General features: G+C 64.9%; 210 protein-coding genes, 7 tRNA genes and 2 pseudogenes (1 of these 219 cut by a window edge). 73 read left to right on the top strand and 146 right to left on the bottom strand.

The features are described 5' to 3' along the window. From CAFEL_RS06190 to aspS, 8 genes are all read right to left on the bottom strand, one after another. On the bottom strand, positions 1-324 hold the 5' portion of the coding sequence (locus CAFEL_RS06190; protein ID WP_290171963.1) for a prepilin peptidase. Its footprint begins 102 nt before the window's first position; only the first 324 of its 426 coding nucleotides appear in the window; its start codon is at positions 322-324; the stop codon falls past the left edge of the window. 10 nt (positions 325-334) lie between these two features. Next, positions 335-1153 (bottom strand): shikimate dehydrogenase, encoded by an 819-nt coding sequence (locus tag CAFEL_RS06195; RefSeq protein WP_194559347.1) that lies wholly within the window; start codon positions 1151-1153, stop codon positions 335-337. 3 nt (positions 1154-1156) lie between these two features. Then, on the bottom strand, positions 1157-2305 hold the full coding sequence (locus CAFEL_RS06200) for an endolytic transglycosylase MltG (protein ID WP_290171964.1): 1149 nt from the start codon (positions 2303-2305) through the stop codon (positions 1157-1159). Between the two features lie 2 nt (positions 2306-2307). After that, entirely contained in the window at positions 2308-2796 is a 489-nt protein-coding gene (gene ruvX / locus CAFEL_RS06205) for a Holliday junction resolvase RuvX (RefSeq protein WP_194559348.1), read from the bottom strand. A 143-nt stretch (positions 2797-2939) separates the two neighbouring features. Further along, the gene (gene alaS, locus CAFEL_RS06210; RefSeq protein ID WP_194559349.1) at positions 2940-5606 is read right to left on the bottom strand and encodes an alanine--tRNA ligase; all 2667 of its coding nucleotides are present in this window, start codon (positions 5604-5606) and stop codon (positions 2940-2942) included. Between the two features lie 73 nt (positions 5607-5679). Further along, a complete protein-coding gene (locus CAFEL_RS06215; protein ID WP_228496221.1) occupies positions 5680-6987 on the bottom strand; it encodes a replication-associated recombination protein A in 1308 nt (435 codons plus the stop codon). 66 nt (positions 6988-7053) lie between these two features. After that, positions 7054-8316 (bottom strand): protein kinase family protein, encoded by a 1263-nt coding sequence (locus CAFEL_RS06220; protein ID WP_194559350.1) that lies wholly within the window; start codon positions 8314-8316, stop codon positions 7054-7056. 7 nt (positions 8317-8323) lie between these two features. Beyond that, a complete protein-coding gene (gene aspS / locus CAFEL_RS06225; RefSeq protein WP_194559351.1) occupies positions 8324-10147 on the bottom strand; it encodes an aspartate--tRNA ligase in 1824 nt (607 codons plus the stop codon). Positions 10148-10328: 181 nt separating this feature from the next. On the opposite strand from aspS, the gene ypfJ reads away from it, so the two are divergent. From ypfJ to CAFEL_RS06240, 3 genes are read left to right on the top strand one after another with little or no spacing between them, the layout of a single operon-like run. Further along, positions 10329-11252 (top strand): KPN_02809 family neutral zinc metallopeptidase, encoded by a 924-nt coding sequence (ypfJ, locus tag CAFEL_RS06230; RefSeq protein ID WP_194559352.1) that lies wholly within the window; start codon positions 10329-10331, stop codon positions 11250-11252. Positions 11253-11305: 53 nt separating this feature from the next. Further along, the gene (locus tag CAFEL_RS06235; RefSeq protein WP_194559353.1) at positions 11306-12028 is read left to right on the top strand and encodes a CBS domain-containing protein; all 723 of its coding nucleotides are present in this window, start codon (positions 11306-11308) and stop codon (positions 12026-12028) included. A 55-nt stretch (positions 12029-12083) separates the two neighbouring features. Beyond that, positions 12084-13478, top strand: a complete 1395-nt coding sequence (locus CAFEL_RS06240; RefSeq protein ID WP_194559354.1) for an L-serine ammonia-lyase — start codon at positions 12084-12086, stop codon at positions 13476-13478. Here CAFEL_RS06240 and hisS read toward each other — a convergent pair. Together hisS and CAFEL_RS06250 are read right to left on the bottom strand one after the other, a co-directional pair. Next, on the bottom strand, positions 13475-14773 hold the full coding sequence (gene hisS, locus CAFEL_RS06245) for a histidine--tRNA ligase (protein ID WP_194559355.1): 1299 nt from the start codon (positions 14771-14773) through the stop codon (positions 13475-13477). The genes CAFEL_RS06240 and hisS overlap by 4 nt on opposite strands. 48 nt (positions 14774-14821) lie before the next feature. Then, positions 14822-15457 carry an MBL fold metallo-hydrolase gene (locus CAFEL_RS06250; protein ID WP_194559356.1) on the bottom strand — a complete coding sequence of 212 codons (636 nt, stop codon included), beginning with the start codon at positions 15455-15457 and terminating at the stop codon, positions 14822-14824. Positions 15458-15563: 106 nt separating this feature from the next. Here CAFEL_RS06250 and CAFEL_RS06255 point away from each other — a divergent pair, with 106 nt between their 5' ends. Both CAFEL_RS06255 and CAFEL_RS06260 read left to right on the top strand, forming a co-directional pair. After that, positions 15564-16523 carry a peptidylprolyl isomerase gene (locus CAFEL_RS06255; RefSeq protein ID WP_194559357.1) on the top strand — a complete coding sequence of 320 codons (960 nt, stop codon included), beginning with the start codon at positions 15564-15566 and terminating at the stop codon, positions 16521-16523. Between the two features lie 142 nt (positions 16524-16665). Then, complete coding sequence (locus tag CAFEL_RS06260) at positions 16666-16953, top strand: hypothetical protein (RefSeq protein ID WP_194559358.1); 288 nt, start codon at positions 16666-16668, stop codon at positions 16951-16953. Positions 16954-17185: 232 nt separating this feature from the next. Here the strand turns inward: CAFEL_RS06260 and CAFEL_RS06265 are convergent, their stop codons facing one another. The 20 genes from CAFEL_RS06265 to CAFEL_RS06360 form a co-directional block, all read right to left on the bottom strand. Further along, positions 17186-19441 (bottom strand): 5'-nucleotidase C-terminal domain-containing protein, encoded by a 2256-nt coding sequence (locus CAFEL_RS06265; protein ID WP_194559359.1) that lies wholly within the window; start codon positions 19439-19441, stop codon positions 17186-17188. 185 nt (positions 19442-19626) lie between these two features. Next, the gene (locus CAFEL_RS06270) at positions 19627-21903 is read right to left on the bottom strand and encodes a RelA/SpoT family protein (protein ID WP_194559360.1); all 2277 of its coding nucleotides are present in this window, start codon (positions 21901-21903) and stop codon (positions 19627-19629) included. Positions 21904-21950: 47 nt separating this feature from the next. Continuing rightward, positions 21951-22526 carry an adenine phosphoribosyltransferase gene (locus CAFEL_RS06275; RefSeq protein ID WP_194559361.1) on the bottom strand — a complete coding sequence of 192 codons (576 nt, stop codon included), beginning with the start codon at positions 22524-22526 and terminating at the stop codon, positions 21951-21953. A 17-nt stretch (positions 22527-22543) separates the two neighbouring features. Beyond that, the gene (locus CAFEL_RS06280; protein ID WP_194559362.1) at positions 22544-24166 is read right to left on the bottom strand and encodes an ABC transporter substrate-binding protein; all 1623 of its coding nucleotides are present in this window, start codon (positions 24164-24166) and stop codon (positions 22544-22546) included. A 13-nt stretch (positions 24167-24179) separates the two neighbouring features. Continuing rightward, positions 24180-25391: a protein translocase subunit SecF gene (gene secF / locus CAFEL_RS06285; RefSeq protein ID WP_194559363.1), complete on the bottom strand. Its 1212-nt coding sequence runs from the start codon at positions 25389-25391 to the stop codon at positions 24180-24182. A 2-nt stretch (positions 25392-25393) separates the two neighbouring features. Then, on the bottom strand, positions 25394-27298 hold the full coding sequence (gene secD, locus CAFEL_RS06290) for a protein translocase subunit SecD (RefSeq protein ID WP_194559364.1): 1905 nt from the start codon (positions 27296-27298) through the stop codon (positions 25394-25396). Positions 27299-27454: 156 nt separating this feature from the next. Continuing rightward, positions 27455-28531 carry a Holliday junction branch migration DNA helicase RuvB gene (gene ruvB, locus CAFEL_RS06295; RefSeq protein ID WP_194559365.1) on the bottom strand — a complete coding sequence of 359 codons (1077 nt, stop codon included), beginning with the start codon at positions 28529-28531 and terminating at the stop codon, positions 27455-27457. Positions 28532-28543: 12 nt separating this feature from the next. Then, on the bottom strand, positions 28544-29158 hold the full coding sequence (ruvA, locus tag CAFEL_RS06300) for a Holliday junction branch migration protein RuvA (RefSeq protein WP_194559366.1): 615 nt from the start codon (positions 29156-29158) through the stop codon (positions 28544-28546). Further along, positions 29155-29688, bottom strand: coding sequence for a crossover junction endodeoxyribonuclease RuvC (gene ruvC, locus CAFEL_RS06305; protein WP_194559367.1), 534 nt, complete (start codon positions 29686-29688; stop codon positions 29155-29157). The genes ruvA and ruvC overlap by 4 nt, the downstream gene beginning before the upstream one ends. A 114-nt stretch (positions 29689-29802) precedes the next feature. Then, positions 29803-30555 (bottom strand): YebC/PmpR family DNA-binding transcriptional regulator, encoded by a 753-nt coding sequence (locus tag CAFEL_RS06310; protein ID WP_194559368.1) that lies wholly within the window; start codon positions 30553-30555, stop codon positions 29803-29805. A gap of 66 nt (positions 30556-30621) precedes the next feature. Continuing rightward, a complete protein-coding gene (locus tag CAFEL_RS06315) occupies positions 30622-31077 on the bottom strand; it encodes a hypothetical protein (RefSeq protein WP_194559824.1) in 456 nt (151 codons plus the stop codon). Further along, entirely contained in the window at positions 31074-32162 is a 1089-nt protein-coding gene (locus tag CAFEL_RS06320; RefSeq protein ID WP_194559369.1) for a glycosyltransferase family 4 protein, read from the bottom strand. Before CAFEL_RS06320 ends, CAFEL_RS06315 begins: the two co-directional genes overlap by 4 nt. Before the next feature lie 5 nt (positions 32163-32167). Continuing rightward, positions 32168-33112, bottom strand: coding sequence for a phosphatidylinositol mannoside acyltransferase (locus CAFEL_RS06325; protein ID WP_194559370.1), 945 nt, complete (start codon positions 33110-33112; stop codon positions 32168-32170). Beyond that, complete coding sequence (pgsA, locus tag CAFEL_RS06330) at positions 33113-33748, bottom strand: phosphatidylinositol phosphate synthase (protein WP_194559371.1); 636 nt, start codon at positions 33746-33748, stop codon at positions 33113-33115. It abuts the gene before it with no gap. Beyond that, on the bottom strand, positions 33741-34361 hold the full coding sequence (locus CAFEL_RS06335; RefSeq protein WP_228496169.1) for an ATP adenylyltransferase: 621 nt from the start codon (positions 34359-34361) through the stop codon (positions 33741-33743). Before CAFEL_RS06335 ends, pgsA (CAFEL_RS06330) begins: the two co-directional genes overlap by 8 nt. Beyond that, entirely contained in the window at positions 34345-36399 is a 2055-nt protein-coding gene (gene thrS / locus CAFEL_RS06340) for a threonine--tRNA ligase (protein ID WP_194559372.1), read from the bottom strand. The genes CAFEL_RS06335 and thrS overlap by 17 nt, the downstream gene beginning before the upstream one ends. A gap of 109 nt (positions 36400-36508) precedes the next feature. Next, positions 36509-37738: a Dyp-type peroxidase gene (locus CAFEL_RS06345; protein WP_194559373.1), complete on the bottom strand. Its 1230-nt coding sequence runs from the start codon at positions 37736-37738 to the stop codon at positions 36509-36511. Between the two features lie 12 nt (positions 37739-37750). Beyond that, positions 37751-38347, bottom strand: a complete 597-nt coding sequence (locus CAFEL_RS06350; protein WP_194559374.1) for a copper chaperone PCu(A)C — start codon at positions 38345-38347, stop codon at positions 37751-37753. A gap of 10 nt (positions 38348-38357) precedes the next feature. Beyond that, on the bottom strand, positions 38358-38831 hold the full coding sequence (locus CAFEL_RS06355) for a copper resistance CopC family protein (protein ID WP_290171966.1): 474 nt from the start codon (positions 38829-38831) through the stop codon (positions 38358-38360). 357 nt (positions 38832-39188) lie between these two features. Then, positions 39189-39260 (bottom strand) — tRNA-Val (locus CAFEL_RS06360). Positions 39261-39496: 236 nt separating this feature from the next. On the opposite strand from CAFEL_RS06360, the gene CAFEL_RS06365 reads away from it, so the two are divergent. The 6 genes from CAFEL_RS06365 to CAFEL_RS06390 all read left to right on the top strand — a co-directional run bounded on the left by CAFEL_RS06365 (position 39497) and on the right by CAFEL_RS06390 (position 40088). Continuing rightward, positions 39497-39572 (top strand) — tRNA-Gly (locus CAFEL_RS06365). 19 nt (positions 39573-39591) lie between these two features. Next, positions 39592-39663 (top strand) — tRNA-Val (locus CAFEL_RS06370). Between the two features lie 35 nt (positions 39664-39698). Next, a tRNA-Gly gene (locus CAFEL_RS06375) sits at positions 39699-39774 on the top strand. A 42-nt stretch (positions 39775-39816) separates the two neighbouring features. After that, positions 39817-39890, top strand: a tRNA-Cys gene (locus CAFEL_RS06380). Positions 39891-39905: 15 nt separating this feature from the next. Then, positions 39906-39977 (top strand) — tRNA-Val (locus CAFEL_RS06385). A 35-nt stretch (positions 39978-40012) separates the two neighbouring features. Beyond that, a tRNA-Gly gene (locus CAFEL_RS06390) sits at positions 40013-40088 on the top strand. A 40-nt stretch (positions 40089-40128) separates the two neighbouring features. Here CAFEL_RS06390 and CAFEL_RS06395 read toward each other — a convergent pair. Further along, positions 40129-41103, bottom strand: coding sequence for an asparagine synthase C-terminal domain-containing protein (locus tag CAFEL_RS06395; protein WP_194559376.1), 975 nt, complete (start codon positions 41101-41103; stop codon positions 40129-40131). A gap of 2 nt (positions 41104-41105) precedes the next feature. Then, entirely contained in the window at positions 41106-42566 is a 1461-nt protein-coding gene (locus tag CAFEL_RS06400; RefSeq protein ID WP_194559377.1) for a hypothetical protein, read from the bottom strand. 33 nt (positions 42567-42599) lie between these two features. Here CAFEL_RS06400 and CAFEL_RS06405 point away from each other — a divergent pair, with 33 nt between their 5' ends. The 3 genes from CAFEL_RS06405 to msrB are packed head-to-tail and all read left to right on the top strand — an operon-like array spanning position 42600 to position 45014. Beyond that, positions 42600-43343, top strand: coding sequence for a pyrimidine reductase family protein (locus CAFEL_RS06405; RefSeq protein WP_194559378.1), 744 nt, complete (start codon positions 42600-42602; stop codon positions 43341-43343). A 28-nt stretch (positions 43344-43371) separates the two neighbouring features. Beyond that, a complete protein-coding gene (locus CAFEL_RS06410) occupies positions 43372-44616 on the top strand; it encodes a glycosyltransferase family 87 protein (protein ID WP_290171967.1) in 1245 nt (414 codons plus the stop codon). Then, positions 44613-45014 carry a peptide-methionine (R)-S-oxide reductase MsrB gene (gene msrB, locus CAFEL_RS06415; RefSeq protein ID WP_194559379.1) on the top strand — a complete coding sequence of 134 codons (402 nt, stop codon included), beginning with the start codon at positions 44613-44615 and terminating at the stop codon, positions 45012-45014. Before CAFEL_RS06410 ends, msrB begins: the two co-directional genes overlap by 4 nt. A gap of 53 nt (positions 45015-45067) precedes the next feature. Here the strand turns inward: msrB and hemQ are convergent, their stop codons facing one another. Beyond that, positions 45068-45769, bottom strand: a complete 702-nt coding sequence (gene hemQ, locus CAFEL_RS06420; RefSeq protein ID WP_194559380.1) for a hydrogen peroxide-dependent heme synthase — start codon at positions 45767-45769, stop codon at positions 45068-45070. A gap of 152 nt (positions 45770-45921) precedes the next feature. On the opposite strand from hemQ, the gene CAFEL_RS06425 reads away from it, so the two are divergent. Together CAFEL_RS06425 and CAFEL_RS06430 are read left to right on the top strand one after the other, a co-directional pair. Then, positions 45922-46536 (top strand): DUF3000 domain-containing protein, encoded by a 615-nt coding sequence (locus CAFEL_RS06425; RefSeq protein WP_228496229.1) that lies wholly within the window; start codon positions 45922-45924, stop codon positions 46534-46536. Positions 46537-46548: 12 nt separating this feature from the next. Next, positions 46549-47754 carry an HRDC domain-containing protein gene (locus CAFEL_RS06430; protein ID WP_194559381.1) on the top strand — a complete coding sequence of 402 codons (1206 nt, stop codon included), beginning with the start codon at positions 46549-46551 and terminating at the stop codon, positions 47752-47754. Here the strand turns inward: CAFEL_RS06430 and dxs are convergent. The 4 genes from dxs to dut form a co-directional block, all read right to left on the bottom strand. Next, positions 47751-49688 (bottom strand): 1-deoxy-D-xylulose-5-phosphate synthase, encoded by a 1938-nt coding sequence (gene dxs / locus CAFEL_RS06435; protein WP_194559382.1) that lies wholly within the window; start codon positions 49686-49688, stop codon positions 47751-47753. The two genes, CAFEL_RS06430 and dxs, sit on opposite strands and share 4 nt — an antisense overlap. Before the next feature lie 89 nt (positions 49689-49777). Next, a complete protein-coding gene (locus tag CAFEL_RS06440; RefSeq protein WP_194559383.1) occupies positions 49778-51055 on the bottom strand; it encodes a class I SAM-dependent RNA methyltransferase in 1278 nt (425 codons plus the stop codon). Next, positions 51056-52048, bottom strand: a complete 993-nt coding sequence (locus CAFEL_RS06445) for a DUF3710 domain-containing protein (RefSeq protein ID WP_194559384.1) — start codon at positions 52046-52048, stop codon at positions 51056-51058. 85 nt (positions 52049-52133) lie between these two features. Continuing rightward, a complete protein-coding gene (gene dut / locus CAFEL_RS06450) occupies positions 52134-52583 on the bottom strand; it encodes a dUTP diphosphatase (RefSeq protein WP_194559828.1) in 450 nt (149 codons plus the stop codon). A 171-nt stretch (positions 52584-52754) separates the two neighbouring features. On the opposite strand from dut, the gene CAFEL_RS06455 reads away from it, so the two are divergent. Next, positions 52755-53297 carry a DUF3093 domain-containing protein gene (locus CAFEL_RS06455; RefSeq protein WP_290171968.1) on the top strand — a complete coding sequence of 181 codons (543 nt, stop codon included), beginning with the start codon at positions 52755-52757 and terminating at the stop codon, positions 53295-53297. Positions 53298-53377: 80 nt separating this feature from the next. Here the strand turns inward: CAFEL_RS06455 and CAFEL_RS06460 are convergent, their stop codons facing one another. Next, entirely contained in the window at positions 53378-53671 is a 294-nt protein-coding gene (locus CAFEL_RS06460) for a DUF4193 domain-containing protein (protein WP_063936811.1), read from the bottom strand. A 166-nt stretch (positions 53672-53837) separates the two neighbouring features. Between CAFEL_RS06460 and ppgK the strand changes: the two genes are divergently transcribed. Both ppgK and CAFEL_RS06470 read left to right on the top strand, forming a co-directional pair. Continuing rightward, entirely contained in the window at positions 53838-54596 is a 759-nt protein-coding gene (ppgK, locus tag CAFEL_RS06465; RefSeq protein ID WP_194559386.1) for a polyphosphate--glucose phosphotransferase, read from the top strand. Positions 54597-54763: 167 nt separating this feature from the next. Next, positions 54764-56281 (top strand): RNA polymerase sigma factor, encoded by a 1518-nt coding sequence (locus CAFEL_RS06470; RefSeq protein ID WP_194559387.1) that lies wholly within the window; start codon positions 54764-54766, stop codon positions 56279-56281. A gap of 85 nt (positions 56282-56366) precedes the next feature. Here CAFEL_RS06470 and CAFEL_RS06475 read toward each other — a convergent pair whose 3' ends face one another. From CAFEL_RS06475 to CAFEL_RS06485, 3 genes are read right to left on the bottom strand one after another with little or no spacing between them, the layout of a single operon-like run. Next, the gene (locus CAFEL_RS06475; RefSeq protein ID WP_194559388.1) at positions 56367-57008 is read right to left on the bottom strand and encodes a DUF4190 domain-containing protein; all 642 of its coding nucleotides are present in this window, start codon (positions 57006-57008) and stop codon (positions 56367-56369) included. Between the two features lie 48 nt (positions 57009-57056). Continuing rightward, entirely contained in the window at positions 57057-58820 is a 1764-nt protein-coding gene (locus CAFEL_RS06480) for a DEAD/DEAH box helicase (RefSeq protein WP_194559389.1), read from the bottom strand. Continuing rightward, entirely contained in the window at positions 58817-59071 is a 255-nt protein-coding gene (locus tag CAFEL_RS06485) for a DUF3039 domain-containing protein (RefSeq protein ID WP_034999293.1), read from the bottom strand. The genes CAFEL_RS06480 and CAFEL_RS06485 overlap by 4 nt, the downstream gene beginning before the upstream one ends. Before the next feature lie 51 nt (positions 59072-59122). On the opposite strand from CAFEL_RS06485, the gene CAFEL_RS06490 reads away from it, so the two are divergent. The 6 genes from CAFEL_RS06490 to galE all read left to right on the top strand — a co-directional run bounded on the left by CAFEL_RS06490 (position 59123) and on the right by galE (position 64540). Continuing rightward, entirely contained in the window at positions 59123-59548 is a 426-nt protein-coding gene (locus tag CAFEL_RS06490) for a DUF3099 domain-containing protein (RefSeq protein WP_194559390.1), read from the top strand. A 27-nt stretch (positions 59549-59575) separates the two neighbouring features. Continuing rightward, positions 59576-61135 carry a DUF7782 domain-containing protein gene (locus tag CAFEL_RS06495; RefSeq protein WP_290171969.1) on the top strand — a complete coding sequence of 520 codons (1560 nt, stop codon included), beginning with the start codon at positions 59576-59578 and terminating at the stop codon, positions 61133-61135. 16 nt (positions 61136-61151) lie between these two features. After that, the gene (dtd, locus tag CAFEL_RS06500) at positions 61152-61586 is read left to right on the top strand and encodes a D-aminoacyl-tRNA deacylase (protein ID WP_194559391.1); all 435 of its coding nucleotides are present in this window, start codon (positions 61152-61154) and stop codon (positions 61584-61586) included. Between the two features lie 111 nt (positions 61587-61697). Further along, positions 61698-62699 (top strand): sigma-70 family RNA polymerase sigma factor, encoded by a 1002-nt coding sequence (locus tag CAFEL_RS06505; protein ID WP_194559392.1) that lies wholly within the window; start codon positions 61698-61700, stop codon positions 62697-62699. 136 nt (positions 62700-62835) lie between these two features. Further along, the gene (locus tag CAFEL_RS06510; RefSeq protein WP_194559393.1) at positions 62836-63513 is read left to right on the top strand and encodes a metal-dependent transcriptional regulator; all 678 of its coding nucleotides are present in this window, start codon (positions 62836-62838) and stop codon (positions 63511-63513) included. Positions 63514-63550: 37 nt separating this feature from the next. Next, a complete protein-coding gene (gene galE, locus CAFEL_RS06515; RefSeq protein ID WP_194559394.1) occupies positions 63551-64540 on the top strand; it encodes a UDP-glucose 4-epimerase GalE in 990 nt (329 codons plus the stop codon). Between the two features lie 33 nt (positions 64541-64573). Here the strand turns inward: galE and CAFEL_RS06520 are convergent, their stop codons facing one another. Beyond that, complete coding sequence (locus CAFEL_RS06520) at positions 64574-65725, bottom strand: DUF4192 domain-containing protein (RefSeq protein ID WP_290171970.1); 1152 nt, start codon at positions 65723-65725, stop codon at positions 64574-64576. A gap of 200 nt (positions 65726-65925) precedes the next feature. Here CAFEL_RS06520 and CAFEL_RS06525 point away from each other — a divergent pair, with 200 nt between their 5' ends. Further along, complete coding sequence (locus CAFEL_RS06525; RefSeq protein ID WP_194559396.1) at positions 65926-67011, top strand: PAC2 family protein; 1086 nt, start codon at positions 65926-65928, stop codon at positions 67009-67011. Positions 67012-67044: 33 nt separating this feature from the next. Beyond that, complete coding sequence (locus CAFEL_RS06530; protein ID WP_194559830.1) at positions 67045-69585, top strand: DEAD/DEAH box helicase; 2541 nt, start codon at positions 67045-67047, stop codon at positions 69583-69585. Positions 69586-69750: 165 nt separating this feature from the next. On the opposite strand, the gene CAFEL_RS06535 is transcribed toward CAFEL_RS06530, so the two are convergent. Together CAFEL_RS06535 and CAFEL_RS06540 are read right to left on the bottom strand one after the other, a co-directional pair. Further along, positions 69751-69882, bottom strand: coding sequence for a hypothetical protein (locus tag CAFEL_RS06535; protein WP_267238657.1), 132 nt, complete (start codon positions 69880-69882; stop codon positions 69751-69753). Beyond that, positions 69879-70532: a hypothetical protein gene (locus CAFEL_RS06540; RefSeq protein ID WP_063936822.1), complete on the bottom strand. Its 654-nt coding sequence runs from the start codon at positions 70530-70532 to the stop codon at positions 69879-69881. The genes CAFEL_RS06535 and CAFEL_RS06540 overlap by 4 nt, the downstream gene beginning before the upstream one ends. A 275-nt stretch (positions 70533-70807) precedes the next feature. Here CAFEL_RS06540 and CAFEL_RS06545 point away from each other — a divergent pair, with 275 nt between their 5' ends. Next, positions 70808-71302 carry a hypothetical protein gene (locus CAFEL_RS06545; protein WP_063936823.1) on the top strand — a complete coding sequence of 165 codons (495 nt, stop codon included), beginning with the start codon at positions 70808-70810 and terminating at the stop codon, positions 71300-71302. A 935-nt stretch (positions 71303-72237) separates the two neighbouring features. Here CAFEL_RS06545 and CAFEL_RS06550 read toward each other — a convergent pair. Beyond that, positions 72238-72759, bottom strand: a complete 522-nt coding sequence (locus tag CAFEL_RS06550) for a hypothetical protein (RefSeq protein ID WP_194559397.1) — start codon at positions 72757-72759, stop codon at positions 72238-72240. Positions 72760-72930: 171 nt separating this feature from the next. Between CAFEL_RS06550 and CAFEL_RS06555 the strand changes: the two genes are divergently transcribed. Then, a complete protein-coding gene (locus CAFEL_RS06555) occupies positions 72931-74178 on the top strand; it encodes an NAD(P)/FAD-dependent oxidoreductase (protein WP_194559398.1) in 1248 nt (415 codons plus the stop codon). Positions 74179-74324: 146 nt separating this feature from the next. Next, on the top strand, positions 74325-77756 hold the full coding sequence (locus tag CAFEL_RS06560) for a bifunctional proline dehydrogenase/L-glutamate gamma-semialdehyde dehydrogenase (RefSeq protein ID WP_194559399.1): 3432 nt from the start codon (positions 74325-74327) through the stop codon (positions 77754-77756). A gap of 91 nt (positions 77757-77847) precedes the next feature. Here CAFEL_RS06560 and ahpD read toward each other — a convergent pair whose 3' ends face one another. Further along, positions 77848-78372, bottom strand: a complete 525-nt coding sequence (ahpD, locus tag CAFEL_RS06565; RefSeq protein ID WP_194559400.1) for an alkylhydroperoxidase, AhpD family — start codon at positions 78370-78372, stop codon at positions 77848-77850. Between the two features lie 38 nt (positions 78373-78410). Further along, a complete protein-coding gene (locus CAFEL_RS06570) occupies positions 78411-79007 on the bottom strand; it encodes a peroxiredoxin (RefSeq protein ID WP_194559401.1) in 597 nt (198 codons plus the stop codon). A 117-nt stretch (positions 79008-79124) separates the two neighbouring features. Here CAFEL_RS06570 and CAFEL_RS06575 point away from each other — a divergent pair, with 117 nt between their 5' ends. After that, a complete protein-coding gene (locus tag CAFEL_RS06575; RefSeq protein WP_194559402.1) occupies positions 79125-80081 on the top strand; it encodes a hydrogen peroxide-inducible genes activator in 957 nt (318 codons plus the stop codon). A 15-nt stretch (positions 80082-80096) separates the two neighbouring features. Beyond that, on the top strand, positions 80097-84062 hold the full coding sequence (hrpA, locus tag CAFEL_RS06580; RefSeq protein WP_194559403.1) for an ATP-dependent RNA helicase HrpA: 3966 nt from the start codon (positions 80097-80099) through the stop codon (positions 84060-84062). A gap of 15 nt (positions 84063-84077) precedes the next feature. Here hrpA and nrdR read toward each other — a convergent pair whose 3' ends face one another. Beyond that, on the bottom strand, positions 84078-84536 hold the full coding sequence (gene nrdR, locus CAFEL_RS06585; RefSeq protein WP_194559404.1) for a transcriptional regulator NrdR: 459 nt from the start codon (positions 84534-84536) through the stop codon (positions 84078-84080). A 649-nt stretch (positions 84537-85185) separates the two neighbouring features. On the opposite strand from nrdR, the gene lexA reads away from it, so the two are divergent. From lexA to CAFEL_RS06600, 3 genes are all read left to right on the top strand, one after another. Then, positions 85186-85866 (top strand): transcriptional repressor LexA, encoded by a 681-nt coding sequence (gene lexA, locus CAFEL_RS06590; protein WP_194559405.1) that lies wholly within the window; start codon positions 85186-85188, stop codon positions 85864-85866. Between the two features lie 50 nt (positions 85867-85916). Beyond that, positions 85917-86705, top strand: coding sequence for a DeoR/GlpR family DNA-binding transcription regulator (locus CAFEL_RS06595; RefSeq protein ID WP_194559406.1), 789 nt, complete (start codon positions 85917-85919; stop codon positions 86703-86705). A gap of 84 nt (positions 86706-86789) precedes the next feature. Further along, complete coding sequence (locus CAFEL_RS06600; protein ID WP_194559407.1) at positions 86790-87059, top strand: HPr family phosphocarrier protein; 270 nt, start codon at positions 86790-86792, stop codon at positions 87057-87059. Between the two features lie 76 nt (positions 87060-87135). Here CAFEL_RS06600 and CAFEL_RS06605 read toward each other — a convergent pair whose 3' ends face one another. After that, entirely contained in the window at positions 87136-88446 is a 1311-nt protein-coding gene (locus CAFEL_RS06605) for a uracil-xanthine permease family protein (protein WP_194559408.1), read from the bottom strand. A 100-nt stretch (positions 88447-88546) separates the two neighbouring features. Here CAFEL_RS06605 and nagB point away from each other — a divergent pair, with 100 nt between their 5' ends. Continuing rightward, positions 88547-89272 carry a glucosamine-6-phosphate deaminase gene (gene nagB, locus CAFEL_RS06610; protein ID WP_194559409.1) on the top strand — a complete coding sequence of 242 codons (726 nt, stop codon included), beginning with the start codon at positions 88547-88549 and terminating at the stop codon, positions 89270-89272. Here nagB and hflX read toward each other — a convergent pair. After that, entirely contained in the window at positions 89269-90804 is a 1536-nt protein-coding gene (gene hflX / locus CAFEL_RS06615) for a GTPase HflX (RefSeq protein ID WP_194559410.1), read from the bottom strand. The genes nagB and hflX overlap by 4 nt on opposite strands. Before the next feature lie 70 nt (positions 90805-90874). On the opposite strand from hflX, the gene CAFEL_RS06620 reads away from it, so the two are divergent. Both CAFEL_RS06620 and CAFEL_RS06625 read left to right on the top strand, forming a co-directional pair. Then, a complete protein-coding gene (locus CAFEL_RS06620) occupies positions 90875-91627 on the top strand; it encodes a hypothetical protein (RefSeq protein WP_194559411.1) in 753 nt (250 codons plus the stop codon). A 19-nt stretch (positions 91628-91646) separates the two neighbouring features. Then, positions 91647-92162 (top strand): hypothetical protein, encoded by a 516-nt coding sequence (locus CAFEL_RS06625; RefSeq protein WP_194559412.1) that lies wholly within the window; start codon positions 91647-91649, stop codon positions 92160-92162. Between the two features lie 9 nt (positions 92163-92171). Here CAFEL_RS06625 and dapF read toward each other — a convergent pair whose 3' ends face one another. Genes dapF through CAFEL_RS06640 form a run of 3 tightly spaced genes read right to left on the bottom strand, consistent with a single transcriptional unit; the run spans position 92172 to position 94440 of the window. Further along, positions 92172-92981 carry a diaminopimelate epimerase gene (dapF, locus tag CAFEL_RS06630; protein WP_194559413.1) on the bottom strand — a complete coding sequence of 270 codons (810 nt, stop codon included), beginning with the start codon at positions 92979-92981 and terminating at the stop codon, positions 92172-92174. Continuing rightward, the gene (gene miaA / locus CAFEL_RS06635; RefSeq protein ID WP_194559414.1) at positions 92978-93877 is read right to left on the bottom strand and encodes a tRNA (adenosine(37)-N6)-dimethylallyltransferase MiaA; all 900 of its coding nucleotides are present in this window, start codon (positions 93875-93877) and stop codon (positions 92978-92980) included. Before miaA ends, dapF begins: the two co-directional genes overlap by 4 nt. Further along, on the bottom strand, positions 93874-94440 hold the full coding sequence (locus CAFEL_RS06640) for a hypothetical protein (RefSeq protein ID WP_194559415.1): 567 nt from the start codon (positions 94438-94440) through the stop codon (positions 93874-93876). Before CAFEL_RS06640 ends, miaA begins: the two co-directional genes overlap by 4 nt. Positions 94441-94576: 136 nt before the next feature. On the opposite strand from CAFEL_RS06640, the gene CAFEL_RS06645 reads away from it, so the two are divergent. Both CAFEL_RS06645 and CAFEL_RS06650 read left to right on the top strand, forming a co-directional pair. After that, on the top strand, positions 94577-95929 hold the full coding sequence (locus CAFEL_RS06645) for a DUF349 domain-containing protein (protein WP_228496172.1): 1353 nt from the start codon (positions 94577-94579) through the stop codon (positions 95927-95929). A gap of 13 nt (positions 95930-95942) precedes the next feature. Then, on the top strand, positions 95943-97031 hold the full coding sequence (locus CAFEL_RS06650) for a GNAT family N-acetyltransferase (protein ID WP_290171971.1): 1089 nt from the start codon (positions 95943-95945) through the stop codon (positions 97029-97031). 68 nt (positions 97032-97099) lie between these two features. On the opposite strand, the gene CAFEL_RS06655 is transcribed toward CAFEL_RS06650, so the two are convergent. The 7 genes from CAFEL_RS06655 to CAFEL_RS06685 form a co-directional block, all read right to left on the bottom strand. After that, the gene (locus CAFEL_RS06655; protein WP_194559418.1) at positions 97100-97714 is read right to left on the bottom strand and encodes an Rv2732c family membrane protein; all 615 of its coding nucleotides are present in this window, start codon (positions 97712-97714) and stop codon (positions 97100-97102) included. Positions 97715-97731: 17 nt separating this feature from the next. Further along, on the bottom strand, positions 97732-99258 hold the full coding sequence (gene miaB / locus CAFEL_RS06660) for a tRNA (N6-isopentenyl adenosine(37)-C2)-methylthiotransferase MiaB (protein WP_194559419.1): 1527 nt from the start codon (positions 99256-99258) through the stop codon (positions 97732-97734). A 24-nt stretch (positions 99259-99282) separates the two neighbouring features. Then, positions 99283-100431 carry an aminotransferase class I/II-fold pyridoxal phosphate-dependent enzyme gene (locus CAFEL_RS06665; RefSeq protein ID WP_194559420.1) on the bottom strand — a complete coding sequence of 383 codons (1149 nt, stop codon included), beginning with the start codon at positions 100429-100431 and terminating at the stop codon, positions 99283-99285. Then, the gene (locus tag CAFEL_RS06670; RefSeq protein WP_194559421.1) at positions 100428-101144 is read right to left on the bottom strand and encodes a 6-carboxyhexanoate--CoA ligase; all 717 of its coding nucleotides are present in this window, start codon (positions 101142-101144) and stop codon (positions 100428-100430) included. The genes CAFEL_RS06665 and CAFEL_RS06670 overlap by 4 nt, the downstream gene beginning before the upstream one ends. A 47-nt stretch (positions 101145-101191) precedes the next feature. Beyond that, a complete protein-coding gene (gene recX, locus CAFEL_RS06675; protein ID WP_194559422.1) occupies positions 101192-101773 on the bottom strand; it encodes a recombination regulator RecX in 582 nt (193 codons plus the stop codon). Further along, positions 101774-102901: a recombinase RecA gene (recA, locus tag CAFEL_RS06680; RefSeq protein ID WP_194559423.1), complete on the bottom strand. Its 1128-nt coding sequence runs from the start codon at positions 102899-102901 to the stop codon at positions 101774-101776. It lies immediately after the preceding gene. Between the two features lie 234 nt (positions 102902-103135). Next, positions 103136-103351: a DUF3046 domain-containing protein gene (locus CAFEL_RS06685; RefSeq protein ID WP_063936922.1), complete on the bottom strand. Its 216-nt coding sequence runs from the start codon at positions 103349-103351 to the stop codon at positions 103136-103138. 43 nt (positions 103352-103394) lie between these two features. Here CAFEL_RS06685 and CAFEL_RS06690 point away from each other — a divergent pair, with 43 nt between their 5' ends. The 3 genes from CAFEL_RS06690 to CAFEL_RS06700 are packed head-to-tail and all read left to right on the top strand — an operon-like array spanning position 103395 to position 105258. Beyond that, positions 103395-103961, top strand: a complete 567-nt coding sequence (locus tag CAFEL_RS06690) for a biotin transporter BioY (RefSeq protein WP_194559424.1) — start codon at positions 103395-103397, stop codon at positions 103959-103961. 5 nt (positions 103962-103966) lie between these two features. Continuing rightward, positions 103967-104656 carry an energy-coupling factor ABC transporter ATP-binding protein gene (locus CAFEL_RS06695; RefSeq protein WP_194559425.1) on the top strand — a complete coding sequence of 230 codons (690 nt, stop codon included), beginning with the start codon at positions 103967-103969 and terminating at the stop codon, positions 104654-104656. Beyond that, positions 104653-105258: an energy-coupling factor transporter transmembrane component T family protein gene (locus tag CAFEL_RS06700; protein ID WP_194559426.1), complete on the top strand. Its 606-nt coding sequence runs from the start codon at positions 104653-104655 to the stop codon at positions 105256-105258. The genes CAFEL_RS06695 and CAFEL_RS06700 overlap by 4 nt, the downstream gene beginning before the upstream one ends. 76 nt (positions 105259-105334) lie before the next feature. Here the strand turns inward: CAFEL_RS06700 and CAFEL_RS06705 are convergent, their stop codons facing one another. The 5 genes from CAFEL_RS06705 to pgsA (CAFEL_RS06725) all read right to left on the bottom strand — a co-directional run bounded on the left by CAFEL_RS06705 (position 105335) and on the right by pgsA (CAFEL_RS06725) (position 112178). Further along, positions 105335-109585 carry a lamin tail domain-containing protein gene (locus CAFEL_RS06705; RefSeq protein ID WP_290171972.1) on the bottom strand — a complete coding sequence of 1417 codons (4251 nt, stop codon included), beginning with the start codon at positions 109583-109585 and terminating at the stop codon, positions 105335-105337. Between the two features lie 211 nt (positions 109586-109796). Continuing rightward, entirely contained in the window at positions 109797-110645 is an 849-nt protein-coding gene (locus tag CAFEL_RS06710; protein ID WP_194559428.1) for a PspA/IM30 family protein, read from the bottom strand. A 71-nt stretch (positions 110646-110716) separates the two neighbouring features. Then, positions 110717-111079, bottom strand: a complete 363-nt coding sequence (locus tag CAFEL_RS06715; RefSeq protein WP_194559429.1) for a helix-turn-helix domain-containing protein — start codon at positions 111077-111079, stop codon at positions 110717-110719. A 23-nt stretch (positions 111080-111102) separates the two neighbouring features. Continuing rightward, entirely contained in the window at positions 111103-111642 is a 540-nt protein-coding gene (locus CAFEL_RS06720; RefSeq protein WP_194559430.1) for a CinA family protein, read from the bottom strand. Continuing rightward, positions 111639-112178, bottom strand: a complete 540-nt coding sequence (pgsA, locus tag CAFEL_RS06725) for a CDP-diacylglycerol--glycerol-3-phosphate 3-phosphatidyltransferase (RefSeq protein ID WP_194559831.1) — start codon at positions 112176-112178, stop codon at positions 111639-111641. Before pgsA (CAFEL_RS06725) ends, CAFEL_RS06720 begins: the two co-directional genes overlap by 4 nt. Positions 112179-112227: 49 nt before the next feature. Here pgsA (CAFEL_RS06725) and CAFEL_RS06730 point away from each other — a divergent pair, with 49 nt between their 5' ends. Beyond that, positions 112228-112512 (top strand): YciI family protein, encoded by a 285-nt coding sequence (locus tag CAFEL_RS06730; RefSeq protein WP_194559431.1) that lies wholly within the window; start codon positions 112228-112230, stop codon positions 112510-112512. Between the two features lie 10 nt (positions 112513-112522). On the opposite strand, the gene CAFEL_RS06735 is transcribed toward CAFEL_RS06730, so the two are convergent. From CAFEL_RS06735 to dapB, 9 genes are all read right to left on the bottom strand, one after another. After that, the gene (locus CAFEL_RS06735) at positions 112523-113698 is read right to left on the bottom strand and encodes a TerC family protein (protein WP_194559432.1); all 1176 of its coding nucleotides are present in this window, start codon (positions 113696-113698) and stop codon (positions 112523-112525) included. 432 nt (positions 113699-114130) lie between these two features. Then, a complete protein-coding gene (locus CAFEL_RS06740; RefSeq protein WP_194559433.1) occupies positions 114131-117310 on the bottom strand; it encodes a DNA translocase FtsK in 3180 nt (1059 codons plus the stop codon). Between the two features lie 67 nt (positions 117311-117377). Further along, positions 117378-118004 carry a TIGR03085 family metal-binding protein gene (locus tag CAFEL_RS06745; RefSeq protein ID WP_194559434.1) on the bottom strand — a complete coding sequence of 209 codons (627 nt, stop codon included), beginning with the start codon at positions 118002-118004 and terminating at the stop codon, positions 117378-117380. A 10-nt stretch (positions 118005-118014) separates the two neighbouring features. Then, positions 118015-118464 (bottom strand): hypothetical protein, encoded by a 450-nt coding sequence (locus CAFEL_RS06750; protein ID WP_194559435.1) that lies wholly within the window; start codon positions 118462-118464, stop codon positions 118015-118017. A 76-nt stretch (positions 118465-118540) separates the two neighbouring features. Continuing rightward, entirely contained in the window at positions 118541-118993 is a 453-nt protein-coding gene (locus CAFEL_RS06755; RefSeq protein ID WP_194559436.1) for a hypothetical protein, read from the bottom strand. 86 nt (positions 118994-119079) lie between these two features. Beyond that, a complete protein-coding gene (locus CAFEL_RS06760; RefSeq protein WP_290171973.1) occupies positions 119080-121203 on the bottom strand; it encodes a ribonuclease J in 2124 nt (707 codons plus the stop codon). Between the two features lie 2 nt (positions 121204-121205). Further along, positions 121206-122114 carry a 4-hydroxy-tetrahydrodipicolinate synthase gene (gene dapA / locus CAFEL_RS06765; RefSeq protein ID WP_194559437.1) on the bottom strand — a complete coding sequence of 303 codons (909 nt, stop codon included), beginning with the start codon at positions 122112-122114 and terminating at the stop codon, positions 121206-121208. A gap of 36 nt (positions 122115-122150) precedes the next feature. Further along, positions 122151-122783, bottom strand: coding sequence for an FAD-dependent thymidylate synthase (locus CAFEL_RS06770; protein WP_194559438.1), 633 nt, complete (start codon positions 122781-122783; stop codon positions 122151-122153). Continuing rightward, on the bottom strand, positions 122784-123527 hold the full coding sequence (dapB, locus tag CAFEL_RS06775) for a 4-hydroxy-tetrahydrodipicolinate reductase (protein WP_194559439.1): 744 nt from the start codon (positions 123525-123527) through the stop codon (positions 122784-122786). It abuts the gene before it with no gap. Between the two features lie 55 nt (positions 123528-123582). Between dapB and CAFEL_RS06780 the strand changes: the two genes are divergently transcribed. The 4 genes from CAFEL_RS06780 to CAFEL_RS06795 all read left to right on the top strand — a co-directional run bounded on the left by CAFEL_RS06780 (position 123583) and on the right by CAFEL_RS06795 (position 126372). Beyond that, positions 123583-124293: an AMIN-like domain-containing (lipo)protein gene (locus CAFEL_RS06780; protein ID WP_194559440.1), complete on the top strand. Its 711-nt coding sequence runs from the start codon at positions 123583-123585 to the stop codon at positions 124291-124293. Positions 124294-124302: 9 nt separating this feature from the next. Next, positions 124303-124545: a hypothetical protein gene (locus CAFEL_RS06785; protein ID WP_194559441.1), complete on the top strand. Its 243-nt coding sequence runs from the start codon at positions 124303-124305 to the stop codon at positions 124543-124545. Between the two features lie 123 nt (positions 124546-124668). Beyond that, positions 124669-125445, top strand: a complete 777-nt coding sequence (locus CAFEL_RS06790) for an NAD(P)-binding protein (protein ID WP_194559442.1) — start codon at positions 124669-124671, stop codon at positions 125443-125445. 33 nt (positions 125446-125478) lie between these two features. Further along, complete coding sequence (locus CAFEL_RS06795) at positions 125479-126372, top strand: oxygenase MpaB family protein (protein WP_194559443.1); 894 nt, start codon at positions 125479-125481, stop codon at positions 126370-126372. 64 nt (positions 126373-126436) lie between these two features. Here CAFEL_RS06795 and CAFEL_RS06800 read toward each other — a convergent pair whose 3' ends face one another. Both CAFEL_RS06800 and CAFEL_RS06805 read right to left on the bottom strand, forming a co-directional pair. Further along, positions 126437-127786: a DUF6114 domain-containing protein gene (locus CAFEL_RS06800; protein WP_290171974.1), complete on the bottom strand. Its 1350-nt coding sequence runs from the start codon at positions 127784-127786 to the stop codon at positions 126437-126439. A 4-nt stretch (positions 127787-127790) separates the two neighbouring features. Next, positions 127791-128372, bottom strand: a complete 582-nt coding sequence (locus tag CAFEL_RS06805) for a DUF6230 family protein (protein WP_194559445.1) — start codon at positions 128370-128372, stop codon at positions 127791-127793. 235 nt (positions 128373-128607) lie between these two features. On the opposite strand from CAFEL_RS06805, the gene CAFEL_RS06810 reads away from it, so the two are divergent. Both CAFEL_RS06810 and CAFEL_RS06815 read left to right on the top strand, forming a co-directional pair. Next, positions 128608-129669 (top strand): oxygenase MpaB family protein, encoded by a 1062-nt coding sequence (locus CAFEL_RS06810; protein ID WP_194559446.1) that lies wholly within the window; start codon positions 128608-128610, stop codon positions 129667-129669. A 98-nt stretch (positions 129670-129767) separates the two neighbouring features. Then, positions 129768-131351 (top strand): succinic semialdehyde dehydrogenase, encoded by a 1584-nt coding sequence (locus CAFEL_RS06815; protein WP_194559447.1) that lies wholly within the window; start codon positions 129768-129770, stop codon positions 131349-131351. A 73-nt stretch (positions 131352-131424) separates the two neighbouring features. Here the strand turns inward: CAFEL_RS06815 and CAFEL_RS06820 are convergent, their stop codons facing one another. The 4 genes from CAFEL_RS06820 to CAFEL_RS06835 all read right to left on the bottom strand — a co-directional run bounded on the left by CAFEL_RS06820 (position 131425) and on the right by CAFEL_RS06835 (position 136165). Continuing rightward, a complete protein-coding gene (locus CAFEL_RS06820) occupies positions 131425-133713 on the bottom strand; it encodes a polyribonucleotide nucleotidyltransferase (protein ID WP_194559448.1) in 2289 nt (762 codons plus the stop codon). A 151-nt stretch (positions 133714-133864) separates the two neighbouring features. Continuing rightward, on the bottom strand, positions 133865-134134 hold the full coding sequence (gene rpsO / locus CAFEL_RS06825; RefSeq protein ID WP_034998704.1) for a 30S ribosomal protein S15: 270 nt from the start codon (positions 134132-134134) through the stop codon (positions 133865-133867). Between the two features lie 103 nt (positions 134135-134237). Further along, positions 134238-135200 carry a nucleoside hydrolase gene (locus CAFEL_RS06830; RefSeq protein ID WP_194559449.1) on the bottom strand — a complete coding sequence of 321 codons (963 nt, stop codon included), beginning with the start codon at positions 135198-135200 and terminating at the stop codon, positions 134238-134240. Then, the gene (locus CAFEL_RS06835; RefSeq protein ID WP_194559450.1) at positions 135197-136165 is read right to left on the bottom strand and encodes a bifunctional riboflavin kinase/FAD synthetase; all 969 of its coding nucleotides are present in this window, start codon (positions 136163-136165) and stop codon (positions 135197-135199) included. The genes CAFEL_RS06830 and CAFEL_RS06835 overlap by 4 nt, the downstream gene beginning before the upstream one ends. A gap of 31 nt (positions 136166-136196) precedes the next feature. Between CAFEL_RS06835 and truB the strand changes: the two genes are divergently transcribed. Next, a complete protein-coding gene (gene truB / locus CAFEL_RS06840) occupies positions 136197-137090 on the top strand; it encodes a tRNA pseudouridine(55) synthase TruB (RefSeq protein WP_194559451.1) in 894 nt (297 codons plus the stop codon). 166 nt (positions 137091-137256) lie between these two features. On the opposite strand, the gene CAFEL_RS06845 is transcribed toward truB, so the two are convergent. The 6 genes from CAFEL_RS06845 to infB all read right to left on the bottom strand — a co-directional run bounded on the left by CAFEL_RS06845 (position 137257) and on the right by infB (position 143424). Beyond that, positions 137257-137919: a 4'-phosphopantetheinyl transferase family protein gene (locus CAFEL_RS06845; RefSeq protein ID WP_194559452.1), complete on the bottom strand. Its 663-nt coding sequence runs from the start codon at positions 137917-137919 to the stop codon at positions 137257-137259. Then, positions 137919-138719 carry a metallophosphoesterase family protein gene (locus CAFEL_RS06850; RefSeq protein WP_194559453.1) on the bottom strand — a complete coding sequence of 267 codons (801 nt, stop codon included), beginning with the start codon at positions 138717-138719 and terminating at the stop codon, positions 137919-137921. Before CAFEL_RS06850 ends, CAFEL_RS06845 begins: the two co-directional genes overlap by 1 nt. Further along, the gene (locus CAFEL_RS06855) at positions 138716-140053 is read right to left on the bottom strand and encodes an MATE family efflux transporter (RefSeq protein ID WP_228496173.1); all 1338 of its coding nucleotides are present in this window, start codon (positions 140051-140053) and stop codon (positions 138716-138718) included. Before CAFEL_RS06855 ends, CAFEL_RS06850 begins: the two co-directional genes overlap by 4 nt. Next, positions 140046-141038 (bottom strand): DHH family phosphoesterase, encoded by a 993-nt coding sequence (locus CAFEL_RS06860; protein ID WP_194559454.1) that lies wholly within the window; start codon positions 141036-141038, stop codon positions 140046-140048. The genes CAFEL_RS06855 and CAFEL_RS06860 overlap by 8 nt, the downstream gene beginning before the upstream one ends. Beyond that, complete coding sequence (rbfA, locus tag CAFEL_RS06865) at positions 141031-141471, bottom strand: 30S ribosome-binding factor RbfA (RefSeq protein WP_194559455.1); 441 nt, start codon at positions 141469-141471, stop codon at positions 141031-141033. Before rbfA ends, CAFEL_RS06860 begins: the two co-directional genes overlap by 8 nt. A 117-nt stretch (positions 141472-141588) precedes the next feature. Then, a complete protein-coding gene (gene infB / locus CAFEL_RS11240) occupies positions 141589-143424 on the bottom strand; it encodes a translation initiation factor IF-2 (protein WP_353959481.1) in 1836 nt (611 codons plus the stop codon). Here infB and CAFEL_RS11245 point away from each other — a divergent pair. Then, a pseudogene (locus CAFEL_RS11245) lies at positions 143419-144015 on the top strand (hypothetical protein); the annotation flags it as partial. The gene infB and the pseudogene CAFEL_RS11245 sit on opposite strands and share 6 nt — an antisense overlap. Positions 144016-144354: 339 nt before the next feature. Here CAFEL_RS11245 and CAFEL_RS11250 read toward each other — a convergent pair. The 4 genes and pseudogenes from CAFEL_RS11250 to rimP form a co-directional block, all read right to left on the bottom strand. Beyond that, positions 144355-144447: pseudogene (locus CAFEL_RS11250) on the bottom strand (translation initiation factor IF-2 N-terminal domain-containing protein); the annotation flags it as partial. 105 nt (positions 144448-144552) lie between these two features. Continuing rightward, positions 144553-144885, bottom strand: a complete 333-nt coding sequence (locus CAFEL_RS06875; protein WP_063936871.1) for a YlxR family protein — start codon at positions 144883-144885, stop codon at positions 144553-144555. A 142-nt stretch (positions 144886-145027) separates the two neighbouring features. Further along, entirely contained in the window at positions 145028-146047 is a 1020-nt protein-coding gene (gene nusA / locus CAFEL_RS06880; protein ID WP_194559457.1) for a transcription termination factor NusA, read from the bottom strand. Beyond that, a complete protein-coding gene (rimP, locus tag CAFEL_RS06885) occupies positions 146044-146595 on the bottom strand; it encodes a ribosome maturation factor RimP (RefSeq protein ID WP_194559458.1) in 552 nt (183 codons plus the stop codon). Before rimP ends, nusA begins: the two co-directional genes overlap by 4 nt. Positions 146596-146626: 31 nt before the next feature. Here rimP and CAFEL_RS06890 point away from each other — a divergent pair, with 31 nt between their 5' ends. After that, positions 146627-147442: a hypothetical protein gene (locus tag CAFEL_RS06890; RefSeq protein WP_290171975.1), complete on the top strand. Its 816-nt coding sequence runs from the start codon at positions 146627-146629 to the stop codon at positions 147440-147442. 21 nt (positions 147443-147463) lie between these two features. On the opposite strand, the gene CAFEL_RS06895 is transcribed toward CAFEL_RS06890, so the two are convergent. Next, on the bottom strand, positions 147464-149251 hold the full coding sequence (locus CAFEL_RS06895) for a proline--tRNA ligase (RefSeq protein ID WP_194559459.1): 1788 nt from the start codon (positions 149249-149251) through the stop codon (positions 147464-147466). Positions 149252-149282: 31 nt separating this feature from the next. Between CAFEL_RS06895 and CAFEL_RS06900 the strand changes: the two genes are divergently transcribed. From CAFEL_RS06900 to CAFEL_RS06915, 4 genes are all read left to right on the top strand, one after another. Further along, entirely contained in the window at positions 149283-149969 is a 687-nt protein-coding gene (locus tag CAFEL_RS06900) for a YaaA family protein (RefSeq protein WP_194559460.1), read from the top strand. A gap of 2 nt (positions 149970-149971) precedes the next feature. Next, positions 149972-150697 carry a DUF1648 domain-containing protein gene (locus CAFEL_RS06905; protein WP_194559461.1) on the top strand — a complete coding sequence of 242 codons (726 nt, stop codon included), beginning with the start codon at positions 149972-149974 and terminating at the stop codon, positions 150695-150697. Between the two features lie 93 nt (positions 150698-150790). Continuing rightward, the gene (locus CAFEL_RS06910; protein WP_194559462.1) at positions 150791-151912 is read left to right on the top strand and encodes an ATP-binding protein; all 1122 of its coding nucleotides are present in this window, start codon (positions 150791-150793) and stop codon (positions 151910-151912) included. Between the two features lie 33 nt (positions 151913-151945). Further along, positions 151946-152683: an NAD-dependent deacylase gene (locus CAFEL_RS06915; RefSeq protein WP_194559463.1), complete on the top strand. Its 738-nt coding sequence runs from the start codon at positions 151946-151948 to the stop codon at positions 152681-152683. On the opposite strand, the gene CAFEL_RS06920 is transcribed toward CAFEL_RS06915, so the two are convergent. The 4 genes from CAFEL_RS06920 to cobA all read right to left on the bottom strand — a co-directional run bounded on the left by CAFEL_RS06920 (position 152680) and on the right by cobA (position 155008). Continuing rightward, positions 152680-152934 carry a Txe/YoeB family addiction module toxin gene (locus CAFEL_RS06920; protein ID WP_194559464.1) on the bottom strand — a complete coding sequence of 85 codons (255 nt, stop codon included), beginning with the start codon at positions 152932-152934 and terminating at the stop codon, positions 152680-152682. The two genes, CAFEL_RS06915 and CAFEL_RS06920, sit on opposite strands and share 4 nt — an antisense overlap. Next, positions 152934-153185 carry a type II toxin-antitoxin system Phd/YefM family antitoxin gene (locus tag CAFEL_RS06925; RefSeq protein ID WP_194559465.1) on the bottom strand — a complete coding sequence of 84 codons (252 nt, stop codon included), beginning with the start codon at positions 153183-153185 and terminating at the stop codon, positions 152934-152936. Before CAFEL_RS06925 ends, CAFEL_RS06920 begins: the two co-directional genes overlap by 1 nt. Positions 153186-153225: 40 nt before the next feature. Beyond that, positions 153226-154167, bottom strand: a complete 942-nt coding sequence (locus CAFEL_RS06930; protein WP_194559466.1) for a class I SAM-dependent methyltransferase — start codon at positions 154165-154167, stop codon at positions 153226-153228. 100 nt (positions 154168-154267) lie between these two features. After that, positions 154268-155008, bottom strand: coding sequence for a uroporphyrinogen-III C-methyltransferase (gene cobA, locus CAFEL_RS06935; protein ID WP_194559467.1), 741 nt, complete (start codon positions 155006-155008; stop codon positions 154268-154270). 24 nt (positions 155009-155032) lie between these two features. On the opposite strand from cobA, the gene CAFEL_RS06940 reads away from it, so the two are divergent. Continuing rightward, positions 155033-156238 (top strand): protein adenylyltransferase SelO family protein, encoded by a 1206-nt coding sequence (locus CAFEL_RS06940; protein ID WP_194559468.1) that lies wholly within the window; start codon positions 155033-155035, stop codon positions 156236-156238. 6 nt (positions 156239-156244) lie between these two features. Here the strand turns inward: CAFEL_RS06940 and mqo are convergent, their stop codons facing one another. Continuing rightward, positions 156245-157756, bottom strand: a complete 1512-nt coding sequence (gene mqo / locus CAFEL_RS06945) for a malate dehydrogenase (quinone) (RefSeq protein ID WP_194559469.1) — start codon at positions 157754-157756, stop codon at positions 156245-156247. A gap of 131 nt (positions 157757-157887) precedes the next feature. On the opposite strand from mqo, the gene CAFEL_RS06950 reads away from it, so the two are divergent. The 4 genes from CAFEL_RS06950 to CAFEL_RS06965 all read left to right on the top strand — a co-directional run bounded on the left by CAFEL_RS06950 (position 157888) and on the right by CAFEL_RS06965 (position 161575). After that, positions 157888-158895, top strand: coding sequence for an alpha/beta hydrolase (locus CAFEL_RS06950; RefSeq protein ID WP_194559470.1), 1008 nt, complete (start codon positions 157888-157890; stop codon positions 158893-158895). A 41-nt stretch (positions 158896-158936) separates the two neighbouring features. Then, on the top strand, positions 158937-160364 hold the full coding sequence (gene mtr, locus CAFEL_RS06955; RefSeq protein WP_194559471.1) for a mycothione reductase: 1428 nt from the start codon (positions 158937-158939) through the stop codon (positions 160362-160364). 320 nt (positions 160365-160684) lie between these two features. Continuing rightward, a complete protein-coding gene (locus CAFEL_RS06960) occupies positions 160685-161071 on the top strand; it encodes a hypothetical protein (RefSeq protein ID WP_194559472.1) in 387 nt (128 codons plus the stop codon). A 51-nt stretch (positions 161072-161122) separates the two neighbouring features. Beyond that, complete coding sequence (locus CAFEL_RS06965; RefSeq protein ID WP_194559473.1) at positions 161123-161575, top strand: hypothetical protein; 453 nt, start codon at positions 161123-161125, stop codon at positions 161573-161575. Between the two features lie 129 nt (positions 161576-161704). Here CAFEL_RS06965 and map read toward each other — a convergent pair whose 3' ends face one another. Genes map through dxr form a run of 5 tightly spaced genes read right to left on the bottom strand, consistent with a single transcriptional unit; the run spans position 161705 to position 168037 of the window. Continuing rightward, positions 161705-162604 carry a type I methionyl aminopeptidase gene (gene map, locus CAFEL_RS06970; RefSeq protein ID WP_194559474.1) on the bottom strand — a complete coding sequence of 300 codons (900 nt, stop codon included), beginning with the start codon at positions 162602-162604 and terminating at the stop codon, positions 161705-161707. A 54-nt stretch (positions 162605-162658) separates the two neighbouring features. Continuing rightward, positions 162659-164473 (bottom strand): penicillin-binding transpeptidase domain-containing protein, encoded by a 1815-nt coding sequence (locus tag CAFEL_RS06975; RefSeq protein WP_194559475.1) that lies wholly within the window; start codon positions 164471-164473, stop codon positions 162659-162661. A 1-nt stretch (position 164474) separates the two neighbouring features. Continuing rightward, positions 164475-165638 carry a flavodoxin-dependent (E)-4-hydroxy-3-methylbut-2-enyl-diphosphate synthase gene (ispG, locus tag CAFEL_RS06980; RefSeq protein WP_194559476.1) on the bottom strand — a complete coding sequence of 388 codons (1164 nt, stop codon included), beginning with the start codon at positions 165636-165638 and terminating at the stop codon, positions 164475-164477. A 20-nt stretch (positions 165639-165658) separates the two neighbouring features. After that, entirely contained in the window at positions 165659-166858 is a 1200-nt protein-coding gene (locus tag CAFEL_RS06985; RefSeq protein WP_194559477.1) for a M50 family metallopeptidase, read from the bottom strand. Positions 166859-166873: 15 nt separating this feature from the next. Continuing rightward, positions 166874-168037 carry a 1-deoxy-D-xylulose-5-phosphate reductoisomerase gene (gene dxr / locus CAFEL_RS06990; protein WP_194559478.1) on the bottom strand — a complete coding sequence of 388 codons (1164 nt, stop codon included), beginning with the start codon at positions 168035-168037 and terminating at the stop codon, positions 166874-166876. A 180-nt stretch (positions 168038-168217) separates the two neighbouring features. Here dxr and CAFEL_RS06995 point away from each other — a divergent pair, with 180 nt between their 5' ends. Then, a complete protein-coding gene (locus CAFEL_RS06995) occupies positions 168218-168757 on the top strand; it encodes a DUF2631 domain-containing protein (RefSeq protein ID WP_194559835.1) in 540 nt (179 codons plus the stop codon). 336 nt (positions 168758-169093) lie between these two features. Here CAFEL_RS06995 and rlmN read toward each other — a convergent pair whose 3' ends face one another. From rlmN to frr, 3 genes are all read right to left on the bottom strand, one after another. Further along, the gene (gene rlmN, locus CAFEL_RS07000) at positions 169094-170197 is read right to left on the bottom strand and encodes a dual-specificity RNA methyltransferase RlmN (RefSeq protein ID WP_194559479.1); all 1104 of its coding nucleotides are present in this window, start codon (positions 170195-170197) and stop codon (positions 169094-169096) included. Positions 170198-170262: 65 nt separating this feature from the next. Next, complete coding sequence (locus CAFEL_RS07005; protein ID WP_290171976.1) at positions 170263-171213, bottom strand: phosphatidate cytidylyltransferase; 951 nt, start codon at positions 171211-171213, stop codon at positions 170263-170265. 6 nt (positions 171214-171219) lie between these two features. After that, positions 171220-171777 (bottom strand): ribosome recycling factor, encoded by a 558-nt coding sequence (gene frr, locus CAFEL_RS07010; RefSeq protein ID WP_181888652.1) that lies wholly within the window; start codon positions 171775-171777, stop codon positions 171220-171222. A gap of 77 nt (positions 171778-171854) precedes the next feature. Here frr and CAFEL_RS07015 point away from each other — a divergent pair, with 77 nt between their 5' ends. After that, complete coding sequence (locus CAFEL_RS07015; RefSeq protein ID WP_194559480.1) at positions 171855-172937, top strand: amidase family protein; 1083 nt, start codon at positions 171855-171857, stop codon at positions 172935-172937. Here CAFEL_RS07015 and pyrH read toward each other — a convergent pair. The 3 genes from pyrH to rpsB form a co-directional block, all read right to left on the bottom strand. Continuing rightward, on the bottom strand, positions 172934-173617 hold the full coding sequence (gene pyrH / locus CAFEL_RS07020; protein WP_063936932.1) for a UMP kinase: 684 nt from the start codon (positions 173615-173617) through the stop codon (positions 172934-172936). The two genes, CAFEL_RS07015 and pyrH, sit on opposite strands and share 4 nt — an antisense overlap. A 243-nt stretch (positions 173618-173860) precedes the next feature. Then, on the bottom strand, positions 173861-174679 hold the full coding sequence (gene tsf, locus CAFEL_RS07025) for a translation elongation factor Ts (protein ID WP_194559481.1): 819 nt from the start codon (positions 174677-174679) through the stop codon (positions 173861-173863). Positions 174680-174875: 196 nt separating this feature from the next. Then, positions 174876-175823, bottom strand: coding sequence for a 30S ribosomal protein S2 (gene rpsB / locus CAFEL_RS07030; RefSeq protein WP_228496174.1), 948 nt, complete (start codon positions 175821-175823; stop codon positions 174876-174878). A gap of 300 nt (positions 175824-176123) precedes the next feature. Between rpsB and CAFEL_RS07035 the strand changes: the two genes are divergently transcribed. Then, positions 176124-176663 (top strand): M23 family metallopeptidase, encoded by a 540-nt coding sequence (locus CAFEL_RS07035; RefSeq protein WP_194559482.1) that lies wholly within the window; start codon positions 176124-176126, stop codon positions 176661-176663. Here CAFEL_RS07035 and CAFEL_RS07040 read toward each other — a convergent pair. From CAFEL_RS07040 to rpsP, 13 genes are all read right to left on the bottom strand, one after another. Next, positions 176626-177519, bottom strand: coding sequence for a tyrosine recombinase XerC (locus tag CAFEL_RS07040; protein WP_194559483.1), 894 nt, complete (start codon positions 177517-177519; stop codon positions 176626-176628). The genes CAFEL_RS07035 and CAFEL_RS07040 overlap by 38 nt on opposite strands. Positions 177520-177543: 24 nt before the next feature. Continuing rightward, on the bottom strand, positions 177544-178719 hold the full coding sequence (locus CAFEL_RS07045; protein ID WP_194559484.1) for a DNA-processing protein DprA: 1176 nt from the start codon (positions 178717-178719) through the stop codon (positions 177544-177546). Further along, entirely contained in the window at positions 178720-180246 is a 1527-nt protein-coding gene (locus CAFEL_RS07050; RefSeq protein WP_194559485.1) for a YifB family Mg chelatase-like AAA ATPase, read from the bottom strand. Then, positions 180233-180613, bottom strand: coding sequence for a YraN family protein (locus CAFEL_RS07055; protein WP_290171977.1), 381 nt, complete (start codon positions 180611-180613; stop codon positions 180233-180235). Before CAFEL_RS07055 ends, CAFEL_RS07050 begins: the two co-directional genes overlap by 14 nt. A gap of 482 nt (positions 180614-181095) precedes the next feature. Then, entirely contained in the window at positions 181096-181401 is a 306-nt protein-coding gene (locus tag CAFEL_RS07060) for a DUF2469 domain-containing protein (protein ID WP_034998651.1), read from the bottom strand. Beyond that, complete coding sequence (locus CAFEL_RS07065; protein WP_194559487.1) at positions 181398-182054, bottom strand: ribonuclease HII; 657 nt, start codon at positions 182052-182054, stop codon at positions 181398-181400. The genes CAFEL_RS07060 and CAFEL_RS07065 overlap by 4 nt, the downstream gene beginning before the upstream one ends. A gap of 4 nt (positions 182055-182058) precedes the next feature. After that, positions 182059-182793, bottom strand: a complete 735-nt coding sequence (lepB, locus tag CAFEL_RS07070) for a signal peptidase I (protein WP_290172391.1) — start codon at positions 182791-182793, stop codon at positions 182059-182061. A 186-nt stretch (positions 182794-182979) separates the two neighbouring features. Next, the gene (gene rplS / locus CAFEL_RS07075) at positions 182980-183327 is read right to left on the bottom strand and encodes a 50S ribosomal protein L19 (protein WP_194559489.1); all 348 of its coding nucleotides are present in this window, start codon (positions 183325-183327) and stop codon (positions 182980-182982) included. Between the two features lie 114 nt (positions 183328-183441). Further along, positions 183442-185730: a Tex family protein gene (locus tag CAFEL_RS07080; RefSeq protein WP_194559490.1), complete on the bottom strand. Its 2289-nt coding sequence runs from the start codon at positions 185728-185730 to the stop codon at positions 183442-183444. A gap of 36 nt (positions 185731-185766) precedes the next feature. Next, positions 185767-187152, bottom strand: coding sequence for an anaerobic C4-dicarboxylate transporter (locus CAFEL_RS07085; protein ID WP_194559491.1), 1386 nt, complete (start codon positions 187150-187152; stop codon positions 185767-185769). 95 nt (positions 187153-187247) lie between these two features. Next, positions 187248-188303: a tRNA (guanosine(37)-N1)-methyltransferase TrmD gene (trmD, locus tag CAFEL_RS07090; protein ID WP_394354789.1), complete on the bottom strand. Its 1056-nt coding sequence runs from the start codon at positions 188301-188303 to the stop codon at positions 187248-187250. Position 188304: 1 nt separating this feature from the next. Beyond that, on the bottom strand, positions 188305-188805 hold the full coding sequence (gene rimM / locus CAFEL_RS07095) for a ribosome maturation factor RimM (RefSeq protein ID WP_194559493.1): 501 nt from the start codon (positions 188803-188805) through the stop codon (positions 188305-188307). Between the two features lie 280 nt (positions 188806-189085). Beyond that, positions 189086-189604, bottom strand: coding sequence for a 30S ribosomal protein S16 (gene rpsP, locus CAFEL_RS07100; RefSeq protein ID WP_194559494.1), 519 nt, complete (start codon positions 189602-189604; stop codon positions 189086-189088). Between the two features lie 372 nt (positions 189605-189976). On the opposite strand from rpsP, the gene CAFEL_RS07105 reads away from it, so the two are divergent. After that, positions 189977-192130, top strand: coding sequence for an acyltransferase family protein (locus tag CAFEL_RS07105; protein WP_228496175.1), 2154 nt, complete (start codon positions 189977-189979; stop codon positions 192128-192130). Between the two features lie 211 nt (positions 192131-192341). Here CAFEL_RS07105 and ffh read toward each other — a convergent pair whose 3' ends face one another. The 13 genes from ffh to gdhA form a co-directional block, all read right to left on the bottom strand. After that, a complete protein-coding gene (ffh, locus tag CAFEL_RS07110; RefSeq protein WP_194559495.1) occupies positions 192342-193961 on the bottom strand; it encodes a signal recognition particle protein in 1620 nt (539 codons plus the stop codon). Between the two features lie 122 nt (positions 193962-194083). Beyond that, entirely contained in the window at positions 194084-195691 is a 1608-nt protein-coding gene (ftsY, locus tag CAFEL_RS07115; protein WP_194559496.1) for a signal recognition particle-docking protein FtsY, read from the bottom strand. A gap of 56 nt (positions 195692-195747) precedes the next feature. Then, positions 195748-196089 carry a hypothetical protein gene (locus CAFEL_RS07120; protein WP_194559497.1) on the bottom strand — a complete coding sequence of 114 codons (342 nt, stop codon included), beginning with the start codon at positions 196087-196089 and terminating at the stop codon, positions 195748-195750. A 30-nt stretch (positions 196090-196119) separates the two neighbouring features. After that, positions 196120-199578 carry a chromosome segregation protein SMC gene (smc, locus tag CAFEL_RS07125; protein ID WP_194559498.1) on the bottom strand — a complete coding sequence of 1153 codons (3459 nt, stop codon included), beginning with the start codon at positions 199576-199578 and terminating at the stop codon, positions 196120-196122. 24 nt (positions 199579-199602) lie between these two features. After that, complete coding sequence (locus CAFEL_RS07130) at positions 199603-200088, bottom strand: CAP domain-containing protein (RefSeq protein ID WP_194559499.1); 486 nt, start codon at positions 200086-200088, stop codon at positions 199603-199605. Next, positions 200085-200369 carry an acylphosphatase gene (locus CAFEL_RS07135; RefSeq protein ID WP_194559500.1) on the bottom strand — a complete coding sequence of 95 codons (285 nt, stop codon included), beginning with the start codon at positions 200367-200369 and terminating at the stop codon, positions 200085-200087. The genes CAFEL_RS07130 and CAFEL_RS07135 overlap by 4 nt, the downstream gene beginning before the upstream one ends. A 27-nt stretch (positions 200370-200396) precedes the next feature. Next, positions 200397-201899, bottom strand: coding sequence for an alanine/glycine:cation symporter family protein (locus CAFEL_RS07140; RefSeq protein WP_194559501.1), 1503 nt, complete (start codon positions 201897-201899; stop codon positions 200397-200399). A gap of 53 nt (positions 201900-201952) precedes the next feature. Beyond that, positions 201953-202459 carry a flavin reductase family protein gene (locus CAFEL_RS07145; protein ID WP_194559502.1) on the bottom strand — a complete coding sequence of 169 codons (507 nt, stop codon included), beginning with the start codon at positions 202457-202459 and terminating at the stop codon, positions 201953-201955. 22 nt (positions 202460-202481) lie between these two features. Further along, positions 202482-203303 (bottom strand): bifunctional DNA-formamidopyrimidine glycosylase/DNA-(apurinic or apyrimidinic site) lyase, encoded by an 822-nt coding sequence (gene mutM, locus CAFEL_RS07150; RefSeq protein ID WP_194559503.1) that lies wholly within the window; start codon positions 203301-203303, stop codon positions 202482-202484. Next, a complete protein-coding gene (rnc, locus tag CAFEL_RS07155; protein ID WP_194559504.1) occupies positions 203296-204063 on the bottom strand; it encodes a ribonuclease III in 768 nt (255 codons plus the stop codon). Before rnc ends, mutM begins: the two co-directional genes overlap by 8 nt. Then, entirely contained in the window at positions 204060-204596 is a 537-nt protein-coding gene (locus CAFEL_RS07160; RefSeq protein ID WP_194559505.1) for a YceD family protein, read from the bottom strand. Before CAFEL_RS07160 ends, rnc begins: the two co-directional genes overlap by 4 nt. Before the next feature lie 19 nt (positions 204597-204615). Beyond that, on the bottom strand, positions 204616-205338 hold the full coding sequence (locus tag CAFEL_RS07165) for a DivIVA domain-containing protein (RefSeq protein WP_194559506.1): 723 nt from the start codon (positions 205336-205338) through the stop codon (positions 204616-204618). 26 nt (positions 205339-205364) lie between these two features. Continuing rightward, complete coding sequence (gdhA, locus tag CAFEL_RS07170) at positions 205365-206711, bottom strand: NADP-specific glutamate dehydrogenase (RefSeq protein WP_194559507.1); 1347 nt, start codon at positions 206709-206711, stop codon at positions 205365-205367. Positions 206712-206811: 100 nt separating this feature from the next. On the opposite strand from gdhA, the gene CAFEL_RS07175 reads away from it, so the two are divergent. Then, positions 206812-207936 (top strand): glycerate kinase family protein, encoded by a 1125-nt coding sequence (locus CAFEL_RS07175; RefSeq protein WP_194559508.1) that lies wholly within the window; start codon positions 206812-206814, stop codon positions 207934-207936. Here CAFEL_RS07175 and CAFEL_RS07180 read toward each other — a convergent pair. Continuing rightward, entirely contained in the window at positions 207906-208295 is a 390-nt protein-coding gene (locus CAFEL_RS07180) for a hypothetical protein (RefSeq protein WP_194559509.1), read from the bottom strand. The two genes, CAFEL_RS07175 and CAFEL_RS07180, sit on opposite strands and share 31 nt — an antisense overlap. A 31-nt stretch (positions 208296-208326) precedes the next feature. Between CAFEL_RS07180 and CAFEL_RS07185 the strand changes: the two genes are divergently transcribed. From CAFEL_RS07185 to CAFEL_RS07195, 3 genes are read left to right on the top strand one after another with little or no spacing between them, the layout of a single operon-like run. Further along, complete coding sequence (locus CAFEL_RS07185; protein ID WP_228496176.1) at positions 208327-209667, top strand: DUF4921 family protein; 1341 nt, start codon at positions 208327-208329, stop codon at positions 209665-209667. Positions 209668-209670: 3 nt separating this feature from the next. Further along, the gene (locus CAFEL_RS07190; protein ID WP_194559510.1) at positions 209671-210924 is read left to right on the top strand and encodes an amidohydrolase; all 1254 of its coding nucleotides are present in this window, start codon (positions 209671-209673) and stop codon (positions 210922-210924) included. Positions 210925-210983: 59 nt separating this feature from the next. Next, positions 210984-213368 carry a glycogen/starch/alpha-glucan phosphorylase gene (locus tag CAFEL_RS07195; protein ID WP_194559511.1) on the top strand — a complete coding sequence of 795 codons (2385 nt, stop codon included), beginning with the start codon at positions 210984-210986 and terminating at the stop codon, positions 213366-213368. Here the strand turns inward: CAFEL_RS07195 and CAFEL_RS07200 are convergent, their stop codons facing one another. Then, the gene (locus CAFEL_RS07200; RefSeq protein WP_194559512.1) at positions 213369-213827 is read right to left on the bottom strand and encodes a GNAT family N-acetyltransferase; all 459 of its coding nucleotides are present in this window, start codon (positions 213825-213827) and stop codon (positions 213369-213371) included. A gap of 29 nt (positions 213828-213856) precedes the next feature. Between CAFEL_RS07200 and CAFEL_RS07205 the strand changes: the two genes are divergently transcribed. After that, positions 213857-215698 carry a chorismate-binding protein gene (locus CAFEL_RS07205; RefSeq protein ID WP_194559513.1) on the top strand — a complete coding sequence of 614 codons (1842 nt, stop codon included), beginning with the start codon at positions 213857-213859 and terminating at the stop codon, positions 215696-215698. After that, complete coding sequence (locus CAFEL_RS07210; protein WP_194559514.1) at positions 215691-216431, top strand: aminotransferase class IV; 741 nt, start codon at positions 215691-215693, stop codon at positions 216429-216431. The genes CAFEL_RS07205 and CAFEL_RS07210 overlap by 8 nt, the downstream gene beginning before the upstream one ends. Positions 216432-216592: 161 nt before the next feature. Here CAFEL_RS07210 and CAFEL_RS07215 read toward each other — a convergent pair whose 3' ends face one another. From CAFEL_RS07215 to CAFEL_RS07255, 9 genes are read right to left on the bottom strand one after another with little or no spacing between them, the layout of a single operon-like run. Then, positions 216593-219013: an excinuclease ABC subunit UvrA gene (locus CAFEL_RS07215; protein ID WP_194559515.1), complete on the bottom strand. Its 2421-nt coding sequence runs from the start codon at positions 219011-219013 to the stop codon at positions 216593-216595. An 18-nt stretch (positions 219014-219031) separates the two neighbouring features. Continuing rightward, positions 219032-220456 (bottom strand): pyruvate kinase, encoded by a 1425-nt coding sequence (pyk, locus tag CAFEL_RS07220; protein WP_034998608.1) that lies wholly within the window; start codon positions 220454-220456, stop codon positions 219032-219034. Beyond that, positions 220449-221420: a prolipoprotein diacylglyceryl transferase gene (gene lgt, locus CAFEL_RS07225; RefSeq protein ID WP_194559839.1), complete on the bottom strand. Its 972-nt coding sequence runs from the start codon at positions 221418-221420 to the stop codon at positions 220449-220451. The genes pyk and lgt overlap by 8 nt, the downstream gene beginning before the upstream one ends. Before the next feature lie 26 nt (positions 221421-221446). Continuing rightward, complete coding sequence (locus tag CAFEL_RS07230) at positions 221447-222265, bottom strand: indole-3-glycerol phosphate synthase TrpC (protein WP_194559516.1); 819 nt, start codon at positions 222263-222265, stop codon at positions 221447-221449. 45 nt (positions 222266-222310) lie between these two features. Beyond that, positions 222311-223012, bottom strand: coding sequence for a TIGR02234 family membrane protein (locus CAFEL_RS07235; protein WP_194559517.1), 702 nt, complete (start codon positions 223010-223012; stop codon positions 222311-222313). A 3-nt stretch (positions 223013-223015) separates the two neighbouring features. Further along, the gene (locus CAFEL_RS07240; RefSeq protein WP_194559518.1) at positions 223016-223828 is read right to left on the bottom strand and encodes an inositol monophosphatase family protein; all 813 of its coding nucleotides are present in this window, start codon (positions 223826-223828) and stop codon (positions 223016-223018) included. Between the two features lie 4 nt (positions 223829-223832). After that, the gene (locus tag CAFEL_RS07245; RefSeq protein ID WP_194559519.1) at positions 223833-224462 is read right to left on the bottom strand and encodes a type 1 glutamine amidotransferase family protein; all 630 of its coding nucleotides are present in this window, start codon (positions 224460-224462) and stop codon (positions 223833-223835) included. A gap of 27 nt (positions 224463-224489) precedes the next feature. Continuing rightward, complete coding sequence (locus CAFEL_RS07250) at positions 224490-225788, bottom strand: MFS transporter (protein WP_194559520.1); 1299 nt, start codon at positions 225786-225788, stop codon at positions 224490-224492. Between the two features lies 1 nt (position 225789). After that, a complete protein-coding gene (locus CAFEL_RS07255; protein WP_051106355.1) occupies positions 225790-225969 on the bottom strand; it encodes a hypothetical protein in 180 nt (59 codons plus the stop codon). 101 nt (positions 225970-226070) lie between these two features. Here CAFEL_RS07255 and CAFEL_RS07260 point away from each other — a divergent pair, with 101 nt between their 5' ends. Next, positions 226071-227117, top strand: a complete 1047-nt coding sequence (locus CAFEL_RS07260) for a YbjN domain-containing protein (RefSeq protein ID WP_194559521.1) — start codon at positions 226071-226073, stop codon at positions 227115-227117. Here CAFEL_RS07260 and CAFEL_RS07265 read toward each other — a convergent pair whose 3' ends face one another. Both CAFEL_RS07265 and CAFEL_RS07270 read right to left on the bottom strand, forming a co-directional pair. Continuing rightward, a complete protein-coding gene (locus CAFEL_RS07265) occupies positions 227118-227573 on the bottom strand; it encodes a hypothetical protein (RefSeq protein ID WP_194559522.1) in 456 nt (151 codons plus the stop codon). Between the two features lie 53 nt (positions 227574-227626). After that, positions 227627-228361 carry a nuclear transport factor 2 family protein gene (locus CAFEL_RS07270; RefSeq protein ID WP_194559523.1) on the bottom strand — a complete coding sequence of 245 codons (735 nt, stop codon included), beginning with the start codon at positions 228359-228361 and terminating at the stop codon, positions 227627-227629. Between the last annotated feature and the right edge of the window lie 134 nt (positions 228362-228495).

Genomic DNA, 228495 nt, shown 5'->3' on the forward strand with positions numbered 1-228495 from the left:
ACCTACGGTGAACAGGCCCGATAGCCCAAATCCGGCAACGACTCCAAGGGGCCCGCCGGCCGCCGCGCACGCCACGCCGAGCGGGACTGCGAGCTTGATGTCTCCCCCACCGATGCCTCGGCCCACCAGCAGATACCACCCCGGCCACAGCAGCCCCCACGCCAGGGACGGTTGCCACAGGCAGGCGGCCAAAGCTGCGACCGCGGGCGGCCCCGTCAGGGCATCCGGCAACCTGCGCTCGCGGATATCGAAGACGCACAGCAGCACCGACCATGCAAGAAAAACTGCCCCTGCCGCATAGGCGGCGAATCCCCCAGTCCCCACGCCAGTGAGGTTAGTGGTTCTGCTCCCAGTGGCGCAACAGCGCCTGGCGCATCTCCTCCCGCGGAGCATCAACCCCGGTGAACTGCTCGAACTGGGCGTAAGACTGCCCCGCCAGCATGGACAACCCGCCCACCACTGGGTAGCCGTTCGAGGCGGCGCTCACGGCCAACGACGTGGGCCACGGGTTGTAAATCACGTCGAACACCGGCGCGTGCCCAAGCGCCTTGGCATGCTGCTCCAGTGCATCCGCGGGCACGGTGGAGGCGACAACGTCCGCTTCCAAAGCAACCGCTTCAAGGTCGGCGTCGAAGGTGCAGAACGACACGTCCATGCCCTGCGCCAGTTCCACGTATTCCGCTGCGCGGTCCGAGCGGTTGACCACGGTCACCTGCTCGCATCCGATCTCGCGCAGCGCCCATATCACGGCGCGAGCTGTGCCGCCCGCACCGACCAGAATTGCGCGCTTTACCGGGGTCTCTCCCAGCAGCTCCTGCAGCGCCACCATGGCGCCTTCGCAATCGGTGTTGTCGGCGCGCCAGCCGCCGTCGATACGCGTGAGCGTGTTCGCGGAACCAATCTGAAGCGCACGCTCGGTGACCTCGTCAGCGAAGTCCAGCGCCGCGAACTTGCACGGCATGGTCACCGAAAAGCCGCGGAACGTCTCGTCTGCCTCCCCCACAATGCCTGGCAGATCGTCCGCTTCGCAGAGGATGCGGGAGTACTCCCAGCCGTCCAAGCCCAACGCCTGAAACCCGGCGCTGTGCAGCACCGGGGAGAGCGAGTGCTCGATCGGCGAGCCGAGGACCGCGGCGCGGTGCGTGGTCTCCATGGGTTAGCGCTGCGAATCCAGCACGCCAGAATCCACCGCACGCTGGGTGTCGTCAAGGTGCTGCTCGAACGTGTCGTTAAAGATGGTCGTGCCGTCCTTGTCCACGGTGACGAAGAATAGCCAGTTGCCTTCGGCCGGGTTTTCCATTGCTTCGATGGCCTCGATGGACGGAGAAGCGATCGGGGTCTGCGGCAGGCCGTCCATGGCGTAGGTGTTCCACGGGGTGACGCGGCCTCGGTCCTCGTCGGTGGTGGCAACCTCAACGGAAGGCAGGCCGTAGTTGACCGTCGAGTCGAATTCCAAGCGCATCGGCTCGTCTAGACGATTCAGGATCACTCGGGCGACCTTGTCGAACTCGCCGGCCGGAGCCTCGCGCTCGACCAGGGACGCTGCCGTGAGCAGCTCGTACGGGGTCAAGCCGACCGCCTTGGCACGGCCGACAATGTCGGTGGACTCGTACTGCTTAGCGGAGCGCGTGATCAGGTCAGTGAGGATCTCCTCGGCGCTCGCTTGCGGGTCGATGATGTACTCGCCCGGGGCGATCAGGCCTTCGAGCCGCTTCGCGTCGCCAGCCCGGCCGGCAACGGTCTCACGCGCCCACTCCGGAACGCCAAGGGCCTCTGGGTCCGCTTCCGCAGCAACCTTGTTCAGCTCTTCCAGCTTCACGCAGTCCGGCGCCGGTTCCTCACCGCAGGCGGACTGCTGAATCATGGTCAAAATTCCCAAGCGCTTCTGTCCGCCGAGGATATTGATGTCCATCAAGGTCGCTCCGCCGTAGACCTGCAACGGAGTAATGCGCTGCTGCGGATCCAAAAGCGCGTTCACCGCGGAGTCGGCGCTCATCTCTCCCTGCAGGCGGTAGAAGCCCGGCTGGATATTGTCGGCGTTCGCGTTGTTCGCCGCGGCAGTTTGGAACGCGTTGTCGGAGGCGACGATGCCGCGCTCCTCCAACTCCGGACCAAGCGCGGAAAGGTTCGCGCCTTCCTTGATCTGCACTACCTGCTCTTCGCCATTGCCTGCACCTTCGAAGTCGGACACGTTGTTGCCGCGGGCGATAGCAATCCAGGCGATCAGGCCGATGATCAGCAGGAGCGAAGTAACCAGCACCGCGGTGCTTCGTGTGCGCCGCATGGCGGCCTGTCGTGGGGTCACGGTTAATTCTCCTTGAGGTAGTTTTTACGGCCGTCCAGCCATGATTGCAGAATCTCTACCGCCGCCGCTTGGTCGATCACGGCGCGCGCGTCCTTTTCCCGCACACCGGAGGCACGCAGCGCCTGGGTGGCGGCGACCGTGGTCAACCGCTCGTCCGCCATCTTCACAGGCACGTCGCTGCGGCGTTTGATGCGGAAGGCAATTTCTTTTGCGTGCTTGACGCTCTTGGAGCCGTCGCCGTTGAGGTTCGACGGCAGCCCGACGACGACTTCCACGGCCTCAAACTCGTCGATAAGCTCAAGCAAGCGCTCGATGTCCTCGCCGTCGCGGTCTTTGAATCCAGTGACCCGGCGGACCGTTTCCACCGGGGTGGCAAGCGTCGCGTCCTGGTCTGAAGAGGCGACGCCGATCCGGACGGTGCCAACATCGATGCCGATGCGGCGCCCCTGCCCCGGGTCGTCGAACCCCGGGGTGTCTGGCTGCACCTTCATCCGTGTTTCCTTTCCGCCCTCGACGGCTACGTGGGTAACAGACCGGTTAACGGCGGGGCTGTCAACTGGCCTTGGTTAAACCTAACGGCTTCCTGTGGAACCGGCGGGGTGCTGCCTCGGCGTGTCACGCATTACAGCGCCGATTACTCCGCGAGCGACTCACGCACTGCGCGCAGCGCATCCTCGATTCCGGCCGGGTTCGCACCGGTGCCCTGCGCCAGGTCCGGCTTACCGCCGCCCTTACCGTCGACGTACTGCCCGATCAGCTTCACCAAGTCGCCGGCCTTCACACCGGACTGCACAGCCTGCTGCGTTGCGGCAGCGGCCAGGGAGACCTTGCCGCCCACCTGGGACAGCAGCACGATCACAGCGTCTTCTGCCTGGAGCTTGCCGCGCAGGTCGTTGGCGATCGTGCGCAGGTCGCCAGTGGTAATGCCTTCGGGCAGGTGCTTTGCGACGACACGGTGCTCGCCCACCGTCTGCGCCTCATCCGCCAGGTTGGCGGTGGATGCCAGAAGCTGCTGGCGGTGCAGGTTCGCAATTTCCTTCTCTGCCGCGCGCAGACGCTCGCTGAGCTGGGCGATGCGGTCCGGCAGCTCCTCGGTCGGGGCCTTCAACTCCGCAGCCAGGCCGGACGCGAGTGCGGCCTCCTTGGACAGGTACTTAAAGGAATCCATGCCGGAGTAGGCCTCAATGCGGCGTGCGCCGGAGCCGACGGAGGACTCACCGAGGACGGCCACCGGGCCGATCTGGGAGGCGTGCTCGACGTGGGTGCCGCCGCACAGCTCGACAGAGAACGGCCCGCCGATCTCCACCACGCGCACGGTGTCGCCGTAGCTCTCGCCGAACAGCGCCATCGCGCCCATCTCTTTCGCATGGTCGAGAGAGGTTTCAATGGTGTTGACAGCGAAGTCCGCGTCCACCGCCTGGTTGGTGATGGTGGCGATTTCCTGCAGCTGCGCGTCCGTGAGCTGGTCGGTGTAGTTGAAGTCGAAGCGCAGGTAACCCGGCTTGTTCAAGGAACCAGCCTGGACTGCGGTGGGGCCGAGCACCTGGCGGATCGCCGCGTGGATCAAGTGGGTCGCGGAGTGCGCTTGGCGCGCGCCGTGGCGCCAAGCGCCGTCGACCTCAGCAGTGACGGTGGAGCCCAAATCGAGCCCGCCGTTTTGCACCGTGGCCTTGTGCAGCCACAGTTTCTTGCCCACGCGCTGGACGTCGTTGACGTTGAGGATGGTCTCGCCCATGAGCAGGCGGCCACGGTCGGCCATCTGTCCGCCGGACTCGGCGTACATCGGGGTGACATCGAGGATGACCTCGACCTCGTCGCCCTGGGAGACCTCGCCGACCTTTTCTCCGCCGCGCACAAGACCGATCACCTTCGCGTCGTGGGTGAGCTGGTCGTAGCCGACGAACTCGGTCGGGTTCGCATCCACCCACTCGCGGTAGAGCGATTCGTCCACGTTGCGGTGCTTCTTCGCCTTGTTGTCTGCCTTGGCGCGTTCGCGCTGCTCCTGCATCGCGGCGTTGAAGGCGTCCATGTCCACGTCCAGGCCGGCCTCGCGCGCCATCTCCACGGTCAGGTCGATCGGAAAACCGTAGGTGTCGTGCAGCTCGAAGGCCTGCGCGCCCGGCAGGACCTTGGCGCCGGATGCGGACACGGCGGACGCGGCCTCGTCGAAACGCGAGGTGCCCGCCTCCAGGGTCTTGGAAAACGCCTTCTCCTCAGCGACGGCAACGCGCAGGATGCGCTCGCGGTTGTCCGCGATCTCCGGGAAAGACGGGGTCATGGTGTCCATGATGGTGTTCATCAGCGTCTCCATCACCGGGCCGGTGGCGCCCAGCAGGCGCGCGGAGCGGATGATGCGGCGCAACAGGCGGCGCAGGATGTAGCCGCGGCCCTCGTTGGAGGGGGTCACGCCGTCGAGGATGATCATCATGCCGGTGCGCGCGTGGTCGGCGACGACGCGGAAGCGGACATCGTTGTCCTTGTTGCCGGCGTCGTACTTCGCTCCTGTCAGCTCGACAGCGGCGTCGATGACGGGGCGCAGGAGGTCGGTCTCGTAGACGTTGTCCACGCCCTGGAGCAGGCAAGCCACACGCTCGATGCCCATGCCCGTATCGATGTTCTTTTGCGGCAGCTCGCCGACGATCTCGAAGTTGCCCTTCTTGTCGCCCTCGCCGCGGATGGATTCCATGAACACGAGGTTCCAGATCTCCATGTAGCGGTTGTCGTCGGCGATCGGGCCGCCCTCGACGCCGTATTCCGGGCCACGGTCGTAGTAGATCTCAGAGCAGGGGCCGCAGGGACCGGGGATGCCCATGGACCAGAAGTTGTCCTCCATGCCCATGCGCTGGATGCGCTCTTCCGGGATGCCGATCTTGTCGCGCCAGATCGATGCCGCCTCGTCGTCGTCCAGGTAAACGGTCACCCACAGGCGCTCCGGATCCAGGCCCAGCCCGCCGTCTTCGACAGCGCCAGTGAGCAGGGTCCAGGCGAGCGTGATCGCGCCTTCCTTGAAGTACTGGCCGAAGGAGAAGTTGCCGGCCATCTGGAAGAACGTGTTGTGGCGGGTGGTGATGCCCACTTCCTCGATGTCCAGGGTGCGCACGCACTTCTGGATGGAGGTGGCGGTGCCGTTTTTGAAATCCGGAGTTTGGTCGCCCAGGAAATACGGCTTGAACGGCACCATGCCGGCGTTGACGAACAGCAGTGTCGGGTCGTCCAGAATCAGCGGGGCGCTCGGCACCGGGGTGTGGCCAGCCTCGACGAAGTGGTTGGTGAACCGCTCTCGGATCTCATGGGTTTGCACGCGTGATTGTCCTTTCAGCAGCGCCGGTTTTTATCCGCGCTTACTCTACCCCGCGCCCGGGCGCAGCCCGGTGTCACCGTCCGCGGACGAGGGCACGCAACCTCCCAATGAAGTCTTTGATGCGCCGCTCTGCACCATGGTCGGTGGGTTCGTAGTAGACAGCATCTTCGAGACCGTCGGGCATGTACTGCTGCTTGACGACGCCCAAAGGATCATCATGCGGATAGACATATCCCACCGCATTGCCCATGGCCTTCGCGCCTTCGTAGTGCCCGTCGCGCAAGTGCGCCGGCACCGGCGGGGCATGGCCTGCGCGCACGTCCGACAACGCCCGGTCGATGGACTGGATCACAGACGGCGACTTCGGCGCCGTGGCCAAGTGGATTGTCGCCTGCGCAAGGGCGAGCCTTCCCTCGGGCATGCCGATGAACTGCACCGCGTTCGCCGCCGCATTGGCGGTCTGTAGCGCGGTCGGATCCGCCATGCCGATGTCTTCGGAAGCGTGGATGACCAGGCGGCGGGCGATGAAACGCGGGTCCTCTCCCGCCTCAATCATCCGCGCCAGATAGTGCAGTGCGGCATCCACGTCGGAGCCACGGATAGATTTGATGAACGCACTGACGATGTCGTAGTGCTGGTCACCGTCGCGGTCGTAGCGCACCACCGCGCGGTTCACGTTTTCTTTAACGGTGTCGACGGTGATGGTCTCCCCCGGCTGCACCGCCTCGGCCGCAGCCTCCAGATAGGTCAGCGCCCGGCGGGCGTCGCCGCCGGCGAGGAGGACCAGCTGGTCCCGTGCGGCGCCGTCAAGCTCGAATTCGCCGCCGAATCCGCGCTCGTCTGCCATCGCCTGGTCCAGCACCCCGCGCAGGTCGTCCTCGTTCAAAGACTCCAGCTTCAGCAGCAGCGAGCGCGACAGCAGCGGCGCAACCACGCTGAAACTCGGATTCTCCGTCGTGGCCGCGACCAGTAGCACGGTGCGGTTTTCCACCGCGGCCAGCAACGCGTCCTGCTGGGTCTTGGAAAAGCGGTGCACCTCGTCGATGAAAAGCACGGTATTCTCGCCGCGAATCAGGTCTCGACGTGCTTCGTCAATCACGGCGCGCACTTCCTTCACGCCCGAGGACAGCGCCGACAGGGCGACGAAGTTCTGCCCCATCGCAGACGCGATCAGCGATGCGATGGTGGTCTTGCCGGTGCCCGGCGGGCCGTAGAGGATCACCGAGGCGGCCCCAGAGCCGTCGATAAGCCTGCGCAGCGGCTTGCCTTCGCTGAGCAGGTGACGCTGGCCTGCGATCTCGTCGAGGGTCCGCGGGCGCATGCGCGCGGCCAAAGGGGCGGATGCCCCCGCCTCGAAAAAGGCGGTGCCGCGGTTTCCCAGCTCACCGCGGCCATCTCGCCCTGCGGCCGCGGAGAAAAGTCCCTCTTGCTCCAACCAGACCTCTCCTTATCGCAAGCGCTCAGCCAGCGTCTGGGCGAAGTGGTTTATCGTTTGATAAGCGGGGTCTTTGCCGGTGCCCGCGAATGCTGCAAGGGACTCGAACGTCTCACGCAAATCCCTGCGCACCAGCGCCTCGTCTGCGGTGAACGGCCCCTCCGAGTACGGACGCAGAACGTCACCAGCATGGTCTGCAGGATGCTCTTCCGTTTCTCCGCCCGCCTCAAGCGGCCCGAGGTCAGACACGTCGAGACCGGCAGCGTCGAAGTCCTCTTTGAGCTTGGCGTCGTGCTCCAACAAATCGGCCGGACTGACCGGATCCAGCATCGCCACACTGCTCATTGCCCAACCGATAAGGCCTGCAGTGATCCGCGCTTGGAGTGTATCCGGGTGCTCCACGCTGGGCCAGATGCCTCGCACTTCGCTCACCCAGGCGTCAACGAACGCCTCGGTCGCTTCCGCGTTAAACGGCTGCGCCGCAAGATAGACCGGGAAGCGTGCAACCACAAACGCCACATCGAAGGTCACATCCCTGAAGCCCGCCCACTCGTAATCCAGGAAGTGAAAGGAGTTGTCGGTCTGGATGACGTTGTCCGGGGTCAAGTCGAACGGCGTGAACGCGCGCATCCCGCCCCGCAGCAGACGGGTGCGCACATTTGTGGCCGCGAACCGGACCTCCCCCGGAATCTCGATGCCGGCGTTTTCCAAAAACTCCACGCCGATGCGGATGCGGTGCGACAGTAGGCGATCACGCAGCAGCTGCAAGTTCGCCGCGTTCTTCCGCGAACGCGTCATGCGCTGGAACAGCACGTTGAACGCGTCCTCGTCGTCCGCGGTGCCGGCATGCATCTTGCCCAGCGCCCGGCCGAGCCGGCGCAGCAGGTCCACGTGGGTTTCCGGGTCCGCGTCCTGCAGCAAGTCCGCCAGTGTGCGGCCGTCACCCAGATCCGAGATGATCAGGATGCGCTGTGCGGTGTCGTAGCCCAGCAGCACCGGGCCCGGGCGCACTTCCTCGCTTAACGACGTCGCGAACTGGTACGCCACCGTCTCGCGCAAAAATGCCGCGTCCGCCAGCTCGTCACCGGTAGCCGGCGAATGCTTCACCACCACCGAGCGGTGCTGAAAAAACGGGTTGTTGACCACGCGCGCGCGGAACACGTCCGCCAGCCCTGAGCCGTCGAGCCTTTCGACGTCCACAAGCTGCTGCTCTCCGCCATAGCGCCTGGTCAGTATGTCGGCGGCTGCGCGGATGATCTCCTGCGTATCGCCCATCGCTGGCCTACTTTTCGGCGCCTGCCGCCTCGGCCTCGCTGCCCTTGCCCTCGACATCCTTCTTCGGCTTAAAGTCCACGCCGGTCTCCTTGCGCTGCTCCGCCGGAATCGGCGCCGGGGCGTCGGTCAACGGATCCACGCCGCCGCCAGACTTCGGGAAGGCGATGACATCGCGGATGGATTCGAAGCCGCCGAGCAGGGACACGATACGGTCCCACCCGAAGGCGATGCCGCCGTGCGGCGGGGCGCCGTACTGGAACGCATCCAACAGGAAGCCGAACTTCTCGTCCGCTTCCTCGTCAGTAATGCCCATAACTTCGAACACGCGCTTTTGCACATCGTGCTCGTGGATACGGATGGAGCCGCCGCCGATCTCGTTGCCGTTGCACACGATGTCGTAGGCGTAGGCGAGCGCCTCGCCCGGATTCTTCTCGAAGTTGTCCAGGAACTCCGGCTTCGGGGAGGTAAAGGCGTGGTGCACGGCGGTCCACTTGGAGTGGCCGAGCGCGACGTCGCCGGAAGCGGTGGCGTCAGCGGCCGGCTCAAACAGCGGCGCGTCAACGACCCAGGTAAACGCCCAGTCGCCGTCCTTGACCAAGTCCAGCTTGCGAGCAATCTCGCCGCGGGCTGCACCCAGCAGCGCACGGGACGCCTTCGTCTCGCCGGCAGCGAAGAAGATGCAGTCGCCCGGCTTCGCGCCGACGTGCTCGGCGATGCCGGCCTTCTCCTCGTCGGTAATGTTCTTGGCCACCGGGCCGGTCAGCTCGCCGTCCTCCTGGACCAGGATGTAGGCCAGACCCTTGGCGCCACGCTGCTTCGCCCACTCCTGCCACGCGTCGAGTTGGCGGCGCGGCTGCGAGGCGCCGCCGTCCATGACCACGGCGCCGACGTACTCGGCCTTGAACACGCGGAAGGTGGTGTCCTTGAAAAACTCGGTGCACTCCACCAGCGGGATGTCGAAGCGCAGGTCAGGCTTGTCAGAGCCGTACTTTTCCATCGCCTCCTTGTAGGTCATGCGCGGGATCGGCGTCTGGATGTCGTAGCCGATCAGCTTCCACAGCTCCACCAGGATTTCTTCGGCGAGCTCGATGATGTCGTCCTGGTCCACGAAGCTGGCCTCAACGTCCAACTGGGTGAACTCCGGCTGACGGTCCGCACGGAAATCCTCGTCGCGGTAGCAGCGTGCCAGCTGGTAGTAACGCTCCATGCCGGCCACCATGAGCAGCTGCTTGAACAGCTGCGGCGACTGCGGCAGCGCGTACCAGGAGCCCGGCTTCAGGCGTGCCGGCACGAGGAAGTCACGCGCGCCCTCCGGAGTGGAGCGCGTCAGCGTCGGGGTTTCAATCTCGGTGAAGTCGTGGTTGTCCAGCACACGGCGCGCTGCCTGGTTCGCCTTCGCGCGCAGACGCATCGCCTTCGCCTGGCGCTCGCGGCGCAGATCCAAGTAGCGGTAGCGCAGACGCGCCTCCTCGCCGACCTCGCTGGAGGATGCGTCCTCGATCTGGAACGGCAGCGCCGCCGCCTTATTCAGCACCTTCAGGTCGGTGACATTGACCTCGATCTCGCCCGAGGCGAGGTTCGGGTTCGAGGAGCCTTCCGGGCGCGGCTCGACCGTGCCGGTGACCTGGATGACGTACTCGCTGCGCAGGTCGTGCGCGGCCTCTGCAACCGCGGACTCACGGAAGACCACCTGGGCCAGCCCGGAGCGGTCTCGCAGGTCGATAAAGATCACGCCGCCATGGTCGCGACGGCGGGCCACCCAGCCGGTGAGAGTGACAGTTTGGCCTTCGAGTTCTTTATTCAGGTTCCCCGCAAGGTGAGTGCGCAGCACGGTTTCCACGTCCTTCCACGTGATGGCGAATCTAACCTGGCAAAGTCTACCCGGCGCTGTCACGACGTGCGTCCGGCCCCCTGAAGCTTGCCAGACACCTGGGCACCTTGGGTGGAGCTGCACCGCGACTAAACCGACCCAGATCCAACACGTGCCCTAGATATTTGGCACAATTCTGACCATGACTTTCAGAGGCGATTACGCACAGGGCCAAGGCGGCAACGTCAACACCAGCTCCGGCGGCGGCGGAGGCGGAGGCGTGGGCGGCGGCGCGATGATGCTGCTGCCGCTCCTGCTGCGCGGAGGCGGCGGTGGAACCATCATTTTGGTCCTGCTGGCCCTGCTGTATTTCAGCGGTGCGTTCAACGGCATCCTCGGCGGCGGAGGCAACGACTCCCAGTCGCAGTCCCAGGGCGAGTACTCGCTGGAGCACTGCCAGGAGCAAGGTTCCTCCAACGAGTACGACGATTGCCGCGCGGCGGCGACCATGGGATCGCTGAACGCCGTTTGGGCCGACCTGCTGCCCGCCCAGTCCGAAACCCAGTTCACCAAGCCGGAAATGACCATCTTTAAAGGCAGCGTGAATTCCGGCTGTGGCTACGCAAGCGCTGATACCGGTCCGTTCTACTGCCCGCAGGATTCCACCGCGTATCTGGACGTCAGCTTCTTCGATCAACTGTCCCAGCTCGGCGGTTCCAACGGCCCGCTGGCTCAGGAGTACGCCACCGCACACGAGTACGGCCACCACATCCAGAACCTTGAGGGCACCCTCGGCTTGAGCGACTACAAGAACCCGGGCGAGGATTCCGCGGCCGTGGCAATCGAGCTGCAGGCCGACTGCTACGCGGGACTGTGGGCGCACCACGCGTCCAAGGGTGAGAACGCAGCACTTGAGCAGATCACCGACGAGCAGCTGCAGCAGGCCCTGCAGTCGGCACAGTCCATCGGTGACGACAACATTCAGAAGCGTTCCGGCGGCGAGGTCGATCCCGATGCGTGGACCCACGGCTCTTCGGAACAGCGCATGCAGGCGTTCAAGTCTGGCTACGAAACCGGCCAGATGTCGGCCTGCGACACGCTCAACCGCGGCGTGTACAAGAGCTAAACCGCCTCTTTTTCGCCCCGCTTTCGAAACGGCACGGCGCTACAGTGGCCAGCATGAACAATGCTGAACCTAACCGCGCCGTGCCGTTTCTTGCTGCGTTCAACTCCATCGAGAAATTCTTGCGCACCGAGCTCGATGCCAAACGGTCTGATTCTTTTTCGTGGATGGCCCGTCTTGCGGCGAAGAAGGGCATTGTCACGCTGGAGCAATCCGAGACGCTGCAGGAGTTCGCCGATCTGCGCAACGCGATTAGCCACGGCGAGTACGACAACTTGCGCCCGATTGCCGAGCCGCTGCCGGAAACCGTCGCTGAAATCGAGCGGATCCGGGATTCCCTGCTCGCCCCGACGCTGGCTCTAGAAGTGGTTGAGCACCAGCGGGTGATCACCTTCTCCCCTGAAACCGACATCCACGAGCCGTTGGAGATCATCGCCTCCGAGGGCCTCGCTCAATTCCCGGTCTATGAAGGCGGCGAGTGCGTCGGGCTCCTCACCACCAACGCGATTGCGCGGTGGCTGGCGGCAGAGCTGCGTGAGGACGACACTATCGCGGCAGGCACCGTGGCAGACGTGATTGAACACAGCGGCAAGTTGGACGAGCCGATTTTCCTGCCGCGAAACGTCACCGCGGCGGCTGCCGTAGAGGCGCTGAGCACACCGCTCGAGTCCGGCGCGGTTCCCCGCCTCGCCATCATCACCGAACACGGAAAGCCGACGCAGAAGCCTATCTCGGTGCTGGGTGCGACCGACATTCCGGCCCTTGCGCAGGAAACGTAATATCCCTGGTTTCGCTGTGGCGCTGCACACCTTTTCGTGCTGTAGTATCCGCGACATGTCTGCAAACTTTGTGAGCGTTGTCGACCTGTTCAGCATTGGCATCGGCCCGTCTTCCTCCCACACCGTCGGCCCGATGCGCGCCGCCCAAACTTTCATAAACAAACTCGACACCTTCCCGGCCAAGGTGCTGGTGGAGCTGCGCGGATCTCTCGCGGCCACCGGCGTTGGCCACGGCACCGACCGCGCAGCGTTGCTGGGCCTAGTCGGCTACACTCCCACCACCACGTCGGCTGATGCCGAGCCGAAACCGGGAGAGCCGATTCCCGCCACGGGCAGCATTTCCGGCCCCACCGGCACCGTCGAATACGTGCTGCGGTTCGACCCCGCTCCCGTGGCGGCGCACCCGAACTGCCTGATCTTCGACGCGTGGGACGCAGACGGCAATGTGCTTGCCGAGCGCGAGGATTACTACTCCGTCGGCGGCGGCTTCATCCAGGACCGCTGGGAGATGGAGGCGCACCGCGACGAAACCGGCGTGGCCTCCGCCCGTGAGATTCCGTCGGTGCCCCATCCCTTCCACACCGCAGCGGAGCTCATGCAGCTTTGCGACGAGACCGGCTTGACCATCGCCGAGATCATGCGCGCCAACGAAGAGTCCATTCACGGCCGCGAAAAACTCGACACCCACCTGGACGCAGTGTGGAACGTGATGCAGGAATGCGTCGCACACGGTTTGAAGACTGAGGGCACCCTGCCCGGCGGGCTGAGCGTCAGGCGGCGCGCGAACCGTCTCCACCGCCTGCTCACCGCCGAGTACGAAGCGTCCACTGCCCGCGGGCTGGACGCGATGGAGTGGGTCAACCTCTACGCGCTGGCCGTCAACGAGGAAAACGCAGCGCACGGCCAGGTGGTCACCGCGCCGACCAACGGCGCCGCCGGCATCATCCCCGCGGTGATGCACTACTGCCGCGACTTCACAGACGACTTCACCGTCGAGCGCGCCCGCGACTTCCTGCTCACTGCGGGCGCAGTCGGCTCCATTATCAAAACCAACGCATCCATTTCAGGTGCTGAGGTGGGCTGCCAGGGCGAGGTCGGCTCTGCCTCGTCCATGGCGGCCGCCGGCATGTGCGCCGCGCTGGGTGGCACACCTGCCCAGGTGGAAAACGCCGCGGAGATCGCCCTCGAGCACAACCTGGGCCTGACCTGCGACCCCGTCGGCGGGCTTGTGCAGGTGCCCTGCATCGAGCGCAACGCCATCGGCGGTGTGAAGGCCATCAACGCAGCCCGTCTGGCCAAGCTGGGCGACGGCACCAACATCGTCACCCTCGACGACGTGGTGGAGACCATGGCCGCCACCGGCCGCGACATGATGACGCAGTACAAGGAGACGTCCATGGGCGGGCTTGCAGTGCAACTGGGCCTGCCGGTGAACATCACCGAGTGCTAAATTTCGGCTCCCGCGCTCGTGATCGCCTGGGTCACGGCCTCGGCTGACAACGCCACGGACTCCTGCGAGTGCTGCGCGAGGTTCTTCACCGCCACCTCGCCGGCCTCCAGCTCGCGCTCCCCGAGCACGAGCGCGTACCTCGCGCCGGCGCGGTCGGCGCCCTTCATCGAGCCCTTGAGTCCGCGCTGCCCGTAGGACATGTCGGCGGAAACGCCGGCGGCGCGGAGCTCGTCGATAAGCTTGCTCATCTTCACCCGAGCCTCGTCGCCGATGGCGATGCCAAACACGTCCACCCGGTGCGAAGCCTCGTCGAGCTCGACGCCCTCCGCCTCAAGGGCGAGGACGGCGCGGTCGACGCCGAGGCCGTAGCCGATGCCGGACAGGTCCGGGCCGCCGATCTGGGCCATCAAGCCGTCGTAGCGGCCGCCGCCGCCGATGCCGGACTGCGCGCCCAAGCCGTCGTGGACGAACTCGAAAGTGGTCTTGGTGTAGTAGTCCAGCCCGCGCACCATGCGGGGGTTGATCACGTACGGCACACCGAAGCTGTCCAAAGCCGCGGTGACTGCGTCGAAGTGGGCGCGGCAATCGTCGCAGAGGTGATCCAGCATCAGCGGCGCATCCGCGGTCATCTCGCGGACTTCCTCGCGCTTGTCGTCCAGCACGCGCAGCGGGTTGATCTCCGCGCGCTTGCGGGTTTCCTCATCCAACGGCAGATCGAAGAGGAACTGCTGCAGCTTCTCGCGGTACGCCGGCCGGCAGTTCCTATCGCCCAGGCTGGTCAGCTCAAGGCGGAACCCGCTCAGCCCGATAGCACGGTAGCTGCGGTCAGCCAACGCGATGACCTCAGCGTCTAGCAGCGGGTCGTCCATGCCGATGGCCTCCACGCCCACCTGCTGCAGCTGGCGGTAACGGCCGGCCTGGGGGCGCTCGTAGCGGAAGAACGGGCCGTAGTAGTTCAGCTTCACCGGAAGGTATCCGCGGTCCATGTTGTGCTCGATAAACGCGCGCATCACGCCGGCAGTGCCCTCCGGGCGCAGCGTGACGGAGCGGCCGCCGCGGTCCTCGAAGGTGTACATCTCCTTGCTCACCACGTCGGTGGACTCGCCCACACCGCGGGCGAAGAGCGTCGTGTCCTCGAACACCGGCAGCTCAATGTGTTGGTAGCCGGCGATGCGCGCCTGACGGGCAAACTCGTCGCGCACATGGATAAACGCCGCCGATTGCGGCGGCGCGTAATCCGGCACACCCTTCGGGGCGGAAAGCTTCTGAAACTGGTCGTTCTTGTTCTCGCTCACACCGGGCAAGTCTAGTCCAGCCCTCCCCCGCCCGGAGCGAGTACCCGTTTAGCGGTCCGCGTTGGCCTGGCGCAGGTACGGATTGGTTGCGCGCTCCTGCGCCACCGTCGTCGCTGGGCCGTGGCCGGGAAGCACCTGCAGCTCGTCGGCCAGGTCCCACACCGGACCGCGGAGGGACTGACGCATCTGCTCCGGGTCCGAATCAGGCAGGTCCGTACGGCCGATAGACCCGCGGAACAGCACATCGCCAGAGAAGACCACGTCGTCGGCGACAAGCATCACACAGCCCGGCGAGTGCCCCGGTGCGTGCACGACGCGCAACTCCACGCCCGCGACCTGCAGGGTCTGACCATCCTCGAGCGGCGTGGGGTTGTCGATTGGGGGCATGGCGGAGGCGTCGTAAAGCTGGCGTGCTTGCTCGCTGACCCCCTCGCCTCGCAGCAACATGAACGCGTCCGCGGGATGGATGAATGTCTCCACCCCGAACGCGGCGGCATCGCGGATGTGGTCAATGTGGCCGTGCGTGAGCACCACCGCCTCGACGGTCAGCCCCTGCTCCTGCGCCAGCTGGCTCACCGCCTCGTGCGCGCCCAGCCCCGGGTCGATCACAAACGCCCGATCCCCATGAGCGACGACATAGCTGTTGGTTTGAAAAGGTCCTGCGGCGAAACCGGCGATTCTCATGCTGGCCACTATATCGGTGCTGATAGGCTTTCTAGCCGTTCAAGGGCGGATGCTTAACGACGTCCAGCTCCGCCCATCCCAACAAATTGGCGAGGTGTAAACCCCAGTGGCATCGAACGAACAGCGCGGCAAAGAAGCCCTGTCCCACCTGAAAAGCGAGCTGGATTCGCGCGACCGCAAAGAAAAGTCCCGCCCGTGGTCGGTGGCGGCAATCTCCGCGGCAGTGATCGCGCTGATCGGCGGCGGCATCTACTTGGCGGCCAACAACGACAGCGGCGAGGACCTCGCGGCCAGCGAAACCACCGCTGCTTCCGAGTCCGCAACCGAGGAGCAGGAGCCGTTCGACGCGTCGGAGTTCGAACCGATCGCCACGAAGCGCGAGCAGGCACTGCCGTCGACTGTGAACTGCACCTACAACGAGGCTGCGGAGCAGGGCGGCGACGGCGTTGGCACCCCGAAGACTGAGGGCGTGTCCACCGAGGGCACCCTCACCGTCGAGCTGGACACCAACCAGGGCCCGATCGGCATGGAGCTGGATCGTGCAGCCTCCCCCTGCACCGTCAACGCCGTCGAGTACCTCGCTGAGGAGGGCTTCTACGACGACACCGTCTGCCACCGCCTGACCACCGGCGACGGCCTGAAGGTGCTGCAGTGCGGCGACCGTGCCGGCACCGGCGCCGGCGGACCGGGCTTCCAGTTCGCTAACGAGCTGCCCACCGACAAGGCGCTTGAGGGCATCGACCTGTCTGAGGCGGGCATCCCGGAGGGCGCCTCGGAGGAAGAGATGATGCAGGCCAAGACGATGCTGCTGCAGCAAAACAACGAGCCGCAGCGCTACGACCGCGGCACCATCGCCATGGCGAACGCCGGCGTGGACACCAACGGCTCCCAGTTCTTCCTCAACTACGGCGACTCCGTACTGCCGCCGCTGTACACCTACTTCGGCCAGATCGACGACGAGGGTCTTGCCACCCTGGACAAGATCGCCGAGGCTGGCGTTGAAGGTGGCCAGCAGGACGGCGCCCCGGCTGACGAGGTCCGCGTCAAAAAGGCGTCCGTGAAGTAACACGGTGGAGTAACGCTTCCGCGCGCTCAAGCGACGTAGCTCTGGGAATCGCATCAAATTCTGCTGTCCGGTGTAGCGCACCACCAGCGCACCCATTAGCATTCCGAGAAGAACACACATTTTTACGAGTGAGGAAAATTCGATGAAGCTTCGCACCAGCCTTGCAGCGGCAGCAACCGCCACCGCGGTCATGGTTTCCGGCGCCGCAGTCGCCGACGCCACTCCCACGGTCAACGACACCGCGGAGAGCAAGTCCAAGGACTCCGGCGACAAGAAGACCATCAAGGACAGCCTGTCCTCCTCGGATGAAGAGGGTTCCTCCATCGAGGACATGACCCCAGAGGAGCTGAAGAGCTGGATCGCCGTGGTCACCGCGATCATCGGCATGCTCACCCAGGTGCTGTCCATCGCGTCTAAGTTCGCGCGCTAGTCCTCGCGCCGCTGACCCCGGAGCGGCGCGCGTGGTCTCCCGCGCTGCGGCGTGTAGACAAAAACCGGCTCCCTACAACCGGCTACCAACGGAATTTTCCAAAGGTAGCCGGTTCTAGGGAGCCGGTTCTCTTCGTCCCCCTCCCCGATAAAGCAGCGCCGCCGTTTCCCAGCCGTGGGGAATCGGCGGCGCTGTCGCGTGCAACCTGTATCAGATCAGGCTCATGCTCGTCTTACTTGTTGTTGATCAGCGCGATCGGGCCGAGCACGGAGTCGATCGGGTATGCCAGTGCCAGCGGCAGGACGAGCGCCAAAACAGCAGCGACGACACCGAGAATGACGCCAATCGGAGCGTCGGATGAGGAAGAAGCGGAGCTTTGCTCCTCGGTCGGCTTCTGCTCTTCGGTCGGCTTCTGCTCTTCGGTCGGCTTCTGCTCTTCGGTCGGCTTCTGCTCCTCGGTCGGCTTCTGCTCTTCGGTCGGCTTCTGCTCTTCGGTCGGCTGCTCTTCCGGCGTCGGTGCCGGCGCCTCAGCCTCAGCCACAGTCACCGGCAGGGACACCTTTGTGCCCGCGTCGGTGGTGATCTCGAGGGTCTGCTCGCCGGACACGCCCGCCGGGATCTCCAGCTCAATCTTTGCGCGGCCCTGCTCGCCGAAGCCCTTGTCGGCGTCGGTAACCGCGTTGTCGACGTCGGCGGTAGCCGTTGCCTCGCCCACCTTCGCGGTGACGGTCTCAGCCTGCGCCTCGCCCTCGGAGGAGTAGCTCAGGGAGGTCAGCTCGATGGTGTTCTTCTGGCCAGCCTTCAGACCGCCCTCCGGGAGCACCACGCCGACGTCCTTTTGGCCCTCACGGACCTGGGCGTCGCCGGTCTGCAGGTAGTCCACAAATGCCTGCAGATCGTTGTAGCCCACATCGTTGCGGTCGCGGACTTCGTCAGCGTTGATCAGGGCGTCGCCACCGTCGAGCAGGAAGGTCGACGCTGCAACGGTGTAGTCCTTCTCCGGATCCACGGACTCGCCGTTGATCTGGATGTCCAGGATGCGGTTGCCGCGCTCAGCGTTCGGGTTGTAGGTGTAGGACACGTTGTCGGACAGGCCCATGTCCAGGCGCGGACGGCCGGACTTCTCGGTGGCCTCCGGGGTCTGCCACTGGTTCTCCAGGGCTTCCTTGATAGCGGCGCCGGACAGGGTTGCAACGGCGATGTTATTGCCGAACGGCTGGACATTGGCAGCCTGCTCGTAGGTCACGTCGCCCTTGGCGAGGTCAGCGCGGACGCCACCGGCGTTCATGACGCCGAAGTCGATCTCAGTATCGAGGAAAGCGGACAGCGCAGCGACGGCGGACTGTGCCAGCATGTTGTTCGCGGTGGACTCGGTGCCGCGGTTCGAGCCCGGCTTGTCCTCCGGGTTGGAGCCACGCTTGAAGTCGGCGGCGATGTTGGCGACGACCTTCTGGCCGAGGTCCTTGGCAATCTTGTCGGCCTCCTCGACGATCTTCTCAACCTCCGGGTCCGGGGTAATGCCGAGCTCCTCGAGGTGGGTGGCGTCGATCTGGCGACCGTCGACGTCGACGATCTCCTTCGTCGCGGTGTCGTACGTGATGGCGATGTCGGTGACAACCTTGCCGTACTCGTGGGACTGCGCGTAGGGCACCTTGCCGTCGCGGTCGAGCTCCAGGCGCTTGATGTGGTCGTCGCCGCCGAAGATGAAGTCGACGTACTCAGGGTTGAGCTTCGGCGCGCTGGTGTCGGCCGGGTCGTGGATTAGCGCGATGACCAGGTCGGCCTTGCCGGACTCCTTGATCTTCTTCGCCTCGACGTTAACCTGCTCGGCGGAATCCGTGAACTTCACACCCGCAACGTTGGCCGGGCTGGACTTTTCCGGGGTGAGGTTGGAGGTCGTGCCCACCAGGGCAACCTTCACGCCCTCCTTCTCCACGATGGTGTACGGCTTCACCGGCTGCTCGCCATCAACGAAGATGTTCGCGCCGAGCTGCTTGTCATTGGTACCCGGAACGATGCGGTCGATCAGGTCCTGGTAGCCCTTATCGAACTCGTGGTTGCCCACAGCGGATCCGTCGGTGCCGATGGCGTTGATGAAGTCCATCGTGTACTTGTCGTCGGAGATGAAGGAAACGAACGCCGAGCCACCCTGGTTGTCACCGGAGGTGGTGACAATGGTGTTCGGGTTCTGCTCGCGCAGGTAGTTCATGATGCCCGCGACATTGGCGGCACCCATCTCGTCGCCGACCTTCGGGGTGATTTCCTTGACTTCCTTGCCATTCTCGTCGAGGACCGGGTTGCCTGCGGCGTCCTTCACCGTGGTCGTGGACGGGTTGTACTTCAGGCGACCGTGGAAGTCGGTGATGTTGGCGACGTTGATGGTGACCTGGTCAGCCTCAGCGGCTGCGGCGAACGGTGCTCCGGTGAGCACCACAGCGGTCGTGGTGGTTGCGGCGATCAGGGCGCCAGCGCGACGGAAATCAAACACGGGAGACTCCTCAAATATGCGGGGTAGTGTCCCTCCCTTGTATCCCGAATTCTGCGTCACCGCAGCGCAACTCCGCGGTGCGCAAACTCTTTTGCTGCGGAAATAACCTTCTGTGCACCAACATTTCATCTGCAGGAAACCTGGGCGCCGGCTAAGAGGAGGGCGTGGGCAACCTTTGGTCGTCGTTAAGCAGTCACGCGATAGACGTCAAAGACTCCCTCGATGTTGCGGATCTGGTTCATGATGGACCCCAGCTGCTTGATATCGGAGACCTCGATGGTCAAACGGATCGTGGCGATGCGGTCGTCGCCCGCCTGGGACGACATTGCCAAAATTGGCAACTTCGCCTCCGAGAGCACCCCGGTGGTCTCGGTGAGCAGGCCGTTGCGGTCCAGCGCCTCCAGCTGGATCGTGGCTCGCGACGCGCTCTTGTGCGAGCGCTGGTTCGCCCACTCGACATTGACCAGGCGCTCCGGCTCGTCCTTGAGCTTGTTGGCGTTCGTGCAATCCGTGCGGTGCACCGACACTCCCCCGCCGCGGGTGACAAAACCGAAGATGGCGTCGCCGGGCACCGGCTGGCAGCACTTGGCCAGCTTCGCCATCACATCCGGGCTGCCCTCCACCAGGATCGCGGGGCCGTCGCCACTGGCCTGCGGGCGCACCAGCGCCGACATCGGGGTGCGCGCGGTGAGCGCATCAACAGCGTCGTCGTCGCCGCCGAACATGTCCATCAGCAGGTGCGCGACGTGCTGACTGGAGACGTTGCCCGCGCCGATCGCCGTGTACAGCGCATCCACGTCCTGGTAGTGCAGCCGCGTTGCTACCTGGCGCATGGACTCGTTGGTGAACAGGCGGTGCATGGGCAGCCCGCCGCGCTGCACCTCCGCAGCGAGCGCGTCGCGGCCAGCCTCGAGCTGCTCCTCGCGGCGCTCCTTGGCAAACCACTGGCGGATCTTCGCCTTCGCGCGCGGGGAGACCACAAAATCCTGCCAGTCGCGCGACGGCCCCGCGTTCTGGTCCTTGGAGGTGAAAATCTCCACCCTGTCGCCGGATTTGAGCTCGGTTTCCAACGTCACCAGCTTGCCGTTGACCTTGGCCCCGATGCAGCGGTGGCCGACCTCGGTGTGCACCGCGTACGCGAAGTCCACCGGGGTGGAACCAGCTGGCAGGTCCACCACATCGCCCTTCGGCGTGAAGGCGAAGATTTGCTGGCTCGCTAGGTCGTAGCGCAGGGAATCGAGGAACTCGTTCGGGTCAGCTGCTTCCTTCTGCCAGTCCAGCAGCTGGCGCATCCACGCCATCTGGTCTACTTCGGACTGGTCGCCCTTGTGCGAGCCCTTCGTCTCCTTGTAGCGCCAGTGCGCCGCCACGCCGAACTCGGCGTTGTAGTGCATCTCATGGGTGCGCACCTGCACCTCGAGCGGGCGGCCCGTCTGCGTCATCATCGTGGTGTGCAGCGACTGGTACACACCGAAACGCGGGTTGGAAATGTAGTCTTTGAACCGGCCCGGCATCACGGAGTACAGGGAGTGCACGACGCCGATCGCCGCGTAGCAGTCGTTGACGGTCTCTACCAGCACGCGGATGCCCACCAGGTCGAAGATCTCGTTGAAGTCGTGGCCGCGCACGGCCATCTTCTGGTAAATCGACCAGTAGTGCTTTGGTCGTCCCATCACCTCGGCGGTGATGCCGTTGGATGCAAGCTCTCGTTGCAGCACGTCGGTGATCTCCCGCAGCGCCCTGTCACGGGACGGCGCGTGGTCCGCGACCATTCGCACGATCTCCTCGTACTTCTTCGGCTGCAGAATGGCGAAAGCCAGGTCTTCCAGCTCCCACTTCACACTCGCCATGCCCAGGCGGTGCGCCAGCGGGGCGATGACGTCGAGCGTCTCCTGCGCCTTCTTCGCCTGCTTCTCCGGCGGCAGAAAGCGCATGGTCCGCATGTTGTGCAGGCGGTCGGCCACCTTGATCACCAGCACGCGCGGGTCTTCCGCCATCGCCACGATCATCTTGCGGATGGTCTCCGCCTCGGCCGCCGCGCCGAGCGCGACCTTGTCCAACTTGGTTACGCCGTTGACCAGTTTGGCCACCTCGGGTCCGAAGTCGCGGGTGAGGTCGTCGAGGGAGTAGTCGGTATCCTCCACCGTGTCGTGCAGCAGCGCCGCCACCAGTGTGGTGGTGTCCATGCCAATTTCGGCACAGATGGCCGCCACCGCGAGCGGGTGGGTGATGTACGGGTCTCCCGATTTGCGGAAAACCCCCTCGTGCAGGCGCTCCGCAGTGGAATACGCGTGGTCGAGCAGTTCCGCGTCTGCCTTGGGGTGGAATTTGCGGTGCAACGACAGCAGCGGGTCAAGCACCGGGTTCGTCTTTGAGCGGCTGTTGCCCGTCAGCGACCGCGCCAGACGGGCAGACATGCTGCGCACGGAGGGGCCTGTCCTCTTCACCGGCTTGTCAGTCATTCCTAGCCTCCGATTCCAGAACTTCTCCCGCGACTAAAAACGTAATCCTACGCGTTCTCGGGGTGCTCCTCGCCGAGAACCACCAGCGGGGCGTTGCCAAGCTTGCTGCGCCCGCCGAGGTCCGGCACCTCAAGGACGACCACATAGCCTGCGACGGTGCCGCCGGCGCGCTCGATCAAGTCCCGAGCGGCGACGAGGGTGCCGCCGGTGGCCAGCACGTCGTCTACAAGCACGATGCTCTTGCCTGTGATGTCCACGCCGTCCGCCGGAATCTCGAGCGCGGCCGAGCTGTACTCCGTGGTGTACTCCTGAGTGATCACCGGCGGCGGCAGTTTGCCCTTCTTCCGGATGGCCAGAATGCCGGTGCCGAGCTCATATGCCACAGCCGAGCCAAGCAGGAACCCACGCGCATCCAGGCCGCCGATGAGGTCGGCGCCGAGCTTGCGGCTGGCCGTAGCCATTTCTGCAATCACGATGTTCAACGCTGCCGGATCCGCGAGCACCGGGGTGAGATCTTCGAACAGTACGCCCTCTTCCGGGAAGTCCTGCACCTGACGGATCTTGTCCTTCAGGGCGTCGCGGGCGGTGGCGTAACGGTTGCCGTCGATAGGTGTGGGGGCCATTGGTGTGGATTCTCCTGTTACTTTTCGGCCGGGGTTGTTTCTGTGTTCAGCTGCCACCGGTCCATGTTCCAGCCGATGCCGGCAAGACCTGTGTACGGCACCACGTTACGCACTGCGCCATCCACGGCGAAGGTGCGGGGTTGCGCGGCGAGCGGAATGGACGGCAACTGCTTCCACAGGTGCGCTTCCTGCGCGCGAAGCACACCGAGTTCTTGGGCGCGATTATTGGCGGACGGGAACTCCCGCATGGGGTCAGTGGCGTGCAAAATCACGTCGGCCGCGCCGTCGGTCCAGGTCTCATTGCCCCACTCGTCGTACTCCGCCCTCGGCAGATCCGCGAGCGTTTTTCCGCCCTCGGTCACGTCCGTGACGGTAATTCCCGCGGGCTCGCACGTGCGGCGGATGGATTCCACCATCGCGGCGAAACGCGCGTCCGGGTACGGGTAGCCGATACGGATTTCGGTGCCGGAAAGCGCGGATGCGCCCTCAATGTCCACGTCCAGGTGCGGCGCCGCTACGTCCTTGACGCGCCCGGACAGCGGGTCGGCGTGGGGCAGCACGTGCAACGGCGCGACCGGCACGTCAAGACCAGCAACGTCGCTCGATGCCTTAGCGACGGCACGCGGGTCCACGCACTTTGCAAACGCCTGGCGGTTCTCGTGGATCGCCCACATACCGACGAGTGGGAACGTCAGCGACTCTGTAAGTTCACCGATCTGGCTGTCAACACTGAGGCGGTTGCCTTCGGCGTTCACGTCGTGCCAAGCCGGTGAGGTCTCCCGCAAGTCACCGATGCGCAGCGCTTCATCCTCCGCCAACTCGCTGGAATCAGCGGATCCGGGCCAGATCACCATTTCCGGGGTCTGCGGAGCATCACCGTAGTAGTGCTCGTTGGCTACTAGCGTCACTTCACCCTGCTCCCCCACCTCCGCGATCTTGAACGGACCGAAGGAAACCTGCAGTGCAGGATCGAACTCGGCAAGGCTGAAGCCGTGGCGCCACACGTCGCCGATGGGCTTCAGACGGGAAAAGTCGTTGGACTGCAAGTCACTGTCGAGTTCTTCGACGCTTTTGCCTAACTTGGCCGCCACTGCGTGAGCGGGTAGCACAGTGCCGGCGTCGAACAGCCCGCGCCAGCGAGCTCCACGCTTCTCTTTGAAGGTGAGCGTGAATTCCTTGGCCCCTGGGGTGCAGGACAGCTCCTCTGTGTCGTCGAACAGAGGCATGTGCGAGCCGAACATGCCCGGATAGTGCCCCGCGGTAAACGTGAGCAGGAAGTCGGAACAGGTCACCGGTGTGCCGTCGGAAAACACTGCGGCGTCGGACAGTGTGTAAATCACCTTGGGCTGATCGCTCGGCAGGACCTGGGTGGTAACCAAGTCCGTGTTCGGGATCATCTGTCCGCTCGGCCCCGGCACGTACACCCCCGGATACAGGCGCACGGAAAGCTGCTCCGCTAGGTCGGCGGCACCTTCCAATGTGCCGGAGTTTGTGGTGCGCAACTCTCCGAGCGCCTGGTAGCCAAACAGCTTCTTCGACTCTGCATGCTCACTGCTGCTTGTGCCGCACGCGGTAAGAGCGAAGATGCTCACAGCCGCCGCAACCACCGCTGCGACCGCACGTGTGAAACGTCCTGACATGGTTCGCCGCCGTCTACCTGCCTGGACGCCAGGTCGAGGAACCGATAGCTCCATCAGCGTTGTCGAGAGAGGTCTCGGCACGGCGCACCGGGGCGGCAACTTGGCGCTTTTCGGGGGCCACCTTTTCGGCGGTCTCCACTTCGAGCTCGCCGGCGCCACGGGTGCGGAAGCGCTCCACGGCTGCGTTGTGGTCCTTGTACTTCTTCTTGCGGTTGACCAGGCTCACCAGCAGCGGGGTTGCCAGGAACAGCGAGGAGAAGATGCCCTCGATCACGCCGATGAGCTGGATCAGAGCGAGGTCCTTCAGGGTGCCCACGCCGAGCATCCACACCGCCACAACCATCAGCGCCACAATCGGCAGCGCAGAAATGACGGAAGTGGAGATAGAACGCATCACCGTCTGGTTCACTGCCAGGTTCGCCTCTTCGGCGTAGGTGGAGCGGCGCGAATCTAACACACCAGAGGTGTTTTCGCGCACCTTGTCAAAGACAATCACCGTGTCATAGAGGGAGAAGGTCAAAACGGTGAGCAGACCGATGATCATCGCCGGGGTGATTTCAAGCCCGAACAATGCGTAGATGCCGGCGATGAGCACAGCGTCCACGATGAGCGCGGCCATCGCGGCGGCCGCCATCTCACGCTGCAGGCGCACCGCGACGTACACGGCGGCAGCGACGAGGAAGACGGCCATCGCAAGCAGCATGCGCTTGGTGATAGTTGAGCCCCAGGACTCGGAGACCGTGGAGTCGCCGATCGCGTCGGCGCTGGGTTCGCCGTTGTAGTCTTCAATCTGGTACTCGTCGAAAATCGCCTGGCGTGCTGCGTCGATCTGCTCCTGTGTGAGGTGGCCGGAGTTGATCTCAAGCGTGCGGGTGTCGCCGGAGCCGACGATCTGGGTCAGCTCCGGGGTCACGCCGGTGGCGTCGACGAAGGTCTCCTCCACCTCTTCCGCCACGAGCTCGCCGGCCGGCATCGTCATCTTGGTGCCGCCCTCGAAGTCGATGCCCATGTTGAAGCCGCGAAAGAGCATGGCCAGCAGGGAGATCACCACAAGCGCGAGCGTGATGCCATACCACAACTTGCGGCGGCCGACAAAGTCGATGGCGCCGGTGCCGTCGTACAGCGTCTCCGCCGAGCGCTTGGCTTTCACGGGAGCGGCGACGGTGTTGCCTGCGTCCGTTGCCTCGGCGGAGGTGTGTGTCGAAGTTGCCTTGGTGCTCGACATGTCTAGTTCTCCTCAATCGTTGCGGCCGGTTGGAGCGTGTGCTTATCGACGTCATCCTGCGCCCGACGTGCCTCAGCGGTCTTGAACGCCTTTCCCATGCCATTGACGGACGGCTTGGACCAGAATCCGCTGCGAGACGCGATGATCAGTAGCGGCGCGGTAACCAGGAAGGTGACAACCAGGTCGAACACGGTGGTCAGGCCCATGGTGAAGGCGAAGCCCTTCACGTCTCCAACGGCAAGGAAGTAGATGATCACCGCTCCGATCAGGGTGACCATGTTGCCTGTGATGACAGTGTCCTTCGCCCGCTGCCAGCCGGATGCGGTGGCGGAGCGGAACGTCTTGCCCTTGCGTACCTCGTCCTTAATGCGCTCGTAAATGACGATGAAGGAGTCGGCAGTTGCGCCGATACCGATGACCAGACCGGCGATGCCGGAAAGGTCCAGGGAGTAGCCGATCCAGCGGCCCAGCAGCACCAAGGTGCCGTAGACGAGTGCGCCAGCGGCGACGAGCGACGCCAGAGAGATCAGACCGTAGAGGCGGTAGTAAGCGAAGACGAACAACGCCACAAGGATCAGGCCTACCAGGCCGGAGTACAGGCCCGCCTTCAGCGAAGCCTGGCCCAGTGACGGCGGAACGGACAGTGCGGTGCCGCCCGGCTCGCCGTTCTCACCAGCGAAGGACAGCGGCAGTGCGCCGTAGCGCAGGTTGTTGGCAAGACCCTCGGCCTCCTCCTGGGTGAAGTTGCCGGTGATCGACGTTGCGGAACCAACCGGGGTCGGACCCTGGATCACCGGTGCGGAAATCACCTGAGAGTCCAGCGTGATCGCGATCTGCTTTTGCAGCATTTCACTGGTCAGGCGCGCCCAGGTCTCGGAGCCGTTGGGCTCGCTCGCCTGGCTAAAGGCGAAGCTGATCTCCATCTGGCTGGACTGCGGGTTGAAGCCGCCGGTGATCGCACGGTTGGTGTCGATCTGCTCGCCGGTCAGGCGCGGGCCATCAGCGTCGGTGACGCCGTCGAGCAGGGGAACCTCGTCGAGAAGCAGCGCCTGGCCCGACGTCGGGTCACAAGAAACCAGGGGCAGATCCGCCTTGTCGGAGCCGGCCAACGGGTCGGTGATCTGGCCCATGCAACGCGCCGACATCAAAGTCAGTGCCGCGAACTGCTCGGTCGGGTCGGTGGACTGACGGGTGCGCCGCAGCATGTCCGTCGTTTCCTGGCGGCGTTCAGCTGACTCAACCGGGCCGTTCGGCTCCGGCAGCGGCTCAGCGCTCACCTGCGGAACGTCCTTCGGCGCCTCCGGGGCTTCCTCTTCCTTTGGAGCAACGTCCTTGCCTTCACCGCTTTCATCCTGCGGGTTCTCGGCGGCCTTTTCAGCTTCCTTCTCCGCAGCCTGCTTGCGCGCGGCGATCTGAGTGAGCACCGCCTGGCCCTCCTCCGGGGTGAAGATGCCGTACTTGACCCACTCGTTGGTCATGTCCAAGGTGACCTGGTCAATTTTGGTGCTATCCGCCGCCGGCGGGTCAAGCACCGGACGGAAGAAGAGCTGCGAGGTCTGGCCGATGTTGCGAATCTCGGTCGTGTCGTCGCCGGCAGCCTCAATGACGATGGTGTTTCCGTCCACAACAACGGACGCACCGGAGACACCCATGCCGTTGACACGGTTTTCGAGGATGTTGCGCGCATCCTCCAGCTGTTCGCTTGTCGGTTCATCGCCCTGGGGAACGAGGGTGACACGGGTGCCGCCCTGCAGGTCGATGCCGAGCTTCGGCTCAGCCGTTTTAGTTCCGGTGAAAAATACTAGGGCGTAGACGCCGATGACAATGAGGGTGAATAGCGCGAGCAGCCGAGCCGGCCAGCGCTTCTTTCCCTTCACCTCGCGGGACCGCCGAGTGTTGTTGGACACTGAGCTGACTCCTCTGCTTTCCGAGCTCCAATTTTCCCCTCCACCGAGCCCTACAACACCCGGGAAGAGGCATAGGTGAAGGGCGTGCCGGTGGAGACACAACGGAACATGCTACGGCATAGCGCCGCAAAACCAGCAGTCCGGTCCGCGCCAGCCTTAATAAAGCGACATTTGCCCCGGTGCATCTGGCGGCGCCTGCAGCCCCAGGTGCTCCCACGCCGCGGCAGTCGCCACTCGCCCGCGCCCAGTTCGAGACATCAACCCCGCGCGCACGAGGTAGGGCTCGCACACCTCCTCGATGGTGCCGGGTTCCTCGCCAACGGCGATGGCAAGCGTGCCCACGCCTACCGGCCCTCCGCCGTGGCCGCGGATCAACGCGTCAAGAACCGCGCGGTCTAGCCGGTCCAGGCCCAACTCATCCACGTCGAACACGCTTAACGCCGAGCGCGCCGCATCGAGGTTGACGTGGCCGTCGCCGTGCACGTCCGCCCAGTCTCGCACTCGGCGCAGCAGGCGGTTTGCAATACGTGGCGTGCCGCGCGAACGCGAGGCGATTTCCACCGCCGCATCTTGGTCTATGCGCATAGCGAGGATGTCCGCGGCGCGGCTGACCACTTGGGTCAAGTCCTCCACGTCATAGAACTCCATCTGGGCGGTGAACCCGAAACGGTCGCGCAGTGGGCCCGTGAGCATGCCCGCGCGGGTTGTCGCCCCGACGAGGGTAAAAGGCGGGATCTCCAACGGAATCGAAGTCGCACCAGGGCCTTTGCCCACAATCACGTCGATGCGGAAATCCTCCATTGCCATGTAGAGCATTTCCTCTGCAGGACGGGCGATGCGGTGGATTTCGTCAATGAACAGCACGTCGCCTTCCATCAGGTTGGACAGCATCGCCGCTAGATCGCCTGCGCGCTCAAGAGCCGGACCAGACGTCATCCGCAGCGAGGTACCCAACTCCTGCGCCACGATCATCGCCATGGTGGTCTTGCCCAACCCCGGCGGTCCGGACAGCAGGATGTGGTCCGGGGTCACCCCGCGGCTGCGCGCACCTGCAAGCACCAGGTTGAGCTGCTCCCGTACCTTGGGCTGGCCGATGAACTCATTGATCGATTTCGGGCGTAGCGAACGCTCGATGTCATGCTCGTCTGCCTGCGCGTGCGCGTCTACTGGCGACGGAGCCTTCGCCGCGAACCCTTCCGGCAGCTCAAACTCTGTCTTTTCCACATCCGACACGGCGATACCTCCCTACTTTTTGCCCAGTTGGCCCAGCGCCTGACGGAGCAGTGCGGAAGCGTCTTCCTCCGGCTGCTCCTCCACCAACGCGTCGACCACCGGCCGCGCCGAACGCTCCGGGAAACCCAGACCCACCAATGCCTCGACCACCTGCTCAGAAATGAGCGACGAACCCGTGTTCGCCCTGGTTGCCCCTGTAGCGGCCGGTGCATCGCCCGCCGGGATAAACGCCTCCACCTTGTCCTTGAGCTCGAGAGCGATGCGTTCCGCCATTTTCTTGCCCACACCCGGAATGGACTGGATCGTCTTCGCATCTCCGGCTGCGATGTGGGAGGACAGCTCGCCCGGGTCGAACACGGACAACGAGGCGAGCGCCAACTTCGGCCCCAGTCCGGAGACGTTCTGCAGCTTGTGGAACATCTCGCGGGCATCCGCGTCGCCGAAGCCGTACAGGGTCACACCATCGTCTTTGACCACCATCGACGTCATCACCCGGGCGCGCTCGCCGCGGGTCAAGCGACCCAGCGTCTGTGGGGTGGCAAGGAAGCGGTAGCCCACGCCCGAGCATTCGATGACTGCATGGTCGAGCCCGATGGTGAGCACTTCGCCGTTGAGAGAATCAATCATTGGTTCGCCGCTTTCATGGTCAACTGGTTGGTCCGTGCGATCAAGGGGGCGCGCCAGCAGTGGCACACCGCGATAGCCAGCGCGTCGGCCGCGTCCGCGGGCTTCGGTGCTTCAGACAGGCCGAGAATCCGCGTGATCATCACCGTCATCTGCTTCTTGTCCGCCCGCCCGTTGCCGGAGATGGCTTTTTTCACCTCTGACGGGGTGTACATGTGCACCGGGATGCCCCGTTCCGCCGCGGCCAGCACCATCACGCCCACCGCGTGCGCGGTGTGCATGACGGTTGATACATTGCCGCGCTCAAAAATGCGCTCCATGGCGATGACGTCCGGCTCGTAATCGTCGATCCACTCACCTACCGCCCGCGACAGGCGCAGAAGACGTTCCGCCAATTCCGCAGTGGACGGGGTGCGCACCACGCCAACCGCCACGGGGATGATCTGGCGGCCCCGGCCAGCTTGCACCACGGAAAGACCGCAGCGCGTCAAGCCCGGGTCAATGCCCATGACCCGCAGACCTTCCAGCGACATCGCATCCTCCCTTCCACACATCTGACACATATGTTCTACCACAGGACACACGACAAACGCCCGCGCCACCACCGGCGGCGCGGGCGTTTCGCATAGCGAAAGACCAGTGAAGGCCTAGTCCTCCAGCTGGGCCACGACCTCGTCAGAGAGTTTCATGTTGGTATAGACGTTCTGCACGTCGTCCGAATCCTCCAGTGCGTCGATGATGCGCATCATCTTCTTCGCACCCTCGACGTCGAGGTCAACCTCCACGTCCGCGCGGAACTCCTGGCCCGCTTCCTCAATCTCGATACCCTCGCCGACCAGCGCTTCGCGCACTGCCGGCAGATCGGTCGGCTTGCAGGTGATCTCAAACTCCTCGCCGAGGTCGTTGACTTCCTCGGCTCCGGCGTCGAGCACAGCCATGAGCACGTCGTCCTCGCTGAGCTCACCCTTCTGAATGGTCACGACACCGGTGCGCTCGAACATGTAGCCGACGGAGCCGGACTCGCCGAGGTTGCCACCGTTTTTGGTCATCGCGGTACGCACCTCGGTAGCGGCGCGGTTGCGGTTGTCCGTGAGGCACTCGATGAGCACTGCGACGCCGTTGACACCGTAACCTTCGTACATCACGGTTTCCCAGTTCGCGCCGCCGGCTTCCTCACCGGAGCCGCGCTTGCGTGCGCGCTCGATGTTGTCGCCAGGCACCGAAGCCTTCTTGGCCTTGCGGATCATGTCGTCCAGGGTGGGGTTCGCGGCCGGATCGCCGCCGCCGGTTCGTGCCGCGACCTCGATGTCCTTGATCATCTTCGCCCACAACTTCGACCGCTTCGCGTCGTTTGCGGCCTTCTTGTGCTTCGTGGTTGCCCACTTTGAGTGGCCCGCCATAACGCACCCCTTTTCCTCGGTTGACGTGTAACAGACGGCATTATACGCACCGTCTTACTGAAGCTATTACTGGTCGTCCCGCACGAACTGTGGCAATGCTGCTGTACCGCCGAGGCGCAAAAAGCTCACCGACGGCCGAAGGCGCAACGCCCGCGTATCCGCCACCGCATCGTTGTAAAAACGCGTGGCCAGCTCGACTCGGACGTCTGCCTCGCTCAGCGGGACCGGCACCCCCTCACCGGCGCCATGCTCGGCCACCAACACCGAAAGTTGTTCCTCCTGCGCAAAACGAGTGCGCACATCGTCCGGCGCTAGCCTGATCTGCTCAGTGCGCTGCGCCGCCGCGCCGAGTTCGGGGTAGAGCACTGCGATAACGGCGCAACGCCGGTCCAGCGCCGCCTGCAGAGCGTCGCGAGAACGGTCGAGCCGGATATGCAGGCGGTTGAGCCGTTGCGCCGTGTTGTAGGCCCACGCCGCCAGCACAGTCGCCACCACCGCCACAGCGATCCACACCATCGTCATAGCCACCCCTCCACCCCGACTTTCTCCCCGATGGACACAGCCTCGTACACCGCCAGGACCCGACGCGCGACAACGGACCAGTCGAAGTCTTCTGCCCGCTCCACACCTTTAGCGGAGAGGTTCGCGCGGAGCGGGACGTCGTCGATGAGCAACTGCAACTGCTGGGCGAGCGCCGACGCATCGCCGGGCGGAAACAGCAACCCCGCATCCTCGCCGCAGACCGCGGCGAACGCCGGGATGTCGCTGGCGAGTACAGCGCAGCCGGCAGCCATCGCCTCCACGAGGATGATCCCGAACGATTCGCCGCCGAGATTCGGCGCGACAAAGATATCCGCACGGCCGAGGATCTGCGCCTTCTCCTCCTCAGAAACCAGCCCAGTAAATTCGACACCCGTAATCTCGCGGGGCGTCCCAGCTCCGATGACGGTGATGCGGGGCTTGCGCGGGAGCCGATCCACGGCCCGCAGGAACACGTCGAGGCCCTTGCGGGGTTCGTCCAAGCGGCCCAAGAACACCACTTCTGGAATTGCCTGGTTTCCTGGAGTGCGCCGCGCCGCTTGAAACCTGGCGGTGTCCACACCGTTCGGGATGATCACGGGGTCAGTGCCCACCTGCTGCGACTGCCAGCGCCACGCCTCCTCGCTCACCGCGATACCGGCGCGGATCTTCTCTAGGCTGCCGCGAAGTGCCGGCAGCGCGAGCTTGAGCGCATACGAGGACTCCGCTGAGGCGTGGTAGGTGGCCACGATCGGGCCGGTAGCCATGCGCAGCGCCGCCATGGAGTAGCTCGGCGAGTTCGGCTCATGCACGTGCAAAATGTCAAAGTTGCCGCGCTCGATGAACTGCCGGGTGGTGCGGCGCACTTGCGGGCCGAACGACAGCCGCGCGACCGAGCCGTTGTAGCGCACCGGCACCGCGGCGCCGCCGCGGGTGACCCACTCCGGAAGCTCGACAGCCTCGGAAGCCGGGCCGAGCACCTCGGTTTGGTGGCCCATCTCGCGCAATTGGGCAGCAAGGTCAAGCACGTGGGCTTGAACTCCGCCCGGCACGTTGAAGGAGTACGGGCACACCAGACCGATCCGCACGCCGACTACCTCCCCTGCTCGCGCTGTTGCCTCAGCCGCCGTTCCATTTCCCGGCGGCGGCTCGGCTTCGGCGCGTCTTCAGGCCACAGCGGCTGCAGCATGTGCCAGTCCGCCGGGTGGGCGGCAATGTTTTGGGCGAACTGGTCGGCCACGCGCTGCGCAGTGTCCTCGAGCGTGGTCACCTCCACCGGGGCGGAGATGCTAAAGTCCCAGCCGGGGTCGCGCCGCGTGCCCGTGAACCAGGAGTGCGCAACCAAAAGCGTCGCGCCGGTGTCCCGCGCTAGCTTGGCCGGGCCGACGGGAAAGGTCGTTTCCTCGCCGAAGAACTCAACTGGCACCCCGTGTCGTGAGAAGTCCCGCTCCCCCAGCAGGCACACGATCCCGCCGTCAGCGAGCACCTCTTTCAACCGCTCGAACGGCGGCTGCTCACCGCCGGTCAGCGGCACGACCTCGAAGCCGAGGGACTCGCGGAACTGCACGAACGCGTCGAACAGCGCCTCTGGTTCAAGCCGCTCCGCAACGGTGGTGAACCCGCCGTAATTTCTGGCAAGCCATGTTCCCGCCATGTCCCAGTTGCCGGTGTGCGGCAGCGTGAGCACAACCCCGTGGCCCTGCGCCACGGCAGCATCCAAGTGTTCCCGCCCGACCACACCAGCCGAAAGCTTCGCGTTCAACTCCGGATCGCCCGCCATCCGCGGCAGCCGGAATGCTTCCAGCCAATAGCGCGCGTAGGAGCGCATGGCGTCGCGCACCAGCTGCCGGGTGACGTTCTCCGGCCCCACCACGCGCGCGAGGTTGCGCCGCAGCATCTCCATGCCAGCGCCCTCGCCGGAAGCACGGTCCGCGGCCCACTCGGCTGCCCGCGCGGTCGACGGTGCAGGCAGCGCGCCGACGATCTTCCAGCCTGCGATGTAGCCCGCGGCGACGAGCCGCTCGCGCGCGAAGCCCATTTACGCTCCCGCGGGCGGCGCAATCTTCGCGTCCGCCCTCTCGTCGCGTCCGGCGATCATCAGGCGCTGCACGACGGTGATCACGGAGCCGACCAGCAGGATCCATAGCGAGACCACCACAGCGTTGGGCACGCCAAAACCCTCCAGGGCTAGACCGCCGAGACCCAAGATCAACCGTTCAGGACGCTCAACCAGCCCACCGACGATGTTCAGCCCGCCGGCCTCGCCACGAGCCTTGATGTAGCTGATGGTCGGGGAAAGCACGGTGACAGCCAGGCACACCGCCACGTTCACTGCAGCGGCGTCGGCGACGTAGATCAGCCACATGGCGATCGAGCCGAACAGCGCGCCGTCGGTAAGTCTGTCGCAGCTCGCATCCAGCGTCGCGCCAAACGCAGTGCCTCCGCCGCGCAGCCTGGCCATCGTGCCGTCGACCATGTCGAAGGCGGCGAAGAACAGGCTTAACACCGCCGCCCACACCAGGTGTCCGGTGGGAATGAGCACCATAGCCGCAAGCATGGTCAGCGCTGTTCCCGCAATCGTTGTCGCGTTCGGAGTCAGACCGATGCGCAACAGGCCTTTGGCCACCGGCTCGACCGCTACTGCGGCGGGTTTGCGTCCGTGCACGCTAAGCATCGCGTTCTCCTGATTCCGTCTCGTGGACCTCGCGCCAGCCGTCCGCTAGCAGCGCCCGTGTCTCCTGCAGCAGTTGCGGCAGCACCTTGGTGCCGCCGATGACGGCCATGAAATTCGCGTCGCCCGCCCAGCGCGGCACAACGTGCAGGTGCAGGTGGTCGCTCACCGACCCACCCGAGGCCTTGCCCAGGTTCAGCCCGACGTTGATCGCCTCCGGCTTGGACACGCGCTTGAGCGTTTTCACCGCGTGCTTGGCAAACGCCATCAGCTCGGCTGTCTCCGCGTCGGTAAGTTCTTCCAGATCAGCGACCTTGCGGTACGGCACCACCATCAGGTGGCCGGCGTTGTACGGGTACAGGTTGCACACCGCGAACACCGTCTCCCCGCGCGCGACAATCAGGCCGTCTTCGTCGCTCATCTGCGGGATTTCGAGGAAGGGATCGCCGTTGCTTCTCGACGATCCTTCGGTCTCCCCCGTATCCTGCCCCGCCGTGCCCCCGGCCGGCATCTTGGTGATGTAGCTGGAGCGGTACGGCGCCCACAGGCGGGTGAGACGGTCTGGGTCGCCTACGCCGGTGTCGACGTAAGTCTCGCCGTTAGTTGCCCGCTGCAACGGTTTCCTCGCTCGGCTGATCGTTGCGCTTGGCGGTGATCCAGTCGGCGATCAGCTCCACTGCGCGCTCGACTGGCACCCCGTTGATCTGGCTGCCGTCGAGGAAGCGGAAGCTCACCGCGTTCGCGTCCACGTCGCGCTCGCCGGCGAGCAGCATGAACGGCACCTTGCCGGTGGTGTGGGTCCGGATCTTCTTCTGCATGCGGTCGTCCGAGTGGTCCACCTCTGCACGGATGCCGCGCTCGCGCAGCTTTGCGACGACACCGTCGAGGTGGTCGGCGAACGCGTCGGCCACCGGGATGCCCACCACCTGGTGCGGGGCCAGCCAGGCCGGGAACGCGCCGGCGTAGTGCTCGAGCAGCACGCCGAAGAAGCGCTCGATGGAGCCGAAGAGTGCGCGGTGGATCATCACCGGACGCTTCTTCGAGCCGTCCGAGGAGGTGTAGGTCAGGTCGAAGCGCTCCGGCAGGTTGAAGTCCAGCTGCACCGTGGACATCTGCCAGGTGCGGCCGATGGCGTCGCGGGCCTGCACGGAGATCTTCGGGCCGTAGAACGCGGCGCCCGCCGGGTCCGGCACGAGCTCCAGGCCGGACTTTTTGGCCACGGACTCCAGGATGTTGGTGGAGCGCTCCCAGATTTCGTCGTCGCCGATGTACTTGTCCGGGTCCTTGGTGGAAAGCTCCAGGTAGAAGTCGTCCAGGCCGTAGTCCTGCAGCAGGGAGATGATGAACTCCAGCACGCTGGTCAGCTCGTCTTCAAGCTGCTCCTCGGTGCAGTAGATGTGGGCGTCGTCCTGCGTGAATCCGCGGGCGCGGGTCAGGCCGTGGACCACGCCGGACTTCTCGTAGCGGTAGACGGTGCCGAACTCGAACAGGCGCAGCGGCAGCTCCCGGTAGGAACGCCCGCGCGAGTCGAAGATCAGGTTGTGCATCGGGCAGTTCATCGGCTTGGCGTAGTAGTCCACCGGCTGCTTGGTCACGTTGCCGTCGTCGTCGACCTCGCCGTCGAGCTTCATCGGCGGGAACATGCCGTCGGCGTACCAGTCCAGGTGTCCCGACTGCTGGAACAGGTCGCCCTTGGTCACATGCGGGGTGTTGACAAAGGAGTAGCCGGCGGCGACATGGCGCTCGCGCGAGTGCTGCTCCATGGTCATGCGCACGATACCGCCGTCCGGGTGGAACACCGGCAGGCCGGAGCCGACCTCGTCCGGGAAGGAGAACAGGTCCAGCTCGTTGCCCAGGCGGCGGTGGTCGCGCTTTTCCGCCTCCTCAAGCATGGTCATGTACTCTTCGAGTTTTTCCTTGGACTCCCAAGCGGTGCCGTAGACGCGCTGCAGGCCGGCGTTGTTCTGATCGCCGCGCCAGTAGGCGGCGGACGAGCGGGTCAGCGCGAACGCCGGGATGTACTTCGTGGTGGGCACGTGCGGGCCGCGGCACAGGTCATGCCACTCAACCTCGTTCGTGCGCGGGTTGACGTTGTCATAGTGCGTCAGCTCGCCGGCACCGATTTCGGTGGCCTCATCGGAGTCCGGATCGACGTTGCCTTTGTCGTTGATCAGCTCGAGCTTGTACGGCTCGTCCTTGAGGTCTTCTGCAGCCTCTTCGGCGGAGGCGTAGACGCCGCGGACAAACTTCTGGCCCTGCTTGATGATCTTCTTCATGCGCTTTTCCAGCGCCTTCAGATCCTCGGGCGTAAACGGCTCCGCAACGTCGAAGTCGTAGTAGAAGCCGCCCTCGATGGCCGGGCCGATACCCAGCTTGGTGCCGGGGAATTCGGCCTGCACGGCCTGAGCGAGCACGTGGGCGCAGGAGTGGCGGATCACGGAGCGACCGAGCTCAGTGTTTGCCGGCACCGGAGTGAACGTCGCGGTGGCCTCGGGCACGTGCGAGAGGTCTTTCAGCTCGCCCGCTTCATCCTGGACGCACACGACGGCGTCCTCCCCCTTGTTTGGCAGGTTCAGCTCCCGCATGGCCACGCCGACGGCGGTGCCGGCGGGAACCTCGAACGGTGCGAACTCGACTGCTGCTTCGGTAGACATATCTGTCGTGCGCTCCTTTGCGCGTCACTGGGCTGCGTCATACCTGGACGCCGCCCTTCTTCTACGTTCTCTCCCGACGGCGCAGGTGGCGCGCCGGACGCCAGGGATTCTACCCCCGGGCACCAGAAAGTACTGTTTCGCCCCAGTACGCGTCGCCGGTTCCCTCCCCGCCGGGCTCACGTGTGCCCGGCGGGATCCAGTAGACCGCGGAGCCGATGTGGGTGGTCCACTCGTTGAGCCGGTCCACCTCCAAAAGCCGCTGCAGCACTGGGGTGAACTGCACATCCGGGTCCTTCTGGTAGGCCAAAAAGACCAAACCCGCGTTGGACAATTCGCCGGGTGCCGGTGGCAGCGAATAGTTGTACGGCCTGCGCAGAAACTTCTGCTCAGGGTGGTCCACGGGCGGCATGGCGCGGGCCATGTGGGAGTTTTTGTCGATCACGGGCAGCCCGTATTCGTCGAGCGCCTCCATGTCCGGTGCATCGAACTCGTCCTCGCCGGTCAGCGGAGCGCCGTCGGCAAGCTTTCTGCCCACCACAACCTCGCGGGAGGTGCGGTCCAGCCGCTCCCACTCGTCGAGATCCATCGCGATTCGGCGCACCACCAGCGACGACGAACCGTCATCGGCGAAGACCTGCTCGGCATACTCATTGTCCGAGCGCGGGTTGACCGTGCCGTCCACCTGGCCGAAGAGGTTGCGGGGCGTCTGGCCTTTGGGGATGGAGCCGAACGCGTTCATGAATCCCTGCTGCAGCCAGGCGGTTTCAACGTAGTCCATGCTGGCGCGTGTCATGTGGCGCAGCGCCCAGGCGCTCATCACCGGGTCGTCGGAGCAGATCTGCAGTACAAGGTCGGTCTGGCCCCACTCCGGCTGCAACTTTTCGCGCGGCATCGCGGGGATGTCGTGCAGCCACGCCGGCTTTTGGTCCGGCGCCGCGATATCGAAGATGCGCTCACCGAACCCGCAGGTGATGGTGAGGTTGGCGGGCCACTGCACCATCTCCGGCTCCAGGCTGGACAGTGGGTTGCGGCCGGCGGTCAGCTCGCGGGCGTCTTCGGTCCATAGACGCATCAGCCTGACCACGCCGCTTCCGTCCACCCCGTCCTTCAACCTGAACCCAGCCAGGTTGAGCGACGCTTGCGTAGGCGTCTGGATGCCTGCCTGGTGCTCGCCGTCGAAAGCGACGGCCGCCTCCGTCAACGGTTCGGTGTTCGGATCGGAGTTGCTCGGATCATCACTTGGATCATCATCGCAGGCCGAGAGCAGCATGCCTGTCGACGCCACACCGGCGACCCCAGCCGTCCCCGCCAAAAACCCCCGCCGGCTCACACCCGGCATGATTTTTCCTCCTTAGTGCTTGTGCTCGGCGTGCTCGGCGATATCGCCGTAGCTTTCGTCGCCGGGAAGCATGGTGCGCACGGCAACATCCGGCACGGTCACGGTCGCGCCGCCTTCGAGCAGCAAGGTGAGGTCGATGGCGTCGCCAGCCTCGATGGCCGGCGCGTAGCCCATCACCATGAAGTGGTCGCCGCCCGGAGCCAACTCGTGGGTGCCGCCCGCGGGGATGTCGAAGCCACCGTCTTTCTGGCGCATCATCCCGTCGACGACCTCGTGGATTTGATAGTCCGCCTCGCCGAGAGAGGTGGTGAAGCCCACGACCGAGAGGTCCTTGTCGGTGTTGTTGTGCAGCGTGCCGAAGATGGAGGTCATGTCGCTGCCGTCAGCCGTATCCTTTGCTGTCTTCGCGCGAACGGTGCCCTGCTCGAGGGTGACCGCATCGTTGTCCAGCTCACTGGCTGCCACATCGGTTGCCGGGTTTACGGTTGCCGCCTCCGAGGTCGCCTCGTTGAGCGAAGACTGCTGCTCCGCTGCGCTGTTGGTCTCATCGGAGCAACCTGCGAGCACCAAAGCTGCTGCTGCAAGGCCAGTGACGATTCGTTTGTTCATCGGTGTTCTCCTACTTGTCCGTCTCAGTGTCGGTTTCAGAGATTCGGCGGCTCTTGGCCAAGGCACCGAAGCCTGCACCTGCTACAACCAGCACACCCGCCAGTGCGAGCAGCACTTTCATGGTGGTGCTCATGCCTTCGGCCGCGTCAACAACTGGGTCCTGGCTCGCGTCCGAGGTGGTCTCACCGGATGGGTTGAAGCTGAACGAGGTCATTCCCTTCGTCGAGTGCCCGTCGGACGAGACGATCTGGTAGCCCACCTTGTAGTCGCCCGGCTGTGCGTCAAGGTCCGCCGGAACGTCGAGGGTGACAAACCGGCCGTCAATCTCGGGCTCGCCGGAGTAGACAACCTCGGATTGCCCGTTGATGTCCCGGGAGAGCGCCACGGTGTTGAAGCCGTCCTGGATTTCCCCGGAAAACTCCAGGGTCACAGCGTCGGGAAACTCACTGACCACTCCCTTATCTTCGGGGTCCGAGCCAATCACGGAGTCGTGAGCGTAAGCGGGCGCTGCCGCGCACAGCGTAGCAGTCGCCGCCAGGGCCGCGATTGCGCCACCTCGTGTAAATGATGCCGGGATGAGCATGCTGCCTCCTCAAGTAAAACCAATGCGCCGACTGGCGCTAAGAGCACTAGTCGCATCCAAATCCACGTTAGTTCCCGGCGCACCCGCCCCAAAACTGCGAACCGGGCAACGCAGCCTAAACGCCGATATCGGCGTTTACCCCCGGACCCGAGACGCGACCTGGGCTTTTCCAAGGGGCGACCCCACAAATGCCGATATCGGCGTTTAGCGTGCAAACGCAAAAAGCCCCAGGCTGCTATCAACCTGGGGCGTATTTTGTGGTCCTAGCTGGGATCGAACCAGCGACCTTTCCGGTGTGAACGGAACGCTCTTCCACTGAGCCATAGGACCGAACGAGAAGAGAGATTACACACCAAAGCCGAAAGTTCCGAATCGGCTGGTCATCACGGATAACAGCGGGTGCCGATACGTGGGCCGTCGAAAGGCGAATGCGCCTTGGATCAAATTGCACCCGCGTAATTCACACATCACCCCCTGAAAGGGGCCGTGACATGGCGATTTGTAACGGCGGGCAGTATGCGGATAAGGTTTGTTCTCGCATTCAACGCGGACAGCGTGGAACGCATGCGGATGTAGCGCAGTTGGTAGCGCATCACCTTGCCAAGGTGAGGGTCGCGAGTTCGAGTCTCGTCATCCGCTCCAGTTCCCCAGAGGAACTTGGGCGCGATTAGCTCAGCGGTAGAGCACTACCTCGACACGGTAGGGGTCACTGGTTCGATCCCAGTATCGCGCACAGAGGGTTTATCCCCTCGTCAACTGAATAGCAATGCGGATGTAGCGCAGTTGGTAGCGCATCACCTTGCCAAGGTGAGGGTCGCGAGTTCGAGTCTCGTCATCCGCTCCAAGTACTTCGGGTTGAGGCCGAATACTTCGGAGGTAACTCCACGGTGGATTGGTCGAGTGGTTAGGCAACGGTCTGCAAAACCGTGTACACGGGTTCGATTCCCGTATCCACCTCCAAGCTGCAATAGCCTTGCGCGATTAGCTCAGCGGTAGAGCACTACCTCGACACGGTAGGGGTCACTGGTTCGATCCCAGTATCGCGCACAGAGGGTTCATCCCCTCGTCAACTGAATAGCAATGCGGATGTAGCGCAGTTGGTAGCGCATCACCTTGCCAAGGTGAGGGTCGCGAGTTCGAGTCTCGTCATCCGCTCCACGCAACAAAAGGGGCCCACCTTCCCGGTGGGCCCCTTTTGCTATTCCTGCTCCCCTGCCTCCAGGCGTTGCAGGTACAGCCGGGCGACGGTGAATTCCAGCGGCTCTTCCAACGGCGACGAGTACGTGCGCTCCCCGAAGTCGCGCGCAAGCTGGCGGCGGGCAGCGTCCACAATGGAGCCAACGAGCCCGGAGGACACCTGCATCGGGTTCTTTGGCGCGAACGCCGCCTCCGCCGGCACTCCCCGGTCCACCGCGAGCTTGCGGAAAATGTACTTGTCGTGTCCACTGTCGTCGGGCTGCACCAGCGAAGGGTGGATGCGCTGCGCGAGCTCAACAGCCGCGTGGGTCTGCCAGATCTGGACGTGCCGCTCGGGATCGTCCATGAGCCGCTCGTAGAAGTCCGGCACAAACCGCTCGCGCTTGAAGTTCTGGGAGACGTTTGCCCGCAGCGTCGCATCCCACGCCTCAACGAGACTCTCCCCCGCCGCGGGAACCACCGTGTGCCCGCCCATGAACAGCGCGTCAGCCCCGGCTCCGGAGAGAAGTACGCCTTCGGCGCCGTGCTCGTGCGAAGCGCCGTCGATAGCCGCCAGCACACAACCCGCCGAGATCTCCCACGGCTCCGGGAACTCGAGGGCCCGCACGACCCGCGCGAGAAGCCGCTCGAAGTCTTCGTCGGTGGGGCGAACAATCACGTGCTCGAGACCGCATTGCTTTGCGACGGCTGCCGCCCTGTCCACCTCCGGATCCTCCGCTTGCTGGCTGTAGGTCACGGCCAACGCGCCCGGCGCGACCTCGGCCACGTAGGTGGCCAGCAGGATGGAATCGATGCCGCCGGAGAGTTGGAGCACGGGCCGCCCCGCACTGCGGGCGACGGCGGCGGTGACGCGTGCACGAAGGTAGTGGTCGATCGCGGCCGCCGCTTCGCCGGCGTCGGCGATGTCGTAGGGCCCTTTGGTCAGCTCCTGTTCGTCTGCGACGTATTCGAGCGCTGCCCCAGTGATGTCGTGCATAGCTACGTTGTCCTTTCGCGGTAGCCGTCGTGAAGCTGCGCACCGGTGCGTCGTTGCTCGCCGGAGACGCTGTCCAAAAATGGTGCCAGCTGATAGTTGGTGTTCCTCATCTGCTCGATGTCGCGCTCAAGCCCGCTGATCCGCTCTTGGAGCTCGGCTGTCTTTCGCGGGCGTCGCAGCGAGAACTTCTGGGGTTTCGTGCGGACCTCCTTGGGGCCCTCGCGGCCTTCGCGCACCCGGAATACGGTGTTGCGCACCAAAAGGAAGAAGCCGACCATGATGAGTGCCATCAGACCGATGAGCCCGACGCGCTCGAGGGTGGAGATGCCGTCGATGCCCAGCACGCTGATGTTGGTGATCAACAACCCCATCAGAGCAGCAAACAGCGACAGCACCTCTACAGATTTCCACACGAGCTGGTTCGACTCTGACTCGAGCTGGCGGGACAACGCCTGCACCTTCTCGTCCACAGAAGCTACCTGCCTCTCGACGGCACTGCGGATGGCCGTTTGCACCTGCCACTCGGTGGAGACCAGCAGCCGGTAGTTCTTGTACTCCTCGTGGCGGGCAAGCTGTTGCGGGTCCAGTACCCGGATTGCCATGTCCAGCGATTCCACGGCGCGCCGGTAGCAGTAGTTCTGGTCTTCCAGCAGCGTTGGGTCGGCGCTAAGGGTCTGCTCCAATTCGGGTGCGTGGGTCGCGGACGGCCCAGTTTCGAAATCCCACTGCGTTGCTGCGGCGATTCTGCGGTAGGCCTCCCCCATCCGGTAGTACGCGTTGCCGTCCTTGGGATCCGACTTGACCAGAGACTCCGCCAGAATCAGCATCTCTACCCCGTAGAAGCGGAACGGAAACAGCCACAGGCCGTGCAGCAAGAGGTGGCGCAGCTTTACGGGCACACGGTCCAGGTGCCGCGAGAGGTTTGTCGGACTTTCTGGATCTAGGCCGATGGAGGAAAACAGCTCTGACGGCACGATCCGTTTTCCGGCGCTGAGTTGCGCGAACGTGAGGTAGATGCCGTTGAGGTCGTAGGGGCCGACTTGCAGTGGGGCGTCGTCGGCGCGGCTGAGCACTTCAAAAATGCCGTCGTAGTTGAAGTCGAACCGGTACAGCTGCAGCTCAATCAGCGCGGTTGCCAGGTACAGCAGGCGTGGTTGCTCCACGCTGCCGTGGCGGCGCACGCGCTGCGGCTCATGCGCGCCGAGCCCTCGTTCCCTGGCCTGCCAACAGACATCGGTGACCATGTTTAGGAAGGGCTCGAACCAGACCATCTCGGTTGCTGTTTCCGCGGTCGGCGCGAATGCCGCCCGCGCGGATTCGGCGAGGTTGTCCTTCCACTGGTGCTTGTCCGAGCGGTCGAACAGGAGCGTGTAAAACTCGGCAGTTTCCGAGTCCGCAATCCAGCCCTTTCTGGCAGCGCCAGCTGCCGCGGCGAGGTCAAAACGGTTTCCGGTAGGTTGCACAACATCCCCTTCAACAGACTGGAAGCAAGTGTAATGAACGAGCGGCCTCAAGCCCTTGATCCGGAACTACTCATCGGACAGGTGAAGCCTCCCGGACAGCGGGAGACTCGTCTCATGGGTATTGCGGCGCTGACTGGCGCTGCCGCGAGTAACGGCACCTCTTCCGGTTTGGGCAACGACACCGATTTCGCGCTGCTCAACGCTTTGCGCATCTGGTCGGATGCAGTGCTCGTCGGTGCGGAGACCGCACGCAAGGAGAACTACTTCGGGGTGCGCACTACCCAACAGCAGCGCGAGACGCGGCGCGCACGCGAGCAAGCTGAAGTGCCACCGATTGTCGTCATGACCAGGAGCCTGAATTTCAACACTGCAACGCAGCTGTTCACGGACACGCGCACACCGCCGTTGTTCACGGTGCCCGAGAGCCTGTTGGGCGACGAGGACGTCTCTGCACGCGCGCGAAACATCGAGCAGGCGGGCGGTGTAATCGTGCCAGTGGAAGGCCAACACGTGTCGGCAGTCGTGGCTGCACTTCACGCGCGCGGGTTGGCCCGCATCGTGTGCGAAGGCGGGCCCAGCTTGAATGCCCAGCTCATCGGCACCGGAGAGGTTGATGTGTTCCACTACACCGTCAGCCCGCGTGCGGTGCAGCCGTCTGAACTACGCCTGTTCGCTGAAGCGGACGCACCCTCAGACCGCGCCTTCGTGCTCGAGGCTGCGCACGCCACAAACGACTCCATGCTCTTCCTGCGCTACCGGAGCGCGCGCGAAAGCTAGCCGCACCCCGCCAGGTACGGTTAGGCGCGTGATTGCTACACCACCGCCACGAAACGCCGCCGAGGAACCCGAGGCGGGTTCGACCGCAGTGCAGCCCCAGACTTCCGACGAGCGCGCGGGCCTCACACCGGCGATTACCGTTGCCACCTGGCCTATCGCGGTGCTTCTGGTTCTGCACCGGCTGTTCATCCTCGCGCGCGCAGGTTCTGTGACGGACGATTTCACTACCGTGTGGTCCGCAGCGCGCCGTTTCGTGGAACGCGTTCCCGTGTACAACGAGGTCTACACCCACGTCGATCCGCATTACCTTTACAACCCGGGCGCAACGCTGCTGCTCGCGCCGCTGGGGCTTATCGCCGACATCGACCTGGCGCGCCCGCTGTTCATCGCTGTCAACGCCGCGTGCATCATCGCCGCGTTGGCCTGGCTGACCAAGCTTGCGGGCCGTCCACTTTCCGGGCCGACGTTTCCGGTGGCCATCGCACTGGCATTTGCCACTGAGGCCGTGACCAACACACTGGTGTTTTCCAACATCAACGGCATACTGCTGCTCGCATTGGTGGCCTGTATCGCGCTGCACCTTGCCCGCCGCGATGTCGCTGCGGGCATCGTGCTGGGGTTCGCCATCTTGGTCAAGCCGATGTTCGCCCCGCTCGTAGTTCTGCCGCTGTTGCAGCTGCGTTGGCGCCCCGCGCTCGGCGCTATCGGCATTCCGGTGGTGATGAACCTTATCGCCTGGCCGCTGACTCCCGGCGCCCGCGACTACCTCGATGTCGTTGTGCCGTATTTGGGGGTCACACGCGACTACGCCAACTCTTCCCTGTCCGGGTTCGCCGTGTATTTCGGCATGCCTAGCTGGGCGTACGGTGCACTGTTCGTTCTGCTGGCAGCCGCGGTCGCCGGGGCCGTCCTCGGGCTTTTACGAGTGCGCCACAGCCAGGAGCTGCTGTATCTCTCCGTGGGCTCCGGAGTGCTGCTCGCCGGGGTGTGCCTGCTGTCCTCCTTGGGCCAGGCGTACTACTCCATGATGCTGTTTCCCGCCCTGTTTACGGTGTTCCACCCGGATAGTCCCCTGCGCAGCTGGCCCGCTTGGCTCGGCGCTGCGCTGTGCCTGTCCCCCTTGAACTGGTCCAGCGCGTTGCACCCGCTGACCGGTAGCTGGCTCAACACGTTTTTGCCCACTGCCGGGTGGGCCGTGTTTATTGTCGCGTGCGCTGCGTGGGTATTGTTTAGGCAAACCTTGCTCGCTCCGGCAGAAAGGATTGGGCGATGACGGATTACAAGGACTTCACCGACGCGCAGTGGCGCCAGAAACTCAGCCCGGAGGAGTTCCACGTCCTGCGGGAAGCAGGCACAGAACCCCCGGGCGTCGGCGAGTACACCAACACCACCTCCGAGGGCGTGTACCGCTGCCGCGCGTGCGGCGCCGAGCTGTTCCGCTCCACCGAGAAGTTCGACGCCCACTGCGGTTGGCCCTCGTTCTTCTCCCCGCTGGCGGGCGACGCCATCATCGAGCGCGAGGACACCTCTCTCGGCATGGTGCGCACCGAGGTTTTGTGCGCAAACTGCCACTCCCACCTAGGCCATGTCTTCGCCGGCGAGGGTTTCAACACCCCCACCGATCTGCGCTACTGCATTAATTCCATTTCGTTGACGTTCGACGAAGCGTAGAAAAGGCGCCGCAAAGCAATTGCTTTCCAACGCCACCTTCGGTGCCCAGCCGCTTAGGGCAGCACCGAAATGATCTCGCCGATGTCGCCGACCCGGCGGCCCGTCTGGAACGGGATCTCCTCGCGCACGTGCAGGCGGGCCTCGGTGTAGCGCATGGTCTTCATCAACGCCTCGATGCGCTCCAGCGTCGGTGCCTCAAAGGCGAGCATCCACTCGTAGTCGCCGAGCGTGAAGGCCTCGACGGTGTTGGCTCGCACATCCGCAAAATCGCGGGCCGCCATGCCGTGCTCCGCGAGGATGCGGCGGCGCTCCTGCGGGTCCATCACGTACCAGTCGTAGGAGCGCACGAACGGGTAGACCGTAATCCAGTCCCCCGGCTCCTCACCCATGATGAAGCTAGGCAGGTGAGACTTGTTGAACTCGGCGGGGCGGTGCAGCCCGTTGCCGATCCAGCTCAATTCCACCTTCTGCCCGAGCTCCGTCTCGCGGCGGAAATCCGCGAGGGCCTTTTGCAGATGCTCGAACTCTTCGGCGTGCCACCAGATCATGAAGTCAGCATCAGCGCGGATACCGGTGTTGTCGTAAATGCCGCGGACCGTGACCACGCCTTCCTGCTCGAGGTTGGAGAAGAAGGCGCGTGCTTCGTCGATAAGCTGGCTGCGCTCGGTGCCAAGCACCCCGGGGAGCGCACGGAACACAGCGAACTGCAGAAAGCGCTGCGTGGCGTTGAGTTTGTCAAAGTCGAGCTTGGCCATGGATTTTGCCCCTTCCCTGCCGCACGGCAGATCAAACGAAAGTCGTAGGACATTCTACGCCCTAGGTTCCGACACTCACGGCGCGCCTCCCCCAACCGCGCCGGTTGCTGGATACGTTTGAGCCTGTGATGAAACCGGACACCACCTCCCCCATGTCCGCCGGAAGCGCGGGCGGCAACAGGGACGACCACGGCAACAGTGATTCCTGGCCCGCAGAATTCAGCGCGGCCGTTGAATCCATGCACGCGGCGCGCCTGCGCCCCGAAATCACCCTGGGCACCATCCGCCCGCCGCAGCGCCCCGCACCGTTCAGCCACGCCGTCGGCTTGGAGGTCGCGCACGCGGACGAAGAAAACGTCCCGGTCGACTCTGAAGGCGATGCCTTCGGCCGCCTGATCTTGCTGCACTCGCCCGCCGCGGAAGAAGCGTGGGAGGGCACCATGCGCCTGGTCGCCTACATCCAGGCCGACATGGACGACGCTGTAGCCTCGGACCCGCTGCTTCCGGACGTAGCCTGGCAGTGGCTTAACGAATCGCTGGCTGAGACAGGCGCGCGCCACACCAACCTCGGCGGCACCGTCACATCGACTGCCTCTGTGCGCTTCGGCGAGATCGGCGGGCCGCCACGCGCTTACCAGCTGGAGATGCGCGCGTCCTGGACCGCAGAGGGCACCGACCTTCAACACCACGTCGAAGCGTTTTCCAAGGTGCTCGCGCACGTGGCCGGTTTGCCTCCGGAGGGTGTGGCACAGCTCGGCGCGCGCTAATATCGTTTTTTGATGAGTGCCCGGCTGGACTACCGCCTTGTAGATACGCCCGCCGCCTTTCGTGAGGCAGCCGGCGCACTCGCGCACGGTCGCGGACCGTTCGCCGTGGACACTGAACGCGCCTCCTCCTTCCGCTACGGCAACCGCGCCTTTCTCGTGCAGGTAGCGCGCCGTGGCGCGGGAACGTTTCTGATAGCGCCCGAGGGCCACCGCGACGAGGTACGCGAGATCTTCGCACCCGTGCTGGGTGGACAAGAATGGATCATCCACGCCGCGGGAGAAGACCTGCGCAGCCTGGCACTGCTCGGCTTGCACCCCGGCATCCTTTTCGACACCGAGCTGGCATCACGGATCGTCGGCTACGACCGCCCCAACCTCGCCGCCATGGTCGAGCGTTTCGTCGGTGTGGAGCTGGAAAAAGGCCACGGCCACGAGGATTGGTCGCGCACACCGCTGCCAAAGTCGTGGCAAGACTACGCCGCACTCGACGTGGAATACCTCCACGAGCTGGCAGAAGCGCTCACGGAAGTCCTCGACGCTCACGGCAAACTGCGTTGGGCGTTCGAGGAGTTCGCGCACCTGATCGCCGTATATTCGAAGACTCCCTACCCGGAGAAGACGTGGCGGGATATGAAAGGGCTCGCGTCAGTACGTGACCAATCCGGGCTCCAAGTCGCCCGCGAACTCTGGCACGCGCGTGAAGAGATCAGCGAACAGCGCGACATCGCCCCGGGGCGGCTACTTCCCAACCGGGCTTTATTGGCTATCGCGCTCGCCGAACCGGACTCCCCTCGCGGACTGACTCGTGCGATCGGGAGTAAAGGCATGCCCTCGCGGGACGTGCGACGCTGGCTCGGCGTGGTCGAACGCGCACTTTCGGCGGACCCAGCCACGTGGCCGCGACGCCGAGATCCGCGTGAAAACAGCACACCATCGAAATCCGGCTGGGAACGCCACTACCCCGAATCGTGGCAGATGCTGCAGCTGTGCCGCGAAGACATCGCCGCCAGCGCAGAGGACTTAGACATTCGTCCCGACATTTTGCTCACGCCCGCGATTTTGCGCGAGACGGTGTGGAACGCGCCCGACAAGTCGCCGGCGTGGGACACCCACCAGGCGGCAACGGCCCTGGAGAAAGCGGGCGCGCGACCGTGGCAGATCCAAATCACTGCGCCGATCTTGGCCGCAGCGCACGCGGAGATGCTCGAGCTGGTCTAGCGCTTCGCTTCAGCTTCCGGGTCCGCCAGGCTGGCCGCCCACTGACGAACCTGATCCGCAGCAGAGGCTGGATCAAGGCCGTACTCCTGCAGGATCTCGCCGCGAGATGCGTGCAGCGGGAAAATATCCGGGAAAGCCAGCTGCCGCACCGGGGTATCCACCTCCGCGGCCGCGAGCGCCTCGGCTACAGCGGATCCCACGCCACCGCGGACCACGCCGTCTTCGTACACCACCACCAGGTCGGTTTCCGCGGCCAACTCCAGCACGTCAGATGAGACGGGGATGACCCAGCGCGGGTCTACCACGGTTGCCCGGATGCCGTCGTCACGCACCGCTTCTGCTACCTCGAGGCCGTACCTCGCAAACGCACCGACGGCGACGATCAGCACGTCGATGTCGTCCTCGGTGCCCTCGCCCTCCGGGCGTGCCAGCACGTCGGTACCGCCGGCAAGACGCTCGAGAGTGTCAATATCAGCGCCAACCGCGCCCTTGGGGAAGCGGACTGCCGTCGGCCCGTCGTCGACAGCAATAGCCTCGGCGAACTCCTCACGCAGACGAGCCGCATCCCGCGGCGCCGCAATGCGGATGCCCGGCACGATAGAGGCGATCGCCATATCCCACACGCCGTTGTGGCTGGCGCCGTCCGAACCGGTCACGCCGGCGCGGTCGAGCACCAACGTGACAGGCTGATCAATCAGTCCGACATCCATGAGCAGCTGGTCGAACGCCCGGTTCAAAAACGTCGAGTACACCGCGACAACCGGGTGCAGGCCGCCGAGCGCCATGCCCGAGGCGGAAGCGACAGCGTGCTGCTCCGCAATGCCGACATCGAAGAAGCGGTCCGGGAACTGCTCCGCAAAAGGCTGCAAGCCGGTCGGCCCCGCCATCGCTGCGGTGATGGCCACGATATCGTCGCGCTCGTGGCCGGCGCGCAACAACTCCTCGGTGAACACAGACGTCCAGCCCGGCTCAGACGCTGCGAGCGACTGCCCTGTCACCGGGTCGATCACACCTGTGGAGTGCATCTGATCCGCCACATTGTTCACGGCCGGGGCGAACCCGTGGCCCTTTTCAGTGACCACGTGCAAGATCAGCGGCCCCTCATAGCGCTTGGCGTATTTGAAAGCGTTGAGCAGGCTTTTAATGTCGTGGCCTTCAACTGGGCCGACGTACTTCATTCCCAGCTCAGGGAACATCTCGGTGGGCAGCACCTGGTACTTCACGCCTTCTTTGAGCGCGTGCAGTGCGTCGAACGTGCGCTCGCCTACCCAGCCCATGGACTTCAACGTCTTCTTGCCGGACTCCATCACTTCGTCGTACGCCGGCTGCATTCGAAGCGCCGCGAGCTGGTCGCGAAGTTTTGTCAGGTTGTTGGCGAACCCGCCGATAGTCGGCGAGTAGGACCGGCCGTTGTCGTTGACCACGATGACAACGTTGCGGTTGGCCGCCGCGATGTTGTTCAGCGCCTCCCAGCACATGCCGCCGGTCAACGCACCGTCTCCTACAACCGCGACGACGTTGTCGCCATCGCTGCCCTTCAGCGCCTTTGCCTTGGCAAGGCCGTCCGCGTACGACAACGACGCACTCGCGTGCGAGGACTCGGTCCAATCGTGCTCCGACTCCGCGCGCGCCGTGTATCCGGAAAGCCCGCCCTTTTTACGCAGCGTGTCAAACTGCCCGCCGCGGCCGGTGAGGATCTTGTGCACGTACGACTGGTGGGAGGTGTCCCAAATAATCGGGTCGTTCGGTGAATCGAAGATGTAGTGCAGTGCAATGGTCATCTCCACCACACCCAGGTTGGGGCCGAGGTGCCCGCCGGTGGCGGAGACCTTCTGGATCAGCATCTCGCGGATCTCATCCGCCAGATCTTCAAGCTGCACAGGAGAAAGCTTGCGGACATCCGCTGGCGTCGCTATGTGCTCGAGCAGTGCCACAGTCCTGTCGTACTCCTTCGCCATATCGGGCGCGCCCGGGAGTGGGCGCAGCTGCCGTTTCGTTCACGCTAGTTTACACGCTGGCTTTCTCACGAAGATTCGTCCCGCGACACCGGCTCAAGCATCGCCATCACTTCGAAGTGGTGGGTGTTCGGGAACGCGTCGATAAGCTTCATCTGTTTCACCGCGTAGCCGCGCTCGCCAAAGCCCGCTAGATCGCGCGCGAACGTCGCCGGGTCGCATCCGACGTGGATGATGCGCTCTGGTGCCGCCTGAGCGATCGCACGGACCACGTCCGCCCCCGCGCCTGCCCGCGGCGGGTCCAGCACAACTAAGCCGGGACGCTCCAGCTCCCCCACGACTGCCGCGGTATCGCCGTGGTGCACGCGCACCTCGCACGCGTCGGCGACTTGCTGGTGCCGGGAGGTGGCGGCGCTGGAGTAGTCCACTGTTTCAATCCGGCCGCCGCCGAGCGCCGCGCTCATCGCCGGGACAAACGCGCCGACACCGCCGTAGAGGTCCCAACCCACGCGGTTGGCGTACGCGCCTGCGCCCCACTGGTAGATGACATCGGAATACGCCTCCGGGGCACGCTGGTGCGCCTGCCAGAACGCAGTCGGCGGAAAAACGAAGTCGAACCCGCGCACGTGTTCCAACAGCTCACCTGGCCCTTCAAGAACGCGCTCGACGCGCTCCGCGCGGCGCCCACGTTGCGCAGCCCGAGTCTCCACCACGTGGCGGGTGCCCTTCGCGTCAACCGCGACGACGAGCTCAGCTCCGGGAGTGAACGTTTCAGCTCCCTTGCCCACAATGCCGTCGAGCAAGCCCGGCTTCGGCTGCGTGCACTGCACCCCAGCGACAACCTCTGCGGAACGCGCACGCCGCATGCCAGCACTGCCGTTACGATCCACGCCCAACCTGACGCGGGTGCGCCACCCGGTCACTGGTTCGAGCTGAATCGCCTCCACCTCCTGGAGGTCGTACCCGTCCAACACCCCCGTGCGGGAGGACAGCGCCCCCAGTTGCCCCAGAAGCACCTCGCGCTTGAACTCCAGCTGCGCGTCAGCGGCGATATGGGAAAAATCGCAGCACCCCGCACCCGCTGCAGCCGCGGGGCAAGTGGGATCGACTCGGTGCGGCGACGGATCAAGCACGGCGGTAGTCTCCGCGCGGGCCCACCGCTTCTTCACCTTTGTCAGCGTCGCCTCCACCGTGTCTCCGGGGATTGCGCCACGGACGAACACCACACGCCCGTCGGGTGCGTCGGCGATGCCTTCGCCGCCGTGCGCCATGGCACGGACGTGCAAACGCACCGGTGCCCCCGCCGCTACAGCGGGCACACCGGTGCTGTCAGTCAGCTCCGCCATTTACTCGGCAGCAGACGGGGTGTCGCCGCCTGCCTTCGAGCTGCCGCCGGCGGCGCGACGCTCGCGCAGTTCCTGCAGCTGCTTTTGGTTCTCCGCGTTCTGGGCGATGATTTGCTTCAGCGCGTCGCCCAGGGCGTTCGGGTTGCCCTCCGCCGGCGCCTGCGCCGAAGCCTGGCCCTGACGCGCCTTGGCCTCGGCTGCGGCCTGCACCTGCTGCGCCAGCTGCGCGGGCAGCACCACCTGGAGGGAGTTGCCGGCCAGGATCGGATCCTCGCCGCGGTAAACAAAGGAGCGCGCGACGGTCTCGCGACCAATCTCCGCGAGCTGGTCTTCAGAGCCGGTCGGCGCTGCCAGGGTGACGCGGTACAGCCAGCGCGGGCCCTCCACACCGATGATGCGAATGACACCATTGGTGCCGGTGCCAACGATCTCCTGCCCCCACGGACCCTGCTGGATTTCCACCGGCATGCCTTCGGAGCGCATGCCCGCGATGATCTCCTCCGAGGATTCATCCCAGAGGCCGCCGGTCCGCGGCGCGGCGAATGCGACCGGGGTGATACGTCCGTAGCGGGTGACCACGTGGACCATCTTCGGGCCCTGCTCACCCATCTCCACCTGCACCTGGGACTCCTTCGGCAGCGGCACACGGATGGACCCAAGATTGAGGGTGACGTCGGAAAAGTCCGAGAAGTCGAAGTCCTCAATGTCGACGTTGTCGCCGTCGAACGGACCGGTGGAACCGCCAACCGGGTCGTAGTCCGTCAGCGCCTCCACACCCGCTGCGGCGGAGGCGACAGGTGCGGCAGCCGGAGCAGTTTCCTGCTTCTCGACGGGCGAAGCCTCCTCAGCGGCCTCAGTCTGCGGCGCCACCTCGGCATCAGCCGCAGGGGCCTCAGCGCCGGGCTGCTCCTGCTTCGGCTCCAGCGGCGAGGACTCTACGGGTTTTTCCTGCTGCTGCTTCTTCTTTTTCTTGCCAAACGGCCAAAATGCCATCGGTGGTCACTCCCTAAAATTGGTGGTCGCAGATGAGTGTAATTCTTGTGTTTGCGGTTATTGACTGTAGTCCGTGCTAGCGGCGCTAGTGGGTACCGGTCGAGCCGTACCCGCCGTCGCCGCGCTGCGTCTCGTCCAGAGCGTCAACTTCGGTGAAATCCACCAACTCCACGCGCTGAATCACCAGCTGCGCAATCCGCATGCCGCGGGTGATTTCGATCGGCTCGGAGCGGTCGGTGTTGAGCAGGCAGACCTTCAACTCCCCACGGTAGCCCGCGTCAATCGTGCCGGGCGTGTTCACGATGCTCAGCCCGTGCTTGGCTGCCATGCCGGATCGCGGATGGATCAAACCGACCGTACCCACGGGCAACGCGATCGCCACGCCTGTGGCCACGAGTGCCCGCTCCCCCGGCTGCAGCACCAGATCTTCCGCGGAATACAGGTCCGCGCCGGCATCTTCCGGGTGCGCCCGCATCGGCATTGGCAGTTCTGGGTCAAGGCGCTTGACTGGAATCGGCGGGAGCGGATCGCCCACGTATGCGCCGTTAAGGTTGTGTGTGCTGTGCTCGCTGTTTTGCTTCTCCACCCGCCCCACACTACGTCAGGGCCAATGCGCCAGCGCCACTCCGCCAGTACGCGGCACCGGTCTCCCCCGCGACTGCCCTGCAAGTATGCCCCTGCACTGGGCACGCCTATTGTGGAGTGCGTGAGTGAGACCGCTTCGACCCCTTCAAACCCCGGCCCCGAAAAGGCAGCGACGGCTACCACGGCACCTCAGGCGAAGGTGCTGTACACGGAGCGTCAGTGGGTGCCTTGGTATTGGTGGGCTGCCCTCGCCGGGCTCGCGTTGCTGCTCGCCGGACAGTTCGGACTCAACCGCAACGTCTGGTGGTTCGCGGTACCGCTGGTGCTGTTCTCGGCGCTGTTCGCGTGGTTTTTGCTCTGGCTCTCGCGCACCACGGTCTCCGTGGAACAGGACCCGGACGGCACGCGCTGGCTGCTCGTCGAGGACGCGAACCTGCCCAACACCGTAGTCTCGCGCTCCATGGTGGTCCCGGGTTCCGCCCGCCAAAACGCGCTCGGGCGCCAGCTGGACCCGGCGGCGTACCTGGTCTCTCGCCCGTGGGTCAGCGAACACGTCCTCATCGTCTTGGACGACCCGGAGGATCCCACCCCGTACTGGCTGATCTCCGCGAAGCACCCCGAAGAGGTCCTGGCGGCGTTCGCCCCCGGCACTGTCGCCGGATAACCGGGCAGCGGGACAAAAGACTCAAGGGCGGCGCCACCTGGCTAGGTGGGGCCGCCCTTTAGCCGTCGATAGGCAACTGCTTACTCGCAGTCGAGGCAGATCTTCGAACCGTCGTCCTCGGTGTAGGCGAGGCGCTTGTTCTTCTGCACGAGGAAGCAGGACGCGCAGGTGAATTCGTCGTCCTGGCGCGGCTTGACCTCAACGTTGAGCTCCTCGCCGGAGAGGTCCTGGGTCGGAGGCTCCACAGGCTCAACAATCTCGCCGTCGTCGTCCATGCTGCTGCCAGCTACTTCAGCAGCCTTGAGCCCTTCCAAGGAGTCGGTCTCAATTTCGTCGTCCATGCGGCGGCGCGGCGCATCGTAATCGGTGGCCATGGTGGTGTGTCCTCCAGCTCAGCGTGGTCGCCCCGGGAGGGGCCTGAATGTCGTTATTTGAGCGGAATACTAGGTCAAACACATAGTCCTGTCATCTTCCCTGCTCAGACACCAGAAACTTCGCTCACAAGGCGGGTGTCGCGTCGCGTTTGTACACTTCCATTGCATGACGCAAAAGGCTCTGGGTTTCGGTGTCGATATCGGCGGTTCCGGTGTGAAGGGCGCCGTGGTGGATCTACACACCGGCGATTTTGTGGGCGAGCGGGTGAAAATTGCCACGCCGCAACCCGCAACACCGGACGCGGTCGCCGATGTCGTCGGGCAGATCGTCCGTGCGTGCGAGTGGGAAGGCCCAGTAGGCATCACGCTCCCATCGGTGGTGACCCATCAGGTCGCGCGCACCGCCGCCAACATTGATAAATCGTGGGTGGGCACCAACGTGCACGACCTGTTCACCCAGGCGCTCGGACGCGAGACCATCTCTGTGCTTAACGACGCGGATGCGGCGGGCATAGCCGAGGTGGCCTTCGGCAGCGACGCCGCCGGCAGCGGCGCAGTCATCTTCCTCACTTTCGGCACCGGCATCGGATCTGCGTTTCTGGTCGACGGCACATTGTTCCCCAACACCGAACTCGGGCACATGCTTATCGACGGCACCGAGGCAGAGCACTTCGCCTCCTCCGCTGCAAAGGACCGGGAAGAGCTGAGCTACAAAAAGTGGGCCAAGCGCGTGGATAAAGTCCTCCACGAATACGACCGGCTGTTTAACCCTGCGGCGTTTATTGTCGGCGGCGGCATTTCCCGGCACGCGGACAAATGGGTTCCGCTGCTGACAGTAGATACCCCGGTGGCGCCGGCGGCGTTGCGCAACAGGGCCGGCATCGTGGGAGCGGCGATGGCCGCCCAGGACCATGTCGCACCGTAGGTCCGCGGAGGCTGTAATGTACGGTGGTTGCCGTTCAACGGTCGGCCCGCGCGGGGCACGGAATACTCCGCCTGGACGGCTGTTAATATTGGCGTTCTGAAAATTTTTGGACGCATACGTACCCTGGATTGCCAGTGGTAAGGTCCGATTGACTCGAAAGGGCGTACGTGGTAGCCAGCGAAGCTTCAAGCAATAATGCCGACGACGTGACTGCAGTTTCGTCCGACGGTGGCGCAGGCAGCGTTGCCAAATCCAGCGCGAAAAAAGCGGCTAAGAAGGCTGCGAAGAAAACCGCGAAAAAGACCGCCAAGAAGACGGTGAAGAAGACAGCCAAAAAGACGGCGAAAAAGACCGCGAAGAAGGCTGCGAAGAAGGCTGCGAAGAAAACCGCGAGAAAGACGACTGCGAAGAAGGCAACGGCAAAGAAGGCAACTAAAGCAGCGAAAGATGCTGCCGCAGATGCCGACGAGTTGGAGGACGAGCTCCAGGCCGGCGGTAACGACGCTGACGAGCTGAACGCGCAGGATGTCGACCGCGACGATGCGGATTTCGATCCGGAGATCGACGACGAGGACGACACCTTCGACGAAGACATCGACGACGCGCTCGGCGATGATGATGAGGACGACGCGCGCGATGACGACGCCGAGGATGACGAGGACGAGGAAAGCGAAGATAGCTCCTCCGTCTGGGACATCGAAGAGTCCGCCGCACTGCGGCAGGCGCGCAAGGACGCGCAGCTCACAGCATCTGCGGACTCGGTGCGCGCGTACCTCAAACAGATCGGCAAGGTCGCTCTGCTCGATGCCGAGCAGGAAGTCTCGCTTGCCAAGCGCATCGAGGCCGGGTTGTACGCGCAGTACCGTCTCGACGAAATGGCGCGCGCAGCCGCCGAAGGCGACAAAGACGCCAAGCTCACCCCCGCCGTGAAGCGCGACCTGCGGTCGGTTGCTCGCGACGGCCGCAAGGCGAAGAACCACCTGCTGGAAGCAAACCTGCGCTTGGTGGTCTCCCTGGCAAAGCGCTACACCGGTCGCGGCATGGCTTTCTTGGACCTGATCCAGGAGGGCAACCTCGGTCTTATTCGCGCTGTGGAGAAGTTCGACTATTCCAAGGGCTACAAGTTCTCCACTTACGCCACGTGGTGGATCCGCCAGGCCATCACCCGCGCAATGGCGGACCAGGCCCGCACCATCCGTATTCCGGTGCACATGGTCGAAGTCATCAACAAGCTCGGCCGTATCCAGCGCGAGTTGCTGCAGGACCTCGGCCGCGAGCCCACGCCGCTCGAGCTGGCGAAGGAAATGGATATCACCGAGGAGAAAGTCCTCGAGATTCAGCAGTACGCCCGCGAGCCGATCTCGCTTGACCAGACCATCGGCGACGAGGGCGACAGCCAGCTCGGCGACTTCATCGAGGACTCTGAGGCCGTCGTGGCTGTGGACGCGGTGTCGTTCACGCTGCTGCAGGACCAACTGCAAGACGTGCTGCACACCCTCTCCGAGCGCGAGGCCGGTGTTGTACGTCTGCGCTTCGGGCTAACGGACGGCATGCCGCGCACCCTCGACGAGATCGGCCAGGTCTACGGCGTGACGCGCGAGCGCATCCGCCAGATCGAGTCCAAGACCATGTCGAAGTTGCGTCACCCGTCGCGCTCACAGGTGCTGCGCGACTACCTGGATTAATCCCGCAGCCTGGGCATCCTCCCCGCAACGTTGAAGCGCCCCGACCGTTCGTGGTCGGGGCGCTTCAACGTGGTCACGCAAGTGCTTAGTTGTTCAAGCTCTTGTCAACCTCGTCCTCGATGCAGGACTCGTACTGCTCATTATTGCCCTGGAACTGCTCGCACGCTTCAAACACACCGTCGTTGAGCAGCTGCTTCGCCACAGAAATGCCGAAGATGAGCATCAGCACGGACAGGATCGTGGCGATGGCACCCATGACGATGCCGGAGATTGCCATGCCCTTGCGGGAGCCCGGGCCAACAATGGAGTTCGCCTTCTTCACGCCGACGATGCCCAGAATCAGCGCGATCACGCCGAGCACGAGGCCCGGGAAGAGGAATAGCAGGCCCAGCAGGGACAAGATGCCCACGATCATTGCGGCGAGGGCTACACCGTTATTCTGCTGCGCCGGGGCTGCCTCGTAGCCGTACGACGTCGGCGCCTGATTGTAGTTGCCGCCCGCCATACCGTATCCGGGGTGGCCCGGTTCGCCGCGGGTGTAATCCGGCTGTAGCTGCTCGTGACCAGCGTAATCGCCGTAGTTGGAAACGCCCTCCGGGTGGCCGCCGGCAGGGTTGGTGCCGTACTGGCCGCCGGCAGGGTCGGTGCCGTACTGGCCGCCACCGTAGGGGTTTTCACCGTAGGGGTTCTGACCGTTCGGGTTCTGGCCGTTGTAAGGGGTGCTCATCACAATTCCTTTCGTTTCATTGCGGTGCACGCCACTTTACCGCCGGGGCTACCAGTCTCGCAGGAAGGCGATTCGCTCGCGTAACTGCTCAGCGTTGCACAGCGCGGTAGGCGGTCCGCCGCAGGCTTTGCGCACCTCAGTGTGTATCGCGCCGTGGGGCCGGCCGCTCTTACCAGCCGCGATGGCCACTCGGGCGTTGAGCTCCTTGCGCAGTGCGGGGATTTCGTCTGCGGCGGTTGCAGCTTCGCCGGCTGCCGCTTCCGCAGCCGGGGTAGGCTTTGCCGCCGGCTCGCCAAGAACCTCCGCCCGTTCGCGTGCCTTGCGTTCTTCGGCCCTGCGCGCCCGCTCTTCAGCGTCGCGCGCGTCCAGTTGGTCGCTTTGGCGCTTGGCCAAAAGGGTGCGCACCTGGTCGGCGTCAAGCAGGCCGGGCAGACCGAGGAAGTCCTGCTCCTCTGCAGAGCCGACTTGGGTAGGCGTGCCGTAGGTGGAGCCGTCGAAAATCAGCGAATCCAGCTCGGCGGAAGCGCCGATGGATTCGTAAGACGGCATATCGTCCGGCTCGGTTTGGGTGCGGTTGGCTTGCTCGAGCAACTCATCGGACCAGCCTGACTCCCGGTGGGGTTTACCCAGGACGTGGTCACGCGAGACCTCCATCTCCTCCGCCAGTCGCAGCAGCACCGGCACCGACGGCAGGAACACGGAAGCAGACTCGCCCGGCATACGGGAGCGCACGAAGCGGCCGATCGCCTGGGCGAAGAACAACGGAGTGGACGCTGAGGTGGCGTACACGCCCACGGACAACCGCGGCACGTCCACGCCCTCAGAGACCATGCGCACCGCCACCATCCACTCGTCGCGCGAGGCGGAGAACTCGTCGATGCGGTCGGACGCGCCCGGCTCGTCGGAAAGCACCACAGTAACTGGGGTGTTGGACAGCTTCTCCAGAATCTTTGCGTAGGCGCGGGCGGTGGTCTTGTTCGTGGCGATGACAAGGCCGCCAGCATCCGGCATGTTGGCGCGGATCTTCATCAACCTGGTGTGCGCGGCGGAAAGCACCGCGGCAATCCAGTCGCCCTTCGGGTCCAACGCGGTGCGCCAGGCGCGGGTGGTTTGCTCTGCGTTCAGCGGTTCCCCCAAGCGCGCGGAATACTCCTCGCCCGCCGAGTCCTTCCACTGTGCCTCGCCCGAGTACGCGAGGAAGACAACGGGGCGCACCACGCCGTCGGCAAGCGCATGCGAATAGCCGTAGGTGTAGTCGGCCTCTGAAACCAAGTGGCCTTCACCGTCCTCGACGTAACGCACAAACGGGATCTGCGAATCGTCAGAACGAAACGGCGTACCGGTCAGCGCCAGCCGGTGTTCGACATCGTTGTACGCCTCGTAGACGCCGTCGCCCCAGCTCTTGGCGTCGCCGGCGTGGTGGATCTCGTCCAAGATCACCAGCGTGCGACGTGCGGACGCCACAGCGTGGTGCTTGAAGGGGTGCATGCCCACCTGCGCGTAGGTGACCACAATGCCGTCGTAGGAGGCGTTGACGGCAGAGGAATTAGTGAAGTTCGGGTCCAAGGACAGCCCGAAACGCTTCGCCGCGTCGGACCACTGGTGCTTCAGGTGCTCCGTGGGCACGACCACGATGATGCGTTGGACAGTCTTGTCCTCTTTTAAACGCGAGGCCAGAGTCAGCGCGAAGGTGGTTTTGCCCGCACCTGGGGTTGCCACGGCCATGAAGTCGCGCGGCTTGTCGCGGAGAAACGAATCAAGGGCCTCCTGCTGCCATTTGCGCAGCTGGGGCCCAGAAGTCGCGGCGGTCACTTGCGGCGCAGCCCCTTGTAAATCCGTTCGCAGTCGGGGCACACCGGGGATCCCGGCTTGGCCTGCTTTTTCACCGGGAAAGTCTCGCCGCACAACGCCACCACCATTTTGCCGGAGATGGCGGAATCGACGATCTGGTCCTTCTTCACGTAGTGGAAAAACTTGGGCGTGCCGTCGTCTGTGGTCGACGAGGTGTCTTCCCTGAGGTCCGGGCGCTCGAGCGTCTTCGTCGTCGTATTCACGGCATCCATCATGCCCCAATTCGGGCGAGAGGTTAAGCCGGAGGGCTAACCTCAAGGTTCATGAGCGCCAACGAACAGCCATCCACTGAGCGCGCCTCCCGCCGCTTCCGCCGGGGCAGGAAATCCCGCGCGCTGATCACGGATGCTTCCTACACTCCCGAGCAGAATAGGCAGTCGCGCGAGAAGCAGTACGCCGTCTTGCAGGGGTTGCGCTTGCCATTCATTGTCGCGGCAGTGGCTGCGGCGTGGGCTCATTGGTGGGTACTCGCCGGCATTTTCTTCGTGGTCTCTGTCCCGTTGCCGTGGATTGCTGTGGTGCGAGGAAACGCACAGGGCGAGGTACGGGATACCCGCCAGAAGAACGTGTACAAGCCTGCCGTGGCACGCCAGGAGCAGCAGATGTTGGCGCAGCAGCAGCGCACGGCGCTGGATTCGGCCGAGGCGGATCGCGGCAGCTCCCCCGCTATCATCGACCACGACGAATAAGCCCCCTTCGCACTGCAGGAGTCGCGCGTGATTGCACCAGAACCTCTCTCCCCTAACTTTCCCGCAGTTGCCCAGGCGCTCGCCCAAGAACTCGACGCGGCGGGTTTCAGCGCCGACGGCATCGCGGCCCACCTTGGGCCGGAGGCCACCGAGGCGCTATACCGCCGCGAGCCGGGGGTTGTTTTAGCGGCATGTTGCGACGACGCGCGCCTGTCGCGCCTGATCCGGTTCTTCGTGCTGCGTCGCCCCGCAACAGCAGAGGCGTTGGGCGAGATGCTCACCCCGAAGCTTGCGCTTTCGCTTATCGACGACCACTTGGTGCTGCCCGTGCCAGACTCATCCACCTACCGTATTGCCGTCGAGGTACGTCCCCACGTCGTGGCCGGCACACCGCGGTTGGTGCTGTCCGATCTGGATGCCTCAATGACTGAGCACGTCCCGGGCCGCGACCACGTCCTCGGTGTCGGCTCGGCCTCACTGTCCTTGCTGTCGGCCACACCGTGCACGCCCGTGGATTCCGTGCTGGATTTGGGGACTGGCTCCGGCGTCCAAGCCCTTGCGCAAGCGGACACCGCCACCCACGTGGTGGCCACGGATGTACACGCCCGGGCACTGGAGTTCGCCGAGGCAACGCTGCGGGCGAACGGGGTGGACAACGTGGAGTTGCGCCAAGGCGAATGGTTTAAGCCGGTCCAGGGCGAGCTGTTTGACCGGATCGTGGCTAACCCTCCCTTTGTGGTGGGTCTGCCCGAAGTTGGCCATGTTTACCGCGATTCCGGCTTGGACCTCGACGGCGCCACCGAGCTGGTGCTCAACCAAGCACCGGAGCACCTTGCCGAGGGCGGCCGCGCCTTCATCCTCGGTTCCTGGGTGCATGTGCTTGACCAGCCCTGGCAGTCCCGGGTCGCGTCGTGGTTGCCTTCCCACGGCGTGAGCGCCTGGGTGCTGCAGCGCGATGTGGTCGATCCCGGTATGTATGTCTCCACATGGCTGCGCGACGAGTCCATCGACCCGCGTTCGGACGAAGGCGTCGCACGCACGGTGCAGTGGCTCGACCACCTCGCCGGCAACGACGTCCACGCAGTGGGCTTCGGCTGGATACTTTTGGAAGACATCGGCGACGCTCCCAGCGAGATCACCTGCGAGGAACTCTCCCAGCCGTTTACAGACCCGCTCGGCCCGGAAGCCGAAGAGTACTTCACCCGCACCGCGTGGCTGCGAGGGAAGGACCGCGAGGACATCCTCGACGCCAACTACGTGGTTCGGCCGACCGTGGCGCTGGAAGACATCAAGCTCGCGGACACCGAACTCGGCATGGGGTTCGCGGACGAAACACTGCGGATCACCCGCACTGACGGGCCGCGGTTTTCCCACACCATCGATGCCGGCATCCTCTCGCTGATCTCCGGACTGCACCCGAACGGCTTGCCGCTGCGCGACGTGGTTGGCCTGTATGCGGCTTCGCGCGGGACGGGGCAACCGGAGGACGTCGAAAAGCTTGAGGCTGAAGCCGCAAAAGCTGTAGTTGACCTCGTGCGCCACGGGCTGGTTCTGCCCGCAGAGATCGCGCAACTTACTCACCTCTAGACAGAACGGAGCATCAATGAAGGCTGTACTCACGCGCGTGACTAGCGCGTCGGTGACCGTGGACGGAGAAACCGTCGGAGCGATCGACTGCCCCGACACCGGCGGGATCCTCGCCCTTGTAGGCGCGGGCCGCGAGGACGCGGACGATGCGTGGGAGACGGTGGCGCGCAAGATCGCAGAGCTGCGCATCCTCGACGGCGAGCGGTCGGTGGAAGACGCTGGCGCACCGGTATTGCTGGTCAGCCAGTTCACGTTGATGGGCCGCACCGCGAAAGGCCGGCGTCCGTCCTGGAGCGACGCGGCACCCGGCGATGCAGCGGAACCGGTCATCGGCGCTATCGCCGAAGCACTTCGCTCGCGCGGAATCCACGTTGAAGAGGGACAGTTTGGCGCGCACATGCAGGTCGCGAGCGTCAACGATGGGCCTTTTACCGTCCTTGTAGAAGCGTGATCTGAATATATTTCAAGCGGGCGGGAACACCACACGACAGCCAAGCGTTTCCCATCTAGACTGCCCAGCTGTCCCCCAGCTTTTCCACCTAGTCCGAGGAGGCGTTGCCACATGACCCAACCGGATCATGCTGCACAGGGAACTCAAGAATCCGGGGAGACCGTCGACCGCGGTAGCCGACGGAACCAGACCAACGACAACCCTTCTGCGGACCTCGTCCGCGTCTACCTCAACGGCATCGGCAAGACTGCCCTGCTCAACGCTGAGGAAGAGGTTGAACTCGCTCAACAAATCGAGGTCGGCCTGTACGCGCAGCGCCTTTTGGACGATCCGGAGGTGAAGCTGACTCGCGCGAAGAAGCGTGACTTGAAGATTCTGGCCAAGGAAGGCCGCAAGGCCCGCGCCCACCTGCTTGAGGCAAACCTGCGCCTCGTGGTGTCCCTGGCCAAGCGCTACACCGGCCGCGGCATGCCGCTTTTGGACCTGATCCAGGAGGGCAACCTGGGCCTCATCCGCGCAATGGAGAAGTTCGACTACTCCAAGGGCTTCAAGTTCTCCACTTACGCCACATGGTGGATCCGCCAGGCGATTACGCGTGGCATGGCGGACCAGTCCCGCACGATCCGCCTCCCAGTCCATCTGGTGGAGCAGGTGAACAAACTCTCCCGCATCCGCCGCGAGATGTACCAGTCTCTGGGCCGCGAGCCCACGAACGAGGAGCTTGCGGAAGAATCCGGCATCGAGGAGTCCAAGATTGAGATGCTGCTGCGCCAGTCGCGGGACCCGGTGAGCTTGGACATGCCGGTCGGCGCGGATGAGGAAGCACCGTTGGGCGACTTCATCGAGGATGCCGAGGCCACCGATGCCGAGGACGCGGTGGTGACCACACTGCGCCACGACGATATCGAGGACATCATCAACGGCCTCGAGCAGCGCGAGCAGGACGTCATTCGCATGCGCTATGGCCTGACCGACGGTGTGCCGCGCACTTTGGACCAGATCGGCCGCCAGTTCGGGCTGTCGCGCGAGCGCGTCCGCCAGATCGAGCGTGAAGTGATGGCAAAGCTGCGCGCCGGCGAACGCGCCGACCGCCTGCGCGATTACGCGCTCTAAGCGGCACTGCGCTCCGCAGTTTTCAGCCCAGCACCCTGTTTCAGGTTCACCGGTACAGCCACAGGTGCTGGGCTAAAGTATTGCCACATGGTTTTCGGACCTCTAACCAGTACCGCGATTGGAAGGGAGCATCACAGTGCGTGATCTCGTTGACACCACAGAGATGTATCTGCGCACCGTCTACGAACTGGAAGAGGAAGGTATTACGCCGCTGCGCGCGCGAATCGCGGAGCGCCTCGAGCAGTCTGGGCCGACCGTCTCGCAGACGGTGGCGCGCATGGAGCGCGACGGTCTGATGGTGGTTGAACACGACCGTTCCCTGTCGTTGACTGAGGAGGGGCGCCGGCGCGCGACCGCCGTGATGCGCAAGCACCGTCTCGCGGAGCGTTTGCTTACCGACGTACTGAAGATGGACCTCGCCCAGGTCCACGAGGAGGCGTGCCGGTGGGAGCACGTGATGAGTGAAGAGGTGGAGCGCCGGGTCGTCGCGGTGCTTGACAACGCTGACCGCTCCCCTTTCGGCAACCCGATCCCCGCCCTCGCCGAGCTCGGCACAAGCGCCGGCACGGCTGAGCAAGTGGGCACCCGGGCCAGCGATCTGCGCCTGAAAGAACCGGCGCGCGCGAAGGTGGTGCAGATCAGCGAGATCTTGCAGGACGGAGCGTTGCCGAAATCCGCGGGCCAGCTTGTGGGACAAACGGTGGCTCTGCACCCACTGGAGGACGGCTCGCTGGAGGTCTCCACCGGTGAGGGTGAGACTTTCGTGCTCACCGCAGATGTCTCGCACGCCCTGCGCGTGGAGCTTCAGGGCTAACAAGACTGAGAGACTCACCAGCACGGAAAGGACTTCCATGAAGCTTGTTGTCACCGGCGGCGCCGGCTATGTGGGCAGCGTGTGCGCTGCCACCCTGCTTGAGGCGGGACACGAGGTGATCGTCGTGGACGATCTGTCTACCGGTAACCGCTACGCCGTTCCGGAAGCTGCCACGTTTGTCGAAGGCAAGATTCAAGATGTCATCGACGACGTGCTCGCCACCGACGGCGGCGCACCGGTGGACGGTGTGTTGCACTTTGCGGCGAAGTCTCTTGTCGGCGAGTCCATGGAAGACCCCGCCAAGTATTGGCACGGCAACCTCGACGTGTCGTTGGCGCTGCTCGATTCCATGCGCCGCCACGACGTGAGGTCGTTGGTTTTCTCTTCCACCGCGGCCACGTACGGCGAGCCGGATGTCGTGCCGATTACCGAATACGCACCGACCCGGCCGACGAACCCGTACGGTGCCACGAAGTTGGCTATCGACTACGCCATTACGTCTTATTGCAACGCCTACGGCCTGGGTGCTACTAGCCTGCGCTACTTCAACGTCGCCGGCGCTTACGAAGGTATCGGTGAAAACCACATTACCGAAACGCACCTGATCCCCATCGTGCTGCAGGTGGCGATGGGCTACCGCGACAAAATCATGATGTACGGCGACGACTGGCCGACAAAGGACGGCACGTGCGTGCGCGATTACATCCACATCCGGGATCTCGCGGACGCGCACGTGCTCGCACTCCAAGCCAATTCCCCCGGCACGCACCAGATCTATAACTTGGGCTCCGGCGACGGGTACTCCGTGCGCGAGGTGGTCGAGGTCTGCCGCGAGGTCACCGGCCACCCGATCCCGGCAGAGGTTGCTCCGCGCCGAGCCGGCGACCCGGCGACGCTGATCGCCTCCTCGGAGAAAATCCGCGCCGCCCTCGGTTGGAACCCGACGCGGACGGATCTGCACACCATCGTGCAGGACGCCTGGGAGTTCACCCGCCAGCTCGGCGACCGGTCGCACTCCGCGCGCTAAACACGCAACATCGCCCCTCGTCTTGGGGCGGGTTCACCCATCCAGCTCCCTCCAGGTGTCCAGGCACCCTTTGCGGCACAGTTCGAGCACCTTTTGGCCCTGTCCGATGTCCATCACACCGCTGAGCAGTGCGGACAAGTTGTGCCCCGGCAGCTCATCTTCGGCGCACGCCAGCGCTGTGCTGGCCCAGCCGATGAGCCCTTGGGACAGGGCGACCATGCCCCACAAACACAACGCGTTCGCTCTGATCTCCCCGCTGAAGTTGCGCGCGATTGTCAAAAATACTGCTCCGGCCGCCCGCGGGCGATTCAACGCATCGCCGATGAGAAAATCGCGCAGCCTTCCCCCGGTCAGCATGGCCGCGACAAGCTCGACGTCATCCAGGCTGGTGAACACATCGTCGACGATCAGGCTGCCGTCGGTGTCGATCAGGCGAGCGTCTGGCGCGGCTTCGTACACACCGCACGCTTGAGTGATCTGCTCGCGCGCGGCTTGCGGGTCCGTTCGCACAAGAGTAAACAGTTCCGCTCCGCGCCTGTACGCACTGGGCGCTAAGGTCTCGCCCACCTCGACATCTGGCGCGAATACCGGCTCGAAGTGGCCGAAGACGTCGCTTTTGTGCAGTTCCGGAAGCACTCCGTGGTCGATGAGCGGGCGCATCGGTTCTGCGGCTGCCACTGATGTCACGGTGCCCTGCTCATAGGCTGCGCCCCAGTCCCATACCGCATCCGCGGTATCCGGGTCGGGCCCGAACAGCAGCTGGTAGTGCGTGCCGTCGGCGATTTCAGAGACGATCCAGCAGGCTTCGACGATCTCGCCGAAGGCGTCCGCCGCCATTCGCAACCCCTCCGCAGCTACCGCAACCATCTGCGATTCCGGCACCCGCGTCACAATCACGGCAAAGGTGGCCACATGGCGGACGAGTGGGATGCGCTGCAGCGCGCGTTGGATGCTCTCGGTGTTTCCCACATCGGCGTCGAGGTAGGCGCCAATTTCCAGAGTCGGAGTAGCCCCTGGCGGGCTATATGCGTTGATGAGCACCACTGCCTCATTTGGGAAGTAGCCCAATGCGGCTGGGATGGAAGCGATCAGTTGCGCCGGTGAGCGGAGGAGATCCGCGCTCGGATACGGGGTGATCGGACTGGTCGGGTGGTTTGTTTCGTGCGGTTGTGGCTGAATATCCATAACTGTTAGACGCTCGCAACCGCGCGCCGGTTCCATGTGCGGACGAAGTTTTCTCAACGCAACTTGGTACGCAACCCTTACGGCCGTGGTGCCACCTTTCGGTTGCTGGTCGGGCACAATGGAATATTCCGCGACACCAACCGTTGTGTTGGTGGAGCACAACAGCCGTCAAGGCGAACAACATCAGGAGGCCGAGGACCATGACGCAGGAACGTCGCATGTACGAACTTGAGTACCCAGCCCCGCAGGTGAGCGGGGAGTCGCAGAACGGCCCTGCCCTTATCGTCGCCATGCATGGTTACGCCGATGCGGGCCACGCCGTCGAGTCTGCAGCGGACCACCTCAAGGCCGCGCTGGAGTCGAGAACGGTGGCGACGTTTAGCAACGATGAGCTGATTGATTACCGCTCCCGGCGGCCAACGGTGACGTTAGCGCACGCTGAAATTACTGATGTTGCGGATTTGCAGCTGGACATGCGCGTTGTGCGCGACGGCAACGGCCAGTCTTTCCTCCTGCTTTCCGGTCCGGAGCCGGACCTGCGCTGGGAAGCGTTTAGTAGTGCGGTGGCGGATCTCGCCGACCAGTTCGACGTGAGCAAGACCATCTGCCTGTACGCGGCTCCGATGGGCGCCCCGCACACACGCCCGCTGGTGGTTTCCGCCCACGGCAACGACCGCGAGTTGGTCGGCTCCATGTTCACCTTCGACGGGATGGTCAGCGTGCCGGGCTCTGCTTCGGTCTTCATCGAGCGGGAGCTGCACAAGCGCGGCCGCCCTGTTGCCGGATACACCGCGCACGTGCCGCACTACGTGGCCGCCTCGCCGTACCCGCACGCGACGTTCCAGCTGCTGCAGTCCGTGGAAGATTCCACGAAGCTGCAGTTTCCGCTGCGCTCCCTCGAGTCGGATATGCGGCGAGTGTCGCAGCAGCTCGCGGAGCAGACACACAACTCGGATGAGATCACGAACGTCGTGCAGGCTTTGGAGGAGCACTACGACCGTGAGATGCAGGAGTACCGCGACCGCCACCCACAGGCGATGATGCCGGGCGAGGCGCAGATGCCCAGCGGCGAGGAAATCAGCGAAGCGTTTGAGAACTACCTCACCGCCATCGAGGACCGGGACCGCAACGAGCAGCGCAGCCTCCCCCACAGCGAGGAGACTGATCAGCGTTTGCGCGATCATTTCTTCATCGATCCGTCTGCGCCCGAGCGTTCGCGTGACGACGACCAAGGGGATTTCCCCGGTGACGACACTCCCGACGGGGACGGCGACGACCCCCGTTAGTGTGTCGGCCGGTCGGCTACGGTGAATGCTGTGATGCTGACCGATTTGCTTGAAGATATTGCGCAGGCCCCCGAATCGCTGTTCGAGGATGCCGTGTGGGACTCGTTCAACTCGTGGACGACCTCCCGCGGCATCTCGCTGTATCCGGCGCAGGAGGAGGCATCGCTCGCGCTGCTTGCGGGCGACAACGTCATCTTGGCCACACCAACCGGCTCGGGGAAGTCGATGGTTGCCAACGCCGCGCACTTCATCGCGATGGCGCGCGGTCAGCGCTCGTTTTACACCGCACCAATTAAGGCGTTGGTGAGCGAGAAATTCTTCGCTTTGTGCGAGATTTTCGGCGCGGAGAACGTCGGCATGATGACGGGCGACGCGACCGTGAACTCGAACGCCCCGATCATCGCCGCTACCGCCGAGATCGTGGCCAACATTGCGCTACGAGAAGGCAAGGACGCCAAGATTGACCAGGTGGTGATGGACGAGTTCCACTACTACTCGGAGCCGGAGCGCGGCTGGGCGTGGCAGGTGCCGCTGCTGGAGCTGCCAAAAGCGCAGTTTCTGCTCATGTCCGCCACGTTGGGCGATACTGCCTGGTTGGAAAAGGACCTCACTGAACGCACGGGCCGCAAGACCACGTACGTCGGCGGCGCGGAGCGGCCGGTGCCGCTTGATTTCCACTACGTGTTCTCCCCCGTGCACGAGACCATCGAGGAGCTGCTGGAGGACAACAAGGCGCCAATCTATGTCGTGCACTTTTCCCAGCGCGAGGCCACGGAGCGAGCTCAGGCGTTGACGAGCATGAACATCATCACGCCCGCGGAAAAGCAGCGCATTGCGGAGGAAATCGGGGACTTTCGCTTTACGACGACCTTCGGCAAAACCCTGTCCAAGCTGGTCCGTCGCGGCATCGGCGTGCACCACGCCGGCATGCTGCCGAAGTACCGCCGCCTGGTGGAGCGGCTCTCCCAAACCGGACTTCTGAAAGTCATCTGTGGCACCGACACCCTGGGCGTGGGCATTAACGTGCCGATCCGCACGGTCCTGATTACCGGCTTGGCTAAGTTTGACGGCACCCGCCAGCGCATTTTGAAGTCCCGCGAGTTCCACCAGATCGCCGGGCGCGCGGGCCGCGCAGGCTACGACACCGAGGGCACCGTCGTAGTCGAAGCGCCGGAGCACGAGATCGAGAACGTGAAGCTGCGCCGCAAGGCGGGCGACGATCCGAAGAAGCTGAAGAAAATCCGCAAGAAGTCCGCCCGCGACGGCGAAGTGTCCTGGTCCGAGAAGACCTTCGAGCGCCTGAAGGTGGCCGAGCCGGAGGAGCTGACCAGCCAGTTCAAGGTATCCAACTCCATGCTGCTCAACGTGGTGGCCCGCCCGGGTGACGGCTACGAGCACATGCGTCACTTGCTGCGAACGAACCATGACCCGCGCGCGAAGCAGAACCGCGACATCATCCAGGCCGTGAACCTGTTCCGCGGCTTGATCAACGCCGGGGTAGTCGAGCGCACGCCAGACTCGCCCGCGTTCCGCCCGTACACGCTCACCCAGGAGCTGGACCGCGACTTCGCGCTGAACCAGCCGCTGTCCCCCTTCGCATTGGCGTTCCTCACGTTGCTCGACCCTGAGTCGGACGCGTACACCCTCGACGTCATCTCAACGTTCGAGGCGATTCTGGACGACCCGAGACAGCTGCTCCAAGCCCAGCAAACAGCGGCTCGCGGCGAAGAGATCGCCGCTCTGAAAGCAGAGGGGGTGGACTATACGGAGCGGATGGCCATCATTGAGGACGTCACCTACCCCAAGCCGCTTGCTGACGAACTAGAGGAGGCGTTCGCCACCTTCACGGAAGGCAATCCGTGGGCGAAAGAATTCGAGCTGTCGCCGAAATCGGTTGTGCGCGACATGATCGAGCACGCGATGACGTTTTCGGACCTCATCGCCACCTATGGTCTGGCCCGCTCGGAGGGCGTGGTGCTGCGCTACCTCACCGATGCGTGGCGCACCCTTTCCTATTCCATCCCGGACACCTACATGAACGATGATCTTGAGGACATCGTCGTGTGGCTCGGCGAGTTGATCCGACAGGTCGACTCGTCGCTCATCGACGAATGGGCGCACATGACCGGCGACGACCAGCCCGTGAGTCAAGACACCATCGACCGCGAGCTCGCGTTCGGTGTGGAAGACCCCACGGCGCTCACCGCCAACCGCCGCGCCTTCACCATCATGGTGCGCAACTATTTTTTCCGCCTAGTGGAACTTTTCGCGTACGAGAAGGAGGACCAGCTGGAGGACATGCTGGGCTACCTGGAGCCGGACGCGCGGGTGGACTGGCCAGCTGCAATGGACGACTACTTCGACGAATACACGGATGTGGACCTGGGCCCCGACGCGCGCGGCCCGGAGTTCTTCCGGCTGGAGGACTCTGCCGGCCGAGCGTGGAGGGTCACCCAAATTATCAAGGACCCCGAGGGGGACAACGCGTTCCAGCTGCACGGTGTTGTGGATCTGGACGCCTCCGACGAGGCAGGTGAAGTGCGGCTCTCCTCGCTAGGCATCCGCGAGGGGTAGAGCGCGCCGGCAATTAAAACGCTTTGTATCGCGTGGAGCAATCGCCATGCGACCATCGCGGCGCACCCGGGTAAAGGTCGTGCCGAACGCCTCGCTCAGTTCCTTCCTACGAAGGTGTACCCGACGTGCTGCACTGTTGTCACCGAACCACCAGCGCCACCATGCTCAGGACACAGCTGCCCACACCACGCCCCCGACGACAACGGCTCCTACTGAAGCAATAGCCGCCTCGACCACCATCTCCTGGATGTGGTCGAGAGCGGCCTGCGTTTCAGTCACCGGGATCGTGACACTCACTGCCCCCGCGATCGATCAGCAGCAAAAACGATGGAGTCGAGTCCCTCCTGCAGATCTTCGTCCATGCCGGCGGCATCCATGGACCGCTTCGCGAATGAGGCCAGGACCGACAGGCTGCCGGACGAGTCGATGCGCTCGAGCTCATTGATCGTCGCGACCCGGTTCTCCGGGAGTAGCATGCTTTCCGGGTCATAGAAATCAAGCTGTGTCCGCCAGAACTCCAGCGGGTCAGTCAATCCTTCGCGCAGGTCGGCACTGCTGTCGGGGATGTCTTGCATGTAGAGTAGCTGGCTCATTTTGCGGTGCTCCCTACCCTCGTTCGAGGTATCCAAGGCGCACACGTATGTGCCACCGAGACCGTAGTCGTTCGAACGAACCGTTAGTGTTCCATGAGCCGACAGGCGTTGTCCGATCTGTACATCTTGGTCTTTAAACGTGCTTGTTGTGTGCACGACACAACCCTCGAAAACCTGATTGGCAATGATCGGGAACGCGCCAACAACTCGATACAGCGGGCAGCCGTTGGCGTCTGTCTTTTGTTCATCAGTGCGCTTGCCATCCTTGTATTCATAGGCAGGGGTTTGGCTCAGCGAGTCGCGCAAGCACACCAGGTCGTACTTACCAGGAAAACTCAATGAGTAGACGCTCATTGCGCTACCTCCTTTCGCTAGGGGTCGTCTTATCCCCTCGAATCGAGAGCTCGACTCAGAATCGAGGGATTCAGGCGACCCAATTTGTCTTGTAGCTCCCGCGTTCAGCGATCAAACATCATCATGGGAGGCTGCTCTTCAGCAACAAATTCGACGCTATCCGGCCAAAATAGATTTGAACAGGAACCACAATCCTCGGGCACACAGGTACGCGCATGCCTTAAGGCACCCCCTATACTTCCAATGTAGAGTGATTTACGACACAGGAGATTGTTATGCCTAAAAAACACCGTGATGGAATCCGCCTACTCACCCAACAAGGTCTCACCGAAGCCCAAGCCAAACGCGAGATCAAAGAGAGCAATGAGGACTGGGCCTGGATACAGACCTGGTTCCATAAAAAAATCGAAAACATGACACGACCAGGCGCTATAGATAACTACGTTAGTTCGCTCCGCAACAGCCGCAGCATCACTAAAACGACACTCAAAGTCGACATCAGCACAGAGCTTTACAATCTGATCAACCTTTTATCTTGCAACTGGCCCACAACACATAAATCAGCGGTACTGACGAAGCAAAAAATCGTTGAGCTACTCCTTACTCACTACCTCACCGACCACACAGACGAGGCCATTGACGTTCTCACACGACACCTAGAGCAGATCGACAACTGGCACAAGGCAACCCGAGCGCATCAATCCGGGTATAGAACACCCGAGGACGATCGAGAAAAACCACTCGGTTCAGAATACGACCGTCCAGAATAAAATGTCCGATAATGGATACTATGTTCGGCTCCCCTATTCCCCCAGCATACAGCCACACACCACGGACTACACCCCGAAACACCCCACTGCACCACCTAATGCACCACCTCACTACACCACATGCGGCAGCATGGTGCGACTAGTACACAGCACTACACCACTACCATTGCACACATGGACGACCGCCTCAACCAATTACTCACCATCGCTGAAGCAGCTAGGCTCACCGGCGTCGCCAAACCACCATCACCCCGCGCGAAAGGACGCGGAGAATTCCCCCGAGCCCAGCAAAAACAAGGAACCTGGTACATCCCCATCGGCGACCTCATTACCAGCGGACGACTCGACACCATCACCCACAACCCCCGAAACCCGCACCAGTGCAACCAGCGCACAAGACCACCAAAATCTAGTGCACGCACTAGAACTAGAAAAACAACGCGCACACTACGCCGAACAACAACTGCACCAGGCTCAGCAACTCATCCAAGCCAAACAAGACACCATCGAAGCACTCAAAACAACTATCCACGCACTAGAAATCACCCCACAAAAACAACTCACCGTCCAAGAAGTAACCCCCCGACCCCGAAACCGAGCCCAAGAACCCACCAACAACAGGCACAGCCCCCTACAACGCCTCAGCCAATGGCTCGAAAAATGAAGATTCTCAGCTCAATACCCTCTACGTAAAGCAGTGCCCCCCAACAACAGTCGGGGGCACTGCTTTACGTAGGAAATACGCGCAAGACTTTAGTTACGCTTGGTTTCCCTAGCCTCGTCAATTAACGTGCTCTTGTTTTCAACAGGTTTACTACGGAAGATAGCCCGAACTACATATGCAACCAGGATTATGGGAATCAAGGATGCTATTAAGCTCGCGATAACAACCATTATCTTTCACCTGATCCTTCCAATGATTTAGATTGATCAGTCTACTTCTTAATCGTGATACACGCCTTATTGGACCATTCTCCGTCAACCTTAGAGCGGCCGCATACTTGCGACTGATCTTTAAGATCGCGCTTTATATTGAACCAAGCCCAAGAAGCGCCGATGGAACATTCAGTCTTAGACGACTCAGTTTTGTGCTGGCCATTTGTTTCCACATAGTCGACCTCATGCTCGACTCCACAAATATTTTGCTTATAGTCGATTCCTCGTGCGTAGGAAACACCGATCCGATCCACAAAGGTGGATTTTCCGTGTACCTCTACGTTGGTGAATGCTGCACCGCCACCAGGAGCAAGAGCAAAATTAGTAGCAGAGTACGGCTGTGGCGCCAGTCTAGAACCCGCCTTCGAAGAAGAGCTAGGAAATGTAGCTTTAGCGGTTTTCGTCCATTCTTTTTCCTCGGCAGGAGATCCTGTTATATCTGCCTCACTCGCATTAGCAATGCCACTATGCACAACGGACAGGGCCAATAGCGTTGGGATGGCTAGCCGCCAAGCCTTCATCTACATTCCTCCACGTCTCTTATAAAACTGTCGGCAAATACATAGACTATCTGCCTACGCTTTGTCGACTAGGGTCATTCGCAGGTTGAAAAAGTTAAGACTGAGTCTACTACGGCGTCTACATGACGCAACAAGTGCTGACTCCGCGTGTATCTGTGAGGAGGAACACACGTGACCCGCACTATCGTCGTCGGGGCCGGCATGACGGGCCTCGCCACCGCGTGGCACCTACAGGAGTACGGACATGAGGTGGAGGTGCTGGAACGCATCGATGTTGCCGCCGGCTCTTCTTGGGGCAACGCTGGATGGCTCGCACCAGGAAAAACGATCCCCCTGGCCAACTCGAGCTTGTGGGCGTACGGGCCCACAGCGCTCTTTGACAAGCACGCCGCTCTTGATGTGCCTGTGCGCATCGACCCGAAGCTGTGGCGCTTCTGCGCCAACTTCATGGCGCACGCCACCGGCCGCGCCTGGGACAAGACCATGGCGGGCCTGACCAAGGCGGACCTTAGCGCACTCGCGGCTTTCGACGAGCTCGAGGCAGGCGGCGTGAAGGCCACCACCCACGAGGGCCCGTTCATCATCGGCTTCGAGAACGAGAAGAAGGCCGGCGGCTTCCTCAAGGAGGTCGAAGGTGCACAGCGCCACGGCCAAGAGATTCCGTTCGAGCAGATCACGCTTGACGACGCCCGCACGGACGCTCCAATGCTCACCGACAAGGTGGGTGCGACCTACCGCATGGGCGGCCAGCGCTTCATCGAGCCGGGCCCCTACTGCCAGGCCATCGCGGACTCCATCGTGGAACGCGGCGGCAAGGTCACCACCGGCGTGGAGGTCGTGGAGGTCAGCTCCACCCGCAAGCCGGCCGTGAAGCTAGCCACTGGCGAGTGGCTGCACGCCGACAATGTGGTGCTCGCTACTGGCGCGTGGCTGCCGAAGCTGGCGAAAGACCTCGGCGTGACCACACTGATCCAGGCAGGCCGCGGCTACTCCTTCTCTGTGGAGACCGCCGAGCCGGCAACGTGCCCGGTGTATTTGCCGGACCCGAAGATCGCCTGCACCCCGTACCAAGGCCGTTTCCGTATCGCCGGCACCATGGAGTTCCGTGGCCCGGACGAGCCGTTCCAGCCGGGCCGCGTCGCGTCCATGATCCACGCCACCAAGCCGTTCTTCCGAGGCATCGACTGGGAGGACCGCCAGGACGAGTGGGTCGGCTCCGGTCCGGTGACCCCGGACGGCCTGCCCCTGGTGGGTGCGACCAAGGTGCCCAACGTCTACACCAACGGCGGTCACGGCATGTGGGGCATTATCCTCGGCCCGCTGTCCGGCAAGATGCTGGCAAAGCAGATTGAGACCGGCGAGGTGGATGAGACCATCGCACCGTTCGACCCGCTGCGCGGTCCCTTCGGCGGTCTCTAACCCCCTCCCCCTAGCCCCGGAAACCTGTGTTTTCCGGGGCTTTTTCGTGCGCGCGAGGAATCTTTTGCAAATCAGGGGCCTGTATTCAGGTTTTACATTAGCTTGTGAGATGTCACATCGTTCTGTTTTAGTGGTAAGGAACACACATGCCGAAATTGCACACCAACCAGCTCCCGCCAGAAAACAGCGCTGAACTCGACAATGCCGTGGAAGCAGCCGTCGCCCGGGCGTACCACTGGATGGAAGCTACCGCTGACGCGGATGCAGATGATGCCCAGACACAACAGCTCGCAGAAATGCTTCGCGACGACAACGGGGTCCGCTTCACCATGGACTTCGTCGACCGTGTCATGCGCCCTGAGGACAACCGGGTAGCGGCGAACGCACTGCGTGCCATCACCAGGGGCGTCGACGCATCGTTCCTCGGTCGCATCAATGCCCTGCTCGTCGGAACCGGCGCCTTCGTCGGCCCGTTCTTGCCCTTCGTGGTCGTCCCCGCGGCTCGCATGCGCCTGCGCCAGCTGGTGGGCCATCTCGTGCTCGACGCTGAGTCAGACGCGCTGAACAACCTGCTCGACAACGCGCAAAAGCGCGGCGAGCAGCTCAACCTCAATTTGCTGGGCGAGGCAGTACTCGGCGAGAAGGAAGCGACGGACCGTGCAGAGCGCACCCTGAACCTGATCAAGAATCCTCGCGTGACTTACGTCTCCGTCAAGGCTTCCTCGATGGTCTCCCAGCTCAACCACTGGGACTACGACGAGTGCGTGCGCCTGGTCAAGGACCGTATCCGCCCGCTGTACCGCGCCGCGCGGGACCGTAGCCCCCAGGTGTTCATCAACATGGACATGGAGGAGTACCACGATCTCCACCTCACGCTTGACGTGTTCACCCAGCTGCTCAGCGAGGACGAGTTCAAGGACTACCAGGGCGGCATCGTGCTGCAGGCGTACCTGCCCGACACGCTCGGCGCCCTGGAGTACCTGGCGGACTTCGCGCAGAAGCGCGTGGCCGACGGCGGCGCCAAGATCAAGATCCGCCTGGTCAAGGGCGCGAACCTGTCCATGGAGCGACATCACGCGGAGGTCGAGGGCTGGGCGCAGGCACCGTATCTGACCAAGGACGAGGTGGACGCGAACTACTACCGCCTGCTCGATTTCATCGTACGCCCCGAGTACGCCGACAGCCTCTCCATCGGCATCGCCTCGCACAACCTGTTCACCTCCGCGCTCGCCTACGAGCTGGCGCAGCAACGCGGTGTGGCCAGCATGCTCGACTCGGAGATGCTGCAGGGAATGTCGCCTGCGCAGCAGCAGATCGTCCGCGAGGCCTACGGGCGCCAGATCCTCTACACCCCCGTCGTGCGCAAGGAAGACTTCGATGTGGCGGTGAGCTACCTCGTGCGCCGACTCGAAGAAAATGCGGCGCCCCAGAACTTCTTGCACGCCCTGTTCGCGCCCAAGACCGCCAAGCGCGACCCGATCAAGGAGCAGGAGGAAGTCTTCCGCTGGGCGGTGGGCAACCGATGGGGCATCCACAACGGCCCGAACCGGGAGCAGGACCGCGCACAGGAGACCGGACGCCAAGCCGCCGCGGAGGCCGGCACCACCGGCCGCTTCATCAACGAGCCGGACACCGATCCGGCACTGGAGGCCAACCGTGCCTGGGCAATCGAGCACCTCGCACACCCGCCGGCGGTGGACACCGGCAACGAGATCACCGATCCGTCCGTGATCGCCGACCACATCGCCCGCGCTAAGGAAGCCCAGATTGCCTGGGGCGCGCTTTCCGCCGGCGAGCGTGCCGGCGTCCTCGACGCCATCGGCGACGAGATCGCGCGCCGCCGCGGCGACTTCATCGCGGTCGCCGCCCACGAAGCAGGCAAGACGGTGGACCAGTCCGACCCGGAGATCTCCGAAGCGATCGATTTCTGCACCTACTACGCCGACAGCGCCCGGCACCTCAACGACATTGCCGCGGACTTCGAGCCGAACAAACTGACGGTGGTTGTTCCGCCGTGGAACTTCCCGGTTGCCATCCCCACCGGCGGCGTGATGGCCGCGCTTGCCGCTGGCTCCGCGGTGATCCTCAAGCCGGCGCCGCAGGTGACGCAGTGCGCCAAGCTCATCGCCGATTGCGTCCAGGCGGTCTTCGCCGAGAAGGGCATTAGCGCCGACACCGTGCAGTACGTGCGCGCGGATGAGGGCGAGGCTGGCAAGGCCCTGCTTACCGACGACGCCGTGGATGCCATCATCCTCACCGGTGCTTCCGAGACTGCTCAGCTGTTCAAGTCCTGGAACCCGCAGCTCAATGTCATGGCGGAAACTTCCGGCAAGAACGCCATCATCATCACCCCGTCCGCCGACCCGGATCTTGCGGTCAACGACCTGTACCTGTCGGCGTTCGGGCATTCGGGCCAGAAGTGCTCTGCGGCCTCGCTGGCTATCCTCATGGGCTCCGCAGGTGAGTCCGAGCGCCTGAAGAACCAGCTGCTCGACGCAGCCTCCACCCTGGCGGTGGGCCCAGGCACTGACCTGTCCACCACCATGAACGGGCTGATCGAAGCCCCGGGCGAGAAGCTCGAGCGCGGCCTGACCACGCTGGAGCCGGGCGAGAAATGGCTGTTGAAGCCGCGCAAGCTCGACGACGAGGGCAAGTTCTGGTCCCCCGGCATCCGAGACGGTGTGAAGCCCGGCTCCTGGTACCACCAGAACGAGTGCTTCGGCCCAGTACTGGGCATCATGCACGCCAAGGACTTAGACGAGGCGATTGAGTGGCAAAACTCCACCGGCTTCGGCCTCACCGCCGGCATCCACACCCTCGACGGCGAGGAAATCACCACGTGGCTCGACCGCGTCGAGGCCGGCAACGTCTACGTCAACCGCGGCATCACCGGCGCAATCGTGCAGCGACAGCCGTTCGGAGGCTGGAAGAAATCCTCCGTGGGCCCCGGCGCGAAAGCGGGCGGGCCGAACTACGTCGCGCAGATGGGTGTGTGGCGGGAGCGGGCGGAGCTGGCGCCGTCGTTAGGCGTAAGCATCTCGGCGAAGGTGCAGGAGCTTCTCGACGCGTTCCGCGCCAGCTTAAGCGACGAGGACTTCGGCTGGCTCTCCCGCGCGGCCGAGTACGACCAGCGCGCATGGGACAAAGAATTCGGCCGCGGCCACGACCACTCGGGGCTGCGCTCGGAGGCGAACATCTTCCGCTACCGCAACACCCTTGAACCGGTAGTGGTCTACGTCGGCGAGGACTACCAGCTGCGCGACGTGTACCGCCAGCTGCTCGCCGCCGCGATTACTGGCACCGAGGTGCGCGTGGTTGCCCCGGATGCTGTTGCCCGCGAGCTTGAGGCAGCGGATGTCACCGTCGATGCACACGCCGTGACCGGTACGCCTGACCGCATCCGCGTGGTCGGCGAGGCCCCCGAGGAGCTCTACGGCGACATCGCCACCGCGGTCTTCGACGGTCCGGTGCTCATCGACGGGCGCCGCGAGCTCCTGCCCTACCTGCTGGAGCAGGCCGTCTCTGCGACGCTGCACCGCTTCGGCGTGATTCACGATCCGGCCAACATCCGGAACTAAGACCCGTATCCGTCTAGACAAGAAACCTCCGGCAGACCCCCGCGCAATGCGGGATCCTGTCGGAGGTTTCGCCGTCGTAAAGCGCTAGTGCTTAGCGAGCGTCCTCGATGGTGAGGGCCTGAGCCACAGCCTGGACAACACCAGCGACCTTGACGGTCTCCCAGACCTGCTCCTTGGTCACGCCTTCCTCACGGACGGTGTTCGCGTGCGCCACGGCGCAGTGCTCGCAACCGTTGATGGCGGAAACAGCGAGCGACCACAGCTCGAAGTCGGCCTTTTCCACGCCCGGCTTCGAGATGATGTTCATGCGCAGGCCAAACTTCACGTTGGCGTAATCGTCGCCGAGCCAGCCCTTGGTGCGGTAGGCGACGTTGTTCATTGCCATGACGGTGGCGGCACCGTACGCGGCCTCCACGGCCTCCTCGGAGAGGTGCTCCTTGGCTTCCTCAGCGATCTCGGCGATGACCTTCGCGTTGCGGGTCGCGGCCGCGGATGCGAGAAGGGCGCCCCAGAGCTGCTGCTCGCTGAGCTCGGTGGAGCGGGTCAGCGTGCCGAGGTTGAGCTTTTGGTCCTTCGCGTATTCGGGCAGTGCGCCGCGCAGATTCTCAATGGACATCGTGTTCTCCTTTGCCGGACGGGGTTAACTAACGGGTGTTACTTCAGGGACTCCTGGACCACGGCCATCTTGTCGATGTTCTTGGTCGGGTCGTTCTTCTGCCAATCGCAGGCGCAGACCTCCTCGGACTGCAGTGCGTCGAGCACGCGCAGGACCTCGTCGACGTTGCGGCCGACAGCGTCCGGGGTGACGGAGACGAACTGGATGATGCCGTCCGGGTCGATGATGAAGGTTGCGCGGTCGCACACACCGTCAGCGTTCTCGACGCCGAGAGCGCGGATCAGGTCGTGGCGGACGTCAGCGAACATCGGGAACGGGATGTCCAGCAGGTCCTCGTGGGTCGCGCGCCAGTTGAAGTGGGAGTACTCGTTGTCGGTGGAGCCGCCGAGCACCTGGGTGTCGCGGTCCTCGAACTCCTCGTTGAGCTTGCCGAATGCGGCGATCTCGGTCGGGCAGACGAAGGTGAAGTCCTTCGGGTAGAAGAAGACGATCTTCCACTTGCCCTCGTACTTATCCAGCGACACGTTCTCGAAGTAATCGTCCGGGGAAGAAGCGTTCGCCTCCTTCAGGTTGCCGCCCTTCAGCGCGACGAGGTCGAACTCCGGGAAACGCTCTCCAACAGTCATGATCGGCATAGAAATTCCTCCAAAGAAACTGGTCAAAAGGATTTTTCAACGGACAACAACCAGTATGACACAGATCGCTCCGGCTTTCAACGTAAAAACTTATGAAGCTCGTGTAGTTTCATAGGCATGGCTAATCGAGAGTATAAACCGACGCTCGCTCAGCTCCGTACCTTTGTCACCGTCGCCGAGCAGAAGCACTTCGTCTCCGCGGCAAACAAGCTCGGCATCTCGCAGCCGTCTCTCTCGCAGGCGCTGGCTGCGTTGGAATCCGGCCTGGGCATCCAGCTCATCGAACGCTCCACCCGGCGCGTCATCGTCACCCCCACCGGCGAGGAGCTCCTCCCCTACGCCAAGGCCACGCTGGAGGCGGCGGACGCGTTCGTTGCGCAATCCCGCGGCGCCCTCGGGGTGCTGGCCGGCCCGCTCAACATCGGCGTGATCCCCACCATCGCGCCGTACATCCTGCCGACGCTGCTGAAGCTCATCGAGGAGGAGTACCCGGACCTGGAGCCGCGAATCGTGGAAAACCAGACCGAAGAGCTGCTGCAGCGGCTTCGCGACGGCCAAATCGACGTCGCGGTCCTCGCCACCCCAACCGACGCCACAGGGGTGTGGGAGATCCCGCTGTACGACGAAGCCTTCGCCGTCATCACCTCCCCCGACCACCCTGCGGCCGGGCGCGGGGATCTCGACCTCAATGCGCTGAAAGACCTCGAGCTGCTGTTGCTTGACGACGGGCACTGCCTGCGCGATCAGATTGTGGAGCTGTGCAAGATCGCCCAGGTCAACGGCACCCCCGGCGCGCAGTCGGTGACCCGTGCAGCGTCGCTGACCACGGTGGTGCAGCTGGTGGTGGCCGGGCTCGGCTCCACGCTGGTGCCCGTCTCGGCCTTGTCCACGGAGTGCGCGCGCCCCGGACTCGCCATTGCTGCATTCGGCCCCGGTGTAGATGCGAAGCGCACCGTCGGGCTCGTCATGCGGGCGTCATCGCGGCGCCGCCCGGAGTTCGAGCAACTCGGCGAGTTGGTCTCCCGCGCCTTCGAGCAAGCGACGGAATCGAGCCGTAAGCTGCTGCCGCGCTAGACTCACGCTCTGGTTATGAATGAGCACGAATCCCCTACCTCGCCTCCCACGAAACCGCAGTTGTACGAAGCGCTCGACGGTGTCCCGATCGCAGACGTGCGCAGGTTCCGCAGGCGCCTGAAAAACGCTAAATCCCCTGAGGCTTTGTCGGCGATTGGCGCGGACGTGGTCAAGGCGGAAGCTGCCGTCGCTAAGCGTGATGCCCTGATCCCCGAGATTGCGTACCCGGAGAACCTGCCGGTGTCCGCGCGGCGCGAGGACATCATGGAACTGGTGCGCGACAACCAGGTCGTGGTGATCGCTGGCGAAACCGGCTCCGGTAAGACCACCCAGATTCCGAAGATGCTGCTGGAGCTGGGGCGCGGCCGCCGCGGCCTGATCGGCCACACGCAGCCGCGCAGGCTGGCTGCGCGCACTGTGGCGGAGCGCATCGCCGACGAGCTTGGTCAAAACATCGGAGAATCCGTCGGCTACGCCATCCGCTTCGACGACCGCGTCTCCGAATCCACTGCGGTCAAGCTCATGACGGACGGCATCTTACTCGCGGAGATGCAGCGCGACAGGTTCTTAAACGCCTACGACACAATCATCATCGACGAGGCGCACGAGCGCTCGCTGAACATCGACTTTCTGCTCGGGTACCTCAAGCGGCTGCTGCCGAAGCGCCCGGACCTGAAGGTGATTGTCACCTCCGCAACCATCGACCCGGAAGCGTTTGCGGAGCACTTCGCAGACGCCGAGGGCAACCCCGCCCCCATCATCGAGGTCTCCGGCCGCACCTACCCCGTGGAGATCCGCTACCGCCCCCTGGTGGAGCAGGTGCAAGGCAAGGACGGCTCCGTCAAGGAAGTCGACACCGACATGATCGACGGTGTGGTCGACGCCTGCAAGGAACTCATGCGCGAAGGCGAAGGCGACATCTTGTGCTTCTTCGCCTCCGAGCGCGACATCCGCGACTGCATGGAGGCCATTGAAAAACAGCACTGGCGCGGCGTGGAGGTCGTGCCCCTGTTCGGCCGCCTGTCCAACGCGGAGCAGCACCGGGTGTTTGCCCCGCACTCCGGCCGACGCATCGTGCTGTCCACCAACATCGCGGAAACCTCGCTGACCGTGCCGGGCATCCACTACGTGGTGGACACCGGCCTGGCGCGTATCTCGCGTTACTCCACGCGCACCAAGGTCCAGCGCCTGCCCATTGAGGAGATCTCCCAGGCCTCCGCCAACCAGCGCTCCGGCCGCTCCGGCCGTATCGCCGACGGCGTGGCCATCCGCCTGTACTCGGAGGACAACTTCGAAGCCCGCCCCGAGTTCACTGACCCGGAGATCCTGCGCACCAATCTGGCCTCTGTGGTGCTGCAGATGATCTCCCTGCGCTTGGGAGACATCAACGATTTCCCTTTCATCCAGCCGCCGGACCAGAAGGCCGTTCGCGACGGGTTGCTGCTCCTGCACGAGCTCGGCGCAATCTCGGGCAAGGAACGCGGCGGCGCACCGGTGCTCACTGACGTGGGGCGCGACATCGCGCGCATACCGGTGGACCCGAAGATGGCGCGCATGCTGGTGGAGGCCAACCGCCTCGGCGTGCTAGACGACGTCACCGTGATCGTGGCCAGCATGACCATCCAGGACGTGCGCGAGCGTCCCCTGGAGTACCAGGCGCAGGCGGACCAGGCCCACGCCCGGTTCAAAGACGCAACATCGGACTTCCTGTCCTCGCTGAAGCTGTGGGACTACATCGGCGATTCCCGCGACGAGCTGTCCGGCAACGCCTTCCGCAAGCGCATGAAGCGCGAGTTCTTGCACTACATGCGCATCCGTGAATGGTTCGACCTCGTGCGCCAGCTGCGCGACGTGGAGCGCCAGCTGGGCTGGTCGCGCGCCGAGAACGTCGCGGGCGAGCGCGACGCCGACGCGATCCACAAGTCGCTGCTGACAGGCCTGCTGTCCAACATCGGTGCCCGCGACGGCAATTCGAAGGAATTCCAGGGCGCGCGCGGGACAAGGTTCTTGGTGTTCCCGGGGTCGTCGCTAAGCAAAAAGCCCCCGGAGTTCCTCATGGCAGCCGAACTCGTGGAGACCTCGCGCCTGTGGGCCCGCGACGTGGCCAAGATTGAGCCCGCCTGGGTGGAAGCTGCTGCAGGCCAGCTGATGAAGCACAGCTACTCCGAACCTGTGTGGTCGCGGAAGCGTTCGGCCGCAATGGTGCACCAGAAGTCGATGCTCTACGGCGTGACCATCGTGCGCGACCGGCTTGTGCCCTACCACCGCGTCGACGCCGAGGGTGCGCGCAACATGTTCATTCGCCACGCGCTTCTTGAGGGCGATTGGAACCGCCACCACCACTTCATCGACCACAACGAAGCTCTGCTCGCCGAGGCCGCTGAGGTGGAGGAAAAGGTGCGTCGCCGCGGCCTGGTGGTGGATGAGGACACCCTCTTCGAGTTCTACGACTCACGCCTGCCTAAGAGCGTGACCACCGCCCGCCACTTCGATTCCTGGTGGAAGAAGAAGCGGGCCGAAGACAAGCACTACCTGGACTTCGACCCTGCCGCGCTTCTCGACGACGAGGGCGTGGATTCCTCCGCCACCGCCTTCCCCGAGGTGTGGCGCCAAGGCTCTATCGATTACGCGCTGCGCTACAAGTTCGAGCCGGGCGATCCTTTCGACGGCGTGACCGTGGACGTGCCCGTGCCGCTTCTAGCAAACCTGCGGCCGGAGGGCTTTGACTGGCTGGTGCCGGGGCTGCGCTCGGAGCTGGCCGCGGAGTACATCCGCACACTGCCCAAGGCCTTGCGCAAGACCGTTGTGCCGGCACCCGACTTCGCCGAGCGTGCGCTGGAGGCGATCTGGGAGAAGCAGGACGACGAAGGCGCCAGTGAGGCCGATCTGCGTGAAACTCCGTTCGCCGAGGCACTCGCTGACGCGCTGCACAGCATCGGCGGGCGAGGCATCAACGGCACCGACTTCAACCCGTCTGCGCTGCCCGAGCATCTGAAGGTGACCTTCGCCGCGATTGACCGCCGCGGCAAAGTGGTCGACCACGACACGGACCTCGGTGCACTGAAGCGCCGCCAGGCCGGCAAGATCAAGTCCTCCGTGTCCAAGGCCGGGCGCACCTCCGAGTCGGATGCGGTGGCGAAGTGGACTACCGATTCCCTCGGCGCGGTGCCGGAGACGGTGACCACGACTATCGACGGCAACGAAGTCGACGCCTACCCGGCACTCGAGGCCACCAAGAACGGCGTGAAGGTCACGGTGCACCCGACCAAGGCCGCCGCGGATGCCTCAATGGTCACAGCGACGCTGACGTTGCTGTTGCGCGAGATCACGGTCAACGCCGGACAGATGACCAAGGGGCTGCCGTTGCGCCAGAAGGTGGCGGTGGACCGCTACCCGCACGGCGGCGCCGCCGGGCTCGTCGAGGACGCCCGCGTCGCCGTGATCCGCGACCTGATGTTCTCCTCCGGCGGGCCGGTGCGTTCGCCGGAGGAGTTCGACGCGCTCGTGGCCGAAATCCGCCCTCAGGTCGCTGGTGGGGTGCGCCGCGTGGTGGTCACCTTGGCGCCGGCTCTGGCGGAGTACGCGAATATCGCGGCTGAGCTTGAGCAGTGGGAGGGCCCGGCTATCGACGACATGACGTCGCAGCTGCAGTTTTTCCTTCCGAAACACGCGGTGACTGTCCACGGCATCGGGCACTTGCAGCACCTGCCCCGCTACATTGACGCGATGCGTATCCGCCTGGAAGACATGCGGCTGGATCCGGACCGTGACGCCGACCGGCAGTCAGTGATCGATTCGGTGAAGGCCTACTTGGCGCAGCGCATGAAGGCCTTGCCCGCTGGTCGCACGAAGACAAAAGCGTACAAGGATATTTTGTGGCTAATTGAAGAGCTGCGTGTGAGTTTGTTCGCGCAGCGTTTGGGCACGCCGAAGCCGGTAAGCCAGCGGCGCATTGAGAAGAAGATTGACGCCCTGCGTTAGCCCCACGATCGCGGGTTAGAAGTCCTCGCGGTCGCGGCGGCGCATGAGCCGGATTTCAGATTCGAAGTCGTCTGCGCTCTCGAACGACTTGTACACCGATGCGAAGCGCAGGTACGCCACTTCGTCGAGGGCGCGCAGCGGTTCAAGGACTGCCAAGCCGATCTCGTGGGCGGGCACCTGCGAGCTGCCCTGGGCCCGCACAGTCTCTTCCACTTCCTGGGCAAGCCGTTTCAAGGCATCATCGGTGACATCGCGGCCTTGGCATGCTCGACGCACGCCGACGATGAGTTTGTCGCGGTCAAACGGTTCGCTCACGCCGTTGCGTTTCACAACGGTAAGGACTGCCTTTTCCACTGTGGTGAAACGTCCCCCGCACTCGGTGCACTCTCTGCGTCGACGAATCGCAGCGCCAGCTTCGACCAGCCGCGAGTCAGTCACACGGGATTGCTCGTTGTGGCAAAAAGGACAAAACACGGTTTTCCACCCCCCGGGGTCTTCAAAGGCTTGGTGTAGCCGTGAGTCTACGCCCTGCCTATCGCGCCGTTGCCACCGTGGCGCTGTGGGTGACCTGGCTGCCGGGCATAGATGAGGGATCCTGGTCTTGCGCCGAGAAGACGCCGCCAAACGCGGAACCGATAAGCAGCGCCGCAGTCATGCATGCGCCAAGCAGGAGCGTATCGCGCGTCTCGTGCCGTGTTTCGAACGCGTTCGCTTCAGTGGAACCGTCCGAAACCCGGTTTGAGGCAGAACGAGCACTCGTTCGATGGGATGCAGATATGGTTCGAACACCGGCCCCGCCGGTTCGACGCTTCGACGCAGATTCGAGGTCCCAAATCTCCGCCGGGGGAACCACGGATGCGGCGCCCGGGCGAGATGCAGATGCATTGTGTACTGGATTGATTGCAATGGACATTGTGAGTCTCCCTTCGTTTCGCGGCACACATTACGTTCGGCGCCGACACACTCGAACGTTCTAACGTTCATTTGTTCGAATACGATTACGTGTTCGATTTATAGCACCCCGACCGATAGGTGTCCACCCAAACGCTGCAACCATCGAACATGAGTGCCCTATCTGGTAGGTTCGTAGGCGCACTACGCCACCGAGTCCAAGGAGAACGTCATGGCACGAAAGAAGTCCGAGCCCGGCAACCCGGATTACAACGCACTGTCTGACCGTCAGCGCCGTATCCTCCAGGTCATTCAGGATGCTGTTGTCCTGCGCGGTTACCCGCCGAGCATCCGCGAGATCGGCGATGCCGCTGGTTTGCAGTCCACTTCGTCTGTCGCATACCAGCTCAAGGAGCTTGAAAAGAAGGGTTTCCTCCGACGCGACCCGAACAAGCCGCGCGCCGTGGATCTGCGCCAGATGCCAGAGACCGGACGCAAGCAGCGCAAGCCGCAGGAAGCGAAGCCGGAGGATTCGGGTAATGCCCGCTACGTGCCGGTGGTCGGCCAGATCGCCGCAGGCGCTCCGATCCTCGCCGAAGAGAACGTGGACACCTACTACCCGCTGCCCGAGGAGTTGCTCGGTGACGGCGATGTTTTCATGCTCAAGGTTGTCGGCGAATCCATGCGCGAGGCCGGCATCCTCGACGGCGACTGGGTAGTTGTCCGCTCCCAGCCGAACGCGGAAGAGGGCGAGTTTGTTGCGGCGCTTCTGGACGGTGAGGCGACGGTCAAGGAATTCCACCGCGACTCCACCGGTGTGTGGCTGTTGCCCCACAACGACGCATTCGAACCGATCAAGGGCGACGAGGCTGAGATCATGGGGCGTGTTATTTCGGTGTTCCGTACTCTGTAACCGGTGCGTGTGCGCCGAGAAAACACTAAGACCAAAAGCGCAGGAGATCGATGTACGCCGAAGAGCGGAGACGCCAGATCGCGTCTTTGACCGCAGTTGAAGGCCGCGTCAATGTCACCGAATTGGCGCAGCGCTTCGACGTCACCGCGGAAACAATCCGCCGGGACCTTTCGGCGCTGCACGATGAGGGCGCGGTGCAGCGCGTCCACGGCGGCGCGGTGGCCAGCCAATCGTACCGCTCTACGGAGATCCCGCTGGATACCCGCCAGCGCGCCTCGCTTGCGGCCAAGACCGCAATTGCGGAAACCGCGTTGCAGTTCGTGCCGGACACACAAAGCTGCACGATTTTTTTGGACTCGGGCACAACTATCAGCAGCTTGGGCAAGCGACTTGCAGAGACTCGCGGGGACAAGGAGTACTCGGTGGTGACCAACTCCATCCCCACCGCCTTGGAGCTGAGCGATTCCGGTTTGCACGATGTGCAGCTACTCGGTGGCAGCGTCCGTCCGATCAGTCAGGCGGTCGTCGGCAGTACTGCGCTTCGCACACTGGCCCTGTTGCGCGCTGACGTTGCGTTTGTGGGCACCAACGCGCTGTCCATCGGCCACGGTCTCTCCACCGTGGACGCCCAGGAAGCTGCGGTGAAAGCTGCGATGGTGACGAATGCCCGCAGTGTTGTTGTGTTGTGCGATTCCACGAAGCTGGGCAACGACTACGTGGTCAGCTTCGCGCCGCTGACGGATATTGATGTGGTGGTCACCGACGCTGAGGCACCCTCCGCCTTCGTGGACGAGCTGCGCTCGCACGGTATTGAGGTCGTGCTCGCGCAGACCCAATAGTGCGAGCAACATGGTGGCATCAACATCTGTTCGCGACCTACACTCGTTGCAGACCTGAATGAAATCAACGGAAAGGACACCCGAATGGCTTCCAAGACTGTGAAGGTCGGTTCCACCGTCGGGCTGCACGCACGCCCGGCCACGGTGATCGCTGACGCTGCCGGCGAGTACGACGACGAGATTCTGCTGACGCTTGTTGGCGGCGACGATGACGACGAGACGGACGCTGCTTCCTCGCTGATGATTATGGCCATGGGCGCAGAGCACGGAGACGAGGTCACCGTGACCTCCGACAACGCCGATGCCGTGGAGAAGATCGCGGCGCTCATCGAGCAGAACCTCGACGACGAGTAGGTGCTTTTCGCTTCTCGACGAGCTCACGCCCGGGCCACGCGCCCGGGCGTTTTTTACGTGCAATCAGCACCGGACGCTACGACGTCGACGGCTGAGACACCTCGAAGTTCCTGCGGTACTGCCCCTCCCCCAACGTGTCGTACGCCCAGCGCATGAGCGGGTAAACCACGATGATGCCGACCGAGCCCAGCGCGATGCCTTCCAACGTCACAGCACCGAGGTCCAAGGTGAGGTTGCCGATGCCGACAATCAGCGCGACCGCAGCCGCGGTGAGGTTGGCCGGATCGGTGAAGTCCACCTTGTTGTCCTGCCAAATACGCACACCTAGCATGCCGATGAGCCCGTAGAGCACCAGACACGCCCCGCCGAGCACGCCGGCGGGGATGGTGAAGATCACGGCGCCGAACTTCGGGATGAACGCCAGCACGATCGCAAACAGGGCGGCGACCCAGTACGCGGCGGTGGAATACACCTTCGTCGCCGCCATAACTCCGATGTTTTCGGCGTAGGTAGTTGTGCCGGATCCGCCGAAGCCGCCGGCGAGTGTGGTGGCGATACCGTCGCCGATCAGCGCGCGCCCCTGCATGTCGTCAAGATTGCGCCCGGTCATCTCCGAGACCGCTTTGACGTGGCCGACGTTCTCCGCGATCAGCACCACCAGCACCGGCAGGGTCACCAGCACCGCGGAGACATGGAACTCGGGCTGGTGAAACTGCGGCAGGCCGATCCACGGCGCGTCGGCAATGGTCTGCAGCGCGTCCTCGCTCAAGCCACCTGTTACGGCAGCAAACAGCCAACCGACGAGCACGCCGATGAGGATGGACAGGCGCGAGAGCAGCCCGCGGGTAGCCACTGTCACCACCACAACCGTCAGCAGTGTCACCCCTGCCACCCAGGGCTGGGTTTCCACGTTCGACACTGCAGTCGGCGCGAGGTTGAAGCCGATCAGGGCGACGATGGCGCCAGTGACCGCGGGCGGCATCACCGCATCGATGACCCGCTTGCCTGCCCATTCCACGACGATGCCGACGAGAATGAGCGCCGCACCGGTCAGCAGCACCCCACCCAGCTGCGCACCGACCCCGTACTGCTGCGACGCCGTCAACGGCGCGATAAAAGCAAACGAAGAGCCCAGGTAGCTCGGCACTTTATTGCGGGTAATCAGCAAAAAGATGATGGTTCCCAAGCCGGAGAACAGCAACGTGGTGTTCACCGGGAATCCCGTCAGGGTGGGCACCAGCAACGTCGCACCGAACATGGCCACCACGTGCTGCATGCCAATGCCGATGGTGCGCGGCCAGCTCAGCCGCTCGTCTGGGGCGACAACTGCCCCGGGGCGCACAGTGCGCCCGTCTCCGTGAAGGGTCCAACCGAAAGTGTTAGTCACGAAACGCCATTATCACCCCGCCAGCCCAAATTTCCTGTTCCGGGGGTAGTTGCCGGGCAAAGTACACAGCTCTCAGAGTGCGCTTGCTATTTTGGCCATCATGGAAATTATTGTGCGCCCCACTGCCAAAGAAGTAGGTGTCTCCGCAGCCGACATCATCGAACCGTTCGTTCGCGATGGCGCGACGCTCGGCCTGGCCACGGGCTCGACCCCGAACCCGACGTACATGGAGCTGGCCCGCCGCCACCGCGAGGAGAACTTGAGCTTCGCGCAGTGCGACGCGTTCCTCCTGGACGAGTACGTCGGGCTGGAACGTTCCGACGAGCAGTCCTACTACGCCACGATCCGCCGCGAGTTCACCAACCACATCGACATCGACGATGCGAAGGTGCAGTCTCTCGACGGCCTGACGGCAGACCCCGCGGCAGAAGCCCGCAGCTACGAGGAACGCATCGCCGCCGCCGGCGGCGTGGACGTGCAGATCCTCGGCGTCGGCGCCAACGGCCACATCGCGTTCAACGAGCCACCCAGCGCCCTAGATTCGCGCACCCGCGAGATCGACCTTCACCCCACCACCGTGGCGGATAACGCCCGCTTCTTCGACAACGAGGACCAGGTGCCACGCAAGGCCCTGACCCAGGGCGTGGGCACCATCATGGAGGCGCACACCATTGTGCTCATCGCCACCGGCCCGAATAAGGCCGACGCAGTCAAGGCCCTCGTTGAGGGCCCGGTGACACCGGGCTGCCCGGCATCGGTGCTGCAAAACCACCCGCGAACCACGGTGATCCTCGACGAGGACGCGGCGGCGAAGCTCGAGCGCTAGCTCACCACGAACTCCGCGTACTGCTCTGCAAGTACGCGGGGCAGGCGGACGTCGATACGCGTGCCCGCCTCGTCGTATTCCTCCGAGCGCACCGTGCCCTCGTCGTGGACGCGGCTGACCACGTCGCCACGGGTGTAAGGCACCACCATGGTCACGTGCGCCTCGATGGAGTTGAGGTGCTGCTCGATGCGCGCCTCCAGCTCCTCGATGCCCTCGCCGGTAAGCGCGGAGACGAACACGGCCGTGCGCCCGGTCTTCTCAAACGCGTGGCGCAGCTCCGCCAGCACCAGCGGGTCGGCCTCGTCGATCTTGTTCACCACCACGATCTCCGGGGGTATCTCCTCGCCGGAATCGCGGGTGACCTCCGCGAGCACTTCGTTGACGGCCTCGATCTGCTTCAGCGGGAACGCGTCGGAGCCGTCCACGACGTGCAGCACCAGATCGGCTCCCGCGACCTCCTCAAGCGTCGACTTGAAGGCCTCGACTAGCTGGGTGGGCAGGTGACGCACGAACCCGACGGTGTCGGTGAGCACCACGTTGCGCCCGTCCGCGAGCTTCGCCTTGCGGGTGGAGGGGTCCAGGGTGGCAAACAACGCGTCTTCCACCAGCACGCCGGCACCCGTCATCGCGTTGATCAGAGAGGATTTGCCGGCGTTGGTGTAGCCGGCAATGGCAATCTTCGGGATGGTGGAACGCTGGCGCTTCGCGCGCTTGACCTCGCGCGCCGTGGTCATGTCGCGCAGCTGGTGGCGCAGCTTGGCCATCTCGGTGCGCAGGCGGCGACGGTCCGCCTCAATGCGCGTCTCACCGGGACCGCGCAGGCCCACGCCGCCGTTGGAGCCGGCGCGGCCGCCGGCCTGGCGCGACAGGTTGCCGCCCCAACCGCGGGTGCGGCTGTACAGGTACTCCATCTGCGCCAGGCTGACCTGAGCTTTACCCTCTTTGCTCTTCGCGTGCTGGGCGAAGATGTCCAGAATGAGCATGGTGCGGTCGATCACTTTGATCTTCAGCGCTTCCTCGAGCGCGATCATCTGCGACGGCGAGAGCTCACCGTCGAAAATCACCGTGTCGGCGCCGGTGGCCTGCACGATCTCGCGCAGCTCCGCCACCTTGCCCGAGCCGATGTAGGTGCCCGGGTCCGGCTTGTCGCGCTTCTGGTACAGCATGTCCAAAACCTCAGCACCGGCGGTTTTCGCTAGCGCCGCCAGCTCCCACATGCTCGCCTCGATCTCGGCCACGGTGCCTTCGGTCCACGCGCCGACAAGGAGGACCTGCTCGATGCGGAGCTTTCGGTACTCCACCTCGTAGATGTCGACGTGGTCTTCGGAGCGCAGCTCCGTCGCGCCGGCGACTGAGCGGAAGGAGTTGCGGTCCGCCAAGTCGAGGGCGCCGACTGTGGGCTCGGCGCCGGGCTGGGGCTCGTTGTGGCGAAAGGCCTGTCGCAGCAGCTCCTCGTGGGTGCGCTGCTCTGGCGTCAGTTCGTCTTCAAGCAAAAAGCGATCTTTCCTGTGTGGTGAATCTGTCACTGTCATATCTACCCGATAGAACGCAGTATGGCCCAGGATTCTTCCCGGTTGGGGCGATTGACTAGAATCTACGGCCATGAGCACAGCAGTGAGCACCGATCTTTCAGCACTCGGCTTGAGCTTTAACAAGTGGCAGGATGCGGTCGAAGCCGCGATTGCCACCGACCGCCTCGCGGTCGTCGGCGAGGTCCGCGGTGGCCAGCTGATCCAGTACACCGACCCGTCCGGCGCGCAGCTGAACATCCTGGCTGTGGAGCCGTTTGCCACCTTTGCTGGCTTCGAATCGGTCACCCGCACCTACGCGCACATCACGCCGCTTAACGACGTCGTCGCGCTGGCCGACGTGGTCGATCCCCGCGGCAACGCCATGGCGTCGCTGACGGTGAACCTCGCGCAGGAGCCGCTGCTTGTGGACGATCCCGCGCTCGAGTGGCAGGAACTCTCCGTCACGGCCCTGGGCCTGGCGGTTGACCGCTACGAATCCACCGAGGCTTACCTTGCGCTGCACCCGGGCGCTGTGGTGGGCACCGTGACCTCCCCCGGCGCCGAGGCCGTGGCAAGCGGCAGCGCCACCACCCCGGACGCGAGCGCCGAGTTTTCGGCCCGCGTGCTGGAGGCGGAGTACCGCACCTCCGCGCTGACCGGCCAGCGCTTCATCCATGTCTCCGTGGACGCGGCGTTCCCGTTCGACGTGTGCCTGCCGGACGGTGACCTGCCCGCCCGCGATTCCGTGATCGCCGGCACCGCTGTGATGGCTGGTTCCATCCCGACGCCTTCCGGTGGCGGCTGCGGGGGCTGCGGCGGATCCTGCGGATGCGGCGGCCACTAGCCGTTACAAAGGCTTCCCGATGAGCTCACCGAACAGGGATCTCTCCCGAGCGTTAATCGGCGCACTCGTGCTCGCTGCCGTTGTGCTGCTAGTGTTCACGCTCAAACTGCCGGGTCTTCTGCTGTCGGCACTGCTGATCATCGGGGCGATCTTGCTCGTGCGGCGCGTGCAGATTGACCCGGAGGTCATGGCCATCCGGTCGTCGCTGCAGTACGCGCGCGACGATATCGCCGAGGTGCTCGGCGCCTACGAGCAGCTGCAGCACGGCGCGGCTGCATCCGACATCGCGGACCGCACCCTGCACTACCCCGCCCTGGCAAACCCGGACAACTCGGTGCCACAGGTCAACGAGTTTCTCCTGCGCGCGTCTTCCGCCCGGCGCTTCTTGGAGCGCATCGACGGTTACCTGGAGTCCGCCTCCACCGACAAGGCGCAGCTGGAGCGCATCCTCACCGTCGCCGACGAGCGCGCCTTTGAGCTGCAGGAGGCCTGGGACGACGCACGCCGGGCCGCGAAAGAAATCGGCCCGGCGTAGGTCTCCGGCCTACAGCTCGTCCGCCAGCTCCCCGCGGAACACGATCGTGGATGGGCCGGTCATCGTGGCCTCGCCGTCTTCGAGCACGACCTCGATGGCCCCGCCCGGCACGTTCACGATCACGGAACCGTTCTCGATGCCCGCGTCCGCAAGCGCCGCCTGCGCGGCAGCGACGGTGCCGGTGCCGCAGGAGCGGGTCTCGCCCACGCCGCGTTCCCACACGCGCATGTGCACGTTGCCCTGGTCGAGCTCGGTGAGCACTTCCACGTTGACGCCCTCGGGGAAAAACTCTGGGTCGAACTTCGGGGCCACAAACTCCATATCCGCAAGGTCCGAGGAGGTCATCCCCGGGATCACGCACGCCAGGTGCGGGTTGCCCACGTCCACGCCGATGCCCGCGAACTGCTGCTCGCCCATCGCCGCGGTGGAGACACCCGTGACCTCAACGCGGCCCATGCCCACAGACACAATCGCGTCGGCGCAATCGGCGGAGATCACCCGGATGTGCTTGACACCGGCGCGGGTGTCGACGTCGAACTCGGAGGCGTCTTCAAGCCCCTCGGCCACCAGCACATGCGCGAACGCCCGGATGCCGTTGCCGCACATTTCCGCGATGGTGCCGTCGGCGTTGCGGTAATCCATAAACCACATGCCTTCGGCTCCCCCGCGGCGCACCACGCGCAACAACCCGTCGCCGCCGACACCAGCGCGACGGTCGCAGAGGAACGCGACCTGCTCCGGGGTCACGTCGAGCTGGTCGTCGACATCGATGAGGACAACGAAATCGTTTTCGGTGGCGTGCGCTTTAAGAAATTTCACGCCAGTGAGTCTAACGCGGCACCCACAACGTCATCGCCGGCAGCGTCCAGCCACACCGTGCGCGGGTCGCGGTTGAACCAGGAACGCTGGCGGCGCACGTACCGGCGCGTGCCGGTGATCGTCTGCTCTACCGCCTCGGCTTCGGTGAGCTCGCCGTCCAGCAGCGCCAGCACCTGGGCGTAGCCGATCGCGCGCCCGGCGGTGGAGTCGCGCACGAGGCCGGCGTCCACCAGGCCACGTGTTTCGTCGATAAGCCCCTGCTCAAACATGAGCTTGGTGCGCAGCTCGATGCGCGGGTTGAGCCACTCGGCATTGGTGCGCAGCCCCAGGATGCGCGTGCCCCAGCGCGGTGCCGCGTTCTTCGGCGGCTGCGAGGCCTGAAACGGTTTGCCGGTCAGCTCGATCACCTCAAGCGCGCGCACGGTGCGCCGCGGGTCTTTGTCCTCGATGACGCGCGCGGCGGCCGGGTCCACATCGGCCAGCTCCGCGTGCAGCGCGTCCACCCCGATCTCGCCGAGACGGGCTTCATACTTCGCGCGCACGGTGGGGTCGGTGGGTGGGAACGACCAGGCGTCGATAAGCGATTGCACGTACAGCATGGATCCGCCCACCAGCACGGGCACCTTGCCGCGCGCCATGATCTCTTCCACCGTCGCCACCGCGAGCGTCTGGTACTCGGCCACCGACGCCGTTTTGGTCACCTCCCAGATGTCCAGCAGGTGGTGCGGGATGCCCTCGCGCTCTGCCACGGGCAGCTTCGCGGTGCCAATGTCCATGCCCTTATACAGCTGCATCGAGTCCACGTTGACCACTTCGCCGCCGAATTCGTGCGCCAACGCGATACCGAGCGCGGACTTGCCGCTGGCGGTCGGCCCTACTACTGCAATCGGTTTCATACGCTCCACTCCGCTACGTAGCGTCCCACGCCCAAGGTGTCGTCGTGGTCGAGCAGCCGGGCCTCTCGCGGCCGCAGAGCTGCAAGTTCATGCCACAACGCAGGCTCGAGCAGTTGCTTATCGACGACCTTCGGTTGCCCACCGTCCAACCACCCGCACAACCGCTGGTGGTACTCCTGCGCGCCGTCCACGAGCGCGAGCGGGGCGCGCTGGGTCAACCCCGCCGGGCCGTCGAGCACCACCACGGTCACCGCTTCTGGATCGGGGGTGCCAATTACGCCGCGGACCTGGCGCACCTCCGGGTCCCCCAACGCGAAACGCGCGACCAGCTCGCCCAAGTGGTTTCCCGCGCGCACGGTGATTTCTGGGCCGCCCCAGGCGGCAAAGGACCCGCTGTGGGCGGTGCGCCAGCGATCGTCAAGCGAGCAGACGATGTCAATCGCCCTGCCGTCGGCAGTGCCTGCGAGCGTGCGGACGGCCTTGACAAGGCGTTGCGAAGCTTCGTCGCTAGGCGAAAGCGCGAGTGCGGGCGATCCCGGCACGATCCAGAAGTTGGGTCTCACGCGCACAACCCTACCCAGCGCCCCGTTTGCTCCCCGCAGGGCGTGAAGTGCCGGTAATATCGCACGCATTGCGCAAGGCAGCCGCGACGCGCGGCACAGTGCGGCCACATCACAGGCCGCGGAAAGGATGTCCACCATGACCGATTCGAACTCCACTCCGACCCCGGGCACCAAGGCGCCCTCGCCGGCCGCGATGGCGAAGAAGCCAGGGCCGCGCCCGGGAGCAGCGGCAAAGACCGTCACCCCGGCTCCCCTGCCGGCGCGCGAGCCGTCGGACCCGTCCAAGTTCGGTCGCGTGGACGAAGACGGCAACGTCTTTCTCACCCGCAGCGGCCAGGAGCGCCAGATCGGCTCCTGGCAGGCGGGCACGCCGGAGGAGGGCCTGGCGCACTACGGCCAGCGCTACGACGACTTGGTCACCGAGGTGGAGCTCATCGAGACCCGCCTGCGCGCCCACCCGGAAGACGCGGATTCGCTGCGCAAGTCCGCAGAAGCGCTCAAGGCATCCCTCGCGGACGCTGCAGTGATCGGCGACATCGACGCTGTCGAGGCCCGCTTGGACAAGGCAATCGACGCCTCCGACACCGCGCGCGAGAAGGCGAAAGAGCAGAAGGCGCAGCGGCGCGAGCAGGCGATCGCCCGCAAGGAGGCGCTTGCCGCTGAAGCCGAGGACCTGGCGGAAAACTCCACCGAGTGGAAGGCCGCGGGCGACCGCATCCGCGCCATCCTGGAGGAGTGGCGCGGCATCCGCGGCATCGACCGCGCAACCGACGACGAGCTGTGGAAGCGCTACTCGCGCGCACGCGACAGCTTCAACCGCCGCCGCGGCTCCCACTTCGCCGAGCTGGACCGCAACCGCGCCCAGGCCAGGAAGACCAAGGAGGAGCTGGTGGAGCGCGCCGAGGCGCTGAAGGATTCCACCGACTGGGGCCACACCGCCCGCGCATACCGCGATCTGATGACGGAGTGGAAGGCCGCCGGCCGCGCCCCGCGCGAGGTGGACGACAAGCTGTGGGAGCGCTTCCGCGCCGCCCAGGACCACTTCTTCGAGGCCCGCAACGCCGTCAACGCCGAGCGCGACCGTGAGTTCGAGGCCAACGCCGAGGCGAAGGACGCACTGATTGCGGAGTACGACTCGCTCATCGACCCCGCCAAGGGGCTCGGCGCGGCGAAGGCGAAGCTGCGCGAGCTGCAGGACAAGTGGGACGAGATCGGTTTTGTCCCCCGCGGTCGTGTGCGCGAGTTCGAGGACAAGATCGGCAGCATCGAGAAGCGCGTCTCTGAGGCCGAGGATTCCCGCTGGCGCAAGACCGACCCGGCGCAGCAGGACAAGGTCAACCAGTTCCAGGTCAAGGCCGACGACTTTACCAAGCAGGCCGAGGCCGCCGAGGCCAAGGGCGATGCCACTAAGGCCGCCTCCCTTCGCGAGCAGGCAAAGCAGTGGCAGGAGTTCGCTGACGTCGCCGCCAAGGCCGTCAACGAGGGCTAGTAAGTTAGCGCGAGTGCTCCACCCCCACCTTTTCGTCCCCCGACCAGACCACGGCGACAATGCCGAGGCCGTGGTCGGGGGCTACGCCTTTTCCGCCACGTTGGCCATCCAGGACATCACCGGCCTTGCCACCTCCGGCGTGTCCGCGGCGCACATCGCGAAGCGCCTCGAGCCCTCCGCAGAGTCCGAGGCCATGCTGTTCGGCCTGACATCCTCGCAGCACCTGCGGCCGGTCGCCAACATGGGCTACCCGGAACTGTTCGCCGAGGACCTTGACTTCGTCGACGCCTGGTTGTTCGTCTCCCTGCCCCTGCTGGAGGACCGCGGGGTGATCGAAGCGAACTTCACGTTCGACTCCGAGCTCGCTCCCCTTCCGGGCGAGCCGGTCCCCGGCGCGCCGTGGGAAAGCTCACTTTTGCTTCTCGACGACCTGTCGGCCCGCCTCGCCCGCCCCACCCGCCAACTCTGGGTAACTCACGCCCTCGACGCCGAGGAGCCTCCGCACGTGCGAGAGTTTGGCTACCAGGCAGCATTCCGGGAGGACCAGGGCACGTTTTCCATCTCCGCGATCGAGGGTCTGCCTGGCCCCGAGGGCACGGCGGACGCCGAGTTCGCGGTCATCGAGGGACCGGGGTTCTTCTCGCGCCGCAAGGCAGGCGCGGAGGAGGTGCAGCAGTTCTCCCGCCTGCTCACGGAGGCGTCGCGCGACTACCCCCGCGGCGAGCTGGTCATGGACACCATCGAGTGGGACATCGAGCGCATCCGCGACGCCGGCGCGCGGTTGCAGGACCGCGGCGGCGCGCAGCTGACCGGCCTCGCCTACGTCAACAGCGTGATCGTCGGGTTGTGCGAGGTGGTGCGCTTTACCGCCGACGACGCGAAAGTATGCGAGCTGGGCCTGGTCTACGTGCTGCCCGAGCACCGCGGCCGCGGCATCGGCTCGGCGATGCTGCGCGCGTCGCTGACCCGCGCCAAGGAAATCTGGGAAGACTTGGAGACGGTCTACTGCTCCTACCCCGCCGACTCGCCCGCGGCGAACGCCATCATGCGCGGGCTTAACGCTGAGGTGGTTTCCTCCACCACCGCGTGGCAGAAAAGTTAGGCAGCGTGCTCACCCTGTAAACGCCGATATCGGCGTTTACAGGGTGACCCGCCCCGGCTTTATATCCGTTAGTCCGACGACTTGCGGTGACGCTCTGCTGCGCGCGCACGGCGGTCGTCGATAAGCAACGGGTTCTCCTGCTCCCTCGTCGCGACGCGCTGCGCGACCGCAATCTCGTCTTTGCCTTGCGCCTCGGCGCGCTGCTGGGCGACGGCCGCCTGCTCCTCGTTGCGCGACAGGATCAACGGGAAAACCGTGAACACCACGATCACCACCGCGAGCAGGACCAGGTAGTAGCCGGGCCCGCGGCTGATGCCGGAGGCGTTGGAGTTGCGCAGCCAGATGCCCAGCACCGAGTAGACCAGCGAGACGGTGGTGACCATCCACGCAGGTACTGCTAGTGCGAAGCGCTGCGTAGCCACGGCAAGGGTGGTCAGGATGCCCACGCCGATAAGAGAGATCCACGCGAAGACGTACTCCGTAATCGCGGTCTGGGCGTCCTTCGCAGCGTCGGTTGCGGCGAGCACCTGCCACAGCGACGCCCCTCCTACGAACGGCAGCAACAGCGCCACCAGGTAGATGGCTACTGCGGCTGCGAGCACCCAGCGCTTCGCCCCCATGTCCACGGTGGATGCGGCTTTCTTCTCCGCGCGGGCGAGGGATTCGGTGTTGGGCTGCGTCATGTCGCCCAACTGTAGCCCTAGCTCCCGCAGCAAGCGGAATCTGCCGGTGCGGCGGCGGGCTGGCCGATCGTCGGCAAGCCAAGGCCCACGCCGATGGGTGCGGTGGTGGGCACCTCTCCCCTCGCGGAGTTGTCGCCGGCCTTGGTGCGTCGGTGGGTGTGGATGCCGGAGTCCCCGATCAGGTAGTGCGGCTTCGCCTCGGTGATGGTGACGGTGACAATATCGCCCGGGCGGACCTCGCCGTCGATGTTGCCCTCGAGCGCGAAGTGCACCAGACGCCCGTCGCGGGCGCGGCCGGACATGCGCTGCGTGCGGTCGTTCTTGCGGCCGTCCTCCTGCACCAAAAGCTCCTGGCGCGTACCAACGAGCTTCGCGTTCTCCTCCGCACTGATGCGCTCCTGCAGCGCATGGAGGCGCTCGAAACGCTCCTGGACCACGGCCTTAGGGATCTGTTTTTCCATCTCCGCCGCCGGAGTGCCGGGGCGCGGCGAGTACTGGAAGGTAAACGCAGAGGTGAAGCGGGCCTTTTCCACGACGTCGAGGGTGGCCTGGAAGTCTTCTTCGGTCTCGCCCGGGAAGCCGACAATGATGTCGGTGGTGATCGCCGCGTGGGGCAGCTTCTCGCGCACCTCGTCCAAAATGGCCAGGAACTTCTTGGAGCGGTAGGACCTGCGCATGTCCTTGAGCACCTTGTCGGAGCCGGACTGCAGCGGCATGTGCAGCTGCGGGCACACGTTCGGCGTCTCCGCCATGGCGTCGATGACGTCGGACGTGAACTCCGCCGGGTGCGGGGAGGTGAAACGCACGCGCTCCAAGCCCTCGATGTCGCCGCAGGCGCGCAGCAGTTTGGAAAACGCCGAGCGGTCGCGCTCCATGTCCTCGTCGACGAAGTTCACGCCATAGGAATTGACGTTCTGCCCCAACAGCGTCACCTCGGACACACCCTGGTCCACCAACGCCTTAACTTCGGCGAGGATCTCGCCCGGACGGCGGTCCACTTCCTTGCCGCGCAAGCTGGGCACGATGCAGAAGGTGCACGTGTTGTTGCAGCCCACAGAGATGGACACCCAGCCGGCGTAAGCAGACTCGCGCTTCGCGGGGAGCACGGACGGAAAGACCTCGAGGGCCTCCACGATCTCCACCTGGGCTTCATCCTCCACACGCGCCCGGTCGAGCAATGCCGGCAGCGCGGAGATGTTGTGGGTGCCAAAGACGGCGTCGACCCACGGCGCCTTTTCAATAACGGTGTCGCGGTCCTTTTGCGCCAGGCACCCGCCGACGGCGATCTGCATGCCGGGGTGCTCGGCCTTGACGTTCTTCAGCTGTCCGAGCGAGCCGTAGAGGCGCTTGTCAGCGTTCTCGCGCACCGCGCAGGTGTTGAAAACCACCAGGTCGGGTTGCTCGCCTGCATCGGCCGCGACGTAGCCCGCGTCTTCGAGCATGCCGGAAAGGCGCTCGGAGTCGTGCACGTTCATCTGGCAGCCGAACGTACGCACCTCGTAGGTGAGGGAATTGTTGTTTTGGGTCGTGCTCGCCGTAGTCACGGCGAGACAGTCTAACCAGGTGGGCTACAACCGCGAAATGACGTCTGCCAGCCCGTCGATCTGTGCGTCGGTGTGGGTGGCCATCACCGTCACCCGCAGCATCGCCGCACCCCGCGGGACGGTAGGCCAGCGGATCGCGGGCACGAAGTACCTGGCTTCGCGCAGTGTGGCGGATGCGTCGACTGCTTTGGCCTCGTCGCCGATGGGCACCGGGATAATCGGGCTGGCCCAGTCGCCCATCCCGAGGTGGCCTGCCAAGCGACGGATGTTCCGGTGCAGCGCAGTCACCGGACTACCGTCGCTCTCGAGCACGCCGATGGCCGCCGAAACCGCCGCGCACGTGGCCGGCGTAGACGAGGTGGAGTAAACGAAGGTGCGGGCCTTCTGCCGCAGCAGCGCAGCCACTGGTGCGGAGGCAGCCACTGCCCCGCCCTCGACTCCGAGTGCTTTTGATGAGGTGGCGACGAGGACGTCCGGATGGTCGTCGATAAGCGAAAAGTGCTCCGTGATGCCGCGGCCCGTGGCGCCGAGGGTGCCGGTGCCGTGCGCGTCGTCGACCATGAGTGCGGCGCCGCGGGTGCGGCAGATGGTGAGCAGTTCCGGCACGGGCGCGAGGGTGCCGTCCATGGAAAACAGCCCGTCGGTGACCACGATTGCTTCTCCGGAGTGTTGGCGGAGCAGCTCGTCGACGTGCGCGGGGTCGCGGTGGCGGTATACGCGCACCGTGGCACCTTGCGCCTTGGCCAGCCGGCAGCCGTCGATGATGCTGGCGTGGTTGCGCTCGTCCGACAAGATCAATGTGTCCGGTCCGGCGAGCGCCTGCAGCACGCCGGCATTGGCCATGAACCCGGCGGAGAAGAACACGGCGTCGTCGTAGCCGAGGAAGCGCGCGAAGGCGCGCTCAACCTGGGTGTGCAGGTCCGTGGTGCCTGTGGTCAGGCGCGATCCGCCGGAGCCCGCGCCGAACTGTTTGAGTGCGTCGGAGGCCGCTTTAGTCACGGCGGGGTGTTCGGCAAGCCCCAGGTAGTTCGAGGAGCTGAACAGGACGTACTCGCGCCCATCGATGGTCGCTACCGGGGTCTGGCCGGTGCCAAACATTGCGGGGGTGCGCTCAAGGCCCTGGCTGCGCCAGTCCTCGCTGTAGTGCTTGGCGGCATTGTCGAGCCAGCTCATTTTGCCTCCCCGACCAGCACGGGGGTGTGCTCGAGGAAAGTGATCAAGTCTGCGGGCTCGTCGGTGTCCACGACGAACAGGCGGCCGCCGACCGGCGAACCAGCGGGCTTTATGTTGGGCACCCGCAGGTAGCCCAACTTTTTGGAGGCGATGTAGCCGGTGGTGTAGTCCGGATCGTCAGAGATGCACACCTCGGCGAGCACCGCTGGGTGATGCGCCACTTTGGAGGCCAACACAAGCGCATCGGTGACGCGGGTCTTGCCGGAGTGCGCCTCAGGGCGCTCCCCTGTGGCGATGGCGGCGTCCATGGAGGTCACCCGCACGCCGCGGGCATGCTCCGGTTCGAGGCGTGCACCGGTTGCTGCGTGGAACAAGATGGCGCCGCGCATGTCACGAACGGTGGTGAGCAGGTTCCACGCTTCGGCGGCGTGCGGGGTCAGCGGGGCCAGGGCGCTGATGACGGTGTCGCGGGCGTCCAATGGGTCTGCGCAGCGCGCTTCCGTGATTGGCAACGCCGGGATGCGCTCGACCTCGCCGTCGATCGCGGTGACAGTCACGGTGATTGCATCCGGCTGCCCTTTGCCGTGGGCCAACGCGCGTTTGCTCATGGCGGCGCACACGTCCGGGACCTCATGCTTCTCCACGATGCGCTCGGCGCCGGAGATGTGGGTGCCGTCCGCGCTGGAGCGCATCTTCACGCTGAACAATGCCATGCGGACTAGTCTAGGAGACGGCATTGAACACTGTTCAGTGTTTCGGGCTACTCCTCACATTCGGCAATGCGCGCGTCCAGTTCCTCGCGCGCGACGCGCAGCGCCATCCCCTGGTTAAAGCCGCGCCGGGCCAACGCGCCAACGACGCGGCGCAGATGTTTGTCGTACTCGGCACGGTCTGCCGGGGCTGCTTTGACCTTCCGCGCGGACTTTTCTGCCACAGCGCGTGCGGTGTGTTCTTCGTCTTCTTCAGAGATCTGCTCCAGTGCTGCGGCGCGGTCCGCTCCTGAAACGCCCTTGTCACGCAGCTCCATGTCCAGCGCTCGGGTGGATTTGCCCCGGCGGGCAGCTCTTTGGCGCACCCACTCGTGAGCGAACTGCGCGTCGTTGAGGAGCCCGGAGCCCGCCAGGTCGTCGAGCACTTCGTCGACAAGCTGCGGCTCGAACTCCGCCCTGATCAGCCGGTCCCGCAGTTCCGTGCGGGAGCGCGCACGCTGATCCAGCAGGCCGAGGGCACGCTTGCGCACGGGCGCTAGCGCCTCCTCGTGTTCCCGGTCGAAAAGACCGGTGCCCGGTTCGTAGGCATCGAGCGCCGCCTGGAGCCGGGCAATCTGGTCCGCGTCCGCCAACTACTTCTCCGCAGTTGCCGGTGCGACAGCATCGTCCTCATCGTCGAAGTCGATGTTCGGCACCACGTCCACCGGCTCGTCCGTCAGCTCATCGGAAGTGTTGGCGTACTTGCCCACGCCGAGTGCGCGGAAGATCTTGTCCTCGATCTCGTCGGCCAGGTCCGGGTTCTCCTTGAGGAAGATGCGGGCCTTCTCCTTGCCCTGGCCCAGCTGGTCGCCTTCGTAGGTGAACCAGGAGCCGGACTTCTTCACAATCCCGTTTTCCACACCCATGTCGATAATGGAGCTCTCTCGCGAGATGCCCTCGCCGTACATGATGTCGAACTCGGCGATCTTGAACGGCGGGGAAACCTTGTTCTTCACCACCTTCATCTTGGTGCGGTTGCCAATGGAGTCCTGGCCGTCCTTCAGCGTCTGAATGCGGCGGACATCGCAACGCACGGATGCGTAGAACTTCAGCGCCTTGCCGCCGGTGGTGGTCTCCGGGGAGCCGAACATCACACCGATCTTCTCACGCAGCTGGTTAATGAAGATGGCGGTGGTGCCGGAGTTGTACAGCGCACCGGTCATCTTGCGCAGCGCCTGGGACATGAGGCGGGCCTGCAGGCCGACGTGGCTGTCGCCCATCTCGCCCTCAATCTCGGCCTTCGGTGTCAGTGCGGCCACCGAGTCAATCACGATCATGTCGATCGCACCCGAGCGCACCAGCATGTCCGCGATCTCCAGCGCCTGCTCACCAGTGTCAGGCTGGGACACCAGCAGGTTGTCCGTGTCCACACCGAGCTTGCGCGCGTAGTCCGGGTCGAGCGCGTGCTCCGCGTCGATGAACGCAGCGATGCCGCCGCCGCGCTGGGCTTCAGCGATCGCGTGCAGCGCCACGGTGGTCTTACCCGAAGATTCCGGCCCGTAGATCTCCACGATTCGTCCGCGCGGCCAACCACCGATGCCGAGCGCGACATCGATAGCGGTGTTGCCGGAGGAGATGGACTGGATCGGCGGGCGGTTCTCATCGCCCAAGCGCATGACAGCGCCCTTGCCGTAGTCCTTCTCAATCATTGCCAGCGCTGCATCGAGCGCGTTCTTGCGGTCGTTGCCGGCCGAAGCCGCGGACTTCTTCTTCGTTGCCATGTGGTGTTTCTACCTCCAAGTATTCGGCGGCGCTGGGCGCGTCGCGTGCACAGTTTCTTAGTTAGACGTATCGCTATACCGCTTCGGTTCCATTCAACGCGAAGAAATCTTTCCCAAGCGGAAAACACGGCACACTGTAGAACGCGACGGCGACACGCCAGAGAATACACGCAAACGTGTTCGAAATTCAAAGACACGCCGGGGTGGCGGAGCCGTCGATAAGCAACTGCCCTTTTAGGTTCCCGGACGATCGACCCCGAGGCGGCGCTCCTCCGGGACATCGAACGCGTCACAGAGTCCCCGCCACGCGTCGCGCGGGTCCACGCCGGCGTCGATGAGCTGCGCAGACGTCTGCTCAAACCCGGGCAACACCTGGGTCTGGATGATCCACTGCGCACGCTCTGAGCCGAACTCGTCCTGCACAAGCTGGTGAAACTCCGTCAAACGCATGCGCCCGACAGTACACGCCACCCGCCGCGGTACACTCCCGCGCATGAAGAAAAACTCTACGGCGCAGGATATCGCGCTAATCGCGGTCTTTGCCGCCATCGTCATTGTGCTGGGCTTCGTCTCCATTCCCGTCGGCGCTGCCGGCGTGCCTATTGTGCTGCAGAACGCCGCCGTGATCCTCGCCGGGCTGGTGCTCGGGTGGCGCCGCGGCCTCTCCTCCGCCGCAATCTTCCTACTGGTGGGCCTGGCGCTTCCGGTGCTCGCGGGCGGCCGCACCGTCATCTCCGCACTCGGTGGTCCGACCGTGGGCTACCTGGTCGGCTACCTTGTCTCCGCCGCCGTCGCCGGTGCGATCGCGTACACCGCACCGCTTCGATCGAACAAGGCAGCGAGTATCGGCATCCTCGTTCTCGCTGGCTACTTAGGCCTGTTTTTCCAATACCTCTGCGGCGTGTTCGGCCTGATGTGGCGCGCTGACATGAGCTTCGGCGCAGCCTGGGCGGCGCAGGTGCCGTTCCTGCTGCCGGACGCCGGCAAGGTCGCGCTCATGATCGCCATCGCGTTCGCGGTGCACCAGGCGTTCCCGGACCTGCGCGGGGCCCGCAAGTAAACGCCATGCCGCTTATCGAGTTCCGCGGCGCCGCCGTCGCCTACGACGGCGAGCAGATCCTCGCGCCGCTCACCGTGAGCCTGTCGGAGCAGCGCATCGGCATCATCGGCTCCAACGGCTCCGGGAAATCCACCACCGTGCGCCTGATCAACGGCCTCATCGAGCCGACATCAGGGCAAGTGCTTTACGACGGGCTCACGCCCGACAAACGCGGCAAAGACATCCGCAAACGCGTCGGATTTGTCTTCTCCGACGCTGAGTCCCAGATTGTCATGCCGCGCGTTTCCGACGACGTGGCGTTTTCCCTACGTCGCTTCAAACTGCCGCGCGAGGAGGTAAAAAACCGCGTGGCAGAAGTGCTGGAACGCTTCGATCTCACCGACCGCGCGGAGCACTCCCCGCACACCCTCTCCGGCGGCGAGAAGCAGATGCTGGCGCTCGCCTCGGTGCTCGTGATCGAGCCGGACACGATCATCGCCGACGAGCCCACCACCCTGCTGGACTTGCGCAACCGCCGCCGCATTGTGCGCGAGCTGATGTCGCTGGACCAGCAGCTGATCGTGGTCACCCACGACCTGGAGATGCTGCGCGGATTCGACCGCGTACTGGTCATCGACGACGGTGCCTTGGCCTACGACGGCGCGCCCGATGATGCGATTGCGTTCTATACCGACCTCATGGATGCGAAACCGTGATCCGCGAACTCCCCTTAGGCGTCTACATCCCCGGCGACACGTGGCTGCACCGCATGGGCGCAGCATTGAAGTTCGTGCTGCTGGTCATATTCATCATTGCTGTCACTGCCCTGCCCACCCAGCCGTGGCACTCTTTCGCCGCACTCGTGTTTGTGCTCGTGCTCTACGTGTGGGCGCGCATCCCCGCGCGCGTGGCGTGGCGCCAGCTCGTGCCGCTGCTGCCCGTGCTGCTGTTTCTGGGCGTGTTCATGGTGTGGCAAAACGGCGTGCAATCCGCGCTGACGCTGCTGATCGGTCTGCTCGCCACCATCGCCGCGGCGAACCTGCTCACCCTGACCACCCCGGTGGAGGAACTGCTGGCGGCGCTGGATCGCGCGCTGGCCCCCTTCGGCCGCACCGGGGAGCTGATCTCCCTCACTATCGCCCTGACCATCCGCCTGATCCCGCTGACCCTCGCCACCGCGAACGAAGTCCTCGAAGCCCGAAAAGCCCGCGGCGCCGGCTTCTCCTTCACCGCTTTTGGCATCCCGTTGGTGATTCGGTCTGTGCGCCGCGCGAAGATGATGGGAGAAGCGCTCATGGCCCGCGGAGCCGTTGATTAGCACCTGCTTAACGACGACGTTCCGCCCGGCCCCTGCTGTGAGGGACCGGGCGGAACGCGCTGAGACGGGCTAGCTATTAGTTGCTGCTACCTGCGGAGCTACCTTCACCGCCACCACATGCATTGACAATGCTGACGATTGCAAGGACACCAAGTGCCGCCGCTGCCAAGCCGCCCGCGATCATGCCGATCTGCGGATCAACCTGCGGGAGCATCTGCTGCGCCTGATCCCTCAGTGCATGGAGTGAATCCTGAACGCCTGCCGGCAGCGGAAGGTCGACCTGCGATGCAATCCCCAGCGGGATCAGCGCCACAAGCGGAAGCGACCATCCGGTCAGCGCAGCGACGCACTTGCCGTCCAACGACGACCCCTGAGACTCCGCCGGTGCCGTTGCTGTCTGGGTCACCGTGGTGAGCGGGTGCTCGGTCGATGTTTCAGGAGCGGCCTCCACCTCGAAACGGACTTTTTCAACGATCGTAGAGTTTCCGGTCGTCGTCACCACTTCCGCGGTGTAGTTGCCGGGCTTTGCAACCCTGCCCGCAATGACGTTGTCCTCGGGGCGGAACTCGAGGCCCTCCGGCAGGTCGTTAACCTCGACGATTGCCCCATTAGCCGCAGCCACCCGGTAGTACACATTTGTTTCACCCGCAACAATCTTCGTCAGATTCGGAGCGGTACGCGTCGTCGTGACAGGTGCATCAACGTCGACTGCGTCCTGGTCCGATTGAACCGTGGATGTCGGCGTCACAGTCTCGGTCTCCGAGCGACCGGCGACAGTGGTTGTGACTGGGGCTGCGGTAACCGTGGTGGTTTGTGCCGTATTCGTTACTGTCTCCGTCACCGCATCAGCTGTTGCCACCGGCGTGACATCAACTTGCTCCGTCACCGTCGGCGTGACCGTCTCAGCCTTAGCCGATGACGTCTGCGTCGCAGTCACCGCCGCAGCAGTGGTCACCGGCGTTTCGGTGACCTTCTTCGTCTCCGTGGGCACCACGGTCTTCGTCGCAGCCGTCTCCGTCTGCGTCGCAGTCACCGCCGCAGCCGTCGTCGTCGGAGTCTCGGTGACCTTCTTCGTCTCCGTGGGCACCACGGTCTTCGTCGCAGCCGTCTCCGTCTGCGTCGCAGTCACCGCCACAGCCGTCGTCGTCGGAGTCTCGGTGACCTTCTTCGTCTCCGTGGGCACCACGGTCTTCGTCGCTGCCGTCTCCGTCTGCGTTGCAGTCACCGTCGCAGCCGTCGTCGTCGGAGTCGTGGTCACCTTCTTCGTCTCCGTCGGCGTCACGGTAACCTCCGGCGCGCTCACCGTCGTATACACGACGGTTGCCGCAGCCGTCGTCGTCGGAGTCTCGGTGACCTTCTTCCTCTCCGTGGGCACCACGGTCTTCGTCGCAGCCGTTTCCGTCTGCGTTGCAGTCACCGCCGCAGCAGTGGTCACCGGCGTTTCGGTCACCTTCGTCGTCTCCGTCGGCACCACGGTCTTCGTCGCAGCCGTCTCCGTCTGCGTTGCAGTCACCGCCGCAACCGTCGTCACCGGCGTTTCGGTGACCTTCGTCGTCTCCGTCGGCACCACGGTCTTCGTCGCAGCCGTCTCCGTCTGCGTTGCAGTCACCGCCGCAACCGTCGTCACCGGCGTTTCGGTGACCTTCGTCGTCTCCGTGGGCACCACGGTCTTCGTCGCAGCCGTCTCCGTCTGCGTCGCAGTCACCGCCGCAGCAGTGGTCACCGGCGTTTCGGTGACCTTCGTCGTCTCCGTGGGCACCACGGTCTTCGTCGCAGCCGTCTCCGTCTGCGTCGCAGTCACCGCCGCAGCAGTGGTCACCGGCGTTTCGGTGACCTTCGTCGTCTCCGTCGGCACCACAGTCTTCGTCGCAGCCGTCTCCGTCTGCGTCGCAGTCACCGCCGCAGCCGTCTTCGTCGGAGTCGTGGTCACCGTGGATGTGATCGTCGGCGTCTCAGTGACGGTCGTAGGTTCGGTACTCACCGTGGTTGTCACCGCGGTGTCAGTAGTAGTCACGGTCGGAGTCACAGTCTCGGTGACCGCCGGGACCGTGACGGTTGTCGGAGCAGCGCTCGTAGTGGTGTTGCCCGAAGTCACCGTTGGGGTCGGCTGTTCTGCGGGCGTACAAGACTCCGTCCGCTCTGCTTCTGCAGCGCGCAACGCCAGGCCGTTGCTCGGATCATTTGGAGCATCATCAGACCACAAGAAACGGGTAACCACGGTACGCTGCCCATCGACAGTGCACTCCCCAATCTTCTCGTACGTGCCATAGCCCTCATTTGCAAAGTTTTCCATGAGGACGGGTCGTGCTTGAACCCCAGATACCTCATGCGCGGTTGTACCGTCGAAGGAAACGACTACAGAAAGGCCGTCGCAGGCTTCGTCGCAAAGCACGCGAAGCTCCTTGCTATTCGCGTTGTAATCCAACGCCATGACGCTGCGCAGCTCAGGGTTTTCGTACTTGCCAACCTCTTCGAACTCCCCGTTAGGCTGCAGGCGAACAAAGTGGACGAAGCCCGTGTACTCCACACCCACCGCGTACACATCAAGGTCCGGCAAGTAGGCGATGGCTTCCAAACCAAAGTTCGGTGGTACTTCACCAGTGATTGAATTGAGGTTCCACTCGCCAGTCACCTTGCCCCGGGAAGGGTCAAACTCGAGGATGGACGGGCGGGAGGGGCCAGAACCGTCACGCTCGGTGGCAATGTAGATCTTGCCGTCCTTACCTACGGTCACGCCTTCCGCGTCCGGATTCCCTGCACCATTTTCATAGGTGAGAGTCCATTCGTTCTTCTTGCTGTAGGTCTTCTTGTCCTCGTCGTACTCCAGCTCAAACAGGCGCCCCGGGTTGTTGTTCACAATCCAGGCGTTACCGTTGCCGTCGAAATCTACGCCCGAGAAGTTCTCGCCCGCGAAACCGCCGACCGTATTGATTGAGTTGACCTCATCCGGCCACGGTTCACCCTCCGGCCATACGAGTTCCTCAGCGTTCTTTCCGTCCTTTGTCACTTTCGCAAGAGCGACGAGATCACCCTCGCCATCTGGGGTGCGCCCCCAGGAGAAGCGAGTGTGCGACGTCCAGCTCACTTCGTCGAATGGCTTGTTGTCGTCTGGCCTGTACAGGCGCGCACTGTCAGCCTCACCAAGCCCGAACCCCTTCGAACCGTCGGGAGTATCGACTTCGGTGTAGAACGAGTAGTACCCGCCCGGTTGGATCACCGTATTCTTCGGGAACACAATCGGTGTGCGCCCCTGTTTGTCGTCTGCAAACTTCCAGCCCGAGATGTCCACCGGCGTATCGCCCGCGTTGTACAACTCCACCCAATCAGCAACAAAGTCGCCCTTGGTCTGGATCTCATTGATCCTGATCTTGCCAGTGTTCGAAGGCTTTTGGCTTGTCGACGACGGCACCTCCGACGGGTTCGGCTCCTCGTCCTCCACCCCGCAGGGAGCGGCATTGGCGTCACCCTTGGACTTCGCCGAGGACATCTTGAAGTCGTTGTTGGCTTCCGAGTAGCGGGACCACGACGTCGCCGCCCCCTCGCACACCGGGCTTTCCGTCCAGCCGAACTCATCAACTAGCTCTCCTGCAGCCGTCTTGAGAGTCAGGCTGTCCTTAGCGCTGAGCCCGAACCCATCAGTGCCATCTGGGACTACGCCGCCCTCTTTCCCGTCCGGAGTCAAAACGTAATAACCGCCTGCGGGAATGATCGTATTCGGTGCAAAGGTGATGTAAGTGTTGCCCTTGCCATCGCCACTATCGACGACCACCCAACCGCCGATATTTACCGCCTTGTCGCCGTTATTCACCAACTCGATGAAATCGACGCCGTCCGTCGTGATCTCATTGATAAAGACCTTGTCAAAATCGGACTTGGCGTTAGCGCTTTCACGAGTCGGCCCGTCCGTGATCTGCCATTTTCCAGTCATGTCCGGCACCAAGCCTCGTGAGGTGTGAACACCATCCCTCATGCCGTGAGACGACCACTTCTTTTCGTCGATCTGGTTGCCCTTCTCATCCTTGATGGTGATCTGATCGTCGCCACCAAGGCCGAACCCTTTAGATCCATCTGGAGTGACGCCCGTGCCATCGGTGTAGAAGGCGTAGTATCCGCGCGCCGGAATGACGGTGTTCTTTGGGAATGTGATCGGCTTGCTGCTCTTCCCACTGTCAATGGCGGTCCAGCCCGAAATGTCAATGTCGTTGTCGGTTGGATTGGCCAGCTCCACCCAGTCGCCGATCGGGTCAGAGTTGGTGACCACCTCATTGATGACGATGTCAGTCGACGCTGCTGCCGCTGCCACGGGCACCGACGCAAAACCAGACACGAGCATCACGGTAAATGGCACAGCAAATTGACGCGCACGGGAACTACTCTTCACGGGAACTTCCTCCTTGGGAAAGTCTCATAACAAACTTGGAAAACGTTTGGAAAAGTAGTATGTTTGCGTGAATTTGCGCGAACGTCCAAGTGAATAAAACTTGAACAATTAAATAAACCCCGGGAAACATCCCGGGGTCACAAAAACTAGCTGGTATCTAAGCGTCGCCGCGCAGCTCACGCATGCGCTGAGCAACCGCGTCGTCGGTGACGTCAGCACCGGTCGGCGCGGCGGAACCAGTCTGCTGCGCGTTGCCCTGCTCGATCGCCTGCTTCTTGCCTGCGGTCAACTCACCTGCCATCTCGGCGCGCAGCTGCTCCAGGCGGCCGTGACCCGCCATCTGAATGCCGGCCTGCTCGACCTCAGCCATGCGGCCCTCAATGGAGTTCTGCGCGAGCTCGGCGGCACCGAGCGCGTTGGCGTAGCGGCGCTCGATCTTGTCGCGCACCTGGTCCAGGTTCGGGCCGGAGGCGGTAATCGAGTTCATGGACTGCATGGTCTCCGAGACCTTCTCCTGCATCTTCGCCTGCTCCAGCTGAGACAGCAGCTTGGAGCGCTCCGCCACCTGCTGCTGCAGGTGCGCCGCGTTGCGCTCAACGGCCTGCTTCGCCTGGGCCGCCTGCTGCAGCGCCTGGTCGTGCAGCTGCTTGGTGTCCTCAACGCCGGACTCGGCGGTCACCAGCTGGGCCGCGAAGGCCTCGGCAGCATTCTCGTACTCCTGCGCCTTCTGGGCATTGCCCTCGCCGCGTGCCTTGTCGGCGAGCTGGAGCGCCTGGCGTGCGTTCGCCTGCAGCTTCTCAACGTCCTCCAGGCGACGGTTGAGCTGCATCTCCAGCTGGCGCTGGTTGCCAATCACGGCAGCCGCCTGCTGGGACAGTGCCTGGTGCTGACGCTGAGCGTCGTTAATGGCCTGCTCGATCTGGACCTTTGGGTCCGCGTTCTCCTCGATCTTGTTGTCGAAGAGCGCCATCAAGTAGTTCCAGAACTTCACAAAAGGATTCGCCATGGCTAAAGCACCGTGACCTTTCTGTCAGTAGATTGCGTTAAACGCCAACCACTGTAGTCGCGGATTGCCAGCTACGCTTCCGCAGCAGCCGGCGTGGTGCGCTCCAGCTCTTCGGTGAAAGAGTGCAGCGACATGTTCGCCACAGCTTCCAGCAGAACCTCGGAGACCGTGGTGCCCAACGCCTCACACAGCGAGGCCAGCAGCTCGGAGGAAACCTCCTTGCGGCCGCGCTCCAGCTCGGAGATGTAGCCGGAAGACACACGTGCTTCCTTCGCCAGCGCACGCAGCGTCACGCCTTTGTCGGCGCGGAACGCGCGCAGCGACATGCCGAGCGCCTCTCGGAACAGCGGCTCGCGGGACGGAGCAGGGGCAACCTCGGCCGGGGCAAGCGGCAGGTTTACCGGGGTGTCGTAGAGCAAAGTAGTAGTGGTCATCAATTCCTCCAACGACTCGCCGTTTAGTTTTGTTCCCGCACGCCCGTCAGCGCACCGACCAGCGCGGCTTCTACCGCCAGGCGGCGGACTTCGTTGCGCTGCCCGGACAGCACACGCACGGGCACCGCAGCTCCTGGCATGAGCGCATACTGGCCGACAGACGGGTCGAGCAGCTCAGCCGCCTGTGACGAGGCAGTCCACTTCGGCCCCGCCAAACCAATCCACACGGTGCCGGCGGGCACACCGTCCTGGCTGTCGGGACCCGCCACACCAGTCAGCGCCACCGCCCAGTCGGACCCGCACACGCGCCGCGCCCCGCGCGCCATCTCGCGCGCAACAGCAGCAGAGACCACGCTCTCGCGCTCGATCAGCTCCGCCGGCACATCCGCAAGCGCCGTCTTCAGCTCCGGCGAGTACGTCACCAGGCCCCCGACCAACACATCCGAGGCACCCGGCACATCAGCCAACGTCGCAGAGACCAGACCGGCAGTGAGCGACTCGCAAAAGGCGATGGTTTGGCGGCGGGTGCGGAGCTCGTCGATAAGCAATTGCGCAGTAGTCACTTGTTCACCTTTCCTGCGTCGACCAGATACTGCACGCCCGTAACCACGGTGACCGCGACCGCCAACAGCATCACCACGAACGTCGGAGTGTCAATCCACGCGGGCAGCGGGCACAAGTACAACCCGACGGCGAGGGTTTGCAGCGCGGTTTTCAGCTTGCCGCCCTTCGATGCCGGCACCACCTTGCCGCGGCGCAGCATCACCATGCGCCACACCGTGATGCCAAGCTCGCGGGCCACAATGACCACCGTCACCCACACCGGCAGCGTGCTGGCGATATTCAGGGTGACCAGCGCCGTGATCATCAGCGCCTTGTCCGCGATCGGGTCGGCAATTTTGCCGAAGTCTGTGACCAGCCCGCGGGCGCGCGCGATGTCGCCGTCGAGCTTGTCCGTGATCATGAGCGCAACGAACAACCCGAACGCCCACCACCAGCGCTCAGACAGCACCAGCCAGGCAAAAACGGGGATGAACAGGATCCTCAGCGAGGTCAAAATGTTCGGGAGGTTCCAATTCGACTGCTTGTCGGGTTGCATCACAGACTCCACCATACCCATGCTCCACCGCGCTCTTAGACTGCCCTATATGAAGTATTTCGCAGCCACGTACACCTACGGTGAGCAATCGCTTGTCGACGAAACACGGCCCGCCCACCGCGAATTCATATCCTCCCAGCTGTCTCTGGGCCGAATCGTCGGCTCCGGGCCGCTCGCGGGCGCCGAGCAGGCACTGATCATCCTGCAGCTGCCGGACACTGCAACCGAGGCCGACGCGGCGGCCGCGCTTGACGGAGACCCATACACCGTCGCCGGGGCTTTAGCGGCCCGCGAGATCCGGGAGTGGAACCCGGTGATGAATATCTTTAGCTAACGCTCGCGCGCTAGTTCTTGCGGCCGCCGCGGGCGACGTCGAGGTGGGCGGTGTCGCGCGAACCGGTAGCGGTGTGGTCACCCTTGCCGGAAGTGGCCGGATCGTCGATCCACTCCACGTGGTGGCCTTCGCTGTCCACCTTTCGACGGTTGCCGTGGTCGTCGTAATCGATGTGGTACTTGTTCTCCTCCGGATCCCGGCGGCCGGCTTTCACCTCCGCGCGGTCCTTCATCAGGGACGCAATTGCGGTGACCGCGAGGGTTCCCACGATGACGAGCAGGGAGGCAACGGTGCCGACCTCCGGCACGTTCAGGCCTTCGCCGCCATTGATGAACGGGAGGTTGTTCTCGTGCAGCGCGTGCAGCAGCAGCTTCACACCGATGAAGCCGAGGATGATTGCCAGGCCATACGGCAGGTACACCAGCTTGTCCAGCAGGCCGTTGAGCAGGAAGTACAGCTGACGCAGGCCGAGCAGCGCAAACGCGTTGGCGGTGAACACCAGGAAGGATTCCTGCGTGATGCCGAAAATTGCCGGAATGGAGTCGAAGGCAAACATCACGTCAATGAAGCCGATGGACAGCAGCGCCACAAACAACGGGGTGACGGCCTTCTTGCCGGTCTCCGTGGCGGACACCAGACGGTCCGAGTGGTACGACCTGGTCACCGGAATGACCTTGCGCAGCGTCTTGACCACAAACATGTCGTTCGGATCCGGGTCTTCCTGGTCGGTGACTTCGTCGTAAACCAGCTTAATAGCGGTGTAAATCAGGAACGCGGCGAACAGGTAGAACACCCACGCCCAAGCGGAGATGATGACGGCGCCGAGCAGGATGAAGATGAGGCGGAACACCAGCGCCATAACAATGCCGATGAGCAGCACCTTCTGCTGGTACGCGCGAGGAATCTTGAACGCTCCCATGATCAGCGCGAACACGAAGAGGTTGTCCACACTCAACGACAGTTCCGTGATGTAACCGGTGAAGAACTGCAGCGCATGCTCACTATCCCACAGCACCCAGACGAGCCCGCCGAAGATCGCGGCCATGGTCATGTAGAACAGCGCCCAGCCGCCTGACTCTTTCATCGTCGGTTCGTGCGGGGTGCGCACGTGCGAGACGAAGTCGAAGACGAAAAATCCCAGGATCACCGCCGAGGTGATCAACCAAATGTACAAGGGCACATGCATAAATAAGCCTCCGGTCAGCATGACAAAATAGACCGGAGGTCTCCCCCACCGCCGTGGGCGGTCCGGACCGGGGCCTTCACTTTACGACGGCACCGTGCTGACGGTCCTGGACACTTCCGGGGTACTCCCCTCCAAGCGCGTTTCACACTACACCACACGGCGCGGCATGCCGTTTTCGCCGGTTCCGGGATGCCAACGGGCGTGCGTGAAGCCCGCCTGCCTTGGGAGCAGTTTCGGCCCGCTCCCCGGCCCGGCTCAAATGCTTACTCCAGGGTGCTTACCACCCGAGGATGCTTATTTCTAAACGCTTACTTCTCGAGACATCCAGTGCCATAAGGAGTGCACCACTCGATGGGTAAGCATCCTGGGGTAAGCAACTAGCCCCAGTAAGCATCCTGGGGTAAGCATCTACGACGGTTGTGCGTCCGCCGCTTAGAACGCACCCCCGGTCGGGTTGTACGTCGCGGTGACAGTCCGGGTGTCGGCGTCGCCGCCAGCAGCACCGGAGCCGTCGCCAGCTTGCGAAGCGTCAGAATCGTCGTCACCGGCGCCGTCGTCAAGCGTGACGTCCTTAGGTGCCTCGGCCGGGTCCGCGCCCTTGATCATCCAGATGATGGTCTCCAACTCCTCGGGCTTGACCAGCACGTCTCGGGCCTTGGAGCCTTCGGACGGGCCGACGACGCCGCGGGATTCCATCAGATCCATCAGGCGGCCGGCCTTGGCGAAGCCGATGCGCAGCTTGCGCTGCAGCATCGACGTGGAACCGAGCTGGGAGGTGACCACGAGCTCCACGGCCTCGAGCAGGTCGTCCATGTCCTTGCCGATGTCGTCGTCGATGACCTTGGCTTCGGCCTGCTTATCCTCGGTGACGCCCTCGACGTAGTCGGGCTCGTCCTGCTGCGCCTTCGCTGCCTCGACGACCGCCTGGATCTCCTCGTCGGAGACGAACGCGCCCTGGAGGCGCTGCGGCTTGCCGGCGCCTTGCGGGATGAACAGGCCGTCGCCCATGCCGATGAGCTTCTCGGCGCCGCCCTGGTCCAGGATGACGCGGGAGTCGGTCAGCGAGGACGTCGCAAAGGCAAGACGCGACGGCACGTTCGTCTTGATCAGGCCGGTGACCACGTCCACGGACGGACGCTGGGTCGCCAGCACCAGGTGGATGCCCGCCGCACGCGCCTTCTGGGTGATGCGCACGATGGATTCCTCGATCTCCTTCGGCGCCGTCATCATGAGGTCAGCCAGCTCGTCCACAACACACACGATGAACGGGTACGGCCGCATTTCGCGCTCGGATCCCGGAGGTGCGGTCAGTTCGCCGGAGCGGACCTTGCGGTTGAAGTCCTTGATGTGGCGCACGCGCGCGGACTTCATGTCCATGTAGCGCTGCTCCATCTCCTCCACCAGCCACTGCAGTGCCGCGGAGGCCTTCTTCGGCTGGGTGATGATCGGCGTGATCAGGTGCGGAATGCCCTCGTAGGGGGTCAGCTCCACCATCTTCGGGTCCACCAGAATCAGGCGGACTTCCTCCGGCGTCGCTCGCGTCAAAAGCGAGATCAGCATGGAGTTTACAAACGCGGACTTACCGGAACCGGTGGAACCGGCCACCAGCAGGTGCGGCATCTTCTGGATCGAGGAAGCGATGAAGTCGCCCTCGATGTCCTTGCCCAGTCCGATGAGCATCGGGTCGTCCTGCGCGGAAACCTTCGGCGAGTCCAGCACGTCGCGCAGCCGCACCATTTCGCGGTCTGCATTGGGCACCTCGATGCCCACGGCGGATTTGCCCGGGATCGGGGTGAGCAGGCGCACGTTGTCGGTGGCCACGGCGTAGGCCAGGTTGGATTGCAGGTTGGTGATCTTGGAGACCTTCACACCGGGGCCCAGCTCCACCTCGTAGCGGGTCACTGTCGGTCCGCGGGAGAAGCCGGTGACCTGGGCGTTGACCTTGAATTCCTCGAAGACGTCGGTGATCGCCTCGATCATGCGGTCGTTGGCCTCGGTGCGCGTCTTCGGCGCGTTGCCTGCGAGCAGCAGTTCCGTCGACGGCAGGTTGTAGTCGCCCTGCGAGATTTTGCGCACCTGTTTCGGCGCGGCCTTTTCTGCCTCGGATTTCGGGGTGGTTGCGGGGATCTTGGAGGCGTCGATGCCGCTGCGCGCCGCGATCGCCTTCGCCATCTGCTCGCGCGAGCTGGCTACGGCATCGGGGGCAGTTGCTTCTCGACGTTCACCCTCCGGAGCTTCCCGCTGCAGCACCTTCGTCTCGTTGACTGTTTCGTTGTCGCGCTGTGCTGGCTTCGCCTTAGCAGGTCGTGATGCGTTCGACTTGGCCGAAGCGGGCTTGGGTGCCGGTGCCGGAGCGGCCGCCGGGCGCTGGACCACGGCGGTCTCCGCAGAATCGGCGGGCTCGGCCGCAGGCTGATCGAAGCTGTCGTGGTCTTCGACCTCGTCGGCGAAGTCGAAAAGATCCAGCTCGTCCTCGCCGTCGGCCGGGTAACTTTCCATCGGGGTCGGGCGGCGCAGCGACGGGCGCCGTGCCGGGCGGTCCGAACGGTCCGGGCGTGCAGCGTCGGCTGTGCGGCCACGCCCACGTCGAGAGGCTGCACGCGTCGCTGCCCCACCAGTGCCCCGATCGCGGGTGTTGCGACGCTCGCGGCCTTCCGCGATGTCGTCCAAGTCGTCGGCGACGTGGCTGTACGGATCCCGGTCGTCGTCGGGCGTGTCCGTGTTGGACAGCATCCGAGTGACCAGGTCCTTGATGTAGTCGTACGCCTCGCGCACTGTGATTCCGGTGGTCTTCAGCGCACCGTAGACAATCACGAGTCCAAGCAGCGGGATTGCGACGAAAGAGGAGAATCCGGCTGCGAGCACACCGCCGGTGAAGGCGCCAAGTGCGCCGCCGGCGAGCTTGCGCTCCTCCCACGCCGCCGGGTTGCCGGAGAAGACGTGGATCAGGCCGAGCATGCCAATAGCGATGATGGAAAGGCCTAGCGTGACACGTGCGCGCACTGCGTCGGAGGCACGCACGTTGAGCATCAGTGCGATAGCGATGCCGACGAGGATCACCGGCAAGATCAGCGCTCCCGCGCCGATGAGCCAGTGCGTGCCGGTGGAGATGACTTCCCCCACTGGGCCGGCCACGTCGAACCAGACCGAACCGCCGATGACTGCAGCGAGGCCAATGAGAAGCAAACCCCACGCGTCGGCGTGGGTCTCAAACGTGCTGTGGCCGCCGAAGCGGCTTTCCCGCCGCGGTTCGCGGTCCCGGCGATCACCGTTTGCGGAGCTTTCGGTGCGCTCCTCTGGCATGTCCAGATCGTCCTCCCATTCCTCGTCCCAATCGTCACGGCTGCGCCTGGGCCTGCGGGTGGCGGCGTCCTCATAGTCGGACTCGTGCTTGTCGCGGCGGAAGAACGAGCCGACGCCGCGGGCAGCTGCGCCCAGCGAATGGCCGACGACTCTATACGCGGATCCCACACGTTCGTCGGCGGTTTCTGCGGCCACGTTCGACGATGTCGGCGGGTGCGTCATGGACACCGGACCGCCATAGCGGGTGCCGCCTTCTGGACGGCGCGTTGAAGACCGCGACGAGCGCGGCGCGGTGTTTTTGACAGACATGGGTGTAACTCTAACTCCTTAAGTCACATTTACACCTCACGCCACACCTGCGACGCGCAGTCAAGGGTCACATCTTGATATCGAACCCCTCGAACGCCTCCACGGCACCAGTCAGCTCCACCTTGGCGGCATCGCGACCGGACGCCCACAGCAGTAGCTCGCCAGGATCGCCCGACACCCGCAGCACGTTGTCTCCGCGCTCGGCGACCCCAGCCTTGTCGCCGATGGTCGCAGGCGGCATCGTCGGCGGAGTCAAGATCACGGGCACCGGCGCGTTACGAAGCGTCAGCTTGCCAAAGCGCTTCGCCAGCGCAAATAGTTCCTCGTTGATGACTTGGGAGAACTCGCGAGGCTCAACCACTCCCCCACCCCGGCGCACGTCTTCGTGGTGAATGAAGTGCTCGGAGGTGTTCATTGCGGAGTTCAGCGGCTTGAGCCACACGGGCGGGCCGGCAGCCCACTCGCGCACGACGTCTTCGTACGGGCGGGCTTGCTGCTTCTCCGTCTCCTTCTCGGTGATGCCGGACAGCGCATTCACGAAGATTCCCGGGGCCGCGGCCGGCTTGGACTCGCGGATGAGCAGGTGCACTGCGAGGTCTCGGGTATTCCAGCCTTCATTTAGCGTCGGCGCATCGGGGCCGACCTGAAGCAGCAACTGAGCGAGGCGTTCACGTTCCTTCTGCGCAAAAGACATGCGCCCAAGCCTAGCTGGAAAGGTTCACTCCGGTGCCGCTGGAGAGCTGCAGTTCCAGGCTGTTGTAGTCCCTGATCAAAGGTGCAAACTGTTCGACCTTTGGGTCGAAGGTGATCACCTCTCCGCCACGGCCCCATCCGAGCTTTGTCGCCTGCTTGCCGTCCTTATAGCACTCATTTCGCCCACCCTTGGCATTCATGTGGCACATGACAGAGTCGCCCTCGAAGGCGCCCATCACGCGCACTCCCTGCACCTTGATGTTGCGGAAGTTCGGGTCACCGAAACGGATCACGTCGTAGAGTTTCCACGCGGATGCGTAGCCGGGGTCGTACGGAACCTCGGTCCCGGGCGGCAGTGGTCGGCCTCCGGTCCAGTCAACGTCGTCCTGTGCATGAGCGGTTGGTACAAGTGTCACTGTGGCGGCAAGCAGTGCCGCGGCGGTTTTCGTTGCGGTCTTCATGGGCCACATTGTGCACACCCGTCACAAAGATTCCTAGACGTGATGCACGGTTGTTATGAAACCGTACGTTTTCCGGCTACATCTGGGAGGATCCTGGTAGCAAGTTCGACAGCCCCAGCCTTGCCTGGAACCCCAGGAAAAAGCGGATCACTGGAGCGAAGAAGTTGACCAGCGGATCCACAGTCACGACCTTGCCGTACGGCATGTAACTCAGCTCGGTTGCCTCTTTGCCGTCGACGTAGCAGCCCCACATACCGGCCTTCGCGTTTTCCAGGCACAGGATCGAATCCTGGTTGAACTGGCCGATCACGCGAACGCCACGCACGTCCTGGTTGCGGAAGTTGGGGTCACCCCACTTCACCACATCGTAGCTGCGCCACTCGGTGGCGTAACCGGGATCGAACGGCACCTCGGTTCCCGGCGGCAGTGGGTGCCCGCCTGTCCAGCTGGTCTCATCGGCGGCGGCTACTGGTGCAAGGAGGGTTGCGGCAAGAACGACGGCTGCTGCGGTGCGGTTGAGGTATCTCATACCTGTCGTATCGGAATACCGCGAAAACGCGTTAGCCCCCTCGGCTGCCACGGGGCGGGCCGAAGGGGCGTCGTCAAGCAAAATGCCTAGCGGGACTCGCGGGTGGACGCGATCTCGTCTTCGCTGGCGATGTGGTTGTCCGACGACATCGGCACCACAGTCGGCAGAATCACCGGCTGGCGCTTGTAGTTCTGCTCAATCGCGCGGGAGACCTTGCGGCGGATCTGCTGCACCATGCGGAACGGATCGTTCTCGCCCTCGGCGGCCAGATCGCCCATGACGGCCTCAACGCCCTCGACGACTTTCTTGTTGAAGTCGCGGTCGTCGTCGCTGTAGCCCGTGGTGGACACCTGCGGCGCCTCCAGCAGACGCCCGGTGCTGTCGTCGACCACGCAGGTGATGGACACGACGCCTCCGGACGCCAGCGAGGTACGGTCCGCCAACACGTCCGGGTCCACGTCGCCCATGGTGGTGCCGTCGACGTAGAGCTGCCCCACCTGGTACTGGCCGGCCACCTTGATGTTGCCCTTGTGCATGTCCACCACCACGCCGTTCTGGGCGAGCGCCGTGTTGTTCGGCTTCACACCAGTGGAGATCGCCAGCTCCTTGTTGGCGCGCATGTGGCGCCACTCGCCGTGCACCGGCATCGCGTTGCGCGGGCGCGCCGCGTTGTAGAGCGCGAGCAGCTCGCCGGCGTAGCCGTGGCCCGACGCGTGGACGTGCGCCTCGGCGTTGGTGATCACGTTCGCGCCGATCTGCGCAAGGTTGTTGATAACCGCGAACACCGCTTCCTCGTTGCCCGGAATGAGCGAGGAGGACAGGATGATCGTGTCGCCGTCGTGGATGGTGATCTGGCGGTGCTCACGGCGGGACATGCGCGACAGCGCAGCCATCGGCTCACCCTGGGTGCCGGTAGTGATCAGCACCGCCTTGTGCGGCGCCATCTTCGCGGCTTCCTCGATCGGGATGATCGTGCCCTTCGGAGCCTTGAGCAGGTTCATCTTCTCCGCGATCTCCATGTTGCGCAGCATGGAGCGGCCGTTGAAGGCCACCTTGCGGTTGTTCGCCACAGCGGCGTTGATAGCCATCTGCACGCGCGCCACGTTGGACGCGAACGACGCGATGACCACACGCTGGCGGGCGTTGGACACCAGGCGTGTCAGCGTCTCCTCAATACCGGCCTCCGAGGCGGAGATACCCGGGATGGTGGCGTTAGTGGAATCGCACATGAACAGGTCGATGCCTTCGTCGCCGAGGCGGGCAAGCGCCGGGATGTCCGTCGGCTTGCCGTCGTACGGCGTCTGGTCCACCTTCACGTCGCCGGTCATCACCACGTGGCCCGCGCCAGTCTTAATGGACACGCCCAGGCACTCCGGGATCGAGTGGTTGACGTGCCAGAAGCGCAGACGGAACGGGCCGACGGTGACCTCGGAATCCTTGTTCACGTCGTTGAGCTTCGGACGCTGACGGTGCTCCTGCGTCTTCGCCTTAATCAGCGCGTTCGTGAACTTGGACGAGTAGATCGGAATATCGCTGCGCAGCTTGAGCAGCCACGGGATAGCACCAATGTGGTCCTCGTGGCCGTGCGTGACCACGAGTGCGTCGATCTTGTCCAGCTTGTTTTCAATCGGGCCGAAGTCCGGCAGCACGAGATCCACGCCCGGCTCGTCCGAATTCGGGAACAGCACGCCGCAGTCCACGATGAGCAGGCGGCCGTTGTACTCGAAGACCGTCATATTGCGGCCGATTTCGGAAATGCCGCCGAGCGCGTAGATGCGCAGCGTGTCCTTCGCCGGCTTTGGCGGTGCGGGCAGGCGCTTGGTCAGATCCGCGCCCTGCATCGACTTCATCGGGTTGCGGCGACCGCCGCCGTGGCCGCCACCGTTGCCGCCACGGCCGCGGCGACGACGGTTGCGGCTGCTGCCGCCGCCGTTGCCGTTATTGTTGTCGCGGCCTTCACCGCCACGGCCACCGCGGCCATTGCCGCCGCGGTTGTTGTTGCCGTTATTGCCGTTTCCGCCGTCGCGGCCGCCGCGGCCGTTGCCGCCGTTATTGCCGTTGTTTCCACCGTCGCGCTCAGCTGGCGCGTCGTTGCCGCCGCCGTTCGCCGGGGCGTCGCTCGGTGCCTGGAATACCGGCTGCTGTTCGGTTGCCTCCGGCGGCCCAGCCTTGCGCGTCACCTTGCGTGCGCGGTTGCGGGGTTCATTCATGTTTATAGGACTCCAGCCTGTGTCATTTCTTCGCGGAGCCGCTCGACCTGCTCATCCGTCGCCGCAGCGACCGGCAGGCGCGGGTCTCCTACTTCGATGCCCTGCAGTCGCAGAGCTGCCTTTGCAAATGTCACGCCACCCAGCGCGCCCTGTTGGCGCGCGAGCACGTTGAGTGTGTTGGCGTTGATTTCCCGTGCGCGGGCGAGATCGCCGCTCTCGTATGCAGTCACTAGTTCACGCAGTGCCTTCGGTGCGGCATGCCCCACCACAGAGATCATTCCGGTCGCGCCGACGGCGAGCCACGGCAGGTTCAGGGGATCATCGCCCGAGTACCACGCCAGCCCGGTCTCCTGGATCAGCGTGGACGCTTCAAGGAAGTTGCCCTTTGCGTCCTTCACCGCTTGGATCGTGTCCACTTCCGCAAGCTTGCGGATGGTGCCGGAATCGATCGGAATGCCGGAACGGCCGGGGATGTCGTACAGGCAGACAGGAAGATCGGTCGCTTCCGCAACTGCGCGGAAGTGCGCCTCCACCCCTGCCTGGGACGGCTTGGAGTAGTACGGCGTGACAACCAGCAGGCCGTCAGCGCCGGCTTCCGCGGCCGATTTCGCCATTGCCACCGCATGGCGGGTGTCGTTGGACCCCGCGCCAGCGATGATGCGGGCTTTGTCCCCTACCTCTTCGCGCACTGCCTTGAGCAGCGCGACCTTTTCTTCGTCGGTGGTTGTCGGGGATTCGCCCGTTGTGCCTGCGAGCACTAGTGCGTCGATTCCTTGTTCTACCAAGTGGGCAGCGAGATCGCGGCCTGCCACAACGTCTAGTTCGCCGTCGGAATCAAACGGCGTGACCATTGCTACGCAGACGGAGCCGAAGATGTCGGCTCCCAGATCAGCTTTGAGAGATGTGCCCATGGCCCAGTAGGATACCTGCCTCACGGGAGCAATTGCTTATCGACGTTCCCCTTCGGCCAAATCGCCGAAAAGCAGCGGCGCCTCGCGGTGCATGACCTCGAGCACCGCAAGTGCAAGCTGCCGGATCTCTTCGTGCTGGAACCTGCCGTTGTGCGCGGCGATAAATTCACGCCATGCCCGGTAGGTGCCGGTGGCGACCAACTCGGTCGCGGCGGCGGCAGGCACAAGGGCGTCGGCTGCCTCGCGCGAGCGCTTGCGCCTTAAGAGCGCGTTCGGCTCGCCAGCCATCGCCTCCTCCAACGCGTGCAACAGCTCGCCGCGGACGAACTCCGCTTCCTCCACGGCAGCCTCAAACAGTCGCGTGAGCTCCTCGTCGGCGGCAATCGCGGCCGGTATCACCGCGCCTTGTGCCGCGCGCTCGCTGACCGCCAGGCCGTGCCCCCGGACCGCGGCGGCCGCGTCGCGTGAGATACCCCGGATATGCAAGGTAGCGCTGGCGTGTTCCAGTATGTGCGCGCGGGAATCGGCGAGGTCGTCGGCATGGCGGCGAAGGAGGGCGGCCGGAGGTTCGTCGCTAAGCAAGGCGTAGGCAACCGCACTCTCCCCGTGGGTGACGCCCTCTGCAACCGGGGCCCGCAGTGCAGTGGCTGCGACGAGTTCAACCTGCATTTACAGCCCGAGGTAGGCGTCGAGGCCGATGGTCAGGCCCGGACGGTTCGCCACCTCGCGCACGCCGGTGAGCACGCCGGGGACGAAGGATTCGCGGCCGTAGGAGTCCTGACGGATGGTCAGGGACTGCTCGGTGGTGCCGAAGATGACCTCTTCGTGCGCGACCATGCCCTTCATGCGCACCGCGTGCACCGGAACGCCATCGACGCTCGCGCCGCGGGAGCCGTCCAGCGCCTGCTCGGTAGCATCCGGCATCTCCGTCAGGCCAGCGTTCTTTCGCGCGTCCGCGATCCCCTGCGCGGTCTTGACCGCCGTGCCGCTAGGCGCGTCGAGTTTGTTCGGGTGATGGAACTCCACTACCTCCGCCGACTCGAAGAACGGCGCCGCCTGGCGGGCGAACGCCATGGTCAGCACCGCGGAGATGGCGAAGTTCGGGGCGATGAGCACTCCGACGCCCTCGTTTGCCGCGCACCAGTCGCGCACCTTTTGGTATCGCTCATCGTCGAAGCCGGTGGTGCCCACCACGCAGTGGATGCCGTTATTGATGCAGAACTCCAGGTTGTCCATCACCGCGTTCGGGGTGGTGAAGTCGACGATGACGTCCACGCCTTCATCCACCAGCACCTGCAACGAATCGCCAGCACTCACCTTGGCGGCGAGCTGCAGGTCATCAGCCTTCTCCACACCGGCAACAACGGCGGAGCCGACCTTGCCGGTCGCTCCGAGCACTCCAACTTTGATCATGGGTGTCCTTTCTGTTTGTCTCCGGTGGCCATGGTAGCCCCGCTAGGGTGGGGCTATGACACTCCACAGCCGCAAGTTCAGCCCCACCCGCAGCCGAGCTCTTTGTGCAGCGCTCGCAATCACCGCCCTGACCGTTGCAGGCTGCGGAGCCGAGACGGGAGACACGGAGCCGTCTGTTGAGCCGGAGACCGGATCGGTGACGACCTCCACCGCGAGTTCCACTGCACCGGCTTCCTCTTCTGCGTCCACATCCGCGTCCGCAGAAGGCACGGCAGAGTCTGACACCAAGGACGTTTCCGCAGCGGCGGCCCCGGCAGGCGGCCAGTCCGCTACACCCTTTACCTTGGAGGACACCCACCTGCAGAACCCGGGCCACCCCGAGTTGCAGATCGAAGACGTCCGCGCCGGCTCCCACGAGGGCGTCGACCGCGTCGTGGTGGAACTTTCCGGCACCGGCACACCGAACGTTTTGGCCGGCTACACCCCGGATCCGCGCCAGCAGGCGTCCGGACTGCCGCTCGTGCCGGCCGGCAACGCGTACTTCGAACTGATCATCCAGGGTGTGCCGTGGTCGATGGGCTTGAGCGATGCTGACCTGGCTAAGGCCGACCCCGCTGGCGTGGCCGCTGGCGGGATCCAGGAAATCGCTGACGGCGGAATCTTCGAGGCGGACGCCCAGTACATCGTCGGCCTCGACGCCCAGCGACCGTACAACCTGTACCTGCTGGAGAACCCGACCCGCGTGGTCGTCGACTTTCAGAAGTAGGAGACGGAAATGAGTCTCATTTCTTGGCTCGGGCTCGGTTTCGTAGCACTGCTGTCCATCGGCGGCATCGTGGCCCTGGGCACCGCCTCCAAGGAGATCCACCGCAGCGACATGGACGAAGATTCCAAGCGCCGGTGGGGATTCCTCATGGGGTTCTCTCCCCTTGCCGGGTTGTACGCCTACTGGAGGCGCAATGAGCTGTTCGGCCACGGTGAGCGGCCTACAGATGAGCCTGGTCGCGGCACCGACTAGGACCCCGTCGCCACACATCCCCAACCTTTTATGCGATGCCGCGCCTAAAAAGCGTCTAAAGTGAACGGAAACACACTGACGCCTAAAAGTGGCGCCGGAGAGTCTGTGTGAAAGGTTTTTAAGATGTTTGACCCGTATCGCCGCCCCACGGTGGCGGTTGTCGGCGCCGGTATTTCCGGTTGCACCGCTGCGGCGGAGTGCGCGTTTTCCGGCTTCGACACAGCCCTATTCGACCGCCAGGAGTACATCGGCGGGCATCTGACCGCCCCGGATTCGCCCACCGTGTCCAGACGGCAACACTTCCGCACTCCGTATTTGAAGCTCACAGCCACGGACGGCACCCCTCGCTCGCTAATCGCGCACCTCGAAGCCGCTGTCGACGCAAGTGGCGCGACGTTTAGAGGCGGTAGCGAAGTCACGGGCGCCGAATGGAACGCCGCAGAAGGTCAGTGGGAGGTGAGCTACACCCGCAACGGGGAAACACGCACTGAGCCTTTCGACGTGCTGATCCGCGCCACCGGCGAACCTTCCCCGTGGATCGGCGTCCCCGGCCGCAAGAACATCAACGCAGATGAGCTGTACCTCCACAACGGCGTGGATGTCGTAGGCCTGCCCAACGCGCTTTTCGTGGACTACCGCACCCCCGACCCGAAATTCGACCAGAAGTCCTGGGCCGTTTTCGAGGCACGCGGCGACTACGCCCGCAGATACGTTCGCCAGCTGGAGATCCGCGGCCCCGGTGCCCTGACAATCAAGCCCGACAAGTGGCGCGTGCAGCCCGGCACCGTCCGCGGATTGAAAGCGGCACTCGTCGAGTTCGACCCTGAGGTCCACAGCTTCGAACGCGCAGAAAACTACCAGGCCCCAACCCGTCGCGCCGCCCGCCAAACTGCGAGCTAGACCACGGCGACCGAAAACTTCTAAGGAGACACGATGACCATTCTGAAACCCTCCGACAGCATTACCCCAACCGAGCATGTCGTAACGGACGCCGCAATCGACACCGATGGCCTGCCGGAGCTCGGCCCCGATTCCATTCTGTGGCAGCGTTTCGGCGACTGGCGCTCCCTGTTCGTTGCCTTGAGCGCCGGCGTGCTGCAGATTGCGCAGCGCGACATCAGCCGCTCGCTGGTGCAGCAGTCCAACGTGTTCGACAACGAGGTCGCCCGCCTGGTCCGCTCCGCGTTCCCGATCATCCGCACGGTGTACGAAGGCCCGGAAGTCGGCGCGATGATCCGCGACTTCCACAAGGACATCAAAGGCACACACCCGGACGGCTCGCGCTACCACTCGTTGAACCCGGAGGTCTACTACTGGGCGCACGCGACGTTCGTCGCAATGCCGTATCTCCTGGCCGGCAACTTCATGCCCGACATGACGCACGCTGAGCGCGAACAGCTCTTCCAGGAGTCGCGCACCTGGTACAGCTACTACGGGGTGGCCGAGCCGGAGGGCGCCCCGAAGTCCTACGACGAGTACGTCGCTTACATGGACGCCATGTACGACAAGCTGGGCCCGAGCGAAACCATCGACCGCTCCCGCATCATGAACGGCCTGACGCTGGACCCGCCGGACCCGTCGGTTCCACGCTGGGCGTGGAAGCCCATCGCGCCGTACGCGTCAAAGCTGCTGCTGTGGGTGTCCATCGGATTGCTGCCGGAGAAGGTCCGCAACTCACTCGGTCTGGAGTGGACGAAGGCGGACCAGCGCAAGCTCAACATCTTCTCCCGCGCCACCCGCGGCGTCTTCTCGGTACTGCCGCGCAAGGCTCGTATGGTGGCGATCGCTTCCCGTGCATTTGAGAAGGCCGAGGCGAAGGCCAACTAAAAAGACACAAAGCATGGGGCCGTCGGTGCGTACCGACGGCCCCATGCTTGTTCTTTTTGACTAGCTACTTCGGAACCTTAAGTTGCACCGCGGGCGCGTGCAGGTGCATCCCGTCGAGGCTCACCATTTGCATGGACACGTTGCCGAGGGCTATGCGGTCCATCACGAAGTTCGGCACAGGGACATTCGGCACCGGGTGGGCATCCGGCACACCTAATTGGGCGAGCACGTCGCCGAGGGAGCCGTGGAGATCGACTGTCACCGGGAGCGTGGGCGCGCCTGCAACAACGGGGGTTGCGGTCAGTCCTGTGGCCACGACGGTCACGGGCCCGTCGTAAACCTTTGTCTCCACCTGGCCAGTGGTCAGGATGCCACGGGCTGAGAAACCCGGCACTTCCAGCGAGAGATTGCGCGCAGCGAGGCTGTCACCCGTAAGAATTAGTGTCCGCGTCGGCACGTCACCGATAGTGACCATGCCCATCGTGGCGCGGACGTTGCCGGTGAGCGCTACATTGTCTGCGGTCACGGTGCTCAGGTTTTGAGGCGCAACCGTGCGCGTCGGCTCGAGTTCCGGATACGTCAGCAGTTCCCGCGGATCCGAGGGTTGGGGCAACGGCACCGAGGGAGGCTGTGGTGCCGACGGCATCTGATTATCCAGTGGGTTGGGCAAGCTCGGCAACTGAGGCAGTGAAGGCGCGGGCGGCAGGGGCGGCAGCGCCGGGATCTCGGGCTGCTGCGGCGCCGACTCTTGGGCATTGACCGCAGGCTCCTCCCCCGTATTCGCCACAAACAGTCCCGCACCTGCAAGTACCACGGCTACGGATTTAGCGTTTCGCAACAAGGATAAGTCGATCTTGCTGGATCCTCCACGGCGGGAAGGTTGCCCTCTGCCCGCAGCCGGCGACGCCTGCTCTTTCTTTCTACTTCGAGTGTGCTTTCCGCCCGGTTTCGTATCCCGGTCCTCCCAAGCGAGGCCGAGGGCTCCGCCGACAATGCCTAGCAGAGCACCGACGAAAAACCCGCCTAGATTCGACGTTGGCAGCGAGATGATAGCCACCAAGATGCTCATCACGCCCAGGTAGGGCGCTGCAAACGGCTGCAGCCACATCCCGATGCCGAACATGATGAGCGCGGCGCCGATGAGCAACGTGGAGACTCCAGAGATAGTCGCGATCATCACAAGCAGGTCAGACACACGAATAGTGAAGTAGGCCGGCGCGAGCATCACCACGCCGGAGAGAACCACCAGCAAGCCAGGAAGAAATGGCCGCTGTTTCCTCCATGCTCTGAATTTCTCTCGCGCGGGCGCTGACTTAACACGGTGTTCACCGTCGCGGCGCTTCGCCACGCGCCCTTGCTGCTCGTCATCGGAGTCACCGTCGTAATCCCCGAAGAAGAAGTCGTCGTCCTCCACGGTGTTAGCTCGTGCATCCATCGGCCATTCCCCGCGCTACGTCGACGACCACACCTGAGGCGATGAGCTTTTTCGCGCCGACGGAGGTGGCGCGAATGTCGTCCGCACTCAGCGTGACCTTATTTGCGTGCAGACCCCACGTTCCCTCGGGCGCCATGGAATTGAACTGGCTCGCGTCGGCACCCACCGAAGCATCCGTGAGGTCGAGAGCACCCTTGATGTCAGTCGCGCCGACGACGAGGTCGCGGACCTCGACGCTGTTGTCGCCGAGCGCCTTCAGCGTGAACGTGCTCTCGCCCACCACCGGGACGTCGGGAAGCGCAGCGGAGAGACAAAGGTTGGACGCGTACGCATGCTCAAATTTCAGTCGTGCGACAGGGAGCGACTCATTCGCCATCTGCTCGCCGTCCGTAAAGATACTCAGCCCTTCCCCCTCAAGGTGGGTCATACTGATCTTGAAAAAGGTTCCCGATAACGCCAGGTTCGCGGTCAGTCCGCCCTGCGCAACGGCAACGCCGGTGGCGCCAAAGCCAATGAGTCCAGCGAGTAGAGCTGCACCAGCTTTCGCCTTGTTGATCCTTCCCATGGCGCTTCCTTCCGTCCGTGGCCCGACACCAAACCGCCAGTCTATGGACGGCCATACGGCGAGCGTTTATGATCTGGAACACCGTAGCACATCGTTTGTAAGGGGTTTAACAACACATCGACATCCGATTGACGCTATTATCAGTGACCTAGTTCGCAGAGTCTAAATCCGTGTATTACACTTCACATACACAAACACTCGTCCGCGGAACACCCAGAGAGAAGGAAGATCGCAGATGTCTCACGCACTTGCACCCGAAGGGGCAGACGCCCGTAGGAACGAATCCGCAGAGGACACCCGCTTCGCGCAGCCGGACAACCTGGAAAAGCCGGAGCGAGCGAAGCGGGAACTGAAGCGAGCACCGCTCGGCCCGGATTCTCTGCTGTGGAAGTGGGGTTCGGACCAGCGCCTGCAGCTCCTGCGCGGCTACACCGGCGTGCTGCAGAACATGCACCCGGCGATTGGCCAGTCGCTGCTGGACCACTCCAAATTCTTCGAAGAGCCCTTCGCGCGCCTTGAGCGCTCCACCCCGCAGATCATTTACTCCATCTACGATGACGGCACCCGCGCCAAGATGATCCGCGATTACCACCACACCATCAAAGGCAAGCTGCGCAACGGCGAGCGTTACCACTCCTTGAACCCGGACGTGTACTGGTGGGCCCACGCCACCTTCGTCTGGCGCGTCATCTGGGCACAGGAGCTCTTCGGCACTCCCTTTACCCGCGCGGAGAAGGAACAGATCATCCAGGAAGGCGTGACGTGGTGGGACATGTACGGCATGTCCGAACGCCCGGTCATCGACACCCTCGACGGTTACATCAAGTACTTCGAGGAGATGGAGAACACCGTTCTCGAACGCAACGAAACGGTCGACTTCGCTCTGCGCACCGCCCGAGTGGAGCCGGTCAAGGCTCCGGACGGCGTGCCTGAGGCCGTGTGGAAGGTCATTTGGAAGCCACTCATGAACAGTGTCATCTGGCTGACCTACGGCACGCTGAGCGATAAGCAGCGCGAGATCTTGGACCTGCCGTGGACCAGGAAGGACCAGCGCCGGTTCGACCGCATCGCCAAGGCCGTGAAGAAACTGTTCACTATCCTGCCGGAGGACAAGCGCTACATGGAACCGGGACGCTCCATGATGATCAAGGCAGGGATGATCGATGGCAAGTACAAGGAGCCGAAGCTTGCCGACGCATACAACGGCCACGGCGATGGCGGGGCGGACACCACCGCCAAGACGGATGCTCAAAGCGGCGACGCAGACGAGCGACGCGCCGCCGGTTGCCCCTTCTAACCGTTCCTCCACCCCACCACCGCTGACTCTGCATCTCCCCCGCAGGTGTCTCCGGTGCTGGGGTGTTCTTCTCGTTCACCCAATATTACGGAGACCTCATGGCTATCACTCGTTTGAAAGAACAACCGCTCCCGGTGGATTTCCTCGACCGGCTGCAGAAATTCACCACTAACGCGACGACCGGCTCCCTGTATACAGGCGAGCGTAAGGCAGTTACATCACCGTTCTTCGAAGGGGAACTCGGCTGGGTCGGTGTCGGCACCGCCGCCGACGTGGATGAGGCCTTCAAGCTCGCCCGCCGGGCCCAGCCATTGTGGGCCGCTAAACCTGTGAAGTACCGCGCCGCTCTGCTTGAGCGCTTCCACGACCTAGTCAAGGAAAACCGTGAGCTTCTCGCGGACATCGTCCAACTTGAAACCGGCAAGGACCGCACCGCGGCGTACGACGAAGTGTTGGACGTGATGAACAACGCCCGTTACTACGCCAATATCGCCGCTGATGAGCTCGAGATGAAGGGGCGCCCGGGCGCGTTTCCCCTCATCACCAAGACCGTGGAGCAGCGGGTACCGAAGGGCGTCGTCGGCCAGATCAGTCCATGGAACTACCCGTTGGCGCTCGGCATCTCGGATGCGCTCGCCGCGCTCGTCGCAGGCAATGCCGTGATTGCCAAGCCGGACCTGAACACCCCGTTTTCCAACATCATCTCGCTGAACCTCCTGCTCAACGCCGGCCTTCCGCACGATGTGTTCCAAATTGTCACAGGCACCGGCCGCGAGGTAGGCCAGGCAATCGCCCAGCAGTGCGACTACCTCATGTTCACCGGCTCCACCGCCACCGGCAAGTTGCTGGGCAAGGTTGTCGGCGAACGCCTCGTGGGGTATTCCGCCGAGCTCGGCGGCAAGAATCCGATGATCATCGCGCCGGATGCCGACATCCAGGCCCACATCGACACCATCGCCACAGCCTGCTTCTCCAATTCCGGCCAGCTGTGTGTCTCCATCGAACGCATCTACGTGCCCGAAGAGATCTTCGACCGCTTCGTCGGCGCGTTCCGTGATGCGACCCAGCGAATCAAGCTGGGGTCAGGCTTGAACTGGAACTACCAGATGGGCTCGCTGATCAACCAGAACCAATTGGACACCGTGCAACGGTTTGTCGATGATGCCGTGTCCAAGGGCGCGACCGTCATCACCGGCGGCAAGACCCGCCCGGATCTGGGGCCGTTCTTCTTCGAGCCGACAGTGCTCACAGACGTCAGCGAGGACGCAGACCTGCTCACCCAGGAGGTCTTCGGGCCCGTCGTCTACGTCCAGCGCGTGGCGGATATCGACGAGGCAATCCGCTTGGCCAACCGCACCAACTACGGTCTCAACGCCTCCGTTTTCGGCGCTCCCGAGACGGCATGGGAGATCGCCGAGCAGCTCCAAGCAGGCGGCGTGACCATTAACGACGGCTACGCGGCGACCTGGGCATCCGTGTCCACCCCGCTCGGCGGCGTGAAGGAGTCGGGTGTGGCCCGCCGCCACGGCCCCGAAGGCCTGACCAAGTACACCGAGGTCAAAAACATCTCCCAGCAGCGGATCATGCCCATGCGTGGCCCGAAGCAGATGCCGCGCAGGTACTACGGCGAGCTCATGACCACGGCGCTCGATCTGGGCAAAAAGCTCCGTTTCTTGCCGTGAGGTAAACGTCGATAAGCAAGAAAGCGGGTGCTCTCACCACGAGAGCACCCGCTTTTCGACGACTACCTGACGGTTACTCGCCGTCCTCGACCGGAACCAACGAGATCTTGCCGCGGTTGTCGATGTCGCGGATTTCCACCTCGACCTTGTCGCCGACGTTGATGACGTCCTCGACGTTTTCCACGCGGGTGTTGCCGCCCAGGTTGGAGATGTGGATCAGGCCGTCGGTGCCCGGCATGATGGACACGAACGCGCCGAAGGCCACGGTCTTGACCACGGTGCCGAGGTAGCGCTCGCCGACCTTCGGCATCTGCGGGTTGGCAATCGCGTTGATCTTCTCGATCGCGTCATCTGCTGCCTCGCCGGATGCGGCGGAGACGAACACGGTGCCGTCGTCCTCGATGGAGATCTCGGCGCCGGTGTCCTCGGTGATCTGGTTGATGGTCTTGCCCTTCGGGCCGATGACCTCGCCGATCTTGGCCACGGGGACCTTCACGGTGGTGATCTTCGGAGCGAGCGAGTTCATCTCGTCCGGGCCCTCGATAACCTCCGCCATGGTGTCGAGGATGGCGTCGCGCGCGTCGCGGGCCTGGGTCAGGGCTTCTGCCAGCACCTTCGACGGGATGCCGTCGAGCTTGGTGTCCAGCTGCAACGCGGTGATGAACTCGCGGGTGCCGGCAACCTTGAAGTCCATGTCGCCGAACGCGTCCTCCGCGCCGAGGATGTCGGTCAGCGCGACGTACTCGGTTTCACCGTTGACCTCGCCGGAGACCAGGCCCATGGCGATGCCGGCGACCGGGGCGGCCAGCGGCACGCCCGCGTTGTACAGCGACAGCGTGGAGGCGCACACCGAGCCCATGGAGGTCGAGCCGTTGGAGCCCAGCGCTTCGGAGACCTGGCGGATGGTGTACGGGAAATCCTCGCGCGACGGGATCACCGGCAGCAGCGCGCGCTCCGCGAGTGCGCCGTGGCCGATCTCGCGACGCTTCGGGGAGCCGACGCGGCCGGTCTCGCCGGTGGAGTACGGCGGGAAGTTGTAGTGGTGGATGTAGCGCTTGGAGTCCTCCGGGTGCAAAGAATCCAGGTGCTGCTCCATCTTCAGCATGTCCAAGGTGGTCACGCCCAAAATCTGGGTCTCGCCGCGCTCGAACAGGGCGGAGCCGTGGGCGCGCGGGATGAGCTCGACCTCGACCTCGAGGTCGCGGATGTCGGTCACGCCGCGGCCGTCGATGCGGAAGCCCTCGGCGAGGATCTTCTCGCGCACGATCTGCTTCATCAGCGCGTTGTAGGCCGCGCGGATCTCCTTCGACGCCGCCGCGTACTCCTCGCGGTCATCGTCGTCGATGTCGAAGTCGTCGAGCAGGCTGTCCTCGATATCTTCCATGTACTCGTTGGTGGCCTCGTCGCGCTCGGCCTTGCCCTTGATCGTCAGCAGCTTGGCCAGCTTCTTGGACGCCTTCTTCTCCACGGCGTTGAAGACCTTGTCGGAGTACGCCGGGAAGAGCGGGAACTCCTTGGTCTCCTTGGACATTTCGTCGGCCAGGCTGCGCTGGGCGCGGCACAGCGTCTCAATGAACGGCTTGGCGGCCTCGATGCCCTCGGCGACGGTGGACTCGGTCGGTGCCGGGTAGCCGGCCTCGATCTGCTTGACCACGTTCACGCCGGCGCCAGCCTCCACCATCATGATGGCTACGTCTTCTTCGGTCTTGCGGCCGCGCTTGCGCTCGACCATGCGGCCGGCGACAACCATCTCGAACAGGCAGCGCTCGTGCTGCTCGTGGTTCGGGAAGGCCACCCACTGGCCCTCCGGGTGCTTGTCGTCCGCCAGCAGAGCCATGCGCACGCCACCGACCGGGCCGGAAACCGGCAGGCCGGACAGCTGGGTCGCGGCGGATGCGCCGTTGATGGCCACAACGTCGTAGTACTCCTCCGGGTGCTGCGACATCACGGTGATGACAACCTGCACCTCGTTGCGCAGACCCTTGACGAAGGTCGGGCGCAGCGGGCGGTCAATGAGACGGCAAGCCAAGATCGCCTGCGTGGAGGGGCGGCCCTCGCGGCGGAAGAAGGATCCCGGGATTTTGCCGGCGGCGTACATGCGCTCTTCCACGTCCACGGTCAGCGGGAAGAAGTCGAAGCCCTCGCGCGGTTGGTTGGACGCGGTGGTGGTGGCCAGCATCATCGTCTCGTCGTCGAGGTAGGTGGTCACGGAGCCGTCCGCCTGGCGCGCCAGCTGCCCCGTTTCAAAACGAATGGTGCGCGAGCCGAAGTCGCCGTTGTCCAGGGTGGCTACTGCCTCGGTGATGCCGAACTCCTCGTCCACGTGGACGTCGTACGAGTTCTTTGGCGTGAATTTACTCAAAAGGATCCGTCTCCTTGAAGGTTCGTGGCGATCATCGGTGCCGCCTGGTCGTGTTTCTCATGCAACGGCCAATGATGATAACAAAAAACGCCCCACCGTGCTGGTGAGGCGTTCTTTTTGGGCCGCAGCTTAACCGCAGCTTTGCGCGTGATTAACGGCGCAGGCCCAGGCGACCGATCAGGTCACGGTAGCGCTCGACGTTGTTCTCGCGCAGGTACTTCAGCAGACCGCGACGACGGCCGACGAGCAGCAGCAGGCCACGGCGGGAGTGGTGGTCGTGCTGGTGGTCCTTGAGGTGCTCGGTCAGGTTGTTGATGCGCTCGGTGAGCAGCGCAACCTGCGCCTCCGGAGAGCCGGTGTCGGTCTCGTGCAGGCCGTAGTTCTTGAGGATTTCGCTCTTCTTCTCAGTGGACAGTGCCATGAGGTACTCCTTGGTTGTTTCAGTTCGCGTTCTACGGAAAAAGTCTTTGCTACGCCGTGACTGCCGCGAACCACAGTCGGGTGGCGCAAGACCTCGGAAGAGGTTACACGACCGGGGTTGCCTGAGCCAAAACACTCAACCGGTGCATGAACTCCTGCAAAAAGCCCGCCGTGTCCACCCGCACGGCCACTGCGGCGTGCTTGTCCGGGTCGTTGAGCCGGGCCTCGTCGCCGATGGTGCGCCCGCGCGTTTCGCCTTCCGTGTCCACCTTCATGTTGATGCCCAGGGTGTCCACCAGGCCCGGGTCGATCGCCACCGCTACCGCCAGCGGGTCGTGCAGACCGCAACCGCCCAGGTGCGGCGAGGTGGTCTTGTATGCGTCGATGTAGTAGTTCGTAATGTCCGCCAAGAACGCGCCACCGACTGTGCCCAGCTCGGCCCACTTCGCGGTCTCCGCAGTAGTCAGCAGCGTCTGGAGGGTCACATCCAGGCCGATCATGGTGACGTTGCGCAGGCTGCGGAACATCAGGTCGGTCGCCTCCGGGTCCTGGTGGATGTTCGCCTCCGACCACGCCGTGACGTTGCCCGGCACGGTCAGCGCACCGCCCATCATCACAATCTGCGCGCCGTCGCGGAACACGTTGGACGCCTCGATCGCGGCGGCGATGGTAGTGGACGGGCCGGTGGGCACGATCACCAATTCGTCGCCGTACTTGTGCACCGAATCAACCAGGAAATCCACCGCGGAAGTCTGCTCAACCTGGCGGGCGGCATCCGGGATCTCAACCTCGCCGATACCGTTTTGACCGTGGATGAACGCGGAGATCTCCTGGACTTCAAACGAGTCCTTGGCGCGGGCGTGGCCCGGGCCTTCGAACACTGGCACGTCCGTACGGCCGAACAGCTCCAGAATTGCCAGGGTGTTGCGCACGGATTGCTCCACCACGACGTTGCCGTAGGTGCAGGTCACGCCGATAAGCTCAACTTCCGGCAAGGCGAGCGCGTACGCGAGAGCCAGGGCATCGTCGATGCCGGTGTCCAAATCCAGGATCAGCTTGGTGGTCATGCCCCGAGAATATCGCGGGTGCGGGAAACGTCGCGGGACATGTGTTTCAAAAGCTCGTCCACGGAGTTAAACTTGAGCATGTCGCGGACTTTTTCCACGAATTCCACGCGCGCCATGCGCCCGTACAGTTCCGCGTCGCGGTCCAGCACGAAGGACTCCACGCTGCGTCGCGCGTCGCCGAACGTGGGGTTAGTGCCCACGGAAATCGCCGCCGGGTAGCGCACGCCGGGTTCCATGTCGCCGTCGATTTCGCCGTCGTCGATGATGGTCAGCCAGCCGGCGTACACGCCGTCCGCGGGCACTGCGGAGGTGTCGGAGGCGTACTGGTTCGCCGTGGGGTAGCCCAGCTCCCTGCCGCCGCGGCCCGCGCCGCGCTCAATCGGCGCGGTGACGGAAAACGGCCGGCCCATGAAGTCTGTGGCCAGGGCGACGTCGCCGCCGGAAAGATGGTCGCGGATGGCAGTGGAACAAATCCGCACTTCGCCTTCGCCGAGCAGTTTGACGATGGTCACGTCCACGCCCGCCCGCTCCCCGAGCTGCGCCATGTCGGTGGCGGTGCCGGCGGCGTCCCGGCCGAAGGTGAAGTTCTCCCCCACCAGCACGTGCTTCGCGCCCAGGGTGGAAACCAGCACGTCTTCCATGTACTCCGCAGGCGTCAGGCCGGCGAGTTCTTCGCGGAAATCGATGACCACAAGCTCGTCCACGCCCAGGTCGGCGATGTGGCGGGCGCGCTCGTCGAGAGGCATCAGCGCCCGCGGCGCGCGCTCCGGAGCAAAAATGGTCACGGGGTGCGGGTCGAAGGTCATCACAACGCACGGCACGCCGAGCTCACGAGCGGTCTCCACCGCTTTGGAAATGAGCAGCTGGTGGCCCCGGTGCACTCCGTCGAACACACCGATAGTGACTACCGTGCCGGTTTCCGCGAAGGAATCCGGCACACTCGAAAGCCCGCGCAGAATATCCACGGGGACTTAGGGTACGGCATAATCGCGAGACATGAACGATCCCCTCGCCACTTCCGGAATCGTCGTCGTGGACAAGCCCGCTGGCATGACCAGCCACGACGTTGTCGCACGCCTGCGCCGCTTCTTCGGCACCCGCAAAGTCGGCCACGCGGGCACGCTCGACCCCATGGCAACCGGTGTGCTGGTGGCGGGCATCGAGCGCGGCACGAAGCTTCTGGCCCACCTCGTGGCCGAGGACAAGGTGTACGAAACCACCATCCGCCTGGGCGCGTCGACGACAACGGATGATGCCGAAGGCGCGACCGTCGATACGCATGATGCTTCCGGGATCACAGATGAGGCGATCCGCGCGGAGGTGGCAAAGCTGACCGGCACGATCATGCAGGTGCCGTCGAAGGTCTCCGCCATCAAGATCGACGGGCGGCGCGCGCATGAGCTCGTGCGCGCCGGCGAGGAGGTGGACATCCCCGCGCGCGAGGTGACCATCCACTCTTTCGACCTCGGCGAGATCCGCCGCGACGGCGAGTTCGTGGACGTCGATGCGCGCGTGCACTGCTCTTCCGGCACCTACATCCGCTCGCTCGGGCGCGACCTGGGTGCGGCCTTAGGTGTCGGGGGGCATTTGATTGCCTTACGACGCTCCCGTGTCGGCGCATTCTCCCTCACCGATGCACGCACCCTGGACCAGCTCGAGAACTCCGCCGAGCTGTCGCTGAGCCTGGACGACGCCTTGATTCGCGTGTGGCCGGTCCTCTACATCACGGCAGACGAATACGATGCCCTGGCCATGGGCAAGTGGTTGGAGCCGCGCGGGCTCAAGGGCGTCCACGCGGCGGTGGGGCCGGACGGGCGCGCGGTGGCGCTTGTGAAGGAGAAGGGCAAGCGCCTGGCCACAGTGTTCGTCGCACGCCCCTCGACGCTGTAGGGGGTCGCGTTCGCTGCCCAGTCCTGCTCCGCCCTGCCCCGCCCTGCCCTCGATGCACAAACCCTGGGATCGAGAGCCTGGGTTCGCGCAAAAATCGGCGGATCCCTGGGTCTAGATCCCAGGGTTTGCGGGAGGAGGTGTCAGCCGTCGATCCTGCGCACGGGTGCTACCGCACGTAGGTGGCGGTGACCACGTAGTTGCAGCGCTCGATCCAGCGGCCCTCGAACAACGGCACTGGGGCGGGCCGCGCCAACAGCTGGGAGGTGAAGGACCCGTCGGTGCGCAGCTCGATTTCGGCTTCGTCGAAGTCCAGCCAGCGCCGGGTCATCGGGTACCAGCACTTGTAGGTGGCTTCCTTGGCGCAAAACAGCAGCCGATCCGCCCAGGTGTAGCCGTCGGCCTGCAGTCTTTTCACCATCGCGATCTCGGTTTCGCTGGCGATGGAGCGCAGCACCCCATCTGGAAGCGGCTCTGCCGGCTCCGCGTCCAGGCCCATGGAGTGCACGTGGCGGGTGGAGGCGGCCACGGCCGCGCGGAGCCCGTCGGTGTGCGTGAGGGAGCCGGTGAACCCCTCGGGCCACAGCGGCATGCCCCTCTCCCCTCGCAGGATGGCCCCAGCCGATTTCACGCCGAGTTCACGCAGCGCCTGGTGCGCGCACCAGCGGGCGTCGCCGAACTCGCCTTTGCGCACGTCCACTGCGGCGCTGACCTCGTTGCGCTCGTCGGGGTGCAGGTCCTCGTAGCGGGTCAGGTCGACGGCGTCGGTCGTGTCGTCGGTGAGGTAAAACACGCAGCGTGCTTCGGGAGGGAACAGCAAAACGTCTTGCATCACTGCTCAACCTCCATGACCGGGTACGGGAACGGCTGCGCGGACGGGTGTTGCTCCCATTCGCGCGGGTAGCCGAGAGACGCTTCAATGTGCTCTATTCCGTCGACAGTTGTCACCCCCGGCATGTGCAGGTGACCGTACACGACGGCCCTCGCGTTGTAGCGCTGGGCCCAGGTTCGTGTGTGCCGGGTGCCGCACCACAGGGCGATGTCGGACCACTGCATGCGCTGGACCGGCTCCTGCACCAGCGGCCAGTGGTTGATCAGGATTGTGGGGCCGTTGATGCGGGAGAGCCGCTTGGTGGTGTAAGCCAGCCGGTCCCAGCACCAGGCGCGGATGTCCACGAAGGGGGCAATGGCGACCTCGTCGGTCATCACCACGTTGTTCTCGTGCGCGGCGGCGAGCGCCTCTTCCACCGTGAGGTCGCGGGCGCGGAACGAATAGTCGTAGAGGGTGAACAGCGGGCAGATGGTCACCCCGCCGAAAACCGGGTAGCGGTCCTCGGGAGTGATCACGCCGATCGCTCGCATGGCCTGCACCAGCATCGTGTATTTTTCACGGCCTCGGTGTCTGTCCGCCGAGCGGCAGAACAGCTCGTGGTTGCCCGGCACCCACACCACGGTGTCGAAGCGTTCGGCCAAATTTTCCATCACTTGGATGATCAGCTCTGGCCGCTCGGCGACGTCGCCCGCCACGATGAGCCAGTCCGACGGGTCGGCCGGCTCGATTGCGTCGATCTTCGGGCAGTTGCGCTTCACCGCCGCGTGTAGGTCGCTGACGGCCCAGAGCGTGGTGGTCATTCCTCTTTCTTACCATCTACGCCGGACACGGCCCACCGCATTGAGCGGAACCTCCACACCACGCCGATCAATCGCGTGGCTACCTGAGCGAGTTGCCCGACCCAGATGCCGGTGAGGCCCCAGCCAAACACCCCGGCGGCCAGGATGATCGGCAGCGCCACCGCCAGCAGCGAAAACAGTGTGAGGTTGCGCAGGAACGCGGCGTCGGCGGCACCAAGCAGCACGCCGTCGAGGGCGAAGACGGCACCGCCAACCAGGATCATCCCGATGAGCAGGAACCAGGGAACCCGCAGCGTATCGACGACATCCGGGTCCGACGTAAACAGAGTCTGGATCGGTACAGCGAACACCGCGAACACGGCGGACAGCGCCACCGCGAAGACCATCGAGTATTTCAGTACCTTCAGCCCCACGGCGCGGGCCTGCTGCGCTCCCCCGCGGCCCAGCGCGGAGCCAGTGAGTGTTTGCGCCGCGATCGCCAGCGAGTCAAGCACGAGCGTGAGAAAGTTCCACAGCTGCAGCATGAGCTGGTGCGCGGCAAGCGCCACCACCCCGATCCGGCCTGCGATAGCCGCGGCGGCCAGAAGCGAGACTTGGAAGGACAGCGAGCGCAAGATCAGGTCCCGGCCCAGCACGAGCTGGCGTTTGATCACGCTCCAGCGCGGCGCCCAGCTGCCGCCGTACCTAGCGTTTTCGCGCACCAGCACGACCACGAACAGCGCGGCGGTAATGCCCATGCCGATCACGTTGGACACCGCCGAGCCAACGAGCCCGTAGCGCCCCACCAGGATCGGCAGCAGGATCGCGCCCGGTATCAGGCCGCACAGTGTCAGGTAAAACGGCAATTTGGTGTTTTGCACGCCGCGCATCCAGCCATTGCCAGCCATGATCGCAAGCGTTAACGGCACGGCGAAAACCGACACGCGCATCCACTGGGCGGCCCGCACGCTCGTCTCATAGTCGTTGGCGAGCGCCTCGGCGAGGGGTTGCGCGAACAGCCCAACAATAAGCGCCAGCAGCGTGCCGACGCCTAGCGCCACCCACGTGGCCTGCACCCCCTCCGCCACTGCTTTGTCGCGTTGGCCGGCGCCGAAAAAGCGCGAACTGCGCGCAGTGGTGCCGTAGGACAAAAACGTCAGCTGGGTAGTCACCGTGGACTGGATCGCCGCCCCCGCCGCAAGCGCGGCGAGCTGGGCGGTGCCGAGCCGGCCCACCACCGCAGTGTCTAGCAGGAGGTAGAGCGGGTTGGCGGCCAAGACGCCGAGCGCTGGCAAGGCGAGCATCAGGATCTCGCGGCCCATGGAACGTTGCTTTGCTGGTTGCCAGTTACTCATCAGGCTCCGGGAACGCGTCGAGAAGCTTGCGGATCACCTCGTTGCGGCTGCCACTGGCAGAATAACCGGCGGCAGCCCAGTGGCCGCCTCCGCCCAGCTGCTGCGCGACGGCGGAGACATCCACCACAACCGAGCGCAGCGACATCGCCCATTGTTTCGGCGCCTGCTCCTTGAGCACCACGCCAACGTCGGTGCCTTCCAGCGAGCGGGCGTAATCGATGATCGACTCCACCGCCGTCTGGCTCATCCGCGAGTGGATGCCGACCGGGATGGTCAGCACCGCCACCGACAGGCCCTTCGTGGGCACGATGTGGGTTTTCGCGAGCACCTCGCCCATCAGCTGCAGGTCCACCGGACCCATCGTGTCCATCAGGTCGAGCGCGATCTGGCGGGTGTTCAGCCCGTACTCCATCAGCTCGGCGGCGAAGACGTGCATGCGCGGTGTGCCCCAGCGGAAGCTGCCCGTGTCCGTGACCAGGCCGGCGTACAGGCCGTAGGCGATGTCCGGGTCCAATTCCACGCCGAGGCAGCCCAGCAGCTCGCGGATCATCACGGTGGTGGATTCGCTCTCCACAATCAGGTTCATCCCGCCGAAGCCGGGGTTGGTGTTGTGGTGGTCGATCACGATGACTCGCGAGGGGTCCTCCAGGATCGCCGGCATGAGCGAGCCGGTGCGGTCCGCAGATGCGCAGTCCACGGTGACCACGAGGCCGTCGTCAGGCAGCGGCGCTCCGTAGTGGATGCGGTCCACGCCCGGGATGGTGCGCATGTTCGCCGAGTGTGGCAGCGGCTGGCCGATGTAAACCTGCACGTTTTTGCCCAGCTTCTCCAGCCCGAACGCCAGCGCGCATGCGGAACCGATCGCGTCCGCGTCCGGCTTAATATGCGCGACCACCGAGATCTTCTCGGCGGCGCGCACACGGGAGGCGGCGGCCTCGAACTGCACCGCCGCCTCCGGTAAGTACACCGGTGCCTGGCTAGACATCGTCACCTGTGCGCTTGTAGGGGTCGCTCTCACCCGCCGGCTTCGCGTTCGCGCGCAGCTTCGCCAGCTCCTCGTCGCGGGCGCGGGCCCGGCTCAGCAGCTCCTCCATGTGCGCGGAGGACTCCGGGACGGTGTCGCGCTCGAAGGAGATCGTCGGGGTGAAGCGCACGCTGAGCTGGTCGCCCACGATCTTGCGGATCTGCCCGCGGGCGCGGTTGAGCGCCTCGGCGGCCTGTTCGTAATCCGGTTCGTCGTCGATGTTGCGGCCGCGCACCGTGTAGTAGATGGTTGCGTCGTGCAGGTCGCCGGTGACGCGGGTGTCAGTGACGGTGACCAGTTCCAAACGCGGATCCTTCACCTCCCGCTCGATGGCGGATGCGACGATCGTCTGAATCTGCTTTGCCAGGCGCTGTGCGCGAGGGTTGTCAGCCATGCTCAACTCCTTTGTCCGAAACTTTCAATAGTGTAACCCCCGCCCTGCGCAGGTTCGCGCGGAGCGGGGGTTGGCGTCGATAAGCAATTGCTTTACGACGGTGACGGCGCTGCAGTGCTAGTCGCGCGGCACCTCGACCATCTCGTAGGTCTGGATGATGTCGCCGGTCTGAATATCCGGGTAGGACAGCACCATGCCGCACTCGTAGCCCTTGGCAACCTCGTTGGCGTCGTCCTTCTCGCGGCGCAGCGACTCGATGGTCGCGTCCGGGGTGATGACGTTGCCGTCGCGGACCAGGCGCAGCTTCGCGCCGCGCTTGACCTTGCCTTCGGTGACCATGCAGCCGGCGATGAGGCCGACAGCGGAGGCCTTGAAGATCTGACGGATCTCCGCCTCGCCCAGATCGCGCTCCTCGTAGATCGGCTTGAGCATGCCCTTGAGCGCGCTCTCGACATCCTCGATGGCCTGGTAGATCACCGAGTAGTAACGGATCTCCACGCCCTCGGCGTTGGCCTCCTCGGTGGCCTTGCCGTCGGCACGGACGTTGAAGCCGATGATGATCGCGTCCGACGCCGCCGCGAGGGTGACGTTGGTCTGGGTCACAGCACCGACACCGCGGTCGATGATGTTGACCTGCACCTCGTCGTCGACCTCGATCTTGAGCAGCGCCTCCTCCAGGGCTTCCACCGAACCGGCGTTGTCGCCCTTGAGGATGAGGTTGAGCTGGCTGCGCTCCTTGAGCGCCTGATCCAGATTCTCCAGGGACACGCGCTTCTTACGACGCGCCTGCATAGCCGCGCGCTGACGAGCATCACGCTGCGCAGCAATCTGGCGGGCCACGCGGTCGTCGTCGACCACGAGCAGGTTGTCGCCCGGGCCGGGGACACCGTTGAGGCCCTGGACCTGGACCGGGCGGGACGGGCCCGCCTCCTCCACGTCGTTGCCCCACTCATCGACCATGCGACGCACGCGACCGAAGTTGCCGCCGACGACGATGGAGTCGCCGACACGCAGGGTGCCGCGCTGCACGATCACAGTGGAGACCGGGCCGCGGCCGCGGTCCAGGTGGGACTCGATGGCCACGCCCTGGGCGTCCATGTCCGGGTTCGCCGTCAGCTCGAGCGCCGCGTCCGCGGTGAGCAGCACAGCCTCGAGCAAATCGTCGATGCCGGTGCCCTGCTTCGCCGAGATGTCGATGAACATCGTGTCACCGCCGTACTCTTCCGGCACCAGGCCGTACTCGGTGAGCTGGCCGCGGATCTTGTCCGGCTGAGCCTCCGGCTTATCCACCTTGTTCACCGCAACCACGATCGGCAGCTCCGCCGCCTTGGCGTGGTTGATCGCCTCGACGGTCTGCGGCATCACGCCGTCGTCCGCCGCCACAACCAGGATGGCCAAGTCGGTGGACTTGGCGCCGCGGGCACGCATGGCAGTAAACGCCTCGTGACCCGGGGTATCCAGGAACGTGATCTTGCGCGGCCGGTCCTCGAGGGTGACCTCGGTCTGGTACGCGCCGATGCCCTGCGTAATGCCGCCGGCCTCGCCGCGACCCACGTTTGCCTTGCGGATCGAGTCCAGGAGGCGGGTCTTACCGTGGTCGACGTGGCCCATGACGGAAACCACTGGCGGGCGGTGCTCAAGGGCCTCTTCGCCGCCTTCGTCCTCGCCGAACTGCAGGTCGAAGGACTCGAGCAGCTCGCGGTCCTCGTCCTCAGGCGAGACGATCTGAACCTCGTAGTTGATCTCGGCGCCGAGCAGCTGCAGCGTGTCCTCGGACACGGACTGCGTCGCCGTCACCATTTCACCGAGGTTGAACAGCGCCTGAACCAGCGACGACGCCTCGGTGTTGATCTTCTCTGCAAGGTCAGACAGGGTCGCGCCTTGGCGCAGGCGGACGGTCTTGCCGCCGCCGTCGGGGAGACGAACGCCACCGATGACGTTCGGCTTGTGCATCTCCTCGTATTCAGCCCTCTTCTGGCCCTTGGACTTACGGCGCTTGCCGGGTGCACCACCCGGACGTCCGAATGCACCAGCGGTACCGCCACGACGGCCGCCGCGACCGCGGAATCCGCCGCCCGGACCACCGAAACGGGGGCCACCCGGTCCACCGCCGCGACCACGGCCACCGCCGCGGCCTCGACCGCCCGGGGCGGCCGCCTTCGACGGCATCTGTGTCGGGGACGGACCTGCAGGCATATCCGCCGGGGACGGACGCTTGCCGCCGCCCTGGCGTGCGCCACCGGGGCGCGGGCCACCCTGGCCCGAGCCGGAACGGCCGCCGCCCGGACGCCCGCCACCCGGACGTGGCGGACGCTGCCCACCACCGGTGTTGGAAGAGAACGGGTTGTTGGCCACACGCGGGCGACCCGGCTTCGGCACCGGACGCGGCATAGCGCCCGGGGTCGGAGCGCCACCCTTTGCGCCAGGTTTCGGCGCACCCGGCTTCGGCGCGCCCGGCTTTGCGCCCGGCTTTCCGGCTGCGGGCTTCGGCCCGCCCGGCTTTGCGGTTGCCGGCTTCGGTGCACCCGGTTTTGCGGCAGCCGGCTTCGGCGCGCCCGGCTTGGGCGCGCCCGGCTTCGCCGCTGCGGGCTTCGGTGCGCCCGGCTTCGGCGCGGACTGGCCCGCGGGCTTCGCCCCCGGCTTGGGGGCACCCGGGGCCGGCTTGTCGTCCGCCGGCTTCGACTGCGGGCCAGGCTTCGGGGTGGCCGACTTCGGCGCCGCTGCCTTCGCACGGTTCTGGCCCGGCTTCTTCAGCGGCGGCTTCTTCGGACCAGCCTCGCCCTTCTTCTCCTCGGCAGCGTCGTTGCCGCCGGCCTGCTTGGCGTAGTGCGCCTTCATCTTCTTCACGACGGGCGGCTCGATGGTCGACGACGCCGTCTTCACAAACTCACCCTGCTCCTTGAGCGTGGCAAGCAGTTCCTTACTTGTTACGCCGAGCTGTTTGGCCAACTCATGAACGCGTAGCTTTCCGGACACGTATCTCCTCTTCGTTGTTGCTAGGAGCAGTGCCCTTCCGGCTACCTGCCCCTAGACGTGGTCAGTGACATTCATCGCTGATGCTGCTTCATCGTTGCGTACTCATCAGTGTTCAGTCTTTCCTTTTTCGTCTGGGTCGTTTACCTCATCGCAATTGCTTTGCGACGACGCAAGGTACGTACGTACATGACCTAGGTCCACCGCAGTGGACAGACGGAGCGCCCGCCCGAAGGCACGGCGTTGTTCCGCCAGCTCGACCGCATCCAACGAGGGCGTGATCCACGCTCCCCGGCCAGGAAGCTTCCTGGCCGGGTCCGCAAGCACACGCCCCGGCACGTCAGGGTCGGCGACAACCCGCAGCAGCTGGGTATCCGGCTGCGCGGTACGGGTGGCGATGCAGGTTCGGGTGCGGATCGGCTGCTTGCGCGCAACACCCATCCGCGTCCCTTCCTTTCACGCCATCATCCTCGCCGCACCTAATCATGCGGACACAAAAGCCGTATAACACTGTACGCCAAAACCCGCTGGATCTATATTCCCAGCGGGTTTCCTGGTTACAGCGGTGTAATTTCTCTGTGAACTACTCTGCCGCGTCTGCGTCGGAGCGGATGTCGATCTTCCAGCCCGTCAGACGCGCCGCGAGGCGGGCGTTCTGCCCTTCCTTGCCGATGGCCAGCGACAGCTGGTAATCCGGCACAGTCACGCGAGCCGCCTGCGCCTCAAGGTCCAGCACCTCGACGGAAACCACCTTCGACGGGGCCAGGGAGTTGCCGACGTACTTGGCGGGGTCCTCGTCCCAGTCGATGATGTCGATTTTCTCGCCGCCGAGCTCGGACATGATGTTGGTGACGCGAGCGCCGCGCGGGCCAATGCAGGCGCCCTTGGCGTTGACTCCCTTGACGGTGGCGCGCACCGCCACCTTGGAGCGGTGGCCCGCCTCGCGGGCGATGCCGACGATCTCCACGGAACCGTCCGCAACCTCCGGCACCTCGAGTGCGAACAGGCCGCGCACCAGTTCCGGGTGCGTGCGCGACAGGTTCACCTGCACACGCTTGTCGCCCTTGTTCACACCCACGACGTAGGCCTTGATGCGGTCGCCGTGCTTGAGATTTTCGCCCGGGATCTTCTCCGCCGGCAGCAGGATGCCGTCCTGCGGGTCTGCTTCGGTGCCCAGCTGGACAATGTTTAGGCCGCGTGCCTCCGCCTGCGCGTCGCGCTGGACGATGCCGGAGACCACTTGCCCCTCAAACCCGGAGTACTCGTCGTAGACGCGGCCGGCCTCCGCCTGGCGCAAGCGCCCCTTGATGGCGTCGCGCACGGCCACGGAGCCGATGCGGGAGAAGTTCACCGGAGTGTCGTCGTACTCGGAGACGACCTCGCCCTCAGCGTCCAGCTCACTGACAATGACGGCCACGTCGCCGGTCTCGGTGTCGATGTCGACGCGCGCTTTAGCGCTGTCGTCCCCCTTGACACCTGCATCCCCCTCCTTGAACTCGCGGTAGGAAAACAGCAGCGCATTTGCAATAGTCGCCAGCAAATCTTCCATGGCGATGCCCTGCTGTTCCTCGATCGCCTTCAGCGCGTTCAAGTCGATATTCACTTGTGTTCCTTTCCTTCCGCCGCAGCGGCCTCAAGCTCTTCAAACGCCCGATCCGCCAGCTCCGACTCGGTCGCCGGCGGGGCATTGAACTCAATTTCTACCACTGCTCCCGACAATTCAGAAACCGGCGAAATACGAACCTCCTCCCCCTTTTTCGTCGCGCGCACAAGCGCCACCAGAGTCTCGTCCGCGTCGAGCGGCCCCACGCGCCACTGCTCCCCACCCACCTTGACCTTGCGGCCGCGGTTGCGGCGGAAGTGCCGCGCCTCGGTTAACGGCAGGTCCACTCCCGGGGTGGTCAACTCCAGGGTGTAGCCCGCGCCGAAGTTCACCTCACCGCGTTCCTCGGCATCGTCGAAAAGCGAAGAGAGCTCCTGCGACACCTCCTCGAGGTCGTCGAGCGTCGGATGCTCGTCAGAGTCCAGAGCGATGACCACCTGCGACTTCTTGCCCGCCTTGACCGTGCGGATCTTCTCAATGTCCATGCCGTAGGTGCGCGCAACCGGTTCAACCATGCGCTCGATTGCCTCGTTCGTGGGAAAAGCCATGCCGACCAACCTAGCGTGTAACGTGCAGCGCGTGAAGAAACTCCTCCTGCTGCCCGCCGCCGCGCTTTTGCTCACCAGCTGCACCGTGATTGACGTTGTGGGTCCACGCGCGAACGGCGAGATCATGGCGCTGGCGAAGCAGGCCTCCGCCGACTGGGTTTTCGGAGACCCCGCACGGGAGCAGTGGCGCGAGATGCGCAAGAAGCAAAGCGAGGAGCTGAAAGGGGAAGCGCGCAGGCTGTGCGGCGTGGACGCTTCCGGCGACACCCCCGCCTCCTGCGACGTGAGCTACGGCGACACGGACCTGCCCGCCACGGGTAACGCGGACGCGCTGCTCGAGCACACCGTCGCCGCCGCCGACAAGGTGCCGGCGGAGTCCGTGGACCTCATCGTCGCCCAGGCTATCGACGCACTCACGCTCTCCCCCGTCGACCTCGCGCCTGTCACCGAAACTGTCTCGAATGCCGCGGACACGGAAGCGGCCCACGAGCTGCTCGCCCGCGAAAACGCCATGTACTACGGTCTCGGCGTCGCACTCGCCTACGCCGATTCCGATCTGCGCGAGCGCGTCGGCGAGCTGCGCGAGGCATCCCACGAGCGCACCGCGGCGCTCGCCCGCGTGCTGGGCCCTGTCGAAGGCGCGGCCGACGAGGCCCTCGTCCCGGCCGCCGGCTACGACTTCGCCGAGGGCTACGCCGAGCCTGCGAACGCAGAAGAGGCCGCCCAGCTGGTGAAGACCATGCAGGACGACCTAGTCAAGCAGTGGCGCTACGCCGCCGCGCACGCGGAGTCGGCTACCTGGCGCGAGGATGCCATCAGGCTGGCCGCGCACGCGCAGCGGACGTAGGGCGCGAGCAAACGCCGCGGACTACCCCAGGCGTTCCGCTACGAGCTCCTGGACCTTGGCCACGATCTGGTCGGCCGGGACCTCGAGGGTCTCGCCGCCGCGGATACGCAGCTCCACGATGCCGTCGGCGAACGCGCGGCCCAGGATGACGATGAACGGCATGCCCAAAAGTTCGGCGTCCTTGAACTTCACGCCCGGGGAGACCTTCGGGCGGTCGTCGAAAAGCACCTCGAGGCCCGCGTCGGACAGCTCGGCGGTGATGCGGTCGCCTGCCTCAAGTGCTGCGGCATCCTTGTTCGCCACCGCCACGTGCACCTGATACGGGGCGATCTCCACCGGCCAGACCAGGCCCTTGTCGTCGTGGCGCTGCTCCGCGATCACCGCGAGCATGCGAGAGATGCCGATGCCGTAGGAGCCCATGGTGGGCACGGCGCGCTTGCCGTTTTCGTCCAGGATCTGCACGTCCATGGCCTCGGTGTACTTGCGGCCGAGCTGGAAGATGTGGCCCAGCTCGATGCCGCGGGCGAGCTCCACGGTGCCGTTGCCGGACGGCGACGGGTCGCCCTCCTTGATCTCGGCGGCCTCGATGTAACCGTCGACGGTGAAGTCGCGGCCCGCAACCAGGCCCACTACGTGCTTGCCCGGTGCGTCCGCGCCGGTGATCCAGCTGGTGCCGTCGACCACGCGCGGGTCCGCCAGCACGCGCACGCCGTTTGCCTGCAGCGCGCGCGGGCCGACGTAGCCCTTCACCAAGAAGTCGTGCTTGTCAAAGTCCTCGTCGCTGGCCAACTCAAACGTGGCCGGCTCAAGCGAGGCCTCCAGGCGCTTCTCGTCCAGCTCGCGATCGCCCGGGATGAGCACACCGACGAGCTGTTCGCCGAACGGCTCGCCGTCCTCATCCAGCGCGCGCGGGTCATTGACCTTCACCATCATGCATTTGAGGGTGTCGCAGGCTTCGGCGGTGTGGCCGTCGATAAGCACGCCCTGCCCCTTCGCCCACTCCACGAGCGCCGCAATGGTCTCGGAGGACGGGGTGTCGTGCTCAACCGCCTCCGGCAGGCCGTCGAACGCGCGCGGCTCCGGAGCCACAGTGGTCACGGCCTCCACGTTGGCCGCGTAATCGCCCGCGGTGGAGACGACGAAGGTGTCCTCGCCGTTGTCCGAGTACGCCAAAAACTCCTCGGACGCGGAGCCGCCCATCGCACCGGAGGTGGCCTTGCAGATCTCGTAGCGCAGCCCCACGCGGTCGAAGATGCGCTGGTAGGCGGCGCGGTGGTTGGCGTAGGACTGATCCAGGCCCTCATCGGACATGTCGAAGGAGTAGCTGTCCTTCATCACAAACTCGCGCCCGCGCAGGATGCCGGCGCGGGGACGCGCCTCGTCGCGGTACTTCGTCTGAATCTGGTACAGCGTGACCGGGAAGTCCTTGTAGGAGGAGTAAAGATCCTTCACCGCGGTGGTGAACATCTCCTCGTGCGTGGGCCCGAGCAGCATGTCCGCGCCCTTGCGATCCTTCAGGCGGAACAGGTCGTCCCCGTATTCGGCCCAGCGGTTGGTGGCTTCGTAGGGCTCGCGAGGAAGCAGTGCCGGGAAGAGCAGCTCCTGGCCGCCCATCGCGTCCATCTCCTCGCGGACCACGCCCTCGATCTTGCGCAGCGCGCGCAGGCCAAGCGGCAGCCAGGAGTACACGCCGGGGGCGGCGCGGCGCACGTAGCCTGCGCGCACCAGCAGCTTGTGGCTGGGCACTTCAGCATCGGCGGGATCTTCGCGCAGCGTGCGCAGGAACAGCGTGGACAGGCGTGTAATCATGGTTTGGCAGTTTACCGCTAGGGTTTTGCGCATGCTGATCGTCCTCCCGCCTTCTGAAACCAAAGCGCCCGGCGGCACCGACGCTGCAATGCAGCTGTCATTTCCGTCGCTCGATCCGGTGCGCACTTTGCTTCTCGACGCCCTCACGGCCACCGACGTCAACACCATGATGCGCGAGCTGAAAATCCCCGCCGGCAAGCACGCGGAAGCCGAGGAGAACCTCGCGTTGCGTTCCGCGCCGGTGATGCCGGCGATCCAGCGCTACACCGGGGTGCTCTACGACGCACTTGAGGCTGCGACCCTGTCCCCGGACGCGCTGTCGCGTCTGGCCGTGGGCTCGGCGCTGTTCGGGGTGGTGCGCGCGGGCGACCTCATCCCCCGCTACCGCGTCTCCGGCGGCTCCAAGCTCGGCGGGAAGACGATGAAGTCGTGGTGGGGCTCTGCCGTGACGGAGGTGTTGGCCGAGGAAGACTTCGTGGTGGACATGCGCTCCGGCGCCTACCAGCAGCTCGGGCCGGTGCCGGGAGCGCTGACTGTGCGGGTGGAGCAGGCCGATACGGGCAAGGTGGTCAGCCACTTCAACAAGCAGTACAAGGGCGAGCTGGCCCGCGCACTAGCTTCGCACGACGCCGCGTGTGCCGAAGACATCGCTGACATTGCCGCCGCAGCCGGGTTCGATGTTTCGGTCGACGGCGCGCTGCTCACCATGCGGGTGTAGTTATGGCTTCCAACTACCGCCGCTACGGCCTGGCCGCGCTGATCTACACCGCCGGGTTCGCCTACATCCTCCTGCGCTGGGACGTGATCCCCGACCCGGTGCCGATACACGTCGGCCCCACCGGCGAGGCGGACGGCTTCGCGCCGAAGACGCTGCTCACAACGACCCTGCCGATGATCATCGGCATCGCGGTAACGCTGATGATGCCGCTGTTTCTGCCGCCGAGATCGCTTGCCCGGAACACCGTCGACGTCTCCGGCGATGGCGCGCTGCCGTTTTCGGAGACGGTGGCCCGGCGCGTCGAGAAGCTTTGCGATGCCTCCGCAGACGTGGTGTCCAAAATCATCCTCTCGCTGGCGGCGTTGCTCACGGTGACGAACATCGGCATGGTAGTGCCGGATGTGGCCATCCCGTTCTGGCTGGAGATCGCGCTGTTGATCGGCTTCACCGTCTACGTGGTGGTTGTTGCGCTGCGCATGACGAACGCGAAGGACGGCATTGAACCGGACGCAGACGAGCAGGCCCGCAACGAGCGGTTGCGCTACCAGGGCGGCATGGGCACCTACTCGGCGCCGAACGACCCGATGCTCGCCGCCGTGCTGCCGTCGAACCCGGGCAAGATCGCGGTGAACACCGCGCACGCGCCGGGCAAACAGTATCTGCGCCGGGTAATCGTTGGCGTGGTGATGATCGTGGCAGTACCCATGGCCATTGGGGTGGCGATGTAGCGGACGTGCGCGTCCCGCGGGAACTCTATCGTTTTATCGGTTTATCGGCCGCGTGCGTTTTATCGGTTTATCGGTTGCGGTAGACTGACCAGCATGGATAACCCATTCCGCCCAACTTTCGGCGCCAGCCCGCTGGTGTGGGCCGGCCGCGCCACGGTACTCACGGACTTCGAGCGTGCTATTTCCGGCACTGTCGGTAACCCCGATCGCTCGATCCTCATCTCCGGCTCCAGGGGCATCGGCAAGACGGTGCTGCTCACCGAACTCGAGGACATTGCGGCACGACAGGGCTGGGTCGTACTCCGCGCCTCGGCCCGGGAGAAGATCGCCGAGTCACTCATGCAGTCCGCCATCCCGGAGGCGATCAACAGGCTGTCCCCGCCACAACGGCGCCGCATCACCGGCGTATCCGTCGCCGGCATCGGATCAGTACGCACCGACGTGGAATCCAACGACCCGGTGCCCCGGCTGACCACCCAGCTGCGCGAGCTCATCTCGCACCTGCGCGACACCGGAGTGCTCATCACCATCGACGAGGTGCAAGACGCCTCACCGGAAGACCTCACCCAGGTCGCGGTGGCCTACCAGGACCTCGTCCGCGACGACCTCCCAGTAGCCGTGGCCATGGCGGGCCTCACCCACGGCATCAACGCCCTGCTGGATCTGCCCGGCGCGACATTCCTGCGCCGCGCCCGGCACTACGAACTCGGCCCACTGACGTTGGAGGACGCCCACACCGCACTGGCGGAAACCGCGCGCGACGGCGGCCGGCCCTTCGACGACGCGCAGCGGGCCGCCGAATTCAGCAAGGGCTACCCCTACCTCGTGCAGCTTGTCGGCTTTCTGTCCTGGGAGGCCGCGGACGAGCTCGGCTCGGACCGTCTCGACGCCCATGCCGTCTCCGCCGCGATCCCGCGCACGCTTGAACGCCTGGGTGTGCAGGTCCACCAACCTGCGTTGCGCGACGTCCCGGCACGGCAGATGGACTACCTCCAGGCTATGGCTGCGATCGAGGAAGAAACCGGTGGCGCCGAAATTGCGTCTTCCGCGCTGGCTGAACGGCTCGGCCGCCCCGCCACCTCCTTGTCGGACATCCGCGCCCGGCTTATTGCCCGTGACCTCATCACACCTGCCGGCTGGGGGCTTATCGAGTTCGCCCAGCCCTACCTGGGGCAATACCTCCGCGACCGCGGCCGCCCGCAGCGAATTAGCTAACGCGTACCCCCTGCGGAAGGTAGCGTTCGAACCATGGCCTTCCAGACCACCATCGACACCGCCCGCGCCCTCCTCACCGACGTCTCACACATTGAGGTCTTCACCGGCGCTGGCATGAGCGCCGACAGCGGCATCGCCACCTACCGCGACGCCCAGACCGGCCTGTGGGAGAACGTGGACCCGCAGGACATGGCGTCCATCGACGCGTGGCACAACGATCCGGACACCATGTTCGCCTGGTACCTCTGGCGCGCCCACCTCGCGCAACAGGCGGAGCCGAACGCGGGCCACGTTGCCGTCGCTAAGTCGCCGAAGACGACGGTGACCACACAAAACATCGACAACCTCCACGAGCGCGCAGGCAGCAAGGATGTCGTCCACCTGCACGGCTCACTGTTCGACTTTCGCTGCTCGCTTTGCGACGAAAACTTCGCCCAGCCCATCGACCTCCCCAAAGAACCCGTTGAGGCAATCACTCCCCCGGCCTGCCTGGAATGCGGCGGGCCAGTGCGCCCAGGGGTGGTCTGGTTCGGCGAGGCCCTGCCCCAGGCCGAGTGGAAAGAGGCGGAGCGCCGCATGCGCACCGCGGACGCGCTGGTGATCGTGGGCACGTCCGGGGTGGTCTACCCCGCCGCCGGCCTGCCGCTAATGGCGCACGCCCGCGAAATCCCCATCATCGAGGTCACCCCGATGCGCACGGACCTGTCCCACCTGGCCGACGTGGTCATTGAGGACACCGCCGCCAACGCCCTGCCTGCCCTTTTGGGCTAGTAGTGGTACCGCGCCTGGAGGATCACGAGATCCCCATCCGCAACCATGTACACCAGGCGGTGTTCCTGAGTGATGCGCCTTGACCACGCACCGTCAGCGCCATATTTCAGCGGTTCAGGCTTGCCAATCCCATCAAACGGTGCGCGAAGCGTGTCACGGAGCAGTTGATTTACACGCTTGAGTGTCTTCTTATCGTTGGTTTGCCAATACAGGTAGTCGTCCCACGCATCAGCGGTCCACACCAACCGCATTACCCGTCCAGATCGATGTCGTGTTCAGCAAACTTTCCGTTGAGCGCGTCGTCATAGGACCGTGCGAGTCGGCGCGCATTCTCTCGAGACTTGAACAGGTACGCCGTTTCTACCCATGCCTCGTAATCTTCCGCAGCCATCAAAACGGCGTTCCCGTGACGAGAGACAATCTCAACCGCGTCACGGTCTGTATTCACCCGTTCAATGAGCGGGTACAGCGTTCGTCGTGCCTCAGATGCGCTGATTGACATAGCGCCCTCCTTCATGTGGTACCGCCAAACGGTACCACAATTACTTTCTAGCCCGGAGCACCGTGAAGGTTGTATCCCGCGCGATCTGCTCCACGGATGCGAATCTACGCTCCACCTCGCCGCGGTAACGCAGGTGGGAGTTGTGCACCACATACAGCGCACCGCCGGGTGCGAGTAGGCGCACGGAGGCGTCGAGGAGGTGCTGCACGAGGGTGGCGTCGACGGTGGTGCCGTCGTGGAACGGCGGGTTCAGCGCGATCGTGTCGAAGGACGCATCCGGCAAGCGTGAGCCGGCGTCGTCCCACGTCGCCTCCAACCCGATAGCGCGCGCGGAGAGCACCGCGTCCGCGTCGGCGTCCGTGGCCACGCCGCCCATCCCCCGGGTGACCGAGCCGTTGCCGCAGCCCAGATCGAGCAGGCGACCAGTCTCGGCGGGCAGGCAGGAGCGAAGCAGCTCCCCGCCCCTGTCCGGCTTCGCGCCGGAGAAGACACCGCCGACGGCGACCAGGCCGTCGCCAAGCAATGGCTCATAGACCACCTCCCGTGGGCCGGAGGCGACAAGGCAACGGAACTTGCCGCGGCCAAGCGAGGCTGCAACGCCGGTGAATGATTCGCCAAGCACCGTGTTCATGCTGCGTGCGAGGTGCTTGTTGTTCGCGCCGAGTGCGACCCGCACGTCGTCGAAACCCGCGCCCGCGATGGAACGCGCCAGATAGTCGAGCCGGGCGAGCGACTTGGGCATCTCCCCGACCGCGACCGCGGAACCGGTTGCGCCGGTCAAGAACTCGTCGAGCCGCACATCACCCGCGATCTCGGCGCCCATTGCCGACGCCTCCTGGCTACGCGCGAAGTCCGAGTCCAGAAATAGCACCGGCGCGCCCGTCGCCACCGCCGCGCGGGTGAGATCCAGCGTCGGGTCGTGGCAGATGAGCACCGCCTGGCGGTCCCCCTCCCCCAGACCCTGGGAACTAGATCCTGTCATCGGCCGATTTTTGCCAGCTCCCAGGGTTTGGCTCCCAGGGTATGCAGAAGTAGCGGGCCCAACGAACGCCGAGTCCCCGAACGCCACATCCCAGATCAAGCTATCCAGCGTGCGCAAGGCCTGCGACCTCCCCCACCACGTACACGGCCGGCGCCGCGACGCCCTCGGCCTCCATCACGTCGGCCAAGCTCGCCGCGGTGGCGAAGTACACCCGCTGCGCGTCCGTCTCGCCCTCCTGGATCACGGCGGCGGGCGTCGCACCATCCAAACCGGCCTCCACCAGCGCCGTCGTGATTGCGCGCACGTTGCGCACGCCCATCACCACCACGATCGTGCCGCCGACGCGAGCCAGCGCGCCCCAGTCCACCAGCGACTTCTCGTGTCCCGGCGGCAGGTGCCCGGATACCACCGTGAACGCGTGCGTGACTCCGCGCTGGGTCACCGGCACCGAAGCGGCGGCCGGCACCGACACCGCCGATGTCACGCCCGGCACCACCGAGCACTCCAGCCCAGCGGCAGCGCACGCTTGCAGCTCCTCGAAGCCGCGCCCGAACACGTACGGGTCGCCGCCTTTGAGCCGTACGACATGCTTGCCGGTGCGTCCATAGGCAACCAGCATCTCGTTGATGCGCTCCTGCGCCACCTGCTTCGCGTACGGCAGCTTGGCTACGCCCACGACTTCCTTGCCGGTTAAGTCCAAAAAGCTCTCCAGCTCAGCGGCGGGGCCGAGGTGGTCGGCGAGGATGACGTCGGCAGCCTCGAGTGCGCGCAGTCCGCGGAGAGTCAGCAGGTCCCACGCGCCTGGGCCGCCGCCTACGAGTGTGATGTGGCCGGTAGTCATAGCCAATCAGTTTAGGGTGGAGCCATGAATCACCCCCAGCTCGCCCACACGCTCGCCGAGGCCCTGCCGGAGTTCGCGCACGCAGAGCCCGGCACGAAGTTTGAGAACCCGCAGCTTGTCGCGCTGAACGAGCCGCTTGCAGAGGAACTCGGGCTCGATGTCGCATGGCTCAAGTCTGACGACGGCCTGAGGTTTCTCTCCGGCGCCTCCGGCGGCCACGCCATGGCGTACGCGGCGCATCAGTTCGGTCAGTTCGTGCCATTGCTTGGCGACGGCCGCGCCCTCCTCCTCGGCGACACCGCCGGATATGAGATCCAGCTCAAGGGCTCGGGCCTGACTACGTTTTCGCGCCCGGGCACGGACGGGGTGGGGGCGATCGGGCCGATGCTGCGCGAACACCTCGTCTCCACGTTCATGCATGCGGTCGGCGTGCCCACCACCCGCTCGCTTGCGGTGCTGTCCACCGGCGGCACCGTGATCCGCCAAAACGGCGCGGTCCCGGGCGGCATCGTGGTGCGAGTGGCCAAGAGCCACCTGCGCGTGGGCACGGTGCAATACGCCGCGACACAGTCGGAGGAGCTGACGCGGAAGGTGGTCGAGGCCGCAGGCTTCGACACCGCCGAGGAGATGCTGCGCACCGTCACCCGCCGCCAGTTCGACCTGGTGGCGCACTGGATGCGCCTGGGCTTCGTCCACGGGGTGATGAACACCGACAACGTGGCGCTGTCGGGCGAGACCATCGACTACGGGCCATGCGCGTTCACCGAGCGTTTCGACGGCTCCGCGAGCTTCTCCTCCATCGACCGGCAGCGGCGCTACGCGTTTGGCAACCAGCCCAACATCATCGCCTGGAACATGGCGCGGCTGGCGGAGGCGCTCTATCCCCTCCTCGGCGCGGACAAGGTCGACGAGTACGTCAAATCCGTCCAACCAGCCTGGGACGAGGCGTGGGCGAAGTGGATCGGAAGCGACCACGACGGTCTCAACGCCGCCGCCGACATCACCACCTACAACCGCGAACACGGCATCAACGGTGAGCCCGGCCCCATCTTCATCCCCCGCAACCAGATGCTGCAGGAGGCTATCGACGCCGCCGAACTCCGCGGCGACTACGCCCCGTACAACGAGCTGCTCGCCGCGGTGAGCGACCCGTACAACGAAAAAGCCGGGCCCGAATGGATGGCCCGGCCTGAAGGGCAGCTGCCCTTTGTCACCTTCTGCGGCACATAAGGTGCGCTACAGGGTGTTTTCGTCCGTGTCCAGCCCCAGCGTCTTCTGGGTCCACGCCCACTGTTCGTCGTAGGTGGCCTCGTCGCGCTTGAGGGACTTGCCGTAGGTGGGGAACATTTCGTGGAGCTTGTCGCCCCAGTCGATCATGTGCTCGCCGAAGCAGCGCTCCAAAAGCTCGATCATGGCGGCCGGGGTGATGGACGCACCCGGGGATGCGCCGAGCACGCCGGCGATGGTGCCGTTCTGGTCGTTGACCAGGGCGGTGCCGAACTCCAGGGTGCCGAAGCGCGGGGCGGCGGCCGGCTTGATCACCTGCACGCGCTGGCCGGCGACTACGACCTCCCAGTCCTTGCCGTCTGCTGCCGGGTAGTACTCGTGCAGCATGTCCACCTTACCGTCGAAGTCGCGGAAGACTTCCTGCACCAGGTACTTCACCAGGCCGATGTTGGTGGCGGCCACGCCGAGGTAGGACGGGATGTTGTCCGGGCGGATGGACTTGAACAGGTCCAGGTAGGAGCCTTCCTTGAGGAACTTCGGGCTCCAGCCGCCGTAGGGGCCGAACAGGAGAGATTCCTTGCCGTCGACCACGCGCAGGTCCAGGTGCGGCACGGACATCGGCGGGGCGCCGACCTTGGCCTTGCCGTAGACCTTGGCCTTGTGCTGCTGCACCAGTTCCTGGTTGTCGGTCTTGAGCCACATGCCGGAGATCGGGAAGCCGGCGTAGCCGTGCACCTCGGGCACACCTGCCTTGCGCAGCAGGTCCAGGGCGTAGCCGCCGGCGCCGACGAAGACGAAGCGGGCGCGCACGACCTGCTTGTCGCCGGTGTGGACGTTTTTGACCGTGACCTTCCAGAAGTTGCCCTCACGCTTGATGTTGGTCACTTCGCGGCCGTAGCGGATCTCGGTTCCGTTGCGCTTCGCGGCGTCGAGGAACTGCCCGGTCAGGGAACCGTAGTTGATGTCGGTGCCCACGTCGGTCCAGGAGATGGCCACCGGCTCGGCGTCGAAGTCGCGGCCCTGGGACATCAGCGGCAGCTTCTCCGCGAAGGTTTCGCGGTCATCCGCGAACTGCATGTTGGGGAACATGTGGTTTGCGGAGAGTTTGTCGTAGCGCTTGCGCAGGTAGTTGATCTGGTCTTCGCCCTGTGCGAAGGACACGTGCGGCACGGGGTTGATGAAGGCGCGCGGATCCGTCAGCACACCGTTTTCCACCTGGTAGGACCAGAACTGGCGTGACAGCTGGAACTTCTCGTTGATGTTCATCGCCTTGGAGACATCAATGCGGCCCTTTTTCTCAGGCGTGTAGTTCAGCTCGCACAGCGCGGAGTGGCCGGTGCCAGCGTTGTTGAAGGGGTAGGAGGACTCCTCGGCAGGACCGTCGAGCCGCTCGAAGATCATCTGGGACCAGTCGGGTTCCAGCTCGTGCAGCATCGAGCACAGTGTGGCGCTCATGATGCCGGCGCCGACGTGCAGGATGTCCACCTCGTCCGCGTACTTCTTACCACCGTTGTCAGACATGCGTAGTCATCCTTTGATGTTTATCGACTTTTGGGAGTGATGCCCATATTACGTCCCCTTCCCCGCCAAGGTGCAAAGGCTTGTCGACGACCACAGGTGCCCACCGTCCGCAGAAAAGTATCATCGGCCGCATGAGTGACACCACGCATCAGCTTGATTGGCAACCCGACCCGCTCGGCGACGGATTCGAGCAGGTAGTTCTCCCCCAGGGAAAGGACCCGGATAGTCGAACTCGCGTGGATGCGGTGCTGGTGCGGGACAAGCGCGCGTTGCAAAGCAAAAGCCCCCAAAAGCCCGCGGTGCTGTGGGTGCACGGCATGTCCGACTACTTTTTCCAGTCCCACGTCGCCGACGAGTTCACCCGGCACGGGTACCCGTTTTACGCGCTGGACCTGCGGCGTTGCGGGCGCGCACTGAGGAAGGGTCAGCGCGCCCACTTCGCCCTTGCCATGAGCCGGTATTTCCCCGAGCTCACCCAGACGCTGGAGATCCTCGCCGCGGAGCACGGCTCGGTGGTGGTGCTGGCGCATTCCACCGGCGGGCTGATTGTGCCGCTGTGGGCGGACCACCTGCGCCGCGAGCAGCCTGCCGAGCATCAAAAGCTCGCCGGCATGATCTTGAACAGCCCGTGGTTGGACATGCAGTTTCCGAAGTGGCAGGTGGCCGCGCTCAAACCGGTGTTGAATGTCTTCGGCACGATCTTCCCGTCGCTGCCGCTGCTGCAGCGCGGCGAGGGCACCTACGGAAAGTCCATCCACAAGGACTTCCACGGCGAGTGGGAATTCAATACGCAGTGGAAGCCGATCGACGGGCACCGCAAGTACTTGGGCTGGATCCGGGCGGTGATTAAGGGGCAGGAACAGATCCACGCCGGGGACGTTGACACTGGTGTGCCGACGCTGACGCTGTGTTCTTCGCATTCCTATCTCGGCGAGGAGTACTCCCCCGCTGCCGACACTGCTGACACGGTGCTGGATGTCGACCAGATTCAGCGCTGGGCGCCAACGCTCTCTGACAACGCAGACCTGCAGGTCATCGATGGCGCCCGGCACGACGTGTTCCTGTCCGAGCGCCACGCCCGCGAGGCCGCATTCAAGGCCGTATTCGGGTGGCTCGACGGCCAGGAATTCGCCCAGTAACGTCCATACGCGAAACACACATATATATAGAGGAGAAGACCATGCCCGCTCACAGAAGCGATTTGCAGGACGCCACACACTACGACCTGATCATTGTGGGGACGGGTTCAGGAAACTCCATTCTCACTCCTGACTTCGACGACAAAAACGTCGCGATTGTGGAGAAAGGCGCGTTCGGGGGCACATGCCTCAACGTCGGCTGCATCCCCACCAAGATGTACGTACTTGCCGCAGAGCAGGCGTACGCGGCGCGCGAGGCCGGAAAGCTCGGCATTGATCTGGAGTACAAGGGCGCAGACTGGCCCGGCATTGTCGAGCGCGTCTTTGACAACCGCATCGACCTGATCGCCAAGGGCGGTGAGGATTACCGCCGCAACGGCTGCTCCAACGTCACGGTCTACGACGTGGAAGCGCGCTTCGTCGGCCCCAAGACGCTATTGACCGGCCGCGGCGGGACCGAAGAGCTCATCACCGCCGACACGGTGATCCTTGCCGCCGGCGCCCGCCCGTTCATTCCGGAATGGGCACACGATGTCACATTCCACACCAACGACGACATCATGCGCCTCGAGCGCCAGCCGGAGTCGCTGACCATCGTCGGCGGCGGGTTCATCGCGATGGAGTTCGCGCACGTTTTTGATGCCCTGGGCACCGAGGTAACCATCATCAGCCGCTCACAGTTGCTGCGGCAGCTGGACCAGGACCTCGCGGAGCCGTTCAACAAACTCGCCGACGAGCGCTACACGGTCCACATTGGCCGCACGGTCACTTCCGCTTCCGAGGACAGCGACGGTGTCACGCTCACGCTCGACGACGGCACCACGGTCACCTCCGAAGCCCTCCTGATCGCCACGGGCCGTATCCCCAACAGCGACACCCTCGACGTCACCGCTGCCGAGATCGAAACGCACGAAGACGGACGCGTCGCCGTCGACGAGTTCGGCCGCACCACCGCGGACGGAGTGTGGGCGCTCGGCGACCTGTCTTCGCCATATCAGCTCAAGCACGTGGCCAACGCGGAGCAGCGCGCCGTGACACACAACGTGCTCAAGACGTGGGCAGGTGAAGACGATTCCACGATGGTGCCGATGCCGCACGATCACGTCCCGTCGGCGATCTTCACCCACCCGCAGATCGCGACGGTGGGGATGACCGAGCAAGAAGCTGTGGACGCGGGCTTCGACGTCACGGTGAAGCTGCAAAACTACGGCGACGTGGCATACGGCTGGGGCCTGGAGGACTCCACCGGCGTGGTGAAGCTGGTGGCCGACCGCCAAAGCGGCCAGCTTTTGGGGGCTCACTACATGGGCCCACAGGCATCCACCTTGATCCAGCAAATGGTTACCGTGCTCGCATATGAGCTGGATTTGAGGGACTTCCCGCGGTCTCAGTACTGGATCCACCCGTCGCTGGCAGAGGTGACCGAAAACGCGATCCTCGGCCTCGACCTGACGTTCAAAGAAGTCTAAACCTCTGCTTCACCCCTCTTTCGGGGGAACGCGTAAAAAGGCATGACCTTTTCGGCACACGTGGCGAAAAGAGCACGTGAGAGATATTTGGATTAGCCCAATTTTTTCAGCCAACACCAAGCTTTCCAACCTTTGGATGAACTTTTGAAAATTTTTCAGCGCCAACTTGCATACGGCTGGAAGTGTTCGGCTATTGTCGGTTCAGACACCGGGACCGAGCCCACCGGGCTTGCTATCGGTCCTAGGAGCTCAATGCCCCTGGGATTCTTTGAATTCCACCCGGACGTCGTGCAAGAACTATCAGAGAAGGATTTCGTTTCATGCGTAATTTCCGTAAGGCAGCCCTCGCCGGCGCAACCGCCGTCGCTGTGGCATTCGGCTCCACCGCAGTCGCAACCGCAGCAGAGCAGACTGACGCTGACCAGGCCACCGAGACCGTCACCGTCCAGGAGAAGCCGACCGAGGGCGACGGCTCCCTGTCCTCCCGCATCGGCGCTGGCCTCGAGGGCGATCAGACCGCATACGGCCCGGCCATCTTCGGCTCCTCCAAGGGTTCCGAGGAGGGCGAGAAGGAGACCTACGAGCAGCAGCCGGCATGGGCTAAGGTCTTCCACGCTCTCTCGATCTTCACCGCTGTGTCCGCCCTCGTTGGCCTGGTCGTCGGCCCGGCGTACAACTTCGTCGTCCACGGCCCGTTCAACGCCTAATTGCGGTTTTCCGCGATCTAATCCCCCATTACACCTGAAAGAAGGATTGCAATGCGTAACTTCCGCAACGCTGCTGTCGCAACCGCGACCGCGATCACTCTCGCCGCTTCCGGCACCTCCATCGCACTGGCAGAGACCACCGATGCTGCAGACGCTTCCGACCGCGAGGTGACCCACACCGGCGGCCAGTCCTCCGTGGCATTCCAGGGCACCAAGCAGGAGGGCGACAAGTCCTTCGGCGAGGTCATCTCCGACGGCACCAAGGGCGTCTTCGACGGCAAGGGCTCCTCCCACTACGTCACCAAGAAGGATGCTGAGACCCGTTTCGACATCCGCGACGCCGCTGGCAAGGAGACCAACGTCGAGAACATGCCGCAGTGGGCACGTCTCTGGGTTGACGGCACCATCGTCGCTGGCATCGGCGCCATCGTCGGCCTGGTCATCGCTGGCATCAACTACGCTTCCTACAACGGCTGGATCCAGCTGCCGAACTTCAACTTCTAAGTTGAAAGCTCGCCTGTAGGGCGTAAGCAAAACCCGCTGCATCCGTGCAGCGGGTTTTCTCGTTACTAACTCATATGAAAGCTCCCGCGGGGCAGAGTGGATGCTGCCTCGCGGGAGCTTTCAGCGGTTCTACTCCCCCAGCATGTGCTGCCCGGTGGCGACGTCCGCGTCCGGGATGGTGAGGATCTCATTGCCGTCGTCGGTGATCACGATGGTGTGCTCGAACTGGGCGGTGTACTCCCCGTCGACGTTTTGCACCGTCCAGCCGTCGTCCCACACGCGGTACGGCAGCTCGCCGAGGTTGATCATGGGCTCGATGGTGAGCGTCATACCGGGCTCGAGGATGTCCGTGTAGGCGTCGGAATCGTAGTGCAGCACCACCAGGCCGTTGTGGAAGGTGGTTCCCACACCGTGGCCGGTGAAGTCCGTGACCACGTTGTAGCCGAAGCGCTTGGCGTAGGACTCGATCACGCGGCCGATCACGTTGATCTGGCGGCCGGGCTTCGCCGCCTTGATGCCGCGCATCGTCGCCTGGTAGGTCCTATCCACCAAGTCCTTGTGCTCCTGCGCCACTTCGCCGGCGAAGAACGTGGCGTTGGTGTCGCCGTGCACGCCACTCTTGAAGGCGGTGACGTCGATGTTGACGATGTCGCCTTCCTGGATCACCGTGGTGTCAGGGATGCCGTGGCAGACAATTTCGTTCAGGGAGATGCAGCAGGACTTCGGGTACCCGCGGTAGCCCAGCGTCGACGGGTAGGCACCGTGCTCCACCAAGTAGTCGTGGACGATTCCGTCGATCTCATCGGTGGTTTTGCCCGGGGCCACAGCGGCGCCAGCGAGGGCGAGCGCGTTCGCCGCGATCTTCGAGGCCTCACGCATCGCCTCGATGGTCTCAGCGGTCTGGATCAACGGCTCGCCGACGTTCTCCTGGACCTCGTCCTTCCATGCGTACTCGGGGCGCTCAATGGTCTTTGGCACCTTGCGCTCTGGGGTGGGTTTTCCTGGGGTGAGTAGGCCTCGGTTATTCATGTCCCCAATGGTAGACCTGCGGTCAAACAGGGCCCGAGCATCCCTCAGGGGGAATTACTCGGCCGGAGCGTCCAGGTTCAGCAGCATCCGGTCCGACAGTGCCACAGCGGCCTCAGAACCGCCGCCGAGCACCACCAGGGTGGCGAAGGCGATGTCATCGTCGGCCCGGTAGCCGGTGAACCAGGAATGGGAGCCGCCGTTGATCTCGGCCTCGCCGGTCTTGCCGCGGATATCGCCGCCCGCGGTGAACGCGCTCGCCGTGCCGCCAGGTCCGGTGACCGCAGCCATCATCTGGCGCAGCTCCTCGGCCGCCTGTGGGTCCATCGGCGGGGCTTCGCCGCTCAGCTTCGTCTCCTCACCCTCCACCAGGTACGGCACAGGCAACGAGCCGCGCGCGGCAGCTGCGGACACCAGCGCCATTCCGAACGGACTAGCCAGATCGAGGCCCTGGCCGTAGCCGGCCTCCGTGCGGTCCAGCGGCTCCACGCCCTCCGGGATGGAACCGGTGATGGTCTCCACACCGGGGATTTCCATGTCCAAGCCCAAACCGAACTGCTTGCCAATGTCCTGCAACTCGCCGGGCGCCAGTTTCGTGGATATGTCCGCGAACGTGGTGTTGCACGAGCGCGCGAACGCGGTCTCCAACGGCACGGTGCCCATACCGAAGCCCGCGTAGTTGGTGACGGTACGTCCGTAGATGTTCATCGTGCCGGGACACGGCACCGGCGAACCAGGGATAAGCCCCTGTTTTGTCAGCCCGGCAAAGGCGGTGAGGACCTTAAACGTCGAGCCCGGCGGGTACTGGCCCATCGTCGCCAGGTTGCCGCCGGCGTCCGCGGCCGGTGTCTGCGCAATGGCCAGGATTCCGCCTGTGGACGGCCGAATGGCCACGATCATGGCCTGCTGGCCGGCAACAGGCTCCAAGGCCATCTCCGCGGCGCGCTGGATGCGGTGATCCAGGCTGATGTGCACCGCCGGAGCCGGTGCGGCGTCCTGGCGTTTGATCTCCTCGTAGGAGGCGCCGTTTTCGTTGACCACGTCGACGCTCCAGCCGGTATCGCCCTGCAGGTCGTCGCGCACCAGCTCGCCCACGCGCGCCATGATGTCGGGCGCAAACTCCGGTTGCGCATTGACCATCGCGGCCTCCTCGTTGAGCCGCACGCCGGGCTCACCGGCCAGTGCAGCCTCGAACGCGTCTTTGGCGGGCGCAGGCACCACCGCAATGGAGTATGTGCCGGAGGCGTCCTGTAGCTCCTTAGCTACCTCCTCCTCGTCACGCAGGGGCACGCCGCGATCCACCTCGTGGGCTTTCGCAAGTGCTGCGCTGATACCGGCGGCCGCTGCCCCGACGCTGCGCATTTCCTCCGTGTCCACCAGCACGCGGTACGCGGTGCCGGGCTTGAGCAGCTCCACCCCGTCGGAGGAGACCACGCTCGCCTGCGACGGCGCCACTGCGCGCAGCTCCAAGTGCTGGTTCGCGCCCAGCCGCGGGTGCAGCACAGACGGCTGCCAGCGCACGTTCCATTCGTTGCCGCTCTGCGTCAGCGTCATCTGCGCCTGGTACGTCAGATCCCGCTCTCCAGGCAGGTCCCAGCGCAGCTCGTACGTGGCTGTGGCCAGGTTGTCGTCCTGGGTGACGTCGATAAGCGAGGCGTTCAAGCCCTCCGCCTGCAGCCCACCCCACGTGTCGTTCAGGGAGGTTTCGGCGGCGGAGGCATCGTCGATAAGCGAAGAGTTCACCTCGCGCTTCTCCAGCGCGCTGAGAAAATCGGAGGCGGCGGGTTCGGCGTCGTTGGGGCGCGGGGTGCAACTGCTTATCGACGCCGCCAGCGCCACCACCGCAACCCCCGCGACACGGCGACGCAGCATGCTAGTGGGTGACCTTGACCTCGGCCTTAGCGCCTGCGACCTCCTCGAGGCCCTCCTCTTCGGCGATGCGCTGCGCGTAATCAATGAGCGTTTCCACGATCTTGGACTCCGGCACGGTCTCCACGACCTCACCCTTGACAAAGATCTGGCCCTTGCCGTTGCCGGACGCCACACCGAGGTCGGCGTCGCGCGCCTCGCCCGGACCGTTGACAACGCAGCCCATCACGGCAACGCGCAGCGGGAACTCCATGCCGTCCAGGCCAGCAGTGACCTCCTCGGCGAGCTTGTACACATCCACCTGGGCGCGGCCGCAGGACGGGCAAGAGACGATCTCCAGCTTGCGCGGGCGCAGGTTCATCGACTGCAGGATCTGGTCGCCGACCTTGATCTCCTCCACCGGATCCGCGGACAGGGACACGCGGATGGTGTCGCCGATGCCCTGCGAGAGCAGCGCGCCGAAGGCCACGGAGGACTTAATCGTGCCCATGAATTTCGGGCCCGCCTCGGTCACGCCGAGGTGCAGCGGGTAATCGGTCTTCTCCGCCAGCTGGCGGTACGCCTCCACCATGAGCACCGGGTCGGAGTGCTTGACGGAAATGGCAATGTCGCCGTAGCCGTACTCCTCGAACAGCCCGGCCTCGTAGATTGCGGACTCCACCAGCGCTTCCGGGGTGGCCTTGCCGTACTTCTCCAGCAGGCGCTTGTCCAGGGAGCCACCGTTGACGCCGATGCGGATCGGGATACCCGCGTCACCCGCAGCCTTGGCCACCTCCTTAACGCGGCCGTCGAACTCCTTGATGTTGCCCGGGTTCACGCGCACCGCCGCGCAACCGGCGTCGATGGCCGCGAAGATGTACTTCGGCTGGAAGTGGATGTCCGCGATCACCGGGATCGGCGACTTCGCAGCAATAGCCGGCAGGGCTTCCGCGTCCACTGTCTTCGGGCAGGCCACTCGCACGATGTCGCAGCCCGCGGTGGTCAGCTGTGCGATCTGCTGGAGCGTGGCGTTAATGTCGTGCGTCTTGGTCGTGGTCATGGACTGCACAGAAATCGGGTGATCCGAACCGACGCCGACATCGCCCACCATCAGCTGACGGGTCTTGCGGCGCGGAGCCAAAGTCGGTGCCGGGCCTTCGGGCATGCCTAATCCGATGGGGGTGTTCATGGTGGCTAACTCTAGCACCGTCAGCCAAAAATTCGGACGGGGTTGACCACGTCCGCGGCCATGACCAACACACCGACACCGAGCAGCAGCGCAGCCATGGCGTACGTCAAGGGCATGAGCTTTTCATAGTTCGCGGGAGCGCCTGGGCCGAGGCCACGGAGACGTCGTAAAGCATCGCGAATCTTTTCATACAGCACCACCGCAATGTGCCCGCCGTCCAGCGGCGGCAGCGGCACAAGATTGAACAGCGCGAGGAAGAAGTTCAGGCTGGCCAGCATCATCCAGAACGCAGACCACATATCCTGCTCCACCAGCTCGCCGCCGGTGCGCGAGGCGCCGATGACGCTGACTGGGCCTTCGATGTCGCGCTCCGCGCCGAAGATGGAGGCCACAACGCCCGGGATCTTCGCCGGGAACGACGCGATGCCGTCCACCGTCGCGCGCAGCATTTGGCCGGTGAACCGGAAGGTTGCAGGCACCGCTTCCGCCGGGCCGTACTGCTTCACCGCGTCGGCTGAGACGATGCCCACCGCGCCCTGGGTGACGTGCTCGCCGGTGGCCGGGTCGATGCGCTCAACCTCGGCGACTGGCACGTCGAGGGTGAGGGTTTCTCCGTCGCGCAGCACCTCGAGGCGCACGGTTTCGCCGGGCTGCTTAGCGACGGCATCCCGCAACTGTCCGAACTGCTCAATCTCCTGCCCGTCAAGGGCCACCAGCGTGTCGCCGACCTGGACACCGGCCTCGCCCGCCGGGCCCGCGCCGGAGCACTCCCCCAGCGTGTCAGCGTCCACCTGATCGGCGACGCACACCGTCTGGCCCACCCGCGGGGTGAAGTCCGCGTCCGGATTCGGGATGCCGGAGGAAACAGCCACAAAGTAGGTGATGACCACGCCGATGAGCAGGTTCATCACAATGCCGCCGGCGAGCACCGCGATGCGCTGCCAAGCCGGCTTGTTCACCATCGCGTGCGGCTCCTCCTCCGGCGTGAGGGGATCCATCGCAGTCATGCCCGCGATGTCGCAAAAGCCACCGAACGGCAGCGCGGCAAGGCCGTACTCGGTGTGGCCCTTGGTGGTCGACCACACCGTGGGGCCAAACCCAATGAAATAGCGTCGCACGCGCATGCCAAAGGCACGGGCAGTGAACATGTGCCCGGCTTCGTGCAGCGCAATGGACGCGGCGATCGCGAACGCGAACGCCAGAATGCCTAGCGCACCCACAGAACCCCTAGTGCGCTACTTGTGCGCGAGGCGCTCGACAACGGCCTCCGCGCGCTCGCGAGCGCGGGACTCGGTGCGCAGGACCGCGTTGACATCGGCCGGTGTCTCCGCGAAATCATCCGCCTTCTCGAGGACCTCGGCGATGGTATCCACAATGTACGGGAACTTGATGCGGCCTGCTACGAACGCGTCGACAGCAACCTCGTTGGCTGCGTTGTAGATCGCCGGGTACGGCTCGCCCTTCGCCGCCGCCTTGCGGGCCAGCTTCACCGCCGGGAACGCTTCCTCATCCAACGGCTCGAAGGTCCACTCGAAGGCCTGTGAGAAATCCAAGGCAGGCTGCGCGTCCGGGATGCGGTTTGGCCAGTTCAGCGCGTGGGAGATCGGCAGCATCATCGACGGCGGAGACGCTTGGGCAATCGTGGCGCCGTCGGTGAACGTCACCATGGAGTGGACGATGGACTGCGGGTGGACCGTGACGTCGATGTTGTCCGGCTCGACGTTGAACAGCAGCGATGCCTCAATCAGCTCAAGGCCCTTGTTCACCATCGTCGCGGAGTTCAGCGAGTTCATCGAGCCCATAGACCACGTCGGGTGGGCGACGGCCTGCTCGTAAGTGACGTCCATCAGCTCCTCGCGAGAGTTGCCGCGGAATGGGCCACCGGAGGCGGTGAGCACGAAGCGGGCCACTTCCCCGCGGTCGCCGGAACGCAGCGACTGGGCCATCGCGGAGTGCTCCGAATCCACCGGGACAATCTGTCCGGGTTTCGCTGCATCCAGCACGAAGCGGCCGCCAGCGACGAGCGACTCCTTGTTAGCCAGCGCCAGCGTCGCGCCGGCCTTCAGCGCGGCGAGGGTCGCCGGCAGACCTGCGGAGCCGACTAGCGCGTTGAGCACCAGGTCCGCCTCCTGCGACTCCACCAGAGCCGCAGCGCAGGCATCGCCGGTGATAACGAAGCCGCCGAGCGCCTTCGAAACCTTCTTGGCTCCCTCCAGATCGCGCACGGCAACCTGGTCGGCGCTGAGGCCGAAATCGCGGGCTTGCTCAATAGCCCGCTCCGGGTTGGTTCCACCGGTGGCGATGCCGACCACGTTGAATTGGTCTCTATGTTTTCGAATGACATCGATCGCCTGAGAACCGATAGAACCTGTCGAGCCCAAGATGATTACATTCTTCACGCAACTATTGTGACATGAAACAGCACATTCTGGCACTGTGCGGGCATAATCCCGTGGACTGTGGTGCGAAAGTTTGAACACATTGGGGGTGAGAAGTCCCCTTTGGTCAACCCAGTGTGCGATGATAGGCGCTGAAAGTTTTACCAATCTTGGCAACCGCTAACCAGGCTTTGAAGGAGCATTCCAGTGGCCCACGCGAAGGACAACGCACCCCAGGTGTACAACGGCGTTTCTGAGGCGGACGTTCCGTCTGCCCGTTTCGGCTGGAGCGCGTTCACGGACCGCACCATCCAGATCGCCGGTTGGATCTCCGTTTTGTTCCTCATCGCCTACAACTTTGGCAACCACCAGGGCCACGTGGAGACCATCTGGCTCATCGCCCTGGCGGTGCTGATTGCGCTCGGTCTGATCCTGCACGCGACCAAGCCGAAGCTGAGCCAGGTGCGCACCGTCACCTCCCACAACAAGCCGGTGGGCCACCAGGAGCCGGACTGGATGTACGACCAGGCCACCCTCTCCGGCGACGTGTACGAGAACCTTTCCGACTCCCAGCTGCGCGCTCTGAACATCGAGCCGGGCCGCGTCGCCCACCTGCGCCCGGCACACGGCCAGGAGCGCGTGGTCGAGCGCACCGCTGCCCGCCCGGTCGACGCGGCGCAGCAGCGCGAGGACGTCGAGGTCATCACCGTCGAGTCCCGCGGTAAGCACGAGCGCATCTAAGCTTCTCGACGCCACCGTCCACCGCCAGCCCCGCCGCTGGCGGTTTTTTCGTGCCGTGTGTGCCCTCGCTGCACGCGACGGCTCCCTCCAAACGCCAAACCCTGGGATCCAAAGCCTGGGAATGCGCGATTTTTGCGCGATCCCAGGCTTTGGATCCCAGGGTTTGTGCCACTGCCAGCCCGTCCCGGCTTGAATCCGCAGACCCCGAGCAAGAGACCCCTAGTATGGCCGGATTTTGGGCATACTCAGGGTCTGTCGCTCAGGGTTTGTGCGCGGCAGGTGTGCGCGAGAAGGTTTGTGCGCGGCAAAGACCGCGGCTCGGCAGAAGCTAAGCGGCTAGCTGGCGTCCTCGTCGGCGGCGAGCTGGCCGCAAGCGGCGGCGATTTCCTGGCCCTTGGTGTCGCGCACGGTGCACGGCACGCCCTGAGCGGCCACGCGGCGGACGAACTCGTCCTGGCGGGCCTTCGGCGAGGCGTCCCACTTCGAGCCCGGGGTCGGGTTGAGCGGGATGACGTTGACGTGCACGCGCGAGCCGAGCGCCGAGTGCAGCTTCTTGCCCAGCAGGTCCGCGCGCCAGTCATGGTCGTTCATGTCGCGGATGAGCGCGTACTCGATGGACACGCGGCGGCCGGTCTCGTCCGCGTAGTAGCGGGCGGCGTCCAGCACTTCGGACACTGCGAAGCGGTTGTTGACGGGGACGAGTTCGTCGCGGAGCTCGTCGTCAGGCGTATGCAGGCTCACCGCCAGGGTGCAGGACAGCCCCTCGTCCGCGAGCATGCGGATCTGCGGGGCAAGGCCCACCGTGGAGACGGTGACGTTGCGCTGGGAGATGCCGAAGCCGTCCGGGGACGGCTGCGTGATCTGGCGCACCGCCTCCACAACGCGTTTGTAGTTGGCCAGCGGCTCCCCCATGCCCATGAACACGATGTTGGACAGGCGCGAGCCCTCCGCCGCCATCATCGCGGCGGCTGCGCGCACCTGGTCCACGATCTCCGCCACGGACAGGTTGCGGTCCAGCCCGCCCTGGCCGGTGGCGCAGAAGGGGCAGGCCATGCCGCAGCCGGCCTGGGATGAGATGCACAGGGTGGCGCGGCCCGGGTAGCGCATGAGGACGGATTCCAGCAGGGTGCCGTCGTGAAGCCGCCACAGCGTCTTCGTGGTGTCGCCTTCATCGGTCTCCACCGTGCGCACCGGGGAGAGCAGCGTGGGAAACAGCGCGTCCTTGACGGTCTGGCGCTGCGCCTCCGGCAGGTCCGTCATGGTTAGCGGGTCGGCCTCGAACTTGCCGTAGTAGTGGCGCGCGATCTGGTCGGCGCGGAACTTTGGCAGGCCGAGCTCCTTGAGCGCGTCGATGCGCTCGTCTTTGCTCAAGTCCGCGAAGTGCTTCGGCGGCATGCCGCGCTTCGGCGCGAGCAGCTGGATCTGGGGGAAATCGCTCATAGTGCGCCCCATCTTGGCACGTCGCGCCGCGAATTTCGAATCTGGCGCGGGCGGAAAACCGCCGCTTAGCCGTTCATCAGCGCGATGGTGGTGAGCAGGATATACGTCGCGGCCGCTGCGGGCAGCATGCCGTCGAGGCGGTCCATGATGCCGCCGTGGCCCGGCAGCAGGTTGGACATGTCCTTGATGCCCAGCTCACGCTTGAACTGGCTTTCCACCAAATCGCCCATGGTCGCGCAGATGACCAGCGCGATGCCGAGCACGATGCCCATCCACCATGGACCGTGGATGAGGAAGGTCACCACCAGCACGCCGGTGATGATGCCGGCGGTCATGGAGCCGGCGAAGCCCTCCCAGGACTTGTTCGGGCTCACCGCCGGGGCCATCGGGTGAGAGCCGAACATCACGCCGGCGGCGTAACCGCCGACGTCGTTGGCCACCACGCACAGCATGAACGCAACGATGTAGGCGGAGCCGTCCACGCCGGCCTCGGTGATCCGGGAGATCATGGCGGCGAATGTGCCGAACAGCGGGATCCACGCCAGCACGAAAATCGCCACCGCGGTGTCGCGAAGGTAGTTCTCGGGCTGGTTGTGCCTGCCTTGGTGGAACATGCCCCAGAACATCACCACCAGCACGGTGAAGGCGAATCCTGAGACCAGCCCTGTGGTGCCGTAAGGCGCGGACAGCCAGAGCATGGCCTGGCCGAGGATGATCATCAGGGTGCGCGGCTGGACGTAGCCGGCCTCGCGCAGGCGTGTCATCACCTCCCACATGGCCAGCGCCACGGCGGCGGCGACCAAGGGGTACCAGGCAACGGGGCCGATCCACACCGCCGCGATTACCAGCGCGCCGAGCACCACGCCCGTGGCAATCGCCGCCGGCAGGTCGCGCCCCGCCTTGTTTTTCGGCTTCGGGGCGCGGCTGGGCCAGCGGCTCGGGGTGGCTTCGCGCTCCTCCGGCGCATCACTCACCGCCGCACCCATCTCAGTGGTTTCCGTCTGCGCCTTCGACACGTTGGTTTAGACCTCCAGCAGCTCGTTTTCCTTGCGCTGCACGATCTCGTCGATCTGACCGACGTAGTCCTGAGTGGTTTTGTCCAGCGACTTCTCAGCGGTGATGACCTCGTCCTCGCCCGCGTCGCCGTCCTTCTGGATCTTCTTCAGCGCTTCCATGCCCTGGCGGCGCACGTTGCGGATGGCGATCTTGCCGTCCTCGCCCTTCTGCTTGGCCTGCTTGACCAGCTCTTTGCGGCGCTCCTCGGTGAGCTGCGGGACGGACACGCGGATGACCTGGCCGTCGTCCGTCGGGTTCACGCCGAGGTCGGAGTTGCGGATGGCGTTTTCGATCTCGCCCATGGTGGACATGTCGTACGGCTTGATCAGAAGCATGCGCGGCTCCGGAACCGAGATGGTGGCCATCTGATTGATCGGGGTGGGAGCGCCGTAGAAGTCGGCCATCACGCCGTTGAACATGGCCGGGTTCGCGCGGCCGGTGCGGATGGTGGCCAGCTCGTTTCGGGTGTGCTCAACGGAGGCGGTCATGCGCTCTTCGGCGTCCAGCAAAACGTCATCAATCATGGTTTTTACCCCTATCGTTTCTCGGGTTTGCGTCCCCCTTAACTTACCAGCGCCAGCCGCGTGCCTAGACTGTCGCCATGCCGCACCCAGCCTTCACGTTCGTTGCGCCGCCCGGCGCCGCGCTCACCGGCCCGCTCGGCGGGCGGCTTTCTGGCTGGAGCATTCCGATCAAAGACGGCACTGATGTCGCCGGCATGCCCACCACGCACGGCAACCCCGCACGCGCTTACACCGCGCAGGCGACAGACCCGTTCGCGCAGATGCTTATCGACGCCGGAGCGCGCGTCAGCGCCAAAACCCTCACCTCCGAGCTCGGCGCCACCTGTTACGCCGAACGCCCCGGTGTGCCCGTGCTGGAATCCCCCGCCTTCCCCGGCTGCACTCCCGGCGGCTCCTCCGCGGGCGCAGCAGTCGTGGTCGCGGACGAAACGATGCGCGCCGCCCACGGAACCGACGCCGGCGGCTCGATCCGTGTGCCGGCCGCGGCCTGCGGGGTGGTGGGGTTGAAACTCGGCAGCCGCGATCTGTCCGCCCACGGGTTTTTCACCCGCAACGTCGGCGACCTGTTCACCTTGACTGGATGGGCGCCGCCAGCCCGGCGGCGGCTGCGCATCGGCGTGCTCACCCGCGGCGTGTTTGCGGAACCTGAGGTGGCGGAGGGGCGCGGAGCTGACGTCGAGAAGCTTGCTGCTGCCCTTGGCCGCGCCCACGATGTGGTGGAGATTTCCCCCTATGCCGAGTCGCGCGAGACGTACGCGCACTTCAGCACCACAATCAAGCGCTCGTTCAAGAATGTGGACCCGATGGACAGCGGCTACATCGCGTGGTTGAAGGATGAGGCGCACCGCCTACGCCCAGAACAGGTCGCCGCCGCGAAGGCGCACACGCGCGGGTTGCCAGCGTTGCTCCCGGCGCAGTGGGGCGTGGATGCGGTGCTCTCCCCCACGGTCGCTTTCGATCCGCCCCCGCTCGGCTACTTCCCCTCGTTAAGCCCGGAGGAGAGCTTCCACGCGCAAACCGAATGGTCTCCGTGGTGTTCGGTATTCAACATGCTGCGCACCCCCGCAATCGCGCTCGCGGGGGTGCATCTGGGCAGCCTGAAGCTCAGCGGCCCGGAGTTACTCGGCCTGGCAGCGCAGGCCGAGCTGTTGCGCGCTTAGGCCACCAGCGTTCCCACCTGCTCGCCGGACACGGCGCGGGCGATGTTGCCCTCCTGCAGCAGGTTGAACACCAAGATGGGCATGTTGTTGTCCATGCAGAGGCTGAACGCGGTGGCGTCGGCGACCTTCAGGCCGTTTTCGATGACCTCGCGCGGGGAGATCTCGGAGTACAGCTTCGCGTCCGGGTTCTCGCGCGGGTCGGAGTCGTACACGCCGTCAACGCCCTTGGCCATCAGCAGCACCTCGCAGCCGATCTCCAGCGCGCGCTGGGCGGCGGTGGTGTCCGTGGAGAAGTACGGCATACCCATGCCGGCGCCGAAGATGACCACACGGCCCTTCTCCAGGTGGCGGGCGGCGCGCAGCGGCAGGTACGGCTCGGCGATCTGCGCCATGTTAATGGACGTTTGCACGCGGCAGTCCACGCCCATCTGCTGCAAAAAGTCCTGCAGCGCCAGACAATTCATCACCGTGCCCAGCATGCCCATGTAGTCGGAGCGTGCGCGGTCCATGCCGCGCTGCTGCAGCTCGGCGCCGCGGAAGAAGTTGCCGCCGCCGATGACCACGGCGACCTCGGTGCCTGCGCGTGCCACGTCAGCGATCTGACGCGCGACGGACTCGACCACGTCCGGATCGATGCCGACCTTGCCTCCGCCGAACATTTCACCGCCCAACTTCAGCATCACTCGCTTGAAACCTGTGCGGCTGGGATTGAGGTCAGTCACCGAAATTCGCTCCTTCTGCGCGGCGGGTTGTTCAGATGTTCGCGAACGATTCTAGACGCGCTTTCGCCCGGGCACCGAAACGTGCGCTCCGGGCTGTGTGCTTGACGACGAAGCCCCGCAGACGCCACCCGCCCAACTGGGCGGAAGCGTCTGCGGGGCTTGGCCGTGAAGCGCTGCGTTACGGCAGCTTAAGCCTCGAACTTAAGCCTGGCCGACCTCGTAGCGGACGAAGTCCAGGACCTCGATGCCGCTCTCCTCGGCGAACTGCTTGACGGTCTTCTTGGAGTCAGCCAGGGACGGCTGATCCAGCAGGACAACATCCTTGAAGAAGCCGCCCATGCGGCCCTCGACGATCTTGGCGATGGCAGCTTCCGGCTTGCCCTCGTTGCGGGTGATCTCCTCCTGAACCGCGCGCTCCTTCTCAACGACGTCGGCCGGGACGGACTCCTGGTTGAGGTAGCGGGCCTTCATCGCTGCGATCTGCAGCGCGACCTGGTGTGCGGCCTCAGCGTTGTCGCCGGTGTAGGACACGAGGACGCCGACTGCCGGCGGCAGGTCTGCAGCCTTCTGGTGCAGGTACTTCGCCACCTGCTCGCCCTCGATGGTGGCGGCGCGGCGCAGCTCGAGCTTCTCGCCGATCTTGGCGGAGAGGCGCTCCAGGACGTCGTGCGCGGTCTCGCCGTTCACGTCTGCGTTTGCCAGCTCCTCCTGGGAGTTCGCCTTCGCTGCTGCTGCGGCGTCGGCGATCTGCGCGGCGATGTCCTTGAACTCCTGGTTCTTGGCCACGAAGTCGGTCTCGGAGTTGATCTCGACGATGGTGTTGCCGGAGACGGCGACCAGGCCCTCGAGGGCGTTGCGCTCTGCGCGCTTGCCCACGTCCTTGGCGCCCTTGATGCGGAGGTTTTCGACGGCCTTATCGAAGTCGCCGCCGGTCTCCTCGAGTGCCTTCTTGCAGTCGAGCATGCCGGAACCGGTGGTTTCGCGGAGCTTCTTGACGTCAGCAGCAGTGTAGTTCGCCATAGTGGGCGATCCTCCTCGTGAATGTGTTGCTAAAAGTGTTCAAACCGTTTCAAGCGTAGCCGACAGTACTCGCTGTGGCACGGCTTGGAGCGGGGGCGCACGCGAAACACCCCGCGCCCGCACTGTCCCCGGGCGTGATGCCGGCGGGCGTGAGCGGAACGCGGGGTGCGCGTGCAGGTGGCGTGAGCCGAAAAGCTTACGCCTGGGTTGCAGACTCGTCGCCGGACTCGTTCGCCTTGGTCTCAGCCTGCTCAGCTGCGCGAACAGCGTGCGGCTGCTCAACCTCGGCGACCTCCTGCGGAGCCGCGGACTCAGCTGCGACCGCAGCCTTCGCTGCGTCAGCTGCGGAAACTTCCTCGGAAGCGGCAGCCTGAGCAGCTGCCTCAGCAGCCTCAGCCTGACGCTTCGCGTCGTTGTCGCCGGCTGCGTCGCGGGCGGAAGCGAGCTTGCGCTCCTCGCGCTGCTGCTTACCGGCGATGACAGCCTCGCCCACGATGTGGGTGAGCAGCTTCACGGCACCGATAGCGTCGTCGTTGCCCGGGATCGGGAAGTCGACAACGTCCGGGTCGCAGTTGGTGTCCAGGATGGCAACCACCGGGATGCGCAGCTTCTGCGCCTCGTTGACGGCGATGTGCTCCTTGTTGGTGTCCACGATCCACAGCGCGGACGGCGCCTTGGTCATGTCGGCGATGCCGCCCAGCACACGCTCGAGCTTGACGCGCTCGCGGGTGAGCATGAGGACTTCCTTCTTGCCGCGGCCTGCGTAGCCGTCCTCGGCTGCGTCCATGGCCTGCAGTTCCTTCATGCGGCCGATGCGCTTGGACACGGTCTGGAAGTTGGTGAGCATGCCGCCCAGCCAGCGGTGCGTCACGTACGGCATGCCGACGCGCTGCGCCTCTTCCTGGATCGGCTCCTGTGCCTGCTTCTTGGTGCCGACGAACAGGATGGTGCCGCCGTGCGCGACGGTCTCCTTGACAAACTCGTAGGCCTCATCGATGTAGGTCAGCGTCTGCTGCAGGTCAATGATGTAGATGCCGTTACGGTCGGTGAAGATGAAGCGGCGCATCTTCGGGTTCCAGCGACGCGTCTGGTGGCCGAAGTGCACACCGGCGTCGAGGAGTTCACGCATGGTTACAACTGCCATGGTTTTGTCTCCTTCGGAGAAAGTAGTTCGGTTAATTGCTTGTCTCACGCGCGGGTTTTTATCCCGCACCCTGGCACCGTGCTCGCCCTGCACCCTGTGAGAGGGACCGTCGCTGAGCAGGCATTATCCGGCGCGCGTAGTCAGCCCATAAAAGCTGCCCGTGCAACACTACCCTCCCGCGCCCACAAAACCTAATCTCAACTGCGTCTTCTGTGGATAACGTCGGGGCGGGCGGCAAGTTATCCACAGATTTTCGCCAGCAGGCTAGTTTTCTTGCCTTCTGCGTGCTCGTATTCACGCATGCGCTTATCGACGATCCTCCGGTCCACCACCGCCCTCATCCTCGCTGCTGCCATTAGCGCCGCCCCGGCCGCTGCCTGGGTGGACCCGGCTGCCGGCACCCCGTATCCGGCCGCAGTGTCGCGCCCTGCGGATATCCCGGAGCAGAATTGGAAACCCGGACACCGCGGTGTGGATTTACCCCTGCGCCTCGGCGCTGACGTGCTGGCGGCAGGCGACGGCGTTGTCGCCTTCGTGGGCGTGGTAGCCGGCACCCCGGTGATCTCCGTCGATCACGCAGGCGGGATCCGCACCACGTATCAGCCGGTGCGCTCACCGCTTGCCGTGGGTGACAAGGTGCGCGAAGGCGAACCGATTGGCACCCTCGCGCACGCCCCGGCGGGGTTTTCCGGATCCCACGACGGTTTGCACTGGGGTGCGCTGGTGGGCAAGGACTCCTACATCGATCCGCTCACGCTGTTGGAAGCGCCGCGGATCCGGCTCAAACCCTTAGACGGCTCCACTACGCGCGCGGGTGCGCCTGGTCGTAGACGCGCTTGAGCCGCTGCGCGGAGACGTGGGTGTAGATCTGCGTGGTTTGCAGGCTGGTGTGGCCGAGCATCTCCTGCACCACGCGCAGATCCGCCCCACCTTCGAGCATGTGGGTGGCAGTGGTGTGGCGCAGCGTGTGCGGGCTAACGTGTTCCACCCCGGCGCGCTGCCCGGCGCGATCGACTATGCGCCGCACCTGGCGCTGGTCGATGCGCCTGCCGCGGGAGCCTACGAACATCGCCTGCGTATCGGCAGCGAGTTCTGCGCGGCCGAGCTCGAGCCACTCGGACACGGCCGCAGCCGCTTCGTCGCCGAACGGCACGACGCGCTGCTTGTTGCCCTTGCCGGTGACGTTAGCGAGGCCGCGGGCAAGGTCCACGTCGCCGAGGTTTAACCCCGTCAGCTCCCCGACGCGGATGCCGGTGGCGTAGAGCAGCTCGAGCATGGCGCGGTCGCGCAGGTGCTCGGCGGGGTGGGCGTCGTCGGCCGTGCCCGCCTCGACAAGCTCGCCGGCGCGCTCCCCCTTGACCACTGTGGGCAGCGGGCGGTTGACCTTGGGCGCCTTGAGCCGCGCCGCGGCGTCGGTGCCGATGTCTCCCCGGCGGTAAGCCCAGGAGGAAAAGGCGCGGGCGGCGGCGGTGCGGCGTGCCAGCGTGGCCCGGCTTTTGCCGGCACTCATCGTGTCCGCGAGCCAGCGCCTCAGCGCGTCGAGGGTGAACGCGTCGAAGGTGTCCGCGTAACCGGCGAGCCCTCTAAGGTCCGCGACGTAGCCTTTGACCGTGTTCGGGGAGCGGCCGAGGACAAGTTCGGCGTACTCGGCGAAGTCCTCCACCGCCGCCTGCACTTGCCCCAGCTGTTTACTCATGTCACAGCAGTGTACTCGCTTCCCTTAGTCGGGCTGCTCCACCCGCGACCACACCCGCTTGTCGCGCTCCACCAGGCCGCGCTTGGACAGGTCCATCAGGATGTGCACCGTCAGCGCGATGGACAGCCCCGCATCCGCGGCCACCGCCTCGGCCTCCCTGCCGGTGCGGCCGGCGGGCGGCAGGGCGTCGTAAATGCGCAGCTCGTTACGGGAGAGCTGCTGGGTCACACTCGGCGGGTACTGCATCTCCATCTGCTCCTCGGCGCTGTACTCGCCGACCGCGGAGAGCTGCTCGTGGATCTGCCCGGCGTTGAGCACCATTTCCGCCTCGTTGTTCTGGATGGCCAGGTTCGCGCCGAGGGATTGGGCGTCCGTGACCGGACCGGGCACCGCCATGGCCGTGCGGTTGAACGCGTTGACCCACTTCAGGGTATTCAGCGCCCCGGAGCGAAACGGCGCTTCTACCAGCACGGTGCCCAGTGTCAGGGCGGCCACGAGGCGGTTTCTGGTGAGGAAGCGGTGCCTGTCTGGCGTGACAGCGGGCGGATATTCCGTCACCAACGCGCCGCCTGTGGCCACCACCCGCTCGAAAAGCGCCTTGTTCGAACGCGGGTAGTGCTCGCCGGGCCCGCAGGCCGCCACCACCACAGTCGGGGTGCTCACGTCCATGGCGGTCGTGTGCGCGACCGTGTCGATGCCCAGCGCGCCGCCGGAGACAACCGTGTAGTTGTGCCCGCCCAGTCCCGCAACTAAATCCTTGGTTGCCATGTGCCCGTACTTGGTGGCGTGGCGCGTGCCCACCACGCCCACGGACTGGGCGAACAGCCCTGCCAGGTTGGTGTTGCCCGCAACCCATAGCGCGTGCGGCGCAATGCCGTCCGGCTGGTGGCTGGTCTTTCCCGCCGCTCCCGTCTGCTGGCGGCCAAACGAGCACTGAATCGCCTCCGCCGGCCACTGCGGCGACTCCGGGGTAAGCAGCGTGTAGCCGAGGTCTGCGGCGAACTCGAGGTCTTCGGCCGGGCGGTCCCAGGTGAAGCGGTTCTCGGTCTGGGAAAGCAGGCCGCCGATCCAGGTGGCGCGGGTGCGCACTCCCTCGGCGATCTCGTCCGCGCTCTTGCCCACACGCAACAGCGCCTGGATGTGGTGCGACGGCCCCTCCACCACACGTGAGAGGTAGGCCCAGGATTCCAACGAGGACATCTACGCCACCTCCTCGTGCTGCAGCTGGTGCTCGCGCATCTCCACGGCGCGGCAGGCGTGGTGGATGTCGGGCTGGTCCATCTCTTCTAAGTCCGCGAGCGTCCAGGCCAGCTTCAAGCATTTATCCACCCCGCGCTGCGTGATCTTGCCTTCGATCAGCTCTGCCTGCAGCATCGCCATCGCCGCCTCCTTGGCAGGGAAATACCTGCGGATCAGCGTCGCCGGCACACGGCCGTTGACGTCCTCGTCGCAGCCCGCCTTCGCCCACCGGGTCGCGGCGCGCTCGCGGGCGGCAGCCACACGCCCCGCGATGCTTCTCGACGGCTCCGCGTCCCTCGGGCTGAGCACCGCCGCGTCGCCAGAGGTGGTCACGAACACGTCCAGTCGGTCCTTCAGCGGGCCGGAGACGTTGCTTAAGTGGCGCGCCCGCTGCGGGGACTTACACGTGCACTGCCCTTTCACTCGCTGGCACGCGCACGGGTTCGCGGCCAACACCAGCTGGAAATCCGCCGGGTAGACCACTTCCCTTTTCGCCCGGGTCAACCGCACCTCGCGTTTTTCCAGCGGGATGCGCAGGGCGTCAAGGACGGGCGCCGGGATCTCGGAGGCCTCGTCCAAGAACAGCACCCCCCGGTGCGCCTGGCTGACCACACCGGGGGTTGGCGTGCCACCTCCCCCGCCGATCAGCGCCGCGCGGGTCAACGAGGGGTGCGGGGCGATAAACGGCCGCGTTGCCACTACCCCGCCGCCGGAAACACCCGCCGCGGAGTGGATGGCGGTGACCTCGACCATCTCCTGCACGTCCATCGGCGGCAGGATCGACGGAATCCGCTCCGCCAGCATGGACTTTCCCGAGCCCGGCGGGCCGATCATCATCACGTGGTGCCCGCCAGCCGCGGCCACCTCGAGCGCCTCGCGCTCCTCCGACATCCCCGCCAGGTCTTGAAAGTCCGGCACCGCACGCTGCGGCGCGGCCGCTTCCGGCGCGGTGGCAGGCTCCAGCTCCGCCTCGCCGGTGATCCACTGCCACACCTGCGCGAGCGAATCCGCCACCAGCACCTCCCGGCGGCCCAGCAGCGCTGCCTCCGCGGCGTTGGCCCTCGGCACGACGACGGTGCGGATTGGGTCTGCCGCGTCGAATGCGGCGATGAGCATCGGCAGCACGCCTTCGGCCCGTCGCAAAGTCCCGTCCAGCGCCACCTCGCCGCAGAACATGGTGGATGCGAGCGTGCGCTCCACCCGCGGATCCAGGCTGCCCAGCACCGCCAGTGCGATGGGCAGATCGAAGTGCGAGCCGGCCTTGGGCAGGTGCGCGGGCGAAAGCGACACCATGATTTTCGTGCGCGGCCACGGCAGCGCCGAATTCGAAATCGCGGTGCGGATGCGCTCGCGCGACTCTTTCACCGCCGCATCCCCCAGACCCACCATGTGCATGCCGGGCAAACCGGGCCCCACGTTGGCCTCCACCGTGACCAGGCGGGCGGCGACGCCTTCCACGGTCGCGCTCATCGTGCTAGCAAGCGCCATCTTCCACCCCCGGGAACCGGCGCAGGATGTAATCCTCGCCGTCGAAGACCACCTCGACCACGTCAAAGCGGATCGGGCGGTACTGGCCCTGCGAATGCTTGTCCAGCCACTGCGCCGCACACCGGCGCATGGTGTTGAGCTTCTTCGTGGTCACCGCCTCCGCGGCGCCGAACGCGGTGCCGCGGCGGGACTTCACCTCCACGAAAACGACGGTGCCGTCCTCGTCCTCAACCACAGCGTCGATCTCGCCAGCCCGCATGCGTTGCCGGTGGCCCAACAGCGTGTAGCCCTCGTCCTCGTACCACCTGATGGCGGCGAGTTCGCCCGCCCTGCCCAGCTCCCACTGGTCCTGATAATTCACCTGCACGGTGCCTCCCCGTTTCATAGAGTTGCCAAAAATGTTGGTCCTCTATCAGACGCAGAAGGCCCCGCCACGGTTCCATGGCGCGGGCAGTTTTTGTAAAACTCGGCCGGCACCAATGATTGCCAGTCACCCACTATGCAGCTGCATAGCGGCGAGACGTCGGCCGTCGTAAAAGTTGACATTTTGCCGAAATCGACCCTCGGCGACCTGCGGAAATGTCGGGCAATCGTCAGATCTTGCGAGATTCGGAAGGTGGCCGGCGCTTACAAACTCCACATTGCGGACAACCCAGCCGCCACCAATGGTTGGTCGGCACCCACTATGCAGCTGCATAGCGGTGGGTGGTGTTCCCTCGTAAAAGTTTATATTCTGCCGAAATCGGCTCTCAGCCACCCACACTTACCGTCGCCTAAACCGGAAACTGTTCACAACCACCTGACGCAAAGCGCGACACGCCGAGTTTTACAAACGGATCGCCGCGAGCACTACTCCGGGAAGGTCAGGTCGGGCTTGTCCAGCTCTTCGATATTGACGTCCTTGTAGGTGATCACGCGCACGTAGCGCACAAAGCGCACCGCGCGGTACATGTCCCACACCCACGCGTCCGACATCAGCACCTCGTAGTAGACGTCGCCGCCGTCGGTGTGCGGGATGAGCTTGACGCCGTTGGCCAGGTAGAACCGACGCTCCGTTTCCACCACGTAGGAGAACTGGCTGGCCACGTCCCGGTACTCGCGGTAGAGGGAAAGCTCGACGTCAGCCTCGTAGTTGTCAAGATCCTCGGCGCTCATGCCTGCCCCTTCTTGCTGGACTGCCAATAGAAGTCGTCAGCGTCCCTGACGTTCGCATAACTATAACGGTGCTCAGGGCTCGCACCGTGGCGGCGCACCGCGTCCATGTGCACCTTTGTCGAATACCCCTTGTGGCCCTCCAAGCCGTACTGGGGAAACGCTTGGGCCATTTCGCATACCAGCCGGTCCCGGCTCACCTTCGCCAGCACACTGGCCGCGGCGATGCAGCGGGCTGTGTAGTCGCCTCCCACCACCGGCAGTTGGGGTGAAGGAAGGCCGGGGATACGGAATGCGTCGATAAGCACGTACCCCGGCTGCACCGAAAGCCCCGCTATGGCGCGTCGCGCGCCGTCGATGTTGGCGTGCTGGATCCCGCGGCGGTCAATCTCAGCCGCGGAGATGTGCACCACCGAGTACGCCACCGCGACGTCCTTGACCGCGTCGAAGAGCACGTCGCGTTTGCGGGCGGTGAGCTTCTTGGAGTCCGTCAGCCCCTCCAGCGACGACTGCGGTGCTGTCGGCAGCACGCACGCCGCGATGGTGATGGGGCCGAAACACGCCCCGCGGCCGGCCTCGTCCACCCCCGCCACCGGGCCGAAGCCCGCCTTATCCAAAGCGACCTCGTAGGTGCGCAGCTGCTTTAAGCGCCGCACTGGCCTACTGCTGGATGTCCGGGTCGCTCACGCCCTGCATGCGGTTGATCGGGAAAACCACAGCCTCGACCTTGCCGCGGATGTTTTCTTCCGGGATGGTGCCCTGGAACTGGTCGCCCATGTGCGCGCGGGAGTCCAGGGAGTTGGTGCGGTTATCGCCCATCATGAAGTAGTTGCCCTCCGGCACCGTCACCGGGCCGAAGAAGGGCCCGCCGCACGCGTCGGAACCCGTGGATTGATCCACCGGGTAGAAGTTCGGCTGCAGGGTGTAGGACTGGTCGATCGGCTTGCCGTCCACCATGATCGCCGGGTCCCCCGCCTGGCAGGACACCGTCTGCCCGCCGGTGGCGATGATGCGCTTGACCAGAGTGTTCTCGTCCTTCGGCACCAGCCCCACCCAAGAGCCGACCTCCTGCATCCCGCGGATAACCGGGTTGGAGGAACGGTTGGAGTCAAAGCCCGTGTTCCAGGAATCGGTGCCGGCGAAAACGATCACGTCGCCCGGCTCCGGGTCGGAGAAGTAGTAGCTGACCTTCTCCACGAAGATGCGGTCGCCGGAGCCGGCTTCGCCGTGCAGCGTGGGCTCCATGGAGGCGGACGGGATGACGTAGAGGCGGCCGATAAACGTCTGGATCACGAACATGATCAGCAGCGTCAGCACCACCACGACCGGGATTTCCACGTACCAGGGAAGCTCCTTTTTCTCCTCTGGCTCGTCCGCGGCCGGCTGCTGCGCCACCGGGGCCGCGTCACGGCGCGGCTCGGCGGCGTAGGGGTTGTGGGGCTGTGCGGGCTTCGGTGCGGAAGGCTCGCCTGCGGGTCCGTTCACGTTGGTCACCCGGGATACGTTAGCACCGCGGGAGCCGTCGACAAGCAAAGTGCCCCGCCCGAGCGAACTCGGACGGGGCACTCTAGCGCGCTGAAACTAGCGGCGCTCCTTGATGCGGGCAGCCTTGCCGCGCAGGTCGCGCATGTAGTACAGCTTGGCGCGGCGGACGTCGCCCTTGCGCACAACCTCGATCTTCTCGATGTTCGGGGAGTGCACCGGGAAGGTACGCTCAACCGCGATACCGAAGGAAACCTTGCGCACGGTGAAGGTCTCACGGATGCCGTCGCCCTGGCGGCGGACCACAAAGCCGGTGAAGACCTGGGTACGGGTCACAGAACCCTCGATAACCTTGACGTGGACGTCGAGGGTGTCGCCCGGGCGGAAGTCCGGGATGTCGTCGCGCAGCTGGCCTGCGTCGACAAGATCAATGATGCCGTTGCTCATGAAAGCAATCCTTTACGTGTTCGGACAGAGGACCCTGGCGGCACTTCCCCATCTGGGGCGCTCGGCCGGTTCATGTCGATTACAAGAACCTGCAGCATTTTACATATGCGCCGGTCACTTCCCAAATCCTGCGCGCTTCAGCGCGTCGGCCATCGAGCCGGATGCTTCTCGACGTCCCTCCGGTCGACCCCGCTTCCGGCCCCCTCCCGCCTTTTGGGTGCCCCGCTGGCGGGCCTTCTTTTGTGCTGGCTGGCCCGGTTCGTCGTCGAGCCTGAGGCTCAACCCGATGCGGTTGCGGGCGACGTCGACGTCCATGACCTTGACTTTCACCACCTCGCCGGAGCGCACCACCTCGTGCGGGTCCGAGACGAACTTGTGGCTCATAGCGGAGACATGGACCAGGCCGTCCTGGTGCACCCCCACGTCCACGAACGCGCCGAAGGCGGCGACGTTGGTCACCGTGCCCTCCAAGACCATGCCTGGTTTGAGGTCTTTGACCTCGTTGACGCCTTCCTTGAACTCGGCAGTCTTGAACTCCGGGCGCGGGTCGCGGCCGGGCTTGTCCAGCTCGGCGAGGATGTCGGTGACGGTGGGCACGCCGAACTGCTCGTCGGCGAAATCAGCCGGCGCGAGCTTGGTCAGCACGGCGGTGTTGCCGATGAGCTGCTCGGTGCTCAGGCCCGTGGCCTGGGCGACGCGCTCGACCACCGGATAGGCCTCCGGGTGCACCGCGGAGCCGTCCAGCGGGTTGGTCCCACCCTGGATGCGCAGGAAGCCGGCGGCCTGCTCGAACGCCTTCGGGCCCAGGCGCGGCACCTTGCCCAACTCCTTGCGGGTGGTGAACCGGCCGTGTTCGTCGCGGTAGGCCACGATGTTCTTCGCCACCGTGCCCGACAGGCCGGCAACGCGCTCGAGCAGCGGCGCCGACGCGGTGTTCACGTCCACGCCGACGGAGTTCACCGCGTCCTCCACCACCGCGTTCAGTGTCTGTGCGAGCGCGGTCTGGTTCACGTCGTGCTGGTACTGGCCCACGCCGATGGACTTCGGGTCCACCTTGACCAGCTCCGCCAACGGATCCTGCAGTCGGCGGGCGATGGATACGGCAGAGCGCAGGGAGACGTCCATGTCCGGGAACTCCTCCGCCGCGATCTGGCTGGCGGAGTACACCGACGCACCAGACTCGGACACCACCACCGGGGTGGGTCGCTTCCCGCCCGCCTGCGCGATCAGGTCCGCCACCTCTCCCGCGAGCTTTTCGGACTCGCGCGACGCCGTGCCGTTGCCCACGGCGATGAGCTCCACGCCGTGCTGCGCGGCCAGCGACGCCAGCTCAGCGCGCGAGGCGTCCCAGCGGTTCTGCGGCTGGTGCGGGTAGACAATCGTGGTGGCAAGGACCTTGCCGGTCTCGTCCACCACGGCGCACTTCACGCCGTTGCGGTAGCCCGGGTCCAGCGCCAGCGTGGCGCGCTGGCCGGCGGGCGCGGCGAGCAGCACGTCGCGCAGGTTTGTCTTGAACACCTGCAGCGCGCCCTCCTCTGCTTTCTCCTTCAACCGCATGCGGGTATCCAGGTTCGCGGAGACCTGCAGCTTGGTGCGCCAGCCCCAGCGCACCGCCTTTGCCAGCCACTCGGAATCTTTCACCGGCAGGTCGAAGCGCTCGGCGATCATGCCTTCGTACACGGCCTCCTCGCCCGGGTCCATGTCGATGGTGAGCACGCCCTCGGCCTCGCCGCGCAACAGCGCCAGGACCCGGTGGCTCGGCAGTTTCTCAAACGGCTCGGAGAACTCGAAGTAGTCCGCGAACTTCGCGCCCTCGGTTTCTTTGCCCTCCACCACGGCGGAGCGCATGGTGCCCTGGCTATACACGCGGTCGCGCACCTCGCCGACTAAGTCCGCGTCCGTGGCGAAGCGGTCCACCAGGATGGCGCGGGCGCCTTCGAGCGCGGACTTCGCATCCGGGAACCCCTCCGAGAGGTGGGCCTCGGCCAGGGTTTCGGGGTCGGCCGAAGGGTCGTCGATAAGCTGCTGCTCCAACTCCTCAAGCCCCGCCTCGCGCGCGATGTCCGCCTTGGTCTTGCGGCGCTTCTTGTACGGCAGGTAGAGATCTTCGACGCGCGCCTTCGTGTCCGCGCTAAGGATCGCCTGCCTTAGCTCGTCGGTGAGTTTGCCCTGCTCGTCGATGCTTTCCAGCACCGCCGTTTTGCGCTCGGCGAGTTCGAGCAGGTAGGTGTTGCGCTCCTCGATGTGGCGCAGCTGCGCGTCGTCGAGGCCGCCCGTGGCCTCCTTGCGGTAGCGGGCGATGAACGGGACGGTGTTGCCCTCGGCGAGCAGTTTCAGCGCCTGCTCGACCTGGTTGTCCCGCACATTGATTTCGTTCGCGATGGTGGCTGCGATTGATGTCATTCGGGCGAGTCTAGTCGCGCCCGTTTCGCGCGAGTTTTACAGCAGCACCTGCGCTAGAAGCGAGCCCACCACGCACGAGGTGAACACGGAGATCGCGCCCGGGATGAGGAACGAGTGGTTCACCACGAACTTGCCAATGCGCGTGGTGCCGGTGCGGTCGAAGCCGATGCAGGCCAAATCGGACGGGTAGGTGGGCAGAATCCAGTAGCCGTACGCGGCACCGTAGAAGCCGACGATGACCTTCGGGTCGATGCCCAGCGCCAGGCCAATCGGGGCGATCGCGACCAGTGCCGCGGCCTGCGAGTTGACCAGCTTAGACACGATGAGCAGCACGATCGCGTACGCCCACGGCGCGGCCTCCACGACGGAGCCCAGGCTTTCCTCGAGCTGGTCGATGTGCGCGGCGAAAAACGTGTCCGCCATCCATGCCACACCGAAGACGGAGAACACCGCCGTCATGCCGGCCTTAAACACCGGAGTCGAGGCGATCTTCTTGTGGTCCACCTTGCAAAACAGCAGGATGATCGCGCCGGCGAAGAGCATCACCATCTGGATGGCCAGGTTCATCGACAGCGGCTTGACCCCGCCCTCGCCGTCGTCGAACGCGGGGCGCAGGCCCTCGAACGCGCCGAGCACCACCACGAACGCGATGGCGCCGAGGAAGACCCAGACGGCGTTGCGGGCGGACTTGGGAAAGACCTCGTCCAGCAGCGAGTGGCTGGACTTGTTGATGGATTCCGCAAACGCCGGATCCTGCATGCGTTCCTGGAACGCTGGGTCCTTGTCCAGATCTTTGCCGCGGCGCAGCGACCACAGCGCGGCCAGGACAACGCCGGACAGCGACGCCGGGATGGCCACCATGAGGATCTGCGGGATGGAGTACGCCTTGTCAATCACCCCGGCGTTTTCCGCCAGGATCGACGCGAGCGAGACCGTCGCCACCGACACCGGCGAGGCGGTGATCCCCATCTGCGCGGACGTGGACGCCACGGCCATGGGGCGCTCCGGGCGGATGCCCTTTTTCACCGCGATGTCCTCGATGATGGGGAACATGGTGTAGACCACGTGCCCGGTGCCGCACAGCACCGTCAGGAACCAGGTGGTTAGTGGCGCGAGGATAGTGATTCGCTCTGGGTGGGCGCGCAGCAGCTTCTCCGCCTGCTGCATCATCACCTCAAGGCCGCGCGATTGCTGCAGCGTGGCCGCACACCCGATCACGGCGATGATGGTGAGCATCACGCCGACGGGCGGTTCGCCCGGCTCGAGGCCGAAGACGAACACCATGAGCATCAAACCGATGCCGGAGATCAGGCCGAGGCCGAGCCCGCCGTAGCGGGTGCCCAGCAGCAGTGCGCCGAGGATGATCAGGATTTGCAGGACGATGGCGACCGCGGATGTTGGGTCAAGCACTGACGCGAGCATGGGTGTCCTTTCTTACGCGTGTAACGCACCCAAGTGTATTGCCCGATTGGTCAGACCTTTAAATTTCCAGAGGGTGATGTTGCCCACCAGATAAGCTAAACCTCTACAGTCCCACCGGACTGATAAGCTCCAGTTGGCAGCGCCTTTTCCACCGCACGCGTCGCCTCATCGAGCGCGAGCGCGGTGCGCCCGGCGACGGTGAGCGTGGTTCCATCCAGGGTGATCTCGGGGTCGCGGTAGCCAGCCTTCTTCAAGGCCCTGCGCAATTGCTTCACGACGACCCGCGCCGCCCCGTCCACCTCCACCGTCGAGACCACGTCGCGCGCGTCCAACATGAACCGGTCGTCCTCGCTCAGCGGTGTCTGCTCCAACAGCTCGGGGCGCACCTCGCGGGTGCGCTTCAGCGACTGCTCGCGGCGCCAGGCCTCGACCTTGGCGTGATCGCCGGAGGTGAGCACCGCCGGCGCCTCAAGCCCGCGCCACACACGCGGTTTGGTGTAGCTCGGGCCCTCGAGCAGACCGTCGGAGAAGCTGTCGTCCTCATGGCTTTCAGTGTTGCCCAGCACGCCCGGGATCAAGCGCGTGACCGCCTCAGCGATGACCAGCACGGCAACCTCACCGCCAATCAGCACATAGTCGCCGATGGACACCTCGCGCACCCGGTAGCGCTTCTTCGCGTCCTCGAAAACGCGCTGGTCGATGCCCTCGTAGCGCCCGCAAGCGAACACGATGTGCTCCTCGCGCGACCACGCCTGCGCGTCCTGCTGCGTGAACGGCTTGCCGGCCGGGGTGGGCACCAGCAGCAGCGGCTTGGTGCTGTCCTCGCCACCTTTGTACGGACGGGGTGCGACCTCGTGCACGTCGTCGTGGCGCAGCTTGTCGTTGCGGTGCGCGGCGGCGGTGTCGAGGGATGTTCCAGGGCGGCCCTCGGCGACGTCGTCAAGCGCAGCCCCCCACACCTCCGGCTTCATCACCATGCCCGGTCCCCCACCCAGCGGCGGGGCGTCCACAGACTTGTGGTTACCGGTGGCCCAATCGCGCAGATCGTGCACACCCACCGACAAAATTCCCTGCTCAATCGCCTTGCCCAGCAGCGCGTGGCGAAGCGGATCGAGGTACTCGGGGAAGATGGTGACAACGTCTAAGCGCAAGTTAGACATCCAGCAGGCCCTCGGGCGGGGTGATGGTGAGGTATCCCGTATCCGTGTCGAGCTCCGGGACGAAGTCCATCACGAACGGGACCATGACGTCCTTGCCCTTGTAATCGATCTCCAGGATCTTCCGGTTCGGCGCATCCATCACGCCGGTGACCTCGCCGACCTCATCGCCGTCGTGCCGCACCTTCAGGCCGATAAGCTCGTGGTTGTAGTACCCGTCCGAGTCCTCTTCACGCTCCAGCGGCTCGGCGAAGAACTTCATGCCGCGCAGGCTGTCAGCGGCAGTGCGGTCCGGCACCTCCTCGAAGCTGACCAACAAGCGCTTCTGGTGCGGCCGCACCGTCCTGACGGTCAGCTCCCGCTCCTTGCCCGCCTGGCGGCCAGTCAGCACAGCGCCGACGACGATGTGCTCCTCCGACTCATCCGCCAGCAACTCGACGGCAACCTCACCTTTCACGCCGTGGGACTTGACCACGCGGCCGATCTGCAGCTCCATGGGAGATTACGGTAGCAGGCCGCCGGTTCTCCGAACGTTCTTGGCTGCGCCACCTCCCCCTTGCGCCGCCTACGCAGACCCTGGGAGGCTCATCCTGGGAATGGCCGATTTTTGCGCGAACCCAGGCCCTGGATCCCAGGGTTTGCGTGCGGCCGGTCCGTCAAGCGGCTGACTGGCACGGGGCAAGGCGGTGTGAATTTCGCCGGCCCCCACCAACACGAAACCCCCGTTCCGCGCGCGGTGTGCGGCAACGGGGGTTTCGTCGAGAAGCGAAGAGTGCTTAGTTCTCCTCGGCTTCAGCGTCCTCGGAAGCCTCGGACTCAGCCTCAGCGGACTCGCCCTCAGCTTCAGCAGCCTCAGCCTCGGCAGCAGCGGCGGCCTCAGCGGCCTCCTTTGCCTCAGCCTCTTCCTTGGCCTTCTTGCGCTTCTCGGTGATTGCCTCGGCGGTCGGGCCGTTCTTGGCCTCCTCGAGCGCCTGGTTGAACAGGTCGAGCTTGGACGGCTTCTCCTCGGCGTTCTTGAGGGTGCCCTCAGCGCCGTCGAGGCCCTTGTGCTTCTGCCAGTCGCCGGTCACCTTCAGCAGCGCCATCACCGGCTCGGTCGGCTGTGCGCCGACACCCAGCCAGTACTGAGCGCGCTCGGAATCGATGCGGATGAGCGACGGCTCTTCCTTCGGGTGGTAGATGCCGATGTTCTCGATGACGGCACCGTCGCGGCGGGTGCGGGCATCAGCGATGACGACGCGGTACTGCGCGTTGCGGATCTTGCCAACGCGCTGCAGCTTGATCTTTACAGCCATGGTGTACTTCCTTGTAGGTCACTGGGCAGTGCAGACACTCGCCACTTATCGACGAGCCGGTTCAACCCTTCTTATTTACCCTGCGCGTGCCTGGCCGGGCGACCTGCCTCGCTTATGGGGCGAGGTACAAGACGGATCCGGCGCGTACGCAGTTATGGACTTGTCGTGCCTGGCGCGCATGCACGCCGGACAACCCGTGACACTTTACGCGCGCTTTCCCCAGGTTCCAAAACACGCGTCCGGTTTTAGCCTTCCGCATCCGCGCGAGTCTGGTTCGGTCCCGCGCGTTGGGGGCGGTATTGTCCTTAACCGCTTGTGACGATAGACGGCACAGCGCAGCGAGACACACGGCAAGACGGGTTGGAGAAACGGTTGAGTACGACGGCAGGGCACCCACCACAGCCGACGAAAGGCTCCACCGCATACCGCGTCGACCTGGACGGGCTGCGCGGGTTCGCCATCGCGCTCGTGGTGCTCTTCCACGTGTTTGTCGGCCGCGTCTCCGGTGGTGTGGATGTCTTCCTGCTGCTGTCCGGCTACTTCTTCCTTGGCGGCCAGCTTCGCTACGCGCTGCGCCCGAACCCGAACCTGAATCCGTGGTGGCCGTTGTGGCGCACCATCCGCAGGTTGGTGCCAGCGCTCGCGCTTGTGGTGGTCGTGGTCGTCGGCCTGGTCATGGCGTTCACCCCGGAGCTGATGGGCGTGGAGCTTTCCCGCCAGGTCACCGCGTCGATGCTGTACTTCCAGAACTGGGAGCTGATGGCGCAGAACGCGGATTACGCCGCGGCCAGCCAGGAGACCTCTCCCCTGCAGCACCTGTGGTCCATGTCCGTGCAGGGGCAGTTCTATGTCTTCGGCATTCTTCTGGGCTGGGTCGTCGCCGTGGCCGTCGTGAAGCTGCGTGCGAAGCCTGAACACGCCCGACTCGCCGCCATTGCGCTGCTTGCGGTGATCACCGTGGCATCGTTCGCCTGGGCCTCCCGCTTCGGGCTGGAAGGCACCGGCGAGAACTACTACTCCACGTTCTCCCGCGCGTGGGAGCTCTCCCTCGGCGCGCTGCTCGCATTCGTGCCGGCGCATCGGTTCCTGCCGCAAGCCACCGCATGGCTCACCGCGCTTCTGGGCGTGGCACTCATCGCCGTCACGGGCTTTATCGTGCCCACCTCGCTGGCCTTCCCTGGACCCGTCGCCCTGATCCCACTGACCGGCGCGGCGTTGGTGATTCTCTCCGGAAACGCCAACGGTGTCTCCAAGGTGCTCGCCTCCGCCCCGATGACCTGGCTGGGCAGCGTGGCCTACTCGCTGTACCTGTGGCACTGGCCGCTGTTGATCATCGTCACCGTCATCGGCGGCTACGACACCCCGCCGGCCTGGCTGGGCGCGCTGGTCATCCTGGTGTCGCTGTGCCTGGCGCACGTCACCCACACGCTCGTGGAGGACCCGCTGCGCCAGCACCGCCCGCGCCCGCGTGGCGACGACGATCCGGTGGCGGCCGCGAGGGCGTCGCTACGCACCTTGCCCGGCGTCGCGCGTGCGGTAGGCGGCGTACTGGCCGCAGCGCTGTTCGCCGTCGCACTGGCCGTGCAACCGTACTGGGACAAGCAGGTGGACAGCGCAGAAGAAGCGCTCGACCCGGTCAACTACCCCGGTGCCCGCGCCATCCAGGGCGCGCAGGTGCCGGATGTGAAGCCGCAGCCGGACCCGAGCCTCATCGCCGGCGTGTTCCCGCCCATCGGTCTCGACGACTGCATGATTTTCCTCCCAGAAGCCCCCGACGCCATGCCCGGCCCAGACTGCACCTACGGCGACCTGGAGGCGGAAACCACGATCGTGCTCGCCGGCGGCTCCCACATCGAGCCGTTCATCGTCCCCCTGGACAAACTGGGCAAGGAACACCACTTCAAGGTCGCCACCTTCGTGCGCCAGGAGTGCCCGCTGGTGATCGGCGGCCCGCTGGACCCCGCCAACGACATCGTCTCCCCCGAGTGCGCCGAGTGGGGCGAAAACGCGATGCAGGAGATCATCAACCTGCAGCCCGACCTGTTCATCTCCACCTCCACCCGCCCCGCGGGCCACGCCGGCGACGGCCGCGTCTCCGCCGACTACGTGCCCGACGCCTACGCCAACCTCTGGCAGCGCCTTGCCGAGCTGGGCATCCCGTTCGTCGGCCTGCGCGACAACCCGTGGATGTTCACCCCCACCGGCGAGCCAATGGACCCGAATCTCTGCGTCGTCGCGGGCCACTCCGAGCACGCCTGCTCCATGGCCGCGGACATGGTCTACGCCCCCGAGGACCCGGCGGCGTACTTCCTCGACGGCGCCTTCGCCCAGTGGGAAATCGACACCGCCGGCTGGTACTGCGTTGACAGCCTTTGCCCGCCGCAGATCGGCAACGTGTACATCTACCGCGACCAGAACCACATCTCCAACGCCTATGCCGAATCCCTGACACCGGTGTTGTGGGAGCGTCTCGCGCCGATCTTCGAGGAGCTTTCGCTTATCGACGCCCCTCCGGCCACCCCGTAGCCCCCTCCCCTAACCATCCTCTCTTGCCCCCGCAGACCCTGGGATCCAAACCCTGGCAATGCGCGATTTTGTGCCGTTCCCAGGATTAGGATCCCAGGGTCTGTGTCGTGGGGTCTCCGCGCAAGGACCCATACGCGCCAGAAACCCCGAGAATGCGCCGCGCCGAAATCGCGCTTTCTCGGGGTTTCTTGACTTGGGGTTGGCGGGCGAGCTAGAAGAACTTGCCCTTCTGCATGCGCTTCATCGCCTCGTCGAAGTCCAGGTTGTTCAGGTCCATGCCCTGCATGCCTGCGGGCAGCTGCTCCTGGAGCTTTTCCAGCTCCTTCGGATCCGGCATTCCCGGCATGCCGCCGCCCATTCCCGGCATGCCCGGCATCTTGGGCATGCCGCCTCCACGCTTCGGCGCCTTACGCTTGCCGTTCTTGCCCTTTCGGCCCTTCGGCTTCTTCTTCGTGGCGGAGCGGCCGCCGCCCATGCCAGGCATGCCCGGCAGGCCGAACTGGCTGGCCATCTGCCCCATCATCTTCTTGGCCTCGAAGAAGCGGTCGACGAGCTGGTTGACGTCGGAGACTTTGACGCCGGAGCCGTTGGCAATGCGCTTGCGTCGAGAGGCATTGAGGATCTTCGGGTCCTGGCGCTCCTCGGGCGTCATGCCGCGGATAATGGCCTGGATGCGGTCGAGCTGCTTCTCGTCGACCATGTCGGCCATCTGGTTCATCTGCTTGCCGCCCGGCATCATCTTCAGCAGGTTGCCGATCGGCCCCATGCGGCGGATCATCAGCAGCTGGTCCAGGAAGTCCTCGAGGGTCAGCTCGCCGGAGGTGAGCTTGTTGGCGGCGGCCTCGGCGTCCTGCTCGTTGTAGGTCGCCTCGGCCTGCTCGATCAGGGAGAGCAAATCGCCCATGCCGAGGATTCGGCTGGACATGCGCTCCGGGTGGAAGACGTCGAAGTCCTCGAGCTTCTCGCCTGTGGAGGCAAACAGGATCGGCTTGCCGGTGACTTCACGGATGGACAGGGCTGCACCGCCGCGGGCGTCGCCGTCGAGCTTCGTCAGCACCACGCCGGTGAAGTCCACGCCCTGGGCGAACGCCTCGGCGGTCTTCACTGCGTCCTGGCCGATCATGGCGTCAATGACGAAGAGGACTTCATCGGGGTTGACGGCGTCGCGGATGTTGCGCGCCTGGGTCATCAGCGTCTCGTCGATGCCGAGGCGGCCGGCGGTATCGATGATGACCACGTCGTTCTTCTGCTGTTTGGCGTGCTCGATGCCCTGCTGCGCCACGGCAACCGGGTCGCCGTGGGAGGTGCCCATCTCGTGCTCGTAGGAATCCAGGGAGGTGCCCGGGTCCGGGGCGAAGGTGGGCACGCCAGCGCGCTCGCCGACGATCTGCAGCTGCTGCACCGCGCCCGGGCGCTGCAGGTCGCAGGCCACCAGCATTGGGGTGTGGCCCTGCTTGGCCAGGTGGTTGGCCAGCTTGCCGGCCAACGTGGTCTTACCGGCACCCTGCAGACCGGCCAGCATGATCACAGTCGGCGGGTTCTTCGCCATGTTGAGCCGGCGCGTTTCGCCGCCGAGGATATTGGTCAGCTCCTCGTCGACGATCTTGATCACCTGCTGCGCAGGGTTCAGCGCCGCGGACACATCTGCGCCGAGCGCGCGCTCCTTGACGCGCTTGATAAACGCGCGCACGACTGTGAGTGAGACGTCCGCCTCGAGCAGGGCGAGACGGATCTCGCGCGCGGTGGCGTTGATGTCTTCCTCGGTGAGCTTGCCCTTGCCGCGCAGGCCGCCGAGGGCTGATTGGAGGCGGTCGGACAGTGACTCGAACACGGTGTGCACGCTCCCTTGTGCTGCTAGCGGAAAATAATCCCCACAAGACTAGCGCGCGCCCCGGGCGATGGGCACATCACTGTGCTGTCGCCGGGGGCGCGGAGGCGCTAATAGGCAAATGCTTAGCCGAGCAACGCGTCGACGAAGCTTTCCACCTCAAACGGCGCGAGGTCGTCGGCGCCCTCGCCGAGGCCGACGAGCTTGACGGGCACGCCGAGCTCTTCCTGCACCTGGAAGACGATGCCGCCCTTCGCGGTTCCGTCCAGCTTGGTTAGCACCACGCCGGTGATGTCCACGACCTCGCGGAACACGCGCGCCTGCATGATGCCGTTCTGGCCGACGGTGGCATCCAGCACCAGCAGGACCTCGTCGACGTTGCTCTTCTTTTCGACCACGCGCTTGACCTTGCCCAGCTGGTCCATCAGGCCGGTGGAGGTGTGCAGGCGGCCCGCGGTGTCCACGAGCACAACGTCCGCACCCTCGGCGACACCGGTAGCCACCGCGTCGAAGGCGACGGACGCCGGGTCCGCGCCCTCCTTACCGCGCACGGTGGAGGCGCCGACACGCTTGCCCCAGGTCTCCAGCTGGTCGGCGGCGGCCGCGCGGAAGGTATCTGCCGCGCCGAGCACTACGGAGTGGCCCATGGACACCAGCACGCGAGCGAGCTTGCCGGTGGTGGTGGTCTTGCCGGTGCCGTTGACGCCGACGACCAGGATCACGGCGGGTTTGCCGTCGTTCGGCATGGCCTTAATCGAGCGGTCCATCTCGGGGCGCGCGGCCTCGATGAGCGTCTCGCGCAACATTGCGCGGGCCTGGTCCTCGGTCTCCACGCCGCGCTCGGCGATCTTCTCTCGCAGCGAATCGGTGACCTTCATGGTCAGCTCGGCGCCGAGGTCCGCCATGATCAGCGTGTCCTCGATTTCCTCCCAGGCGTCCTCGTCGAGGTCGCCGGCGGTGAGGATGCCCAAAAGGCCCTGTCCGATCGCGTTCTGGGAGCGCGACAGTCGCCCGCGTAGCTTGCCCATGCGGCCGGCGGCCGGCGCAATGTCGTCCAGCGGCTCCTCGGTCGGCGCCTCAACCACCACGGCATCGTCGGAAGCCGCAGCGCCCTCCTGGCGCGCCTCGTCCGCGCTCTCCTGCGCCGCTGCCGCAGCCGCCGCGGCCTCCTCGGCCTCAGCAGTCTGCTTATCGACGGGCTCCGCCTCGACCTCGTCAACCCGCTCCACGGGCTCAGCGGGTTCGACGGGCTGCTCCGGCTCGACCGGTTCGACGGGCTGCTCCTCGGCGACTGGCTCAGCCGGCTCCACCGGCTGCTCAACCGGCTCAGCCGGCTCTGCCTTCGCCGACTCGACGGTTTCGGTGGGCACCCGCGGTTCGTCGTCACGCGAAATTGCGCGTTCGACGACGGTCTCTTCTTCCTCCTGCTTCGGCGGGACAAACGCGGCGGCCTGCGGCTTCGCCTCAGTCTTCGGCTTCTCGCGGCGGACCGGCTCCGGCTGCTTCGGCTGCGCGTCCGCTGGCGCGAAATTGAAGCCGCCCTTGGCCTGGTAGTTGCCCGACTTCTCCTGCTGGGTCAGCTCCTTGGGCTCTTCGACCTTGTCAAAGGAGATGGTCTTCGATTCCCTGCGCTTCTTCCCGGCGACAACAACGCCGATGAGGATCAGCGCAATGACGATGACTGCGAGGACAATCCAAAACGCAGTGCTGTTGACTAAAGCATTGAGATCCATGCGCTCTAGTGTGCCAGCACCGCCGACATCACGCGGGGGCGGGCATCAAGAAGGCCCTAGTGGCCCTTTTGGTAGAGCTCCCCGTCGCCGAGTCCGATCCGCAAATCCCCCTCATCCGTTTGAGTGACCGGCAACCGTGTTTCCGCGCCATCCGCGGTGAAGATGAGGTTATCCTCATCGACGGTGCACGCCTCGTCAGCCTCAACATTTTCGGGCTCGGCGACGTGACGCAGCGTGCAGTCTCCCCCGTCGATGGTGAGGGTACTGGTCAGATTCTCCTCACCAGCTGATTCAACCTTGGTGTAGGTGCCGTCGAGATCCGTTGTAGCGGAGCACCCTCCCGCAAAGAGCGTCAACGCAACAACACCGATAGCCCCAGCAGTACGTAAAGCTAACATTTTCACCTTTTCTCCAACTTTCGGATGATACTACTCGGCGGGAGCTGCCCCCGCAGGCTGCATACGCTGCGAGAGCACGCGGGTGACACCGTCGCCGCGCATGGTCACGCCGTACAGCACGTTCGCGACGTCCATGGTGGGCTTCTGGTGGGTGATCACGATGAGCTGAGAGTCCTGCCGCAGCTCCTCGAGCAGGGCGATGAGGCGGCGGAGGTTGACGTCGTCAAGTGCCGCCTCTACCTCGTCGAGCACGTAAAACGGGCTGGGGCGCGCGCGGAAGATGGCAACTAGGAAGGCGAGCGCCGTCAACGACTTCTCGCCGCCGGAAAGCAAGGACAGACGCTTGACTCGCTTGCCCGGCGGGCGGGCTTCGATCTCGATGCCGGTGGCAAGCATGTCGTCTGGCTCGGTGAGCACGAGGCGCGCCTCGCCGCCCGGGAACAGGGTTTGGAACACGCGCGGGAACTCCGCCTCCACGTCCGCCCAGGCGTCGGTGAACAGCTGCAGGATCTGCGCGTCCACGTCCTCGATCACGCCGGTGAGGTCCTTGCGGGCCTGGATCACGTCGTCGAGCTGCGTGCTCAAAAACGTGTAGCGCTCTTCCAATGCCTTGAACTCCTCCAGCGCCAGCGGATTGACCTTGCCCAGTGCGCGCAGGTCCTTTTCCGCCTGCTTGAGACGCTTCTGCTCGGCGTCGCGGTCGAAGTCCTCGCCCGGGGTGTAGTCCGCGAGCAGGTCGGACACCGCGATGCCCAACGACGAGGTGATGTTGGACTCCGCCTCGTCGATGCGCACCTGCGCCTGCGAGCGCGCAATGTCGGACTGGTGCGCATTGTCCGTCAGCCGCGCGAGCTGCTGGCGGGTGGCGCCCACCTGCTGGCGCGCCTGCTGCACCTTGCCCTGCAGGGAGTTGAGCTGCGCGTTCAGCTCGTCGCGCTGGGCGGTAGCGCGGGCGAGCGCGTCTTCGATGCGGGCTGCCAAGTCGCGCGCATGCTTCTCGACGGCACCGGCCAGCTCCCCTTCCGCCCTCCGGCGAGCCATCGCCGCCTCATGACGGGCCTTCGCCTGCCGCTCCTGCTCCGCCTGCCGGCGAAGCGCGTCGCCCTTGCCGGCCTCGGCTTCCGCGCGCTGCTGCGCCGTACGCGAGGCGAGCGTGGCCTCCATCTCCAAGGACTTGGCGTGGTTGAGCGCGTTTCTTGCCTGGTCGCGCTGCTCCGTCGACGGCTCCTCCGGCGACTCGGCGACGTCCGTGTCCACGCGGGTGAGGCGGTCGCGCGTCTCCTCCAACTCGCTGCGGCGCTGGGCCAAGCGCGCGTCCGCCTCGTTCGCCCGTGCCGCTGCGCGCTCGTGCTCGGACTTGTTCGCCTCGGCCTGTTTGACCAGGCGTGCCATGTCCCGGCGCCAGGATTCGACTTCGGTGTCGTGCTCGCGCAGCGCCGCCTTGGCGGACGCCGCGCTCACGCGGGCCTCGTCGGCGGCGACGGTCGCGCCTTCGAGGGTGCCCGCGAGCTCCTCGAGCAGCTGTTGCGCTTCGGCCAACTCGGACTTCGCGGCCTCGATGCGGGCCGAGACCTCCACCGTGGAGGTCTGCCCCGTGCCGGCGGCGACCCACCCTTCGCCCACGAGCACGCCTGCAGGTGTCACGGCCCGCAGGCGCGGATCCTGCTCCACCACGCTGCGCGCGGCAGCGAGATCATCCGCCACCACCACGTCCGCGAGCAAGCGCGTGACCGGGCCGGTCACAGAGGGGTCAAGTGTGATGTGGTCAAGCAGCCAGTCCACCTCGCCGTCGGTGTCTAAGCGCCAGGTGGACCCGCCGCGCGCGTCCACCACCACGGTGCGCGCGGCCGACTCCAGCGCGCCGACCGCGCCGTCGGAGACCTCACCCGCCAGTGCCTCTGCGTGCTCTCCGAGCGCGGCGGCAAGCGCGCGGTCTAACCCGGGCTCCACGGTGACTAAGCCCGCAAGGGCTGTAAACCCGGAGAGCACGTCTTCTGCGGAGCGCTTCGGCGCCTGCTCCGCCAGCGTGTCAATGCGCGACTGCAGGGTTGCCACGGCGCGCTCGTGCTCGCGCTGCTCGGCCCGCAGCTGGTCCAGGCGCTTGTCCGCGGCGTCGGACTCTGTGTGGGCACGGGCGAATGCGTCGTCGAGAGGCGAGCGCTCCGCCGCAAAGCCTGCGATGCGCTCCTCGACGGACGCGACCTCCCCATCGGCTTCTCGCGCGCGTTGCTTCGTCTCTGCGAGCGTTTCCTCTAAGCGGCGCACCTCATCTACGGCCGCCTCGACGGCCGCTGCCTGAGATTCCTCCTGCGCGATCAGGCGCACGACACCCTCGCGACGGTCCGCGATCGCGCGCACCTGCGCCATGTGCTCGCGCTCGGCGGCGTCGAAGGCTTCCTGGCGCTCGGCAACCTCCTCGCGGATGGTCTCGAGTTTCTCGGCGGCTTCCTCGGCTGCTTCGAGGGCTTCGGCGTAGCGCTCGTCCGCAAGCTGCGCCCGCGCCTCCAGGTCCTCCGGATCCTGGCCGGCATAGGGCGCGAACGAATTGGAACTGCGGGCGCGTTCCGACGCGATGCGCTGGGTCGCGCTCACCCTCTCAGCCAGCGTGGACAGCGCAAACCACAGCTGCTGCGCCTCCTGAGCCTGCGGCTGCAGCTCCTGCTGACGCGCCTCCACGGCCTCCTGCTCCTCCACCGCGGTCTCCAACGTCGCGGTGACGGTCTCCACCTGCTCCGCCAGCATCTCGGCGGCGCGCTCGGCGTCAGCGTACTTCGCGCGCAGCCGCACCACCTGATCGCCGGCGAGCTTGAGCTTCGCGTCGCGCAACTCCGCCTGCACCGCCGCGCCCCGCTTGGCGGCCTCCGCCTGGCGGGCCAGGGGTTTGAGCTGCTTGCCCAGCTCGTCGGTGAGGTCGGTCAGGCGGTCCAGGTTCGCCTGCATGCCGGTGAGCTTGCGCTGCGCCTTCTCCTTGCGGCGGCGGTGCTTGAGCACACCCGCAGCCTCCTCGATGAACGCGCGGCGCTCCTCCGGGCGCGAATCCAGGATCTCGGAGAGCTTGCCCTGGCCGACGATGATGTGCATCTCGCGGCCGATGCCGGAATCGGACAGCAGCTCCTGGATGTCCATCAGGCGCGCCTTGGAGCCGTTGATCTCGTACTCCGAGGCGCCGTCGCGGAACATGCGGCGGGTAATGGCCACATCTGTATAGTCGATGGGCAGGCGCTTGTCCGTGTTGTCGAAGGTGAGCGTGACCTCCGCGCGCCCCAACGGCTTGCGGCCGCCCGCGCCGGCGAAGATGACGTCTTCCATCTTCCCGCCGCGCAGGTTCTTCGCGCCCTGCTCGCCCATCACCCACGCGAGCGCATCCACCACGTTGGATTTGCCGGAGCCGTTCGGCCCCACCACGGCACAGATGCCGGGCTCGAATTTCATCGTCGTCGCCGACGCGAAGGACTTGAATCCTTTGAGCGTCAGCGATTTCAGGTGCATTTTGTGGATGTTACCGCGCGTTGGCTAGCGCGCCTGCATGACCACGATGTAGCCCCAGCCGCGTCCCGCCACGTAGCCGTGGGCCGCGCCGATGCCCACCGCACGCGCGTTGGACAGCATGTTGCGGTTGTGTCCCGGCGAGGTGCGCCACTGCTCAAACGCCGCCTCCGGGCTGTGCGAGCTGAAGCCTATGTTCTCGTACACGTTGGCGTCCGAGTGGCGGAAGCTGTTCGTGCGGCTGAGCTCCTCGGCCCACGCCTGCGCTTGCGCGTCCAACTGGCCGCTTCGCAGCCACGGCAGGCGGCCGTTTTGGATGCGGTAGAAGTTGATGTTGCGGTAGGTTTTCGCCCGCGATGCTTCCGCCACGTCCCACGGCAGACCGGGATCGTACTGCCGGTTAGGCAGGCTGCTCATGGACGCGAAGCTGGAGGATAAGTCCTGCGCTTGCGCAGGCGCCGGGACCGCTGCAAATGCCACTGCCGCAGCGGTTGCCGCAATTCGCTTCTTCATCGTTCCTCAAACCCTTCCGCGCCCTTCGGCTCCCCGAATTGCGCCTGGACGTGCTCCACATTCCCCGGACGATCCGCACTCGAAGGCTGTTCTTCAAGAAGAGCTTTTAGCTTTGCGACGTCACCTTCGGCCCCCTCCGCAACCACCTCTACCCTGCCATCAGAAAGGTTCTTCGCGTAGCCGGCAAGCCCCAGCTCGAGTGCGCGGGAGCGGGTCCACCAGCGAAATCCGACGCCTTGGACGGTGCCGCGGACGTGAGCGGTCATGCGTGTATCTGTCATGCCGCCCAAGCGTAGCGCCGTCGAACGCTAGTCGTTGCTGTAATCCGCCACGGTGCGGTCATCTTCGCTGCGGCGGGTCACCGGGTCCGAGCCGTCCCAGAACTCCACGTTCTTCAGCTCCGGGAGCATGTCGCGGTGGAACACCGGGTCGATGCCCTTGCGGCGCTGGTCGTTGAAGTTCTTCAGCAGCTTCAGCACCACGCCGCCGAGCGGGATGATTGCGACGATGTTGAAGATGGCCAGCAGGCCGGCCATGGTGTCGCCGAGGGCCCACACGAGTGGGACGGAGCCGAACGCGCCGAAGATGACAAATCCGATGACAACAATGCGGAAGACGTTGAGCGCGGATTTGGATTCGGTGAGGTACTCCAGGTTGGTTTGCGCGAGGTAGTAGTTGCCGATCACGGAGGAAAACGCCAGGAAGAACAGAATGGCCGTGATGGCGTGGGCGCTCCAGTCGCCCAAGGAATCAGCCAGCGCGGACTGGGTCAGGGAGACGCCCTGCACATCGTCCTTGCCGTAGGACACGGCCGGGCCAAGCAGCACAATAAAGGCGGTGATGGTGCACACGAGCAGCGTGTCAAAGTACACGCCGAGGGTTTGCACCAGGCCCTGCTTGACCGGGTGGGACACGGTCGCAGAGGCAGCTGCGTTCGGAGCGGAGCCCATGCCGGCCTCGTTGGAGAACAGACCGCGGCGCATGCCCTGCGTAAACGCGAGCCAGACCCCGGCGCCGGCGACTTCCTTCAAGCCCAACGCATGGGTGACAATCAGCTCGAACATGGCGGGGATCTCGCGCCAGTTCACCACGAGTACCACCACGCCCATGATGATGTAGGCGCCGGCCATAAACGGCACAATCACCTGCGTCCACGATGCGATACGCGTCACGCCGCCGAAGATGACCAGTGCGGTGAGGATCGCCAGCACACCGGCGACCGCGCATTTGACCAGCGCGGAGTCGTTGCCCACGGAGGTTTCAATCGCCGCGGTGATGGAGTTGGTCTGGATGGCGTTGTAGACGAAGCCGTAGGTCAGCGCCAAAAAGGCGGAGAACAGCACGGCCAGTGGCCTCCAACCCAGGCCGCGCGTCATGTAGTAGGCGGGCCCGCCGTGGTAGTTGCCTTCCGCGTCCTTGGTCTTCCACAGCTGCGCCAGGGTGGACTCGACAAACGCGGTGGCGCCGCCGAGCAGTGCAAGCAGCCACATCCAGAACACTGCACCGGGCCCGCCGATGGAGATCGCCAGCGCCACGCCGGCGATGTTGCCGGTGCCCACGCGCGAGGCGGCGGAGATGGTAAACGCCTTGAACGCGGATACGCCACCGTATTCTTCGTCGAGGTCGCGGCCCTCGCGGTCCTTGCCCTTGGGCGTCTCGGCGACGGCCCTGAGCATGTCCGGTATGAGTCGGATTTGAACGAACAGTGTGCGGAATCCGAAGTAGACGCCGGCGGCGATGAGGAACACCGGGACGATGTTCCACAGCACGCCGTTGAGCGAATCTTCGACGAAGGTGGTGGCTGTTTCCATGGCGGGCAGTGTATCCGCAGGTTGCCCACATCACACAACTAGAGGCTTTTGACCTACCCCTCCACCACCGGGGTGCACACCTCGCCGGGTGCAATCGCACCATGGGTGCCAAACTCGCGCTGCCAGTACAGCAGCGGGCAGTTGGTGTTCACATCCGTGTTCTCCACGTTCACCAGCACAAGTACGTGGTCGCCCGCAGCGATCATCTGCGCAACACGCCCGGCCACCCACGTGTGGTTGCCGGCCAGCTGCGGCGCACCGTCGGCCATCACCCACTCCACCCCCGCGAAGCGGTCCACCCCCTTCGTGGCGAAGCGCCGTGCCAGCACGTTCTGCTCGGTGGAGAGCACATTAATGCCTATCGACGCCCCTTCGGCCAACGACGCCAACAGCGACGACCTTTGATCCAGCGAGACCAGCACCATCGGCGGATCCAGCGATAGGGACATGAAGGCGCTGACGGTGGTGCCGTGCGGGTCCGTCGCGGAACCGGTGGTCACGATCGCCACTGCGGCAGCCAGCTGGCTCATTGCGTCTTTGAATGCTGACTGATCAACCATGTCGCACCACCGTACTCGCGCGCTACAACACCTGGCATGCCGGGCAGAAGTAGCTGGAACGCCCGCCGACCACAACGCGCTCGATCGGGGTGCCGCAGCGGGCGCAGGGTTTGCCCGCCTGCCCGTAGGCGTTGAGCGAGCGGGAGAAATACCCGGACGCGCCGTTGACGTTGACGTACAGGGCATCGAAGCTCGTGCCACCCTGCTCCAGCGAGCGGGCCATCACCTCGCGCGAGGCATCCAGCACCGCCTCCGCGTCGCGCTGACGCATGGTCTTCGCGCTGCGCCAAGGCTTCAGGCCCGCGGCCCACATCGCCTCGTCGGCGTAGATGGATCCGATGCCGCTGACCACCTCCTGGTTCAGCAGCACATTTTTCAACGGCGATTTTCTCCGCCGCATCGCCCGGGCAGTCTCGCGGACGTCGAAGTCGGGCTCGAACGGGTCGGGGGCGATGTGGAGGGCGGGGTGCGGGATGCCGCCCACAAGCTGGGTGTACTGCCAGAACCCAAAAGTTCGCTGGTCCACAAAATCCAGCTCCACCTCCCCCACGTCCGCGCGGATGCGCAGGTGCGGCGAGGTGACGGTGCCATGTTTGGCCACGAGCATCTGCCCGCTCATGCGCAAGTGCACGAGCAGCGCCGCGCCGTCGCTGAGCGTGAACCACATGTATTTGCCGCGCCGGCCCGTGCCAGTAATCGTGAGCCCAGGCAGCGTGGCCTCCAAGTCCACGGTGTTGCCGCGCGCGGCGCGGGGGTGCAGCACCTCTACCCGCTGAAACGTGCGGCCGACCACGTGCTGGTCCAGCCCGCGGCGCACCACCTCAACTTCGGGCAGCTCAGGCATTGCCGCGAACGGCCTCCGCCGCGTGGTCGCGCAGGTACAGCACCGCCTGGTGGGCCGCCTCCTGCTCCGCCAGCTTCTTGTTCGGTCCGGTGCCGGTGCCGCGGGCGACGCCGCCCACCAGCGCCTGCGCCGTAAACGTCTGGTTGTGCTCGGGGCCTTCCGCCTCGGAGACGTACTCCGCCACCGGCAGTTTCAGCTCCGCCAGGCGCACCTGCAGGTCAGTCTTCCAGTCGTGGTGTTTTTTGTTGACGGTGGCGGTGCGGAGCTTTTCGTCGAAAAGCTTGAGTATCACATCGCGCGCCGGCTCGAAGCCGTGCTGCAGGTAGATCGCGCCGAAGATCGCCTCGGTGGTGTCCGCGAGGATCGACTCTTTCTCGCGGCCGCCGGTGAGCTCTTCGCCTTTGCCGATGAGCACGTGCGAGCCCAGTTCGATGTCGCGGGCGATGTCGGCCAGGCCGTAGCGCGAGACGATCGCAGCGCGCATCGGCGACAGGTCCGACTCCGGGCGCGAGGGGTACAGCTCGAACAGCTTGGTGGCAACGGACAGGCCCAGCACGGCATCGCCGACGAACTCCAAGCGCTCGTTGTTGGGCAGGTGGCCGTGCTCGTTGGCGAACGAGCGGTGGGTCAGCGCGAGCTTCAGGCTCTCGCGCTCGATGTCCACGCCGAGGTGCGCAATGAGCGGGGCGTGGTCGACGGCGTCAAACGCCTGCTCCCACAGCTCGTCCGCGTTGGCTTTGTTCTTCTTCGAGCGGCTCACAGGAACTTCTCCAGGCCGGCCCAGCGTGGGTCGACCAGGTTGTTCTCCTCGCCCTCGACCGCGTCCGGGGCCGGCACGTCGGTGTCGCCCTCGCACTCCGGCTCGCAGGTGGGATTGAACGGCCAGTTCATACCGGCCTCGTCCACGAACGCCTGCTCCAGGTCCACGGTGCCGTCGACAACCTTGCGGATCTCGTCGCCGGAGCCCTGGTCCTCGTCTTCCTCGCTGTCGCCGGTGATGAAGTCGTCGGAGGCAGAAAACACCTCGGAAATGCGCAGCGTCTCTGTCGGGGTGAGTGCCTTCAGGCAGCGCACACACTGGCCCTCAAGCTGCGCCGTGGCGGTGGCATCCACCATCACTCCGGAGCCGAGCGGGATCAGCGTCGCCTCAATTTCAACCTCGCGTCCCTCAGGGATCGCGATCATCTCGGGGCCGATGCGCGCCGGGGACGGGCCCGTCTGCGTCACAGTCTCTGGGGTGCCGTCGCCGCCGAGGACTTCGCTTACGTCGAATACGAAAGGGTTGGTAGACATAGCGGCCACAGACTACCCGTTAGTACTCGTCGCGGCGGCCGCGAGCCGCCGCACCTGCGGCACCGGCACCGCGGCGCAGCGCGGAACGGTCGGAGGAGACGGTCTGCAGCACGCCCCGCAGCCCGTCTTCGAACTCGGCGAGCTTGGAATCGACATAGTCGTCGCACTCGGAGCGCAGGCGGTTGGACTCGGCGGTCGCCTCGTCCACCAGGCGGTGCGCCTCCTCGTCGGCGCGGCGCATGACCTCGGACTCGGAGATCAGACGCTCCTGCTCCGCCAGGCCCTTGTCCACGGTGCGCTGGTACTCGGCGTTGCCGGACTCGACAATGTTGTCGGCCTCGCGCTGCGCGTTGGTCACGGTCATCTCGGCCACGTTCTGCGCCTGGGTGACCATCATGTTGGATTCTTCTTCCGCGTCGGTGACCAGGTTGGTCGCGCGCGCCTGCGCGTCAGAGAGCATCGACTCGGACTCGGAGTGCGCGTCGGAGACGATGCGGCGGGCATCCTCCTCGGCGTCGCCGACGAGCATGTCGGCGCGGTCCTGCGCCCCGCGCAGGATCTCGTCCTGCTTGTCCAGCACGTCCTGCGCGTCGTCCAAGTCGACGGGCAGGGCGTTCCGGAGGTCGTCGAGAAGCCCGAGCATCTCGTTGCGGGGAACCATGCAATTAGAGGTCATAGGCACGCCGTAGGCCTGCTCCAGGGTTTGAACTAGCTCATCCAGGGCTTCAAAAACGCGGTACATGGTGCCTAAGCGTACCCGCTAGAGCGCTAAATCACGCCCTGAGCGAGCATCGCGTCGGCCACCTTTTTAAAACCGGCGATATTTGCGCCGATGACGTAGTCGCCCGCGCGGTCGTATTCCTCGGCGGTGTTCTTGGTCACCTTGAAGATGTTGGACATGATCTGGTGCAGACGGTCGTCCGTGTAATCGAAGGACCAGGAGTCGCGCGAGGCGTTCTGCTGCATCTCCAAAGCAGAGGTGGCTACACCGCCGGCGTTAGCGGCCTTACCTGGGCCGAAGCACACGCCGCGGTTGCGGAAGACCTCGATCGCCTCGGCGGTAGACGGCATGTTCGCTCCCTCGGCGACGTAGCGCACACCATTGTCAACCAGGGTGCGCGCGTGGTCGCCACCCAGCTCGTTTTGCGTCGCGCACGGCAGCGCCACATCGGCCTTGAGGTCCCAGATGGAACCGTCGGCGTGGAAGGTCGCGCCGGTGGTTTCCTCCGCGTACTCGGACACGCGCCCGCGGCGCTTCTCCTTGATGTCCTGGACGAGCTCGATGTCCACGCCATTGGGGGTCTCCACCCAGCCGGAGGAATCGGAGAAGCCGACAACGGTCGCCCCGAGTTCCTGCGCCTTCTGCATGGCATAGATTGCAACGTTGCCGGAGCCGGAGACGATCACCTTGGCGCCGTCGATGGATTCGTTGTTGGCCTTCATCATCTCGTTGGTGAAGTACACGCAGCCGTAGCCGGTGGCCTCTTTACGCACCAGGGAGCCGCCCCAGGTCAGACCCTTGCCGGTGAGCACACCCGATTCGTGCTGGTCCACCAGGCGGCGGTACTGGCCGAACAGGTAGCCGATCTCGCGGCCGCCCACGCCGATGTCGCCGGCGGGCACGTCGCGGTACTCGCCGATGTGGCGCCACAGCTCAGTCATGAAGGACTGGCAAAAGCGCATGATTTCCCCGTCGGAGCGGCCCTTCGGGTCGAAGTCGGAGCCGCCCTTGCCGCCGCCGATGGGCAGGCCGGTCAGGGAGTTTTTGAAGATCTGCTCGAAGCCGAGGAACTTGATAATGCCCAGGTTCACGCTCGGGTGGAAGCGCAGCCCGCCTTTGTAGGGGCCGAGCGCGGAGTTGAACTGGACGCGGAAGCCGCGGTTGACGCGCACATTGTTGTCGTCGTCCAGCCAGGGCACCCGGAAGATGATCTGGCGCTCCGGCTCGCAGAGGCGCTCGATCAGCCCGTAGTCCGCGTAGTGCGGGTCTTTCTCCAGCACGATCTTCAGCGAATCCAGTACCTCGGCCACTGCCTGGTGGAACTCCGGCTCGCCCGCGTTGCGCTCCAGCAGCTTTTGATAGTAACCGGCAACTTCTTGATCAATCGCGCTCATTGGGCGTGGCCTCCGATATCTATAGCTATGCAGAATTCTGTACCGGACAAACTTTACAACACCGTTCGGCCGCTCGTCGCCGGCAGCTAGAATCTCCCCCATGTCTTCTCCGCTCGACGCAGTTCCGTCGCCCAAAATCGTTGTCGCTCCGGATTCGTTCAAGTCCACCGCCACAGCCGCCGAGGCCGCAGAATGGCTCGCCGAAGGCGTTCGCTCCGTCATCCGCGACGCGCACATCGTGCTCACCCCCATGGCGGACGGTGGCGAGGGCACTTCGTCGCTGTTCGAAGGCGAGCGCATTTGCTTGCCGACGACTACCGCAGCCGGCCGCCTCACCGAGGCGGAGTACACCTTCCACGCCCCGAGCAAAACTGCCTACATCGACGTCGCCGCCGCCTCGGGCCTGCCCGCGGTGGATGAGCCGGTGCCGCTGACCGGCGACACGTACGGCACCGGCGTGCTTATCGCGGACGCGCAGACCCGCGGCGCCGAGCGCATCGTGCTGGGCCTTGGGGGCACCGCAACGATCGACGGCGGCACCGGCATCCTCGTCGCCCTTGGCATCAACCCCCTAGACCAGGCCGGCTACCAGCTCAAGCCCGGCGGCGCGTTGGAGCAGCTGGCTCACTTCGACACCGCGAAGGTCAACGTCCCCGCCGGCGCCGTGGAGTGGGTCCTACTCACGGACACCACCGCACCGGCCACCGGCCCGCAGGGCGCGGCGCACGTGTTCGGCCCGCAGAAGGGCGCGACTAGAGACGACATCGAGGTGCTCGACCGGGGCCTGGCGCGTCTGTGCGAGGTCGCGGACGTGGACCCGGCAACCCCAGGCTTCGGCGCTGCGGGAGGCGTGGGCATCGGCATCACGTGGCTGTCCACCATGCTCCACGGGGACTCATCCCACGTGCACATCCTGCCCGGCGCGCGCGTGGTGGCGGACTCCAACGGCCTCGCGGAGCAGGTCGCAGGCGCAGCTCTCGTGATCACCGGCGAGGGCCGCTTCGACGGGCAAACCGGCACCGGCAAGGTCGCCTCCGTGGTCGGCGAGCTGGCCCGCGAGGCCGACTCTGTGTTTGCCGTGGCCGCTGGCCGTTTCGACGAGCAGCCGGACGCGGGCACCATCGCGGTCACTCTCCCGGAGACCGACAACGTGCGCGAGCAGCTCACCCAGGCCGGCGCAGAGATCGCCGTTGCCTACCTCAACACCTCTACGGTCCAGGGGTAGATCGAGGGTGACTCGAAGCGGTCCTGATCCTCGAGCATCACCGGGTCGCGCGGCAGGTCCACCTTCGGGGTGAGGATGCGCGACAGGCCCATGGCGAGGCGGTTGAGGCTGTCCGCGCCTTCGGGCGTGATGCTGTAGCGAAACACTTCTGCTTCCGCGGGGTCTTCGCCCCGGTCCCGCTCGTAGGTTTCGGCCAGCTGCGCGCGCACGGAGTCGTCGATTAGCACCTGCTCCATTTCCACCGTGCCCGCGGTGAGCTTCTCGCGGTGCACGAGGATGTCGAGTGCGCGCTGAAATACCTCTTTGACCTCGCCGGCGACGGTGGGCGGGACGAGGACGTCGAATTGGATCACAGACATGCGCTCAAGGCTAACCGGTATGGTTGCGTGCATGTCTAACCCCACCGTGAATCCAGCGCACTCGTACCACGTTGCGCTGCGAACCATGGCGGACGGGACCTTAAAGCAGGTCAATCCGTTCTCCGGCACGGAAGTGTGGACAGTTCCAGGCCGCGGCAACAGGCCCCTTACCGCCACAGGCGCCCCGCCTGAGCTCTTGGGACCCGGCGCGCACACGGACACCTGCAATTTCTGCGAAGCGCGCAAACTGCGCACCCCGCCGGAGAAGTCGCGGCTGGTCGCCGACGGCGAGGGGTTTGCCATCCTGCGCGACGCCATGCCCGACGAGTTAGACAACACAGTCGCGGAGTTTCGGCGGGTGCCCAACCTGTTCGAGATCGTCTCCTACGACTATTGGCAGAAAAACTACGGCTACGAAATGCCCGTGGCGCGCCGCAGCCACATGGAGCGCTACCTGGCGGATCCCGCCGGGCGCGAGCATGTGCTGGAGACCGTGCGCACGCGGCTGGCCGCGGCCGGCCAGGATCCCGACAAGCCGGAAGACGAGCTGCTGCAGCTGGCCCCGGCTTACTTCGGCGGCGGCCACGACGTGATCATCGGCCGGCGCCACTTCGAAGACGGTGCAACGCGCTCCAACCAGCTCGCCGGCTCCGGGTCGCTGACCCCGGAGGAGCACTACCGCTTCATCGCGTTCACCGTGGATTCGCTGCGCGACCTAGTGGAGCAGCACACCTACGCCCGCTACGTGGTGGTGTTCCAAAACTGGCTTTCGCCCGCCGGCGCCTCGTTCGAGCACCTGCACAAGCAGCTGGTGGCCATCGACGAGCGCGGTGTCAACGCCGAGACCGAAACGGCGAAGCTGCGCCAGAATTTGAACCTGTACAACGACTGGGGCGTCAACCACGCGTTCTACCAAAACCTGGTCATCGCGGAGAACGACCACGCCATCCTCACCGCCGGCGTGGGCCACCGCTACCCCACCATGACGGTGTACTCGAAGTCCCGCGTCAGCGAGCCGTGGGAGCACACGGACGAGGAAATCCGCGCGGTCTCCGACCTGCTGCACGCAGCCCACGCCGCCACCGGCGGGCAGGTACCCACAAACGAGGAGTGGCACTACCGCCCCGTGGACCTGGACGTGCCTATGCCGTGGCGCATCAACTTGAAATGGCGCATTTCCACTCTTGCCGGCTTCGAGGGCGGCACGCAGGTTTACGTGAACACGCTCTCGCCGTTCGACATGCGCGACCGCGCCACGGCTGCACTTCGCACCTTGCGTAGCGACGGACACGTGGCCCCCTCCCTTCGCATCGCCGAGGAATGCACCCCGGAACCGAACCTTTTGCGTTATAACCCAAATTTGGAGAGATGACATTTGAGTAATATTTCCGAGATTTTGCGCTCCTACTCCGTAGACGAGGTGTGGCAGCGCCGCCTCTACGAGCTGCTGCACGCCAACCCGGAACTGTCCATGCAGGAGGAGGAGACCTACAGCCGTTTGATGATGGAGCTGTCGCGGTTCGACTGCGAGGTCATCGCCCCCATCGGCAAGTTCGGCATCTGCGCCGTCTTCGAAAACGGCGAGGGCCCGACCGTGATGCACCGCGCGGACTTCGACGGCTTGCCGGTGGCCGAGCAGACCGGCGCGCCGTACGCATCCCACAAGGTGGCCAAGACTCCCGACGGGCAGACCGTGGGCACCATGCACGCCTGCGGCCACGACATCCACACCACCGCGCTGCTGAGCATGTGCGACTTTTTGGACAACACCCGTGAGCAGTGGTCCGGCACCTTTATCGCCTTGTTCCAGCCCGGCGAGGAGATCGGCGCGGGCGCCCAGGACATGGCCGACGGCGGCCTGACCGAGAAGGTGCCCACCCCGGACGTGGTCTTCGGCCAGCATGTCATGCCGGGCCGCGCCGGCTTAGTGATGTCCAAGCCGGGCCCGCAGTTCGCCGCCTGCGACTCCATCCGCATCAAAATCCCGGGCCGCGCCGCTCACGGCTCCATGCCGCACAACGCCATCGACCCCACCTACACCGCGGCGATGATCATTGCCCGCCTGCAGGCGATCGTGGGCCGCGAGGTGGACCCGGCGGACTTCGCCGTGGTCACCGTGGCCAGCATGCACGCCGGCACCACCAACAACATCATCCCGGGCGAGGCGGAGCTGGTGCTCAACTGCCGCTTCTACTCCGACCGGGTCAAGGCGAAGGTCTACTCCGCCATCAAGCGCGTGGTCCACGCCGAGGTGCTGGCCTCCGGCTCGTTGGACCAGGCCATGATCTCCTTTTTCGCCCACGGCGAGCTGCTGGACAACGACGAGGAGGTCTTCACCCGCGTGCGCGAGCAGTTCGACGGCGTCTTCGGCGACGCGTCTGTCACCGCCGACCCGAAGACCGTGTCCGAGGACTTCCCCGTCATCGGCCAGGCCTACGGCGCGCCGTACTTCTTCTGGCTCGTCGGCTGCACACCCCACGACGTGTGGGATAAGGCGGTGGAGGAAGACCGCGTCGGCGAGGACGTACCCGTCAACCACATGTCCACCTTCCTGCCGGAGTACGAACCCACCATCGACGCCTCCACCCGCGCAGGACTGACCGCGGCGCTGAGCTACCTGGCCAAGTAACGCGGCCGCACGATCCGGTCACCTGCGCACACCCCGGAGCGCCGGTACGCTCGGGAGACATGACTGCATCTCAGCCAGCATTCGAGCAGACCGTCGAGGGCCACGTCCGCAGCTTCTCCGGCCGCGCGCCGCAAGACTCCACGGTGAAGAAGTTCTGGACGGGGCTTTCCGCCGCCACTGTCGAGCAGATCGCCGACAACTGGGCGAAAACCCGCAACACCTACAAGGCCAGCCGCCGTGCGGCGTACTTCTCGGCGGAATTCCTGGAGGGGCGGGCGCTGCTGAATAACCTGACTAACCTTGGGCTCGTCGATAAGGCGAGTGCAATTGCGGAGGCCAACGGCTTCGAGCTTTCGGACGTGCTGGAGGCTGAGCACGACGCCGCCCTGGGCAACGGCGGCCTTGGGCGCCTGGCCGCCTGCTTCCTCGATTCCGCCGCCGAGCAGGACTTCCCGCTGACCGGCTACGGCCTGCTCTACCGCTACGGACTGTTCCGCCAGGAGTTCGAGGACGGCTTCCAGCGCGAGCACCCGGACGCGTGGAAGGAGTCGTTCTACCCCTTCATCATCCGCCGCGGCTCCGAGCAGCGCATTGTGAAGTTCGACGACATGCACGTGCGCGCCATCCCGTACGACATGCCGATCACCGGCTACGGCACCGACAACGTGGGCACGCTGCGCCTGTGGGATGCCTCCCCGATCGCCGAGTTCGACTACGACGCGTTCAACTCCCAGCGCTTCGCCGACGCGATCCTTGAGCGCGAGGCGGTCCACGACATCACGCGCGTGCTCTACCCCAACGATTCCACCTACGCCGGCAAGCTGCTGCGCGTGCGCCAGCAGTACTTCTTCTGCTCGGCGTCGCTGCAGGAGCTCATCGACGATTACATCGCAGCCCACGGCGACGACCTGCGCGACTTCCACAAGTACAACTCCATCCAGCTCAACGACACCCACCCGGTGCTGGGCATTCCGGAGCTGATGCGCCTGCTTATGGACGAACACGGCCTCGGCTGGGACGAAGCCTGGGAGGTGACCACCCACACGTTCGCCTACACCAACCACACGGTGCTGCAGGAGGCGCTGGAGACGTGGGAGGAGTCCATCTTCAAGCAGCTGTTCTGGCGCATCTGGGAGATCGTGGAGGAAATCGACCGCCGCTACCGCCTGGACATGGAGTCCCGCAGCGTGGACGCGGAGACGGCCCACCACTACTCCCCAGTGCACGACGGGCGCGTGCACATGGCGTGGATCGCCTGCTACGCCTCCTACTCCGTCAATGGCGTGGCGGCGCTGCACACCGAGATCATCAAACGCGACACCCTCGGCTTCTGGCACGGCCTGTACCCAGAGCGCTTCAACAACAAAACCAACGGTGTAACCCCGCGCCGCTGGCTGCGCATGTGCAACCCGCGCCTGTCTGAGCTTTTGGACCGACTCTCCGGCTCCGACGAGTGGGTCACCGACCTGGACAAGCTCAAGGAGCTTCGCCCGCTTATGGACGACCCAAAGGTGCTCAACGAGCTACGCGACATCAAGTCGGCGAACAAGCGCGACTTCGCGGAGTGGATCGCCGCCCGCCAGGGCGTGGAGATCGACCCGGACTCCATCTTTGATACGCAGATCAAGCGCCTGCACGAGTACAAGCGCCAGCTGATGAACGCGCTGTACATCCTGGATTTGTACTTCCGCATCACGGTCGACGGCGAGCGCGACATTCCCAAGCGCACCTTCATCTTCGGCGCGAAGGCCGCCCCCGGCTATGTCACCGCCAAGGGCATTATCAAGCTCATCAACACCATCGCGGAGCTGGTGAACAACGACCCGGAGGCCTCGAAGTACATCCACGTGGTGTTCGTGGAGAACTACAACGTCTCGCCTGCAGAGCAGATCATCCCGGCCACCGATGTGTCCGAGCAGATCTCCACCGCCGGCAAGGAAGCATCCGGCACGTCGAACATGAAGTTCATGATGAACGGCGCGCTCACACTGGGCACGATGGACGGCGCGAACGTGGAGATCGTCGACGCTGTCGGCGAGGACAACGCCTACATCTTCGGTGCCCGCGAGGAGGAGTTGCCGGAGCTGAAGGCGCACTACAACCCGCGCCAGGTGGCCGAGCAGACGCCGGGGCTCATGCGCGCCCTCGACGCGCTTGTGGACGGCACACTGGACGACCGCGGCACCGGCGCCTTCCACGACATCCGCGCCTCGCTTCTGGAGGACAACGGCTACGGCGAGCAGGACGTCTACTACGTCCTCGGCGATTTCGCCGCCTACCGCGAGGCCCGCGACCGCATGGCCGCGGACTACTACGCCGACCCGGACGGCTGGGCGCGGAAGTGCTGGATCAACATCTGCGAGTCCGGCCGCTTCTCCTCCGACCGCACGATCCGCGACTACGCGGAAGAGGTGTGGAAGATCGAGCCCACCCCGATTGACTAACTAGTCGCGCACCATGCGTTTCAAGGTGACGTTGTCACCCGCGTGGTGCGTTTCCTCACCGTCGAAGGCGAAGCCCTGCTTGGTGTAAAAGGCCTGGGCGCGCTCGTTGAAGTCCGCCACCCACAAGAACGCGGGCTCGCCTGGATGCACGACTGCGTTCATCAGCTCAACGGCGACGCCGGAGCCAGCGGCCTCCTCGAGCAGGTAGAGGTTGCACAGCTCCGTGCGCTCCCCGGGCACCCCGTAGGCCATGCCCACCGCTTCGCCGTCCACCTCCGCGAGGTAGACGCGGCCGTCCGGCGCGTCGAAGTACTTGGCCCACTTGCGCTCGAGGGGCGCGAAGTTGTCCAGCACCTCGTCGGCGATGTGTCCGCGGAACGCTTGCGAGCGGGAGCGGTTGTGCACGGCGGCGACAGTGGCGGCGTCTTCGGCGCGGGCTGGCCGGATTGTGGCGTCCATGCAGTTGAACGCTATACGATCTCGGCACAATGATTCTGCTCGTTGACAATTACGACTCATATACATTCAACCTCGCCCACCTGATCGCACAGGCCGCCGGCCGCGAGCCCCTCGTGGTCCCCGCGGGCGAGGCCGCTGATCTTCCTCAGCGTGTGCGCGCCGGCGAGTTCAGCCACGTGGTCATCTCCCCCGGCCCCGGCACCCCGGAGCGCGAGGAGGACTTCGGAGCGTCCCGGCGCGTCATCGAGGCAGCCGCCGACGCGGACATTCCGCTGCTCGGCGTGTGCTTGGGCCACCAGGGCTTGGCCATGCTGGCCGGTGCGGCCGTGACCCGCGCGCCGGAGCCGCGCCACGGGTTTGTCTCCACCGTCGCTCATTCCGGCGAGGGCATCTTCGCCGGCGTCCCGCAGGATTTTGAGGTGGTGCGCTACCATTCCCTTCACGTTGACGAGGTCCCCGGCATCACCGTCCACGCCCGCAGCGAGGACGGCGTGGTCCAGGCGCTCAAGGTCGACGGGCTCGACCACTGGGGTGTGCAATTCCACCCCGAGTCGGTGCTCACCCAGCACGGCGCGGCGATCATGCGCAACTTCCTCGGCGGCTGGCGCCTGATCCACCGCGAGGTGCCCGGCGCGCTCGACTGCCAGCGGGTGTTCAACGCCATCAAGCGCGACGGCAACGACGCATTCTTCCTCGACTCCGCCGACGCGCGCGGGCGTTTCTCCATCCTCGGCGACACCGCGGGAACGCTGTCGCGCTCCATGAGCTATTCGCTTGACGACGGCAACGTGCTCGACACCCTCGACGCCGAACTGTCCACCCCAGTTTTCGACGCGCCCGACCTGCCGTTTACCGGCGGGTGGATCGGGTACTTGGGCTACGAGTGCGCGCAGCTGACCATGCCGATCACGCTGCGCCACCGCTCGCCCTACCCGGACGCGTATTTCGTGCGCCCGCAGTCGTTCATCGTCTACGACCACCAAGCCGAGACTGCGCACCTGTGCGCCCTAGCGGGTGACGGCGCTACCGATCTGCTCGAACGGCTGGAGCAGGCGTTGGCGGGAACAGACGGGACCGGAGGGACGTCGATAGGCGAAGGCTCCTGGAGCAACCCGGACTACCTGGGAAGCATCGAGCGGGCCCAGGAGTTGCTGCGCGCGGGCGAGAGTTACGAGGTGTGCCTGACCGACACTTTCACCGCCGAAGCGACCGGCGATATCTACCGCCAGCTGCGCGAACAAAACCCCGCGCCGTACGCCGCACACCTCATCTTCGACGGTGTGGAGGTCGCCAGCGCCTCGCCCGAGCGCTTCCTCACCGTGCGCGGCCGCGACGTGGAGGCGAAGCCTATCAAGGGCACCATCGCCGCCGATCAGGATCCCGCGCTGCTCGACAACGCCAAAACTCGCGCCGAAAACCTCATGATCGTGGACCTGTTGCGCAACGACCTCTCCCGCGTTTGCGAGCCCGGGACCGTGCGCGTGCCCGGGCTGATGCAGGTGGAGTCGTACGCGACGGTGCACCAGTTAGTTTCCACCATCACCGGCCGCCTGCGCGAGGGCCGCACTGCCGTCGACGCGGTGCGCGCGACGTTCCCGCCCGGCTCCATGACCGGCGCGCCGAAACTGCGCACCTGCGAGATCATCGACCGCTTAGAGACCTCCCCGCGCGGCGTCTACTCCGGCGCGCTGGGCTACTTCGGCTTCGATGGCCAGGCCGACCTGTCCGTAGTCATCCGCACCGCCGTGCGCGCGGCCGACACCGTCACCGTGGGCGCGGGCGGCGCGATCGTGCTCGCCTCCGACCCCGAGTCCGAGCTTGCCGAGCGCAACCTCAAGGCCCAGTCCGTGCTGGGAGCGTTCGATGCGTAGGTACGCCTGGCGCGGCGACTTTGCCGAATGCGACGTCCCCGAAGGCCCCCTCGATGTGGCCGACTCCTGGCGCCACTCGAACGGTCGCACAAACGGGCTCGCGCGGCACCTGGAGCGTTTCGCCCGATCTGCTGGCCCGCTTCCCGACGGGTTCGTCGACAAGCTCATGCCACTGCTGCGAGACGGCGAGCTGTTTCCCCGCATCGCGCTGTCGCAGGGGCTTTTGCTTCTCGACGTCCGCCCCGCCCCTCCCCCGCGCCCCACCACCTCGCTGACCTATGCGCCTGCCCCGGACCCGCGCACCCGTCCCGAGGTGAAAGGTCCCGACTTCGCCGCATTTGGCGCATACCGTTCGCGGTACCAGGTGGAGGGCACGGACGACACGGTGATCGTCGATAAGCATGGCTCCATGCTGGAGACCACCACCGGCGCGCTCGTGATGTGGGACGGCGACACCCTCTGCGTCCCCGACGGAGTGTGGCTGCCGAGTGTGACATTGCACCAGGTTGTTTCGCGGGCTGAGCGGCGAGGTATTCGCGTGAAGCGGTGCCGCATCACGCCCGAGCTTGCCGCCGAGCGCCCCCTGTGGTTTCTCAACTCCCTGCACGGCATCAGCCCGGTCAGCGAACTGCAGGTCGGCGACACCGTGATCACTCCCCCGGCACACCCCAGCTTCAACGAGTGGCACGACTGGTGGTGGGGCGGCTTCACGGTCGAATGGCCGGGATGCTGAAAAACTAATCAACCAGGCCGAAGAAGCGGGCAACGAGTTCGACGAATAGCACCGCCGCCGCGGAACTAGCCGGGTTCAAAAACTATGCAGCTGCATAGTGGGCGGGTCCACGGGACTATGCCGCTGCATAGTGGAAACGGTCCGGGAGACTATGCAGCGACCTACGCCGACCGCTCGGCGAGCACCTTACCGGTCGCGGTGTCGCGCTCGGCCAACTCGGCCGGGGTGCCGGTGGCGACGATCTGCCCGCCCTCGGCGCCGGCGCCCGGGCCCATCTCAATCACACGGTCCGCTTGAGCGATTACGGAGAGGTCGTGCTCGACCACGATCACGGTCTGGCCCGCGTCGACCAGGCTGTTGAGTTCCTGGACAAGCAAAGAAACGTCGGCGGGGTGCAAACCGGTGGTGGGCTCGTCCAGCAGGTACACGGTGTGGCCCCGGCGCGAGTTGCGGGAGCGCTGCAGCTCGGTGGCAAGCTTGATGCGCTGCGCCTCGCCTCCGGAAAGCTCGGGCGCACCCTGGCCCAAGCGCAGGTAGCCCAGCCCCACCGCTTGCAGGGTTTCCACGGCGCGGAGGATCTTCGGTTCGTCGGCGAACACGTCCGCGGCTTCGTCGACGGTGAGCTCCAGCACCTCCGCGATGGTCAAGCCCTCCCAGGTGACCTCGAGGGTCTCGTCGTTGTAGCGCGCGCCGCCGCAGTCCGGGCAGGTGGTGTACGACCCAGGCAGGAACACCAGCTCCACCTCGATCTTGCCGGCGCCGCCACAGGTCGGACACTGGCCTTGCTTCACGTTGTAGGAGAAGCGCGACACGGTCCACTTGCGCTGCTTCGCCTCATCGGTGCCGGCGAACAGTTTGCGCACACCGTCGAAAAGCCCGGTGTAGGTGGCAAGCGTCGAGCGCGGCGTGCGCCCGATGGGCTTCTGGGTGATCTGCACGACTCGGCTCACCGCCTCGAAGCCTTCTTGCTTATCGACGTTCCATCCGACCTCCCCTGCCCCAGCACCATCAGCGGCCTCGTCCTCCTCATCGACGACGGTGGACGCCGCCTCGCGCAGCACCCCGGCGAGCACAGTGCTGACGAGTGTGGACTTGCCGGAGCCGGACACGCCCGCCACGGCGGTGAACTGGCCCATCCCAAACGAGACATCCACCCCTTCGATGGAGCGGGCCGAAACGCCAGACAAGGCTAGCGCCCCGGTGGCGGACCGTGGGTCGTCGTTAAGCGAAAATGCCCGGTTCGCCAACGCCCTCGCAGTGGGCGCGTCGCCGGTGTACTCGCTGGTGGGGCCGGCATACACCACCTCGCCGCCGCGTTCGCCGGCAAGAGGGCCAACGTCCACGAGATAGTCAGTCTGGGCGACAAGTTCCATGTCGTGCTCGACCAAGAGCACCGAGTTGCCCGCGTCGATGAAGCGGCGGCAGATGTCCAGCACAGCGCCGCGCTCGGCGGGGTGCAGGCCGGCGGACGGCTCGTCCAGCACATACGCCACGCCGAACAGACCCGAGCGCAGCTGGGCGGACAGGCGGATGCGCTGCAGCTCACCGGCGGACAGCGTCGGTGCGGGGCGGTCCAGGCTCAAGTGCGCAAGGCCCAGATCAAGCGCGGACTGCAGGGCGGGCAGGATCTGCTTGAGCAGCAGGTCCTCGGCCGAACCTTCAGACGGATCCTGCGCGGCGAGCACCTCGTAGACCTTATCCAGCGGCAGGGCGCCGAGCTCGTCGATAGGCATCCCTGCGTAGGTGACCTTGAGTGCTTCCGGGTTGAGGCGGCGGCCGTGGCAGGTCTCGCACACGCGCGACTCCATGTAGGACAGCACGCGTTTGCGCAGGGTATCGGACTGGGTCTCAGCGAGCGTGTTGGTCAAATACGACGCCACCGAGCGCCACGTGCCCTTGTAGTTGCGCTGGATCTGGTCCTCGCCGCGCAGGGGCTTGACGGTGACCACAGGGCGCTCCTCGGTGAACAGGATCCACTCGCGGTCTTCCTTGGGCAGCTCCTGCCAGGGCGAATCCAGGTCGTAGCCCAGGGTGGCCAGGATGTCGTGGAAGTTCTTGCCCGCCCACGCGCCGGGCCAGGCCTTAATGGCGCCGTCCTCGATGGACAGCGTCGGGTCCGGCACCATGGATTCCTCGGTGGGCTCGTGCACCACGCCGGTGCCCTGGCACGTCGGGCACATGCCCTCGGGCGTGTTCGGGGAGAACGAGTCGGAGTACAGCCCCTTCGGGTTGTCGCCCGCGCGCGAGTACAACAGGCGGATGCTGTTGGACAGCGCGGAGACGGTGCCCACGGTCGAGCGCGCGCCGCCGCTGGAGGTGGACTGCTCCAACGCCACCGTCGGTGGCAACCCCTCCACCGACCCGACCTGCGGGTCCACCGCCGAGCCGATCAGACGGCGGGCAAACGGCGCGACCGATTCGAGGTAGCGGCGCTGGCCCTCGCCGTGGATGGTGCCGAACGCGAGCGAGGACTTGCCCGAGCCGGACACACCGGTCACCGCGACGAGTGTGCCGCGCGGGATGTCCACATCCACGTTGCGGAGGTTGTGCAGGTGGGCGTCGCGAACTTCAATTCCAGGCATGCCCACCAGCCTAACTACTTAGGGGTTGCGCGTGTCCTCGCCGAGTTGGTGGACGTGAATGGTGTTGGTCGTGCCCGCGACACCCGGCGGGGTGCCGGCGACAACGACCATGGTGTCGCCCTCCTTGTACTGCTCCATTGCCAAAAGCTGGCGGTCCACCACCTTGATCATGTCGTCGGTGCTGTGGACCTGCTCGCATAGGAACGTCTCCGCGCCCCACGTCATGGCCAGCTGCGAGCGCACCTGCTGCACCGGCGTGAACACCAGAAGCGGCAGGTCCGGGTGCAGGCGCGCCACGCGGCGTGCGGTGTCGCCGGAGGTGGTGAACGTGACAATCGCGCGCGCGTTGAGGCGGTCGGCGATGTCGTTCGCCGAATAGGACACCACGCCGCGCTTCGTGCGCGGGATGTGGTTCAGCGGCGGCACGCTGCCCATGGTCTCGGCAGAGCGGACGATGCGGCTCATGGTGCGCACCACGTTGTGCGGATCCACGCCCACAGACGTCTCGCCCGAGAGCATGACACCGTCCGCGCCGTCAAGCACCGCGTTGGCCACGTCGGATGCCTCGGCGCGCGTCGGACGCGAGTTCTCAATCATGGAGTCAAGCATTTGCGTAGCGACGATCACCGGCTTGGCATTCTCGCGCGCAATCTGGATCACGCGCTTCTGCACTGCCGGGACCTGCTCGAGCGGAATCTCCACGCCCAGGTCGCCGCGGGCAACCATCACCGCATCGAACGCGAGGATGATGGATTCCAGCGCGTCCACAGCCTCGGGCTTTTCAAGCTTGGCGACGACAGGCACACGCCGACCGACCTCATCCATGATCTCGTGGACCTGCTCCACATCCGCCGGAGAACGCACGAACGACAGGGCGATAATGTCCACGCCGAGCTCCAGGGCGAAGCGCAGATCAGCCTTGTCCTTCTCGCTCAGCGCCGGCACGGAGATGTCCATGCCCGGAAGCGAGACACCCTTGTTGTTGGACACCGGGCCGCCCTCGGTGACGCGGCAGACCACGTCGTTGCCGTCAACCTCGGTGCAGACCAGGCCGACCTTGCCGTCGTCCACGAGCAGGCGGTCGCCCGGCTTCGCGTCCTGGGCGAGCTGCTTGTAGGTGGTGGACACGCGGTCGTGCGTGCCTTCGACGTCGTCCACGGTGATGCGGACGGTCTCGCCGGTTTCCCAGTAGGTCTTGCCGTCGCCTTCGAAGCGGCCGAGGCGGATCTTCGGGCCCTGCAGGTCCGCCAGGATGCCCACGGCGTGGCCGGTCTCGTCGGTGGCCTCGCGGACCCAGCGGTAGTTCTGCTCGTGGTCCGGGTAGTCGCCGTGCGAGAAGTTCAAACGCGCCACGTCCATGCCGTCGCGCACGAGTCCCAAAATCGCATCCTTGCTGGCTACAGCCGGGCCGAGGGTGCAGACGATCTTTGTCCTTCTATCCACGTGTACCAACCTCGTTGTCTTCGGTGTTGTCGCTGTTGTCGTCGGTGTCATTCGTGTTCTTCAGCGCCCCACGGTACTCCCGATCCTGGGAGTCTGCCGTGGACGAGCGGTTGTACTCCGGGTCCACCTCCTCCGGGGTCTCCCTGCCCTTTTGCAGTATGAAGAAGATCACCACGGCGACGATGAACAAGATGGCGGACACCCACGTGTTCACGCGCAGGCCGAGGATCAGGTTCGCCTCGTCGCGGCGCATGAACTCGATGAAGAAGCGGCCCAGCGTGTAGCCGGCCACGTACAGCCAGAACACACGGCCGTGGCCGAGGCGGAAGCGGCGGTCAGCCCAGATGAGCACGAAAAACACCGCCACGTTCCAGATCAGCTCGTAGAGGAACGTCGGGTGCACGCTCGCAATCACCTCGCCAGTGGAGCGGCCCGTCAGCGGGGCGTACTGGCCGGCTTCGTTAACGCGGTAGTAGATGTCCAGCGCCCACGGCACATTCGTCTCCGCGCCGTAGAGCTCCTGGTTGAAGTAGTTGCCCAACCGGCCGATGCCCTGGGCGAGGATCACCGACGGCGCGATCGCGTCCGCAAGCGGTGCAATCGGCAGCCCCTTGCGCCGCATCATCACCCACACTGCCAGAGCGCCGAGCGCGACCGCGCCGATGATGCCAAGTCCGCCGGCGGTGATGTTGAAGGCCTGCCAGGGGTTTTTGCCTTCGCCGAAGTACTTCTGGTGGTCCGTGATCACGTGGTAGAGGCGCCCGCCGATGATGCCGGCCGGGATGACCACAATCGCCGCGTCCCACACCGTCTCCGGGTCGCCGCCGCGCGCCTTATAGCGGCGCAGCGAGACCGCCATCGCGACGATGATGCCGGTGATGATGCACAGCGCGTAGGCGCGGATGGGAATGGGACCGAGGTACCACACGCCCTGCGGCGGCGACGGGATGTTAGCCAAGTTCAGCGTTTGCACGCCAAACAGTGTGCCATTTAGCGTCGCGACGGGCACGCGGGGTGCTGGCCTGCGGTGGCTAGCGAGCGCGTCGCCGAGAGCACATCGCCCGCGGCCATGACGGCCTCCGCCGCGAGCACCGCGTCCGCGCCGCAGGAGGCTGCGTTGATCAGATCGCGCGGGGTGGACACGCCGCCCAGACTAATTTTGATTACCTCGCTGGGAAGACCGGGCGCGATCTCGGCGAAGGCGTTGCGGTTCAAATTGTTGGTGTCGAAAGTCCAGGAGTTCACCGCCACAACGGTTACGCCCGCACGCAGCGCTCGGTCCGCTTCCTCCGGGGTGCGCACCTCCGCCACTGCGGCCATGCCGAGGGACTCGGCGCGGTCTAACAGCGCCTCGAAGCGGGCCTGATCCAAGATGCCCACCTGCAGCGGGATGGCGTCGGCGCCGTAGCAGCGGGCCTCGTGAATCTGGTACGGGTCCACGATCACGTCGCGGCACACCATCGGCAGTTCCACCGCTGCCCTGGCCTGGGCCATGTCCGCCAGGGAGCCGTCGAAACGCAACCGCTCCGTCTGGCACGCGATGAGGTGGGCTCCGCCGGCTTCGATGTTTTGCGCCAGCGCCTCGATGCTGGAATGCCCCGCGCCGGTGGGACCGAAGACCGGAGAGTTGCGCTTGATCTCCACGATCACGCTGCAGCCATGACGCAAAAGCGCCGCCCGAGTGTCCCGGGTCGGCGCCATATCGCGCGAGCGCGCTTTGATCTCTTTGAAGGAAACGGCGGCCTCACGCTTGGCAACGTCGCGAAGCACACCAGCGACGACATCGTCGAGTGTGCTCGGTGCCGGCATGGCTACCTCCCAGTTGCAAGGGGCCTGGCCTTATCACGGATAAGGCTAGCGGGTGGACTTCGAGGATCGGAAATCCGGTCCGCCCCCGCCGCCGCGCGGATCGGTCGGATCGATGTCTGCGCTGATCGCGTCCCACAGCACGCGGCCGGACTGGGGGTCCTCCTCCAAGTCCTCGCGCACCTTCTCCCGGCGCACCGTTTCCTTCTCGTACTTGTTCTGCCGCGGCGAATCCTCGCCCGGCCGCGCGACCAGCAGCGCCCCGCCGGCCAGTCCGAGCACCGCTGCCAACAGCGCCAACCCGGGGCCGAGCGCTTGCGTCGTGGTGGAGGTGATATCCGCCCACTGCGCAATCGCCGGCGCGAAACTGCCCTGCTGAGCCTCGTCCGCGCCCGCCGTGAGCAGGGCGTGCACACGCTCCGGGTCCGCCCCGCCAACCAGCAAACGCACCGCCGGCACCGCCAGGCCCACGGACGCCGCTGCGCAGATGGCGCCGATGACGCGGCGGCCGAGGCGTCGTAAAGCAAATGCCGCGACCATCCCTGCGATCAGCAGCACCGCAATGGCGCCGGTCTCCGTGGACCAGTCCGCGCCGTTGACACTTGCCTCGCCGCCGCCGGAGATGTCGTCGACGAATTCCGCGCGCACCCAATCCATCCGCGAGCTGATCCAGGTCAGCGCGCCCGCGACACCAAGTGCGACCGCCCCTTTGCGGGCGGCCTTCTTGTCTGGCTGTGCAGTTTTAGTCATGCGTTAAGCCTCCTTACCCGCATCATTTTGGACCGTTTGTAGCGCCTCCATCACCGCGGCGTGGGCTGTGGCGGTGCCCACCACAGCCCCTACCTTGTCGGGCTCCCACGGCGTGCCGTCGCCGGCGGTGGCCACCGCTCCCGCGCTGCGCGCCAGCAGGATGCCCGCGGAGTTATCCCACACGTGAGGCGAGAAACTCACCGCGGCCTGGTAGATACCTTGTGCCGCAAACGCGAGGTCGATGCCCACCGAGCCGGAAATCCGCGGGCGCAGGTGTGCCCGGGCCAGCTCGCCGGCCAGGTTCAAACGCTGGCTGGTCGGCATGCGTCTGCGGTCGCGGGAGTGCAGGGAGCCGACGCCCACGTGCGGCGCGGACGAGGCAGCACTCACCGGCGGCAGCGCCGCGCCGTTGAGGTGCACCGGCTCGCCGTCGATGGCTGTCATGCGCATCTCCAGCAGCGGCGCGTCCACCACCGCCACCACCGGCTGCCGCTCCACCAGCAGGGAGACCAGGATCGCGCAGTTGGGGTTGCCGGTGGAATAGTTCGACGTGCCGTCGATGGGGTCCACCACCCAGCAGGCGTGCTCGTCCAGTTCGCCGCCCTGCTCCTCACCGAACACGCCGATGCCGGTCGCGCCGGTGAGCTTGTCGCGCAGCAGCTCCTCTACCGCCAGGTCCGCGGCGGTAGCGAAGTCGCCAGAGCCTTTGTGCAGGGCGGGCGCGGCGCCGAGTTCGTTGACGAAGATCTCGCGGGCAGCGTCAACCGCCGCCTCCGCGGCCTGCAGGTGCCCCATCAGCTCCGTGGCATCCGTCATCGTGCTACCCAAGCTGGGCGATCCAGTTTCGCAGCACGCCGGCACCAGCCTCGCCAGAGGCCTCGGGGTGGAAACGTGTCGCCCACAGTGGGCCGTTTTCCACCGCGGCGAGCACCTCGCCCACCCAGCTCAGCTTGGGGTAGGCAATGAACTCGTCCTCCTGCAGCTCGAAGTCGCGGGCGCCGGTAGCTGCGTTGAACTCGAATTCCTGCGCGCCGTCGAGCATCAGCGAACCCTGAGCAGGCGCAACCTCCGCGCGTTCAACGGGGGCCTCAAGCTTCTCGACGCCTCCCGGCCACTCCCCGAACCCAGCCGCGCCATCCGCGCCCCGCTCGAACAGCGCGTCCATGGCGGCGCCAACGACAAGCACCGGGCGCGAACCGGCGAGGCGCTGCCCCACAACGCGGTCCGCCTGGGCTTTGCGCAGAGCCCGCAGCGCTTCGGCGGCATCGCCGGAGGCGGCAATAACGAGACCATCCGCGGCGACGGCGCTCGCCGGGTCAGAGGTAACCTCCGCGTCCACGCCTTCAGCCCGCAACGCAGCGTGCAGCGCCGCCACAGCGGGATCCGCGCCCGCAAACGGGTCGAACACCGCAACAGCGGCAGTTTTCGGGCTGGAGGTTGTCTCGCTCATAGGTGCGTAGTGTAGCCCCCGCGCTGCCTACTGGCGCTTGCGCGGGTAGGGCCGCGGCACCTGCACCGACTTCAGGCGCGCGGACAGGTTGTTCACTTCCACCACGCGGTGGCGGCCCAGCTGGCGGTCCAGCAGCGTAATTGCCAGGCCGATGGTGATCACGGCAGACGCGATGCCGAACACCGGGGCAAACGCCATCTGCGCCACCAACATGCCGTAGAACGTGGAGCCCAAGCCGGTGCCGCCGTCGAAGCCGATGTTCCAGATCGCGGAGGCCTCCGAGGTCTTGTGGCGCGGCAGGCGGTAGAACAGCATCGTCAGCGCCTCGTTTTGCACTCCGCCGAAGCCGGCGCCGTAGAACAGCGCGGCGATGAGCATGGTCCACGCGGGCAGCTCCATGGACAGGATCATGGCCATCAGCGCCACACCGACAGCGGCGATGATCTGGCACGGGATAATGACGGTGCCCGGGTAACCGCGGCGGTCCATGATGCGGCCGGCGACGTAGCGCGAGACCATCGCGGCGAAGTTGAGGACGGAAAGCATCACGCCCGCCAGCGCAGCGCCCGACACCGGGTCGAGCGCGCGCATGGACACCGGCAGGAAGTTCGTGATCGCGCCGTATGCGGTGGTGACAAACATCAGGGCGAGCGCCGGCACGAGCGCGAGGTGCCACATGGGCACGCGCACGCTTTGCTGCGTTTCAGCGTCCGGGTCCGCCGGTGGGATGGGCGGGATAGCCAGGCAGGCCACCAGCGAAACCGCGCCGATGGAGGCGGCGATCACGTACACCGCGTCGTAGCCGATTTTGTCCACCAACGCCAGACCGGACGGCAGCGCCACCATCTGCGCCAGGCCCACGACCATGCCGAAGATGCCGGTGGCGCTGCCCAGCAGGCGCAGCGGGACAAGCTCGGCGATGATGGCGGCTTCCGCCACGGACAGCGCACCGAAGCCGATGCCGCGGATCGCACTGACGGTCAACAGCGGTACGGCGTCCATGCCGAGCATGTAGCCGAACGCCGGGATGCCCAGCAGCAGCGAGGAGATGGCCAACACCCAGCCGAAGCCGAACGTCTTCAGCGCCTTTGGGGTGAAAATTTGGGTGACCACGGTGGCGAACATGAACACGCCGGTGGAAAGCCCTGCCAGGGAGGCTGGCTGGCCAGCGTCGATCACCGCCGTGGGGACCACAGGCAGCAGCAACGCCCACGCCGCGAAGGCCGAAGCCACGGCCACGAGCACCGGGATCAGGCCCCGGGCGCGCCACACGTTGGTCAGCGATTCAACTTCCCCACGGGTCAGCGGCTGTTTGGACCATGCCATCTCACATCACCTCCATAAGCGCGAGGGCTGCGAAGAGCAGGGCCATGACAGCTAGAAGCGCAAGCACCGCGGTAAATGCACGGGGTGCTCCGCGTTGATAGCTGGACCAGACTCCGCCGACGAGAAGCCCCGCCACAAGGCTGAGCACCACCACCAAAATCGGATTCCCGACAGCGGACACCGCAAAGACCTCCTTCGCAACCAAGTCGATTCGGCCGTCATTGTAGACGCTGCATAGGAATCCATGGACGCTGCCTTCACAGTGGGCGTTATGCTCGCTGTATGGGAAAGCACGCTGCACCGGCGGGCCCTCAGCGCCCCGGCGAGGTCACTCTCGAGCGCGTCGCTGCACTGCTGGAGAGCCTCGGCTTCGAACCGCTGGTGCGCCCGGACCGCCTGGTCATCGGCGCGCATGCCTTCACCGTGGCCTTGTGGGTGGATTACTCGCGCCCAATGGCGCTGGTCATCGACACTGCGGAGCGCATCCCCACCGACTTCGAGCATGCGATGGCGCTCGCCCGCTTCATTAACACCTGGAACCACGACCGGGTTGGCCCGTGGGCGAGCTACCGTCTGATGGAGTCCGGGGATCTGTGCGCGCGCATGCGCCGCGGCGTGCACATCAAGCATGGGCTTAGCGACGATCAACTGGCCGCCGAATTGTTAGACACACTCGAGCACGCTGCTGCGTTTTACCGGCGGCTGCGCGAACGATTCTTGGACGCGGGCCTGGACCAGCCCCTGCCGCCGCAGCTGATGCGCGCCCAGGACACTGACCTGCTGCTGGGCCGGCATCCCTTACTGCGTCACTTGCCGCGCGGCGGGCGGCAGGAGGTGTCCACCGCACCGGAGCTCTACCGCGAAGTGGAGGGGCCCGCAGGTGAGGTCGCGCCGGTTGGCGTGGGCGATCTCACCGATGCGTTGGAGCAGCTCGAATTCCGCTACGGTGTCGGCGAGGACGGCGTGATCGCCACCGGTGTCAACGGCGTGCCGTTCGCGCTGACTATCGAAGGCGAACCGGGACCGCGCTACGCCCGCGTGACAGGCATGTGGGACACCGGCCGCGACGCCCTCGACGCGTTCTTGCCGCTGTGGCTGGTGTGCAACGACGTTAACGAGCGCACGTGCGCCACGGCCGCTTACCTGCACGAATTCGACGGGACCGCCCACATGCACGCCGAGTCCACCATGCTCGTGGCTGAGGGCGTCGCGCCCGGGCAGGTCAGTGAATTCGTCATCTCTGCGATGGCGGCGTGCCTGGCGGCCATCGACCACGTCAGTCAGCAGACGGCCGGCCAGTCGGTGGTGGATTGGCCCGGCAGGCGCTAGCTAGCGCTCTTGCCTGGTGTAGGCCAAAAGGTTGGCGGTCCAGTACACCAGCACGGCCGCGAACGGGCCCGCTGCCCAGGCGACGCCTGGTCGCACGGGCGGCACCATGGTCAACGTGTCGCCGTCCGAAAGCGCATCGGGCGACGGCAGGGGGTGCATAAGTCCCACGAACCATCCGCCGAAGATGTAGAGCGCCACGGCAGCTACCGCGCTGACGATTCCGGCCCAGATCAGCCAGGCCACAGACCCACGGACTTTCCCGCGCTGCGCGGCAAACAGCGCCACCGCCGCCACCACAACACCGGCCAGGGTGGTCAGCAGAGCAAACGAACCGAAGCCCGCGAATTCGGCGTTGGCGGGGCTTTCCGCCTGATCCACCCGCAAACCGCCGCCTTCAACCACGCCGATGTATGCGGGCCGCACGAGCGCCCACACCCCGCCGCCGAGGATGCCCAAAACACAACCGAGCGCCAGGAGCCCAGCTCCGGCGCTCAGTGCGGATCTACGGTTTAGTTGCACAGCTTCCAGCGACCGTCTTCCTTCTGGAAGATCATGGTCGAGGTTTCCTCACCGTGCTCGCTCCTCGCGGTCAGGCTCGCGGACGCGCGGTCACCGTCGATACGCACATCGTCCAGGCTGACCTCCGTCTCCGGCAGCTCGATGCCCTGGCCCTGCTCCTCGGCGAGGCGGCTGGCCTCCTGGACCTGCTCCAGGCTCATGCCCTGGCGCTCAAGCTCCTCGAGCATCGGCTCGGTGACGGCCTTGCACGAGTTCTCCAAGATGGTCGGGGTCCAGTCTGCAAACGATCCCGGGTTGAGCACGGCGCGGGCGGTATCTTCCATCTCCCGGCGGTCGTCCTCGCTGCCTGCCTCACCGTTGGCCAGCGGCTCATTGGTGTTTTCCGGCATGCCGTTTTCAAACGGGTTGGCCAGTGTCGGCGGCTGCTCCTCGTCGCCCTGTGCCTGGTTGGACTTCTGCTTGTCGTCCGACTTGTCTTCCTTCTTCTTTTCCTTCTCGGAAGTCTTCGAGGTCTTCTTTTCAGACTTCTCGGGCTTTTCAGACTTCTCGGACTTCTCCGCAGAGGCTTCCGTGGAAGAGTTAGCGGCAGACGCCTCAGGCGCCTCGGCGGCGGTGGACAGACCGCCGGAGGTTCCTTCGTCGTCGGACCCGCACGCGGTGAGCGGGAGTACGAGGGCGAGCGCCGCCGTCGTCACTGCCAAGCCCTTCTTCGTTTGCAACTTCACGGTATACCTGTACCTCTCGTTGTCGGACCCGCCCGGAAATTCGGTGCGGGCTGGCACCAGCGACTGTTCTTCGGCATCAGTACATGCAGTCGCGGTGAAGATCCATTCAGAAATAGTACCAACTACTCACTGTT

The sequence above is a fragment of the Corynebacterium afermentans subsp. lipophilum genome, from assembly GCF_030408375.1.
In the GTDB taxonomy this organism is placed as follows: domain Bacteria; phylum Actinomycetota; class Actinomycetes; order Mycobacteriales; family Mycobacteriaceae; genus Corynebacterium; species Corynebacterium lipophilum.

What these genes read in the sequence shown, in the direction of transcription:
- CAFEL_RS06815 (WP_194559447.1), top strand. Translation starts at nt 129,768, where the DNA reads ATGGCTATCACTCGTTTGAAAGAACAACCGCTCCCGGTGGATTTCCTC.
- CAFEL_RS06735 (WP_194559432.1), bottom strand. Translation starts at nt 113,698, where the DNA reads ATGCATGTGCCCTTGTACATTTGGTTGATCACCTCGGCGGTGATCCTG.
- gdhA (WP_194559507.1), bottom strand. Translation starts at nt 206,711, where the DNA reads ATGAGCGCGATTGATCAAGAAGTTGCCGGTTACTATCAAAAGCTGCTG.
- CAFEL_RS06345 (WP_194559373.1), bottom strand. Translation starts at nt 37,738, where the DNA reads ATGCCGGGTGTGAGCCGGCGGGGGTTTTTGGCGGGGACGGCTGGGGTC.
- CAFEL_RS06965 (WP_194559473.1), top strand. Translation starts at nt 161,123, where the DNA reads ATGCGTAACTTCCGCAACGCTGCTGTCGCAACCGCGACCGCGATCACT.
- CAFEL_RS06730 (WP_194559431.1), top strand. Translation starts at nt 112,228, where the DNA reads ATGAAGTATTTCGCAGCCACGTACACCTACGGTGAGCAATCGCTTGTC.
- truB (WP_194559451.1), top strand. Translation starts at nt 136,197, where the DNA reads ATGAACGATCCCCTCGCCACTTCCGGAATCGTCGTCGTGGACAAGCCC.
- dapB (WP_194559439.1), bottom strand. Translation starts at nt 123,527, where the DNA reads ATGATCAAAGTTGGAGTGCTCGGAGCGACCGGCAAGGTCGGCTCCGCC.
- CAFEL_RS06860 (WP_194559454.1), bottom strand. Translation starts at nt 141,038, where the DNA reads ATGTCTAGCCAGGCACCGGTGTACTTACCGGAGGCGGCGGTGCAGTTC.
- CAFEL_RS07135 (WP_194559500.1), bottom strand. Translation starts at nt 200,369, where the DNA reads ATGACAGATACACGCATGACCGCTCACGTCCGCGGCACCGTCCAAGGC.
- smc (WP_194559498.1), bottom strand. Translation starts at nt 199,578, where the DNA reads ATGCACCTGAAATCGCTGACGCTCAAAGGATTCAAGTCCTTCGCGTCG.
- ppgK (WP_194559386.1), top strand. Translation starts at nt 53,838, where the DNA reads ATGACGCAAAAGGCTCTGGGTTTCGGTGTCGATATCGGCGGTTCCGGT.
- hemQ (WP_194559380.1), bottom strand. Translation starts at nt 45,769, where the DNA reads ATGGCCAAGCTCGACTTTGACAAACTCAACGCCACGCAGCGCTTTCTG.
- CAFEL_RS06975 (WP_194559475.1), bottom strand. Translation starts at nt 164,473, where the DNA reads ATGCTGCGTCGCCGTGTCGCGGGGGTTGCGGTGGTGGCGCTGGCGGCG.
- CAFEL_RS06315 (WP_194559824.1), bottom strand. Translation starts at nt 31,077, where the DNA reads ATGACGATGGTGTGGATCGCTGTGGCGGTGGTGGCGACTGTGCTGGCG.
- cobA (WP_194559467.1), bottom strand. Translation starts at nt 155,008, where the DNA reads ATGACTACCGGCCACATCACACTCGTAGGCGGCGGCCCAGGCGCGTGG.
- CAFEL_RS06560 (WP_194559399.1), top strand. Translation starts at nt 74,325, where the DNA reads ATGCCGAAATTGCACACCAACCAGCTCCCGCCAGAAAACAGCGCTGAA.
- miaA (WP_194559414.1), bottom strand. Translation starts at nt 93,877, where the DNA reads ATGAAACCGATTGCAGTAGTAGGGCCGACCGCCAGCGGCAAGTCCGCG.
- CAFEL_RS07245 (WP_194559519.1), bottom strand. Translation starts at nt 224,462, where the DNA reads ATGAGCGAGACAACCTCCAGCCCGAAAACTGCCGCTGTTGCGGTGTTC.
- ypfJ (WP_194559352.1), top strand. Translation starts at nt 10,329, where the DNA reads ATGACTTTCAGAGGCGATTACGCACAGGGCCAAGGCGGCAACGTCAAC.
- CAFEL_RS06545 (WP_063936823.1), top strand. Translation starts at nt 70,808, where the DNA reads ATGCCTAAAAAACACCGTGATGGAATCCGCCTACTCACCCAACAAGGT.
- thrS (WP_194559372.1), bottom strand. Translation starts at nt 36,399, where the DNA reads ATGTCTACCGAAGCAGCAGTCGAGTTCGCACCGTTCGAGGTTCCCGCC.
- CAFEL_RS06900 (WP_194559460.1), top strand. Translation starts at nt 149,283, where the DNA reads ATGCTGATCGTCCTCCCGCCTTCTGAAACCAAAGCGCCCGGCGGCACC.
- frr (WP_181888652.1), bottom strand. Translation starts at nt 171,777, where the DNA reads ATGATTGATGACGTTTTGCTGGACGCCGAAGAGCGCATGACCGCCTCC.
- CAFEL_RS06600 (WP_194559407.1), top strand. Translation starts at nt 86,790, where the DNA reads ATGGCTTCCAAGACTGTGAAGGTCGGTTCCACCGTCGGGCTGCACGCA.
- nagB (WP_194559409.1), top strand. Translation starts at nt 88,547, where the DNA reads ATGGAAATTATTGTGCGCCCCACTGCCAAAGAAGTAGGTGTCTCCGCA.
- CAFEL_RS07145 (WP_194559502.1), bottom strand. Translation starts at nt 202,459, where the DNA reads ATGGTTGATCAGTCAGCATTCAAAGACGCAATGAGCCAGCTGGCTGCC.
- ftsY (WP_194559496.1), bottom strand. Translation starts at nt 195,691, where the DNA reads ATGGATCTCAATGCTTTAGTCAACAGCACTGCGTTTTGGATTGTCCTC.
- CAFEL_RS07230 (WP_194559516.1), bottom strand. Translation starts at nt 222,265, where the DNA reads ATGCCGGCACCGAGCACACTCGACGATGTCGTCGCTGGTGTGCTTCGC.
- CAFEL_RS06925 (WP_194559465.1), bottom strand. Translation starts at nt 153,185, where the DNA reads ATGTCAATCAGCGCATCTGAGGCACGACGAACGCTGTACCCGCTCATT.
- CAFEL_RS06695 (WP_194559425.1), top strand. Translation starts at nt 103,967, where the DNA reads ATGCCGCTTATCGAGTTCCGCGGCGCCGCCGTCGCCTACGACGGCGAG.
- CAFEL_RS06745 (WP_194559434.1), bottom strand. Translation starts at nt 118,004, where the DNA reads ATGTCTTTTGCGCAGAAGGAACGTGAACGCCTCGCTCAGTTGCTGCTT.
- CAFEL_RS06325 (WP_194559370.1), bottom strand. Translation starts at nt 33,112, where the DNA reads ATGGGCTTCGCGCGCGAGCGGCTCGTCGCCGCGGGCTACATCGCAGGC.
- CAFEL_RS06790 (WP_194559442.1), top strand. Translation starts at nt 124,669, where the DNA reads ATGTTTGACCCGTATCGCCGCCCCACGGTGGCGGTTGTCGGCGCCGGT.
- CAFEL_RS07165 (WP_194559506.1), bottom strand. Translation starts at nt 205,338, where the DNA reads ATGTACCGCGTTTTTGAAGCCCTGGATGAGCTAGTTCAAACCCTGGAG.
- CAFEL_RS06770 (WP_194559438.1), bottom strand. Translation starts at nt 122,783, where the DNA reads ATGCAGGTTGAACTCGTCGCAGCCACTGCACTGCGGGCCCCGGTTGCA.
- rpsP (WP_194559494.1), bottom strand. Translation starts at nt 189,604, where the DNA reads ATGGCTGTAAAGATCAAGCTGCAGCGCGTTGGCAAGATCCGCAACGCG.
- CAFEL_RS06485 (WP_034999293.1), bottom strand. Translation starts at nt 59,071, where the DNA reads ATGGATGCCGTGAATACGACGACGAAGACGCTCGAGCGCCCGGACCTC.
- CAFEL_RS06540 (WP_063936822.1), bottom strand. Translation starts at nt 70,532, where the DNA reads ATGAGCGTCTACTCATTGAGTTTTCCTGGTAAGTACGACCTGGTGTGC.
- CAFEL_RS06525 (WP_194559396.1), top strand. Translation starts at nt 65,926, where the DNA reads ATGACGCAGGAACGTCGCATGTACGAACTTGAGTACCCAGCCCCGCAG.
- CAFEL_RS07185 (WP_228496176.1), top strand. Translation starts at nt 208,327, where the DNA reads ATGTCTAACCCCACCGTGAATCCAGCGCACTCGTACCACGTTGCGCTG.
- CAFEL_RS06195 (WP_194559347.1), bottom strand. Translation starts at nt 1,153, where the DNA reads ATGGAGACCACGCACCGCGCCGCGGTCCTCGGCTCGCCGATCGAGCAC.
- CAFEL_RS06310 (WP_194559368.1), bottom strand. Translation starts at nt 30,555, where the DNA reads ATGGCGGGCCACTCAAAGTGGGCAACCACGAAGCACAAGAAGGCCGCA.
- CAFEL_RS07045 (WP_194559484.1), bottom strand. Translation starts at nt 178,719, where the DNA reads ATGTCCTCGTTGGAATCCTGGGCCTACCTCTCACGTGTGGTGGAGGGG.
- rbfA (WP_194559455.1), bottom strand. Translation starts at nt 141,471, where the DNA reads ATGGCTGACAACCCTCGCGCACAGCGCCTGGCAAAGCAGATTCAGACG.
- secF (WP_194559363.1), bottom strand. Translation starts at nt 25,391, where the DNA reads ATGTCGAGCACCAAGGCAACTTCGACACACACCTCCGCCGAGGCAACG.
- CAFEL_RS07130 (WP_194559499.1), bottom strand. Translation starts at nt 200,088, where the DNA reads ATGAAGAAGCGAATTGCGGCAACCGCTGCGGCAGTGGCATTTGCAGCG.
- CAFEL_RS07160 (WP_194559505.1), bottom strand. Translation starts at nt 204,596, where the DNA reads ATGTCTACCAACCCTTTCGTATTCGACGTAAGCGAAGTCCTCGGCGGC.
- rlmN (WP_194559479.1), bottom strand. Translation starts at nt 170,197, where the DNA reads ATGAGCGATTTCCCCCAGATCCAGCTGCTCGCGCCGAAGCGCGGCATG.
- dtd (WP_194559391.1), top strand. Translation starts at nt 61,152, where the DNA reads ATGAAGGCTGTACTCACGCGCGTGACTAGCGCGTCGGTGACCGTGGAC.
- CAFEL_RS06395 (WP_194559376.1), bottom strand. Translation starts at nt 41,103, where the DNA reads ATGCACGACATCACTGGGGCAGCGCTCGAATACGTCGCAGACGAACAG.
- ruvC (WP_194559367.1), bottom strand. Translation starts at nt 29,688, where the DNA reads ATGTCGCTGGAAGGTCTGCGGGTCATGGGCATTGACCCGGGCTTGACG.
- CAFEL_RS06430 (WP_194559381.1), top strand. Translation starts at nt 46,549, where the DNA reads ATGAGTGCCCGGCTGGACTACCGCCTTGTAGATACGCCCGCCGCCTTT.
- CAFEL_RS06625 (WP_194559412.1), top strand. Translation starts at nt 91,647, where the DNA reads ATGAGCTCACCGAACAGGGATCTCTCCCGAGCGTTAATCGGCGCACTC.
- CAFEL_RS06920 (WP_194559464.1), bottom strand. Translation starts at nt 152,934, where the DNA reads ATGCGGTTGGTGTGGACCGCTGATGCGTGGGACGACTACCTGTATTGG.
- CAFEL_RS06250 (WP_194559356.1), bottom strand. Translation starts at nt 15,457, where the DNA reads ATGAGAATCGCCGGTTTCGCCGCAGGACCTTTTCAAACCAACAGCTAT.
- CAFEL_RS06260 (WP_194559358.1), top strand. Translation starts at nt 16,666, where the DNA reads ATGAAGCTTCGCACCAGCCTTGCAGCGGCAGCAACCGCCACCGCGGTC.
- CAFEL_RS06460 (WP_063936811.1), bottom strand. Translation starts at nt 53,671, where the DNA reads ATGGCCACCGATTACGATGCGCCGCGCCGCCGCATGGACGACGAAATT.
- CAFEL_RS07050 (WP_194559485.1), bottom strand. Translation starts at nt 180,246, where the DNA reads ATGGCGCTTGCTAGCACGATGAGCGCGACCGTGGAAGGCGTCGCCGCC.
- mtr (WP_194559471.1), top strand. Translation starts at nt 158,937, where the DNA reads ATGCCCGCTCACAGAAGCGATTTGCAGGACGCCACACACTACGACCTG.
- CAFEL_RS06940 (WP_194559468.1), top strand. Translation starts at nt 155,033, where the DNA reads ATGAATCACCCCCAGCTCGCCCACACGCTCGCCGAGGCCCTGCCGGAG.
- infB (WP_353959481.1), bottom strand. Translation starts at nt 143,424, where the DNA reads ATGCACAAGCCGAACGTCATCGGTGGCGTTCGTCTCCCCGACGGCGGC.
- CAFEL_RS07080 (WP_194559490.1), bottom strand. Translation starts at nt 185,730, where the DNA reads ATGACATCAATCGCAGCCACCATCGCGAACGAAATCAATGTGCGGGAC.
- mqo (WP_194559469.1), bottom strand. Translation starts at nt 157,756, where the DNA reads ATGTCTGACAACGGTGGTAAGAAGTACGCGGACGAGGTGGACATCCTG.
- galE (WP_194559394.1), top strand. Translation starts at nt 63,551, where the DNA reads ATGAAGCTTGTTGTCACCGGCGGCGCCGGCTATGTGGGCAGCGTGTGC.
- CAFEL_RS06930 (WP_194559466.1), bottom strand. Translation starts at nt 154,167, where the DNA reads ATGACAGGATCTAGTTCCCAGGGTCTGGGGGAGGGGGACCGCCAGGCG.
- CAFEL_RS06425 (WP_228496229.1), top strand. Translation starts at nt 45,922, where the DNA reads ATGTCCGCCGGAAGCGCGGGCGGCAACAGGGACGACCACGGCAACAGT.
- rplS (WP_194559489.1), bottom strand. Translation starts at nt 183,327, where the DNA reads ATGAGCAACGGCATCATTGATCTTGTCGACGCAGGCCAGCTGCGCGAC.
- hflX (WP_194559410.1), bottom strand. Translation starts at nt 90,804, where the DNA reads ATGACAGTGACAGATTCACCACACAGGAAAGATCGCTTTTTGCTTGAA.
- ahpD (WP_194559400.1), bottom strand. Translation starts at nt 78,372, where the DNA reads ATGTCCATTGAGAATCTGCGCGGCGCACTGCCCGAATACGCGAAGGAC.
- ruvX (WP_194559348.1), bottom strand. Translation starts at nt 2,796, where the DNA reads ATGAAGGTGCAGCCAGACACCCCGGGGTTCGACGACCCGGGGCAGGGG.
- CAFEL_RS06875 (WP_063936871.1), bottom strand. Translation starts at nt 144,885, where the DNA reads ATGGGTGTTGCGCGCAAGCAGCCGATCCGCACCCGAACCTGCATCGCC.
- CAFEL_RS07040 (WP_194559483.1), bottom strand. Translation starts at nt 177,519, where the DNA reads ATGAGTAAACAGCTGGGGCAAGTGCAGGCGGCGGTGGAGGACTTCGCC.
- CAFEL_RS06530 (WP_194559830.1), top strand. Translation starts at nt 67,045, where the DNA reads ATGCTGACCGATTTGCTTGAAGATATTGCGCAGGCCCCCGAATCGCTG.
- CAFEL_RS06905 (WP_194559461.1), top strand. Translation starts at nt 149,972, where the DNA reads ATGGCTTCCAACTACCGCCGCTACGGCCTGGCCGCGCTGATCTACACC.
- CAFEL_RS07140 (WP_194559501.1), bottom strand. Translation starts at nt 201,899, where the DNA reads ATGGAAACAGCCACCACCTTCGTCGAAGATTCGCTCAACGGCGTGCTG.
- CAFEL_RS07205 (WP_194559513.1), top strand. Translation starts at nt 213,857, where the DNA reads ATGATTCTGCTCGTTGACAATTACGACTCATATACATTCAACCTCGCC.
- CAFEL_RS07175 (WP_194559508.1), top strand. Translation starts at nt 206,812, where the DNA reads ATGTCTTCTCCGCTCGACGCAGTTCCGTCGCCCAAAATCGTTGTCGCT.
- CAFEL_RS06755 (WP_194559436.1), bottom strand. Translation starts at nt 118,993, where the DNA reads ATGAGATACCTCAACCGCACCGCAGCAGCCGTCGTTCTTGCCGCAACC.
- CAFEL_RS07200 (WP_194559512.1), bottom strand. Translation starts at nt 213,827, where the DNA reads ATGGACGCCACAATCCGGCCAGCCCGCGCCGAAGACGCCGCCACTGTC.
- CAFEL_RS07210 (WP_194559514.1), top strand. Translation starts at nt 215,691, where the DNA reads ATGCGTAGGTACGCCTGGCGCGGCGACTTTGCCGAATGCGACGTCCCC.
- CAFEL_RS06575 (WP_194559402.1), top strand. Translation starts at nt 79,125, where the DNA reads ATGGCTAATCGAGAGTATAAACCGACGCTCGCTCAGCTCCGTACCTTT.
- CAFEL_RS06750 (WP_194559435.1), bottom strand. Translation starts at nt 118,464, where the DNA reads ATGAAGACCGCAACGAAAACCGCCGCGGCACTGCTTGCCGCCACAGTG.
- CAFEL_RS06805 (WP_194559445.1), bottom strand. Translation starts at nt 128,372, where the DNA reads ATGGGAAGGATCAACAAGGCGAAAGCTGGTGCAGCTCTACTCGCTGGA.
- CAFEL_RS06445 (WP_194559384.1), bottom strand. Translation starts at nt 52,048, where the DNA reads ATGGCATTTTGGCCGTTTGGCAAGAAAAAGAAGAAGCAGCAGCAGGAA.
- CAFEL_RS06655 (WP_194559418.1), bottom strand. Translation starts at nt 97,714, where the DNA reads ATGACGCAGCCCAACACCGAATCCCTCGCCCGCGCGGAGAAGAAAGCC.
- CAFEL_RS06490 (WP_194559390.1), top strand. Translation starts at nt 59,123, where the DNA reads ATGAGCGCCAACGAACAGCCATCCACTGAGCGCGCCTCCCGCCGCTTC.
- CAFEL_RS06895 (WP_194559459.1), bottom strand. Translation starts at nt 149,251, where the DNA reads ATGATTACACGCCTGTCCACGCTGTTCCTGCGCACGCTGCGCGAAGAT.
- CAFEL_RS06270 (WP_194559360.1), bottom strand. Translation starts at nt 21,903, where the DNA reads ATGACTGACAAGCCGGTGAAGAGGACAGGCCCCTCCGTGCGCAGCATG.
- CAFEL_RS06240 (WP_194559354.1), top strand. Translation starts at nt 12,084, where the DNA reads ATGTCTGCAAACTTTGTGAGCGTTGTCGACCTGTTCAGCATTGGCATC.
- CAFEL_RS06275 (WP_194559361.1), bottom strand. Translation starts at nt 22,526, where the DNA reads ATGGCCCCCACACCTATCGACGGCAACCGTTACGCCACCGCCCGCGAC.
- rimM (WP_194559493.1), bottom strand. Translation starts at nt 188,805, where the DNA reads ATGGAGCTGCAGATCGGCCGCGTGGTCAAGTCCCACGGCGTGAAAGGT.
- CAFEL_RS06795 (WP_194559443.1), top strand. Translation starts at nt 125,479, where the DNA reads ATGACCATTCTGAAACCCTCCGACAGCATTACCCCAACCGAGCATGTC.
- CAFEL_RS06440 (WP_194559383.1), bottom strand. Translation starts at nt 51,055, where the DNA reads ATGGCGGAGCTGACTGACAGCACCGGTGTGCCCGCTGTAGCGGCGGGG.
- CAFEL_RS07235 (WP_194559517.1), bottom strand. Translation starts at nt 223,012, where the DNA reads ATGACTAAAACTGCACAGCCAGACAAGAAGGCCGCCCGCAAAGGGGCG.
- CAFEL_RS06740 (WP_194559433.1), bottom strand. Translation starts at nt 117,310, where the DNA reads ATGTCTGTCAAAAACACCGCGCCGCGCTCGTCGCGGTCTTCAACGCGC.
- CAFEL_RS07180 (WP_194559509.1), bottom strand. Translation starts at nt 208,295, where the DNA reads ATGTCTGTGATCCAATTCGACGTCCTCGTCCCGCCCACCGTCGCCGGC.
- CAFEL_RS06960 (WP_194559472.1), top strand. Translation starts at nt 160,685, where the DNA reads ATGCGTAATTTCCGTAAGGCAGCCCTCGCCGGCGCAACCGCCGTCGCT.
- tsf (WP_194559481.1), bottom strand. Translation starts at nt 174,679, where the DNA reads ATGGCGAACTACACTGCTGCTGACGTCAAGAAGCTCCGCGAAACCACC.
- CAFEL_RS06810 (WP_194559446.1), top strand. Translation starts at nt 128,608, where the DNA reads ATGTCTCACGCACTTGCACCCGAAGGGGCAGACGCCCGTAGGAACGAA.
- CAFEL_RS06220 (WP_194559350.1), bottom strand. Translation starts at nt 8,316, where the DNA reads ATGGGCGATACGCAGGAGATCATCCGCGCAGCCGCCGACATACTGACC.
- CAFEL_RS06520 (WP_290171970.1), bottom strand. Translation starts at nt 65,725, where the DNA reads ATGGATATTCAGCCACAACCGCACGAAACAAACCACCCGACCAGTCCG.
- CAFEL_RS06645 (WP_228496172.1), top strand. Translation starts at nt 94,577, where the DNA reads ATGACCGATTCGAACTCCACTCCGACCCCGGGCACCAAGGCGCCCTCG.
- CAFEL_RS06785 (WP_194559441.1), top strand. Translation starts at nt 124,303, where the DNA reads ATGAGTCTCATTTCTTGGCTCGGGCTCGGTTTCGTAGCACTGCTGTCC.
- CAFEL_RS06280 (WP_194559362.1), bottom strand. Translation starts at nt 24,166, where the DNA reads ATGTCAGGACGTTTCACACGTGCGGTCGCAGCGGTGGTTGCGGCGGCT.
- CAFEL_RS06595 (WP_194559406.1), top strand. Translation starts at nt 85,917, where the DNA reads ATGTACGCCGAAGAGCGGAGACGCCAGATCGCGTCTTTGACCGCAGTT.
- CAFEL_RS07060 (WP_034998651.1), bottom strand. Translation starts at nt 181,401, where the DNA reads ATGAGCGCCGAGGATCTTGACAACTACGAGGCTGACGTCGAGCTTTCC.
- CAFEL_RS06570 (WP_194559401.1), bottom strand. Translation starts at nt 79,007, where the DNA reads ATGCCGATCATGACTGTTGGAGAGCGTTTCCCGGAGTTCGACCTCGTC.
- CAFEL_RS06710 (WP_194559428.1), bottom strand. Translation starts at nt 110,645, where the DNA reads ATGGCGAATCCTTTTGTGAAGTTCTGGAACTACTTGATGGCGCTCTTC.
- CAFEL_RS06685 (WP_063936922.1), bottom strand. Translation starts at nt 103,351, where the DNA reads ATGCGTTTGACGGAGTTTCACCAGCTTGTGCAGGACGAGTTCGGCTCA.
- CAFEL_RS07120 (WP_194559497.1), bottom strand. Translation starts at nt 196,089, where the DNA reads ATGTTAGCTTTACGTACTGCTGGGGCTATCGGTGTTGTTGCGTTGACG.
- CAFEL_RS06620 (WP_194559411.1), top strand. Translation starts at nt 90,875, where the DNA reads ATGAGCACAGCAGTGAGCACCGATCTTTCAGCACTCGGCTTGAGCTTT.
- CAFEL_RS06845 (WP_194559452.1), bottom strand. Translation starts at nt 137,919, where the DNA reads ATGCAAGACGTTTTGCTGTTCCCTCCCGAAGCACGCTGCGTGTTTTAC.
- CAFEL_RS06350 (WP_194559374.1), bottom strand. Translation starts at nt 38,347, where the DNA reads ATGAACAAACGAATCGTCACTGGCCTTGCAGCAGCAGCTTTGGTGCTC.
- hrpA (WP_194559403.1), top strand. Translation starts at nt 80,097, where the DNA reads ATGAATGAGCACGAATCCCCTACCTCGCCTCCCACGAAACCGCAGTTG.
- CAFEL_RS06550 (WP_194559397.1), bottom strand. Translation starts at nt 72,759, where the DNA reads ATGAAGGCTTGGCGGCTAGCCATCCCAACGCTATTGGCCCTGTCCGTT.
- CAFEL_RS06830 (WP_194559449.1), bottom strand. Translation starts at nt 135,200, where the DNA reads ATGACCACCAAGCTGATCCTGGATTTGGACACCGGCATCGACGATGCC.
- ruvA (WP_194559366.1), bottom strand. Translation starts at nt 29,158, where the DNA reads ATGATTGATTCTCTCAACGGCGAAGTGCTCACCATCGGGCTCGACCAT.
- ispG (WP_194559476.1), bottom strand. Translation starts at nt 165,638, where the DNA reads ATGAACACCCCCATCGGATTAGGCATGCCCGAAGGCCCGGCACCGACT.
- lexA (WP_194559405.1), top strand. Translation starts at nt 85,186, where the DNA reads ATGGCACGAAAGAAGTCCGAGCCCGGCAACCCGGATTACAACGCACTG.
- CAFEL_RS07240 (WP_194559518.1), bottom strand. Translation starts at nt 223,828, where the DNA reads ATGACGGATGCCACGGAGCTGATGGGGCACCTGCAGGCCGCGGAGGCG.
- CAFEL_RS07215 (WP_194559515.1), bottom strand. Translation starts at nt 219,013, where the DNA reads ATGCCTGGAATTGAAGTTCGCGACGCCCACCTGCACAACCTCCGCAAC.
- CAFEL_RS06405 (WP_194559378.1), top strand. Translation starts at nt 42,600, where the DNA reads ATGAACGAGCGGCCTCAAGCCCTTGATCCGGAACTACTCATCGGACAG.
- CAFEL_RS06780 (WP_194559440.1), top strand. Translation starts at nt 123,583, where the DNA reads ATGACACTCCACAGCCGCAAGTTCAGCCCCACCCGCAGCCGAGCTCTT.
- CAFEL_RS06910 (WP_194559462.1), top strand. Translation starts at nt 150,791, where the DNA reads ATGGATAACCCATTCCGCCCAACTTTCGGCGCCAGCCCGCTGGTGTGG.
- CAFEL_RS06855 (WP_228496173.1), bottom strand. Translation starts at nt 140,053, where the DNA reads ATGAGTAACTGGCAACCAGCAAAGCAACGTTCCATGGGCCGCGAGATC.
- recA (WP_194559423.1), bottom strand. Translation starts at nt 102,901, where the DNA reads ATGGCAACGAAGAAGAAGTCCGCGGCTTCGGCCGGCAACGACCGCAAG.
- rpsB (WP_228496174.1), bottom strand. Translation starts at nt 175,823, where the DNA reads ATGGCAGTTGTAACCATGCGTGAACTCCTCGACGCCGGTGTGCACTTC.
- CAFEL_RS07195 (WP_194559511.1), top strand. Translation starts at nt 210,984, where the DNA reads ATGACTGCATCTCAGCCAGCATTCGAGCAGACCGTCGAGGGCCACGTC.
- mutM (WP_194559503.1), bottom strand. Translation starts at nt 203,303, where the DNA reads ATGCCTGAGCTGCCCGAAGTTGAGGTGGTGCGCCGCGGGCTGGACCAG.
- pyrH (WP_063936932.1), bottom strand. Translation starts at nt 173,617, where the DNA reads ATGCTGAAGTTGGGCGGTGAAATGTTCGGCGGAGGCAAGGTCGGCATC.
- CAFEL_RS06665 (WP_194559420.1), bottom strand. Translation starts at nt 100,431, where the DNA reads ATGAGCTGGCTCGACAATGCCGCCAAGCACTACAGCGAGGACTGGCGC.
- CAFEL_RS07260 (WP_194559521.1), top strand. Translation starts at nt 226,071, where the DNA reads ATGGGAAAGCACGCTGCACCGGCGGGCCCTCAGCGCCCCGGCGAGGTC.
- CAFEL_RS06760 (WP_290171973.1), bottom strand. Translation starts at nt 121,203, where the DNA reads ATGAATGAACCCCGCAACCGCGCACGCAAGGTGACGCGCAAGGCTGGG.
- CAFEL_RS06915 (WP_194559463.1), top strand. Translation starts at nt 151,946, where the DNA reads ATGGCCTTCCAGACCACCATCGACACCGCCCGCGCCCTCCTCACCGAC.
- pgsA (WP_194559371.1), bottom strand. Translation starts at nt 33,748, where the DNA reads ATGCTTAGCGTGCACGGACGCAAACCCGCCGCAGTAGCGGTCGAGCCG.
- CAFEL_RS06235 (WP_194559353.1), top strand. Translation starts at nt 11,306, where the DNA reads ATGAACAATGCTGAACCTAACCGCGCCGTGCCGTTTCTTGCTGCGTTC.
- pgsA (WP_194559831.1), bottom strand. Translation starts at nt 112,178, where the DNA reads ATGCAACCCGACAAGCAGTCGAATTGGAACCTCCCGAACATTTTGACC.
- CAFEL_RS06475 (WP_194559388.1), bottom strand. Translation starts at nt 57,008, where the DNA reads ATGAGCACCCCTTACAACGGCCAGAACCCGAACGGTCAGAACCCCTAC.
- CAFEL_RS06950 (WP_194559470.1), top strand. Translation starts at nt 157,888, where the DNA reads ATGAGTGACACCACGCATCAGCTTGATTGGCAACCCGACCCGCTCGGC.
- CAFEL_RS07250 (WP_194559520.1), bottom strand. Translation starts at nt 225,788, where the DNA reads ATGGCATGGTCCAAACAGCCGCTGACCCGTGGGGAAGTTGAATCGCTG.
- CAFEL_RS07085 (WP_194559491.1), bottom strand. Translation starts at nt 187,152, where the DNA reads ATGCTCGCGTCAGTGCTTGACCCAACATCCGCGGTCGCCATCGTCCTG.
- CAFEL_RS06850 (WP_194559453.1), bottom strand. Translation starts at nt 138,719, where the DNA reads ATGACCACCACGCTCTGGGCCGTCAGCGACCTACACGCGGCGGTGAAG.
- CAFEL_RS06670 (WP_194559421.1), bottom strand. Translation starts at nt 101,144, where the DNA reads ATGGCATTGTTCAGCGTGAAGATGCGCTCCAGCGCGGACGGCACCCAC.
- CAFEL_RS07035 (WP_194559482.1), top strand. Translation starts at nt 176,124, where the DNA reads ATGCGCTTATCGACGATCCTCCGGTCCACCACCGCCCTCATCCTCGCT.
- msrB (WP_194559379.1), top strand. Translation starts at nt 44,613, where the DNA reads ATGACGGATTACAAGGACTTCACCGACGCGCAGTGGCGCCAGAAACTC.
- rpsO (WP_034998704.1), bottom strand. Translation starts at nt 134,134, where the DNA reads ATGGCACTGTCCACTGAGAAGAAGAGCGAAATCCTCAAGAACTACGGC.
- map (WP_194559474.1), bottom strand. Translation starts at nt 162,604, where the DNA reads ATGAATAACCGAGGCCTACTCACCCCAGGAAAACCCACCCCAGAGCGC.
- CAFEL_RS06690 (WP_194559424.1), top strand. Translation starts at nt 103,395, where the DNA reads ATGAAGAAAAACTCTACGGCGCAGGATATCGCGCTAATCGCGGTCTTT.
- dapA (WP_194559437.1), bottom strand. Translation starts at nt 122,114, where the DNA reads ATGGGCACATCTCTCAAAGCTGATCTGGGAGCCGACATCTTCGGCTCC.
- CAFEL_RS06505 (WP_194559392.1), top strand. Translation starts at nt 61,698, where the DNA reads ATGACCCAACCGGATCATGCTGCACAGGGAACTCAAGAATCCGGGGAG.
- CAFEL_RS06715 (WP_194559429.1), bottom strand. Translation starts at nt 111,079, where the DNA reads ATGACCACTACTACTTTGCTCTACGACACCCCGGTAAACCTGCCGCTT.
- rimP (WP_194559458.1), bottom strand. Translation starts at nt 146,595, where the DNA reads ATGGCTTTTCCCACGAACGAGGCAATCGAGCGCATGGTTGAACCGGTT.
- CAFEL_RS07015 (WP_194559480.1), top strand. Translation starts at nt 171,855, where the DNA reads ATGCCGCACCCAGCCTTCACGTTCGTTGCGCCGCCCGGCGCCGCGCTC.